The organism is Mesorhizobium sp. 01N446 (assembly GCF_056399285.1).
The window spans coordinates 1-220,930 of the sequence record NZ_JBFTRA010000008.1; the positions used below are offsets into that span (position 1 = coordinate 1).

General features: G+C 62.8%; 242 protein-coding genes and 6 tRNA genes (1 of these 248 cut by a window edge). 132 read left to right on the plus strand and 116 right to left on the minus strand.

Annotated features, from left to right (window positions below):
- A partial coding sequence (gene tuf / locus AC1DPX_RS25635) for an elongation factor Tu (RefSeq protein WP_056566843.1) occupies positions 1-1,169 on the minus strand: 1,169 nt, incomplete at its 3' end.
- A 122-nt stretch (positions 1,170-1,291) separates the two neighbouring features.
- Between tuf and AC1DPX_RS25640 the strand changes: the two genes are divergently transcribed.
- Positions 1,292-2,179 carry a DMT family transporter gene (locus AC1DPX_RS25640; RefSeq protein ID WP_477240106.1) on the plus strand — a complete coding sequence of 296 codons (888 nt, stop codon included), beginning with the start codon at positions 1,292-1,294 and terminating at the stop codon, positions 2,177-2,179.
- 112 nt (positions 2,180-2,291) lie between these two features.
- Positions 2,292-2,429, plus strand: coding sequence for a hypothetical protein (locus AC1DPX_RS25645; RefSeq protein ID WP_202359563.1), 138 nt, complete (start codon positions 2,292-2,294; stop codon positions 2,427-2,429).
- Between the two features lie 62 nt (positions 2,430-2,491).
- Here AC1DPX_RS25645 and AC1DPX_RS25650 read toward each other — a convergent pair whose 3' ends face one another.
- Complete coding sequence (locus tag AC1DPX_RS25650; RefSeq protein WP_477240107.1) at positions 2,492-2,749, minus strand: GlsB/YeaQ/YmgE family stress response membrane protein; 258 nt, start codon at positions 2,747-2,749, stop codon at positions 2,492-2,494.
- A 129-nt stretch (positions 2,750-2,878) separates the two neighbouring features.
- Between AC1DPX_RS25650 and AC1DPX_RS25655 the strand changes: the two genes are divergently transcribed.
- Positions 2,879-3,343, plus strand: a complete 465-nt coding sequence (locus AC1DPX_RS25655) for a YidB family protein (RefSeq protein ID WP_477240108.1) — start codon at positions 2,879-2,881, stop codon at positions 3,341-3,343.
- 75 nt (positions 3,344-3,418) lie between these two features.
- On the opposite strand, the gene AC1DPX_RS25660 is transcribed toward AC1DPX_RS25655, so the two are convergent.
- Together AC1DPX_RS25660 and AC1DPX_RS25665 are read right to left on the minus strand one after the other, a co-directional pair.
- Positions 3,419-3,492: transfer RNA gene (locus AC1DPX_RS25660), tRNA-Gly, on the minus strand.
- Between the two features lie 89 nt (positions 3,493-3,581).
- Positions 3,582-3,666, minus strand: a tRNA-Tyr gene (locus AC1DPX_RS25665).
- Between the two features lie 202 nt (positions 3,667-3,868).
- On the opposite strand from AC1DPX_RS25665, the gene AC1DPX_RS25670 reads away from it, so the two are divergent.
- Complete coding sequence (locus tag AC1DPX_RS25670; protein WP_477240109.1) at positions 3,869-4,717, plus strand: TrmH family RNA methyltransferase; 849 nt, start codon at positions 3,869-3,871, stop codon at positions 4,715-4,717.
- Between the two features lie 108 nt (positions 4,718-4,825).
- Here the strand turns inward: AC1DPX_RS25670 and AC1DPX_RS25675 are convergent, their stop codons facing one another.
- The 3 genes from AC1DPX_RS25675 to gcl all read right to left on the minus strand — a co-directional run bounded on the left by AC1DPX_RS25675 (position 4,826) and on the right by gcl (position 8,490).
- Positions 4,826-5,743: a 2-hydroxy-3-oxopropionate reductase gene (locus tag AC1DPX_RS25675; protein WP_477240110.1), complete on the minus strand. Its 918-nt coding sequence runs from the start codon at positions 5,741-5,743 to the stop codon at positions 4,826-4,828.
- A gap of 157 nt (positions 5,744-5,900) precedes the next feature.
- Positions 5,901-6,698, minus strand: a complete 798-nt coding sequence (gene otnI, locus AC1DPX_RS25680; protein WP_477240111.1) for a 2-oxo-tetronate isomerase — start codon at positions 6,696-6,698, stop codon at positions 5,901-5,903.
- Positions 6,699-6,708: 10 nt separating this feature from the next.
- Positions 6,709-8,490, minus strand: coding sequence for a glyoxylate carboligase (gene gcl / locus AC1DPX_RS25685; RefSeq protein ID WP_477240112.1), 1,782 nt, complete (start codon positions 8,488-8,490; stop codon positions 6,709-6,711).
- Positions 8,491-8,703: 213 nt separating this feature from the next.
- Between gcl and bhcR the strand changes: the two genes are divergently transcribed.
- Entirely contained in the window at positions 8,704-9,525 is an 822-nt protein-coding gene (gene bhcR / locus AC1DPX_RS25690; RefSeq protein WP_202354537.1) for an HTH-type transcriptional regulator BhcR, read from the plus strand.
- Between the two features lie 124 nt (positions 9,526-9,649).
- Positions 9,650-10,063: a hypothetical protein gene (locus tag AC1DPX_RS25695; RefSeq protein ID WP_477240113.1), complete on the plus strand. Its 414-nt coding sequence runs from the start codon at positions 9,650-9,652 to the stop codon at positions 10,061-10,063.
- 87 nt (positions 10,064-10,150) lie between these two features.
- Here the strand turns inward: AC1DPX_RS25695 and AC1DPX_RS25700 are convergent, their stop codons facing one another.
- The 3 genes from AC1DPX_RS25700 to AC1DPX_RS25710 all read right to left on the minus strand — a co-directional run bounded on the left by AC1DPX_RS25700 (position 10,151) and on the right by AC1DPX_RS25710 (position 11,241).
- Positions 10,151-10,456, minus strand: a complete 306-nt coding sequence (locus tag AC1DPX_RS25700) for a BA14K family protein (protein ID WP_027051762.1) — start codon at positions 10,454-10,456, stop codon at positions 10,151-10,153.
- Positions 10,457-10,643: 187 nt separating this feature from the next.
- A complete protein-coding gene (locus AC1DPX_RS25705; protein WP_477240114.1) occupies positions 10,644-10,844 on the minus strand; it encodes a hypothetical protein in 201 nt (66 codons plus the stop codon).
- Between the two features lie 229 nt (positions 10,845-11,073).
- Positions 11,074-11,241, minus strand: a complete 168-nt coding sequence (locus AC1DPX_RS25710; RefSeq protein WP_477240115.1) for a hypothetical protein — start codon at positions 11,239-11,241, stop codon at positions 11,074-11,076.
- Between the two features lie 157 nt (positions 11,242-11,398).
- Between AC1DPX_RS25710 and AC1DPX_RS25715 the strand changes: the two genes are divergently transcribed.
- Positions 11,399-11,474, plus strand: a tRNA-Thr gene (locus AC1DPX_RS25715).
- 41 nt (positions 11,475-11,515) lie between these two features.
- On the opposite strand, the gene AC1DPX_RS25720 is transcribed toward AC1DPX_RS25715, so the two are convergent.
- Positions 11,516-12,130 (minus strand): TetR/AcrR family transcriptional regulator, encoded by a 615-nt coding sequence (locus tag AC1DPX_RS25720; RefSeq protein ID WP_477240116.1) that lies wholly within the window; start codon positions 12,128-12,130, stop codon positions 11,516-11,518.
- 91 nt (positions 12,131-12,221) lie between these two features.
- Here AC1DPX_RS25720 and AC1DPX_RS25725 point away from each other — a divergent pair, with 91 nt between their 5' ends.
- Genes AC1DPX_RS25725 through AC1DPX_RS25745 form a run of 5 tightly spaced genes read left to right on the plus strand, consistent with a single transcriptional unit; the run spans position 12,222 to position 16,815 of the window.
- Positions 12,222-13,313 carry a polyamine ABC transporter substrate-binding protein gene (locus AC1DPX_RS25725; protein ID WP_477240117.1) on the plus strand — a complete coding sequence of 364 codons (1,092 nt, stop codon included), beginning with the start codon at positions 12,222-12,224 and terminating at the stop codon, positions 13,311-13,313.
- Positions 13,314-13,326: 13 nt separating this feature from the next.
- Positions 13,327-14,208, plus strand: coding sequence for an ABC transporter permease (locus tag AC1DPX_RS25730; protein ID WP_477240118.1), 882 nt, complete (start codon positions 13,327-13,329; stop codon positions 14,206-14,208).
- A 1-nt stretch (position 14,209) separates the two neighbouring features.
- Positions 14,210-14,992 carry an ABC transporter permease gene (locus AC1DPX_RS25735; RefSeq protein ID WP_477240119.1) on the plus strand — a complete coding sequence of 261 codons (783 nt, stop codon included), beginning with the start codon at positions 14,210-14,212 and terminating at the stop codon, positions 14,990-14,992.
- Positions 14,989-16,053: an ABC transporter ATP-binding protein gene (locus AC1DPX_RS25740; protein WP_477240120.1), complete on the plus strand. Its 1,065-nt coding sequence runs from the start codon at positions 14,989-14,991 to the stop codon at positions 16,051-16,053. The genes AC1DPX_RS25735 and AC1DPX_RS25740 overlap by 4 nt, the downstream gene beginning before the upstream one ends.
- Entirely contained in the window at positions 16,054-16,815 is a 762-nt protein-coding gene (locus AC1DPX_RS25745) for an MBL fold metallo-hydrolase (protein WP_477240121.1), read from the plus strand.
- Positions 16,816-16,821: 6 nt separating this feature from the next.
- Here the strand turns inward: AC1DPX_RS25745 and AC1DPX_RS25750 are convergent, their stop codons facing one another.
- The 5 genes from AC1DPX_RS25750 to AC1DPX_RS25770 all read right to left on the minus strand — a co-directional run bounded on the left by AC1DPX_RS25750 (position 16,822) and on the right by AC1DPX_RS25770 (position 21,909).
- Positions 16,822-17,523, minus strand: coding sequence for a TetR/AcrR family transcriptional regulator (locus AC1DPX_RS25750; RefSeq protein ID WP_477240122.1), 702 nt, complete (start codon positions 17,521-17,523; stop codon positions 16,822-16,824).
- An 89-nt stretch (positions 17,524-17,612) separates the two neighbouring features.
- Complete coding sequence (locus AC1DPX_RS25755) at positions 17,613-19,040, minus strand: amidase (protein ID WP_477240123.1); 1,428 nt, start codon at positions 19,038-19,040, stop codon at positions 17,613-17,615.
- Positions 19,041-19,139: 99 nt separating this feature from the next.
- On the minus strand, positions 19,140-20,174 hold the full coding sequence (locus AC1DPX_RS25760) for an extracellular solute-binding protein (RefSeq protein WP_202354551.1): 1,035 nt from the start codon (positions 20,172-20,174) through the stop codon (positions 19,140-19,142).
- A gap of 325 nt (positions 20,175-20,499) precedes the next feature.
- The gene (locus tag AC1DPX_RS25765; protein ID WP_202354552.1) at positions 20,500-21,471 is read right to left on the minus strand and encodes an NAD-dependent epimerase/dehydratase family protein; all 972 of its coding nucleotides are present in this window, start codon (positions 21,469-21,471) and stop codon (positions 20,500-20,502) included.
- A 234-nt stretch (positions 21,472-21,705) separates the two neighbouring features.
- Positions 21,706-21,909, minus strand: coding sequence for a hypothetical protein (locus tag AC1DPX_RS25770; protein WP_477240124.1), 204 nt, complete (start codon positions 21,907-21,909; stop codon positions 21,706-21,708).
- A gap of 330 nt (positions 21,910-22,239) precedes the next feature.
- Between AC1DPX_RS25770 and AC1DPX_RS25775 the strand changes: the two genes are divergently transcribed.
- On the plus strand, positions 22,240-23,013 hold the full coding sequence (locus AC1DPX_RS25775; protein ID WP_202354554.1) for an NAD kinase: 774 nt from the start codon (positions 22,240-22,242) through the stop codon (positions 23,011-23,013).
- Between the two features lie 192 nt (positions 23,014-23,205).
- Positions 23,206-24,798, plus strand: coding sequence for a DEAD/DEAH box helicase (locus AC1DPX_RS25780; RefSeq protein ID WP_477240125.1), 1,593 nt, complete (start codon positions 23,206-23,208; stop codon positions 24,796-24,798).
- Positions 24,799-24,872: 74 nt separating this feature from the next.
- On the opposite strand, the gene AC1DPX_RS25785 is transcribed toward AC1DPX_RS25780, so the two are convergent.
- The 7 genes from AC1DPX_RS25785 to AC1DPX_RS25815 form a co-directional block, all read right to left on the minus strand.
- Positions 24,873-25,481, minus strand: coding sequence for a hypothetical protein (locus tag AC1DPX_RS25785; protein WP_202354556.1), 609 nt, complete (start codon positions 25,479-25,481; stop codon positions 24,873-24,875).
- A gap of 231 nt (positions 25,482-25,712) precedes the next feature.
- Entirely contained in the window at positions 25,713-26,363 is a 651-nt protein-coding gene (locus AC1DPX_RS25790) for a YiaD family glycine zipper/OmpA-like lipoprotein (protein ID WP_172229213.1), read from the minus strand.
- A gap of 127 nt (positions 26,364-26,490) precedes the next feature.
- Positions 26,491-26,859, minus strand: a complete 369-nt coding sequence (locus tag AC1DPX_RS25795) for a GFA family protein (protein WP_032933394.1) — start codon at positions 26,857-26,859, stop codon at positions 26,491-26,493.
- A gap of 107 nt (positions 26,860-26,966) precedes the next feature.
- Positions 26,967-27,344 carry a hypothetical protein gene (locus AC1DPX_RS25800; protein WP_202354557.1) on the minus strand — a complete coding sequence of 126 codons (378 nt, stop codon included), beginning with the start codon at positions 27,342-27,344 and terminating at the stop codon, positions 26,967-26,969.
- A 305-nt stretch (positions 27,345-27,649) separates the two neighbouring features.
- Positions 27,650-28,781 (minus strand): peptide chain release factor 2 gene (gene prfB, locus AC1DPX_RS25805; protein WP_202354558.1). Its coding sequence is split into 2 segments (ribosomal slippage): positions 27,650-28,714 and positions 28,716-28,781, totalling 1,131 coding nucleotides; the frame shifts between segments, so codons are not numbered across the junction.
- Positions 28,782-28,908: 127 nt separating this feature from the next.
- Positions 28,909-31,365, minus strand: a complete 2,457-nt coding sequence (locus AC1DPX_RS25810) for a penicillin-binding protein 1A (protein WP_477240126.1) — start codon at positions 31,363-31,365, stop codon at positions 28,909-28,911.
- Between the two features lie 214 nt (positions 31,366-31,579).
- Positions 31,580-32,842: an N-acetylmuramoyl-L-alanine amidase gene (locus AC1DPX_RS25815; protein WP_477240127.1), complete on the minus strand. Its 1,263-nt coding sequence runs from the start codon at positions 32,840-32,842 to the stop codon at positions 31,580-31,582.
- 650 nt (positions 32,843-33,492) lie between these two features.
- Here AC1DPX_RS25815 and AC1DPX_RS25820 point away from each other — a divergent pair.
- Positions 33,493-36,447: an Rne/Rng family ribonuclease gene (locus AC1DPX_RS25820; protein ID WP_202354561.1), complete on the plus strand. Its 2,955-nt coding sequence runs from the start codon at positions 33,493-33,495 to the stop codon at positions 36,445-36,447.
- 92 nt (positions 36,448-36,539) lie between these two features.
- Here the strand turns inward: AC1DPX_RS25820 and AC1DPX_RS25825 are convergent, their stop codons facing one another.
- Together AC1DPX_RS25825 and AC1DPX_RS25830 are read right to left on the minus strand one after the other, a co-directional pair.
- Entirely contained in the window at positions 36,540-37,523 is a 984-nt protein-coding gene (locus tag AC1DPX_RS25825; RefSeq protein WP_202354562.1) for a glutaminase, read from the minus strand.
- A 4-nt stretch (positions 37,524-37,527) separates the two neighbouring features.
- Positions 37,528-38,676, minus strand: coding sequence for a pyridoxal phosphate-dependent aminotransferase (locus tag AC1DPX_RS25830; protein ID WP_477240129.1), 1,149 nt, complete (start codon positions 38,674-38,676; stop codon positions 37,528-37,530).
- A gap of 147 nt (positions 38,677-38,823) precedes the next feature.
- Here AC1DPX_RS25830 and AC1DPX_RS25835 point away from each other — a divergent pair, with 147 nt between their 5' ends.
- The 6 genes from AC1DPX_RS25835 (at position 38,824) to aat (ending at position 44,128) form a co-directional block, all read left to right on the plus strand.
- Positions 38,824-40,215, plus strand: a complete 1,392-nt coding sequence (locus tag AC1DPX_RS25835) for a M48 family metalloprotease (RefSeq protein WP_477240131.1) — start codon at positions 38,824-38,826, stop codon at positions 40,213-40,215.
- A 63-nt stretch (positions 40,216-40,278) separates the two neighbouring features.
- Positions 40,279-41,079 carry a DsbA family protein gene (locus tag AC1DPX_RS25840; RefSeq protein WP_477240133.1) on the plus strand — a complete coding sequence of 267 codons (801 nt, stop codon included), beginning with the start codon at positions 40,279-40,281 and terminating at the stop codon, positions 41,077-41,079.
- 145 nt (positions 41,080-41,224) lie between these two features.
- On the plus strand, positions 41,225-41,659 hold the full coding sequence (gene aroQ, locus AC1DPX_RS25845; protein ID WP_095770278.1) for a type II 3-dehydroquinate dehydratase: 435 nt from the start codon (positions 41,225-41,227) through the stop codon (positions 41,657-41,659).
- Positions 41,660-41,685: 26 nt separating this feature from the next.
- Positions 41,686-42,144: an acetyl-CoA carboxylase biotin carboxyl carrier protein gene (gene accB, locus AC1DPX_RS25850; RefSeq protein ID WP_199642604.1), complete on the plus strand. Its 459-nt coding sequence runs from the start codon at positions 41,686-41,688 to the stop codon at positions 42,142-42,144.
- A 10-nt stretch (positions 42,145-42,154) separates the two neighbouring features.
- A complete protein-coding gene (gene accC, locus AC1DPX_RS25855; RefSeq protein ID WP_202354566.1) occupies positions 42,155-43,498 on the plus strand; it encodes an acetyl-CoA carboxylase biotin carboxylase subunit in 1,344 nt (447 codons plus the stop codon).
- Positions 43,499-43,510: 12 nt separating this feature from the next.
- The gene (gene aat / locus AC1DPX_RS25860; protein ID WP_202354567.1) at positions 43,511-44,128 is read left to right on the plus strand and encodes a leucyl/phenylalanyl-tRNA--protein transferase; all 618 of its coding nucleotides are present in this window, start codon (positions 43,511-43,513) and stop codon (positions 44,126-44,128) included.
- Positions 44,129-44,138: 10 nt separating this feature from the next.
- On the opposite strand, the gene AC1DPX_RS25865 is transcribed toward aat, so the two are convergent.
- The 3 genes from AC1DPX_RS25865 to AC1DPX_RS25875 form a co-directional block, all read right to left on the minus strand.
- Positions 44,139-44,525 carry a hypothetical protein gene (locus AC1DPX_RS25865; RefSeq protein ID WP_202354568.1) on the minus strand — a complete coding sequence of 129 codons (387 nt, stop codon included), beginning with the start codon at positions 44,523-44,525 and terminating at the stop codon, positions 44,139-44,141.
- Positions 44,526-44,602: 77 nt separating this feature from the next.
- Positions 44,603-45,178: a DUF2155 domain-containing protein gene (locus AC1DPX_RS25870; protein ID WP_477240135.1), complete on the minus strand. Its 576-nt coding sequence runs from the start codon at positions 45,176-45,178 to the stop codon at positions 44,603-44,605.
- 159 nt (positions 45,179-45,337) lie between these two features.
- The gene (locus AC1DPX_RS25875) at positions 45,338-45,736 is read right to left on the minus strand and encodes an NADH:ubiquinone oxidoreductase subunit NDUFA12 (protein ID WP_202354570.1); all 399 of its coding nucleotides are present in this window, start codon (positions 45,734-45,736) and stop codon (positions 45,338-45,340) included.
- Positions 45,737-45,964: 228 nt separating this feature from the next.
- Between AC1DPX_RS25875 and panB the strand changes: the two genes are divergently transcribed.
- Entirely contained in the window at positions 45,965-46,828 is an 864-nt protein-coding gene (gene panB, locus AC1DPX_RS25880; protein ID WP_477240137.1) for a 3-methyl-2-oxobutanoate hydroxymethyltransferase, read from the plus strand.
- Positions 46,825-47,676: a pantoate--beta-alanine ligase gene (panC, locus tag AC1DPX_RS25885; protein WP_477240139.1), complete on the plus strand. Its 852-nt coding sequence runs from the start codon at positions 46,825-46,827 to the stop codon at positions 47,674-47,676. The genes panB and panC overlap by 4 nt, the downstream gene beginning before the upstream one ends.
- A gap of 56 nt (positions 47,677-47,732) precedes the next feature.
- Here panC and AC1DPX_RS25890 read toward each other — a convergent pair whose 3' ends face one another.
- The 3 genes from AC1DPX_RS25890 to gatB form a co-directional block, all read right to left on the minus strand.
- A complete protein-coding gene (locus AC1DPX_RS25890) occupies positions 47,733-48,431 on the minus strand; it encodes an AIM24 family protein (RefSeq protein ID WP_019857892.1) in 699 nt (232 codons plus the stop codon).
- A 132-nt stretch (positions 48,432-48,563) separates the two neighbouring features.
- Positions 48,564-49,061, minus strand: coding sequence for a GNAT family N-acetyltransferase (locus AC1DPX_RS25895; RefSeq protein ID WP_202354573.1), 498 nt, complete (start codon positions 49,059-49,061; stop codon positions 48,564-48,566).
- Positions 49,062-49,065: 4 nt separating this feature from the next.
- Positions 49,066-50,565, minus strand: coding sequence for an Asp-tRNA(Asn)/Glu-tRNA(Gln) amidotransferase subunit GatB (gatB, locus tag AC1DPX_RS25900; RefSeq protein WP_477240141.1), 1,500 nt, complete (start codon positions 50,563-50,565; stop codon positions 49,066-49,068).
- A gap of 281 nt (positions 50,566-50,846) precedes the next feature.
- On the opposite strand from gatB, the gene AC1DPX_RS25905 reads away from it, so the two are divergent.
- On the plus strand, positions 50,847-51,104 hold the full coding sequence (locus tag AC1DPX_RS25905) for a YjhX family toxin (protein WP_013895772.1): 258 nt from the start codon (positions 50,847-50,849) through the stop codon (positions 51,102-51,104).
- Positions 51,105-51,152: 48 nt separating this feature from the next.
- On the opposite strand, the gene AC1DPX_RS25910 is transcribed toward AC1DPX_RS25905, so the two are convergent.
- The gene (locus AC1DPX_RS25910) at positions 51,153-51,584 is read right to left on the minus strand and encodes a CBS domain-containing protein (RefSeq protein WP_202354575.1); all 432 of its coding nucleotides are present in this window, start codon (positions 51,582-51,584) and stop codon (positions 51,153-51,155) included.
- An 88-nt stretch (positions 51,585-51,672) separates the two neighbouring features.
- Complete coding sequence (locus AC1DPX_RS25915; RefSeq protein WP_202354576.1) at positions 51,673-52,425, minus strand: rhomboid family intramembrane serine protease; 753 nt, start codon at positions 52,423-52,425, stop codon at positions 51,673-51,675.
- A gap of 421 nt (positions 52,426-52,846) precedes the next feature.
- On the opposite strand from AC1DPX_RS25915, the gene AC1DPX_RS25920 reads away from it, so the two are divergent.
- The 4 genes from AC1DPX_RS25920 (at position 52,847) to AC1DPX_RS25935 (ending at position 55,974) form a co-directional block, all read left to right on the plus strand.
- Positions 52,847-53,479: a PAS domain-containing protein gene (locus tag AC1DPX_RS25920; RefSeq protein ID WP_202354577.1), complete on the plus strand. Its 633-nt coding sequence runs from the start codon at positions 52,847-52,849 to the stop codon at positions 53,477-53,479.
- A gap of 119 nt (positions 53,480-53,598) precedes the next feature.
- The gene (locus AC1DPX_RS25925; RefSeq protein ID WP_010909193.1) at positions 53,599-54,216 is read left to right on the plus strand and encodes a PilZ domain-containing protein; all 618 of its coding nucleotides are present in this window, start codon (positions 53,599-53,601) and stop codon (positions 54,214-54,216) included.
- A gap of 298 nt (positions 54,217-54,514) precedes the next feature.
- Complete coding sequence (locus AC1DPX_RS25930; RefSeq protein WP_202354579.1) at positions 54,515-55,123, plus strand: transglutaminase-like cysteine peptidase; 609 nt, start codon at positions 54,515-54,517, stop codon at positions 55,121-55,123.
- A gap of 293 nt (positions 55,124-55,416) precedes the next feature.
- Positions 55,417-55,974, plus strand: coding sequence for an ankyrin repeat domain-containing protein (locus AC1DPX_RS25935; protein WP_477240143.1), 558 nt, complete (start codon positions 55,417-55,419; stop codon positions 55,972-55,974).
- Positions 55,975-56,026: 52 nt separating this feature from the next.
- On the opposite strand, the gene AC1DPX_RS25940 is transcribed toward AC1DPX_RS25935, so the two are convergent.
- Both AC1DPX_RS25940 and AC1DPX_RS25945 read right to left on the minus strand, forming a co-directional pair.
- Entirely contained in the window at positions 56,027-56,554 is a 528-nt protein-coding gene (locus AC1DPX_RS25940) for a gamma carbonic anhydrase family protein (protein WP_477240145.1), read from the minus strand.
- Between the two features lie 19 nt (positions 56,555-56,573).
- Entirely contained in the window at positions 56,574-56,900 is a 327-nt protein-coding gene (locus AC1DPX_RS25945) for a DUF6949 family protein (protein ID WP_477240147.1), read from the minus strand.
- Positions 56,901-57,025: 125 nt separating this feature from the next.
- Here AC1DPX_RS25945 and AC1DPX_RS25950 point away from each other — a divergent pair, with 125 nt between their 5' ends.
- Positions 57,026-57,757, plus strand: coding sequence for a hypothetical protein (locus AC1DPX_RS25950; protein ID WP_477240149.1), 732 nt, complete (start codon positions 57,026-57,028; stop codon positions 57,755-57,757).
- A 48-nt stretch (positions 57,758-57,805) separates the two neighbouring features.
- Here AC1DPX_RS25950 and AC1DPX_RS25955 read toward each other — a convergent pair whose 3' ends face one another.
- From AC1DPX_RS25955 to AC1DPX_RS25965, 3 genes are all read right to left on the minus strand, one after another.
- On the minus strand, positions 57,806-58,009 hold the full coding sequence (locus AC1DPX_RS25955; RefSeq protein WP_019857879.1) for a DUF3126 family protein: 204 nt from the start codon (positions 58,007-58,009) through the stop codon (positions 57,806-57,808).
- Positions 58,010-58,162: 153 nt separating this feature from the next.
- Complete coding sequence (cysE, locus tag AC1DPX_RS25960) at positions 58,163-59,011, minus strand: serine O-acetyltransferase (protein ID WP_202354584.1); 849 nt, start codon at positions 59,009-59,011, stop codon at positions 58,163-58,165.
- A 268-nt stretch (positions 59,012-59,279) separates the two neighbouring features.
- Complete coding sequence (locus AC1DPX_RS25965; protein ID WP_477240151.1) at positions 59,280-59,924, minus strand: VOC family protein; 645 nt, start codon at positions 59,922-59,924, stop codon at positions 59,280-59,282.
- 129 nt (positions 59,925-60,053) lie between these two features.
- Between AC1DPX_RS25965 and AC1DPX_RS25970 the strand changes: the two genes are divergently transcribed.
- Complete coding sequence (locus AC1DPX_RS25970; protein ID WP_477240153.1) at positions 60,054-60,659, plus strand: HD domain-containing protein; 606 nt, start codon at positions 60,054-60,056, stop codon at positions 60,657-60,659.
- Between the two features lie 25 nt (positions 60,660-60,684).
- Here the strand turns inward: AC1DPX_RS25970 and AC1DPX_RS25975 are convergent, their stop codons facing one another.
- Positions 60,685-61,608, minus strand: a complete 924-nt coding sequence (locus AC1DPX_RS25975) for a LysR family transcriptional regulator (protein WP_477240155.1) — start codon at positions 61,606-61,608, stop codon at positions 60,685-60,687.
- 110 nt (positions 61,609-61,718) lie between these two features.
- On the opposite strand from AC1DPX_RS25975, the gene AC1DPX_RS25980 reads away from it, so the two are divergent.
- The 7 genes from AC1DPX_RS25980 (at position 61,719) to speB (ending at position 67,566) form a co-directional block, all read left to right on the plus strand.
- Positions 61,719-62,711: an ABC transporter substrate-binding protein gene (locus AC1DPX_RS25980; RefSeq protein WP_477240157.1), complete on the plus strand. Its 993-nt coding sequence runs from the start codon at positions 61,719-61,721 to the stop codon at positions 62,709-62,711.
- A 72-nt stretch (positions 62,712-62,783) separates the two neighbouring features.
- Complete coding sequence (locus AC1DPX_RS25985) at positions 62,784-63,566, plus strand: ABC transporter permease (RefSeq protein ID WP_244730362.1); 783 nt, start codon at positions 62,784-62,786, stop codon at positions 63,564-63,566.
- A gap of 10 nt (positions 63,567-63,576) precedes the next feature.
- A complete protein-coding gene (locus AC1DPX_RS25990; RefSeq protein WP_477240159.1) occupies positions 63,577-64,347 on the plus strand; it encodes an ABC transporter ATP-binding protein in 771 nt (256 codons plus the stop codon).
- Entirely contained in the window at positions 64,344-65,099 is a 756-nt protein-coding gene (locus AC1DPX_RS25995; protein ID WP_477240161.1) for an SDR family NAD(P)-dependent oxidoreductase, read from the plus strand. Before AC1DPX_RS25990 ends, AC1DPX_RS25995 begins: the two co-directional genes overlap by 4 nt.
- Complete coding sequence (locus AC1DPX_RS26000; RefSeq protein ID WP_477240163.1) at positions 65,093-65,800, plus strand: SDR family NAD(P)-dependent oxidoreductase; 708 nt, start codon at positions 65,093-65,095, stop codon at positions 65,798-65,800. Before AC1DPX_RS25995 ends, AC1DPX_RS26000 begins: the two co-directional genes overlap by 7 nt.
- A gap of 12 nt (positions 65,801-65,812) precedes the next feature.
- Entirely contained in the window at positions 65,813-66,598 is a 786-nt protein-coding gene (locus tag AC1DPX_RS26005) for a creatininase (protein ID WP_477240165.1), read from the plus strand.
- Entirely contained in the window at positions 66,595-67,566 is a 972-nt protein-coding gene (gene speB, locus AC1DPX_RS26010) for an agmatinase (protein ID WP_477240167.1), read from the plus strand. The genes AC1DPX_RS26005 and speB overlap by 4 nt, the downstream gene beginning before the upstream one ends.
- Here speB and AC1DPX_RS26015 read toward each other — a convergent pair.
- From AC1DPX_RS26015 to AC1DPX_RS26030, 4 genes are all read right to left on the minus strand, one after another.
- A complete protein-coding gene (locus AC1DPX_RS26015; RefSeq protein ID WP_477240169.1) occupies positions 67,559-67,906 on the minus strand; it encodes a hypothetical protein in 348 nt (115 codons plus the stop codon). The two genes, speB and AC1DPX_RS26015, sit on opposite strands and share 8 nt — an antisense overlap.
- A 147-nt stretch (positions 67,907-68,053) precedes the next feature.
- On the minus strand, positions 68,054-68,821 hold the full coding sequence (locus AC1DPX_RS26020; RefSeq protein WP_477240171.1) for an alpha/beta fold hydrolase: 768 nt from the start codon (positions 68,819-68,821) through the stop codon (positions 68,054-68,056).
- 19 nt (positions 68,822-68,840) lie between these two features.
- On the minus strand, positions 68,841-69,401 hold the full coding sequence (locus tag AC1DPX_RS26025; RefSeq protein WP_477240173.1) for a DUF192 domain-containing protein: 561 nt from the start codon (positions 69,399-69,401) through the stop codon (positions 68,841-68,843).
- 24 nt (positions 69,402-69,425) lie between these two features.
- A complete protein-coding gene (locus tag AC1DPX_RS26030; RefSeq protein ID WP_477240175.1) occupies positions 69,426-70,022 on the minus strand; it encodes a cold-shock protein in 597 nt (198 codons plus the stop codon).
- Positions 70,023-70,239: 217 nt separating this feature from the next.
- Here AC1DPX_RS26030 and gloA point away from each other — a divergent pair, with 217 nt between their 5' ends.
- Positions 70,240-70,680 carry a lactoylglutathione lyase gene (gloA, locus tag AC1DPX_RS26035; protein ID WP_010909179.1) on the plus strand — a complete coding sequence of 147 codons (441 nt, stop codon included), beginning with the start codon at positions 70,240-70,242 and terminating at the stop codon, positions 70,678-70,680.
- Positions 70,681-70,824: 144 nt separating this feature from the next.
- Positions 70,825-71,121 carry a DUF2218 domain-containing protein gene (locus AC1DPX_RS26040; RefSeq protein WP_477240177.1) on the plus strand — a complete coding sequence of 99 codons (297 nt, stop codon included), beginning with the start codon at positions 70,825-70,827 and terminating at the stop codon, positions 71,119-71,121.
- 6 nt (positions 71,122-71,127) lie between these two features.
- On the opposite strand, the gene AC1DPX_RS26045 is transcribed toward AC1DPX_RS26040, so the two are convergent.
- The gene (locus tag AC1DPX_RS26045) at positions 71,128-71,682 is read right to left on the minus strand and encodes a DUF1697 domain-containing protein (protein ID WP_477240179.1); all 555 of its coding nucleotides are present in this window, start codon (positions 71,680-71,682) and stop codon (positions 71,128-71,130) included.
- Complete coding sequence (gene ilvA, locus AC1DPX_RS26050; RefSeq protein WP_477240181.1) at positions 71,679-72,935, minus strand: threonine ammonia-lyase IlvA; 1,257 nt, start codon at positions 72,933-72,935, stop codon at positions 71,679-71,681. The genes AC1DPX_RS26045 and ilvA overlap by 4 nt, the downstream gene beginning before the upstream one ends.
- A gap of 421 nt (positions 72,936-73,356) precedes the next feature.
- Between ilvA and AC1DPX_RS26055 the strand changes: the two genes are divergently transcribed.
- A complete protein-coding gene (locus tag AC1DPX_RS26055; RefSeq protein ID WP_202354598.1) occupies positions 73,357-74,463 on the plus strand; it encodes an alpha/beta hydrolase in 1,107 nt (368 codons plus the stop codon).
- A 142-nt stretch (positions 74,464-74,605) separates the two neighbouring features.
- Complete coding sequence (locus AC1DPX_RS26060; RefSeq protein ID WP_477240183.1) at positions 74,606-75,769, plus strand: alpha/beta hydrolase; 1,164 nt, start codon at positions 74,606-74,608, stop codon at positions 75,767-75,769.
- A 255-nt stretch (positions 75,770-76,024) separates the two neighbouring features.
- On the opposite strand, the gene ade is transcribed toward AC1DPX_RS26060, so the two are convergent.
- Together ade and AC1DPX_RS26070 are read right to left on the minus strand one after the other, a co-directional pair.
- Positions 76,025-77,842, minus strand: a complete 1,818-nt coding sequence (gene ade, locus AC1DPX_RS26065) for an adenine deaminase (RefSeq protein WP_477240185.1) — start codon at positions 77,840-77,842, stop codon at positions 76,025-76,027.
- Positions 77,843-77,923: 81 nt separating this feature from the next.
- Positions 77,924-78,310 (minus strand): SecDF P1 head subdomain-containing protein, encoded by a 387-nt coding sequence (locus AC1DPX_RS26070; RefSeq protein WP_477240187.1) that lies wholly within the window; start codon positions 78,308-78,310, stop codon positions 77,924-77,926.
- 189 nt (positions 78,311-78,499) lie between these two features.
- On the opposite strand from AC1DPX_RS26070, the gene AC1DPX_RS26075 reads away from it, so the two are divergent.
- From AC1DPX_RS26075 to AC1DPX_RS26120, 10 genes are all read left to right on the plus strand, one after another.
- Positions 78,500-79,165, plus strand: a complete 666-nt coding sequence (locus AC1DPX_RS26075) for an outer membrane protein (protein ID WP_477240189.1) — start codon at positions 78,500-78,502, stop codon at positions 79,163-79,165.
- A 497-nt stretch (positions 79,166-79,662) separates the two neighbouring features.
- A complete protein-coding gene (locus tag AC1DPX_RS26080) occupies positions 79,663-80,166 on the plus strand; it encodes a hypothetical protein (RefSeq protein ID WP_477240191.1) in 504 nt (167 codons plus the stop codon).
- Positions 80,163-80,366 carry a hypothetical protein gene (locus tag AC1DPX_RS26085; protein ID WP_477240193.1) on the plus strand — a complete coding sequence of 68 codons (204 nt, stop codon included), beginning with the start codon at positions 80,163-80,165 and terminating at the stop codon, positions 80,364-80,366. The genes AC1DPX_RS26080 and AC1DPX_RS26085 overlap by 4 nt, the downstream gene beginning before the upstream one ends.
- Positions 80,367-80,587: 221 nt before the next feature.
- Positions 80,588-81,196, plus strand: a complete 609-nt coding sequence (locus tag AC1DPX_RS26090) for a HEPN domain-containing protein (RefSeq protein WP_477240195.1) — start codon at positions 80,588-80,590, stop codon at positions 81,194-81,196.
- A complete protein-coding gene (locus tag AC1DPX_RS26095) occupies positions 81,193-81,513 on the plus strand; it encodes a tyrosine-type recombinase/integrase (protein ID WP_477240197.1) in 321 nt (106 codons plus the stop codon). The genes AC1DPX_RS26090 and AC1DPX_RS26095 overlap by 4 nt, the downstream gene beginning before the upstream one ends.
- Positions 81,492-81,577 (plus strand) — tRNA-Leu (locus AC1DPX_RS26100). Before AC1DPX_RS26095 ends, AC1DPX_RS26100 begins: the two co-directional genes overlap by 22 nt.
- An 88-nt stretch (positions 81,578-81,665) precedes the next feature.
- Positions 81,666-82,658: an AlbA family DNA-binding domain-containing protein gene (locus tag AC1DPX_RS26105; RefSeq protein ID WP_477240199.1), complete on the plus strand. Its 993-nt coding sequence runs from the start codon at positions 81,666-81,668 to the stop codon at positions 82,656-82,658.
- A 185-nt stretch (positions 82,659-82,843) separates the two neighbouring features.
- The gene (locus AC1DPX_RS26110; RefSeq protein ID WP_477240201.1) at positions 82,844-84,346 is read left to right on the plus strand and encodes an HAL/PAL/TAL family ammonia-lyase; all 1,503 of its coding nucleotides are present in this window, start codon (positions 82,844-82,846) and stop codon (positions 84,344-84,346) included.
- A gap of 30 nt (positions 84,347-84,376) precedes the next feature.
- The gene (locus AC1DPX_RS26115; protein WP_477240203.1) at positions 84,377-84,553 is read left to right on the plus strand and encodes a hypothetical protein; all 177 of its coding nucleotides are present in this window, start codon (positions 84,377-84,379) and stop codon (positions 84,551-84,553) included.
- Positions 84,550-84,876 (plus strand): hypothetical protein, encoded by a 327-nt coding sequence (locus AC1DPX_RS26120; protein ID WP_477240205.1) that lies wholly within the window; start codon positions 84,550-84,552, stop codon positions 84,874-84,876. Before AC1DPX_RS26115 ends, AC1DPX_RS26120 begins: the two co-directional genes overlap by 4 nt.
- A gap of 44 nt (positions 84,877-84,920) precedes the next feature.
- Here AC1DPX_RS26120 and AC1DPX_RS26125 read toward each other — a convergent pair whose 3' ends face one another.
- From AC1DPX_RS26125 to AC1DPX_RS26135, 3 genes are all read right to left on the minus strand, one after another.
- Positions 84,921-85,220 carry a hypothetical protein gene (locus AC1DPX_RS26125; RefSeq protein ID WP_477240207.1) on the minus strand — a complete coding sequence of 100 codons (300 nt, stop codon included), beginning with the start codon at positions 85,218-85,220 and terminating at the stop codon, positions 84,921-84,923.
- A 413-nt stretch (positions 85,221-85,633) separates the two neighbouring features.
- Positions 85,634-85,855, minus strand: coding sequence for a hypothetical protein (locus tag AC1DPX_RS26130; RefSeq protein ID WP_477240209.1), 222 nt, complete (start codon positions 85,853-85,855; stop codon positions 85,634-85,636).
- Positions 85,856-85,933: 78 nt separating this feature from the next.
- A complete protein-coding gene (locus AC1DPX_RS26135) occupies positions 85,934-86,512 on the minus strand; it encodes an NUDIX domain-containing protein (RefSeq protein WP_477240211.1) in 579 nt (192 codons plus the stop codon).
- Positions 86,513-86,667: 155 nt separating this feature from the next.
- Here AC1DPX_RS26135 and AC1DPX_RS26140 point away from each other — a divergent pair, with 155 nt between their 5' ends.
- The 4 genes from AC1DPX_RS26140 to AC1DPX_RS26155 all read left to right on the plus strand — a co-directional run bounded on the left by AC1DPX_RS26140 (position 86,668) and on the right by AC1DPX_RS26155 (position 88,876).
- A complete protein-coding gene (locus tag AC1DPX_RS26140; RefSeq protein ID WP_477240213.1) occupies positions 86,668-87,771 on the plus strand; it encodes an NADH:flavin oxidoreductase/NADH oxidase in 1,104 nt (367 codons plus the stop codon).
- A gap of 132 nt (positions 87,772-87,903) precedes the next feature.
- Positions 87,904-88,221: an SH3 domain-containing protein gene (locus tag AC1DPX_RS26145; RefSeq protein ID WP_202354607.1), complete on the plus strand. Its 318-nt coding sequence runs from the start codon at positions 87,904-87,906 to the stop codon at positions 88,219-88,221.
- 107 nt (positions 88,222-88,328) lie between these two features.
- Positions 88,329-88,607: a DUF982 domain-containing protein gene (locus AC1DPX_RS26150; protein WP_019857850.1), complete on the plus strand. Its 279-nt coding sequence runs from the start codon at positions 88,329-88,331 to the stop codon at positions 88,605-88,607.
- Between the two features lie 29 nt (positions 88,608-88,636).
- Positions 88,637-88,876 carry a DUF2188 domain-containing protein gene (locus AC1DPX_RS26155; protein WP_019857848.1) on the plus strand — a complete coding sequence of 80 codons (240 nt, stop codon included), beginning with the start codon at positions 88,637-88,639 and terminating at the stop codon, positions 88,874-88,876.
- Between the two features lie 104 nt (positions 88,877-88,980).
- On the opposite strand, the gene AC1DPX_RS26160 is transcribed toward AC1DPX_RS26155, so the two are convergent.
- Both AC1DPX_RS26160 and AC1DPX_RS26165 read right to left on the minus strand, forming a co-directional pair.
- Complete coding sequence (locus AC1DPX_RS26160; protein WP_477240215.1) at positions 88,981-89,265, minus strand: hypothetical protein; 285 nt, start codon at positions 89,263-89,265, stop codon at positions 88,981-88,983.
- 52 nt (positions 89,266-89,317) lie between these two features.
- Positions 89,318-90,322 (minus strand): alpha/beta fold hydrolase, encoded by a 1,005-nt coding sequence (locus AC1DPX_RS26165; RefSeq protein WP_477240217.1) that lies wholly within the window; start codon positions 90,320-90,322, stop codon positions 89,318-89,320.
- 164 nt (positions 90,323-90,486) lie between these two features.
- Here AC1DPX_RS26165 and AC1DPX_RS26170 point away from each other — a divergent pair, with 164 nt between their 5' ends.
- From AC1DPX_RS26170 to AC1DPX_RS26195, 6 genes are all read left to right on the plus strand, one after another.
- Positions 90,487-91,230, plus strand: a complete 744-nt coding sequence (locus AC1DPX_RS26170) for a competence/damage-inducible protein A (protein WP_477240219.1) — start codon at positions 90,487-90,489, stop codon at positions 91,228-91,230.
- Between the two features lie 142 nt (positions 91,231-91,372).
- Positions 91,373-92,206 carry a universal stress protein gene (locus AC1DPX_RS26175; RefSeq protein ID WP_477240221.1) on the plus strand — a complete coding sequence of 278 codons (834 nt, stop codon included), beginning with the start codon at positions 91,373-91,375 and terminating at the stop codon, positions 92,204-92,206.
- 116 nt (positions 92,207-92,322) lie between these two features.
- A complete protein-coding gene (gene gpt / locus AC1DPX_RS26180) occupies positions 92,323-92,823 on the plus strand; it encodes a xanthine phosphoribosyltransferase (protein WP_202354612.1) in 501 nt (166 codons plus the stop codon).
- Between the two features lie 210 nt (positions 92,824-93,033).
- On the plus strand, positions 93,034-93,522 hold the full coding sequence (locus tag AC1DPX_RS26185; protein ID WP_477240223.1) for an NUDIX hydrolase: 489 nt from the start codon (positions 93,034-93,036) through the stop codon (positions 93,520-93,522).
- A gap of 107 nt (positions 93,523-93,629) precedes the next feature.
- Entirely contained in the window at positions 93,630-93,941 is a 312-nt protein-coding gene (locus tag AC1DPX_RS26190) for a PilZ domain-containing protein (RefSeq protein WP_477240225.1), read from the plus strand.
- Positions 93,942-94,613: 672 nt separating this feature from the next.
- Entirely contained in the window at positions 94,614-98,396 is a 3,783-nt protein-coding gene (locus AC1DPX_RS26195; RefSeq protein ID WP_477240227.1) for a vitamin B12-dependent ribonucleotide reductase, read from the plus strand.
- Between the two features lie 76 nt (positions 98,397-98,472).
- On the opposite strand, the gene AC1DPX_RS26200 is transcribed toward AC1DPX_RS26195, so the two are convergent.
- The 4 genes from AC1DPX_RS26200 to AC1DPX_RS26215 all read right to left on the minus strand — a co-directional run bounded on the left by AC1DPX_RS26200 (position 98,473) and on the right by AC1DPX_RS26215 (position 100,842).
- Positions 98,473-98,874: a hypothetical protein gene (locus AC1DPX_RS26200; RefSeq protein WP_477240229.1), complete on the minus strand. Its 402-nt coding sequence runs from the start codon at positions 98,872-98,874 to the stop codon at positions 98,473-98,475.
- Between the two features lie 43 nt (positions 98,875-98,917).
- Positions 98,918-99,889, minus strand: coding sequence for a DUF3592 domain-containing protein (locus tag AC1DPX_RS26205; RefSeq protein ID WP_477240231.1), 972 nt, complete (start codon positions 99,887-99,889; stop codon positions 98,918-98,920).
- Positions 99,890-100,032: 143 nt separating this feature from the next.
- Positions 100,033-100,641 carry a class I SAM-dependent DNA methyltransferase gene (locus AC1DPX_RS26210; protein WP_477240233.1) on the minus strand — a complete coding sequence of 203 codons (609 nt, stop codon included), beginning with the start codon at positions 100,639-100,641 and terminating at the stop codon, positions 100,033-100,035.
- A gap of 39 nt (positions 100,642-100,680) precedes the next feature.
- Complete coding sequence (locus AC1DPX_RS26215) at positions 100,681-100,842, minus strand: hypothetical protein (protein WP_202354622.1); 162 nt, start codon at positions 100,840-100,842, stop codon at positions 100,681-100,683.
- Between the two features lie 105 nt (positions 100,843-100,947).
- On the opposite strand from AC1DPX_RS26215, the gene AC1DPX_RS26220 reads away from it, so the two are divergent.
- The 3 genes from AC1DPX_RS26220 to AC1DPX_RS26230 all read left to right on the plus strand — a co-directional run bounded on the left by AC1DPX_RS26220 (position 100,948) and on the right by AC1DPX_RS26230 (position 102,863).
- Entirely contained in the window at positions 100,948-101,859 is a 912-nt protein-coding gene (locus AC1DPX_RS26220; RefSeq protein WP_477240235.1) for a LysR substrate-binding domain-containing protein, read from the plus strand.
- 32 nt (positions 101,860-101,891) lie between these two features.
- Positions 101,892-102,275, plus strand: a complete 384-nt coding sequence (locus tag AC1DPX_RS26225) for a VOC family protein (RefSeq protein ID WP_477240237.1) — start codon at positions 101,892-101,894, stop codon at positions 102,273-102,275.
- A 399-nt stretch (positions 102,276-102,674) separates the two neighbouring features.
- Positions 102,675-102,863 carry a hypothetical protein gene (locus tag AC1DPX_RS26230; RefSeq protein WP_477240239.1) on the plus strand — a complete coding sequence of 63 codons (189 nt, stop codon included), beginning with the start codon at positions 102,675-102,677 and terminating at the stop codon, positions 102,861-102,863.
- A gap of 31 nt (positions 102,864-102,894) precedes the next feature.
- Here the strand turns inward: AC1DPX_RS26230 and AC1DPX_RS26235 are convergent, their stop codons facing one another.
- A complete protein-coding gene (locus tag AC1DPX_RS26235) occupies positions 102,895-103,965 on the minus strand; it encodes a glycoside hydrolase family 25 protein (protein WP_202354626.1) in 1,071 nt (356 codons plus the stop codon).
- 233 nt (positions 103,966-104,198) lie between these two features.
- Between AC1DPX_RS26235 and AC1DPX_RS26240 the strand changes: the two genes are divergently transcribed.
- Positions 104,199-105,182, plus strand: a complete 984-nt coding sequence (locus tag AC1DPX_RS26240; protein ID WP_477240241.1) for a DUF1402 family protein — start codon at positions 104,199-104,201, stop codon at positions 105,180-105,182.
- A gap of 24 nt (positions 105,183-105,206) precedes the next feature.
- On the plus strand, positions 105,207-105,836 hold the full coding sequence (locus AC1DPX_RS26245; RefSeq protein ID WP_477240243.1) for a DedA family protein: 630 nt from the start codon (positions 105,207-105,209) through the stop codon (positions 105,834-105,836).
- Here the strand turns inward: AC1DPX_RS26245 and AC1DPX_RS26250 are convergent.
- The 3 genes from AC1DPX_RS26250 to AC1DPX_RS26260 all read right to left on the minus strand — a co-directional run bounded on the left by AC1DPX_RS26250 (position 105,833) and on the right by AC1DPX_RS26260 (position 108,379).
- A complete protein-coding gene (locus AC1DPX_RS26250; protein ID WP_202354628.1) occupies positions 105,833-106,624 on the minus strand; it encodes a phosphodiester glycosidase family protein in 792 nt (263 codons plus the stop codon). The two genes, AC1DPX_RS26245 and AC1DPX_RS26250, sit on opposite strands and share 4 nt — an antisense overlap.
- Before the next feature lie 121 nt (positions 106,625-106,745).
- On the minus strand, positions 106,746-107,372 hold the full coding sequence (locus AC1DPX_RS26255) for a transglutaminase-like cysteine peptidase (protein ID WP_477240245.1): 627 nt from the start codon (positions 107,370-107,372) through the stop codon (positions 106,746-106,748).
- A gap of 134 nt (positions 107,373-107,506) precedes the next feature.
- Positions 107,507-108,379, minus strand: coding sequence for an undecaprenyl-diphosphate phosphatase (locus tag AC1DPX_RS26260; protein ID WP_202354630.1), 873 nt, complete (start codon positions 108,377-108,379; stop codon positions 107,507-107,509).
- A 166-nt stretch (positions 108,380-108,545) separates the two neighbouring features.
- On the opposite strand from AC1DPX_RS26260, the gene AC1DPX_RS26265 reads away from it, so the two are divergent.
- Positions 108,546-109,451: a hypothetical protein gene (locus tag AC1DPX_RS26265; RefSeq protein ID WP_202354631.1), complete on the plus strand. Its 906-nt coding sequence runs from the start codon at positions 108,546-108,548 to the stop codon at positions 109,449-109,451.
- 6 nt (positions 109,452-109,457) lie between these two features.
- On the opposite strand, the gene AC1DPX_RS26270 is transcribed toward AC1DPX_RS26265, so the two are convergent.
- Both AC1DPX_RS26270 and AC1DPX_RS26275 read right to left on the minus strand, forming a co-directional pair.
- Positions 109,458-109,670 (minus strand): hypothetical protein, encoded by a 213-nt coding sequence (locus AC1DPX_RS26270; RefSeq protein ID WP_477240247.1) that lies wholly within the window; start codon positions 109,668-109,670, stop codon positions 109,458-109,460.
- Between the two features lie 151 nt (positions 109,671-109,821).
- Positions 109,822-110,220, minus strand: coding sequence for a GFA family protein (locus AC1DPX_RS26275; protein ID WP_202354633.1), 399 nt, complete (start codon positions 110,218-110,220; stop codon positions 109,822-109,824).
- Between the two features lie 113 nt (positions 110,221-110,333).
- Here AC1DPX_RS26275 and AC1DPX_RS26280 point away from each other — a divergent pair, with 113 nt between their 5' ends.
- Positions 110,334-111,362: an isopenicillin N synthase family dioxygenase gene (locus AC1DPX_RS26280; RefSeq protein WP_477240249.1), complete on the plus strand. Its 1,029-nt coding sequence runs from the start codon at positions 110,334-110,336 to the stop codon at positions 111,360-111,362.
- 97 nt (positions 111,363-111,459) lie between these two features.
- On the opposite strand, the gene AC1DPX_RS26285 is transcribed toward AC1DPX_RS26280, so the two are convergent.
- Positions 111,460-111,708, minus strand: a complete 249-nt coding sequence (locus AC1DPX_RS26285) for a ParB N-terminal domain-containing protein (RefSeq protein ID WP_023669061.1) — start codon at positions 111,706-111,708, stop codon at positions 111,460-111,462.
- A 162-nt stretch (positions 111,709-111,870) separates the two neighbouring features.
- Here AC1DPX_RS26285 and AC1DPX_RS26290 point away from each other — a divergent pair, with 162 nt between their 5' ends.
- Entirely contained in the window at positions 111,871-112,287 is a 417-nt protein-coding gene (locus tag AC1DPX_RS26290; protein ID WP_477240251.1) for an acyl-CoA thioesterase, read from the plus strand.
- Between the two features lie 15 nt (positions 112,288-112,302).
- Here AC1DPX_RS26290 and AC1DPX_RS26295 read toward each other — a convergent pair whose 3' ends face one another.
- A complete protein-coding gene (locus AC1DPX_RS26295) occupies positions 112,303-113,262 on the minus strand; it encodes a LysR family transcriptional regulator (protein WP_477240253.1) in 960 nt (319 codons plus the stop codon).
- Between the two features lie 137 nt (positions 113,263-113,399).
- Between AC1DPX_RS26295 and AC1DPX_RS26300 the strand changes: the two genes are divergently transcribed.
- From AC1DPX_RS26300 to AC1DPX_RS26345, 10 genes are all read left to right on the plus strand, one after another.
- The gene (locus AC1DPX_RS26300; protein WP_477240255.1) at positions 113,400-114,182 is read left to right on the plus strand and encodes an ABC transporter substrate-binding protein; all 783 of its coding nucleotides are present in this window, start codon (positions 113,400-113,402) and stop codon (positions 114,180-114,182) included.
- A gap of 66 nt (positions 114,183-114,248) precedes the next feature.
- Positions 114,249-114,896 (plus strand): amino acid ABC transporter permease, encoded by a 648-nt coding sequence (locus AC1DPX_RS26305; protein ID WP_202354638.1) that lies wholly within the window; start codon positions 114,249-114,251, stop codon positions 114,894-114,896.
- Positions 114,897-114,908: 12 nt separating this feature from the next.
- Complete coding sequence (locus tag AC1DPX_RS26310) at positions 114,909-115,568, plus strand: amino acid ABC transporter permease (protein ID WP_477240257.1); 660 nt, start codon at positions 114,909-114,911, stop codon at positions 115,566-115,568.
- Positions 115,565-116,329, plus strand: a complete 765-nt coding sequence (locus AC1DPX_RS26315) for an amino acid ABC transporter ATP-binding protein (RefSeq protein ID WP_477240259.1) — start codon at positions 115,565-115,567, stop codon at positions 116,327-116,329. The genes AC1DPX_RS26310 and AC1DPX_RS26315 overlap by 4 nt, the downstream gene beginning before the upstream one ends.
- Positions 116,330-116,337: 8 nt before the next feature.
- Positions 116,338-117,981, plus strand: a complete 1,644-nt coding sequence (locus AC1DPX_RS26320) for a N,N-dimethylformamidase beta subunit family domain-containing protein (protein ID WP_477240261.1) — start codon at positions 116,338-116,340, stop codon at positions 117,979-117,981.
- A gap of 1 nt (position 117,982) precedes the next feature.
- Entirely contained in the window at positions 117,983-119,368 is a 1,386-nt protein-coding gene (locus tag AC1DPX_RS26325) for an aminotransferase family protein (protein ID WP_477240263.1), read from the plus strand.
- Positions 119,369-119,372: 4 nt separating this feature from the next.
- Entirely contained in the window at positions 119,373-120,302 is a 930-nt protein-coding gene (gene kce, locus AC1DPX_RS26330) for a 3,5-dioxohexanoate:acetyl-CoA acetone transferase (RefSeq protein WP_202354642.1), read from the plus strand.
- Between the two features lie 19 nt (positions 120,303-120,321).
- The gene (locus tag AC1DPX_RS26335; RefSeq protein WP_477240265.1) at positions 120,322-120,825 is read left to right on the plus strand and encodes a 2-thiouracil desulfurase family protein; all 504 of its coding nucleotides are present in this window, start codon (positions 120,322-120,324) and stop codon (positions 120,823-120,825) included.
- Positions 120,826-120,828: 3 nt separating this feature from the next.
- On the plus strand, positions 120,829-121,350 hold the full coding sequence (locus AC1DPX_RS26340; protein ID WP_477240267.1) for an N-acetyltransferase family protein: 522 nt from the start codon (positions 120,829-120,831) through the stop codon (positions 121,348-121,350).
- A complete protein-coding gene (locus AC1DPX_RS26345; protein WP_477240269.1) occupies positions 121,347-122,375 on the plus strand; it encodes a histone deacetylase family protein in 1,029 nt (342 codons plus the stop codon). Before AC1DPX_RS26340 ends, AC1DPX_RS26345 begins: the two co-directional genes overlap by 4 nt.
- Before the next feature lie 15 nt (positions 122,376-122,390).
- Here the strand turns inward: AC1DPX_RS26345 and AC1DPX_RS26350 are convergent, their stop codons facing one another.
- The 3 genes from AC1DPX_RS26350 to AC1DPX_RS26360 form a co-directional block, all read right to left on the minus strand.
- Positions 122,391-123,659, minus strand: coding sequence for a cysteine desulfurase-like protein (locus tag AC1DPX_RS26350; RefSeq protein WP_477240271.1), 1,269 nt, complete (start codon positions 123,657-123,659; stop codon positions 122,391-122,393).
- Positions 123,660-123,704: 45 nt separating this feature from the next.
- On the minus strand, positions 123,705-124,772 hold the full coding sequence (locus AC1DPX_RS26355; protein ID WP_202354647.1) for an aldo/keto reductase: 1,068 nt from the start codon (positions 124,770-124,772) through the stop codon (positions 123,705-123,707).
- Positions 124,773-124,884: 112 nt separating this feature from the next.
- The gene (locus AC1DPX_RS26360) at positions 124,885-125,349 is read right to left on the minus strand and encodes a hypothetical protein (protein ID WP_477240527.1); all 465 of its coding nucleotides are present in this window, start codon (positions 125,347-125,349) and stop codon (positions 124,885-124,887) included.
- A 384-nt stretch (positions 125,350-125,733) separates the two neighbouring features.
- Between AC1DPX_RS26360 and AC1DPX_RS26365 the strand changes: the two genes are divergently transcribed.
- Positions 125,734-125,898, plus strand: coding sequence for a hypothetical protein (locus tag AC1DPX_RS26365; protein ID WP_080511763.1), 165 nt, complete (start codon positions 125,734-125,736; stop codon positions 125,896-125,898).
- A gap of 55 nt (positions 125,899-125,953) precedes the next feature.
- Here the strand turns inward: AC1DPX_RS26365 and AC1DPX_RS26370 are convergent, their stop codons facing one another.
- Positions 125,954-126,460, minus strand: coding sequence for a DUF1993 domain-containing protein (locus tag AC1DPX_RS26370; protein ID WP_477240273.1), 507 nt, complete (start codon positions 126,458-126,460; stop codon positions 125,954-125,956).
- A 140-nt stretch (positions 126,461-126,600) separates the two neighbouring features.
- Between AC1DPX_RS26370 and AC1DPX_RS26375 the strand changes: the two genes are divergently transcribed.
- Positions 126,601-127,647 (plus strand): DUF1176 domain-containing protein, encoded by a 1,047-nt coding sequence (locus AC1DPX_RS26375; RefSeq protein WP_477240275.1) that lies wholly within the window; start codon positions 126,601-126,603, stop codon positions 127,645-127,647.
- A 12-nt stretch (positions 127,648-127,659) separates the two neighbouring features.
- On the opposite strand, the gene AC1DPX_RS26380 is transcribed toward AC1DPX_RS26375, so the two are convergent.
- Genes AC1DPX_RS26380 through AC1DPX_RS26410 form a run of 7 tightly spaced genes read right to left on the minus strand, consistent with a single transcriptional unit; the run spans position 127,660 to position 134,003 of the window.
- Positions 127,660-128,559, minus strand: a complete 900-nt coding sequence (locus tag AC1DPX_RS26380; RefSeq protein WP_477240277.1) for an alpha/beta hydrolase family protein — start codon at positions 128,557-128,559, stop codon at positions 127,660-127,662.
- A 32-nt stretch (positions 128,560-128,591) separates the two neighbouring features.
- The gene (locus AC1DPX_RS26385; protein ID WP_477240279.1) at positions 128,592-130,202 is read right to left on the minus strand and encodes an NTP transferase domain-containing protein; all 1,611 of its coding nucleotides are present in this window, start codon (positions 130,200-130,202) and stop codon (positions 128,592-128,594) included.
- Complete coding sequence (locus tag AC1DPX_RS26390) at positions 130,199-130,903, minus strand: XdhC family protein (RefSeq protein WP_477240280.1); 705 nt, start codon at positions 130,901-130,903, stop codon at positions 130,199-130,201. Before AC1DPX_RS26390 ends, AC1DPX_RS26385 begins: the two co-directional genes overlap by 4 nt.
- 6 nt (positions 130,904-130,909) lie before the next feature.
- Positions 130,910-131,248 carry an XdhC family protein gene (locus tag AC1DPX_RS26395; RefSeq protein WP_202354653.1) on the minus strand — a complete coding sequence of 113 codons (339 nt, stop codon included), beginning with the start codon at positions 131,246-131,248 and terminating at the stop codon, positions 130,910-130,912.
- Between the two features lie 45 nt (positions 131,249-131,293).
- Positions 131,294-132,544, minus strand: coding sequence for a vWA domain-containing protein (locus tag AC1DPX_RS26400; RefSeq protein ID WP_477240282.1), 1,251 nt, complete (start codon positions 132,542-132,544; stop codon positions 131,294-131,296).
- A gap of 5 nt (positions 132,545-132,549) precedes the next feature.
- Positions 132,550-133,479: an AAA family ATPase gene (locus tag AC1DPX_RS26405; RefSeq protein ID WP_477240284.1), complete on the minus strand. Its 930-nt coding sequence runs from the start codon at positions 133,477-133,479 to the stop codon at positions 132,550-132,552.
- Positions 133,476-134,003 (minus strand): flavin reductase, encoded by a 528-nt coding sequence (locus tag AC1DPX_RS26410; protein ID WP_202354656.1) that lies wholly within the window; start codon positions 134,001-134,003, stop codon positions 133,476-133,478. The genes AC1DPX_RS26405 and AC1DPX_RS26410 overlap by 4 nt, the downstream gene beginning before the upstream one ends.
- A gap of 182 nt (positions 134,004-134,185) precedes the next feature.
- Here AC1DPX_RS26410 and AC1DPX_RS26415 point away from each other — a divergent pair, with 182 nt between their 5' ends.
- Positions 134,186-135,247 (plus strand): branched-chain amino acid ABC transporter substrate-binding protein, encoded by a 1,062-nt coding sequence (locus tag AC1DPX_RS26415; RefSeq protein WP_477240287.1) that lies wholly within the window; start codon positions 134,186-134,188, stop codon positions 135,245-135,247.
- Positions 135,247-136,269 carry a P1 family peptidase gene (locus AC1DPX_RS26420; RefSeq protein WP_477240289.1) on the plus strand — a complete coding sequence of 341 codons (1,023 nt, stop codon included), beginning with the start codon at positions 135,247-135,249 and terminating at the stop codon, positions 136,267-136,269. Before AC1DPX_RS26415 ends, AC1DPX_RS26420 begins: the two co-directional genes overlap by 1 nt.
- Before the next feature lie 112 nt (positions 136,270-136,381).
- On the opposite strand, the gene AC1DPX_RS26425 is transcribed toward AC1DPX_RS26420, so the two are convergent.
- Entirely contained in the window at positions 136,382-136,636 is a 255-nt protein-coding gene (locus AC1DPX_RS26425) for a DUF2171 domain-containing protein (protein ID WP_096445325.1), read from the minus strand.
- Positions 136,637-136,770: 134 nt separating this feature from the next.
- On the opposite strand from AC1DPX_RS26425, the gene AC1DPX_RS26430 reads away from it, so the two are divergent.
- The 3 genes from AC1DPX_RS26430 (at position 136,771) to purB (ending at position 139,374) form a co-directional block, all read left to right on the plus strand.
- Positions 136,771-137,496: a DUF2259 domain-containing protein gene (locus tag AC1DPX_RS26430; RefSeq protein WP_477240291.1), complete on the plus strand. Its 726-nt coding sequence runs from the start codon at positions 136,771-136,773 to the stop codon at positions 137,494-137,496.
- 50 nt (positions 137,497-137,546) lie between these two features.
- Positions 137,547-138,011 carry a hypothetical protein gene (locus AC1DPX_RS26435; protein WP_446721215.1) on the plus strand — a complete coding sequence of 155 codons (465 nt, stop codon included), beginning with the start codon at positions 137,547-137,549 and terminating at the stop codon, positions 138,009-138,011.
- A 61-nt stretch (positions 138,012-138,072) separates the two neighbouring features.
- Entirely contained in the window at positions 138,073-139,374 is a 1,302-nt protein-coding gene (gene purB, locus AC1DPX_RS26440; protein ID WP_202354661.1) for an adenylosuccinate lyase, read from the plus strand.
- 200 nt (positions 139,375-139,574) lie between these two features.
- Here purB and AC1DPX_RS26445 read toward each other — a convergent pair whose 3' ends face one another.
- Positions 139,575-140,387 (minus strand): VOC family protein, encoded by an 813-nt coding sequence (locus AC1DPX_RS26445; RefSeq protein WP_477240293.1) that lies wholly within the window; start codon positions 140,385-140,387, stop codon positions 139,575-139,577.
- Between the two features lie 246 nt (positions 140,388-140,633).
- On the opposite strand from AC1DPX_RS26445, the gene AC1DPX_RS26450 reads away from it, so the two are divergent.
- Positions 140,634-141,182, plus strand: coding sequence for an RBBP9/YdeN family alpha/beta hydrolase (locus AC1DPX_RS26450; RefSeq protein ID WP_010909107.1), 549 nt, complete (start codon positions 140,634-140,636; stop codon positions 141,180-141,182).
- A 170-nt stretch (positions 141,183-141,352) separates the two neighbouring features.
- On the plus strand, positions 141,353-142,531 hold the full coding sequence (locus AC1DPX_RS26455; protein WP_477240295.1) for an acyltransferase family protein: 1,179 nt from the start codon (positions 141,353-141,355) through the stop codon (positions 142,529-142,531).
- Positions 142,532-142,569: 38 nt separating this feature from the next.
- Here AC1DPX_RS26455 and AC1DPX_RS26460 read toward each other — a convergent pair whose 3' ends face one another.
- Both AC1DPX_RS26460 and AC1DPX_RS26465 read right to left on the minus strand, forming a co-directional pair.
- Positions 142,570-143,343, minus strand: a complete 774-nt coding sequence (locus AC1DPX_RS26460; RefSeq protein ID WP_202354664.1) for an HpcH/HpaI aldolase family protein — start codon at positions 143,341-143,343, stop codon at positions 142,570-142,572.
- A gap of 164 nt (positions 143,344-143,507) precedes the next feature.
- Positions 143,508-143,828 carry a DUF1476 domain-containing protein gene (locus tag AC1DPX_RS26465; RefSeq protein ID WP_091578294.1) on the minus strand — a complete coding sequence of 107 codons (321 nt, stop codon included), beginning with the start codon at positions 143,826-143,828 and terminating at the stop codon, positions 143,508-143,510.
- A 275-nt stretch (positions 143,829-144,103) separates the two neighbouring features.
- On the opposite strand from AC1DPX_RS26465, the gene purC reads away from it, so the two are divergent.
- From purC to AC1DPX_RS26500, 7 genes are all read left to right on the plus strand, one after another.
- A complete protein-coding gene (purC, locus tag AC1DPX_RS26470; protein ID WP_202354665.1) occupies positions 144,104-144,898 on the plus strand; it encodes a phosphoribosylaminoimidazolesuccinocarboxamide synthase in 795 nt (264 codons plus the stop codon).
- Between the two features lie 43 nt (positions 144,899-144,941).
- Entirely contained in the window at positions 144,942-145,184 is a 243-nt protein-coding gene (gene purS, locus AC1DPX_RS26475; RefSeq protein ID WP_027028126.1) for a phosphoribosylformylglycinamidine synthase subunit PurS, read from the plus strand.
- An 18-nt stretch (positions 145,185-145,202) separates the two neighbouring features.
- On the plus strand, positions 145,203-145,457 hold the full coding sequence (locus AC1DPX_RS26480) for a hypothetical protein (protein ID WP_477240297.1): 255 nt from the start codon (positions 145,203-145,205) through the stop codon (positions 145,455-145,457).
- Positions 145,454-146,122 carry a phosphoribosylformylglycinamidine synthase subunit PurQ gene (purQ, locus tag AC1DPX_RS26485; protein WP_202354667.1) on the plus strand — a complete coding sequence of 223 codons (669 nt, stop codon included), beginning with the start codon at positions 145,454-145,456 and terminating at the stop codon, positions 146,120-146,122. The genes AC1DPX_RS26480 and purQ overlap by 4 nt, the downstream gene beginning before the upstream one ends.
- Positions 146,123-146,192: 70 nt before the next feature.
- Positions 146,193-146,858, plus strand: coding sequence for a glutathione S-transferase family protein (locus AC1DPX_RS26490; RefSeq protein WP_202354668.1), 666 nt, complete (start codon positions 146,193-146,195; stop codon positions 146,856-146,858).
- Positions 146,855-147,262, plus strand: a complete 408-nt coding sequence (locus AC1DPX_RS26495; protein WP_202354669.1) for a hypothetical protein — start codon at positions 146,855-146,857, stop codon at positions 147,260-147,262. Before AC1DPX_RS26490 ends, AC1DPX_RS26495 begins: the two co-directional genes overlap by 4 nt.
- A gap of 2 nt (positions 147,263-147,264) precedes the next feature.
- Positions 147,265-147,906, plus strand: a complete 642-nt coding sequence (locus tag AC1DPX_RS26500; RefSeq protein WP_477240299.1) for a Pr6Pr family membrane protein — start codon at positions 147,265-147,267, stop codon at positions 147,904-147,906.
- Positions 147,907-147,915: 9 nt separating this feature from the next.
- Here the strand turns inward: AC1DPX_RS26500 and AC1DPX_RS26505 are convergent, their stop codons facing one another.
- Positions 147,916-148,167, minus strand: coding sequence for a DUF1127 domain-containing protein (locus tag AC1DPX_RS26505; protein WP_477240301.1), 252 nt, complete (start codon positions 148,165-148,167; stop codon positions 147,916-147,918).
- Positions 148,168-148,260: 93 nt separating this feature from the next.
- On the opposite strand from AC1DPX_RS26505, the gene AC1DPX_RS26510 reads away from it, so the two are divergent.
- A complete protein-coding gene (locus AC1DPX_RS26510) occupies positions 148,261-149,673 on the plus strand; it encodes an aminotransferase-like domain-containing protein (RefSeq protein ID WP_202354672.1) in 1,413 nt (470 codons plus the stop codon).
- Between the two features lie 16 nt (positions 149,674-149,689).
- On the opposite strand, the gene AC1DPX_RS26515 is transcribed toward AC1DPX_RS26510, so the two are convergent.
- Positions 149,690-149,854 carry a hypothetical protein gene (locus AC1DPX_RS26515; RefSeq protein ID WP_202354673.1) on the minus strand — a complete coding sequence of 55 codons (165 nt, stop codon included), beginning with the start codon at positions 149,852-149,854 and terminating at the stop codon, positions 149,690-149,692.
- A 255-nt stretch (positions 149,855-150,109) separates the two neighbouring features.
- Here AC1DPX_RS26515 and purL point away from each other — a divergent pair, with 255 nt between their 5' ends.
- The 5 genes from purL (at position 150,110) to AC1DPX_RS26540 (ending at position 155,191) form a co-directional block, all read left to right on the plus strand.
- Positions 150,110-152,341 (plus strand): phosphoribosylformylglycinamidine synthase subunit PurL, encoded by a 2,232-nt coding sequence (gene purL, locus AC1DPX_RS26520; RefSeq protein ID WP_477240303.1) that lies wholly within the window; start codon positions 150,110-150,112, stop codon positions 152,339-152,341.
- Positions 152,342-152,388: 47 nt separating this feature from the next.
- Entirely contained in the window at positions 152,389-152,922 is a 534-nt protein-coding gene (locus AC1DPX_RS26525; RefSeq protein WP_477240305.1) for a hypothetical protein, read from the plus strand.
- Positions 152,923-153,043: 121 nt separating this feature from the next.
- Positions 153,044-153,277: a BolA/IbaG family iron-sulfur metabolism protein gene (locus AC1DPX_RS26530; RefSeq protein ID WP_202354676.1), complete on the plus strand. Its 234-nt coding sequence runs from the start codon at positions 153,044-153,046 to the stop codon at positions 153,275-153,277.
- 153 nt (positions 153,278-153,430) lie between these two features.
- On the plus strand, positions 153,431-153,766 hold the full coding sequence (grxD, locus tag AC1DPX_RS26535) for a Grx4 family monothiol glutaredoxin (RefSeq protein ID WP_010909091.1): 336 nt from the start codon (positions 153,431-153,433) through the stop codon (positions 153,764-153,766).
- 138 nt (positions 153,767-153,904) lie between these two features.
- On the plus strand, positions 153,905-155,191 hold the full coding sequence (locus AC1DPX_RS26540) for a multidrug effflux MFS transporter (protein ID WP_477240306.1): 1,287 nt from the start codon (positions 153,905-153,907) through the stop codon (positions 155,189-155,191).
- Between the two features lie 10 nt (positions 155,192-155,201).
- Here AC1DPX_RS26540 and AC1DPX_RS26545 read toward each other — a convergent pair whose 3' ends face one another.
- The 4 genes from AC1DPX_RS26545 to rpsD form a co-directional block, all read right to left on the minus strand.
- The gene (locus tag AC1DPX_RS26545) at positions 155,202-155,609 is read right to left on the minus strand and encodes a hypothetical protein (protein WP_477240308.1); all 408 of its coding nucleotides are present in this window, start codon (positions 155,607-155,609) and stop codon (positions 155,202-155,204) included.
- A 75-nt stretch (positions 155,610-155,684) separates the two neighbouring features.
- Positions 155,685-156,512 (minus strand): inositol monophosphatase family protein, encoded by an 828-nt coding sequence (locus tag AC1DPX_RS26550; protein ID WP_477240310.1) that lies wholly within the window; start codon positions 156,510-156,512, stop codon positions 155,685-155,687.
- Positions 156,502-157,389, minus strand: a complete 888-nt coding sequence (ttcA, locus tag AC1DPX_RS26555; RefSeq protein ID WP_477240312.1) for a tRNA 2-thiocytidine(32) synthetase TtcA — start codon at positions 157,387-157,389, stop codon at positions 156,502-156,504. The genes AC1DPX_RS26550 and ttcA overlap by 11 nt, the downstream gene beginning before the upstream one ends.
- Positions 157,390-157,523: 134 nt before the next feature.
- Positions 157,524-158,141, minus strand: a complete 618-nt coding sequence (gene rpsD / locus AC1DPX_RS26560) for a 30S ribosomal protein S4 (RefSeq protein WP_013895883.1) — start codon at positions 158,139-158,141, stop codon at positions 157,524-157,526.
- Between the two features lie 317 nt (positions 158,142-158,458).
- Between rpsD and AC1DPX_RS26565 the strand changes: the two genes are divergently transcribed.
- Positions 158,459-158,656, plus strand: a complete 198-nt coding sequence (locus AC1DPX_RS26565) for a hypothetical protein (protein ID WP_027028656.1) — start codon at positions 158,459-158,461, stop codon at positions 158,654-158,656.
- A gap of 93 nt (positions 158,657-158,749) precedes the next feature.
- Here AC1DPX_RS26565 and AC1DPX_RS26570 read toward each other — a convergent pair whose 3' ends face one another.
- Positions 158,750-158,938, minus strand: coding sequence for a DUF3008 family protein (locus AC1DPX_RS26570; RefSeq protein ID WP_010909084.1), 189 nt, complete (start codon positions 158,936-158,938; stop codon positions 158,750-158,752).
- Positions 158,939-159,098: 160 nt separating this feature from the next.
- On the opposite strand from AC1DPX_RS26570, the gene AC1DPX_RS26575 reads away from it, so the two are divergent.
- Complete coding sequence (locus AC1DPX_RS26575) at positions 159,099-160,481, plus strand: RNB domain-containing ribonuclease (RefSeq protein WP_477240314.1); 1,383 nt, start codon at positions 159,099-159,101, stop codon at positions 160,479-160,481.
- Here the strand turns inward: AC1DPX_RS26575 and murI are convergent.
- Positions 160,478-161,293 carry a glutamate racemase gene (murI, locus tag AC1DPX_RS26580; protein WP_477240316.1) on the minus strand — a complete coding sequence of 272 codons (816 nt, stop codon included), beginning with the start codon at positions 161,291-161,293 and terminating at the stop codon, positions 160,478-160,480. The two genes, AC1DPX_RS26575 and murI, sit on opposite strands and share 4 nt — an antisense overlap.
- Positions 161,286-162,203: an RNA methyltransferase gene (locus tag AC1DPX_RS26585; protein ID WP_477240318.1), complete on the minus strand. Its 918-nt coding sequence runs from the start codon at positions 162,201-162,203 to the stop codon at positions 161,286-161,288. Before AC1DPX_RS26585 ends, murI begins: the two co-directional genes overlap by 8 nt.
- A 216-nt stretch (positions 162,204-162,419) precedes the next feature.
- Here AC1DPX_RS26585 and AC1DPX_RS26590 point away from each other — a divergent pair, with 216 nt between their 5' ends.
- On the plus strand, positions 162,420-163,631 hold the full coding sequence (locus tag AC1DPX_RS26590; RefSeq protein WP_038646407.1) for an NADP-dependent isocitrate dehydrogenase: 1,212 nt from the start codon (positions 162,420-162,422) through the stop codon (positions 163,629-163,631).
- 71 nt (positions 163,632-163,702) lie between these two features.
- Positions 163,703-164,329, plus strand: coding sequence for a glutathione S-transferase family protein (locus AC1DPX_RS26595; RefSeq protein ID WP_477240320.1), 627 nt, complete (start codon positions 163,703-163,705; stop codon positions 164,327-164,329).
- A 247-nt stretch (positions 164,330-164,576) separates the two neighbouring features.
- Here the strand turns inward: AC1DPX_RS26595 and alaS are convergent, their stop codons facing one another.
- Together alaS and recA are read right to left on the minus strand one after the other, a co-directional pair.
- The gene (gene alaS, locus AC1DPX_RS26600) at positions 164,577-167,243 is read right to left on the minus strand and encodes an alanine--tRNA ligase (RefSeq protein ID WP_477240322.1); all 2,667 of its coding nucleotides are present in this window, start codon (positions 167,241-167,243) and stop codon (positions 164,577-164,579) included.
- Between the two features lie 260 nt (positions 167,244-167,503).
- Positions 167,504-168,601, minus strand: a complete 1,098-nt coding sequence (recA, locus tag AC1DPX_RS26605) for a recombinase RecA (protein WP_010909075.1) — start codon at positions 168,599-168,601, stop codon at positions 167,504-167,506.
- 281 nt (positions 168,602-168,882) lie between these two features.
- Here recA and AC1DPX_RS26610 point away from each other — a divergent pair, with 281 nt between their 5' ends.
- Together AC1DPX_RS26610 and AC1DPX_RS26615 are read left to right on the plus strand one after the other, a co-directional pair.
- Positions 168,883-169,827 (plus strand): carbohydrate kinase family protein, encoded by a 945-nt coding sequence (locus AC1DPX_RS26610; RefSeq protein WP_477240324.1) that lies wholly within the window; start codon positions 168,883-168,885, stop codon positions 169,825-169,827.
- Positions 169,828-169,901: 74 nt separating this feature from the next.
- Positions 169,902-170,819 (plus strand): pseudouridine-5'-phosphate glycosidase, encoded by a 918-nt coding sequence (locus AC1DPX_RS26615; protein ID WP_202354686.1) that lies wholly within the window; start codon positions 169,902-169,904, stop codon positions 170,817-170,819.
- A gap of 1 nt (position 170,820) precedes the next feature.
- Here AC1DPX_RS26615 and AC1DPX_RS26620 read toward each other — a convergent pair whose 3' ends face one another.
- Positions 170,821-171,144 (minus strand): TfoX/Sxy family protein, encoded by a 324-nt coding sequence (locus tag AC1DPX_RS26620; protein WP_477240326.1) that lies wholly within the window; start codon positions 171,142-171,144, stop codon positions 170,821-170,823.
- A gap of 90 nt (positions 171,145-171,234) precedes the next feature.
- On the opposite strand from AC1DPX_RS26620, the gene AC1DPX_RS26625 reads away from it, so the two are divergent.
- Complete coding sequence (locus AC1DPX_RS26625; RefSeq protein WP_202354688.1) at positions 171,235-171,732, plus strand: GFA family protein; 498 nt, start codon at positions 171,235-171,237, stop codon at positions 171,730-171,732.
- Between the two features lie 40 nt (positions 171,733-171,772).
- On the opposite strand, the gene sufA is transcribed toward AC1DPX_RS26625, so the two are convergent.
- The 8 genes from sufA to AC1DPX_RS26665 form a co-directional block, all read right to left on the minus strand.
- Positions 171,773-172,153 carry a Fe-S cluster assembly scaffold SufA gene (gene sufA / locus AC1DPX_RS26630; RefSeq protein ID WP_013532156.1) on the minus strand — a complete coding sequence of 127 codons (381 nt, stop codon included), beginning with the start codon at positions 172,151-172,153 and terminating at the stop codon, positions 171,773-171,775.
- Positions 172,154-172,246: 93 nt separating this feature from the next.
- Entirely contained in the window at positions 172,247-172,744 is a 498-nt protein-coding gene (locus AC1DPX_RS26635; protein ID WP_477240328.1) for a DMP19 family protein, read from the minus strand.
- A gap of 3 nt (positions 172,745-172,747) precedes the next feature.
- Entirely contained in the window at positions 172,748-173,140 is a 393-nt protein-coding gene (locus AC1DPX_RS26640) for an SUF system Fe-S cluster assembly protein (RefSeq protein ID WP_477240330.1), read from the minus strand.
- Positions 173,141-173,145: 5 nt separating this feature from the next.
- Positions 173,146-174,387 (minus strand): cysteine desulfurase, encoded by a 1,242-nt coding sequence (locus AC1DPX_RS26645; protein WP_477240332.1) that lies wholly within the window; start codon positions 174,385-174,387, stop codon positions 173,146-173,148.
- Between the two features lie 115 nt (positions 174,388-174,502).
- Positions 174,503-175,771 carry a Fe-S cluster assembly protein SufD gene (sufD, locus tag AC1DPX_RS26650; protein ID WP_477240334.1) on the minus strand — a complete coding sequence of 423 codons (1,269 nt, stop codon included), beginning with the start codon at positions 175,769-175,771 and terminating at the stop codon, positions 174,503-174,505.
- Positions 175,772-175,796: 25 nt separating this feature from the next.
- Positions 175,797-176,552, minus strand: a complete 756-nt coding sequence (sufC, locus tag AC1DPX_RS26655; RefSeq protein ID WP_015318168.1) for a Fe-S cluster assembly ATPase SufC — start codon at positions 176,550-176,552, stop codon at positions 175,797-175,799.
- Between the two features lie 27 nt (positions 176,553-176,579).
- Positions 176,580-178,097 (minus strand): Fe-S cluster assembly protein SufB, encoded by a 1,518-nt coding sequence (gene sufB / locus AC1DPX_RS26660; protein ID WP_477240336.1) that lies wholly within the window; start codon positions 178,095-178,097, stop codon positions 176,580-176,582.
- Positions 178,098-178,284: 187 nt separating this feature from the next.
- Positions 178,285-179,448: a cysteine desulfurase family protein gene (locus tag AC1DPX_RS26665; protein WP_477240529.1), complete on the minus strand. Its 1,164-nt coding sequence runs from the start codon at positions 179,446-179,448 to the stop codon at positions 178,285-178,287.
- Between the two features lie 240 nt (positions 179,449-179,688).
- Between AC1DPX_RS26665 and AC1DPX_RS26670 the strand changes: the two genes are divergently transcribed.
- Positions 179,689-180,363, plus strand: a complete 675-nt coding sequence (locus tag AC1DPX_RS26670) for an alpha/beta hydrolase (RefSeq protein ID WP_027046762.1) — start codon at positions 179,689-179,691, stop codon at positions 180,361-180,363.
- A gap of 20 nt (positions 180,364-180,383) precedes the next feature.
- On the plus strand, positions 180,384-181,034 hold the full coding sequence (locus AC1DPX_RS26675; RefSeq protein ID WP_477240338.1) for an FMN-binding negative transcriptional regulator: 651 nt from the start codon (positions 180,384-180,386) through the stop codon (positions 181,032-181,034).
- 12 nt (positions 181,035-181,046) lie between these two features.
- Here the strand turns inward: AC1DPX_RS26675 and AC1DPX_RS26680 are convergent, their stop codons facing one another.
- From AC1DPX_RS26680 to AC1DPX_RS26695, 4 genes are all read right to left on the minus strand, one after another.
- Positions 181,047-181,772 (minus strand): phosphatase PAP2 family protein, encoded by a 726-nt coding sequence (locus AC1DPX_RS26680; RefSeq protein WP_477240340.1) that lies wholly within the window; start codon positions 181,770-181,772, stop codon positions 181,047-181,049.
- A gap of 135 nt (positions 181,773-181,907) precedes the next feature.
- A complete protein-coding gene (locus tag AC1DPX_RS26685) occupies positions 181,908-183,557 on the minus strand; it encodes an ArnT family glycosyltransferase (protein ID WP_477240342.1) in 1,650 nt (549 codons plus the stop codon).
- Between the two features lie 95 nt (positions 183,558-183,652).
- Positions 183,653-183,985, minus strand: coding sequence for a lipid-A-disaccharide synthase N-terminal domain-containing protein (locus AC1DPX_RS26690; protein ID WP_010909058.1), 333 nt, complete (start codon positions 183,983-183,985; stop codon positions 183,653-183,655).
- Positions 183,978-184,712, minus strand: coding sequence for a glycosyltransferase family 2 protein (locus AC1DPX_RS26695; protein WP_477240344.1), 735 nt, complete (start codon positions 184,710-184,712; stop codon positions 183,978-183,980). The genes AC1DPX_RS26690 and AC1DPX_RS26695 overlap by 8 nt, the downstream gene beginning before the upstream one ends.
- 426 nt (positions 184,713-185,138) lie before the next feature.
- On the opposite strand from AC1DPX_RS26695, the gene tyrS reads away from it, so the two are divergent.
- On the plus strand, positions 185,139-186,392 hold the full coding sequence (gene tyrS / locus AC1DPX_RS26700) for a tyrosine--tRNA ligase (RefSeq protein WP_477240346.1): 1,254 nt from the start codon (positions 185,139-185,141) through the stop codon (positions 186,390-186,392).
- Positions 186,393-186,398: 6 nt separating this feature from the next.
- Here the strand turns inward: tyrS and AC1DPX_RS26705 are convergent, their stop codons facing one another.
- The gene (locus AC1DPX_RS26705) at positions 186,399-189,779 is read right to left on the minus strand and encodes a hypothetical protein (RefSeq protein WP_477240348.1); all 3,381 of its coding nucleotides are present in this window, start codon (positions 189,777-189,779) and stop codon (positions 186,399-186,401) included.
- A 95-nt stretch (positions 189,780-189,874) separates the two neighbouring features.
- Here AC1DPX_RS26705 and AC1DPX_RS26710 point away from each other — a divergent pair, with 95 nt between their 5' ends.
- On the plus strand, positions 189,875-190,351 hold the full coding sequence (locus tag AC1DPX_RS26710) for a peroxiredoxin (protein ID WP_477240350.1): 477 nt from the start codon (positions 189,875-189,877) through the stop codon (positions 190,349-190,351).
- Positions 190,352-190,397: 46 nt separating this feature from the next.
- Here AC1DPX_RS26710 and AC1DPX_RS26715 read toward each other — a convergent pair whose 3' ends face one another.
- Positions 190,398-191,540 carry a GNAT family N-acetyltransferase gene (locus AC1DPX_RS26715; protein ID WP_477240352.1) on the minus strand — a complete coding sequence of 381 codons (1,143 nt, stop codon included), beginning with the start codon at positions 191,538-191,540 and terminating at the stop codon, positions 190,398-190,400.
- Positions 191,537-192,535 (minus strand): sterol desaturase family protein, encoded by a 999-nt coding sequence (locus AC1DPX_RS26720; protein ID WP_202359433.1) that lies wholly within the window; start codon positions 192,533-192,535, stop codon positions 191,537-191,539. The genes AC1DPX_RS26715 and AC1DPX_RS26720 overlap by 4 nt, the downstream gene beginning before the upstream one ends.
- A 505-nt stretch (positions 192,536-193,040) precedes the next feature.
- Between AC1DPX_RS26720 and AC1DPX_RS26725 the strand changes: the two genes are divergently transcribed.
- From AC1DPX_RS26725 to AC1DPX_RS26760, 8 genes are all read left to right on the plus strand, one after another.
- On the plus strand, positions 193,041-193,868 hold the full coding sequence (locus AC1DPX_RS26725; protein WP_477240354.1) for an FkbM family methyltransferase: 828 nt from the start codon (positions 193,041-193,043) through the stop codon (positions 193,866-193,868).
- Positions 193,869-194,027: 159 nt separating this feature from the next.
- Positions 194,028-195,332, plus strand: a complete 1,305-nt coding sequence (locus tag AC1DPX_RS26730; protein ID WP_477240356.1) for a M23 family metallopeptidase — start codon at positions 194,028-194,030, stop codon at positions 195,330-195,332.
- A 262-nt stretch (positions 195,333-195,594) separates the two neighbouring features.
- Positions 195,595-197,034 carry an FAD-binding oxidoreductase gene (locus tag AC1DPX_RS26735; protein WP_477240358.1) on the plus strand — a complete coding sequence of 480 codons (1,440 nt, stop codon included), beginning with the start codon at positions 195,595-195,597 and terminating at the stop codon, positions 197,032-197,034.
- Entirely contained in the window at positions 197,031-197,774 is a 744-nt protein-coding gene (locus AC1DPX_RS26740; RefSeq protein WP_477240359.1) for a FadR/GntR family transcriptional regulator, read from the plus strand. Before AC1DPX_RS26735 ends, AC1DPX_RS26740 begins: the two co-directional genes overlap by 4 nt.
- A complete protein-coding gene (locus AC1DPX_RS26745; RefSeq protein ID WP_477240361.1) occupies positions 197,771-198,214 on the plus strand; it encodes a VOC family protein in 444 nt (147 codons plus the stop codon). Before AC1DPX_RS26740 ends, AC1DPX_RS26745 begins: the two co-directional genes overlap by 4 nt.
- Before the next feature lie 83 nt (positions 198,215-198,297).
- Complete coding sequence (locus AC1DPX_RS26750; protein ID WP_477240531.1) at positions 198,298-199,326, plus strand: ABC transporter substrate-binding protein; 1,029 nt, start codon at positions 198,298-198,300, stop codon at positions 199,324-199,326.
- 68 nt (positions 199,327-199,394) lie between these two features.
- Positions 199,395-200,195: an ABC transporter ATP-binding protein gene (locus tag AC1DPX_RS26755; RefSeq protein ID WP_477240363.1), complete on the plus strand. Its 801-nt coding sequence runs from the start codon at positions 199,395-199,397 to the stop codon at positions 200,193-200,195.
- The gene (locus AC1DPX_RS26760) at positions 200,192-200,947 is read left to right on the plus strand and encodes an ABC transporter permease (protein ID WP_477240365.1); all 756 of its coding nucleotides are present in this window, start codon (positions 200,192-200,194) and stop codon (positions 200,945-200,947) included. The genes AC1DPX_RS26755 and AC1DPX_RS26760 overlap by 4 nt, the downstream gene beginning before the upstream one ends.
- A 58-nt stretch (positions 200,948-201,005) precedes the next feature.
- Here AC1DPX_RS26760 and AC1DPX_RS26765 read toward each other — a convergent pair whose 3' ends face one another.
- Together AC1DPX_RS26765 and AC1DPX_RS26770 are read right to left on the minus strand one after the other, a co-directional pair.
- Positions 201,006-202,220, minus strand: a complete 1,215-nt coding sequence (locus AC1DPX_RS26765) for a M20 metallopeptidase family protein (RefSeq protein ID WP_477240367.1) — start codon at positions 202,218-202,220, stop codon at positions 201,006-201,008.
- Between the two features lie 10 nt (positions 202,221-202,230).
- Complete coding sequence (locus AC1DPX_RS26770) at positions 202,231-203,409, minus strand: M24 family metallopeptidase (RefSeq protein WP_477240369.1); 1,179 nt, start codon at positions 203,407-203,409, stop codon at positions 202,231-202,233.
- Positions 203,410-203,625: 216 nt separating this feature from the next.
- Between AC1DPX_RS26770 and AC1DPX_RS26775 the strand changes: the two genes are divergently transcribed.
- The 5 genes from AC1DPX_RS26775 (at position 203,626) to AC1DPX_RS26795 (ending at position 208,530) form a co-directional block, all read left to right on the plus strand.
- On the plus strand, positions 203,626-204,792 hold the full coding sequence (locus AC1DPX_RS26775; RefSeq protein WP_477240371.1) for an ROK family transcriptional regulator: 1,167 nt from the start codon (positions 203,626-203,628) through the stop codon (positions 204,790-204,792).
- The gene (locus tag AC1DPX_RS26780; protein WP_202354712.1) at positions 204,789-205,553 is read left to right on the plus strand and encodes an ATP-binding cassette domain-containing protein; all 765 of its coding nucleotides are present in this window, start codon (positions 204,789-204,791) and stop codon (positions 205,551-205,553) included. The genes AC1DPX_RS26775 and AC1DPX_RS26780 overlap by 4 nt, the downstream gene beginning before the upstream one ends.
- Before the next feature lie 38 nt (positions 205,554-205,591).
- Positions 205,592-206,632: a sugar ABC transporter substrate-binding protein gene (locus tag AC1DPX_RS26785; RefSeq protein WP_202354713.1), complete on the plus strand. Its 1,041-nt coding sequence runs from the start codon at positions 205,592-205,594 to the stop codon at positions 206,630-206,632.
- Positions 206,633-206,750: 118 nt separating this feature from the next.
- Complete coding sequence (locus AC1DPX_RS26790) at positions 206,751-207,746, plus strand: ABC transporter permease (RefSeq protein WP_477240373.1); 996 nt, start codon at positions 206,751-206,753, stop codon at positions 207,744-207,746.
- A 13-nt stretch (positions 207,747-207,759) separates the two neighbouring features.
- The gene (locus tag AC1DPX_RS26795) at positions 207,760-208,530 is read left to right on the plus strand and encodes an SDR family NAD(P)-dependent oxidoreductase (RefSeq protein WP_477240375.1); all 771 of its coding nucleotides are present in this window, start codon (positions 207,760-207,762) and stop codon (positions 208,528-208,530) included.
- Between the two features lie 334 nt (positions 208,531-208,864).
- On the opposite strand, the gene AC1DPX_RS26800 is transcribed toward AC1DPX_RS26795, so the two are convergent.
- A tRNA-Val gene (locus AC1DPX_RS26800) sits at positions 208,865-208,940 on the minus strand.
- 217 nt (positions 208,941-209,157) lie between these two features.
- Here AC1DPX_RS26800 and AC1DPX_RS26805 point away from each other — a divergent pair.
- Positions 209,158-209,234, plus strand: a tRNA-Asp gene (locus tag AC1DPX_RS26805).
- Positions 209,235-209,591: 357 nt separating this feature from the next.
- On the plus strand, positions 209,592-210,137 hold the full coding sequence (locus AC1DPX_RS26810; protein WP_477240377.1) for a hypothetical protein: 546 nt from the start codon (positions 209,592-209,594) through the stop codon (positions 210,135-210,137).
- Positions 210,138-210,303: 166 nt separating this feature from the next.
- Here AC1DPX_RS26810 and rbsK read toward each other — a convergent pair whose 3' ends face one another.
- The 3 genes from rbsK to AC1DPX_RS26825 are packed head-to-tail and all read right to left on the minus strand — an operon-like array spanning position 210,304 to position 212,788.
- Positions 210,304-211,233, minus strand: a complete 930-nt coding sequence (gene rbsK, locus AC1DPX_RS26815; RefSeq protein ID WP_477240379.1) for a ribokinase — start codon at positions 211,231-211,233, stop codon at positions 210,304-210,306.
- 4 nt (positions 211,234-211,237) lie between these two features.
- Positions 211,238-211,690 (minus strand): RbsD/FucU family protein, encoded by a 453-nt coding sequence (locus AC1DPX_RS26820; RefSeq protein WP_202354717.1) that lies wholly within the window; start codon positions 211,688-211,690, stop codon positions 211,238-211,240.
- A 42-nt stretch (positions 211,691-211,732) separates the two neighbouring features.
- Entirely contained in the window at positions 211,733-212,788 is a 1,056-nt protein-coding gene (locus tag AC1DPX_RS26825) for an ABC transporter ATP-binding protein (RefSeq protein ID WP_202354718.1), read from the minus strand.
- Positions 212,789-213,075: 287 nt separating this feature from the next.
- Here AC1DPX_RS26825 and AC1DPX_RS26830 point away from each other — a divergent pair, with 287 nt between their 5' ends.
- The 4 genes from AC1DPX_RS26830 (at position 213,076) to AC1DPX_RS26845 (ending at position 217,203) form a co-directional block, all read left to right on the plus strand.
- A complete protein-coding gene (locus tag AC1DPX_RS26830) occupies positions 213,076-214,743 on the plus strand; it encodes an ABC transporter substrate-binding protein (protein ID WP_202354719.1) in 1,668 nt (555 codons plus the stop codon).
- A 98-nt stretch (positions 214,744-214,841) separates the two neighbouring features.
- Entirely contained in the window at positions 214,842-215,963 is a 1,122-nt protein-coding gene (locus AC1DPX_RS26835) for a carbohydrate ABC transporter permease (RefSeq protein ID WP_202354720.1), read from the plus strand.
- Positions 215,964-215,974: 11 nt separating this feature from the next.
- Positions 215,975-216,892: a carbohydrate ABC transporter permease gene (locus AC1DPX_RS26840; RefSeq protein ID WP_095201531.1), complete on the plus strand. Its 918-nt coding sequence runs from the start codon at positions 215,975-215,977 to the stop codon at positions 216,890-216,892.
- On the plus strand, positions 216,889-217,203 hold the full coding sequence (locus tag AC1DPX_RS26845; RefSeq protein WP_477240381.1) for a hypothetical protein: 315 nt from the start codon (positions 216,889-216,891) through the stop codon (positions 217,201-217,203). The genes AC1DPX_RS26840 and AC1DPX_RS26845 overlap by 4 nt, the downstream gene beginning before the upstream one ends.
- Here AC1DPX_RS26845 and AC1DPX_RS26850 read toward each other — a convergent pair.
- Complete coding sequence (locus tag AC1DPX_RS26850; protein WP_477240383.1) at positions 217,200-217,943, minus strand: creatininase family protein; 744 nt, start codon at positions 217,941-217,943, stop codon at positions 217,200-217,202. The two genes, AC1DPX_RS26845 and AC1DPX_RS26850, sit on opposite strands and share 4 nt — an antisense overlap.
- A 3-nt stretch (positions 217,944-217,946) precedes the next feature.
- On the minus strand, positions 217,947-218,513 hold the full coding sequence (locus tag AC1DPX_RS26855) for an SIS domain-containing protein (protein ID WP_477240385.1): 567 nt from the start codon (positions 218,511-218,513) through the stop codon (positions 217,947-217,949).
- A gap of 173 nt (positions 218,514-218,686) precedes the next feature.
- Between AC1DPX_RS26855 and AC1DPX_RS26860 the strand changes: the two genes are divergently transcribed.
- Positions 218,687-219,709 (plus strand): aldo/keto reductase, encoded by a 1,023-nt coding sequence (locus tag AC1DPX_RS26860; RefSeq protein WP_477240387.1) that lies wholly within the window; start codon positions 218,687-218,689, stop codon positions 219,707-219,709.
- Positions 219,710-219,787: 78 nt separating this feature from the next.
- Here the strand turns inward: AC1DPX_RS26860 and AC1DPX_RS26865 are convergent, their stop codons facing one another.
- Both AC1DPX_RS26865 and lon read right to left on the minus strand, forming a co-directional pair.
- Positions 219,788-220,060: an HU family DNA-binding protein gene (locus AC1DPX_RS26865; RefSeq protein WP_006201846.1), complete on the minus strand. Its 273-nt coding sequence runs from the start codon at positions 220,058-220,060 to the stop codon at positions 219,788-219,790.
- A 197-nt stretch (positions 220,061-220,257) separates the two neighbouring features.
- Positions 220,258-220,930 carry the final stretch of an endopeptidase La gene (gene lon, locus AC1DPX_RS26870; protein WP_202354726.1) on the minus strand. Its footprint extends 1,739 nt past the window's final position, so the window shows 673 of its 2,412 coding nt (coding positions 1,740-2,412); its start codon lies off the right edge, out of view; its stop codon occupies positions 220,258-220,260.

The following is a 220,930-nucleotide window of genomic DNA, read 5'->3' on the forward strand; positions in this document are numbered from 1 at the left end:
TTGATGGTGACGACGATGCCGGCACCGACGGTGCGRCCGCCTTCACGGATGGCGAAGCGCAGCTTCTCTTCCATGGCGATCGGCACGATCAGCTCGACATCGACCGTGATGTTGTCGCCAGGCATCACCATCTCGGTGCCAGCCGGCAGCGACACGATGCCGGTCACGTCCGTCGTGCGGAAGTAGAACTGCGGGCGGTAGTTGGTGAAGAACGGCGTGTGACGGCCACCTTCGTCCTTGGTCAGGATGTAGGCTTCGGCCACGAACTTCTTGTGCGGCTTCACCGTGCCCGGCTTGGCCAGAACCTGGCCGCGCTCGACACCTTCACGATCAACGCCGCGCAGCAGCGCGCCGATGTTGTCGCCAGCCTGGCCCTGATCGAGCAGCTTGCGGAACATTTCAACGCCCGTGCAGGTCGTCTTGGTCGTCGGACGGATGCCGATGATTTCCAGCTCCTCGCCGACCTTGACCACGCCGCGCTCGACGCGGCCGGTCACGACCGTGCCGCGGCCCGAGATCGAGAACACGTCTTCGATCGGCATCAGGAACGGCTTGTCGAGCGGACGAACCGGCGTCGGGATGTAGGCGTCGACCTGAGCCATCAGCTCGCGGATCGCGTCCTCGCCGATCGTCTTGTTCGAATCTTCAAGTGCAGCCAGAGCCGAACCCTTGACGATCGGAATGTCGTCGCCGGGAAACTCGTTCTTCGACAGAAGCTCGCGAACCTCGAGCTCGACCAGTTCGAGCAGTTCCGCGTCGTCGACCTGGTCGACCTTGTTGAGGAACACCACGATCGACGGCACGCCGACCTGACGGGCAAGCAGGATGTGCTCGCGGGTCTGCGGCATCGGGCCGTCGGCAGCCGAAACGACCAGGATCGCGCCGTCCATCTGCGCGGCGCCGGTGATCATGTTCTTCACATAGTCGGCGTGGCCGGGGCAGTCGACGTGGGCGTAGTGGCGGTTGGCCGTCTCATACTCGACGTGAGCCGTYGAGATGGTGATGCCGCGCGCCTTCTCTTCCGGCGCCGCATCGATCTGGTCGTAGCGCTTGTACTCGCCAAAATACTTCGTGATCGCCGCCGTCAGCGACGTCTTGCCATGGTCAACGTGACCAATCGTGCCGATGTTCACATGAGGCTTAGTGCGCTCGAATTTACCTTTTGCCATAATGGGTGGCAGGCCGATCGATCGCGGCCTATGTCCCATGCTCTCGCCGGCCAATTCCTGTCTCGATCACGGCCAGTTGATGGCCCATTGCGGCGGCCATCGAGGTCTGATCTCCTGACCCCATGCATTTCATCCCTGCCCCGATCCGCGGCCCGCTGTTCATGATCGTTTCGACCGGGTCGTATCTGGTCAACGATACGATGATGAAACTCGCGACCGCAGGGCTGCCGTCCTACGAGGTGCTGTTCCTGCGTGGTGTCGCGGCAGCGCTCTGGGGCTTCCCGCTGTTGTTCCTGCTCGGCTACGGCAAACAGATCCCGCTGATCTTCGACGGCCATGTGCTGCGCAGGAACCTGCTCGAGCTGGCGGCGATCCTCTGCTATGTCGTGGCGCTCGCCAACATGCAGATCGCGGATTCCACGGCGCTCGGACAAATCACGCCGCTCCTTATGCTGGTCGGTTCCTCGATCCTGTTTGGGGAGCGCATCGGCGGCCAGCGCATGGCGCTGATCGGGCTCGGCTTCATCGGCGCGCTTATGGTGGCTCAGCCGACCATGCAAGGCATCTCCGTCTATGCCCTGCTGGCGCTTGGCAACGCCGCGCTGTCAGCCGCGCGCGACCTCGCAGGCAGGCGTGTCGCCGCTGAAGTGCCCGGGATGATCGTGGCGATTTCCGCCGTCGTGGTGGTGCTGATCGGCGCCGGTGCGGCGCATCTCGCGTCCGAGCGCTGGGTGATGCCAGAAGCACGCCATTTGCTGCTGCTTGCCGGCGCCGGTCTTTTCCTGATCTTCGGCCATTTCTTCATCTTCATGGCCTATCGCGTCGGGCCGACCAGCGCGGTGGCGCCGTTCTATTACTGCTTCACCGTCTGGGCCGTCATTTCAGGCCTGCTGGTGTTCGGCCAGTTCCCCAATACGCTGGCGGTCTGCGGCATCCTGCTGGTGGTGGCCAGCGGGCTGACCATCGTGTCCCTGGACCAGCGCAAGCGCCGGCTGACCGTCGTCGCCTAGCATCGGCAGCAGAGCGCCTGTTTCCAATGTTGCGGAGGCCGGATCGATCGTCTATTCGGCGATATGCCGTCTATCCGGCGAAGACATGATCAATCAGCCAAGGGAGGTTCCCATGACCGATTTTGACCAGAACAAGAATTCCGACGCCGAGCACAAGGCCGCCATTCGCAAGTCGCTGATCGGCTGGGCGGTGTTCATCGCCGGAACGCTGATCTTCTTCGCCGCGGCCGACGCAGTGCTGATGCCATAAGCAAGCCCGCAGCTGGTCGTGCCTCGGCAGAAACTCAAAACTTCAGACGATGCAGCCGGCGCTTAGAGCGTCCGCCTTCCACTGAACTGGTGGTAGGCCCACAGCACGATCACCGCGCCCACCACCGCCACGATCAGACTGGTGATGTTGAGGCCGGTGACACCTATCCCAAAGAGTTGGCTGCAGATCACGCCGCCGACAATGGCGCCGACGATGCCGAGCACGACATCCATGATCAGGCCCTGGCCGGTCTTGTTGACGATCTTGCTGCCGAGGAAGCCGGCGATGGCGCCGAGAATGATCCAGCTGATGATACCCATTTTTTTCCTCTCCATCCCCCGCCGGCCCGACATTTTCATATGATTGTCAAAACCTCAAGCCAGCTTGAAATTCCGCCCGGATGCGCCATTGTTGAGATGGGCTGGGCTTGGCTAGAAGGAGGATCCACTATGGGACTTTTTGACAACGCCGTTCCCGGCGGCAACATCACCAAACCGCTGATGATCGCGCTCGGCGCGTTGCTGGTCGGAAAAATGCTGAGCGGCAGAAGTGCCGAACAGCCGGATCAGCCCGACGCCGTTGCTCCCCCCGCCCCTGCTCCGACCGAAGCCAATCCCGGCGACGGCGGCCTGCTCGGCGGCCTGGGCGGCCTGCTCGGCAAGCTCAAGGACGCCGGCCACGGCAATGTCGCCGATTCCTGGGTCGGCACCGGGCAGAACCAGCCGATCAACGCCAACGATCTCGGTTCCGCACTCGGGCCACAGGTCATCCGCGAGATCGCGCAGCGGACCGGCCTGGACGAGCAGGAACTGCTCAAGCAGCTGTCCACCGCCCTGCCCGGCATCGTCGACAAGCTGACGCCGAACGGCCAGGTACCGCAGCAGCACCAGGTGGCGTCCGCGTTCAACAGCTGACGCGCCGCGCATTGATGTCCTGAAGCGCTGCGCCCGTTGTCGCGCAGCGTCTTGCCGATTGTAGGGATGAAAGTCTGGAGCGGGTAGCGGGAATCGAACCCGCATATTCAGCTTGGAAGGCTGCTGCTCTACCACTGAGCTATACCCGCGCCTTGCACTGAAGTATCGGATTCACCCGAAAAGCGCCATGCACTTTTCGGCCCGATGCTTTTTCGTTTCAGGGCTTCCGGGCCGGCAGTGGTGGAGAGGGTTGGATTCGAACCAACGTAGGCTAAGCCAACGGATTTACAGTCCGTCCCCTTTAACCACTCGGGCACCTCTCCAGTCTGCCGCCGGAGCCATGCAACGAGGCATTCTTGCCGACCCCGGAGCCCGAGATAGAAGTCTTGTCCGAAATCAGCGAAGCGCCTTATGGCGGCAAGGCCAGTGGGTGTCAACCGCACTGGAAGGGTTTTTCGATGTTGTTCGCCGGCTGCGGCGACGGGCCATATCCTTGGCCGCGGCGGACCGCTATAGAAGCCGGCCATGAGCAACAAGACCAACACCCCGAAAGACACCCATTACGCCAAGCTGCGCCGCGCGCACCGCGATGAGAAAAGCGGCGGCGCCCCGGCATTCCGGCCGCGCCAGCCCGTTCCGCCCGGCGAGAACGCCGCCGACGGCCTGGTGCGGCTTTATGGCCTGCACACGGTGCGGGCGGCGCTCGACAATCCGCGCCGCCGGATCAAAAAAATGCTGGTGACGCGCAATGCGGCCGAGCGACTGGAGATAGCCGATCTCGCCGCCCTGCCCTTCACCGCCGAACTGGTCGAACCTCGGGACATCGACAAGATCACCGGGTCGGATGCCGTGCATCAGGGCGTGCTGATCGAGGCGGAGCCGCTAAAACCAAAGCGCCTTGACGCGCTCGGCGACACAAGGCTGGTGCTGGTGCTCGACCAGGTCACCGATCCACACAATGTCGGCGCCATCCTGCGCTCGGCGGTCGCTTTCGGCGCCGGCGCGCTGATCACCACGGCGCGCCACAGCCCGCAGGAATCGGGCGTGCTGGCGAAATCCGCCTCCGGGGCGCTGGAGCATATCGACCAGATCGAGGTGAAGAACCTGGCCGACGCGCTCGGCCAACTCCATGAGGCGGGGTTCCAGACCATCGGGCTTGATTCGGACGGGCCGGCGGAACTCGAAACCAGCTTTACCGGCGACAGGATCGCGCTGGTGCTCGGCGCCGAAGGCAAGGGCCTGCGTCAGAAGACGCGCGAAACCGTGACCACTCTGGCGCGGCTCGACATGCCCGGCGCGATCCGCTCGCTCAACGTGTCGAACGCCGCAGCGATCAGCCTTTATGCGGCGCGGGCATTCATGAAGCGCGGCTAAACCGCCTGCCCTCGCAACGAGAAACGGGCTCCGGCGACAAATGCCGGAACCCGTTCTCTCACAGGACAAGGATGGCGGCTTGGGAACGTTATGCCGCCCTCCCTCGACCTATGCCGCTTTGCCCTGGACTGAGGCTGCCTCGCCGCCGACCTCGAAATTGGCCATCCGCTCCAGTGCCCTCACCAGGGCGGAGTGATCGTCCTTTGCGCCGCCATTGGCGGCGCAGGAATTGAAGAGCTGCTGCGTGGTCGAGGTGTTGGGAAGCGACACGCCTAGCGCTTTCGCGCCCTCCAATGCCAGGTTGAGATCCTTCTGGTGCAGTTCGATGCGGAAGCCGGGGGCGAAGGTGCGCTTGACCATGCGCTCGCCATGCACTTCGAGGATGCGCGAGGCCGCCAGCCCGCCCATCAGCGCCTGCCTGACCTTGGCTGGATCGGCGCCGGCTTTCGAAGCAAAAACAAGCGCTTCGGCGACGGCTTCAATGGTCAACGCGACGACGATCTGATTTGCCACTTTGGTGGTCTGGCCGACGCCATTTGGCCCGACCAGAGTGATGTTCTTGCCCATCTTCTCGAAGACGGGTTTTGCGCGCTCGAACGCCTTTTCCTCGCCGCCGACCATGATTGTGAGCGACGCCGCCTTGGCGCCGACCTCGCCACCCGAGACCGGCGCGTCGAGATAGTCGCAGCCGAGCTCGTTGATCTTTCCGGCGAAGACCTTGGTCTCGATCGGCGAGATCGAGCTCATGTCGATGACAAGCTTGCCCCTGGTCAGGCCGGAGGCGACGCCGTTGTCGCCAAACAGCACATCGGCCACCTGCGGCGTGTCGGGCACCATGGTGATGACGATGTCGGCAGCCTTGGCGACGGCGGCGTGGCCGGTGACTGTTTTCAGGCCCTTGGCGACGAGATCGGCGGAAGGCTTGCTGCGATGGTCGCTGGCGATGACGTTGTAGCCGGCGTCCAGAAGATGCCCCGCCATCGGCGCGCCCATGATGCCGAGGCCGATGAAGCCTATGGTTTCCATTGTTTTTCTCCAATGACTGTTTGAAACGCCCCCTCATCCGGCCCTTCGGGCCACCTTCTCCCCGAGGGGAGAAGAGGCTGCCGACGTTGGTACGCGTCTCTTCTCCCCACCGGGGAGAAGGTGGCCGCGCAGCGGCCGGATGAGGGGGCCTTAACTGCTAAGCCGCCGCGCTGCCCTGCCCGGCCAGGTCACGGAACCAGCCCAGTCCTGCCTCGGTGCCGGCCTTCGGCTTGTATTCGGCGCCGATCCAGCCGGAATAGCCGATGCGGTCGATGTGGTCGTAGAGGAAGGGATAATTGATCTCGCCCGTTCCCGGCTCGTGACGCCCGGGATTGTCCGCAAGCTGGATATGCGCGATGCGGCCGAGGTTTGCCTCGATTTTACGGGCGAGATCCCCCTCCATGATCTGCATGTGATAGATGTCGTATTGCAGGAACAGGTTTTTCGAGCCGACGCGGTCGATGAGCGCCAGCGCCTGGTCGGAGTAGTTGAGGAAGAAGCCTGGAATGTCGCGGGTGTTGATCGGCTCGATCAGCAGCCGGATGCCGGCCTGCTCCAGCTTCTCCGCCGCGAAGGCGAGGTTTTCGGCGAAAACTTCCTCGAGCACCTTGCGGTCGACGCCCGCGGGCGCGATGCCGGCCAGGCAGTTGACCTGCTGGCAGCCGAGCGCCTGCGCATAGTTAATCGCCTTGGCGATGCCCTGGCGGAATTCCGGCACGCGATCCGGCAGCACGGCGATGCCGCGCTCGCCCTTGCCCCAGTCGCCTAGTGGCAGATTGAACAGCACTTGCGTCAGGCCGTTCTTCTTCAGCCTCGCGGCCACCACCTCCGGCGCATAATCGTAAGGACCGATATATTCGACGCCCTTGAAGCCGGCGCGGGCGGCGGCGTCAAAGCGATCGAGGAAATCATGCTCGCCAAAGAGCATCGACAGATTGGCTGAAAAACGCGGCATTCTTCTTCTCCTAATCCAGCATCACGATCGCGGTCGGCGCATCCTCATGGCTTTCGGCAAGGTCCTCGAATTCGGTGATCTTGTCGATCTCGGTGCCCATCGAGATGTTGGTGACGCGCTCCAGGATGAATTCGAGCACGACCGGAACCCGGTGCTCCTTCATCAGCCGCTGCGCCTGCTTGAAGGCGGCGGCGAATTCCTCCGGCTTGCGCACCCGGACCGCCTTGCAGCCCATGGCCTCGGCAACGGCGACGTGGTCGACGCCATAGCCGGCTTCGGGATCGCCCGATCGGTTGATGTTCTCGAAGGCAAGGCTCACCTCATAATCCATCGAGAAACCGCGTTGCGCCTGGCGGATCAGGCCGAGATAGGCGTTGTTCACGACGACATGGATGTAGGGCAGTCTGTGCTGCGCGCCGACCGCCAGTTCCTCGATCATGAACTGGAAATCATAGTCGCCCGACAGCGCCACGATTGCGCGGTCCGGATCGGCGGCGCGCACGCCAAGGGCTGCCGGCAGGGTCCAGCCGAGCGGGCCGGCCTGGCCGCAATTGATCCAGTTGCGCGGCTTGTAGACATGCAGGAACTGCGCGCCGGCGATCTGCGACAGGCCGATCGTGGTGACATAGGTGACGTCGCGGCCGAACGCCTTGTTCATCTCCTCATAAATACGCTGCGGCTTCAGCGGCACCTGGTCGAAATGCGTCTTGCGCTTCATCGTCTTCTTGCGGGCCTGGCATTCCTTGGCCCAGCCCGACCAGTCGCGCAGCTTTCCAGCCGTCTTCCACTCGGTGGCGACGTCGAGCAGCATCTTAAGTGCCGCACCCGCATCGGAGACGACGCCGAGATCCGGCGCGAAGACACGGCCGATCTGCGTCGGCTCGATGTCGACATGGATGAACTTCTTGCCCTTGGTGTAGACGTCGACCGAGCCGGTGTGGCGGTTGGCCCAGCGGTTGCCGATGCCGAAGACGAAGTCGGCTTCGAGCATCGTCGCATTGCCATAGCGGTGCGAGGTCTGCAGGCCGCACATGCCGGCCATCAGCCGGTGGTCGTCGGGGATCGCGCCCCAGCCCATCAGCGTCGGGATGACCGGAACGCCCGTTATTTCGGCGAATTCGATCAGCAGATCGGATGCATCGGCATTGATGATGCCGCCACCGGCGACGATCAGCGGCTTTTCCGCCGCGTTGAGCATCGCCAGCGCCTTTTCGGCCTGGGCGCGTGTCATGGCCGGCTTGAACGGCGTCAGCGGCTCATAGGCATCGATGTCGAATTCGATCTCGGCCAATTGGACGTCGACCGGCAGGTCGATCAGCACCGGACCGGGCCGCGACGAGCGCATGAGATGAAACGCCTTCTGCAGCGCCATCGGCACGAGATAGGGCTCCATGACGGTGACCGCCCATTTGGTCACGGGCGCGGCGATGGCGGCGATATCGACGGCCTGGAAGTCCTCCTTGTTCAGCCGTGCCCGCGGCGCCTGGCCGGTGATGCACAGGATCGGAATGGAATCGGCTGATGCCGAGTAGAGCCCGGTGATCATGTCGGTGCCGGCCGGCCCGGACGTGCCGATGCAGAGCCCGATATTGCCCGCTTTGGCCCTGGTATAGCCTTCGGCCATATGCGAGGCGCCCTCGACATGGCGGGCCAGCACATGGCGTATCGTGCCCCTCGCCTTCAGCGCCGAATAAAGCGGATTGATCGCCGCGCCTGGCACGCCGAAGGCGCAGGAAATGCCTTCCTTTTCGAGAACGAGAACCGCCGCATCGACAGCGCGCATCCTGGCCATTTTCCGGCCCTCCACTTGGGTTGTCATTGTTGGATGGACTGTTATCTCAGCAAGCCGGCTATTTTTCAATTTTTTCAGAATATTTTTTCATTTCTAGAAAACGGCGACTATTTGCTGATTTTATTGGACTTTCGGTTTTCCAGGAATCTTTCGCCTCGCCACAGTGAAAAACTTTTTCATTGCGCATTCGGCGAAATCGGCGAAACTGGCGCGATGGAAACCACTGAGAAACGGCAGCGCGGCCGGCCGCGCGCTTTCAACGGGCCTGCCGAAGCCAGTTCGGTTCAGTCGCTGGACCGGGCGTTGCGCATCCTGGCCATCGTCGCGGAGGGCAGCGGCCTGTCGCTGAGCGAAATATCGGCGCAGAGTGGCCTCGCCGCCTCCACCGCCTACCGCATGCTGACGACGCTCGAGAACCACGGCATGGTCGAGTTCGACACATCGGACCAGTTGTGGTCGATCGGCGTCGAGACCTACCGCATGGGCGCGGCCTTCCTGCGCCGCCGCAAACTGGTCGACCGTGCCCGCATAGTCATGCAGGAGCTGATGGAAAGAACCGGCGAGACCGCCAATCTCGGCGTCGCCGAGGATGATTGCGTGGTCTTCGTCAGCCAGGTAGAGACGCACCAGGCGATCCGCGCCTTCTTTCGCCCGGGCACGCGCAGCCCCTTCCATGCTTCCGGCATCGGCAAGGCGGTGCTGGCGCATCTCGAGCCGGAGCGCGTCGGCACCATTCTGCGCAAGGCCGGCCTGCAGCGCTTCACCGACAAGACGCTGTCCGAGATCCCTGCCCTTGCCCACGATCTGGCTGTCATCAAGCAGCGCGGCTGGTCGGTCGACGACGAGGAGCGGCACCCCGGCATGCGCTGCGTGGCGGCCGCCATCTTCAACGAGTTCGGCGAGCCGATCGGCGGCGTCTCGGTGTCGGGGCCGACCGTGCGGGTGACGCCGGAGCGGCTGGCCGAGATCGGGCCGATGGTGCGCAGTGCCGCGGCCGAGGTGACCCGGATGATCGGCGGCCTGCAAGCTGGCTGATCAGCCTGCCCCGGACAGCGCGCTCCTGGTCGCAATATCGAACAAATCGAGCAGTATACCGGCCCTGCAAGCGCCGGCGGGCTCCGTCTTGCCGTGGCGTTCGAAGGCATGCGAAAGGGCGTGGATGAGGAAAACGGTTCAGCTTCTGCTTGTCGCTTCGCTTTGCGGGTGCGTGGCGACGACACCTCGACCCGATGCCGGCTCCCAGCGCGTCGATCCCATTCCGTTCTCGCTCGCGCTCGAGGAGATCGTCATCACCGGCATCCGTCAGCGTTTGCCGGATCCTGCCTCGGCCAGGCTCGGAAGGACGCTTGCCGGCGAGCGGACGCTGAACGGCCGCAAGGAGATCGTGGTATGCGGCTTCGTCATCGGCAAGGCTCCGTCCGGCGGTTCCGGCGACCAAGCCTTCATTGCCAGGATCTACCCGGATACGGCCAGCAGCTTCGAGCTCGTCGCCATGGGCGGCGCTTTGGAAACCAGGCGTCTCGTCGACAGCACCTGCAGCGCAGCCGGATTGCCGATCTCCGATCCGGTCTGAGAACCCAACTATAAGCATTTGTAACGCAAAACGAAAAAGGGGCTCGTTCGAGCCCCTATTTCCATAACTGGAGCAATCCTCCTCCGCTCAGAGCCGGCAATAGTGGCTGTAGCCGTCGCGGCCGATGTAGGTGTCGGAGTCCGGATCGTAGCTCGCGTAGCGATCGAAGCAGCGGCGGACATGCCAGGAACCGCCATCTTCGTCGACATAGACGGTGCGCGGCGGCTGCTGGGCAAGCAGGCTGCCAAGGACGAACCCGCCGACGCCGGCGGCGATGCCGATGCCGAGGTCGTGGTGATGCGAATGAGCCGCCGAAGGCTGAACGGTGCCGACCAGCGCGGTGGCAGCGACGGTGGTGGCGATGAGGCCGGAAACGAGTGTGCGCTTGAACATGATGATCTCCTTGCTTCGTTGACCGAGGCGATCCATCCGCCTCTTGATCATCTGTCGTTGCCGCGCGGAAAAAGGTTCGAGGCTTTTTTGATCTTTTTTCGAAGATGCCGTCGGTTCCCGCCTGCGGGGCCACGGAAAAATGCAAAGGGCGGCCGAAGCCGCCCTTCGAACGCAACAGGCCTTGGCGTCAAAGGATGATAACCACCCGGCCATGGTGATGATGACGGTGATGGTGATGGTGGTACCACCAGTAGTCGCCATAGTAGCCGTCATAGTAATGATGGTGATGATGCATACCGTGAGCCGACGACGTCTGAACCGTGGCGGCCAGCGCGCCTGTGGCAACGAAAACGGCGACGAGAGCGTAAGTGAGCGTGCGCTTGAACATGATGATCTCCTGGATCCTTGACCGAGGCGACCATTCGCCTCTGGAGATCAGTCGGCGCGGCCTGTCAAAAGGTTCGAAAGGCCGGGGAGATTCTTTGGCGGGCGAGAGGAAGAGCGAGTAGCGAGTAGCGAGTAGCGAGTAGCGAGTAGCGAGTAGCGAGTAGCGAAGGCAGGATCACAGGGATTTCGGCTAAGCTACCAACTATTCGCTATTCCCTATTCGCCTTCTCTCATCCCAAGCCCGTGACATGCCGAAGCCAGAAGGCGAGCGCGATGAAGCCGATGATTGCGGTCACGCCGGTCCAGTCGACATTGGCCTTCTTCACGTCGCTGATGAGCTTCACCAGCAGCATCCAGGCGATGACGACGAGGGGGAGAATGATGACAAGCCTGATCATGCGACACTCCAGTCCGAAGCGATTGCACCTCACCATTATGTAGGAAGCGCGCTAGCGGATTTCAGCAGCGGCCTGCACCGCGTCATCCACCGTTGGAGGTAACCGAAAACGGAGTTTTGTCTTTACTGGCGCACGAAATATGCTACCGGAGCGCCGTGCCCTTGTAGCTCAGCTGGTAGAGCAGCGGTTTTGTAAACCGAAGGTCGGCGGTTCGATCCCGTCCGGGGGCACCAGTCTCGCCGAACAGTTTGGTTGCCAGTGTGAGGCTGCCCAATCACACCCCGATCGCCGCCACCAATATCCGGTTCTGCCTTCGTATCGCCGCGCGCAGTTCCGGGATCCTCGCCTCGTCGCGTTTCACGAATTCGATGAACATCATGTTCATGTTGTTGAAGATCAGTTCGCCGACCGCTGCCCCGTCGATGTCCTGGCGCACCAGGCCGAGCTCCTGCAGCCGGGCGATCAGCGCGCGGATCTGTTCGGTGAGTGAGCGGTCGAGCGCGGTGTAGACCTGGCCGAAGGGGCTGTCGGGCAGTTGCGTCGAGATCGCCATGGCCTGCCTCCACATCTCCTTGCTGAGATAGTGCAGCGAGTGCTCGATATAGATGCCGATCAGCGTGTCCAGCGCGTCGCCGACATTGGCCGGCGGCCTGGCGACGACCCCGCGGCCGGCATTGAGCACCTCGTTGACCTCAAGCGAGACGATGGCGCCGAGGATGTCGCCCTTGTTTTCATAGTAATTGTAGATCGTGCCGATCGACACTTCCGCCTGCGCGGCGATGGCCTCGATCTTGGCGCCCTCATAGCCGGCCTCACGGAAAAGCGCCGCCGCCGCCTCGATGATGCGCCTGTGCCGGTCCGCCTTTTGCCTTGCCCGCAATCCGCTCATAGCAGCCTCTTGCCACAAAAACAGAATTGACTCAATTTTAGAATTGGTTCAACTTTTTGCAAGAAGCCACAAAGGCAAGGAAGAACACTCGATGTCCATCAAATCCGCATCCGGGAATCCGCTTTCCGTCCTTAAGCGCCATCTGCACGCCGCCTGCGCCGCCACGGCATTTCTGCTTGGCGCCGGCAGCCTCGCCGAGGCCGCCGATCTCAACGCGCTGATCTGGTGCGACCATTCCGATCCGGCGCTGCTGCAGCCCTTCGAGGAGGCCAACAACGTCAAGGTCAACGTCAAGGAGTTCGAAGGCACCGGCGCCGGGCTGGCCATCGTCGAACAGTCGCAGCCCGGCGACTGGGACGTGATGGTGATCGACAGTATCGATGTGCCGCGCGGCGTCGAAAAGGGCCTGTTCGAGCCGTTGCCGGAAGACAAACTGCCCTTCGCCGACCTCTTTCCGCAAGTGAAGATGGATGGCTCCACCGTCGTCGGCGGCAAGCGCTACGGCATCACCGAAAAGTTCGGCTACAACACGATCGGCTTCAACAAGACCAAGGTCGACCCGGCCGACATGCAGTCCCTGGCGTCGCTGACATCAGACAAATACAAAGGCAAGGTCGCCATCTACGACTATTACCTGCCGGTCATCGGCATGGCGGCTCTCGCCATCGGCAAGAAGACGGCGGACCTCACGGAAGCCGACCTGCCCGCGCTCAAGGAAGAGCTGCTCAAGATGAAGGCCAACGCCAAGCTGGTCGGCGAAGTCACCGCCAGCCAGACCGCGCTCGCCACCGGAGAGGTCGACATACTGGTCGGCGGCGGCGAGTGGGTGACGGCGGGGCTGGCCAAGGAAAACCCGGCGCTGGACTTCTCCATTCCCAAGGAAGGCGCGGTGCTGTGGTCGCAGTCGCTGGCCATGTTCAAGGATTCCAAGAACAAGGACATGGCGCTGAAGTTCATCCAGTACATACTGAGCCCGGAAGGCCAGGCGCGGCTTGCCACCTCCTCCTGCTACTGGGGCATGCCGTCCAACACCAAGGCGGCTTTGACCGACGACCAGAAGAAGGTCCTGCGCTTCGACGAGCAGCCGGGGTTCCTGGGCCGCGCCCAGGCCTATCCGGCGCCAAATGCCGATCTCGACAAGAAGATGCAGGATATGTGGACCGAAATGCTGCAGGCGAAATGAGCTGACACCGCTCATGAACCCAGCGGGAAACAACACTGTGCCCCGGGCTGGCCGTGCCCTGCCCCGGGCGAGCGATGCTCTGCCCTGGGCATTGGTCACGCCGGCGCTCGGCTGGACGTTGCTGTTCTTCGTCCTGCCGTTCATCGCCATGGGGTTTTCGAGCCTCACGGCGCATGAGGGCGGCGGTTTTACGCTTTCCAATTACAGCCAGTTCTTCACCAACCCCTCCTACTGGCAGGCGATGGTGAACTCGCTGGAGGTAACGGCGATCGTCACCGTGGTTTCGGTGCTGCTGGCCTATCCCTTCGCCTGGATCCTTGCCGAACAGGTGCCCGAACGCTGGCAGCGGCTGGCGCTGATGCTGGCCGTGCTGCCGTTCTGGACTTCTTACGTCGTGCGTTCCTATTCCTGGCTGCTGGTGCTGGCGCAGAACGGCGTCATCAACCGCGCGCTCACCGGCTCCGGCCTCGTCAGCGAGCCGCTGCAGCTCGCCAACACGCGGCTGGCCACCGTCACCGGCTTCGTGCATTTCTTCGTCATGCTGCTGACGCTGACCATCTTCGCCAACCTCAAGCAGCTCAGCCCGAGCTACCGCAAGGCGGCGGCCGATCTTGGCGCCGGGCCGGTGCGCACCTTCCTGCATGTCATCTTGCCGCTGACCTTGCCCGGTATCATGGTCGGCGCCTTCCTCACCTTCGTGCTGTGCATCGGCGACTACATCACGCCGCAGATCCTGGGCGGCAACAACGAGCTCTTGATGCCGCAACTGGTGATGATGCAGATCGGCCGTCGCGGCGATTTTCCGCTGGCCTCGGCGCTGTCGATCATCCTGATGGCCGTCGTCACCGTTGCATATCTCGCCTGCGCGCGCTGGCTGAAGATCGAGCGGGCCTGAGATGCGCCAGATCGTCCGTGCCGCTTCCTTGGTCTACGCGCTTGCCGTCTACGGCTTCATCTTCCTGCCGGTGGTGGTGCTGGTGCTGTTCTCGCTGCAGGCAACGTCGTTTCCGATCCCGCCTTTCACCGGACCGTCGCTGCGCTGGTATGAGGTGGTTCTCAGCGACACGCGGCTGACTTCGGCGCTGGTCAACTCGCTGCTGGTGGCGTCGATCTCCTCGGCCACCGCCGTCACGCTGGGCTTCCTCTCGGCATGGGGGTTTGCACGCTTCGTGCTGCCCGGCTCCAGCCTGCTGCGTGGCTTGATCACCCTACCTTTGACGGTCAGCTACCTCATCATTGGCATGGGGCTCTTGGTGCTGTTCAACTGGGCCGGCGTACCGAAATCGCTGCTTGCCGCGGGGATCGGCCATGTCGTGATCAACCTGCCGCTGTGCTTCGCCATCATCTACAGCCAGATGGGCGACCATCAGATCAACATCGAGCGCGCCGCGCGCGATCTCGRCGCGCCGGAATGGAAGGTGCTGCTCTTGATCACCGTACCGGTGATGGCGCCGGCGATCTTCGCCGGCTTCTTCCTGTCGATGACCTTCTCCTGGGACGAGTTCGTGATCTCCTTCCTGCTGACCCGCTTCGACACCACGCTGCCGGTGGAAATCTGGAACCTGCTGCGCTCCGGTCTCAATCCAAAAACCAATGCGGTCGGTTCGCTGGTCTTCGCCGTTTCCATCGTGCTGGTCGTGCTGTTCGAACTGACATTGCTGCGCCGGAGAAGAACATGACCGCGCCTTTGGTCGACATCCGCGCCGTCTCGCATCGTTTCGGACAGTTGGCCGTGCTGAAAGACGTTTCGCTCAAGATCGAACCCGGCAGCTACACCATCCTGCTCGGGCCGTCGGGCTCCGGCAAGACGACGCTGCTCTCCATCCTGGGCGGCTTCGTCACCCCCAGCGAAGGCAAGGTTTTCATCCGCGGCGAGGATTGCACCGCGGTGCCGCCGGCGAAACGCCCGACGACAACCGTGTTCCAGGACTACGCGCTGTTCCCGCATATGAGCGTCGGCGGCAATGTCGGCTTTGGGCTGCGCATGCAGGGCGTCGATGGCGCGACGCGGGCCGCAAAGGCACGTGAGGCGTTGGCGCTGGTTGGCCTCGCCTCCGCCTTCGACAAGAAGCCGCACCAGCTCTCCGGCGGCCAGCGGCAGCGCGTGGCGCTGGCACGTGCGCTGGTGATCGAGCCTGCGGTGCTTTTGCTCGACGAGCCGCTCGGCGCGCTCGACCTCAAACTGCGCCGGCAGATGCAGGACGAGCTGAAGGCGATCCAGAAGCGCGTCGGCACCGCCTTCATCCATGTCACGCATGACCAGGAAGAAGCGATGGCGCTGGCCGACCATTGCGTGGTGATGAATGACGGCCGCATCGAGGACGAAGGGCCGCCCGAGCGCGTCTATGCCAGGCCGGCGACGCGTTTTTCCGCCACCTTCATGGGCGAAAGCACCATCCTGGGCGGCACTGTCTCGGAGGCCAAGGACAGGACCAGCACCGTGACGACGCCTGCCGGACCGGTTTTGGCGCGCAGCGCCTTGCCCGTGGGATCGGCTGTCGCATTGGCTATACGGCCGGAGCATCTCAAGCTCGGCGGAGCCGCCGGCACCGCAAGCCTCGGCATGGCGAAAGTGACCGATGTCGTCTTCCAGGGCAGTTTCAAGCGCGTGCTTGCCGTCTCCGTCGAAGACCCCTCGCTGCAGTTCATCGCCAAGCTGCCAGCGACCACTACCCTCCAGCCCGGCGACACGGTTGCCGTTTCGTGCGATACCGACCAAATCATTGTTTTGGCGGACTGAATGGGAACTCTTCCGGTCATCGACGCACCAGACTGGTACGAGACCATCCGCATGGCCGATGGCATCACGCTGATCCACGAGCCGTGGATCAAACCCTTCTTCCGCTGCAACATCTGGCATGTGCGCGGCCGCGACCGCGACCTTCTGTTCGACACCGGCCTTGGCCATTTCAGCCTGCGCAAACACGTGCCGCTGGTTGCGGAGCGCAAGCTGACCTGCGTCGCCAGCCACACGCATTTCGACCATATCGGCTGCCATCACGAATTTCCCGACCGTTGCGTGCACCTTGCCGAAGCAAAAATCCTCGCCGATCCGCGCAACGAATGGACGGTGGCCGACCGCTATGCGACCGACGAGATGTTCGATCGATTGCCGCACGGCTGGGAGTCGTCCCGCTACCGAATCCTGCCTGCGCCCGCCGACCGCCTGCTCGACCATGGCGACGTTGTCGATCTCGGCGACCGCGCCTTCGAGGTGATCCACACACCTGGTCACTCGCCAGGCGGCATCGCGCTCTACGAAAACAGGACGGGCATCCTGTTGTCCGGCGACATCATCTATGACGGCCCGCTGATCGACGACGTCTATCACTCGGATATTCCGGACTACATGGCGACGCTGCTGGCCATGCGCGATCTCGACGTCTCGATCGTGCATGGCGGCCATTTCCCGAGCTTCGGCAAGGTGCGTTACCGCCAGCTGATCGACGAGTACCTGGCGCAAAAACGCCAGGCCGGCTGCCACCTGCGGCAGAGCCCCTGAGAACAGCTACGGCATCAATTCAAAATGCCGGGGAAATGCCTGATGCAGCAGGAGCAGCATGGTCTTGCGCAGCACATTGGTGTCACGGCTCGAAGGGTTCAGATGGTCCCAGTACCACGCGCCGTGAACCAGATAATTCAGGCTCTCCGACAGAGTGTCGATGTCGACGCCGGCATAGCCGCCGCTGCGCGAAATCTCGATCAGCAATTCGCGCGCTTCGGCGGTATAGGCGAGATCGCTCGGGAGGCCGATTTCATTGTAGATCTGCATGCTCTTACGGTCGCTGGAGAACACGACGAAGACCGATACCCATTTCGGATGCTGCCGGGCGAAACGCTGCGCACAGTTGACGGCACCCAGCAGCCTTTCGGCCGGTGACAGGCCGGGCGCCCGCACCAGGCTGATCCACAGCGCATCATACTGATCGCTGAGATACTGCAGCACGGCCCGGAACAGGTTTTCCTTGCTGCGGAAGTGAAAGACCACCAGCGCGTTGGACGAACCGACATGTTCGGCGATACGCTGCATGGTGAGGCTCGCCAGGCCCTCCTCCGCGATGAGCTCGATGGTGGCGTCGATGATGCGCTGGACGCTCGCTTCGCCGCGCTCGCGCCGGCGGTCCTTGGACGGCGCGGCGTCGTTTGCCGCGCCCTTCGTCGTCGCGAGCTTGCGTTTCTCCGGCTTTTCGGTTGCTTTGCGTTGCGCCATTTTCGTCAGGCCTTTCGGACCCGCGACGGGAAATATTCCGCCGCATAAGTTACTTCAGCATATGGCACGCCGTTCAACCTAGGGATCCCTCAGAGCGACGGACGTGTCCCGCTGTTCCCATACCATTCCCCCCGAGCCGTTTCATAGGCCAGCCCCGCCCGGAAGACATCGGCATCGCTATAGGTGCGGCCGACGATCTGGATGCCTGTCGGCACGCCGCTGGCGGCGTGGCCCGACGGTATGGACAGAACCGGGCAACGGCTCAGCATATTGAACGGCGTCGTCATCACCCAGCCCAGCGAAGGGTTCACGTCTTTGCCGTTGATCTGGACCTTGTCCGTGGTCTGGTCGAATTCCGCCGGCACCGCGGGCAGCGCGTTTGTCGGGCAGATCAGCACATCGTAGGTTTCCAGCAGCGGGCCGAGCGTCTGGTACATCCTGGCCGCCACGTCCAGCGTTGCGACGAAGTCGGTGGCCTTGGACTTCTGTCCGTCCTCGGCAAACCGCCTTGCATAGCTGGTCATGTCACCGGCGTGCTCGGCAAGCAGTTGCGACAGCGACGCGCCGAACAGGTGCTCGAGATAGGCCATGCCGGCCTTGAGCACCCCGTCATCCCAGCCGAGGTCGACCTCCTCGACCGTGGCGCCGAGCGAGCGGAACACGTCGCAGGCGGCGAGCGTGTTCTTGCGCACGTCGGGGTCGACTTCGAAGGAACCGAGATCCATCGAGAAAGCGATCTTCCAGCCTTTGATCGGCTTGTAGTCGAGCGGCAGGCGCAGCTTGGGACGCAGCGTGGCGATGTCGAGCGGGCTCGGTCCGGCCATGACATTCTGCAGCAGGATCGCATCCCTGACGTTTCGCGCCAGCGGCCCGGTGTGGCAGTAGAAATCGAGGTTGAAGGGCGGCTCGTCGGGATTGCGGCCGTAGGGAGGCTTGAAGCCGACGAGACCGCAGGCCGAGGCCGGAATGCGGATCGATCCGGCAATGTCGGAACCGGTGGCGATCGACGATGTGCCCGATGCCAGCGTTGCCGCAGCACCGCCCGACGAACCGCCCGGTGTGAAATCCCGATTCCACGGATTGCGGGTGACGCCCCACCGCTTCGACCAGGTGTAACCGGCGCAGCTGAATTCCGGCGTCGCCGTGCGGGCATGCACGATGCCGCCGGCCCTCATGATGCGCTCGTTCATCGTCGAAGTGTGGCCGCCCAAGGCGTCCCTGGACAGCAGCGATCCGTGCGAGGTCGGCTTGCCCTTGATGTAGCTCTCATCCTTGATGCCGATCGGCAGGCCTTCCAAGGCGCCGGTCCTGGCGCCGCTGGCGTATTTCGCCTCGGCCCTGGTGGCCAGCTTCATCGCCTCTTCGAAATGCGTGAAGGTGAAGCAGTTGATCGCCGATTTGGTGGCCTCGGCGCGGCGAATCGTGGCCTGCATCAATTCGACGGGTGAGAGTTTCCTGGCCTTGAACAGCCGCAGCGCCTCATGGGCCGCCATATAGCAAAGGTCGAGATCGGACATGGGAAGTCTCCTGCGATCGCGAGACCGCACTTGGCATGAGAGGATTGCCGGTCCGCGCTTCGCGGCCCGGTGGCTGTTGGTCGGGATCGTCCGGCGACGCTATTTCTGGAGGTCGGTCCAGATTTTCGTGTAGAGCGCCTGCACATCCGATGGACAGGCCGGCATGAACTGGCCCTTGGCGGCAAATTCAGCCGGAACGTCCACTTCCGGCGCCGTCTTCATGTCGTCCGGCATGAAGGCCTCGGAGCCCTTGATGCCGTTGGCGTAGCGGGCGAAAGCCGAGATCATCGCGGCGTTCTTCGGGTCCATGATGAAATTCTGGAACAGCTTGGCGTTCTCGACATTCTTGGCGTCCTTGAGGACGGCGACATTGTCCATCCAGATCGGAAAACCTTCCTTGGGATAGCCGTACACGATCTTGTCGTTCTGCAGCCGCTCGCGCAGCGATATGCCGTTCCAGTTGACGCCGGCGGCGATGTCGCCCCTGCCCAGGCCGTCGACGGCCGCGTAGTCGAGCGAAAGCCATTTTGCCTTGGCCTCGACCAGCTTGTCGTGCACCTTCTTCAGCACCTGCATGTCGTTGGTGCAATATTTGCCGCCCTCATAGGCGATGGCGAGGAACATGATGTCCCCCATTTCGGGCACGACATTGATCTTGCCGACAAGCTCGGGCGGCGGGTCGAGGAAGATCGCCGAAGTGTTCGGATCGCCGGCATAGACCGACTTGTTCACCGAAATGCCTGTCGTACCCCACTGCCACGGAACGGTGTATTTGCGGCCCGGATCGAAGGGAACGTCGACCCAACGCGGATCGACATTCTTGAAATTCTCCATCTTGTTGGGGTCCGTCTCCAGGAGCAGACCTTCGCTGATCCAGACCGGCACGACGCTGGCCGACGGCACCACGATGTCATAGCCGGACGCGCCCTGGCGGACCTTGGCCAAAGCGGTGTCGTTGGAATCATAGTCCGTGACGGTGACCTTGACCTTGTAGGTCTCCTCGAACTTCTTGATCAGGTCCGGGCTGGTGTAGTTGCCCCAATTGTAGATGTTGAGTTCGCCATCGGCGCGGGCAGAGCCGGTTGCGGCGAGCAGCGACAGCCCGACGGCCGCCGCGGTCATTTTCCAGTTCATGCTAGTGCTCCCATTGTTGGGACCGGCTGCGTCGCCGCCTCGGTCCGTCTCCTGCAGATGAACAAGCCTGGCAGTGCCCTTCGGCCCAAGACGGACCGCCGGCTGGCTGTCAAAACGTTCCCCTTATCGTGGCCATTCACCGGCGGATGCCAGCTGGCCAACTTGGTCGTCTGCGTCAGGATTAATTATAACTAACTATACAGTCAATATCTTTTCGCAGGCATTGCCGCGGCTCACCCTGTTGTCGTGGACAATGCTGCAAGCTGCGAACGGAATGGCTCTTTCGCTGTCGGTATGATGGCCCGCGCTGCAAAATTTCTGCTTGTCAGGCGCTTGCCGCCGACCTGTCGCCAGTCACGATCCGTTGCCGGTACCATTCGAAGGTGCGCCGGATCCCTTCCTGATAGCTGGTCGTCGCCTCCCATCCGGGAAGAACCTGCCTTGCCAGGGTCAAGTCCGGGCAGCGGTTTGTCGGATCCTGCGGAATTGGCGCATGGTGCTCGATGCGGCTGCCAGGAACCAGCGAGCAAACGAATTTCGCGGTCTCTAGAACCGAGACCTCGCGATTGTTGCCGATGTTCAGGGGGCCTCGGTGTGTGATGCTGTCGCGCCAGAAGAAACGTTCCAGGCCGTCGACGATATCATCCACATAACCCCAGCTGCGCGATTGGGAGCCGTCGCCGTAGACGGTCAGGATTCCCGTGGTCAGCGCCTGGCAGACAAAATTCGAAACGGCACGGCCGTCATCGATGCGCGTTCGCGGCCCATAGGTGTTGAACAGCCTGACGACGCGCACATCGAGCCCACTGACGCGTTGCTCTTCGAACAGCAGCGCCTCGGTGCAGCGCTTGCTCTCGTCGTAAGAAGCCCGTGGTCCGGTGCAGTCCACCGATCCCCGGTAGCTCTCCGGCTGCGGCGACATCAGCGGATCGCCATAGACCTCCGAGGTCGAGGCGAAGCAGAAGCGTCCGCCGGGCCTGAGCAATGACAGAAGATTGAGCGCGCCGCCTATGTTGGCCCTGATCGTGCGCGCCGGCTCGCGCATGTACCATACGGGCGAAGCCGGCGACGCCAGATGGATGATCTCATCGAAATGCTGGCCGGTCGTGAAGCTTTCAGCATCGGCAATCCGCAGGCTGAACCGCGGGTCCGAGACATGGGCAATGTTGTCGCGCAATCCGGTCCACAGATTGTCGACGACGACCAGCGTTTCCAGATCGTCACGCCGCAGCAGACGATCGACAAGATGGGAGCCGAGAAAGCCGCAGCCACCAGAAACCAACACGCTGCGCGGCATGCGCACTCCCCTTCAGAAACACGGCCGGTCAAACGCGCCGCAACGCTTGTTCCCAGGATATGGGAACCGGGTCCTATCCGGATCCGACAGTCTTCTACCAGTGCTTTCGTCGACGCAACAATTGCAACGACCAAACTTGCGCCGGGCCGATGCTTGGTCGCCCAAGCATGAACTGTCGCTCGGGGTGGACCGAGCGTCGGCGGTACCTGCAGACGGGTGGCGTCTTCCGGCGACCTACAGCGCCCGTTGCGGGCAAGGCATTCCGGAGGCATCGCCGCAGCGCGACGCTGTGGGCAGCGGTCTCATGCTCATGTTTTCCGACTGGCGCACAAGCTCGGCGAAGACCAGCGCGAAGCTACCCAGCATGACAAAGACGATGATCAGGCGTGCTACCGGCAATATGTCGGCCTCGTCTGGTTGGTGCGTGACCCCGAACATCAAACTTCGTTCCGAAGATCATGCGCACAAATCAAAAGTGCCGTGGCGTCCCTTGGCATCCCGAAGGATACAGCGATGCTACGGGCGCCCCCACGCCATTCATGCCGGCTAACATGATCGATCCGCCTTTACGAGACTTTAAGCCTCGCCTTAACCATCACATTCGCTCGTGCCGTGTCATGAAGCGCGATCCGCGGGTTCGCACGATGCCGCCGCGGCCTGCTTTGCGCGCCGCCGCAACGGCTCTCTTTGCAGACCTGCCCACCCCGTGCTACCCCGGCGCGGGCGCGGCCAGACCTGCCGCCGCCAATCGGTCGCGATCGGGGAGCCATGAGCACAGCCGCCAACAGCATCGCCTTCGTCTCGTCCGACACTGCAGACGCCAAGGCGGCGCTGGAAAGTCTGTCGGCGCGCTACGGCCAGTGTTCGATCGCGGAGGCCACTGTCGTGGTGGCCCTGGGCGGCGACGGCTTCCTGTTGCAGACCTTGCGCGACACGATGGGGACGGGAAAGAAGGTCTACGGCATGAACCGTGGCACCATCGGGTTCCTGATGAACGAGTACCGTTCCGGAGGGCTCACCGAGCGGATCGCGGCGGCGGTCGCCGAAACCATCCGGCCGCTCGAAATGCTGGCCGTCACCTCGGAAGGCGAAACCGTCTCGGCGCTGGCGATCAACGAGGTGGCGCTGTGGCGCCAATCCTATCAGACGGCCAAGATCCGCATCAGCGTCGATGACCAGATAAGGCTCGAGGAACTCAGTTGCGATGGCGTCATGATCGCGACGCCGGCCGGATCCACCGCCTACAATCTTTCAGCGCATGGCCCGATCCTGCCGCTCGACGCGCCGCTCCTTGCACTGACGCCGGTCAGCCCGTTTCGCCCGCGCCGCTGGCGTGGCGCATTGCTCTCCAACAAAGCGACCGTGCGCTTTGACATTCTGGAGCCGGAAAAACGGCCGGTGAACGCCGCCGCCGACCATACGGAGGTCAAGGCGGTGACCTCGGTAACGGTGCGGGAATCGCCGGCAGCGACGGCAACCTTGCTCTTCGATCCCAATCATTCCTGGAACGAGCGCATCCTGGCTGAGCAGTTCCGTTATTGAGCCGACACACAGACAAGCGGCCGGATTAAGCATCGCGATTAAGGTTACAGCTTCACAATCGCGCCAATCCCGCCCGTTTCTGTTGACAAATCGCGGACTTGCGCCTAATCGCAATGCCAATCTTGCAAGCGCGTGGCGCTTGCCGCGACGAATAACGTTGCGCCTCCCCGAACCAGCCAAAGACAACAACACTTGTCCTCAGACACCACGATCGCTCAAGAAGCGTTGACCTTTTCAGACCTCGGCCTGTCGCCGAAGGTGCTTTCCGCAGTCACCGATGCCGGCTACACGCAGCCGACACCGATCCAGGCCGGCGCCATCCCGCACGCCTTGCTCGGCAAGGACGTGCTGGGCATAGCCCAGACCGGTACCGGCAAGACAGCCTCCTTCGTGCTGCCGATGCTGACCCGGCTGGAAAAGGGCCGCGCCCGCGCCCGCATGCCGCGCACGCTGATTCTCGAACCGACGCGTGAGCTTGCCGCGCAGGTCGAAGAAAACTTCGTCAAATACGGCAAGAACCACAAGCTCAACATCGCGCTCCTGATCGGCGGCGTGTCGTTCGACGAACAGGACAAGAAGCTGGAGCGCGGCGCCGACGTGCTGATCGCGACGCCTGGCCGTCTGCTCGACCATCGCGAGCGCGGCAAGCTTTTGCTCAACGGCGTCGAGATTCTCGTCATCGACGAGGCCGACCGGATGCTCGACATGGGCTTCATTCCCGATATCGAACGCATCTGCGAGATGATCCCGTTCACCCGGCAGACTCTGTTCTTCTCGGCGACCATGCCGCCGGAAATCACCAAGCTGACGGAAAAGTTTTTGCACGCGCCGGTGCGTGTCGAAGTTTCCAAAGCGGCGTCGGCCGCCACCAACATCATCCAGCGGCTGGTCAAATCCGGCTCGAAGCCCTGGGACAAGCGCGAGACCTTGCGCAACCTCATCAAGGCCGAAGATGCCGAGTTGAAGAACGCCATCATCTTCTGCAACCGCAAGGTCGAAGTGTCGGAACTGTTCCACTCGCTGCTGAAGTATGATTTCGATGCCGGCGCCCTGCATGGCGACATGGACCAGCGCGCCCGCATGCAGATGCTGGCCAATTTCCGCGACGGCAAGCTTCGCTACCTCGTGGCTTCGGACGTTGCCGCGCGCGGCCTCGACATCCTCGATGTCAGCCACGTGTTCAACTATGACGTGCCGATCCATGCCGAGGACTATGTCCACCGCATCGGCCGCACCGGCCGTGCCGGTCGCTCCGGCAAGTCATTCACCATCGCGACCAAGTCCGACACCAAATACATCGACGCCATCGAACGGCTGATAGGCACCAAGATCGAGTGGCATGATGGCGACCTGTCGACGGTCGTGGCCAGCGAAGGCGGTGAAGACGATGCGCCGCGCCGTGGCAAGGGCGCACCGCGCCGCGCCGGCCGCAAGGACGACGATCGCAAGGACAGGGGCGAGCGCAAGAAGGGCGACGAACGCCGTGGCAGACACACCGAGGAAGACGCCTCGAGCGTGGTCGCGCAGCAAGAACAGCCCGATGTGGCGGAGACGGCCGTTGCCGATATCAGCGAGCGGCGCGCGCGCAAGGACGCTATCCGTTCGGAAAACACCGAACGCAAATCCTCCGATCGCAACGAGCAACGCGCACCGGAACGGGGTGACACCAGGCCGCAGCGCGACAACAGCCGCCCTGCCCGCCATCGCCACCAGGAAGACAACGACACCACCGTTGGCTTCGGCGACGATATGCCGGCCTTCATGCGCATCGTCGCCAAGGTCTGATCCCGGCCGCTTTCGAAGGCAAGCCGCCCGGCTTGCCTTCTTCTCTTGGAATCGCTCCTAGCCTGGCTCGCCCGTCACATGGGCCCAGGCATCATCTTGGTCGGTTTCTCCAGCATCGGGAAGTCGGCCTTGGTGCATTTCACGTTCGGGTTGGTCGGACTGAACATGCCGTTGGGATTGTCCCTGAACAGCCAGGCGTGAAGATCGTAGTGGACGAACTCCCTCGGGATGAGCGGATAGTGTCCCTCCATCGGGCCCATGAATTTCTGGCCAAACAAAGTGGGGACCTCCTTGACGTCCGGCGTCAGCGGCACCAGCCATTCCACGCCGACCAACTTCAGGCCTTTCTTGGTCGGCTCGTAGATCAGGACGTTAGGCTTCATCGGGTCGAGCTTCTGGCCGACGCTCGGGACATTGACGAAATGGACGCCCATGGCGCCTTTCGGGTAATCCATCGAGCCCGGTATCTTTTCTCCACTGTAGAAGACGCAGCCGACTGTCGACAGATACAGATCGCGGACCGCGGCCGTGTAGTCCTCATATTTGGCGAGCGACTTTTTCAAGGCCTCGATGTCGGCCTTGCTGGCGTCCTCGGCCCGAGCTGTGGCGAGCCCCAACCATACGCCTGCAATACTAGTCAAAGCGAGGACGCCATAGCGCCCAAGGCTGCCTGTTCTTGTCATGCATTCCTCCCAGACTTTCTGATCTGGCCGTGCAAGACCGAGGCGGAAAAAATGCTTGTTACGCGGCCAGTTGTACCGCCCCATCCCCTCTGGAACGCAACGATGCTAATCCTTTCGACGATCACGGGAAAGCAGTTATTTAGAACTAGCTAATTCTCTTTCGAAGCCGTCTCACGCCCAAACAAAAACGGCCCCTTGCGGGACCGTTTTCGCATGCGATTGCCGGACAGATCAGGTGAGCGGCGACAACTGGATCTCGACGCGGCGGTTCTGCTCGCGGCCGGCAGCCGTCGCATTGGAGGCGATTGGCCGCGTCTTGCCGAAGCCGGTGACAGCGAAGCGGCGCTGATCGACGCCCTGACCGGACAGATAGTTCGCAACCGCCAGCGCGCGGCGCTGCGACAAATCGAAATTGTGCTGTTCGCCGCCGGTCGAATCGGTATGACCGAACACGTCGACCGTGGTCTGCTTGAATTTCTTCAGCACCAGCGCTACCGAGTTCAGCACCGGATAGAAGCCGGGCTTCACCGCATCCTGATCGACATTGAAGGTGATGTCCGACGGCATGTTGAGGATGATCTGGTCGCCGCTGCGGGTGACACTGACACCGGTGCCCTCCAGCTGCCGACGCAGCTCGGCTTCGTTCTGATCCATGGTGGCGCCGATGGCGCCGCCGGCCAGCGCGCCGATGCCGGCGCCGATCAAGGCGTTGCGGCGATCATTGCCACCGGCAAGCAGACCAAGGCTGGCGCCTGCCAGGGCACCGAGACCTGCGCCTGCGGCCGTGTTGGAAATCTTCTGGTCGCCCGTATACGGATCGGTGGTGGTGCAGGCGCTCACGAGCAAAGCCGTCGCCACGACGACGAGCACGGTCTTCTTCATAGATGGTCCCTCTCCAAGTCGCGCCTTTCTCGACGGCGCCAAATCAGCCCTTCCGGCGACTTGTACCATGAATTGCGGCGAAAAACGGAACGGGAAAAGCGCCTGCAGCGGCTTTTCCCGGGATCAGTTACCAGAGATTCTTGCCGTCAATGACCACCACTTCCACCTTGTCGAGATTGAAGTCGTCGAACAGCCGCGAGTTGACGCTGATCTTCGGATTGTCGAAATCCGGCTCGCCGGTCGACCAATCCGGCGTCTCGGTGAACGTGCCGCAGCCGCAATTGGCGCAGAAACCGTGCTTCACGGTTTTCGAGCCCCATTCATAGAAGGAGACGTTCTTCAGTGGCGTGATGAGCTTGAACTGCGACGGGGTATAATAGGCCCAGAGCGAGCCGCGTTTCGAGCAGAACGAACAGGTGCATTGCGTCACCGTTTCCGGCGCCTCCGAAACCTCGAATGTCGTCGCCTTGCAGTGGCAGCTTCCCTTGATGGTCATCAACATTACCTCTCCATTGTCCGCCGCCCACGCGGCAGGGCACCATAAAGAAGCGATCCTGACAACTGCCCGTCAGCAGGCTCTAACCTGAACAACAAGCAGCGAAATCAATAGGACGATGGCGGCACGAACAGGCAGATGGTCCTGCCGGCGTCGAGCCCGGCCACATGCGCGCACCAATGATATTCGCCGTCGGGCGAATCCTTGATGCGCCTGTCGCTGTAGGCCAGCACCTCTCCTGTGTCCTTGATGACATAGCCTTCCGGGCGCTCGCCGATCGAGGTCTGCGACACCTCGTGGCAGTCGTAATTCGCACAACAGGCGAACGGATAACTCCAGCCCTGCGGCTTGGCCGCGGTCGGCTTGGCGTCATGCGCCAAGGCCGGCATCGTCAGGACGGCGATCGCTGAGGCGGCGAACAGAGGAAGGAGAACCTGGCCAACCGATGGAACGGCGATGGCCGATCTGGAATTGGCGGCAAACATGACAACGCTCCTTTCAAACGAGGTTTCAAGCGTTTCGCTTGCCCGTTCCCGGAACGTGTCTTCCCAGCGGCCGATCGTCAGCAGATATGCCGCGACCGGCCATAAATGCTTTTGTCTCCTCCTGGCGCAAATGGTGAGCCGAAATGTGAGTCGGCGCAAGAAATTGCTGCTTGACCACCCGCACCTGTGGCGGGACCGGGCAAGACAGCAACAGGTGCCCCTCGACTAAGGCGGATCGTGATCAATGAGGCCCGCGTGGTCCCCACGAAGTGCGAGCGGGCGCAATCGTCTGGTGGTGGGCTGATCTAGTCCAGATCCGCCACGGCCTCACCCGCGCCGCCTTCGATGCGTTGCGACAGCGAGGCTTCCATGAAGTCGTCGAGGTCGCCATCGAGCACGCTCGACGGACTGGTGCTCTCGACACCGGTGCGCAGGTCTTTCACCAGCTGATAGGGCTGCAGTACGTAGGAACGAATCTGATGCCCCCAGCCGATGTCGCTCTTCGACGCCTCGGTGGCGTTGGCAACGGCCTCGCGCTTCTTCAACTCTTCCTCGTAGAGGCGCGAGCGCAGCATTTCCCAGGCCTTGGCCTTGTTCTTGTGCTGTGAACGCTCGGCCTGGCAAGCGACCGCGATGCCCGTGGCGATATGCGTGATGCGCACGGCCGAATCCGTCGTGTTGACGTGCTGGCCGCCGGAACCCGACGAGCGATAGGTGTCGATGCGCACATCCGATTCCGAAACATCGATCTCGATCCTGTCATCAACGACCGGATAGACCCAGATGCTGGAGAAGGACGTATGGCGACGCGCATTGCTGTCATAGGGCGAAATACGCACCAGACGGTGGACGCCCGATTCCGTCTTCAGCCAGCCATAGGCATTGTGGCCCTTGATCAAGAGCGTCGCGGATTTGATGCCAGCCTCTTCGCCGTCATGCACTTCCAGCACCTCGACCTTGAAGCGGCGGCGTTCGGCCCAGCGCGTGTACATGCGCAACAGCATCGAGGCCCAGTCCTGGCTTTCGGTGCCGCCGGCGCCGGCGTGGACTTCGAGATAGGTGTCGTTGGCGTCGGCTTCACCCGACAGCAGCGTTTCGACCTGTCGGGCCTTCGCCTCGCCTTGCATCGAGCGGATTGCCGCCTCGGCCTCGGCGATGACGCCCTCGTCGCCCTCTTCCTCGCCGAGTTCGATCAGGCCGATATTGTCTTCCAGCGCCTGGGTCAGGCCCTTGACCGCCGCGATGCCTTCCTCGAGGCTCTGGCGCTCGCGCATCAGCTTCTGGGCTTCCAGCGGTTCGTTCCAGAGGCTGGCGTCCTCGGCCCGCACATTCAGGTATTCAAGCCGCTTTATGGCCTGATCCCAGTCAAAGATGCCTCCTCAGCAGGGTTATCGCCTGCCTGATCTCGTCGACAATATTCTGCGTTTCCGCGCGCATGGCCTGGTATTTTGTCCTGTTGCTGAAGTGACACTTCGGTCGGCGCGATACATAGGGACGGCGCCGCCATGTGTAAAGCGAAATGGGCCGGCCTCCAGGCCAGCCCAGCGATCCGCATCCTGACCCGTCAGTAAAGCCCGCCGCCGCCGTCCTGGATGGCCTGGTTGGCCTGTGGCGACAGCGCGCCGCCCGAGGCGTTGGAGCCGTCGGCGCCCATGCCGATCACCCAATAGCTGTCGGCGGGACCGGTGCCCGGCTTGAAGGCCTCGATGATGGTGCCCGGATCCCCGGACGCGGCACGCATGCCGGTCTTGCGATTGATGGCGATCAGGTTCATGCCGTCCGGAACCTTGAAGTCGACATTGGGCGTGCCGTCCAGCGCCACGCGCATGAAATCCTTGAAGATCGGGGCGGCGAGACCGCCGCCGGTGGCGCCATGGCCGAGGCCGCGCGGCGTATCGTAGCCCATATAGAGGCCGACGACGAGGTTCGGCGTGTAACCGATGAACCAGGCGTCCTTCTCGTCGTTGGTGGTGCCGGTCTTGCCGGCGATGTGGCGGCCGAGCTCACCAATGGTGGCGCCGGTGCCGCGTTGCACCACGCCTTCCATCATCGAGGTGATCTGGTAGGCGGTCATCGGATCGAGCACCTGCTCGGAATTGTCGACCAGTTCCGGCTCCGGCTGGTTCTTCCACTCAGGCGCGTTGCAGCCTTCGCAGCCGCGCTCGTCCTGCTTGAACACGGTCTTGCCGTAGCGGTCCTGGATGCGGTCGATCAGCGACGGTTTGATCGACTTGCCGCCATTGGCCATGATCGAATAGGCCGAAACCATGCGCATCACAGTCGTCTCGCCGGAGCCCAGCGCCATCGGCAGATACGGCGCCAGATGGTCATAGACGCCGAAGCGCTCGGCATATTCGACGACCAGCTTCATGCCCATGTCATTGGCAAGCCGCACCGTCATCAAATTGCGCGACTTCTCGATGCCGGAACGCAGGGTTGCCGGCCCGGCGACGGTGCCGTCATAGTTCTTCGGCGTCCAGGTCGTGTTGCCACTCTGGATGGTGATCGGTCCGTCCATGATGACCGAGGCCGGGGTGTAGCCATTGTCGAGCGCGGCCGAATAGACGATCGGCTTGAACGAGGAGCCCGGCTGGCGCATGGCCTGCGTGGCGCGGTTGAACTCCGACTGGGCGTAGGAGAAGCCGCCGACCATGGCCAGCACGCGGCCGGTGTGCGGATCCATGGCGATCAGGCCGCCTTCCACCTCGGGAACCTGGCGAAGGCTGTAGGTGTTGTCGGAGCCTTCGTTCTTCTGCACGAAGATGACGTCGCCGGGCTTCAGCACATCGGCCGGCGACTTGGCCTTGACCGTCTTGCCGTCGACCAGATGGCGCATGGCAAAGCCCATGTCGTCCTTGCTGACGGTGCCTTCGACGCGTTCCTTGACGATGTYGCCCGACGCCTGGCGTGCGGGCTGCAAGCCGATCGAAAGACCAGTGGCCGAGGCGTCGAGCACGACAGCCAGCGACCATTCGGGAACGTCTTCCAGTCCCTTGACGGCGCCCAGCGGTACGCCCCAGTCACCGGACACGTCGATTGACGTCACCGGCCCGCGATAACCACGCAGCGTATCATATTTCATCAAGCCGTTCTGCATCGCCTTGCGGGCGATGAGCTGGACCTTCGGATCAAGCGTGGTGCGGACGGACAGGCCGCCTTCGTAGAGCGCGTTCTCGCCATAGCGGGCGATGATCTGCCGGCGCACTTCCTCGGTGAAGTACTCGCCGGCGAACAGATAGGTGCCGGTGCGGCGCGGCGTCACGCCGAGCGGCTCGGCCTTGGCCTTGTTGCCTTCCTCACGCGTGACGTAGCCATTCTCGACCATCTGGTCGATGACCCAGTTGCGGCGCTCGATCGCGCGATCGGCATGCTTGAAAGGATGATAGTTGTTGGGACCCTTCGGCAGCGAAGCCAGATAGGCAGCCTCGGCCACGGTCAGCTCGTTCACCGACTTGTCGAAATAGGTGAGCGCCGCGCCGGCGACGCCATAGGCGCCGAAACCGAAGAAGATTTCATTGAGGTAAAGCTCGAGGATACGATCCTTGGGATAGGCCTGCTCGATGCGGAAGGCCAGGATCATCTCCTTGATCTTGCGCTCGTAGGTCTGGTCCGCGGTCAACAGGAAGTTTTTTGCCACCTGCTGGGTGATCGTCGAGGCACCGACCTGCCGCCTGCCCGAGCCGAAATTCTGCAGGTTGACGATGATGGCGCGGCCCAGGCCGGTCACGTCGATGCCGGGGTGGTTGTAGAAGTTCTTGTCTTCCGCCGACAGGAAGGCCGCCTTGACGCGATCCGGGATAGCCTGGATCGGCAGATACAGGCGCCGCTCGCGCGCATATTCGGCCATCAGCGAACCGTCCGAGGCGTGGATGCGGGTGGTCACCGGCGGCTCGTATTTGGCCAGCACCTCGTAGTCAGGCAGATCCTTCGACAGATGGCCGATGTAAATCGCAACGCCCGCCGCGACCAGAAGGGCCAGCGTCGTGCCGATGCCGAAAAAATAGCCAATGAGACGAATCATACCCGCTCCAGTCCTTGGTTCGGGAATTTCCTAAACGAAGCCGCCTTCCACGCAAGCTTTCGAGCCGGTCCCAATCCGTATTCGAAAACCCATGTCGCCACCATGTGGACAAAATACGGCAAGGCCTTATTTCGTGACCGCGTACCGGAAATAAAACGCACCGGGTGTTGTCATCCAGCAACGCCGCCTCTGGTTGCAGGCGCCGCAAGGCATGTCAACCTCCGGTGCCCGCCCCTGCCCGGGCGGAAGCAAACAGCGCGACGGCATTGGTGATGCTTTGCGCGGCCTTGCCGCGCCATTCGGCGTCGAGCAGCTGCGCCTCATCCTTGGCATTCGATAGATAGCCGAGTTCCACCAGCACGGATGGCACGTCCGGTGCCTTAAGCACCTTGAAGCCCGCGGAACGCTGCGGATTGTTGATGAGGCCGACGCTGGTCGAAAGCTGGCCGACCAATGTGTGGGCGAAACTCATCGAGAAGGTGTGCGTCTCACGGCGGATCAGGTCGATCAGGATATCGGTCACTTCCTTGTTGTCGTCCTTGATGACCATACCGGCGAACTGGTCGGAGAGATTTTCGCGGTCGGCGAGCGCCTGCGCCTGCGGATCCGACGCCTTGTCGRAGACGGTGTAGACGGTGGCGCCGCGGATGCCCTTGACGCTGATCGTATCGGCATGGATCGAAATCAGCAGATCGGCCTCATGCTGGCGCGCAATGCGCACGCGGTCATCCAGACGCAGATATTCGTCGGTGTCGCGCGTCATGAAGACATCGTATTTGCCGATGGCCGCGAGCTTGTCGCGCAGTTCCGTGGCGAAGGCCAGCGTGACGTTCTTCTCGATGGTGCCGTTCAGGCCCTCGGCGCCGCCGTCGACGCCGCCATGGCCGGGATCGATGACGACGGTGAAACGGTGGCCTGGATTGGAGACCGGCCCGGTGCCGACCCGCCCGCCCTTGTCGGTCGAAACCGTCGAGCCGGTGGTCAGCGCCTGGTTGGCAAGCGCGGCATCGAACTCCCGTTCGGAGGCCGCCGACATGTCGACGGCGATGCGGTAGCCGGTGCCGTCCTCATTTTTGAGCACATCCAGCTTGTCGACGGCGAACGGTCCCTTGCCGGTCAGGATTAGCCGCGAAACACCTTCGCCGAGCGCGCCCAGGCGCACGCCCTTGACCAGGCCGCGCGGCTTCAAATCCTTGGCGTCGATGGCCAGCCTGGTGTTCGCCAGGTCGATGACCAGACGATTGGGTCCGCGCAGCAAGAACCATTTGATGTCAGGCTCGCGATCGAAGTCCATGACGATGCGCATCTTGGTGGCGTCGCCCGCCATCTTGTAGCCTTTTGCCACCAGCGGCGCGTCGGCGGCATTGGCAACAGAGGAAACCGTCGTGGCAATCGCCACCAGCAGCAGGAAACACAAAGCGCCAAGAATCCGGCCGCCAACACGACATCCCTTGTCTGTGAAGTCCGCCAGTCCCATCTCTCTTCCAGTCGCTCCCGGTTTGGCGCCAGGCGCCCGCTCGTTTGGTCGAAGTGCCGGTTAGGCCGCGAACTCGATTAACGATTGGTATCCAGAGAAGGTTAACCAAGCCTTTTCATGCAAGGTTCGAACCTAGGCTTACGTTACGGAACTGCTTTTTGCCGGCATCGGAAATCGGGGTTGCCTTCCACCCCGCCAAATCATAAAAGCGATAGTGGATCACTGCAATCCTGGAACCGCCCTCCTCCGCAGCTTCCTGCTACAGGGTCAGATGAAAGGCGGCTCCTTTCGCTTCACGCGAAAAGGCTTCAGGTGATTGCGACGAATTTCGCAGGTGTGCTCCCGTGGCGGGGGAATCACCTGCGTGAGGAAAACGGCCGGGTTCGTTCCCGCGCCGGCTCTGTATGAGCAAACAAGCTGGTCCGGTTTCCGGGCTTTGGTTCAAAAGGTTCTGCTGGTGACGATGGCTTCAAGCGCAATCATGGAAAGGTCCGCATCAAACCGCGCCAGTATGGCAGCGGGCGGCACCGCCATGACACGCAGGCACCGTCCGGCGGACATTCAATTATCCGGCACCCACTCTCCAGACACACAGCAGCGGGCTTTGCCCCGCCAGCTGCGGCTGACGGCTGCCGGGGGGAAACGAAATAATGCCCAACAAGATGCTGATAGACGCCTCCCACCCGGAGGAAACACGAGTTGTCGTCGTACGCGGTAACCGTATCGAAGAATTCGACTTTGAATCCCAGGACAAGAAGCAGCTCAAAGGAAACATCTACCTCGCCCGCGTAACGCGCGTCGAACCTTCCCTTCAGGCAGCCTTTGTCGAATATGGCGGCAACCGTCACGGTTTTCTCGCCTTCAGTGAAATACACCCCGACTACTATCAGATCCCGGTCGCCGACCGTCAGGCACTGCTGCGCGCCGAAGCGCAGGAGGCCGAGGACGAAGAGGACGAGGATGGTGACGGCGATGACCGCCAGAGCCGCGATCGCGGACGGCGCGGACGCCGGCGCGGCGGCAAGAGCCGCGACCGCGGTGAGCACAAGCGCGACGCCGGCGAGGCAGGCGAAGGCTCCGGTGAGCCCAGCGAAGGCAGCGACAATGGCGACATCGTCGTCGAGGAGATTTCCCACACCTCGGGGATCATCGAACACGCGGCCGATACATCGGAACATTCAAATCCTTCGGGTCATGCCGAGACGTCAGGCCATGATGAGGGTTCCGCCGAGCAGGACGAAACCGAAACCCGTGAGGGTGGCCCGACATCGATCGCCGCCGCGGTGGAAGGCGATGTGATTTCCGAACCCGTCTCGCAGACGGAACAGGCCACCGAAGCCACCTCCAGCGACAATGATCGCGGCATGCTGGAGGAAGTCCAGTCTTCGCATCCCGATGATCACGAGGTCGAATCGGTCGGCGCCGAGGATGCGCTGGAAGAAGTGCGCAACCGCCGCAAGCCGGTGCGCCGCCAGTACAAGATCCAGGAAGTGATCAAGCGACGGCAGATCCTGCTGGTCCAGGTCGTCAAGGAAGAGCGCGGCAACAAGGGCGCCGCACTCACCACTTATCTGTCGCTCGCCGGCCGCTATTCGGTGCTGATGCCGAACACGGCGCGCGGCGGCGGCATTTCGCGCAAGATCACCAGCGCGGTCGACCGCAAGCGCCTGAAGGAGGTCGTTGCCGATCTCGAGGTGCCGCAAGGCATGGGCGTCATCCTGCGCACGGCCGGCGAAAGCCGCACCAAGGCCGAGATCAAGCGCGACTATGAATATCTGATGCGGCTGTGGGAGAACGTGCGCAATCTCACGCTCCAGTCCACCGCCCCTGCCCTCGTCTATGAGGAAGGCAGCCTGATCAAGCGCTCGGTGCGCGACCTCTACAACAAGGATATCGACGAGATCCTTGTCTCCGGCGAGGAAGGCTACCGCGAAGCCAAGGACTTCATGCGCATGCTGATGCCGAGCCACGCCAAGGTGGTTCAGCCGTTCCGCGACACGACGCCGATCTTCGTGCGCAACGGCATCGAGGCGCAGCTCGACCGCATGCTGCAGCCGCAGGTGACGCTGAAGAGCGGCGGCTACATCATCATCAACCAGACCGAGGCGCTGGTCGCCATCGACGTCAATTCGGGCCGCTCCACCAAGGAGCACTCGATCGAGGACACCGCGCTCCACACCAATCTGGAGGCGGCCGAAGAGGTTGCCCGTCAGCTCAGATTGCGCGATCTGGCCGGCCTGATCGTCATCGACTTCATCGACATGGAGGAGAACCGCAACAACCGCTCCGTCGAGAAGCGGCTGAAGGATCACCTCAAGAACGACCGTGCCCGCATCCAGGTCGGCCGCATCTCGCATTTCGGCCTGATGGAGATGTCACGCCAGCGCATCCGCGCCAGCGTGCTGGAATCGACCATGAAGCCCTGCCCGCATTGCGGCGGCACCGGCCATGTCAGGTCCGATTCGTCGGTGGCGCTGATGGTGGTGCGAGCGATCGAGGAATTCCTGCTCAAGGATTCGCGCAGCCACATCACCGTGCGCACGCCGGCGGCAACCGCGCTCTACGTGCTCAACCACAAGCGCGGCACGCTGGTGGAACTGGAAAGCCGCTTCGGCCTGACCATCACCATCGAGGCCGACGATACGGTTGGCGCGCAGCACTATGCGATCTTCCGCGGCGCCCTGGCTGAAAAGCCGGAAGGCTTCGTCGAAGCGCGCAGCCTGCCGGCCTATGTCGAGCCCGAGGAGCCCGAGGACGAGATTGCCGTCGTCGAGGAAGACGAGGAGGTCTCGGTCCAGGCCGAACAGCCCCGCCAGCAGCCGCAGCAAAACCAGCAGCCGCGGCCTGCCGGCGCCGAGGATGGCGAAGGCCGCGACCGCAAGCGCCGCAAGCGCCGCAGACGTCGCGGCGGCAGGGATCGCGACCGCGAGCATGGCGCCCCGACGGACGGCTCAGCCATCTCCGCTCCGGCAGGCGATTTCGCCGGCGCGGCGGATGCAGCTGGCGATGACGACAGCGAAACGGACGACGCCGCCCCGATCGCTGCCAGCGCCTCTGACGAGGCGGTGCAGGCCGCGGATGACAGCCAGGGCAAGAAGCGCCGGCGCGGCAAGCGTGGCGGCAAGCGCAACCGTCGCGAAGACGGCGAAGGCGAGACCGAGGCAAGCGCCGGCGAAGCGACGGAGGCTTCGGAAGCCGATGCTTCCGAAAGCGAGCCTGCGGCGATCGAGCCGGTGGCTGTTGCTGCTGAGGCGGAGGAGCCGGTGGCCGCGGTGAGCGAAGAGGTGCCGAGCACCGAGAAGCCCAAGAAGCCGCGTCGCGCAGCCAAGCCGAAGAAGGCAGCCGCCGAAGCCGTCGCCGAAACCGCTGTTGTCGAAGCGGCCGCGGAAACGCCGGTCGAAGCTCCGGTGGCGGCTGCTGAAGAGACCGTGGTTGCACCCGTTGCGGAAGAGCCTTCCAAGGCCCGGCCGTCACGACGCAAGCCGGCGGCCATCGACGCGCCTGTCGTGCCGGTGGTTTCCTCGACCGTCGCCAGTGAGCCGGAAGCCAAGGCCGAAGAAAAGCCGAAGCGCGCCGGCTGGTGGCAGCGGAAGGGCTTTTTCTAAGCTTTTCAGCTGGTTGAAGTGATTTTCTGACAAAATCCCGCGCCGATCGAAAGACGGCGCGGGATTTTTCACATCCGGCAGGCTGCGAAAGACTACGGCGCGAAGATCGACCAGTTCATCATCCTGGCCAGCTTTTCCAGCGCGATCGAGCCCAGCTTGGAATTGCCGTTGGCGTTGAGGCCGGGCGACCACACGGCAAGCGACGCCACACCCGGCACTATGCCCAATATGCCGCCACCAACACCGCTTTTTCCCGGAATGCCTACGCGGAAGGCGAAATCGCCGGAGCCGTCATAGTGGCCGCAGGTCAGCATCATGGCGCCGATGCGCCGCGCCCGCTCCGCCGACACCACCTGATATCCGGTCGCCGGATTCTTGCCGCCATTGGCGAGGAAGCGGCCGGCCATCGCCAGTTGCCGGCAGCTCATGGCGATGGCGCAATGGTGGAAATAGACGCCCAGCGCCAGTTCCGGCGCGTGATGAAGATTGCCGAAGGATTTCATGTAGTTGGCGAGCGCGAAGTTGCGGTAGCCAGTGGCGCGCTCGGAGGCCGCGACCTCGCGGTCGATGATTATGGTCTCGTCGTCGGCGAGGAACTGGATGAAGCGCAGGATCTCGCCGATCGCCTCGCGCGGCTGATGGCCGGCAAGCAGGATGTCGGAAATGACGATGGCGCCGGCATTGATGAACGGATTGCGCGGAATGCCGTTCTCGTGCTCGAGCTGGACGATCGAGTTGAACGGATTGCCCGAAGGCTCGCGCCCGACCCGCTTCCACAGCGCGTCGCCGACATTGCCGAGCGCGAGCGTCAAGGTGAACACCTTGGAGATGCTCTGGATCGAGAAGGCCTGATCGGCATCGCCGGCCGTCAGCACGCGGCCGTCATTGGTGACGGCGGCAATGCCGAACTTCCTTGGATCGACCTTACCCAGTTGAGGAATGTAGGTGGCGACATCGCCGCGATCGGTGCGCTCAGTCATTTCGGCGGCGACTTCGGCCAATGCCTGTTCAAGTTTGGGAGCCTGTTCAAGCTTGGGGGCTTGATCAAGTTTGGGGGTCTGTTCGAGTTCCGGCATGGCGCTACCTCAACCAGCGTTCTATGCGCGCTATCGCCTCGACCATGTCGTCATGGCTGCCGGCATAGGAAAACCGCATCGTGCGGTGTCCGGCCTGGGTGTCGAAGTCGCGGCCGGGCGTCGCCGCCACATGCGCCTCTGCCAGCATCTTGCGCGCGAAGGCCATGCTGTCATTGGTATGGCGGGTGACATCGCAAAACGCATAGAAGGCGCCGTCCATGGGTGCTGCCAGCGGGAAGCCGAGTTCCGGCAGGCGTTTCATCAGCAGTTCGCGGTTCCAGGCGTAGCGGCCCTTGACCGCTTCCAGCTCTTCGGTCGCGGCAAAGGCCTCGATCGCCGCGATCTGCGACAGCTCCGGCGGCGAGATGTAGAGGCTCTGCGCGATGCGCTCGACGGGCCTTACCAGCTGTTCCGGCAACACCATCCAGCCGATGCGCCAGCCGGTCATGCAGTAGTATTTCGAGAAGGAATTGATCACCGTCACGCTGTTGCCGAAGGCAAGTGCGGTGGTGTCGGGCGCGCCGTAGGCCAACCGGTGGTAGATTTCGTCGGAAATCACGGCGATCCCGAGGGTCTCCGCTGTATCGATCAGCGCCGACAGTTCGTCGGCCGGTATGACGGCACCGGTCGGGTTCGCGGGGCTCGCGAAAAGCACACCCTTCAGCGGCTTCTCGCGATGCGCGGCCTCCAGATGACCGGCATGCAGGTAAGCCGCCTCGCCGAGCTCGATCTCGACCACATCGATGCCGAGCGCCGCCATGATGTTGCGATAGGCGGGGTAGCCGGGCGCCGCGATGGCGACGCGGTCGCCGGGATCGAACATCGCCAGGAAGGCGAGATTGAAGGCCGCCGACGATCCCGTGGTCACCGCGATCCGGGCGGGCTCGACTTCAATCCGATAGTGATCCGCGTAGTGCTCGGCGATCGCCTTGCGCAGGCCAGCCAGCCCCAGCGTGTCGGTGTAGCCGATCCGGCCATCCTGCAAGGCCTTGGCCGCGGCGGCGCGAACCCTTGCGGGCGCCGGATCGGACGGCTGGCCGACCGCCATGGAGATCACCGGCACGCCTTGCGCCTTCAGCCGGTTCGCTTCGGCCAGCACATCCATGGCGTGGAACGGCTCGACATTGCCACGACGTGAGAGCGAAACGACCATTTTATCCCTATCCCGACGGTTGGGCAGTCCGAGCCCCGAATACATGCGCCGCACAAATGCCCGATTGATGTGAGGATCACAAGTTGAGGAAGTTTTTCCGGTGCCGACTTTTCATCTTTCGCCCGCTCGTCTACCAGTGGACACGTCATGTTGAGCCGACCCAGATCGTCGATTGCCAGGATTGCGCGTGTTTTCACGACGCTTTCGCTTGGCGTCGCCGTCGCCGTGGCAAGTTCGGTCACCGCCTTCGCCCAGAGCGTTCCGGTGGTGCGCGATGCCGAGATCGAGGCTCTGGTGCGCGACTATGCGCGACCGATCTTCAAAGCGGCTGGGCTGGCGAATGACGGCATCGACATTGTGCTGGTCAATGATTCCAGCTTCAACGCTTTCGTCACCGGGAGACGCCTGTTCATCAACACCGGCGCGCTGATGACGGCCGAAACGCCGAACGAGATCATCGGCGTCATCGCGCACGAGGCCGGCCATATCGCCGGCGGCCACCAGCAGAAACTGCGTGACCAGCTCGAGCGCGCCAAAACGATGGCCATCATCGCCACCTTGCTCGGCGCGGGCGCGATCGTCGCTGGCGCGACCACCAACAGCCGCGGCCTTGCGGGCGCCGGCATGGGCGTGGCCGCCGGCGGCGGCGAAATGGCGCAACGCAGCATCCTTGCCTACCAGCGCACCGAGGAGATCACGGCCGACCGCTCCGCAATCACCTATCTCAACGCCACCGGTCAGTCCGGCATGGGCATGCTGAAGACATTCCGGCGCTTCCAGACCGCGCTGTCGCTGTCGGGCGCGCAGGTCGACCCCTATCGGATCAGCCATCCGATGCCGCAAGAGCGCATCGCCAATCTCGAAGTGCTGGTGAAACAGAGTCCCAATGTCGACAAGCTCGACCCGCCGGCGCTGCAGCAGCGTCATGACATGATGCGGGTGAAGATCGCCGTCTACATGGAAGGCCAGGCCACCGCGGCGCGGCTGATGCAGAAGATGAGAGGCAGCCTCGCCGCGCAGTATGGCGACGCCCAATCGACCTATCTTTACGGTGACATCGCCGGCGCACTCGCCAAGACCAATGCCCTGATCAAGGCTCAGCCCAAGAATGCCTATTTCCAGGAGTTGCGCGGCGACATCCTGATGAAGGCGAACAAGCCCAAGGACGCGGCGGATGCCTACGCCAAGGCGGTCAGCCTCGATCCGGCGCGGTCGGGCCTGCTGCCTGTCTCGCTCGGTCAGGCGCTGATGGCGGTCGGCACGCCTGACACGCTGAAGAAGGCCGTCGTGCAGATCAACAATGGCCTGGGACGCGACAAGGAAAATTCCGCCGGCTATCGCTACCTGGCGCAGGCTTACGGCGAACTGGGTGACATACCGGGCGCCGAGCTTGCCACGGCGGAAGGTCATTTCTATTCCGGTAACTACAAGGATGCGAAGATCTTCGCCATGCGGGCGCAGCAGCAGATGAAACGCGGCGAGCCGCGCTGGATACGCGCCCAGGATATCATAAACTACAAATCGTCTAACAAGATCTAGTGAACCTTCCGGTCACGCACTGCGACACAGCGAGACCAGGAAACAGGCAAAGGAACGAGAACGATGAAAAAGGCACTGCTGCTGGGCACCACGGGGGTCGCTGTAGTCCTTGCCATGCTGGCTTTCGGTTTCGTGGCCGGCAGCCCACAGATTGCCAAGGCCGGCACGACGCAGCCTGTCCAGACGGCGGCCGATACCAAGATCGACCGCGCCGAGGTCGAAGGGATCATCCGCGACTATCTCCTGAAGAACCCGGAAGTGCTGCTCGAGGTGCAGGACGCGCTCGAGGCCAAGCAGAAGGAAGAGCAGCGCATCGCCGCGCTCGGCGTCATCAAGGACGCCAAGGACCAGATCTTCAACTCCGCCTTCGACGGCGTCGTCGGCAATCCGAACGGCAAGGTGACGATCGTCGAGTTCTACGACTACAATTGCGGCTTCTGCAAACGCGCCATCGAGGACATGCGGGCGCTGACCAAATCCGACCCCGATCTGCGCTTCGTGCTCAAGGAATTCCCGATCCTCGGCCCGGATTCGCAGAAAGCCAGCGTCGTTTCGATGGCGTTCCACCTGATGATGCCGGAAAAATATGGCGAGTTCCACAATGCGCTGCTCGGCGGCCAGGGACGCGCCACCGAGGCGGCCGCGATCAAGATCGCGCTTTCGCTCGGCGCCGACGAGGCGACGCTGCGCGAGAAGATGAAGGATGCTTCGATCCCCGAGGCCTTCTCCAAGACCTACGATCTTGCCAACAAGCTGGCGATCACCGGAACGCCGTCCTACGTCGTCGGCAACGAGGTCGTGTTCGGGGCTCTCGGGCAGGAGGTGTTGGCGGAAAAGATCAAGGCGGTGAAAGCCGCGCTTTGAACGGCCCGGGGTTTTCTTCACGGGCGCATTTCGGCCTGTTGTGGACAGTGAAAGAACGCACTTGCGCTCTTTTCGCGGACGACTATGCCCGGTATAGAGGCCCAGCGCGCCGGTTTGATACCGGCGCCGGAAAAGGTCGGGTTTTTTGAAAACGGTTTTCGTCCTGAACGGTCCCAATCTCAACGCGCTCGGCAAGCGCGAGCCGGGCATCTATGGCGGCAAGACGCTTGCCGCGATCGCCGACGACTGCAAGCAGTTGGGCACCGCGCTCGGGCTCGAGATCGATTTCCGCCAGTCGAACCATGAGGGTGACCTTGTCGACTGGATCCAGGAGGCCGGCGACAAGGCTGCCGGCATCGTCATCAATCCAGGCGCCTACAGCCACACCTCGATCGCCATTCACGACGCTATCCGTTCGGTCGCGCCGCTGCCGGTCGCCGAAGTTCACCTTTCCAACATCCATGCGCGGGAATCATTCCGCCACGTCTCCATGGTCGCGCCGGTCGCTGTCGGCATGATCTGTGGCTTTGGGCCGCTCGGCTACACGCTGGCGCTACAGGCGCTGGCCGCACGCCTATGACCGGCCAACAAACAGAAGGCTCGAAAATGTCGATAAAGAAGACCGGTGTTGACCAGCAACTGATCCGCGATCTGGCGGGTATACTGAACGACACCAACCTGACCGAGATCGAGGTTGAACTGGGCGACCTGAAGGTGCGCGTGTCGCGGCAGGCCCCTGCCGTCCACGCCATCGCGGCACCTCAGCCCAGCTATGCGCCGGCAGCAGCCCAGCCCGCGGTCGCGGCCGCCCCGGCTACGGTCGACGTGTCGAAGAACGCGGTGGCCTCGCCAATGGTCGGCACCGCCTATCTGGCGCCATCGCCCGACGCCAAGCCGTTCATCGAGATCGGCCAGAAGGTCAAGGAAGGCCAGACGCTGCTGATCATCGAGGCGATGAAGACGATGAACCAGATCCCCTCGCCCCGCGCCGGCACGGTCACGGCGATCCTGTTCGAGGATGCGACGCCGGTCGAATACGGCATGCCGCTCGTCGTGATCGAGTAGAGCGGGCCGGATGTTCCAGAAGATCCTCATCGCCAATCGCGGCGAAATCGCGCTTCGGGTGCTGCGCGCCTGCAAGGAACTCGGCATCCAGACGGTGGTGGTGCATTCGACCGCCGACGCCGACGCCATGCATGTGCGGCTTGCCGACGAGAGCGTCTGCATTGGACCGCCGCCATCGCGCGACAGCTATCTCAACATCCATCAGATCGTCGCGGCCTGCGAGATCACCGGCGCCGACGCCGTGCATCCGGGCTATGGCTTCCTGTCGGAGAACGCCAAGTTCGCCGACATACTGGCCGCGCACAACATCACCTTCATCGGCCCGACCGGCGACCATATCCGCGTCATGGGCGACAAGATCGAGGCCAAGCGCACCGCAAAGCGCCTCGGCATTCCGGTGGTACCCGGTTCCGACGGCGCGGTGACCGACGAGAAGGAAGCCAAGCGCATTGCCGCCGAGATCGGCTATCCCGTGATCATCAAGGCCTCGGCCGGCGGCGGCGGGCGCGGCATGAAGGTTGCCCTTACCGAGGCGGACCTTGAGATCGCCTTGCAGACGGCGCGGTCGGAAGCAGGTGCTGCGTTCGGCGACGACGCCGTCTATATCGAAAAATACCTGCAGAAGCCGCGCCATATCGAGGTACAGGTGTTCGGTGACGGTTTCGGCCGCGGCGTGCATTTCGGTGAGCGCGACTGTTCGCTGCAACGGCGCCACCAGAAAGTCTGGGAAGAGGCCAATTCGCCGGCGCTCAATGCCGAGGAGCGGTCCCGCATCGGCGGCATCTGCGCCAAGGCCATCGCCGATCTCGGCTATTCCGGCGCCGGCACGATCGAGTTCCTCTACGAGAATGGCGAGTTCTATTTCATCGAAATGAACACGCGCCTGCAGGTCGAGCATCCGGTGACGGAAGCGATCACCGGCATAGATCTTGTCCACGAGCAGATCCGCGTCGCTTCCGGCGGCGGACTTTCGGTCAAGCAGGAAGACATCAAGTTCAATGGCCACGCCATCGAATGCCGCATCAACGCCGAGGATCCGCGCACCTTCACCCCCTCGCCCGGCACCATCACGCATTTCCACACGCCAGGCGGTCTCGGCATACGCGTCGATTCCGGCGTCTATTCCGGCTACAAGATCCCGCCCTACTACGACAGCCTGATCGGCAAGCTGATCGTGCATGGGCGCAACCGCGTCGAATGCATGATGCGGCTACGCCGGGCGCTGGATGAATTCGTCGTCGACGGCATCAAGACGACGTTGCCGCTGTTTCGCGATCTGGTCGGCAATGCCGACATCGCCAATGGCGACTATGACATCCACTGGCTGGAAAAATACCTGGCCAAGGAAGAATAGTCCGGGGACGCGATGACCCGTCCTTACGCGCCCGGCTATCGCATCCCCACCGACCTTCTGCTCAAGGCCTACGCTTCGGGCGTCTTCCCGATGGCCGAAAGCGCCAGCGACCCAGAGGTGTTCTGGGTGCGGCCGGAGACGCGCGGCATCATACCGCTCGACGGATTCCACACGCCCAAAAGCCTGAAGAAAGCGATCCGCAAAGGCCCGTTCGACATCCGCTTCGATTTCGATTTCGAGGCGACGATCGACGGTTGTGCGGAAAAGCGCGAGGAGCGGCGCTCGACCTGGATCAACGCGCCGATCCGCGAGGCTTATGTCCAGTTGCACCGCATGGGCCACTGCCATTCGGTCGAGGCATGGCGCGGGGACCAGTTGGTCGGCGGCCTTTATGGCGTGTCGCTCGGACGGGTGTTCTTCGGCGAAAGCATGTTTTCCAAGGAGACGGATGCGTCGAAGGTCTGCCTGGTGCATCTGGTCGAACGCTTGAAGGCGCGCGGCTTCGCCCTGCTTGATACGCAATTCACCACCGAGCACCTCAAACGCTTCGGCGCGGTCGACGTCCCGCGCGGCAAGTACGAGAAGATGCTGGCCGAGGCGCTGAAGGGCGAGGCGATCTTTTTTCCGTAGGGATCGAGCCCTACTTCCCGGCCGCAGCCTCGATTGGCGTCTGCGAGTGGAACATCATCTTCCAGCCGTTGACGCGATGGACATAGCCGGTGCTGACCAGCGCCGCGTAAGGGTCGCCATTTTCCCGCGTCGCATGCGCCTCGTAGGTCAGCATGACGATGTCGCTGCCGGGTTCGATAATCCCTTTGAGTTCGATATTGAGATCGCGCCAGCGGTTGGGCTTGGTCGCGGTCTTGGCTAGGTCGGCATTGTCCATCGCCTTCGCCATTTGTGGAAAGGCCACCAGGCATTCCGTGTCGGCATTGGCCGCATAGTAAGCAGCATCGCCGGTCCAGAACCCTTTTTCGAGTTCCAGCAGTTCTTTCTTGCTGGCCGTGATTCGCTTGCTGTCCGACATCGAACTATCCTCCGGGGCGCATCGATGCGCATTCGTCCGTGGTCCAACGCATGGTGGCCACGACGGTTCCGAAGGGATCAGTTGGTAGTATCCGGTTCCGTGGGGTCGGACTGTTCCACATCCGGGGTAGCCGCAGGCTTGGCGGCGGCCGGCTTCGAAGCGTCGGCCTTGGTCGCGTCAGCCTTGCTGGCATCGGGCGCCGGTACATCCGACTTCTGCTTGCATTCCTTCAGCCAGACGTCATAGACGGCATGCTCGACGGCGTTGAGACCCGGGCTTTCGGCGAACATCCAGCCGGTGAAGATGCGGCGGATCTTGCGGTCGAGCGTGATCTCGTCGACCTCTACGAAGGAATCGGTCTTCGGTTCCTCGTTCTGAGGCCGGGAATAACAGACGCGCGGCGTCACCTGCAAAGCGCCGAACTGCACCGTCTCGTCGATATAGACATCAAAGGTGACGATGCGGCCGGTGATCTTGTCGATGCCGGCGAACTCGGCAACCGGGTTGGCGATGCGATCAGATCCTGCGGACGCTGCCGGCGCCGGTGCGGCGGGGGCCGCCGGTGCGGGCGACGCCGCAAAGGCCGCGGTGCTGACGGCGAGGCCGGCGGCTAGCGTCAGACCGCCCGTCGATATCCGATTGAAAAAGCTCATATAGGGGTACCGGTGGTTCGCGCCCGGGTGATTCCGTCGATCGCCAAGGCTAGTCGCCGTTTTCTGATCAGCAAGCAGCTAAACACCAATTGTGGCGATAAAGGACCGGCCTGCGCTTCGTGCTGTGACAAGTCGCGGCGGCATTGCAAGCCGTGGCCGTTACGACCCGGGCGTCCAGGCGTCGTAGTCACCCGTGACCTGCGGGCGATGCTGGTTGGTCAGCACCGAGCCCTTCGGGCGGTAGGCCGCCGGCGTGCCGGTCAGATTGGGCTGATGCGGCTTCTGCCAGTCGCGCGGCTTGTAATCGTCACTGGGCGGCGCGAGATCGACGCGGTGATGGATCCAGCCGTGCCAGCCGGGCGGAATGGCCGACGCCTCCGAATAGTTGCGGTAGATGACCCAGCGGCGCGTGCGGCCTTCCGAATCGATACCGCCTTCGTAGTAGACATTGCCGACTTCGTCCTGGCCGACCCGCTTGCCGTACCGCCAGGTGTGCAGGCGTGTTCCCAGCGTCTGGCTGTTCCACCAGGTGAAAAACTGCGTCAGGAAAGTCTTCATCTCAGGACCCTTTGCGCTGGCAGCGCCTGTTTCCTGCTTATGGCGTCAGGCCTTCGGGAAGGCAAGGGTTTTGCCACAGGCAGCGCGCAAATGGCGCGCCTGGGCGCCGACACAAGCCTGTGATCCCCGGAGGCGGCAGGATGCGCGCTTGCCAAGCCTTTGCGCTCTTTCTAAAGCTCAGCGCGCCCATGCGGATCCAAACCGCCCGTGGGCCGAGGGAGGTGACGATTGGCCACGAAACTGCCGACCGCCGACATTCGCATCGGCGCGGAGTTGATTCGCCGCCGCAAGGGCGGCATCCCGTTGGTCTGCCTGACCGCCTACACCTATCCCGTCGCCCGCCTGCTCGACCCGCATGTAGACCTGCTTCTGGTCGGCGACAGCGTCGCCATGGTCCTGCATGGCCATGCTACAACGCTCGGCGCCTCGCTCGAGATGATGATCGCGCATGGGCAAGCCGTGATGCGGGGCTCGGCCAAGGCCTGTGTCGTCGTCGACATGCCAGCCGGCAGCTACGAGGATTCGGCGGAGCAGGCCGTGGCCTCGGCGCAGCGCATCGTCGACGAGACCGGCTGCCAGGCGGTGAAGCTTGAAGGCGGCGTCGAAATGGCCGCGCAGATCGCGGCAATCGTGGCCGCCGGCATTCCGGTCATGGGTCATATCGGCCTGCTGCCGCAATCGGTGGAAAAGGACGGCGGCTACAAGATCAAGGGCCGCACGGACGAGACTATCGCGGCGCTGATGGCCGACGCGCTCGCCGTCGAAGAGGCCGGCGCGTTTTCCGTGGTCATCGAAGGCACAATCGAGGCGGTCGCCGCCGACATCACCCGCCGCATTGCCATTCCAACCATCGGCATCGGCGCCAGCGGCGATTGCGATGGCCAGATCCTGGTCATCGACGACATGGTCGGACTGACCGTCGATCGCGTGCCGAAATTCGTCAAGGAATATGCCGACCTGCGCCGCGTGATCGCGAACGCCGCCGAGCGCTACGCAGCGGAGGTGCGGGACCGGACTTTTCCTGGCCCTGCCCATGTTTTTTCGGGCTCATCAAAGGCCTTTTCGAACGCAAATGGCGAGGACGAGTCATGAGCCGGCCTGACGTCGTCGACAGCGTTGCCGCACTTCGCGCCAGGGTCCGGGACTGGCGGCGCGAAGGCCTGCGCGTCGCCATGGTGCCAACCATGGGCGCACTGCATGAGGGGCATCTCTCCCTGATCAGGATCGCCAGGGAGAAAGCCGAGCGCTGCGTGGTGTCGATCTTCGTCAACCCGACGCAGTTCGCACCGAGCGAGGATCTCGACAAGTACCCGCGCCAGCTCGCCCGCGACCTGGACCTGCTGGCGACGGTCAAGGCCGATCTTGCCTTCACGCCGACGGTCGGCGCGATGTATCCCGCCGGCTTTGCCACCAGGATCTCGGTCGGCGGCCCGTCCGCCGGGCTCGAATCGGACTTCCGCCCCACTTTCTTCGAAGGCGTCGCCACCGTGGTGGCCAAGCTCTTTCTTCAGACAACGCCTGACTGTGCGGTCTTCGGCGAGAAGGATTACCAGCAGCTTTGTGTCGTCAGGCAGCTCTGCCGCGACCTCGACCTGCCCGTCGAAATCATCGGCGCCCCGACCATACGCGACGCGCATGGTCTGGCCATGTCATCCCGCAACGCCTATCTCGATGAGGCTGAACTCGCGGTCGCTCGCCAGCTCAACGTGGTCCTGCACAAGTCGGCGGCGGCACTGGCGTCCGGCACACGTCAAGGTGACGCAACCGGCGAAGCCAGCCGCGCGCTCATCGCCGCCGGCTTCCAGAAGGTCGACTATGTCGAGGCCCGCGAGAGCCTGACCCTGGCGCCCTGGCGCCGCGACCGCGCCGGCCGCATTCTCGCCGCGGCCTGGCTTGGCAAGACGCGGCTGATCGACAATGTTGACGTTCCCGTTGCCTGAGCGGATTGGGCTACACTGCGCTTTGTGCCCTGGCGGGTCGGAACCCATCCACGCGCCTACTCCTCCGTCGGCATATGGAGATACATCGACTGGATGCCGACCCGGCCCGGGCCGGTGAAGCGGTTGACGATGAAGTTCATGTTGGCGCCGAAGAAGCCGCTCGACAGGCGGTCGATCTTGGTTTCCATCCTGACCGAGGCATCCTTGAACAGCCAGCCGCCGGGCTCGATGTCGATGGTCTCGCCGGCGGCAAGCGTCTTTTCGAAGACATTGCCGTAGCCGTGCAGCCAGACGATGCCGTCGCCGCCATCGCCGCGAAAACGGTCGATGAAGAAGCCGCTCTGGCCGAACAGCATCGTCGCCAGGCCGCGTACACGCTCGAATGTGTAGTCGACATTGCCGGTGGCGGCGAGAAACTGGTGTTCGCGCACCTGGATTTCCTCGCCACGCCTGAGATGGATCGGCACGATGTGGCCGGGTCCATCACGGCTGAAAGCGATGATGCCCGCTCCCGACGCCTCGGTGACGAAGATCTGCATGCCGGCCATCATGCGCTTCAGCGCGCCTTTCAGCGATTTCAGGCCGATGGTGATGGTCGAGTTCTTCCACAACAGGATGTGGTGCTCGAAATAGACAGGCATTTGCGTCACATCGACCGAAAGCACGGGGACCAGTTCGCCCGCTATGTGATAGGTGACCCCGCCAAAGGTTTCGTCCGACACCTGTGTCGGCATCAGTTCCGGCAAGCTTGGCATGGTTCCCCCCAGCGCTGCGCAGCGTGCCGATCCATTCCGGCTTCCGCGCGGTCAGCACCGGCAGCTTTGGTGCGGGACCCTCAGGCCGTCAAACGAAAACGGGCGTATGGTGCGCCGCTCGCGCGAAGGTGATCAAGAGAGGTCGGCAAGAGGCCGGCGGTAGACCAATGTCGCCTCGCCAGAGGCAGCCGCGTGCTCGCCGGCATCGCCGGATCGCACGAAGCCGTTCGCCTCGTAGAAGGCGATGGCGCGGGTGTTTTGCGCCTCCACTTCCAGACGGATGGCGCGGGCTTCAGGAAAACTCTCGATGATCTCGTCGAGCAACATGCCGCCAATGCCCCGGCCCTGCAGGTCCGGAAGCACGTAGAGCTGCCTCAGGACAACCAGCTTGCCGCCATCGACGCTTTCGGCAAAGGCCACGCCGCCAATGCGCTTGCCGTCATCGGCAACGAGGAAGTCGCTGTTCGGCTTGATCAGCCGCGCCTTCAGCGAGGCGATCGAATGCCATTCATCGGTGATTTCGGTGACCTTGGCGGCACCGTATATGGCGTCATACGTCGCATGCCAGGTTTCGACCAGCACTGCTCGAATTGCATCAAGGTCACGTTCGCCGGCGGTGCGGACGAACATGGCCTTACTCGATACCGAGCTTGGCCTTGACTAGGTCGTTGACCGCTTGCGGATTGGCCTTGCCGCCGGTCGCCTTCATCACCTGGCCGACGAACCAGCCGGCCATGGTCGGCTTGGCGCGCGCCTGGTCGACCTTGTCCGGATTGGCCGCGATCACCTCGTCGACCGCCTTCTCGATGGCGCCGGTGTCGGTGACCTGCTTCATGCCACGGCTTTCGACCAGCGCACGCGGATCGCCGCCTTCGTTCCAGACGATCTCGAACAGGTCCTTGGCGATCTTGCCGGAGATGGTGCCGTCCTTGATCAGGTCGATGACCGCGCCGAGCTGATCGGGCGAAACCGGAGCATTTTCAATATCCTTGCCCACCTTGTTCAGCTGGCCGAGCAGATCGTTGATGACCCAGTTGGCGGCGAGCTTGCCGTCACGTCCGGCAGCCACCTTCTCGAAATAGTCGGCGACCGACTTTTCCGAGACCAGGATCGAAGCGTCGTAGGTCGACAGACCCAGCGAGGATATGAGCCGCGCCTTCTTGTCGTCGGGCAGTTCCGGCAGCCCTTTGGCCAAGGCATCGACATAGGCCTGGTCGAATTCCAGCGGCAGCAGATCGGGATCGGGGAAATAGCGGTAGTCGTGCGCTTCTTCCTTCGAGCGCATCGAGCGCGTCTCGCCCTTGACGGCATCATACAGCCGCGTTTCCTGATCGATCTTGCCGCCGTCCTCCAAGATGGCGATCTGGCGGCGCGCCTCATAGTCGATGGCCTGGCCGATGAAGCGGATCGAGTTCATGTTCTTGATCTCGCAGCGTGTGCCGAACTCGCCACCGGGCCGGCGTACCGAAACGTTGACGTCCGCGCGCAGCGAGCCTTCATCCATGTTGCCGTCGCAGGTGCCGAGATAGCGCATTATGGTGCGCAGCTTGGTGACATAGGCCTTGGCCTCATCGCCGGAACGCAGGTCAGGCTTGGAAACGATCTCCATGAGCGCCACGCCGGAGCGGTTGAGGTCGACATAGGACATGGTCGGATGCTGGTCGTGCATCGACTTGCCGGCATCCTGCTCCAGATGCAGCCGCTCGATGCCGACCTCGATATCCTCGAACTCGCCCTGTCTGTCCGGTCCAACCGAAACGATCACCGTGCCCTCACCGACGATCGGCTGCTTGAACTGGGAGATCTGGTAGCCCTGCGGCAGGTCGGGATAGAAATAATTCTTCCGGTCGAAGACGGATTTGTGGTTGATCTGCGCCTTCAGGCCGAGGCCGGTGCGGATCGCCTGCTTGACGCATTCCTCGTTGATGACAGGCAGCATGCCCGGCATTGCCGCATCGACCAGGCTGACATTGGCGTTGGGGGCCGCGCCGAAAGCGGTCGAGGCGCCGGAAAACAGTTTTGCTTCCGAGATGACCTGCGCGTGCACTTCGAGGCCGATGATGATTTCCCAGTCGCCGGTGGCGCCGGAGATCAGGCGTTTAGCGTCGGGCGTGCGGGTATCGATCAGGGACATGGGGGCCTACATATTGGAACTGCTGAATATGCGTGAACGCATATTTTGGTGTGCAACTTCGCTAGTGCAAACCGCCAAAAGAGACAAGCGCAAAGCCGCGGGCTGGCCTTTTCAGCCGCTTTCGCGTATAGGACGCCCATCCCAATGGAGAGTGGATGTCCACTTACGCTCAGTCCCGGTAAGGCCCTGACCTCGTAGCGAGGCAGGGCGACAAAACCTGAAACTCCGTGCCGCGAAGCTTCGCGGCGGCGGCATTTTTCGTTTTCCCGGAAACTCTCCAAATGGACATTTCGCGCACTGAACAGCGCATCCTGCACCTGCTTGCGCAGGGCGGACGCATTGAAATCGAAAAGAACCAGAAGAAACGGATCGCCTCCGTCAAATGCCTGACCCGCGACGGCTGGCATTATCCGGGCGTCGATCTCGACCTGTTTCGAAAGCTGAAACGCAAGAAGGCGGTTTCGTCGTCGGGCGGCGGTCCCTACCGCATCACCAGGCGCGGGCTCGAACTCGTCCGCTCCGAACTCGACAACCGGTAGACTACGGTTCCGCCGGTCGGGTTTCCGGCCGGCGGTTCCTTTCACCGCTCAGGCGGTGGCGATGTAGGCCCTGATCTCGTCGGCTTCGCGCTCGACATCCTCGATGCGGCGCTTGACCACGTCGCCGATGGACACGATGCCATCGAGCAGGCCGTCCTTTTCCACCGGCAGATGGCGGAAACGGCCCCTGGTCATAATCTCCATCACCTCGTTGACGGTGTGGTTCTCGTTGCAGATCTTTACCTTCGGCGTCATTGCCGAACGCACGGCGATATCGAGCGCGGCGGCACCTTCCTTGGCGACAACCCGCACGATGTCGCGTTCCGACAGTATGCCGACAATCTTGCGATCGCCATTGGTGATGACCAGCGCGCCGATCTTGTGTTCGGCCAGGATGCGGATGGCTTCGCTGAGCTTTTCGTTCGGCCCGAGCGTCAGCACGTCGTGGCCTTTTCTTTCCAGAATTGCCTTAACCGTCATGGCGTCCTCCTCTGCTTCGCCTGCCGGTCCCCTGCCCAGACCGGCCTTCACGTATGAGTGAACATCGTGCGCCGTGATGGGTTGCATTTCAAGTGTGGTCGGCGGTCTCCCATTCGGCCGGCTGCCATCGCCGATCGAACCAGCGCAGGCCGAAGAAGCCGGCGACGAAGCCGCCAATATGGGCCTCCCAGGCGATCTGGCCGTCTACTCCAGGCGCAAAGCCGAGCAGGCCGGTGGCGAGGTTGATGATCATCCACACGGCAAGGAAGATCACGACGCCGCGCATGCGCAAGACAATCGCGATCGGCAGCACGGGGCCGGCGAAGGCCGCCTTGCCGGCTGAACGGTCGGTGCGGAAACCGAAGCGCGCCGCGGCACCCATCATGCCCGATATGGCGCCGGAGGCGCCGACCAGCGGCGCTTCACCATAGGGGTGCATGGCCCAGAAGAGCGCCACGGAAGCCAGTCCGGTAGCGGCGAAGAACAGAGCGAACCAGAGCCCGCCGAGACGATTGGCCAGCGGCGAACCAAAGGCGGCGAGCCACACCATGTTGATGGCGATATGGGCAAAGCCGCCGTGCATGAAGGCATAGGTGAAGGGCCGCGTGAACAGGAACCAGTCGAAGCCGTATTGCCCGGTATAGAGGACGGGAATGAAGGCCCCATCGTAGAGCAGCGTCATCTGCTGCGCATCATCAAGCACATATTGCTGCAGCAGGAAGACGGCCGCGCAAATGCCGATCACCGCCAACACGATCGGCGGCAGGTTGAACACCGGTTCGCGCGGCGGCGGCGTGCTTTCGGCCGGTTCGGTCTCGGTTGGATGTTGCGGTTCGCTCATCTGCAATCGCACTCGGTGCTGGTTCGATCTGGGCTCGTTCGATCTGGCGAGCATCTAGATCACCGCCATTGGAACCGCAAAGGGCGAATCGCCCCAGTGCGAATCAAAAAAGACGCGAATCAAAAAAAAGCCGTCCAAGGTCTCCCTTGAACGGCCGGTCGAGCCCCCTTGCTCCCCTAAAACTCTTGACTGAAGTGCTGCCGATCGTCGCGAAACGACCGCTTCTGGAGTGGTTTTGGTGTGCCACAGGGCCTGGTCGAGCGCAACGTAAACCACTTGTTAACCTTAACGTCCCCGACCCGTGAACAAGTGTTAACGACGCTGGCACGCTTCCTGCTCCGCAACGCATGTAGGTCATCGGAGGGCGCCCTTCTGTTCACCGATGGGACATCAGACGACAGAATGCGCGGAGCAGCATACCATGAACCAAAACGGATCGATCACGCTGTTCCATTATTGGAACCGCCTGCGTGACGGACGCCCTGCTCCGAAGCGATCGGAAGTCGAGCCGGCCGATATCAAGTCGCTTTTGGCCGACACGTTCATCCTGGAACGGGACACACGCGGGCAACCCGTCTTCCGCCTGGCCGGCACCAGGCTCTGCGCCTGTTATGGCCGCGAACTCAAGGGGTTCTCCTTCCCGTCGCTGTGGCGTGAGAAGGATCAGCGTCTGGTCTCGAGGCTGATTCACGGGGTTTTCGACCAGAAATCGGTGGTGCTGATCAACTTCGAGGGTTTCAGCCGCAACGGCCGCTCCAACAAGTTCGAATTGCTTGCCTTGCCGCTCGACGGCGGCATCGAAAACCCGCGCTGCCTCGGTGTGATCAGCGCCGCCGAGAAGCCGTTCTGGCTGGGCGCAGACCCGATCACGGATGCAATGATCGATTCAATCCGTGTCATCGATCCGGAAAAAGAGCTGCTCAACAACCGTCCGGCGATCGACGTTCCCTCGCTTGTTCCAGCCGAACTCGAGGCGCCCGACACGATCTCGGCGCTTGGCCGGGCGCGCCGCATCCGCCATCTCGTCGTCTTCGACGGCGGGCGCGAGGAATAGTTGATGATCGCACGGTCTTGCAGGCCCGTTTTTCCCCTTTGTTAACCCGCTTTGTTGTACTTCTGGCATGAAGTCCCTCGCATTGACGCGCGGGAATGCCAAACGGGGTGTAGGCAGTCATGAGGTCAGCGGCGGTCGACTACGCGCCGTCCCAAGCTGAAAGGCGTAACTTTCAGCGCGTCCGGGTCAAGATATACGGACGATTCATGCTGGAAGACCGCACCGAACATCCCTGCCAGGTTGTCGACATGTCGCCCGGCAATGTCGCGTTCCGCACCGATCGCATCGGCATGCCCGGTGAAAAGGTGATCGCCTATATCGACCATATCGGCCGCATCGAAGGCGTCGTCACGCGCACGCTGCAGGACGGCTTCGCCATGACGGTGATTGCGTCCGACCGCAAGAAGGACAAGCTGGCGGCGCAGCTGACCTGGCTTGCCAACAAGCATGAGCTCGACCTGCCGGAAGACCGCCGCCACGAGCGCGTCGCGCCGCGCAACCCGACCAGCGTGCTGCAGCTCACCGACGGCCGCCAATACCAGTGCCGTATCATCGACCTGTCGCTGTCCGGCGCCGCGATCGAGATCGACGTCAAGCCGGCGATCGGCGTCCAGGTCATGCTCGGCACGATGCGCGGGCAGATCGTCCGCCATTTCGAGGATGGCGTCGCCATCGAATTCGCCGTCATCCAGCGCCCCGAAACGCTTGATTCCGAATTCAACACGCCACGAGCCTGACCGGATCCGACGGACACTGCAACCAAACCGGCCCTGCGTGGCCGGTTTTTTGTTTCCGGACGACGCTGCTCTCCGCAAGTGGCCGGTTCGCTTCCGACACGTCGAGGCCGCCCTTCGTGGCGATCGGCATAAGGGCTCGCGCCCCGGTGCCAGCCCTGCGCAATGCAAACAATTCAATACTCAAATGATTCAAATTTTATGTTTATTCTACTGGCGTTTTACTTAAAGTCTGCTTCGCGCTTTTGCGTCAAATAAATCCAGCCGTGGCAATGTCTCCTTCGAACGGGGAGACTAGAAAATGAAAAAAACGAGGGGCAGGCTGTTGCTGATGGCAATGGCGATGCAGCTTTCCGCTTGGGGATCAGCATATGCCGCGGGACCGGCCTATATGCACACTGGCGGCCGTACCACACAGCCTGTTGGCCATTATGAATTCTGCCAGCGCATCCCTGGCGAATGCAACGAGAAGACGCCCAAGGGCGCGCCGGTCGACCTCAGCCGCAAGCTCTGGGCGACGATCGTCAACATCAACAATTCGGTCAACACCCGCGTCAAGCCGCGCACCGACATGGAAAACTACGGTGTCGAGGAATACTGGGCCTATCCCGACAATGGCTACGGCGATTGCGAAGACTACGCGCTGGAGAAGCGCCGCGAACTGATGGACGCGGGCGTGCCGGCGGGTGATCTCCTGATGACGGTCGCGCGCCAGCCGAATGGCGACGGCCACGCCGTGCTGACCGTGCGCACCAGCCTGGGCGAGTTCATTCTCGACAATCTGGAGACCAAGGTGCTGTCCTGGACGGACACCGACTACACCTATCTCAAGCGCCAGTCGACGGAGAATTCCGGCGTTTGGGTGACGATCAACGACGGTCGTTCCGACGCGGTCGCCAGCGTCCGCTAGGACGCCAATGCATGTCGCCCACAGGGGCAGTGCGGCATGCATGGAACAGAGGTTAAGCGCGTTGCATCGACGCTGCGCGCTTGATGAGAAACCCGGTCGAGTCCCCACCCTCCCCGTCCCCAACGACCGGGTCTAAGGAGCCGGCCCTGTCCCCGGGCCGGCTCCGCCATTTCTGGCGGAAGCTTGAGATCCAATCAGGATTGGGTAGCCGCATGTGACTATCCAGCGCCTCCTTTCCATGGACACAGGATCGAGGCACTATCGGCCGTTGGTTCGTCCTCTGGATCACCGCGATGCTGGAAATCCCGGAAGATCGATGCGAGCGCCATCGTCTGTTCAAGGCGATCGACGATGCCTTCAAGGGTGGCGATTTTGAGGGCCTCGGCGTAGCTTTGGGCGGTTCGCCCGGCTGGTTCGACGAGCGCATGCCGTTCGAACTCGGCCTCGGGCATCCACTGGAATATGCGATCTATTGGAGCCCCGTCCGCTTCATCTCGACTTTGCTGGATGCAGGCTCGGATCCGAATTACGGGGATCACGGTGGATTTCCGGCAATCATTGCGGCGCTGTCCACCGACCGGGCCGACAGGCTGGAAATCGTCCGAATATTGATCGACGGTGGCGCCGATCCCAATATGCGGGGCGTGAACGACTGGACGCCGCTTCACTATTCGGTGGTCATTCGTAGCGCCGAGGCGATCCGCCTGCTTTTGGCGGCAGGCGCCGATCCGACGCTCGCAACCCGCATCGATGAGTATACGACAGCCTTCGAGGAAGCGAACATTGCCGGCTTTGAGGCCGGCGCTTCATTGCTGCAAGATGCAATGGCCAAGCGCGGCTCCAATAGATAATGGCCCGGCTCGCTATGAGACCGCCGGCGACCGGGATCGACCGAAACCGGCCTTAGACCTTCTTCAACCCCGCCTTGAAGCGCTTGCCATTGGCGACGTAGTGCGCGGCCGAGCCGCGCAGCCGGGCGATGGCCGCGTCGTCCAGCACCCTGATCGCCTTGGCCGGCGTGCCGACGATCAGTGAATTGTCCGGAAATTCCTTGCCTTCGGTGACCAGCGCGCCGGCGCCGACCAGCGAATTCTTGCCGATCCTGGCGCCGTTCAGCACGATGGCGCCCATGCCGATCAGACTGTTGTCGCCAATGGTGCAGCCATGCAGCATGGCCCGGTGACCGATCGTGCAGCCTTCGCCGATGGTCAGCGGAAAGCCAGGATCGGTGTGCATGACCGTGTGTTCCTGCACATTGGTGTCGGCGCCGACAATGATCGGCTCATTGTCTCCGCGAATGACGACGCCGAACCAGAAACCGGCATTGCGGCCGACCCTGATATCGCCGATCAGCGTCGCATCGGGCGCAATCCAGTTTGTGTCAGCATCCGCGAAGCTGGGCTGCGTTCCGTCGATCGCATAGAGCGGCATTGTCGGCCTCCGAATCGTCTCAGATGCCGGACCCTAGGAGACCGATCGCCCATGAGGCAATGGCAAGCACGACGATGCCCAGAGCCAGGGACCAGGCGATCGCCGTGCAGCCGCATGACAGGAGCGCGATCGTCGAAATGCGGTTCTCGCGGCGGGCATCGAGGGCATCGTTGACCAGCATGAACGGCCCTGCGCCAGCGGTGGCCGCCAGCGAGCGCAGCACATGCGCGGGCGACACGTAGGGCTCGGCGAAGGCGACCTTGCGGCCCGACACAAGCTCCATTGTCGAACCCGTCAGCCCGCACACCGTCAGCCCGACGACAAAAGCAAACAGGAAGAGTTCCATCTGAGCCATCTTAACCTTGCATTTACCATGAAATCGCACAGTCGTTCCAGGAAGGCTGCAAGAGCCGTGCCGCGCGATGTGTGCCGCCGAGGGACACCGGAATGGCGGTTGGGATGAGGACCGAGATGAAGCAGGCAGCGATCGCCGACGGCCCTGAACTCACCGTGGTCGATTCTACACTGATGAAGCGGGTGTTCTATGCCTTCGCCGCACTTGCCTTGCTGTCGGTCGCGATCAGCCTTGGCGGCAAATGGTTCGGCCATGCCATCGCGATGGCCGGGTATACCGACGGCACGACGGTGCGCCGGGTGGTGATCGGCAACAATGTGATTTCCGTGCCGGCCAATTTCATCCGTTTCGACCAGGCCCGGCGCGACGGCATCGCCTCACGTCTCGACCTCTATCTGCGCTATCCCCAGATGGACGGTTACAGCGAGGCGGCCCGCGACGATTTCAATCACTCGGAAGCCAACAAGAAAATCATCTTCCTGTCTTTCGAACAGCAGATGATGTCTCGCGACATGAGCGGCCGGTTCGTGCCGATCTACAGCGCGCTGATCGTCCAGCCCGGCATTCCGGGACCGGGCGGCACGACAATCTACGGCTTCAACGAGAAATCAGGCTATCTGAACGAGGTGCTGGTGGTCGGCAAGCGCCAGGGAACGGATCCCTTCGTCGCCCGCTGCCTGAGCGGGCCTAGTGCCGGTCAATCGCTGGCGCCTTGCGAACGGGACATCCATGTCGGCGACGATCTCAGCCTCACCTACCGTTTTCCCAAGGAATTCCTTGGCGACTGGCAGGCACTCGACGCGGCGATAACCGCAGAGGCCGGGCGAATGCTGAAGACCGGACATTGAGGGACAATGGCAGGCCGCGCCTGGCGCGGCCTGCCATTTGATGCGGGCTCAGCCCAGATCGATGTCGAGGATCGCCATCGAGAAATTGTAGTCGCCGTCGTCCTCATCCTTGAAGACGATGCCGAGGAATTCGTCGCCGACATAGACTTCGGCGGAATCTTCCTTGCGCGGCCGTGCCTTGACCTCAAGCTTGGGATTCTGGAAGACGCGCTTGAAATAGGCGTCCAGCTTTCTGATTTCGTCCGGCTTCAACAGTCTTCTCCGATCATCGGGCTTGCTGGTTTGAAGGGCGCTTCTGGCACGTCGACAATGGCGATGTAAAGGCAAGCCGGCCGTATTGCACCGGAAGCGGCGGCGCCGCCGGGCAAAATCGCCATCGCGCGGGACGGCGCGCCGGCGCTGAAATCAGATGTCGAAACTGATCACATGGTCCATCTTCTGTGACGGCAGAAGCTGGTCCATCTGGCGCGAAGGCTGGTCGCAGCCGGTCTCGCCGACCACGCGGGCCGGCACACCGGCAACCGTCTTGTTGTGCGGCACGGGCGACAGCACCACCGATCCGGCGGCGACCTTGGAGCAATGGCCGATCTCGATGTTGCCGAGAATCTTGGCGCCGGCGCCAATCAGCACGCCACGGCGGATCTTGGGATGACGGTCGCCACCGGCTTTGCCGGTGCCGCCCAGCGTCACGCCGTGCAGGATCGACACATCGTCCTCGATGACCGCGGTCTCGCCGACGACGAGGCCCGTGGCATGATCGATGAAGATGCCCTTGCCGATGCGCGCGGCCGGGTTGATGTCGGTCTGGAAGACCGAGGACGAGCGGCTCTGCAGATAGAGCGCAAAATCCTTGCGGCCCTGGTTCCACAGCCAATGCGCCAGCCTATGGGTCTGGATGGCATGAAAGCCTTTGAAGTAGAGCACCGGCATGATGAAACGGTCGCAAGCGGGGTCGCGGTCGTAATAGGCCTGGATGTCGACACGCACGGTGGTCGGCCATTCCTTGTCGTCAGCCAGCATGGTCTTGAAGGTCTGGCGGATGAGATCGGAGCCGATATCCTGATGGGCAAGCCGCTCGGCGATCCGGTGGATGACCGCTTCTTCCAGGCTCTCCTGGTTGAGGATCGTCGAATAGAGGAAGGCGGCGAGCAGCGGATCGCGGTTGACCGCGTCCATCGCTTCGTCGCGGATCGAACGCCAGATCGGGTCGACCGGCTGCAACGCGGTGTGGCGGGAAATGCTGATGCTGTTCATCGACGTCTCGTCCTGCGTCCTGCTGGCTTGCCTGGTCCGGCGGCACATATAAGCCAGTTCATAGCACGATTGAACTCAATTTTCCTTAGTGCTGTGTCAAATGGATTTGGTTCGCAGGAATTCAAGCAGGCATGGAAAACGAACCCTTGATCGCCGGGCCGCCGGAAGCGGCCTTTCGTTCCTGGCTGCCGGAAAGGTGCAGAACGATCTGATGGCGGGCTCAAAGGCAGCGCGGCGCCGATGACACCGCGCTGTGATGGACCTCATTTCAAGTCGGCAGCTGCGTGCCGGCCTGTTCGGCCACCATGTATTCGGCATACCAATCCGGCCAGTTCACGTCATACTGTCCGCCGGTCCGTTTCTCGTGTTCGCCATGTGCCGCCGCCGCACGGCGCAGGGCCGCGGCAAGCTCGCCCGACGACGTGAATATCGTGTCGCTGGCATCCACGCGTCCCGGCAGTCGCTGGGTGATTTCCTGCAGTATGAAGCTGTTGCCGTCCGGATCGGCGAAGGTGACATAGGATGAATAGCTGCGCCCTTCCGGATGCCGGCCGCTGATCGCCGGCTGCCCGGGCCCCGCACGGTGGAACACCTCGCTCGCCTCGACGCCGCGCGCCACGAGTTCGGCATGCGCCGCCACGATATCGGACACCACGAGATAAAGTCCCTTCGCCGAGCCTGGCGCGGCTGATGTCAGGCCCTTGCCGAAATGGATCGAGCACGGCGAACCCGGAGGCGTGAACTGCACGACCCGAAATGCATCGCCGACAACGAAATCCGCGTCGAGCCGCCAACCGAGGCCACTGAAAAAACGCTTGGACCGGTCGGCATCCGCAACGGCGATGATGACGGCCTCCAGCTTCATGTCGATCGTTCCCGGTCTCGGAGCCTCGCTGCTGGGTGTATTGGTCATGTCAGCCTCCTGGCTTTGAAATGTCTGGGACCGGAAACATTCCTCAGAGCCCGGAGCCATGCAAGGTTCAAAGTGATTGGTTCTTTGACTCCAAGGGGCCGAGATCGGTTAACTGGACGGATGATGGAAATGAATGAGCAGCCCTTGATCGACGAATCGCTGAAGCAGGAACTCTCGGCACTCTATCGGGCCGAAGACCGCCACTATCACAACCTTGCCCATATCGAAGCGATGCTGGGGTTGGCCGGCGACTATCGAGCGCTGCTCGGCGACCCCGAAGCCGTCGACGCGGCGATCTGGTTCCACGACGCCATCTACGACAGCAAGACCAAGGACAATGAGGCCAGAAGTGCCGCGCTTGCCGAGAAAAGGCTCGCGGGCCGCACCGATGCCGGGCGCCTGGACCGCATCGGCGCGATGATCCTCGCCACCGCCACGCACCAGTTGCCCCGGTTCGACGACGACGCGGCCACACGCGACGCCAGCCTCTTCCTCGACATGGACCTGTCGATCCTGGGCGCCGAGCCGGATGCATTCGACGCCTATGAACACGCGGTTCGCCGCGAATATGACTGGGTGGAGGAGCCGATGTGGCGTGCCGGGCGAGGTGCCGTGCTGAAGGACTTCCTTGCCCGCACCCGCATTTTCCACACCGAGGAATTCCGCCAGCGTTTCGAGCCGCAGGCCAGACTGAACATGGCGCGCTCGCTGGAGGCCCTGCAAAGACCCTCGTGAATTTCGCCGGGATTCTCCGGGCGCTCTAGATGTGGCCCTGTGTCGATCCACCGGCAGTCGTGGCGCCGAACAGCGCTGCCAGAAACGCCTGGACGAGCGAGCGCTGGGCGTCGGTCTTGCGATAGGCGACGCGATGGATCGAACTGAATGCGTACGACCTTGGCCTGATTGCCCGCATGTCTCCAGCCGCGACCCAGGGATCGGCAAAGTGGCACGGCAGGAAGCCGATGAAATTGCCCGACAGGATCAGCATCAGCTGCGCCTCCATGTGAACGACCGACGCACTCGCCCTGGGGTGGCCGACCAGATAGAGGTCGTCGAAATGTCGGTAGCTGCGCACCGAAAACCGCGCGGTGTCGATGGCGCCCTGGTCGATCCTGGCATCGGGCACCGCGAAAAGCGGGTGCTTTCGCCCGCAATAGAGAAGATGCGGTTCGCCGCAATAGTCGCGATAGACGACGCCGGGCGCCTTCTGCGACAGCGGTCCGATGACGACATCGCGCCCGCCATCGGCGACCTGTTGCTCGAGCTCTGATGGCGTGCCCACCGAAAGATCGATGAAGACGTCCGAATCCGGCCCCATGAAACGGCTGAGTGCGTGCTGGATACCCAGCTCGCGGCTGGTGAAGACCCCATCCGACGTACCGACCCGCAAGCGTCCCGACAGGCTGCCGCTCGCGGCATTGATGCGGTGTCCGAAATCGTCGAGGTCGCGAAACAGTTTTTGCGCCGCATCGTAGGTCGCCTGCCCGACCTCGGTCAGGCGGAATTGCTTGCGCCCGCGATGGCAGAGCTGGGCGCCGATGCGTTTCTCCAGCTCCGCCAGATGCGTGCTGAGTGTCGGCTGCGACAGGTTGAGCGTGATCTGCGCGGCGGCGAACCCGCCTGAATCGGCGAGCGCCACGAAAACACGCAGCAGGCGGATGTCGATATTGTCCAGCCGGCGCATGGCGCTCCCCTCACCTCACATCGATATTATTCGATGTATCCTTCTAAATAAACTCATTTACATCAATGTCCGAAATGGCGAGCCTGTGCGAAACAAATTGGGGAACAATCATGAAATCCTTGCTCGCCACCGCGCTGTCCGCGGCCCTGGTGCTCGCCAGTTCACAGCTGGCGCTGAGCGCCGACCAGATCCGCATGCTTGCGCCGACATGGCTGGGATTCGCACCCGTCCATATCGCCGGCGATCTCGGCTGCTTCACCGCCAAGGGCCTCGACGTCAGCATCAAGTTCGAGGACGACCTGACCAATGTCATGGCGGCGATGGCGCGCGGCGACATCGAGATGCAGATGCGCTCGGTCGGCGAATATCAGGGCCGGCCGCGCGATGCGTCGACCCCCGGCATCATCATCGGCACGATCGATGAATCCGTCGGCGGCGACGGCGTCATCACCGACGACGCCATCAAATCGGTCGCCGATCTCAAGGGCAAGGTGGTCGCTGCCGAGCCGAACATCCCCTCACGCCTGCTCTTGCAGATGGAACTCAAGCAGGCAGGCCTGTCGCTGAAGGATCTGCAGATCAAGGACATCGCCACGGCCGATACCGGCGCGGTTTTCGTCGATCCGTCGATTGCGGCGATCGCGACCTACGAACCGTTCATGTCGCAGGCGCTGAAGGCGTCGACCCGTCCGGGCGCCCGCATGCTGATCTCGTCCAAGGACCACCGCGGCATCATCATCGACGCGATCATCGCCCGTAATGACGACTTCAAGGCGAACCCCGACAAATACGCGAAATTCCTCGGCTGCATCTACGAAGCGGTCGATTTCATCAAGGCCGAGCCGCAAAAATTCGCCGACATGGCCTCCAAGCATTTCGGCCTGACACCAGCCGAAGTGAGCGACATCGTCAACTCCAGCCTGTCCTACACGACGCTTGCCGAATCGCAGGCCTACATGGGCAAGCCTGGCGAAAAGGGCACGCTGCACGGGATCTTCGATACGGTCATGGATCTCAACCTGGAGAACGGCGCCGCCGACAACAAATTGGTTGCGGCCGACCAGATCGACAATTCTGCGATCAACAAGATCCCCGCGAAATAACGATCGCGCCAACCGGGTCCGGCAACCCGGCCATCGCGGCTCGCCGGCCGTTCTCTAGACGGGGATAGTGATTTGTTCAGCAGCCTGTTTGTCTTCCGCGGCCGCGCCTCGCCGATGGTGGAGTTCGCCGTTAGCGTCGCGGCGGCGGCGCTCGTCATTGCGCTGTGGGAGTTGGCGGCGCGGGCGGGCATCATCGCGCCGCAATTCCTGCCCTCGCCGAGCCGTGTCGTCGTCGCCCTTTGGACGATGCTGACCGAGCAGAACCTTGTCTGGCACGTCGCGGTTTCGACCGCTCGCGTCTGGATCGCCTTCCTGCTCGCCGCCATCATGGCAATCCCGATCGGCATCATGATGAGCAGCTACCGGATCGTCGGCGCGGCTCTTGAGCCGATGATCGATTTCATCCGCTATTTGCCGGTTCCGGCGCTGGTGCCGCTGTCCATCATCTGGTTCGGCGTCGGCGAGGAGACCAAGATCTTCCTGCTCTGGCTTGGCACGTTCTTCCAGCTCGTGCTGCTGGTGGCCGACGACATGCGGCGCGTGCCGCAGGAATTCGTCGAGGTCGCGCGCACGGTCGGCGCCAATTCGAGGCAAGTGATGACCGATGTCGCACTGCGCTGGATGGGACCGACGCTGCTCGACAATCTCCGCATCACGCTCGGCTGGTGCTGGACCTATCTGATCATCGCCGAGATCGTCGCCGCCGATTCCGGCATCGGCTACGTCATCTGGACGGCGCGGCGCTTCGTCAAGACGCCCGAGGTGATGGCCGGCGTCGTTGTCATCGGTCTGATCGGCCTTGTCACCGACCAGCTGCTTCGCCTGCTTCACCGCCGGCTGTTCCGGTATCTGTGAGGGCATGGCAATGACCGGATATGTCCAATTCGTTGACACGGCGAAGTCCTTCGGTCCCGTCAATGTGGTGCGCAAGACCAGCCTTGGCCTCGAGCGCAATTCGCTGGTCGTCTTCCTCGGACCCTCGGGTTGCGGCAAGACCACGCTGATGCGCATGGTCGGCGGTCTTGACGAGCCGAGTTCGGGTTCGATCCTGCTTGGTGGCGAAAAGGTCGTCAGGCCGGACCGCCGGCGCGGCATGGTGTTCCAGTCCTATTCGTCCTTTCCCTGGCTGACGGTCGAGAAGAACATCGCCTTCGGCATGCGTTACAGGAAGGACCTCGACGCGACGCAGAAGGCCGAGCGCATCGGCCATTATCTCGACCTGTTCGGGCTCGCCGACTTCGCAAACTCCTATCCGAACCGGATCTCGGGCGGCATGCGCCAGCGCGTGGCCATTGCGCGTACGCTGGCGGCCGGTTCCGATGTGCTGTTGATGGACGAGCCTTTCGGCGCGCTCGACGCGCTGACGCGCGAACGCCTGCAGGTCGAACTGCGGCAGATCCAGATCCGCGAGGAAAAGACCGTCATCTTCGTCACCCATGACGTGGAAGAAGCGGTGTTCCTTGCCGACCGCATCATCCTGTTCTCACGCCGCCCGGCTTCCGTCGTCGCCGACATCGACGTGGCGGCCGAGCTCGGTGCGGACCGGCCGCTGGAAATCCGCGAAACCCAGAAGTTCTTCGAACTGCGCAACAAGGTCCTGCACCTCATCCGCAACGAAACCGGAGTGGTCGTATGAGCCTCTCCTTTTCCGGAAAGACGGTGGTGATCACCGGGGCCAGCCGCGGCATCGGGCTCGGCATAGCCAGGGGATTCGCGCAGGCCGGAGCCACGCTGCATCTCATCGCCAATGACGCGGCCGTGCACGAACGCGCACGGGAACTCGACGCTACCAGCGCGCAGGCCGACATCGCCGATCGTACGGCCGCCGCGGCGGCGCTCGAACAAGTTGCCCGCATAGACGTGCTCATCAACAATGCCGGCCTTGAACTGATGACGCCGATCACCGACAGCGGCGACGAGACCGAAGCCGCTTTCCGGCGCATCATCGAGATCAACATCATCGGTACGGCGCTGGTCACCGCTCGCGCTCTGCCGCGTATGCAAGCGGCTGCGGCGATCATCAACACCGCGTCGATCTGGGGCCGCGTCGCCGAAGCGCGTTTCGGCGCCTATGTCGCCTCCAAGCACGCCATTATCGGCCTGACCAAGACATGGGCCAGGGAGCTTGGGCCGAAAGGCATCCGCGTCAATGCGGTCTGCCCTGGATGGGTTCGCACCGAGGCGTCGATGCGCTCGCTTGGCCGCATGGCGGATGAAGGCGGCGTCGACGAAGCGGCGCTGCTAGAGGACATCGTCGGCGCGCAGGCCCTGCCCGGCCTGATGGAGCCGGCCGACATGGCCGGCACCTATCTGTTCCTGGCATCCAGCCTCGCGGCCAACATCACCGGGCAATCGCTCGGCGTCGACAGGGGAGAAGTGCCTTGGTAGTCCCGCTCCGCGGAAAACGCGCGCTGGTCACCGGCGCGGCGAGCGGGATCGGCCGCGCGACGGCGCTCGCCCTGCAGGAGGCCGGGGCGACCGTGCTCGGGCTCGATCTCAGGGCGTCCGAAGGCGACATCCCGATCCTTGCCTGCGATCTCGCCAGCGAGGCCGACATCGTTGCGGCGGTCGGCCAAGGCGCGGATCGGATCGGCGGCTACGATATCCTCGTCAACAATGCCGGCATCCTGCAGGAAGCCTCGCTTGACGCGATCTCGCTCGACCATGTCGACCGCATGTTCGCCGTCAATGTGCGCGGCGCGATCCTCGTCGCACGCGAAGTCCTGCCGCATCTTCCCGACGGCGGCCGCATCATCAACATCGCTTCCGAACTCGCCTATCTCGGCCGGGCGAACGCCTCGGTCTATTGCGCGACCAAGGCGGCACTGCTGGGCCTGACCCGCTCCTGGGCACGCGAGCTTGCGCCCGGAATACTGGTCAACGCCGTGGCGCCAGGCCCCACCGACACGCCGCTTCTCGGCTTCGAGGCCCTGAGCGAAAGCCAGCGCGCGCTGGAAACGACCCATCCGTTGGGGCGGATCGGCCGGCCGGATGAAATCGCCTCCGCGGTGGTTTTCCTGGCCGGCCCGGGCGCCACCTTCTTCACCGGACAATGCCTGGGCGCCAATGGCGGCGCGGCAATGCTTTGAGATGGGATGATGATGAAAGACAGGGTTTTCCTCGCTGAATTGACGTGGCCGGAGGCCGAGAAGCGGATCGCCGCAGGCGCTCCGGTCTTCCTGCCGCTCGGCTCAACCGAACAGCATGGCCACCACATGGCCATGAATGTCGATGTCGTCATCCCGACCGCCATCGCCGAGACGGTGGCCAGGCAGGTTGGCGGCCTCGTTGCGCCGACCATCGCCTATGGCAACCGCTCGCAGCCAAGGACCGGCGGTGGTCCGGCCTTTCCCGGCACGATCAACATCACGGCGCACACGTTCTCGCTCATCGTCAAGGATGTGATCTGCGATCTCTATCGCCAGAAGGTCCGGCGCATCGTCGTCCTCAACGGCCACTACGAGAATATTGGCCCGTCGATCGAGGGCATTGAACTCGCGCTCGACGCCATCGGCCGCGAGCGTGCGACCGACCTGACGATCCTGCGCATCGACCATTGGGAAATGGTGCGCGCCGAGACGCTGACAAAAGTGTTCCCCGACGGCTACCCCGGCATCGAACTCGAGCATGCCAGCGTGATCGAGACCTCGATGATGCTGGCACTGCGCCCCGAACTCGTCGATCTCGGCAAGGCGCTGCATGACGGCCCGGCGCAGTTCAAGCCCTACGACCGTTATCCCAGGCCGGCCGAGGAAGTACCGCCGTCTGGCGTGCTGTCGCTGACCGAGGGTTCGTCGGCGCAAAAGGGCCGATGGCTGCTCGACGACTGCGAGACGCGGATCGTTGAAATCGTCAAACGTGAATTTTCTGAGGTGCCGACATTATGAACAGCAATTTCTTCCAGCCGGTCGACGCCTCGGCGGTTCCCCGTTTTGCCGGGCTCTCGACCTTCATGCGGCTGCCGGCGGTGGCGAGCGCCGAGGGGCTCGACATCGCGCTCGTCGGCATACCGTGGGACGGCGGCACGACCAACCGCGCGGGCGCGCGCCACGGCCCGCGCGAGATCCGCAACCAGTCGAGCCTGATGCGGCGCGCCCACCATGTGTCGGGCATCGAGCCGTTCAGCATCGCCAACGTCGCCGACGTCGGCGACCTCTCGGTCAATCCGATCAACCTGATGGACGGGTTGAAGCGCATCGAGGACGGCATCGCCGCTATCGTGGCGGCAGGCGCCATTCCGCTCGCCGCCGGCGGCGATCATCTGACGACTCTGCCAGTGCTGCGCGCCGTGGCCAGGGATCGTCCGGTCGGCATGATCCATTTCGATGCGCATTCCGACACCAATGACCGTTATTTCGGCGACAATCCCTACACGCACGGCACGCCGTTCCGCCGCGCGATCGAAGAGGGACTGCTCGATCCCAAACGGGTCGTGCAGATCGGCATTCGCGGCTCGATCTACGAGCCCGGCGAACATGACTGGGCGGTCGCCCAGGGCATTCGCATCATCTACATGGAGGAATTCGTCCGGCGGGGTGCTGCCAGCGTCATGGAGGAGGCGCGCGCCATCGCCGGAGCCGGCCCGACCTATGTGACCTTCGACATCGACTGCATCGACCCGTCGATGGCGCCGGGAACAGGCACGCCCGAGCTCGGCGGCTTCACCACCCGCGAGGCGCAGGAAATGGTGCGCCTGCTCGATGGGCTGAACATTGTCGGCGCCGATGTCGTGGAAGTGGCGCCGCCGTTCGATCTCGGCAGCATGACGGCGCTGGCGGGTGCGACGATGATGTTCGAACTGCTGTGCGTGCTGGCGAAGTCGGTCCACGAAGCGCGAGCGCGCAAGATCAGGTAAAGGCGCCTATGGTCGACGCCATTGCCACGAGGACGGCCAGCCCCGCCGCCACCGACAGCCCGTTGAGAACGATCCCCAGAAGGCCAAGGGCGCGATTGTCATTCGAACGCGCCAGCGCCATCACGCCGAAAACCGCGCCGGTGATATGCGCCAGCGGAGCGGCCAGCAGAAACACCAGCATGAAGAAGGCGGTGGCGATGTTCTGGACAAGTTGCGAAGCGTCGCTCGGCATCGCCACCATTATTGCGATGGCAATCGCTCCCGCAGCGAAGGCCGCCAACGCCAGTATGACCGAACGTTTACCGAACCTGCTGCGAGCCACGGCGCCAGGCATGGCCACCGCGCTTCTTCCCCATTGTGCCACTGTTGCCCCCCGGTTATAGCTGTTCACCGTTTCATGGAAACGGTGAACAGCTCTAACTGTTTGTCTTGACGCAATTCCGGACGGAAAACCGCTACACACTTTTCCTGTAATTGCTCTAACCGCTCAAAGCGGATATTCAGCATAAAACTCCAGCACGCGCTGCTTGAAGGTCTTGTCCCCGACCGCCAGCATATGGTCCCTGCCCTCGATGTGGAAGGCCCTGGCGTTCGGCATCAGGGCAGCGAGTTCGTCCGGCGAGCCGCCAATGTTGTCCGTGGTGCCGACCGCGACCAGCGTCGGCTGGGCGATGCGGGCAATATCATCCTCGCTGAGCAACTCCCGCGATGTGGCGATGCAGGCGGCAAGCGCCCGGCGATCGCTGCGGGTCTGGTCGGCGAAGGCGCGGAAAGAGCGGCCACGCGGATGAGTGGTGGCGGTCGGATCGTCAACAAGCAGGGCCGCGGCAATCGGATCCCAATCGCCGACGCCGTCGATCATGCCGATGCCGAGGCCGCCAAAGACCAGCGTCGCCACCTTGTCCGGATCGGACAGAGCCAGAAACGCCGCGATGCGCGCGCCCATCGAATAGCCCATGACATGAGCCCGTTCTATGCCGAGATGGTCGAGCAGCGCGGCGGCGTCCGAGGCCATTTTCGCCGGCGTATAATCGGCCTCGTCGTAGCTTTTCGATGACGAGCCATGGCCGCGATTGTCGAAGGCGATGGCGCGATAGCCGGCATCGTTGAGCGTCTTGAACCAGCCGGGCGATACCCAGTTGACATAGTGGCTCGAAGCGAAGCCGTGGATCATGAGCACAGGGTCGCCCTGCCCCGACGCCGGTTGGCGGTCGAGGAAGGCAAGGTCGAACCCGTCATGAGTGAAGAACTGCATCGGCTGCTCCACCTCGCGTTCAGCCGCCGCCGTTGGGCGCATCGCCWTTGTCCGGCGGCGGCACGCCGGGCCCGGATACAGTGCCGACCGCCGGATGGCGCAACAGGTCGCCATACCCGATGCCCAATTTGGCGGCGGTGCCGGCCTTGAGCTCGAGCACGAAGCGCACGGGCACGCCGGGTGAAATGATGGCCTGGGATCGCGGCTCGCCATGCTTGACGGCGCGGATCTTGCCGTCCTGGCCGACAAAGATCAGGTCAAGCGGCATCGGCGTGTTCTGCATCCAGAAACTGACCTGCTGCTGTATCTCGAAGACGAACAGCATGCCGTGATCGTCCGCCATGTCCTGGCGATACATCAAGCCGGCCTCGCGCTCCGCATCGGTGTCGGCGATTTCGATCGAAAAAGAGCGGTTGCCATCTTTCGTCACCACGACCAGCGGCGTCGGGTCGACCGGAAGGATCATCGCCCGGCTGTCGGCAGAGGTCGGCCGTTCTGAGTAGAAGAAAACACCCGCGGCCACGATCACCGCAGCAATGGCGCATAGCACGCCCGCCGTCAGCCAGTTCCTGTGAGCCATCAAAGATCCTCGACCGAATTCGTCCTAATGCGAAACCGGCAAGGTGCCCATATCGGGGTGAATTTCGGCGGCCATAAGGCCTTTGTCACCGCGGCCGAAACGGACAAGCACGACCTGGCCCGGCCGAAGCTCGGTGATGCCGTAGCGGCGCAAGGTCTCCATGTGGACGAAAATATCCTCGGTGCCTTCGCCACGCGTCAGGAAGCCGAAGCCCTTGGTGCGGTTGAACCACTTGACCAAAGCGCGTTCGAGTCCGCTCTCCGGCGTCACCGCGACATGGGTGCGCTGTTCCTGCATTTCCGCCGGATGGACGGCGGTGGTGACATCCATGGAAAGCACGCGGAAAGCCTGCAGCCCGCGATCGCCCTGCTTGACAAGGCAGACCACGCGCGCGCCTTCCAGGGCTGTCTGGAAACCGTCGCGCCGAAGACATGTCACATGGAGGAGGATATCGCCCGAGACGCCGTCATCGGGGAGGATGAACCCATAGCCCTTGGCCACATCGAACCACTTGATGGCGCCGGCAATTTCGATCAGGTCGGCGGCATCGCCGCCTTCGTCGCGTTTCAAGGCGTCGCCAAGGGTTCCGGCCCGCCCCGTCAAAGAGGCCTTTTCCCCCATAAGAATGCCCCCTTTTTTGCAAGAACACCGCAACTGATTCTTGACACCAGATTAACACCGCGGCTTCCGGTGTGTGCAAGACCTTCCCTGCCTTTTTTCACGGTTCATTGCGGGAATACCGGATTTGTTCTTTGCCGGCATCGCCGGCCGCGGGAGATTGCCCTTTCGCCGGGTCGACCCTATGTTGCGCCGCACCCCAACAGATCGAGGAAAACTCATGCGCTATCTGCACACCATGGTCCGCGTCGCCGATGTCGATGCCTCGCTCGATTTCTACTGCAACAAGCTCGGGCTGAAGGAGGTCCGCCGCTACGAAAACGAGCAGGGCCGCTTCACGCTGATCTTCCTCGCCGCCTCCGAGGACGAGCAAAGCGGCATCAACGACAAGGCGCCTTTGATCGAACTGACCTACAATTGGGATCCGGAAGACTACAAGGGCGGGCGCAATTTCGGCCACCTCGCCTATGAGGTCGACGACATCTACGCCACCTGCCAGCATCTGATGGACAATGGCGTCACCATCAACCGGCCGCCACGCGACGGCAACATGGCCTTCATCCGGTCGCCGGACGGGATTTCGATCGAGCTTCTGCAGAAAGGCCCGGCGAAAGCCAAGGCCGAGCCCTGGGCTTCGATGGCGAACACCGGAAGCTGGTAGGTATCGACCTGACACCGGGCGGAAGTTGCCCGGCCGTCTTTGGCGTTTTTCACGAACGCCCCTATCTACCCTGACATGACGCCAGCCTGGCAAGTCTGGCGCCATGTCAAGCAATGGGCGCCTGCCCTTCCGGAGAGTTCACTCATGCCGACCAGCCGTGCCGATATCGCCACAGAACATGCCAGCCGCTATCTGCAGCAGTTGTGCAAGCACTGGGCGCACAAGTTTCCTGTCGAGTTCGATCCAACCCATGGCACCATCGAGCTGACATCGCTGGGACGCACCGTCATGGATGCGGATGCGACCACGTTGCACATTGTGGTATCAACGGAAGAAGCCGGGTCGATCGAGCGCCTGGAAAGTGTCGTCGCCGATCACATCAAGCGGTTTGCTTTCCGCGAAGAGCTGACCTTCGACTGGAAACCCGCTCCGGCGGCGTAGCCCGGCCTAGGTCTTACCGGCCTGATCGGCCATCTCCAGCAGCGCCAGCACCGAGCGCCAGTTGCGCGCGGTGCCCGGCACCTTCAGAACGCCCGGAATGAGGTTGGCAAAGACCGACTTGCCGAGTCCGTCCGGCGCGCTGAGGTAAAGCACGTCGCCCTTGATCTCGAAGCGCTCGGGACCGGTGCACTTTTCAGCCAGCCGCGCCACCTCTTCGGTGGTCGGCTCACGCTCCAGCGCATAGGCGTGGAGCTTGGTGTGGTCGGCGGCCGCTTCCGGATAGGGATTTTCGCGCACCAGCCGTTCGAACCACGAGAGATCGCGCACCATGATGCGCGAATGAAAACCCCATTTCTTTTCGAAGGCCGCTTCGATCTGTTTGGTCAGGGCAGCGGCGTCGCCCTTGCCGGCCCGGAACACGACATTGCCGCTCTGCACATAGGTGGCGACGCCGGAAAAGCCGAGATCCTCGAAGAACGCGCGCAACTCCGCCATCTTGACGATGCGGTTACCACCGACATTGATGCCGGAAAACAGGGCGATGAAGACCTTTGCGCTCATATGATGAAGCCCGCCAATGACTCGTTGTCGGTGATGTCCTGATACTGGACGCCCTCGGCCTCGAAATTCGCCTTCAGCAGATCGAAATTGCGACGGTCCTTGGTTTCGATGCCGATCAGCACCGAGCCGAAATTGCGCGCCGACTTCTTCAGATATTCGAAGCGGGCGATGTCGTCGTCCGGCCCCAGCATTTCGAGGAAGTCGCGCAACGCGCCCGGCCGCTGCGGGAAGCGGATGATGAAGTATTTCTTCAGGCCTTCGAAGCGCAGCGCCCGTTCCTTGACATCGGGCAGCCGCTCGAAATCGAAATTGCCGCCTGAAACCACGGCGACGATGGTCTTGCCGCGGATATCCTTCCTGGAAAAATCCTTGAGCGCGTCGATCGCCAAAGCGCCGGCCGGCTCGAGCACGACGCCTTCGACGTTAAGCATCTCGATCATGGTCGCGCAGAGTCGGTTCTCCGGGATCAGCCGCACCGTGTCGGCGGCAAACTCCTTCAGATAGCGCAAGGGTTCGCGGCCGATCTCGGCCACCGCCGCGCCGTCGACGAAGTTGTCGACCTTGGCGAGCTTCAGCCGCTTTCCCGCCGCAAGGCTGTCATGCAGGCTCGGCGCGCCGGCCGGCTCGCAGAACACGAAACGCGCCTCCCGGCCCTGATCGGCGAAATAGTGGGTGACGCCGGCGGCGAGCCCGCCGCCGCCAACCGGTAGCATGACGATGTCGGGCATGCGCGCGCCCGGCATCTGGTCTGCGATTTCATAGGCGACCGTCGCCTGCCCCTCGATGATATCCTTGTGGTCGAAGGGCGGCACCATGTGGGCGCCCGAGCTTTCGGTGAACTCGAAGGCGGCGCGATAGCAGTCGTCGAAAAAGTCGCCGACAAGCCTGATCTCGACGAAATCGCCGCCGAACAGCCTGGTCTTGTCGATCTTCTGCTGCGGCGTCGTCACCGGCATGAACACCACGCCCTTCTTGCCGAAGTGACGGCAGACGAAGGCAAAGCCCTGGGCATGATTGCCGGCCGAAGCACAGACGAACAGTTCTGCCTGGTTGCCGGCAGCAAGCGCCTTGCGGAAGAAATTGAAGGCGCCGCGGATCTTGTAGGAGCGTACCGGGCTCAAATCCTCGCGCTTCAGCAGCACCTGGGCGCCGGTCTTCTTCGACAGATAGTCGTTTTCCTGCAGCGGCGTTTCCGGAAAGATCTGGCGGATCGCCGCCGCAGCGGTGGCGACGCGGGAGGAAAAACTGTTCATCGGAAAGCCGCCTTGTGCCGCATGTCTGCGCAGACCCCTGTCATCAACCGGCCGCACAGCGTCCGTTTATCGCACGCTGATCACTCACTGCCGATCCTGCCCTATTGCATATCCGGCCCCGCAGCGCCATTGTCCGACCGTTCGCAGCTCTCTTCAACCGAATTCATATAGTATTTTCAATTGCCTGAATGAGTTCTCTCATATTGTTGCGTCGACTGGTCTGCAGATCGAGGCGAACCGAGCCTTCATGGCGGTGTGTTCGGCGTTCGCCTCGCGCTGGAGAGGCTGGCCTTCCCGACATTCCGCCATTTTGGCTTTCGCGCAACAGTATGATGGCCTTAACCGGGCGGCGACCACATTTTGGCTGGACGCGACTTAGTTCTGCCGCACTCTCCCTGTCCGGGAGGTGTCGCGGGGGTAGATGGGCCTTTTGGCCGGAGTGGAAATTTCAGACGTGCCTTTGAAGAAGATCGTTACCGTTTGTCTCGCCTTGCTCGTCGCCGGCTGCGCCGGCCCGCAAACGCAGGAATTGCTTGGCAGCGCCATCGTCGCCGCGCCGGTGACGGATATCGCCGGCAACCATTCGATCTTCATCGCCACGACGCGCAAGAAATCCGACGATCCCAACAAGGTTTTCGACGGCGAGCGTTCGGCGACGTTGAACTATGCCCGCGTCAACGTCACCGTTCCGGGGCTCCACCAGACCGGTCAGATCGAGCGTCGCTCGCGCGGCAAGTCGGATGATCCGGCCAAATATTTCATGGCTTCCGAAGTCGTCGGCTACGACACGCAACCGAAATTCTCCAGCGCGCTCAACGCCGACATCGCGGCGCGCGGCGGCCGCGTGATGGTCTTCGTCCATGGCTACAACACCGGTTTCGACGACGCGGTCTACCGCCTGACCCAGATCGTCCATGATTCCGGCTACCCCGGCACTCCGATGTTGTTTTCCTGGGCATCGGGCGCCAAGACCACCGACTATGTCTATGACAAGGAAAGCGCCAGCGCCGCACGCGACCAGCTCGAAGTTACATTGCGGATGCTGCAGCAGTCCGGCGCGCGGCGCATCGACATTGTCGCGCATTCGATGGGAACCTGGGTGACCATGGAAACGCTGCGCCAGATGGCCATCAGCGGCGACCGCGACCTCGGCGGCAAGCTCGGCGATGTGGTGTTGGCCTCGCCCGACATCGACGTCGACGTGTTCAAGAGCCAGATGCGCCGCTACGGCAAGCCCGACAAGCCGTTCATCCTGCTGTTGTCCGACGACGACCGCGCGCTCAGGCTCTCCGGCCTGATCGCCGGCTCACGGCCACGCGTGGGCGACTACAAGGATGCCGCAGATCTTGCCTCCTATGGCGTGACGGTGGTCGATCTCTCAAAGGTCAAGGGCAGCGACAGTTTCAACCATACGAAATTCGCCGACAATCCGGCCTTGGTGAAGATGATCGGTCAGCGGCTGCGCGAGGATGACGGCTTTGCCAGCGACCGGGACGTGACCGACCGCATCAGCCTGCTCGGGCAGTAGATGCCGCCCTGCGGATTTCGCCGTCCCTGTTCACCATTCACGAGGTATCGGGTCACTTTGAACTGGACCGCGTCGGTCTCTGGCTCTATCGGAATAGCGGTGACGTCATGCTTTTGACGTTCCCCTTTACGGGAGCCGGCGCTTGAGCTCGCGCTTGAACAGTTTCGTCCTCGCGTTGGCGCTCGCCATTGCCGGCTGTGCCGGCCGGAACACGCATGATCTGCTCAACAAGACGACGGTCTCGGTGCCAGCCTCCGACATCGCGGCCACGCACGAAATCTTCGTCGCCACCACCCGCCAGCAGGCGACCAAGGATCCGCGGCAGGTGTTCGACGGCGATCGCTCGTTGACCACCAGCTACGCCCGCGTCGACGTCACCGTGCCGAAGGTCCACCAGGTCGGCGCCATAGAGCGGGCCAAGGGCTCTGCCAGCTCGAACCCGGCCAAGCAATTCACCGCCACCAATGTCGTCCATTATGGCGATGCACCGCAATTCGCCAAGGCGGTCGGCGCCGACATCGCCATGCGCGGCGACCGTGCACTGGTCTTCGTGCACGGCTTCAACAACGGCTTCGACGACGGCATCTACCGGCTGACGCAGATCGCCCACGACACGAAATATCCCGGCACGCCGGTTCTGTTCTCTTGGGCGTCGAGCGCCAAGACAACCGGCTATATCTACGACAAGGACAGCGCCAACGCCGCCCGCGACGATCTCGAGGCGACGCTCAGATTGCTTGCCAAGACACGGGTCAAGAGCATCGACATTATCGCCCATTCAATGGGAACCTGGCTGACCATGGAGGCGCTGCGCCAGCTCGCCATCACCGGCGACCGCGATCTCGGTGGCAAGCTCGGTTATGTCGTCCTGGCTTCGCCCGACATCGATGTCGACGTGTTCAAGAAGCAGATGATGCGTTACGGCAAGCCGGACAAGCCGTTTGCCGTGCTGCTTTCAAGCGATGACCGGGCGCTCAAATTGTCTTCACTCATCTCCGGCGACAAGCCGCGTGTCGGCGACTATGGCAATGCGGCCGATCTCGCCAGCTATGGCGTCTCCGTGGTCGACCTGTCCAAGATCAAGGGCGGCGACGGTGGCCTCAACCACGCAAAATTTGCCGACAATCCGATCCTGGTGCAGTTGCTCGGCGACCGGCTGCGAACGCCGGCTGGCCTGGCCTCGGACGAACCCGATCCGGCCCAGCTCAACAATCTTGGCCAGGGGCTCGGCAAGGCCGTCGGTTCGGTCGCCGAGGTCGTCATCACCACGCCGTTCAAGGTGCTGACCATCGTCACCGGCGGGTGAGAGGTTCAGATTATGCCGTATTCAATGTGGGTATTTGGTGGAATCGGCGTTGCAATTTTGGTTTATTTCAATCTTCTGGATAAGAATACGCAGCGGTGGCGAAAAATAGAAAATAGAAGCGATCTGTACGCTTATATCGCCTTATTCGCATCTATTATCGTTGGAATTATAGCATCTTTCGTTGAAAATTACCTCTTCTGATTCCGCTTAAGAGAACCCGCACGTAGCTCCATCCGACTCGCGCTCAAAAAAGATTTATATGAACAGATCGACCTTCTGGAAGGTCGTCACGTCGATCAGGCCGACATCGGAAATTCTCAACTCCGGAATGACCACCAGCGCCAGCAGTGAGTGCTGCATGTAGGCGTTGTTCAGGGAACAGCCCATCTTGCGCATCGCCTCGGTCAGTTTCTCGGCCTTGGCGGCGACGATCTCGGCGCGCTCGTCCGACATCAGGCCAGCGATCGGCATCTCGACCAGCGCCAGTTCCTTGCCCTTGGAGAACAGCACGACGCCGCCGCCGACCTCGCCGAGCCGGTTGACCGCCAGCGCCATGTCCTGCTTGTTGGTGCCGACGCAGATGATGTGGTGGGCGTCATGCGCCACGCTGGAGGCCATGGCGCAATCACCCATGTAGCCGAAACCGGAAACGAAGGCGTTGGTGACGCCGCCGGTGCCCCGATGCCGCTCAATCAGCGCGATCTGGCAGACATCGTTACGGCGATCCATGGCGACCAGCCCGTCCTCGACCGGAAGGTCGGCCTCCAGCGCCCGTGTCGGCGCCTGGTTCTCGATGACCCCGATGACGCGCACCCGCACTTCGTTGGCGCCCTTGGGAGCCGTGATGTCGAAATCGCGAGGCTTCAGCTTCTTGCCGAGCTTGACGGTGTTCTTCGCCGTCTTCGGATAATCATAGGCCGGAATGTCGATATCGAGCTTGCCGCCCTTGGCCAGGCGGATGCCGCGCGCATAGACCTCGTCGATGGTCATCGCGGCGAGATCTGAGACAATCAGCAGGTCGCCCAACCGCCCCGGCGCGATCGAACCGATCTCGCGTTCCAGCCTGAAGTGCTGGGCGGTGTTGATCGTGGCCATCTGGATCGCCGTCACCGGCTTCAGCCCCTGTTGGATGGCGTGGCGCACCACCCGGTCCATGTGGCCTTCATGCACCAGCGTGCCGGAATGGCTGTCGTCGGTGCACAGGATGAAGTTGCGCGGATCGATGCCGCCTTCCGTCACCGCCTTGATCTGCGAGGCGACATCGTACCAGGCCGAGCCCAGCCGCAGCATCGCCTTCATGCCCTGGCGCACGCGGGCAATCGCATCCTCGGCGCGCGTGCCTTCATGGTCGTCCTCGGGTCCACCGGCGACATAGCCGTGAAACGGCAGGCCGAGATCGCGCGAGGCATAGTGGCCGCCAACCGTCTTGCCAGCCTTGACCGTCGCGGCGATCTCGCCCGACATGACAGGATCATTGGCGGCGACACCGGGAAAATTCATCACCTCGCCGAGCCCGATGATGTTTTCCCAGGTCATCGCTTCCGCGACATCGGCGACCGTCAGTTCGGCGCCGGCGTGTTCCAGCCCAGGCGCCGAAGGCACGCAGGACGGCATCTGCACATGCACGTTGATGGGCATCGCCACCGCCTCGTCATGCATCAGCCGCACGCCCGGCAGACCCAGCACGTTGGCGATCTCGTGCGGATCGATGAACATCGAGGTGGTGCCGTGCGGGATGACGGCGCGGCAGAATTCGGTCACCGTCACCATGCCGCTTTCGACATGCATATGCGCGTCGCAGAGACCGGGCACCAGATAGCGCCCGCCGGCATCGACGACCTTTGTGCCCTGGCCGATGGCGTGGCTGGCATTCGGCCCGCAATAGGCAAAGCGGCCGCCGGCAATGGCGATGTCGGTGCCGGCGATGATCTCGCCGGAGTGAACGTTCACCCAGCGGCCGTTTCGGATGACGAGATCGGCAGGCTTGCGGCCCATGGCGACGTCGACCAGATGCGTGGCCATCTCGGTCCAGGGTTTTGGTTTCGTCGCATGCGCCGCCGGCTTCTTTGCCATGAAGGGACTCCTGTTTGCGCGACTGTGCCAAGCCTGCCTGGTTTTGACCAGCGCCAAACAGCGGGCAGCCCTACCCAACCTTCACAAAGGCTGTTCAGCCTTGACCTCGACCGTGACTTTCGCGCCGCCCGCCGAAATCCGTTCCGCCAGGCGCTGCAGTTCGCCGGCGGCGAAGGTGCCGTCGAGCATCACCTCACCGCCGAGGATGGGTTCGACCAGGCGCGGCGACGCGACCACGGCGCCGTCGACGCTGAGATCGACCACCTTCCCGACATTGGCCCTGGTGAAGTCGGCGAACGCCTTCGCGCTCTCCGGTGTCATCTTGAGGTCGAGTGCCCTGCGTCCCGAGGCTTGATCGGACACGACCGCGGCCTTGGCGATGGCGAGCGCCAACGGCTCGGCCACAGCGAGGCCGCAAGCCAGCAGCAGCATGGCTGTTCCAGCGACGAGACGAACCAGCCTGTACATCGGGTTTTTCCCTGCAAGAAGGCCATCTTGCACGCTGACATTTTCCCGGCAATGCCGGCTGTCCTGCGCCCGCAGGCCCGCGGTTCTGCCAACGGCGGACGGTTGCAACCAGAAACAGGATTCCGTTTTGTCGCAAATCGGTCTACCTTGGCGATAAGACTTTTCCGACTCTTCGTCCGGGGAGTTCGAATGTATCGCCTTGTCGTCGCAAGTGCCGGTCTTCTTGCCGTCCTGTCGATGCCGGCTTTCGCGGCCGACCCGACGGTCGATGTGCCGATGACCGCGCCCGGCTTCGACTGGACCGGATATTATGCCGGCCTGCAGGCGGGCTATGGCTGGGGAGAATCCGACATCTCAGGAACGGAAGGCGAGCCGTTTTCCGTCTCGGCCGACATTGACGGCGGTTTCGTCGGCGGACATGTCGCGGGACTGTGGCAGTTCGACCAGGCGGTGATCGGCGCCGAGGCCGAGCTCAACTATTCCTCGGTCAGCGGCACCACCGAAGCAGAGCCCGGAAACAATTTCGGCACCGACATCAAATGGTTCGGATCGGTCAACGCCAAGGCCGGATATGCGATGGATCGTGTGCTGGTTTACGGCATAGGCGGCGTTGCCTTCGCCGGTATCGAGACGTCGCAGTCAGCAGGCTCCGCCTTCTCCGAGACGCGCACGAATGTTGGCTGGACGGTGGGCGCCGGCGTCGACTACGCGCTGACCGACAGGTTCGTCGTCGGCGCGCAATATCGCTATTACGATTTCGGCTCCGAACATTATGACGGGTCCACCGATTTCGTCGCCCGCGACCAGGACACCAAGCTGAACACCGTCGGCATCAATCTCAGCTACAAGTTCTGAGCGCGCCCAACAGCGCTCGGCGAGCGATTGACCTGATCAGCAATTTCGATGAAAGGGGCGGCCGGCGCCCCCAGTGGGCGGGGGAATGGGTTGGGCCTGGTAGACGCCGGCCTCGGCGGATCAGGTCCGCCGTGCAAACACCCTACGCATTGCGCGCCGCGCGCTGAATTCCGCGATCACGCCAGTATCGCCGAGCACTGTCCTCTGGGGTGGGCGTTCGGGCGGCTCAAGAACACGACTTGACGGGCTGTGTCTGGCATCTGAAAAGGGCTGGCCTGCGGATGCAAAAGGCATTGTGAGCGTAGCGGAATGACGTTTCGATTTATCCCCTGGAGTTTGTAAACCTCGAAACGAGATGCCGAATCCTTTTCCTGTCAAGGCAGAGAGAAGTAGGCGGGCCGTAGTGGCAAAATTTCCACCACAGCCGCCTTTCAGATGGCCTTGCCTACTGACCTTTCGTGCGCCACTCTGCGTTAGAGAAGTTGAGGGAGGGGAAAATGCAAGTTGATACAGGCATTGGATCAGTCGTCAGCGATATCGAGCAAGTTCCGCCTGGCGCATGTATTGCATTTCAATATTTGGGCCAACGCCATTACGGCCTTACGCTAAGCCGAGAGATGTCGCGCGGTTCAGATGCGCCCGCGATTTTGTTACTTTCACCGGGACATCCCGACGTTAAGGAAGCGGGGGTAATAAGCGGCGACCAAATTGTTGGAACGCCTGTTTTCGTTTTCTCTGGTGCAACAGTCACCCCTGATATCGGTTCAATTAAGTGCGGTCAAAATGGCGAAAGGCCGATAGCCGGTAGCCTCGTTCTTGCTGCTGATCGTGCTGAGGTCTGTGGGCACTTTGTGAAACCGGGCGACCTTGCACTGTTCAATCTCGGTGACGGCAGCGGGCGAGCGGCGAGAAACACTCCGGTTTCTTTAACCGCTTGGAAGATCGTTCAGGCCGGACGTGACGGGAAAGACAGGCTGATTTGTTCGATTGGCCCGCTGTGAAAGAGACACTACCCTATCTGTCGATCGTCTCCAGCGTGCTCGCCGCCGGGCTAGGCATCCGCGCCGCCACCGTGGTCATCCGAAACTCGATTGACGATTTCATGGGAGATATCGGCCGGCAGGGAAAATGGGCCAGTTGGGCGGCAGTTGCTGCTGGCGTCTCGGTCGTGCTGCAGGCCGTGGATAGGCTGTGGCAGTAACGATTTACATTGCCGCTATCACCGCCTTGATGTCCGCCAGCGGTCTGGCGCCATGCCAGCGCTATATGGTGGGAAGGGTGCTGGCACCGGGACAAGCCTGCGAACGCGAAATCGAGAATTGGTCCCCTTTTGCCGTACATGAAATTCGTCAACGCTCTTACCCGGACTCTAGACTTGTTCTACTCGGTTGACCCTACTCGAAGCCGCACGAGAAGAGGATGATGGACCCGAAGCTGATAGCAGATTTGGAAGCCAGAGCTGACGAAGTGGCAAAGAATTTGCCCAAGGCAGCGCAGGCCAAAGATCAGGCGGCGTTTCAAAATGCCGCCGGGTTTCACATCGCAGCGTTGCGGTGCGCTGAGCCCAGAACCGTTGCTGGAATGGTGCAGTTGCCTACGCCGGCGATGATCGCGAACTTCGCATTCGCGATTGAACTCTATTTCAAGAGCTTCCTCTTTGCGTCGAATGGTTCGCCATGGGGCCACAACCTTCAAGAGCTTTTCCGGCGTCTTAGCAATATAGATACTGCTGAAGTCGAGAAGCGTTTCGAGGTCTTGAGCGGTCGAAATGCTCAGGCGCTGGCGGCAGATCTCGCATCTTACGCCAAAGCGTTCGAGGAATGGCGCTACATCTTTGAGTCGAGCCGTGAAATACGGATCGCTGTTTACAGCATGGCCGACCTAGCACGCGCTTGCTTCCTGATACTGAGTGAACGCAACCAGGGTTGGGCGAACGAGTCGGTACAGCAAACCCTGTCGCCGGAACCAAAGGAGCCAACTTTGGGGGTGCTCAGCCTCGGGGGCGGAGTGATGTTGCGTACCGCACCTTGATCAACAACATCGCCGGCGACGATGCTCCCGCCCTTGCAAAGGTTCGTTTCCACGACCTACGACACACCCACGCCTCCGCCCTCATCGCCGGCGATTTCGACGCGGTTGCAATCAGCGGGCGTCTGGGGCATTCGTCACCTGTGGTCGCGCTGTCAGTCTATACACAATCTCAAACGGTCGGACGAAGGCGCGGTGGCGGCGATGAGAACGAACAGAACTGCAATCCGGTCTTTCGGTGCCAAATCGACTCGCATGACTGGACCTGTATTCGCTTAAGTGCTTGTAATTGCGGCCTGCGGACGTGGCGGAATTGGTAGACGCAAGGGACTTAAAATCCCTCGATCTCTGATCGTACGGGTTCGATTCCCGTCGTCCGCACCATGTTGAAATTGCTTATTTATTCGAATTCCACCGTTGCCATAGGCTACCCGAACGGGCTAGCCGCGAGAGTAGGCGGAAGGAGTGATGGGTGCTCGAATTCGACAAGATCGTCGCTGGTGGGGAAGATTCGTTGATCGGGGCGATCAGTGCAGGAATGCAGGAAGGTCTGACCCTCGATTTCAAGGCGCCCGCAGTCGGCAAACAGGGTGCCGTCTTCAATGCTCAAGGGCAACTGACCAAGGAAGGTCGGGCTGCGCTTGCAAAAGCACTATCAGCGTTCAGCAACTCGGCTGGCGGCGTTTTGGTATTGGGTGTTGACTGCCGAAAGAACGACGAAGGAGTCGATTGTGCGAGCGCCCTTGAACCTTTGCCGAATTGGAAGTCCGCCCTGAGCGCTGTCAGTTCCGCTGTTGGCGATTTGCTGCAGCCCAAAAATGACGGCATCCGGATCGATGGATTTGCGTCCCACCGAAACCAGAACGCCGGCTATTTAATTATAGACGTGCCTCGTTCCGAGAGACGACCGCACCGTAGCGAAGCCGCCGACCAGAAACAATATTTCAAGCGTTCCGGCGGTGCCTCCTACGTGATGGAGCACGTCGATATAGAAGATGCTTTCAAGCGAGCTTCAGTACCAGAACTCGAAGTGAAGCCGAGGTGGCGACGATTTTCTACATCAGGGTGGCAGGCGCAATTTCATTTGGAATTCTGGGTGGACAATGTCGGCGAGGCGACGGCCTTTTTCCCATCACTAGAGTTGCAAATCCGCGCGAATTTTACCCTTGACTGGCCGAACCATGTCTTAGGTGTCCACCGAGAGCGAATGCCAGAGGGCCAGATGTCATATGGAAATTCGGAATTCGTTATTCATCCTGGTCAGACCCGCCTTACCGAAAGGCTTGATATTCATTTCGTGTTCGATAGCGAAACGAAATCCACGGAACTCATTGGAGGCCTCGCCGTCGACCGAGCTTCTTTGCGTTTTGGCTACGCTGTGTTTGCAAAGGATATGAGAAAGAAGGTTGGTGAAATCGTCTTCGGTCCAGAAGAGTTTCGTCACGTCCGATGGGACAGCTTTTAGTAGGGTTAAAAGCCGAAGGCGCCAGCGGCATGTCTTTTATGACCCGCGACGTCGCTACAGTCGCATCAGTCGGCAAATCCATCGCCATTATGCCCGCGGTTGTGCGGTACGAGCCGAAGCAGCGGTTCTCACGCCGCCTATCGAGCGAGTGCCTGCGCATTCGCAAACCTATTTCGGAACGGGCAATGACAATAACGATAGATAGAACCGCCAGCTGGCGCGACATAGCGCGGGTGAGCGAGGGCGAATCCCTGGTGCTTGGTCAGGCAGCGTGGGACAGGATCGCTTTTGCGCACCAGATCGTGGCGGCGATCGTCGAAAAAGGCATCCGCGCCTATGGCGTCAACACCGGGGTCGGCGCCTTGGCAAGCAAGGTCGTGGCGCCTGCCCTGCACAAGAAACTGTCGCGAAACATCATTCGCAGTCATGCCTGCGGCGTCGGTGACCTCGTGCCGCGACGCGGCGTGCGCGCCATCATTGCCGCTCAATTGGCGAATTTCGCGCATGGCCATTCGGGCGTGAGCCCTCAGATCGTGCGCCATCTGCTCACCTTCATCGAGCGCGATTGCGTTCCCGACGTGCCGTCCCGTGGATCGGCCGGCTATTTGACGCACAACGCGCATGTCGCGCTGGTCCTGATCGGCGAAGGCAATGCAACCCTGGCAGGCCGTTCCATGAGCGGGCTGGAAGCGCTTGCTGTAATGGGCCTGGAACCGCTGGAGCTTGGCGCCAAGGAAGGCTTGAGCCTGGTCAACGGCACCGCGTGCGCAACCGGCCTGACAAGCATCGCCGTGCAGCGCGCGGAGCGTTTGCTGGGATGGTCTGACGCGGCTGCGGCTTTGACGCTTGAAGCCGCGGGCGCGCAAATGCCGGCTTTTGGCGAACAGATCCTGGCGATGAGGCCCTCACCCGGCATTCAGGGCGTGGGCAGATCGCTGCGTGGCTGGCTCCATGGCAGCGAGCTTATCGCGCTGGCTCACGGCAGCCGCACGCAGGACGCGCTCAGCCTTCGCGCCGTGCCGCATGTTCATGGCGCCGCCCGGGAGGTGCTGGACCGGTCCGCCGAGCTCGTCGACCGCGAACTGGCAGCCGTCACCGACAATCCCGCGGTATTCGGCACGTTGAACGATCCTCAGGTTGTTTCAGAGGCGCATGCGGTGGCGCCCGCACTCGGGCAGGCCGCCGACGGCCTGACCATCGCCCTGGCTCAGGTGGCCGGGATGAGCGAGCGTCGGATCGACCGTCTCGTCAATCCGCTTGTCAACAATCTGCCGGCCTTCCTTGCCGATGAGGACGGAGCCAATTCCGGCTTCATGATCGCCCAATACACGGCCACGTCGCTCAGCAACGTCAATCGGCGTCTGGCCGCCCCGGCGGCGACCGACGGCGGCGTCACGTCCGGCCTGCAAGAGGATTTTCTGGCGCATCCGACCGTCGCCGCCAACAAGCTGCTGGCGGTCATCGACAACGCCGAATACATCCTGGCGATCGAACTCATGGCGGCCGCGCAGGCCCATGATTTTCTGGCCGGGCGCGGGGCGCGCGCGCCTGGTACCGACACGATCTACCGAATGGTGCGGGAAAAAATCGCCCACTATTCCGACGATCGGCCCCTGTCCCGCGACATGGAGGCCTTGCGCAACTTCATCCGCGAAATGGACGTGCCAGCCTGTCCGCGGCACAGCTAGAGACCAGGCCCTAATCGGGTTCAGCTTCAGATGCTGGATCGGGATGATGGTCTTGGCATCGACGATGCGCCGTCGGTAATGCCGGCCAGCCCCGTCGCGCACCAGCATGTCGTCACCGCCGGGGATTCAGGCGCAAGGCGGATCGAGAATGGCAATTCCCATTCAATTTTTGGCAAAAGTGAAACAAAGGATGCATTTCCACGTTGAGCCTCGTCAAAACGTGGGAGTTTTTGAAAATGGATCCGGCGACTGCCGCAGTAATGGTTTTGCTCCAGTGCAGCCCGGGCGAAGGTTCTGTCTGCAAACCCGTCGATATGGGCCCGGCCATGTATGCGTCGCTCGATTTATGCATGGCTTCGCTGAAGGACAGGCTGGCAAGCGCTCCGAACGGCGAAACCGTTGGCCGGTGTCGTCTCGTTGACGCGACCGTCACAGAGGGCCTACCGGTCGGCTATACAAGGGTTCTTGTGACGCGCGGCCTCGGGGCCGATGCCAGCACCAGCAGCTACATCGTACAGCACCAGCCTTAGCCGCCTCGTTCCCGCTCGCCAAAGATGGCGTTCTTCCCTGTTTGCTAGATGCGCGTCGTGCCCATCTCATGGCTGCCCGAATGCAGCACCGGCGGCCGTTGATCGGCGCTTGGATCTGAGCCCACCTCAATGATCCCGACCAGCGCGCGAACAAACTCAACCATATCGTTCGCCGTGATGGCTGCCCTGTCGGGATCTTGCCCGATGTGCTCGGCAGCGGCGCAACATGACAGGCGGATGCGATCGTAGTGGGAATCCCTTTCATCCTCCGGCAGCATCGCCAATTTGATGGCTCGGCGATGAATCAGCCTGAGCAATTGTTCGAGAGCGGCTCCGACACTCATGCGTTTGCTCCGCATTGGTCGAGCGTTCCGGCGCTCCAGGGCGCGTGTCAGAACGTCGATGGGAGGTATTTTCCGTCCCTGAGCCGAGGCTGCATTATAGCCATTAATATATTGTATATTGCTAATATACGATCCCATGGAGGCGTCTTTGGCCTCCATGGATCGAATGCCTCAGTTCAGCGCCAACGCCTGAGGCGGAGCCTAGCCAGGTCGGCGTGAACCGAGTGATCCTGCGCGATCTGGTTCATTGAGAGCGTTTGCTTCGGCCAATTTGGTCAGCGCTCGCTCGACCTTCGCGGCGGCAGCATCCGTGTGCTCGATATGTCGGATAATCCGCTGCGTCAGAAGCGCGAGCCTGGCAGCGCGATAGACCGCACCGCCTCTCGCGGTTTCGTGGTGAAATGTCGCGATCATCACTGGGAACGACCCAAAATTAGTGACGGATCGATCTTTGTCAGGCGCTCCCTGGCCTCGATCACCTGCCGCTGCGCGGTCCTGATCCGGCTGCAAAGCGCAATATTGATTCCGACTCCGCAGTCCTCGTCCAACATTTCTTCCGCGCGTTCCAGAGCGAGTTCCGCTCGATTGACCCGCTGCCTGGCCTTGGCCAGTTCCATATTGAAAAGCTCAACCATTGTTCCGCTTCCGTTGCGGTCCCTTCGAGGGTTAACCGCCGCTGATCGCTTTGGTTCCCCTGGTCCGGGAAGGTCGCGTCAAACAGGTATCGGGTTGAGCTTCAGATGCTGGATCAGGATGATGGTCTTCGCATCAACAATCCGGCCGTCGGCGATGCCGGCCAGCGCTTCGTCGAGCGGCATTTCCAGGACCTCGATGTCCTCGCCCTCTTCCGGTGCGCCGCCGCCGGCCGAGATGCGGTCGGCGGGCGAATACCGGGCAATGAAGAACCACAGTCGTTCGGTGACGCTGCCCGGACTCATGTAAGGCGAAAACAGCCGCTCAATCTTGTTCAGCCGGTAGCCGAGTTCCTCCTCGGCTTCCTTGCGGATGGCGGTCTCCGGATCGTTTTCGTCGAGCAGCCCGGCACAGGCCTCGATCAGCGGCTCGCGGTGGCCGGTGACATAGGCAGGATAGCGGAACTGGCGCACCAGAAGCACCGTCGAACGCTGGGGGTCGTAGGGCAGGATCACCGCTCCGTCGCCGCGATCATAGGTCTGGCGGATCTGCGTCTCCCACTGGCCGTCGCGCCGGCGATAGTCGAGCACGGTCTTTTTCAGCACCGCCCAGTCGTCGGAAAGAACCTCTTCCGAACGGATACGAATACGATCTTCCATTGGACACCTCGATATTTGCCGCCGGGGCAGGCGTAGCCGCGAACCGGCGCTGGCGCAATTGGGGAAGCGATTGGTCCAGCGTTTCACTCTCTCGTGTGTGGTATGCAAGATATCCGTCGCCTAGATAACGCGTTCCCTCTCCCGGAGCCCTGTTCATGACCGCATCGCTTTTCCAGCCGATCACCCTCAACGGCCTCACCTTCCCCAACCGCATCGCCGTGGCGCCGATGTGCCAGTATTCCGCCGAGGACGGCTCGGCCAGCGACTGGCATCTTTACCACTGGATGAACCTTGCCATGTCCGGCGCCGGCATGGTCACGGTGGAGATGACCGATGTAGAGCGGCGCGGGCGCATCACCCATGGTTGCCTCGGGCTTTACTCCGACGACAACGAAGCCGCTGCGCGCCGCACACTGGATGCGGCACGGCGCGTCGCCGCGCCGGGCACGAAATTCGGCACGCAGCTGGCGCATGCCGGCCGCAAGGCCTCGAACCGCAAGCCCTGGGAGGGCGGCGGGCCGCTGCAGCCGAACGAAGACCCCTGGCAGACCGTCTCGGCCTCGGCCATCGCCTACGACACCGGCTGGAACGTGCCGCACGCGCTTGATGAGCAAGAGATCCTGCAGCTCATCGAGCGGTTCGTCGAAGCCGCCAGGCGGGCCGAACGCGCCGGCTTCGACTTCATCGAACTGCACGCGGCACATGGCTACCTGATCTTCCAGTTCCTGTCGCCGCTGTCCAACCAGCGCACGGACCGCTGGGGCGGCTCGCTGGAAAACCGGATGCGTCTTGTCGTCGAAACCGCCAGGGCGGTGAAGAAGGCGGTGCCGAAGCTGATGCTCGGCACGCGGCTGTCGGTGAAGGACTGGGTCGACGGCGGCTTCGACGTCGAAGACGCGATCGAGGTGGCGAAGGCCCTGAAGGCCGAGGGCGTCGCCTATCTCTGCTGCTCCAGTGGCGGCAATTCGCCGTTGCAGAAATTGCCCACCGGCCCCGGCTATCAGGTGCATCTGGCGGAAGCCGTGCGCAAGGGCGCCGACATCCCGACCCGCGCGGTCGGCCTGATCGACGATCCCCAGCAGGCCGAGGCTGTCATCGCCGAGGGCCGCGCCGACATGGTGGCGCTGGCCCGCGCCTTCCTCGCAGATCCGCGCTGGGGCTGGCGCGCGGCCGCCACATTCAAGGAAAAGATTCATCCGGCGCCTCAGCTCGCCCGCTCGGTGACGACCATGGAGCACTGGATGAAGGCGGCGGGCTGAACCGGCCATTCTTTTGATATCGGGGCCTCCCGATGCAGCCTAGCCGATTTGCAGACGCCCGCTTCAATTCTGGCCGCAAACTGCTAGGCTGGGTAAGGCTGCGGCGGGCGCGGCCGGGCTTGGGAGGAGATCATGTCGTTCAGGGCATTCTTGCCGGCTGCAATGCTTGTGGCCGTCGCCGGCCTTTGGCTCGGCGCATCGACGCCGAGCGTCGCGCAATATTGCGAGGGGACGGTGCACGGCCTGTCCGGCCGCTACAATCTGGCGACCGGCAGCGGCTTTCTCGCCGTGCGGACACGGCCGAACTCGTCATCGCGGATGATCGGCCAGCTGTTCAATGGCGACCATGTCGAGATTTTCGACCGGCGCGGCAACTGGTATCAGGTCGAAATCGGCGGCACGACCGGCTGGGCGAATGCACGCTGGCTGCGCAACGACTGCGGCTACTGAGACGCAGATGCATGTCGTCCAAAAGCACGTCGCAAAACGCGACGCGACTATTGGGCGCAGGTTCCGGGCCACTTTTGCAACCAAATTGGCTGCTTTGCGTTGCGGCCATGATGGACAACAAACCTTTTGAAACGCCGGTGGTGGTCGAACTCGGTCATGTCGGCAAATATCGCCATATCCGCAGCACCCAGGAAGCGGCGGAGTGCCTCATGACGGTGTGGCCGCTCAATCGCGGCCCGCGTCATCGTGATGCCCTCGACACTTGCCTCAAAGTGCTGGAAGGTTATCGTTCGACAGCGGAAGCGCGACGGGCATTGATCGAGGCTGCCAGGGAATCGGAAGTTCTGGTGCCCGACGACAGGCTTTCCGACGACCGGCTGCATTGAGCAGGCGGACCTTTCAACCGGAGGTTTTGATGGCGAAGCTGACTTACAAGATCGTCGAGCATGACGGCGGCTGGGCCTACAAGGTCGGTTCGACCTTCTCGGAGACATTTCCCACCCATCAGGATGCGTTGCGTGCCGCCGAGATCGCCTCGGCCGAGCAGCAGGTGGCAGGCGCCACGGACGGCATCCAATATGAGGATGCAGACGGCAAATGGCACGAGGAACTGGCCGATGGCCGGGACCGGCCGCAGACCGAAGTGTCCGACTAGCCAGACTTTCCGCAGAGAAACTTGCAAGCAGGAAGAGGCACGGCGCCGACCGCGGACGTCAGGAGAGATGACGCCCCTATGGTCGGCGGCTGCCCGCGGCTGAGCTATTTGCCGCAGTATTGGTCATTCACGTTGCCCTGGGCATTCGCATCAGGACCCGCGGTGCTGTAGGCACACGGGCCGGACGTGCCTGAATTGCCAAGGCTGTCCAGCCCAGAGCGGTCGCCGTTGATGCTTCCGGTCGTGTTGTGGTCGACGCCCGAGGACTGTTCGTTGCCGAACGGCCACCAGCTGTTATGGTTGGAATATGCGCCGTCGGACGATTGCGCCATCGCCGATGTGGCGAGGCCGATCGTCAGAACCGATGCTGCGAGAAATTTCCTGTACATTGCATTACTCCGTGTCTTGGTCGCCTTGGGTGCGACACGGGGTAACCGGCAGTCAGCCGGTTGGTTCATTGAAATTGTCGTGAGGCTGCGGTGATGAAAACGCGCGGGCGGCGATCCGCTCTATGAAGCCGATCACCCGCTTGGGCTCGACGAACTGCGGCATATGGCCGACGCCGTCGAAGGATTCGAAATCGAGCCCCGCGATCTTGCCTAGCATCGGCTCGCCATGGATGCGGATGTCGATGACGCGGTCGGCGGTGCCGAAAAGGATGCCGGCTGGAATGACAATCTCGTTGTAGCGCAGTTCGACGCGGCCGAGGTCCTGTTCGACGGCCACGACATCGGCGGATGTCGCCTGGAAATGCGCCGGCCGCAACCCCAGCCAGCCGCCGCCCCCGACCATATAGTCCGTCGGAAAAGCCTGCGGCGCGAAGATGAATTCCATTGTCGGCCGCGCATAGTGCAGGCTGAGCGGTATCGCCACCGTATAGGCCACGATCCAGCGCTTCAGGCGCGAGGGGATGTAGAGCAGGTCAAACCGCTGGCGCGCCCGGTTTTCCAGATGCGTCAGCGGCGCCAGCAAGGCGATGCCCGAAATCGCCTCGGGATGCTCCACGGCCAGGGTCAGCGTGATGGCGCCACCCAGCGAGTGCCCCACCACCAGCGGCCTTTCCAGCCCCAGCTTTTCGATGAAGCGGCGCACCAGGGCCGCCTGTTCAGGCAAGCGGCCGGTGGCCCCGTTGGCGCGCGTCGAATAGCCTGATCCCGGGCGATCGAGCGCTATCAGCCGATAGCCCTGGCCGAAATGTCCGAACAGCGTGTGCCGGAAGTGGTGGAGTTGCGCGCCAAGCCCRTGCAGGAACACGATCGGTCGCCCCTCGCCCACATCGACATAGTGGATGCGGTTGCCGTCGATCTCGACGAATTTTCCGACCGGCGGCACCAGTCTTTGCGCCTTCGCCGCGATCCACAGCGTCGCCAGCACCATGCAGGCGATCCCCAGGACCGCCAGCAGCAACAGCAGGGCCAGCAGCCATGACAGGATCGATATCAGCATTGTTCACCCGGATCAGAACCGGTTCGAGCTTACCCACATCCGGTTGCGCTGCAACCGCGCATCGAAATGGGCGCGTCCAGGCATGGGTTGTTCACCGCCGAGGTGGCATTGCCGACAGGCACGCGCCGCGCTATCTCAGGCGACCCGTCCTGCCGGAGCCCTCCATGACCGAAATCGTTACCGCCGCCATGCTCGTCATCGGCGATGAGATTCTCTCCGGCCGCACCAAGGACAAGAACATCGGCCACCTCGCCGACATCATGACGGCCGTCGGCATCGACCTTAAGGAAGTGCGCATCGTTCCCGACGAGGAAGACGAGATCATAGCTGCGGTGAATGCCGTGCGTGTGCGCTACACCTATGTGTTCACCACCGGCGGCATCGGCCCCACCCATGACGATATAACAGCCGATTCGATTGCCAAGGCGTTCGGCGTGCCCTGCGAATACGACGCCAAGGCCTATGCGCTGCTGGAGGCAAGCTATGCGGCGCGCGGTATCGAATACACCGAGGCGCGCAAGCGCATGGCGCGGATGCCGCGCGGCGCCGACCATATCGACAACCCGGTGTCGGTCGCGCCCGGCTTTCGCATCGGCAATGTCCACGTCATGGCCGGCGTGCCTTCGATCTTCCAGGCCATGCTGGACAATGTCGTGCCGACGCTGAAGACGGGCACGAAGATGCTGTCGGCGACGGTGCACTGTCCATTTGGCGAAGGCCTTGTCGGCGGGCCGCTGGGCGAGATTCAGAAAGCGCATCCGGACACGATCATCGGCTCCTACCCAAAATATGGCGACGGCAAGTTCTGGACCGAACTGGTCGTTCGCGCCCGCAGCCAGGAGGCGCTGGACACCGCGCGCGCCGATGTCGAGGCAATGGTGGCGGGTTTCGCCGCCAAGGCGAGCTGATCGGCTCCTAGAGCAGTTGACGCAATTCCGGACGGAAAACCGCTTCACACTTGTCCTGGAATTGCTCTACCCGGAACCAAGCCCGGCGCCGCGACGTTTTCTTGGACGCGAGACTGAAGGCTCGCCAGCTTGAGGGATCACCATGCGCTTCAAAACCATCGTTGCCATTCTGCAGAACGAGCAGGACGCCGAGCGCGTGCTCGACTGCGCCATCCCGCTCGCCAATCGCTTCCAGAGTCACCTGATCGGCATCCATGCCGAGGCGCTTCCGGTGCCCTACACGTCGGCGACCGGCTTTCCCGATACCGAGTTCCTGCAGGTCTCGGCCGACATGAGCCGGGAGCGGGCTGACAAGCTGCAGGCCGTGTTCCTGCGGCGCATCGAGGATTCCGGCCTCTCTTTCGAATGGCGCAGCCTGGAGAGCTTCTCCGGCGACAGCGCGCTGACCGGCATTTCAAGCGTGCGCGCCGCCGACCTGGTTATCGCCGCCCAGCGCGAAACCGGCGGCGACCCGAGCGCCGATGTCGACACGCTGGTCTATGACGCCGGCCGGCCGGTTCTGGTGGTGCCGAGCGCGGGGCCACTGATCACCACGTTCAAGCATGTGCTGCTTGCCTGGAACGGCAGCAAGGAGGCCGCGCGCGCCGCCTTCGACGCCCTGCCCTTCATCATCGAGGCCGAGAAGACCGACATATTGGTCATCGATCCGCCCGATACGTTCGACGAAAGCCCGGAGGCCGCCGGCGCCGAGATCGCGTCGGCACTGTCACGCCACGGCGCCAACGTCAGCGTCTCGGTGCAGAAATCGGGCGGCACCTCGGTCGACGACATGATCCAGAACCGGGTCGCCGAGACCGGCGCCGATCTCCTGGTGCTTGGCGCCTACAGCCACTCCTGGCTGCGCCAGCTGCTGTTCGGCGGCGTGACGCGCACGGTGCTGCGCACGGCACAGGTGGCGGCCTTCCTGTCGCGATAAGTCCACAGCCATCGCTGCCGGCCGCCCTTGCCAAGGCCAAGGTTTTCCAGTTAATTCCGCGCGCATTCCCCTGTTTTTGTGCACGCGGCATTCGCGTGCTGCGGAGTGCGCGAAAAATGTCCCTTCCCGAAAAAGCCTTCCCGGTCTCCTGGGACCAGTTCCATCGTGACGCCCGTGCGCTTTCCTGGCGGCTTTCCGGCGCCAACAAGGGACAATGGAAGGCGATCGTCTGCATCACCCGCGGCGGTCTGGTCCCGGCGGCGATCATCGCGCGCGAGCTTGGCATACGCATCATCGAGACGGTCTGCGTCGCCTCCTATCACGACTACACCAGCCAGGGTCAGTTGCAGGTGCTGAAGGAAGTCACGCCGGCGCTGCTTGCCGACGACGGTGTGGGCGTGCTGATCATCGACGACCTGACCGACACCGGCAAGACCGCCGGCATCGTGCGCGCAATGATGCCCAAGGCGCATTTCGCCACCGTCTACGCCAAGCCGAAGGGCCGGCCGCTGGTCGATACTTTCGTCACCGAGGTCAGCCAGGACACCTGGATCTATTTCCCCTGGGACATGGGCTTCACCTACCAGAAGCCGATCGCCGACGATCACGCCGGCTGATTCGCAACACGCCGCTTTTTCCAATCAAGCCGCCAGCGGCGGCAATATTTGCTTCCGTGGACGGGTCCCCGGGGCAGGATATCCTGTGAAATCGACCTCCATTGGCGGGAATCGGCCAGCCTGATCAAAGTTTTTACTTTTATTGGTCACAATTAGCCGTAAGATTCGTAAGGCGGCAAACGATTCTGGAGGCTGGGGCTAGCTTCTCCGATGTTGACAAGGCCAACGACGCACAACCATCTGGCCGAAAGGGTCCGGCGACTCTTCGGCACCGCGCCGTGCCGCCTGCAGGTTGCCGCCCTGCCCTGGCGCGATACCGGGAATGGCGTCGAGATCATGCTGATCACCAGCCGCGACACGGGCCGCTGGGTGTTGCCGAAGGGCTGGCCGGAAGCCAAGGAGCCGCTCTGCGAGGCGGCGGCGCGCGAGGCCGGCGAGGAGGCCGGATTGCGCGGAACCATCTCGCATCTCGAAGCCGGCCGCTATTTCTATGCCAAGGTTCTGGCTTCCGGCGAAGAAGTGCCTTGCGAGGTGCTGGTGTTTCCGCTGCATGTCGACAAGATCGCCGACCGCTGGAAGGAAAAGCACTCCCGCACCCGCAAATGGGTCAATGCCAGCGAAGCGGTGCGCATGGTCAATGAAGCCGACCTTTGCCAGATCATCGCCTATTTCTGCGCCGACCCGCACAGGTTCTCCTGAGCGACCTCCACCTCCCCCGGGACATATTCACAACCCTGTGATGTGCCGAGCATGAATGGTTTGCTAATCCTTATTCGCTAAGAATCGGCCAATCTGGCTTTTGATCGATGGCGAATCCTGTAGACCCACTTCAGCAACAAACCGGCGAGCCGCAGCGCGAGCACCGTCCACGCGTGCTCAAGGGCGGAACCGTCATCACCGGGATTCAGAACTCGGAAATCGCCGTGACGCTGCGCAACCAGCATGCGGGCGGCGCCGAATTGAAAATACCGCTCGAGGCTCGGGTGCCCGACCGGTTCCTGCTTTATGTGCCGCTCGACGGCGTCGCCTATCGCTGCGAGGTCCGCTGGCGCCGCAACGACCGGGTCGGCGTGCAGTTCACCGGCACCGAGCCGAAGCCGAAACTGCACTACGGCTGATATCCGGCAATCGGCCCGGCCGATTTTCGAGGCCGACCGGATTTGCTCCCGACGGACGCCTCCTGACGGTCCAAGACCGCAGATCCGCCGCTCGAAACGGCAATCGCAGCGGCGCATTTCTATCCCCGTTATCCACATGTGTGACACACAAGATGTTGGGGTCACAAAAGCTACGCAAACGAATCCTTGACGGCGCAAAACGAGTCGCCTTTTATAGGCCATGTGCTCCTGTTGAGAGCGCGACCGGAAAGTTCTGAGCCCGGTCTTTTTCCCGGATTATGTGCGTTTTTCCCCGCATTTCCGCCTGTTTACGAGGCCGGCGGAAGCGTTGGGATTGTGGGGTGGTGGGGCGACGAAAGGGAGAATTGTCGGACTGGAATAAATTGTCTGTTAATACTATATTTAGTGTTTGCAGGTAGGTTCGACGCTAGATAGTGTGAATTTCCCTCGAGTGAGGGAATCGAAAAAATCAGATTTGAGGGACCCGCGGGGTCTCCCCGGTGCGTTGCGACAGAGGCTTCACAGGAAGCCCAGGCAGCAAGTGCTGGCGGGCATCGCGGAATGGAGAGCCGGTCGTTTTCGAACGCCGGCAGACGGCGGACATGCGCGTTTCGCATCAGGGGGAGAAATCCCTGGGGAAAAGCGCTATATATAGACAAAAGGACCGGACCAATGCGCATCGAGCGTCGCTTCACCAAGCAAGGGCAATCGGCTTATGCGGAGATCGAATTCCGCAAGGCGCTTTCCGAGATCAAGAATCCGGATGGCTCGGTGGTGTTCCGTCTCGACAACATCGATGTGCCGGCGCAGTTCTCCCAGGTCGCCGCCGACATCCTGGCGCAGAAATATTTCCGCAAGGCCGGTGTGCCCGCGCGCCTGAAGAAGGTCGAGGAGAACGACGTTCCCTCCTTCCTGTGGCGCTCCGTCGCCGACGAAGCCGAACTGGCCAAGCTGCCGGAAGCCGAGCGCTACGGTTCCGAGATCGATGCCCGCCAGGTCTTCGACCGGCTCGCCGGCACCTGGACCTATTGGGGCTACAAGGGCGGCTACTTCAAGTCGGAAGAAGACGCGCGCACCTTCCGCGACGAGCTCGCCTATATGCTGGCCACCCAGCGCGTCGCGCCGAATTCGCCGCAATGGTTCAACACAGGGTTGCACTGGGCCTACGGCATTGATGGCCCGAGCCAGGGCCACTTCTATGTCGACCCCTTCACCGGCAAGCTGACCAAGTCGAAGTCCTCCTACGAGCATCCGCAGCCGCATGCCTGCTTCATCCAGGGCGTGCAGGACGACCTCGTCAACGAGGGCGGCATCATGGATCTGTGGGTGCGTGAGGCGCGCCTGTTCAAATATGGCTCGGGCACCGGCTCGAATTTCTCGCTGCTGCGCGGCGAAGGCGAAAAACTGTCCGGCGGCGGCCGTTCGTCCGGCCTGATGAGCTTCCTCAAGATCGGCGACCGCGCCGCGGGCGCCATCAAGTCGGGCGGCACGACGCGCCGCGCCGCCAAAATGGTCATCGTCGACGCCGATCACCCCGATATCGAGGAATTCATCGACTGGAAGGTCAACGAAGAGCAGAAGGTCGCCTCGCTGGTGACCGGCTCCAAGATCGTCAAGAAGCATCTCGAAGCCATCATGAAGGCCTGCGTCAATTGCGAAGGCAATGGCGAGGACTGCTTCGATCCGGCCATTAACACGGCGCTGAAGCGCGAGATCAAGGCGGCCAAGAAGTCGGCGGTGCCGGAGAACTACATCTACCGCGTCATCCAGTTCGCCAAGCAGGGCTACACCTCGATGTCGTTCAAGACCTACGACACCGACTGGGATTCGGACGCCTACCTGACCGTTTCGGGCCAGAACTCCAACAATTCGGTGTCGCTGAAGGACAATTTCCTGCGCGCCGTCGAGGACGACGCCGACTGGCACCTGACCGCCCGCAAGGACGGCAAGGTCTTGAAGACGCTGAAGGCCAGGGATCTCTGGGAAAAGATCGGCTATGCCGCCTGGGCGTCGGCAGATCCGGGCCTGCATTTCAACACGACGATGAACGACTGGCACACCTGCGCTTCGGCCGGTGCGATCCGGGCGTCCAACCCGTGCTCGGAATATATGTTCCTCGACGACACGGCCTGCAACCTCGCCTCGATCAACCTACTGCCCTACCGCAACGCCGACGGCACGATTGACATCGCTGCCTACGAGCACACCGTGCGGCTGTGGACCATCGTTCTCGAAATCTCGGTCATGATGGCGCAGTTCCCGTCGAAGGAGATCGCCAAGCTCTCCTACGAATACCGCACGCTCGGTCTCGGCTACGCCAACATTGGCGGCCTGCTGATGACCTCGGGCATTCCCTATGATTCCGAAGAAGGCCGCGCCATCTGCGCAGCACTCACCGCCATCATGACCGGCGTCGCCTATGCCACCTCGGCGGAAATGGCCTCCGAGCTTGGCGCCTTCCCGGACTACGACCGCAACGCCCAGAACATGCTGCGCGTCATGCGCAACCATCGCCGCGCCGCCTATGGCGACAAGGACGGCTATGAGAAGCTCGCCGTCAATCCGGTACCGCTGGTCGCCTCCGACCTCAAGCAACAGGCGCTTGCCGAGCATGCGAAGGCGGCCTGGGACCGCGCCATCGAGCTTGGCGAGGAGCATGGCTACCGCAATGCGCAGGCAACCGTGATCGCGCCGACCGGCACGATCGGCCTGGTCATGGATTGCGACACCACCGGCATCGAGCCCGATTTCGCGCTGGTGAAGTTCAAGAAGCTCGCCGGCGGCGGCTACTTCAAGATCATCAATCGCGCCGTGCCGGAGGCGCTGCGCACGCTCGGCTATTCCGAGAGCCAGATCGCCGAGATCGAGGCTTACGCCGTCGGCCACGGCAATCTCAACCAGGCGCCCGGCATCAATCCCGGCTCGCTCAAGGCCAAGGGGTTCAGCGACGACAAGATCGCCGCGCTCAATGCGGCGCTGAAGTCGGCCTTCGACATCAAGTTCGTCTTCAACCAGTGGACGCTCGGCGCCGACTGGGTGAAGGAAACCTTCGGCTTCACTGACGAGCAGCTCAACGACTTCTCGTTCGAGATGCTGCCGGCGATGGGCTTCTCCAGGAAGGACATCGAGGCCGCCAACATCCATGTCTGCGGAGCGATGACGCTGGAAGGCGCGCCCTTCCTCAAGGCCGAACACCTCGCCGTGTTCGACTGCGCCAGCCCCTGCGGCAAGATCGGCAAGCGTTCGCTTTCGATCAACAGCCACATCCAGATGATGGCGGCGGCGCAGCCCTTCATCTCGGGCGCCATCTCCAAGACCATCAACATGCCCAACGATGCGACGGTTGAAGACGCCAAGGGCGCCTACATGCTGTCGTGGAAGCTGGCGCTGAAGGCCAACGCGCTCTACCGCGACGGCTCGAAACTTTCGCAGCCGCTGAACGCCTCGCTGCTCGCCGATGGCGAGGAGGACGAGGACGATGCGGTCGAGCAGTTGATCCAGGCCCCGGCCGCGGCGCGTGCGGCGCAGATCACTGAACGTATTGTCGAACGGATCATCGAACGCGTGTCGCGCGAGCAGGAAAAGCTGCCCGGCCGCCGCAAGGGTTACACCCAGAAGGCCAAGATCGGTGGCAACACGATCTTCCTGCGCACCGGCGAATATGATGATGGCCGCCTCGGTGAGATCTTCATCGACATGAACAAGGAAGGCGCCACGCTGCGTGGCCTTCTCAACAACTTCGCCATCGCCATTTCGCTCGGCCTGCAGTACGGCGTGCCGCTCGACGAATATGTGCACGCCTTCACCTTCACCAAGTTCGAGCCGGCCGGCATGGTCATCGGCAACGATGCCATCAAGAGCGCGACGTCGATCCTCGACTACGTGTTCCGCGAACTCGCCATCTCCTATCTCGGCCGCAACGACCTCGCCCATGTCGACCAGTCGGACTTCTCCAACACCGCGCTCGGCCGCGGCATCAGCGAAGGCAAGACCGACGCTGTTTCGAAGGGCCTGACCCGTGGTTCGCCGGTGAAGCTGGTGTCGAGGGCAATCGGCAACGAGCCGAAGGGCTTTGCCGGCCCCGGCACCCCTGCCCGCTCGGCGCCCACCGCCTTCTCCGGCTCCAACGTTCTGGCGCTGAAGCCGGCCAGCGACGAAGCGGTCGCCTACAAGCGCGACTATGAGGAGCGGGCCAAGGAACTGGCGGAAGACATCGCCTTCGAGGAAGCGGCGGGCTCTGCTTCCGTAGCCTCGGACACCACGGCGGCGCTGTTCACCGACGCCGCAGCGAACGAAGCCGCCGAAGCCAAGAAACTCGCCGCCGACCGCCGCGCCAAGTCACTGCTGCAAGGCTACACCGGCAATTCCTGCTCCGAGTGCCAGAATTTCACCATGGTGCGGAACGGGACCTGTGAGAAGTGCGACACGTGCGGAAGTACATCGGGCTGCTCATAGTATGCCGACTGTCTGCTTGGCATACTTTTCCACCAACGCAGGCAAGGCAGTGAAGCTGTCGGGGGCGGCGCGCCATTCAATAGCGCCGTAGCCGCCCCCGACTGCGACTGGGTGGCATGTCGCTGATGGGTTGGCAGATTCGTTGGTGCAGCGCTCTTGGACCCGGCCGCAGGTCGGGCCTTGAGAGCGACATCTCGGCCCCGGTGCAGGTGTGGCGGATGGTGCCGAGCGGAAACGAATTCTTGCCGTTGGTCCAGGTGATGTCGGCCGGCAGGTTTTTGTCCGTGTTGGGCACGCGCAGCGAAAACACCTGCGCCGTCAGCGCCGCCGGCTCATGGTCGAGCGGCCGGAATTGCAGAACGGCGCCCGAACGCGACTCGCGGTAGGTGGCGTGGCTCAGCAGACTTTCGTCGGCGCTTGCCACCTCGATAGACCCGAGCAGGCCCAAGAAAATGAAGGCCAGTTTGCGAAGGATCACGGGATGTCTCCGGGAGAGCGTTCTGGAAGCCAAAAACCTGTCCTCACACCAGCCCGACCAGAAAGGCAGCGCCGCCGAGAAATCCTGCCGAACAGACCCACAGCAGCCAGAGGCCGCGCACCCGGCATTCGAGCACCGCCGAGCCAGGATTGGCGGGGTCGTAGTGCACGTCGACCTGGCTGCCCTCGGCATAGCTTCGTGCCTGATCGCTGACGAGGCCAGGCAGCGAAGCGGTGATCGTGGCGCCGAAGGTGACGCGGTCGGAGGTGTAGCGCTGGCCGGCGACGCCATAGCTGTAGACGATGCGGGATTTGAAAACCGTGCGCCAGCGTCGATAGCTGCTGTAGTTTCGCAGCGCTTGCAGACCTGAGGACTCAATACGGCCGGCGGTGACCGGCCATTTGGCTGCCTGCTCGGCAAGCGATTTCTGGACGAAACCCATACGCAGGGCGAACAGGCCCATGAACAGCAGCAATGCCGCGGCGCCGAGATTCTGCGGCTTGGGCAGATGCGGCCGGATCGCCTCGAGCACGCCGCCGATGGAAAACACCAGAACCGCCGTGCCGATCACCAACCCGGCCGAGAGCTGGAACATGAACTTGAAGGCGCCGTCCGGCATGGTGCGCTCGATCACGGCCTTGCTCGGGTCGGCCGGATTGTAGAAGACGGTGACCTCCGCGCCCCGGGGAAACTGCGCAAGGGTTTCGGGGATTTCGAAATTCCCCAAATTCTCCTTCACGCTGTAGCGCGAACTTTGAAATTTCTTGCCTCCCACCTTGTATTCAAAGGTGATGGCCGGAAAATTGCGCATTTCGGTGGTATCGCTGCTGTCCGAGCCAGCGCCCGAGTTTCTAACCTCACGCGCCTCGACGCGCGACGAGATGATCTTTCCCGGCGTCGGCAGCCAGCGGCTGAGCGCCCGAACCTCGCGCCATTTCAAGAAGGTGATGAGCGACAGCATGCCGTAGACCGCGCAGGCAAATCCGACAAGCAGAAATTTGAGTTCCAGCTCCACCCTGATCCCCCCGGAGTGCAGGAACCGGTACTAGACAGCACTGCGGCGGCAATGTCTCGCTTATTCGCAAGGTCGCGAGATAAGCGGCCGGACGTCACGCGCTCTCTCTCCTTCTCCGTTATAGGAGAAGAGAAAAGATCCCTTCATGCCGGCCTTACAGTCAGGAAGGTGTTCCATTCCTCGCTGTTGCGGCCAATGTTGAAATCGTCCCTGAGAAGCACCAGCCCGGCGGCTTCGAGACGGGCCGCGAAGTCGTCCCTGCGCCAGTAGACCGTGTGATACTCGCCTGATGTCTCGCCATCGCCATTGCGCATCGATACGAGGAAGGCGCCGCCGGGCCGCAGCGACCGGGCTATCTTGCCGAGCACCTGATCGATCTGGTCGCGCGGCACATGGATCAGAACCGCGAGCGCCAGGACGGCGTCATAGGGGCCGCCGAGATCGTCGGTGAGGAGATCGAGAAGCTCACCGTGTTTGCCGCGCGCGGCCTGCAGTTCGAGAAACCGTTTTGTCGCGTCGGTACGGCGAACCTTGACGCCCAGGTCTTCCAGAAAGTCCGCATCGTATCCGGCTCCCGACCCGACTTCGAGAATCCGGCCTGACGTGCCGGCCATCGCCACAAACCGCTTCAGCGATGCCTGCTCTCTCTCGTTGGGAACATGCCGCACGATGGCATCGTAGCGATCGGCATAATCCTCATAGGCGCTGATCGTTTGGCGGCTCTTCTCCAGAGCTTGCGACAACTCATCCATCTTTCCCTCCCTTGCGTCCATGTGAGTCAAAAAACTTCTTCAGCGAATGGTGCCGGGAGGCACGTGTCCGTCGAGCACGCCGATATCGCGCAGGAAATGATCCGACAGCGAACGCTGGTCGAGCAGGCCGCGCCTGCGGGGTCTGAACGGCGCGGTAAAGAGGTCGAGCACCGGTCGGCGAAGCGTGTTGTAGAGGGTCATTGCCGTGGTCCTTTCGGGTTCGTGTTGATGACCAGAGCATGCCTGTTCGCGGCCTTGGATTCCAATCGAACGTCGCGTACCATGCATCAGGAGGATTGATGCGTCATGAGTTGGGAACTACCGCCCTTAGGGGCCATCCGGGTCTTTGAAGCCGCAGCCAGACTGGGCAGTTTCACCAAGGCGGCCGAAGAACTCGGCATGACCCAATCGGCGGCCAGCTATCAGATCAAGGTGCTGGAAGAACGTGCCGGAACGCCGCTTTTCATAAGAAAAACAAGGCAGATTGCCTTGACCGAGGCCGGCCAGCAGTTGGCGCCGCATGCTTCCGGCGCGTTCTCGGCGCTGGCGGATGCGTGGGTCGCCACCAAGGGCGGAGCGACCGGCGTGCTGTCGGTGACGACCATGGAAACCTTTGCGACGAACTGGCTGGCCGTGTGGCTCGGAACATTCCAGTTGATGCATCCCGATCTTGCGGTGAAGGTCAATACATCGCCCCGGCTGGTCGATTTCGTCCGCGAGGACATGGACATCGGCATCCGGACCGGCACCGGAAATTGGCCCGGTCTGACTGCGCACTATCTGTTCAAGGCCGACTACACGCCCATGCTCAGCCCAAAACTGGCCGAAAGCGTGGGCGGCATCCGCCGCCCCGAGGATCTCTACAAGGTGCCGCTGTGCTGCGCCGACGATCCCTGGTGGAAAATCTGGTTCGAAGCCGCCGGTGTGCCTTTCGAACCCGATCGCGTCATTGCGGGCCCGATGCTGGGTTCGCAGGCCTATGATGCAATGGCGGCTTTGACCGATCGGGGCGCGGCCATCCTCACCCGCAATATCTACAGCGCCCTGCTGGCGAACGGTCAGTTGATACAGCCGTTCGACGTCCTTGGATCCGACGGCGACGGCTATTGGCTGGTGCATCTGGAAAGCCGCCGCAACACACCGAAGATCAAGGTGTTCCGAGATTGGGTGCTGGCCCAGACCGCGGAGATTCGGGTGCAGGAAGCGCGCCAGACATAGGCTTGCAAGGCTCACTCGCGACAGAGGACCAGATGATCGATCACATAACCATCGAAGTGGGCGACCTGGAAAAGAGCAGGCTCTTCTACGAACGCGCTTTCGCGCCCTTGGGATATCGCCTGTCCTTCGGCAAGGAAGGCGTGTTCTGGGCCTTCGACGTCGGCAATGGCTGCCTGTTCGAAATCCAGCGAACCGGCGAGGCGCCGCCGCTCACCCATCTGCATGTTGCCTTCCGCGTCGGCAGCAAGGCAGAGGTCGATGCGTTCCACCAGTCGGCGCTGGCAGCCGGCGCCAAAGACAATGGCGCACCCGGCCCGCGTCCCGACTATGCGGTGAACTACTACGCCTGCTTCGTGCTCGACCCCGACGGCTACAACATCGAGGCGATGGTCAACGAGCCCGCGGCTGCATCCTAGGGCGCCAATAAGAGCCGAGGATGAAGGGTGATATGAATCTCGCTTCTTTCTGCCCTCGGCCAGCCACCCCGCGTTGCGCGCGGCCCGGCATCGGCAGATCGGTTGATCCAGATCAACGCGAACGCATCGCCCGTGCTGTCTCCTTGGCTATCATCCCAAGGAGAACGAACGTGTCGACTTACGACCTCATGGTTATCACCGCTGTCCTGCTCAGCTTCGCGTCATTTTCGGCAGTTCTGGCTTTCGCCACCTTCGACGAATCGCGTCGCCGTCACTCAAGGTAAGACGATCGGACCGGTTGGATGGGCGGCCATCCACACGATGAAGTGATATAGGTGCAATTTGACGGCGGATCAGATGAAATGACAACGTCTGGAAGATAACAACCGGGAAGCGGCCATGAGCGACGAAACCGACGACGACACCGACATCGTCAACCAGCTCGCCTATGTCAGGGCCGATCCCACCCAGCACGATACGATTACGCTCCTCACCATGATCGATGCCGCGATCGCCGAGATCATGGCATTGAGGAGACAGCTGCGGCTGAGCGAGGACAGGAATGCCGGGGGCAACCAGCTCCAATAGACGGCGGGACTGAGCGAAGGGCGACGCGAACCTAATCCGCGTCGGCCATCATCTGACGGCCGCCGCCGCCGGCCCAGGCGCGCCATTGCCGTTCATCACCATGAAAGACATTGAGGTCGATGCGGCCGGTCACGCCGTGCGACAGGCCTGAGCCGGAATACTGCCAGAACAGCCATTTGCGGCCGGGATAGACCTTTGACGGGTGCCGCGCCACCGCGCGCAGCCAGAACGGGTAGTCGAGGAAGGCGCCCTGGAGGTTGTCGCGATAGAAATCCGGCGCGGTGTAGATGATCGGACGCTGGCCGTAATGGCGTTCAAGCTTGTCCATGAACACCTGCATCTTCTCCAGCACCTTTTCGCGTGACGGGCGCCGCTTGCAGCTGGACTCGCCGTTCCACTCGACGTCGATCACCGGCGGCAGCGCACCATCGACCTTCGGCACATTGCGGATGAACCAGTCGGCCTGCTCGCCGGCGGTGCGGCACCAGTAGAAGAAATGATAGGCGCCGCGCTTCAGCCCGGCGGCATCGGCATTCCGCCAGTTCTTCATGAACATCGGATCGAGATGATCGCCGCCATCGGTCGCCTTGATGTAGGCGAAGTTGGCGCCCTGGGCTCGCAGCTTTTCCCAGTTCACGTCGCCTTGCCAGCGCGATACGTCGACGCCATGCACGGCAAGATGACGGGGCGACGAGCGGCCGAAATTGATCGGCTTGGCATCGCGAAAGCCGTAGCGCATGATTGATCCAGCAAACATGGGCGGCCCGTTGCGGCTCAATAACTTCGATGGCGACACCAACGCAGCCGCTTCGACCGGCGGCTCGACACTGTCGGGCAACTCAGGTGTCGTGAGCATCACCGTTTCTTCTTCCGCCAGGCCAAAAGGCCGAGCAGGTTCGTCCACGGGCGCTGCCTCGATTCGCTTATGTGCCTTGGCTTTGGCCACAGGGACAGATGCGATCGGCGCGCTTGGCCGCACCACCGAGCTGGTGGTTTCATTCGACGGCTTCTGCATGTCGAGCGCGTCCATGCCCGATGTCGACGAGCAGCCGGCGAGGCATAGCGATGCGATCACGAAACTGATGGCGCCTGGTAACCGCATCTGGACCTGTACTCAGAACACAACAGACCGAAGGCAACGGCCGACGGACAACCGGGCCAGTTATGAACGAGAAATTACCAATAAAGTTTGAATCAATTTTTTACCATGACTGTGACCCGTTTCAGACATCGCCATCGGCGGCGGCCCAGCCTTGACAGTGCCATGATGTGGCTGTTGAGACGGGAGGCGGCGTTTGGCGTCGGCATTTCCCACGAATCCCAAAAAGGCACCCGATGATTGCGTTGCAGCGGCTTCTCCCGACCCTCCTGCTCGCGGCCCTCTCCTGCGGCGGCGCGCTGCTGGCCGAGGCCGCGCATGCCAGCGCGCTGATCGTCGTCCCCCCCGGCAATCGCTCCGAGACGCAACCGCCGATACCGGATGCATCGGCGACGCGAACCCGCGCCTTCAAGACCACCTATGCGGAAAAATACGAGAAGATCGTCGCGCTGCTGAAACGCGAGAAGAAGCTGGTGGCGCATATCAAGCAGGTCGCGGCGGCTTACGATATCGACCCTATCCATATCGTCGGCGCGCTGGTCGGCGAACACACCTACAATGTGACGGCCGTCGGCTCGGTCCAGACCTATTATGTGAAGGCGCTGTCCTATTCCGGCCTCGACTTTGCCTTCCGCTACAAGGGCGTGCCGGTGCAGACCTTCGTGCAGCGGCCGGAATTCGCCGCCTGTGCGCAGGCGAAAGACAGCGCCACTCTGTGGAGCTGCCGCGACAGGGTCTGGGTCGAACATTTCCGCGGCAAGACCGTCGACGGCGTCGCCTATGACGCCCAGACCTTCCAGCAAGCCTTCTTCCAGCCCTTCTTCGCCGGCCAGACATTCGGCCTCGGCCAGATCAGCCCGCTGACCGCGCTCGAGGTCACCGATCTGGTCAACAGGGTCAGCGGCTACGACAAGCTCACGCCCGATCATCCGCAGGCGATCTATCGCGATGTCATGGATCCCGACCGCAGCATCGTCTACATCGCCGCGATCGTGCGCGACGCCATCGACGCCTACAAGGAACAGGGCTTCGACATCTCCGGCAATCCAGGCATCACCGCGACGCTCTACAATGTCGGCCAGCCCCGGCAGCGGGCCGCCGACCTGCGCGCGGCGGTTGCCGGCGGCAAGGGCCGCAAGCTGCCGGTCGAGAATTATTACGGCTGGCTCGTCAACGACAAGCTCGACGAACTCAGAAGCCTGCTCGACAGCGGCAGCTGATAGACGCTTTTAACAGGAGCTTGCGTGCAGTCGTTCATCGACCAGAGCGTTTGTTTCATCGAGAACCATCAGGCGTGGGCCGGTCTCGTGGTCGGGCTGCTGGCCTTCGGCGAGTCACTCGTGCTTGTCGGCATCCTCTTGCCCGGCACCACGGTGCTCATCATCGTCGGCGGCCTGGTCGGAGCCGGCATCGTCCAGCCTTTGCCCGTTCTTCTGGCCGCGATGATCGGGGCGGCACTCGGCGATACCATCTCCTATTTCCTCGGCAGATGGCTGGGACGGGGCGTCGTCCACAAATGGCCGCTCAACCGCTACCGCCGCGAGGTCGCCAGGGCACGGCTGTTCTTCCACCGCTATGGTTTTGCCGCGGTTTTCGTCGGCCGCTTCTTCGGCCCGGTCCGTGCCACCGTGCCGCTGGTCGCGGGCATGATGGGCATGCACCGGCGCCGCTTCCAGATCGCCAACATCCTGTCGGCGATCATCTGGGCGCCGGTCGTGCTGTCGCCGGGATGGCTGGTGGCCAAGGGCGCCGGCAGCGTCCCCGAGCTCGATGTGACCAGCCTGTTCGGGCTGGCGGCGATCGCCGTAGTCGCCTTGATCGTCGTTGCGGTGATCATTTTCAAGTTTCGGGGCAAAGGAACCGCCCGGGCCTAACCCCTCTTCCTGAACACCCCGATCATCGGCCCCAGATTCCAGTAATCGTCGTTGCGGCCGATCGCGGGCGCGAACAGGCTCGATATCGTGCCGTCGAGAAACAACGCATTGTCGCAGCCGAGCGCATCGCGGAACAGCCGGGCGAATGCATGGAAATTCACCGTGCCATTCGAAATGGCAAAGACCGCGACACCGTCCTTGCGCACCCCGACGCCGTCGCGGGTCTTGCGCGAGGTGCCGTCGGACTGGAATTTCGGATGGAGCTGGCCGTCGATCACCAGCATCGGTCCCGATTGCGTGGCGTAGTCGGTGGACGGCCGCTTCCTGACGAAGTCGCTTGTTGCCCGGACGGAGGCCTTGCCGCCGCTGATGTAGAAGATGCCATTCGGCTGCAGCGAAAAATTGCCGCTCCCCGATCCCGTCTTAACACCGGCCATTTCCTGGCCACGCTCGACATAGAGGCCGACCGGCCTGAGGTCGGGATGGTACATGCCGGCATTGATGGCGAACAGCATGGTGCGGCCGGCCGCGCGCTGGGCAGCGTCGAGATTGTGCAGCGATTGGAAAGGCTTGCCGGCCGGATCCTTCCAGAACAGCTCGATCGAGTACAGCTTCGGATCGACCTCACAGACGAGATAGCTGGTCGCCTCGAAGGCGAAGTCGCGGCACGGCGGCAGCGACACGAACCATTGGCTGAACGCTATTGTACCGGCGACGGCCTGCGGCAGCGCGGCTTTGATCAGGCCGAGCAGCAGGGGCGCCGAGTCGAGAAGTGTCAGAAAGTCCATGCGCCTGCGGATGCCAGCTTCAATCAGCTGTCGTGGTTATCACCACCTGCTGGCGCCATGGAAGACCGGCACGAAAGGATCGGACGTGGTTCACGCCCCGGACGCGGCGGAGCCGATCAGACTATTTGACGGCGCTGACCAGCTGTTCGTCGCCACCCAGGATGGAGACCCAGTGTCCGGTGTCGTCGCTCGCCTGCCGTTTCAGGTAGCGATAGCTGGTCTGGTTCCAGAGGCGGACCTTGTCGGTCAGATTGTCGAGGATGAAGTCGCCCTTGTCGGTGCGCACCGTCAGCACGGCGTGACCCTCGCCATCAGGCTTGCGGACCACCGTCATCAAGAGATTGGCTATGGCAATGCCCAGGCTGTTGAGCTCACGCCGCTTTTCCAGCGCGTAATCCTCGCAATCGCCAAAGCCGTTGTCCGGATAGGCCCACCACTCGTCCTTGCCGTAATTGTCCATGTCGCTCATCGGCTTGACGCGCGTGTTGACCGAGAGATTCACGGCAGAGATATCGTGCAGCAGCTTGCTGTTCAGGTGTTCCGGGACACCGTTGGGCGAGCGGATCGAGCATTCGGCGACATGGATCTTGCAAAAATCATAGTGGCCGATCGGCTGGGAGGTCGAGCCGCCGACGATCATGGAAGCAGGCGCGGCATAGGCCGAACCCGCCACCGAACAGAAAGCGGTCACGACAACCGCCAACCCCAGCCCCTTCGCCTTGCGGCGCCAACCCATCGAGGATGCCATCCGGCCCCACCCATCTGTTTTGTTAACAGAATGTTAAGGGCTGTTATATTCCGAAGTCAACCAACCCTGGCGATCACATCTCCGAGGGATCGACTCACGCGCTCAACTGGTGCCGTCACGCAACACTGGGCCGGCTAAGCCAGCCACCCCAACGCCAGGCCGAACAACAGGACGACGCCGAGCAGGCCGCGATAGATGACGAAAGGCCAGGCGGAGAAGCGTTCCAGCACCCGCATCAGCCCCCAGATGGCAAAGAAGGCGGAAATCGAGGCGACGACCAGCCCAGTGGCAAGAACCGACCAGCCATGGGCGTCGAGGTGAACCTTGTGCAGTTCCCACAGTTCCTTGAGACCGGCAAGCGCGATCGCCGGCAGCCCGAGCAGGAACGAGAAACGCGCCGCCTCGGCCCGCTTGAAGCCAAGCCCAAGCGCGGCCGTCAGGGTCGAGCCCGAGCGCGAGACGCCGGGGATCAGCGCGCCGATCTGCGCGACGCCGACAAGCAGCGCGTCGGCGAGCGAAGCTTCGCCGATCGTCCGCTTGTGGCGGGCGAAAATCTCGGCGAGCGCCAGCAGGATCGCCATGACTATACAGGACCAGCCGATCACGCTCAGGCTGCGCAGCGGCGAATTGCAGGCGTTGAGAACCCCCGATAACGCGACGCCGGCAATGACGATCGGGATCGTCGCCAGCACGATCCATGAAACCAGTTGGAAATGCCGGTCGGAAAAATCGCGGCGCACGAGAGCGTCGAGCGAGCCAAACAGGAGATCCCTGACATCACCCCAGAAATAGCTGATCACGGCGGCAAGGGCGGCAAGCTGCATGGCGGCGGAGAAGGCGGAGCCAGGGTCCTGCCAGCCGAGCACCGCCGGCACGATGCGCATATGGGCGGTCGAGGAAATCGGCAGCAATTCGGTGATGCCTTGCACAAGGCCGAGAAAAGCGACCTTGGCAAATCCCAGGCCGACAAAGCCGGTGTCTACGCCTTGAGTGCAGATGTCAGCCATGTCGAGCCTTTCTGTCGAATAGTCATGCGGGTCGATCCCCGCCGAGCAATAGTCTGGCGATCCCCGGAATCCTATTTACGGATTTGTAAGGCGCCGCTTGACAAGCCGCCCGTTCATATTATTCTCTGCTAATCTTACACTGTAAGTTAAATGACGGAGGAGAGCCGTGCCGACCGCCCTGTCAGAGTTACAGCCCCTGCCCGAACCGCACCCGCCTGGCATCGCGATCGAGGATGTCTCGCGCGACCTCAGCCGGATTATCGAGCGCGCGGAGGTGAACGCCTGGCTCGACCTCTATGCCGCCGCGCCGGCCGATTTCGCCGCAAGGCAAGGCCTTTCGATAGCGGGAGAAGGCGACCTCACCTGGACCACCTGCACGACGATCCCCTTCGTCCATTTCAACTGCGTGAAGAATTTCGGCGTCGACAGCCCGGCCTCGGAAAGCCGGCTCGACGCGCTGCTGGCGCATTATCGCGCCGCCGGCATTTCGCGACCCTGGTTCTATGTCAATCCGCACACCGAACCATCACGCCTGCGATGCTGGCTCGAGGCGCGCGGCCTGCAGCGCCAGGGTGGATGGGAGCGAATTTACCGCGAGGCCGAACCGCTCCCGTCCGAGCCGCTCTTCACGGTTGACGGGGTTTCGGTCGAACGCGTGACGAAGGTCTCGGCAAGCGACTGGGCCGGCTTCATCGACAGAAGCTACCGGTTGCCCACCTCGCCCTGGCTGCTGGCGCTGGTCGGCCGACAGGGCTGGCATCACTACATGGCCAGGCGGAATGGCGCGGTGGCGGCGGTGCGCTCGCTGTTCATCGGCGCCGACGGTGCGGCCTGGAGCGGCATCGAAGCGCCGGTGCCGGGCATCATGGCGCCGAGCTTCGACCTCGACGCGGTGCTTGGAGAAGCGCTGGTGCGAGACGGGATTGCGGCCGGCGCGAAACTGTTCGTCGCAGACATCGAGGCGCCGCACGAGGAGCGCGACGGCCCGGCCTATCGCAACTACGCACGGCTGGGCTTCAGAATCGCCTATTTCCGCAGCCATTACAGCTATTTGGCGCCTAGCTCCAACTGACCGCGCCTAACTGCGCAGCCATTGCTGGAAACACCTTTTGGCCACGATATGGGCTGGCGGAACGACCGGCAGATCGGCGCGCGTGTCATCGGTTGCCCTGCTGCGGGCCCGTTCGAGCAGCATGCGCACCTGTTCCGGGCGCACTCGGTCGCGCTCCATGACAAGCAGGACCATCGGATCGCTCAAAAGCTCGTCCAGGGTGCTGATGCTGTCGTTCATCCGTCGTCTCCTCGAATGCCGGCCCGCGCAGCATAGATAGGAAGACAATGATGGCCCACCAATGACGTTTTGCCGGCTATGGCGTGGTGTTTTGGATTAATTTTTGGTCATGGTTTCACCTTTCCCTTCTCCTCTTGAGGAGAAGGGAAACTTAGCCCGGGGGCGGAGCACCTTCGTGTTGCGGCAGGCCGTCATCGAGCACCACCCAGGGCTGTTTCGAGGCGGTGAAAATATGCATCTGCGGCCTGAAGAAAGTGGGATCGTCGAGCGAGCCGGTGGTGATGCCGATGATGCCGGCGGAGTCGCGCCGCGAAAACATCGTCGTGCCACAGCTTGGGCAAAACCCGCGCTTGAGATCGGGCGAAGTGTTCACGGTCGCCAGGGACCCCTCGATCGTCACGTCATCGATGCGAAACAGCACGCGCGCGTTGAAAGCTGCGCCGATCGCCTTCTGGCAAAGCCGGCAATGGCAGACCCGTTCGTTGATGGGCGCCGCGTCGGCGCTGTAGCGCACCGCTCCGCACAGGCACCCGCCCTGATATTTAGCCATCACCGTTATCCATGACGAGAGTGTGCGGTCGAGGTAAATGGCGAGACCGATTGGGTCAATTGAAAAGCTTTGATACAACGCCATCGATTACCGTGATGGGCGGAATTTCAGCCATGACGCAAGACATCGAGACCATCGGCATTGCGCATCTGTTCGGGCCGCCCTCGCCCGGTCGCGACCGCGCCGACGCCAGCATCATGGCCGCCGCCTCGGGCATCGGCTTCATGGCGGTCCGGGACTTTCCCGGCGACGCCTGGCTGACGCYGGACAACAGAGCGCGATTGCTACGCATCTTCGCCCTTCCGGATGCCGAGAAGCAGAAATTGCTGCGCTGGAATTTCGACCGCACCAGGAAGAACGTCTATCGTGGCTGGTTTCCGCAGCAGCCGACGGCCGTTTCCTACAAGGAAGGCATCGACATGGGCCCGGATATCGCCGCGGCGGCGCATGTTTCGCTATCCGACGATCCGTTGTGCGAGCCGACGCCCTTGCCGGCCGAGGACGCCTTGCCCGGCTGGCGTATGGCGGCAGCGGACTATTATCGAGCAATGGAGATGGTAGGCAACGCACTGATGCGGTCGATCGCGCGCGGGCTTGGCCTGCCGGAAACGATCTTCGACCCTTATTTCGAGCACGGCATTTCGACGCTGCGCCTGATCCGCTATCCCTTGCGTGACGCCAATGCCGGCATCGACATCTCCGGGCCTGACTTCTCAGTCGTCCACAAGGGCGAGACACGTACGATCATCGGCCGCGAGCATGCCGATTCCGGTTTCGTCACCTTGCTGGCGCAGGACGGCGTCGAAGGCCTGCAGGCCAAGAACCTCGCCGGCGAATGGATCGACGTGCCGCCCGCCAACGGCACGCTGGCGGTCAATTTCGGCCAGTTGCTGGAGCGCTGGTCCGGCGGGCGTGTGCGGGCGACGCGTCACCGGGTGATCGCACCGAAGACAGCACGGTTCTCAATCCCGTTTTTCTACGAACCGCGTGTCGATGCCGAGATCGCGCCCTTGCCACTGAGCGGCGCCGATCCCTTCGAGCCGTTTCTCTACGGCGACTATCTCTGGGAGTCCGCGACGAATTTCGTCGAGATGAGCGGCATCAAGCATTTGCGCCTGCCACGCCGCGCCAACGCTTCCTGAGCCCAGGCGCGATCGGACGAGCCGACGGAACACAACCCGACAAACCCGGCAACAAATTCTGGAGACCATTGCGATGAGAACCGCGAACCAACTCGCGTCAATGACGCTTGGCTTGCACCAGATAGGCGTCGATCTCGGTCTCGCCGAGCCACTTAGCCGCCTCCAGCCGATGCAGGCCTTCGACCAGGATGTGGCGCTTGCCGTCGTGGCGGACCTGGATCGGCGTCTTCATGCCGTTTTCCAGAATATCCTCGGCCAGATGCCGGACGGTTTCGGGGTGCAATGTCTTCTTGCGCGCCGTTGGCACGTAGATCTCGTCGACCTTGACCTTCTGCACTCTGAGCATTCTGGTTCCCAAGGCGGAGAATACCGCCTCGCCTGAGATAGTCGCTTTGCCTTGTGCGGCCAAGAGCGCGGTCAACGAATACCAAGCCCGAGCCGCCGGTTTGCCTGTCGTCGCGCATTTCGATATGGCGTCTCGCGATCTTCAACGAAGGCGCGGAACTCCATGAGCAAATCTCTCGTCACCTTTGTCGGTGTCGCGCATCCCTGGATGTGCGATGTGATGGGTCACATGAATGTGCGCCACTATGCGGCGATGTTCGACGATGCCAGTTTCCAGATTCTTGGCCATATCGCCGGACAGGACGGCAGCCAGGCCTCGGCAACCGGATGGGCCGATGTGCGCACCGAAATCGACTATCGCCATGAAACGAGAGCCGGATCGCTGCTGACCATCCGCTCGCATGTGGTGAAGATCGGGCGAACATCCATTACCTTCGAACAGGTGATGTCGGGATCGCTCGACGGCATCGTCCATGCATCGAGCCGGACGACCAGCGTGCGCTTCGACCTTGCCGCGCGTGTCTCGGTGGCGCTGGATGAGCCGATGCGCGGCCGTGCTGCGGCCTATCTCGTCGAGTAGATCAGCCGCGGCTGGTCAACCATTGTAGATCCGCTCCTCGAACGGCGTCTCGTCGATCAGCGCCTGCAGCCCGGACAGCAGCGCCTTTTCGGCGCGGTTCATCGCCTTGTCGGGATTGGTGAGCAGGAAAATATCGATGGCCGGCGGCGCGTCGTAGGGCGGCAGCCGCCACAGCGTGCCATCGGCCACGTCGCGTTGCGCCACATGCAGGGGCAGCGGCCCGATGCCGAGCCCAGCGATGATCATGCGCCGCACCTCCTCCAGGCTGGAGGACACGCCCACGACATCGGCATTCAGCCGGGCTTCGCTGCGCAGCAGGGCAACCGGCCGCAACGCGTCCGAAATATGGTCGGTCTGGAAGGAGACCGAAGGCTCGCCCCGCAGATCGTCAAGCGTCAGTCCGGTTTTCCCGTAGAGCCTGTGCTGTGGGCCGCAGAAGAAGCCGAAGAATTCGCGGTAGACCATCGCATAGTCCAGCGCCGGGTCGCGCTGGCTGACGAGGCAGATGCCGAAGGAGGCACGGCGTTCCCGCACCTGCTTGGCGACTTCGGTGCTTGCCGAAACCGAAATGGTGATGCTGGCGCGCGGATAATTGCGATGAAACTCCGCCAGCGCCCGATCGAACAGTGGTGAGACGACGTGGCTCGCGGTGGCTATCATGACGTGGCCGGTAACGTCGTCGCTAATCCCCCGCATCAAAAGCGGCAGCTGCGATATCGAGCCGAAGACCTCGACGCTCTGCTCATAGATCAGCCGCCCAACCTCGGTGAGTTCGAAGCGTGTCGCGTCGCGCTCGACCAGCCGGCGGCCAACCCTGTCCTCCAGGCGCCGCAAGGCGTTGCTGACGCTCGGCTGCTTGAGGTTGAGGCGCTCGGCGGCACGGGTGATGCTCTTCACCTCCGCGATGACGACGAACGTCCGCAGAAGGTTCCAGTCGAGGTCCCAGACCAGACGTTCGGGGCGCGGCAAAGCCATTCCTGAAATCTATGCTCCTTATTTCCATTATCTATTTGCGCAATGCTATCGCAAAGGCAATCCTCGGCCTCAGGAGAGCGCCCCAACGCCTCCCAAGAACAAGCCTTCGCGCTCCATCCAGAGGACCAGGAATTCAGATGAACAGACTATTTTCCAGCATTGCGGTCGCGGCGCTGCTGCTCGCGTCGGCCTTCACCGCCGTTTCGGCGCAGGCCGACGATCTCGAGAAGATCAAGGCGGCGGGCGAACTGAAGATTTCCATGAGCGGGCAGTATCCGCCGTTCAACTTCGTCAACGACCAGAACCAAGTCGTTGGCTTCGACGCCGACATCGGCAAGGCCATTGCCGAACGCATCGGCGTCAAGGGCACCATCATCACCACGGCCTGGGACGGCATCATCGCCGGGCTGCTGGCCAACAAATACGACACCGTGGTCGGCTCGATGACGATCACACCCGAGCGCGAGAAAGTGGTCGATTTCGTCGGCCCCTACTACCGTGCCGGCCGTGCGGTGTTCGTGAACCAGGATTCCAAGGTGCAGAGCCTCGACGAGCTCAAGGGCAAGACGCTCGGCGTAACGCTCGGCGAGACGCATGAGAAATGGGCGCGCGAACAGGCTGGCTGGGATGTCCGCACCTATAAGGGCCTGCCGGAACTGCTGCTGGAGTTGAAAGCGGGCCGTGTCGACGCCATCGTCGTCGACAACATTCCGGTCATGGTCGCCGTCAAGGAAACCGGCGAGAAGGTGCGCAAGCTCGACACACCCAACATCGAGGGCGGCAGCGTCGCCATCGGCATCGCCATCCGCAAGGACAATCCGGAGCTCAAGGCGGCCATGCAGAAGGCACTGGACGGCATGATGGCCGACGGCACCTACGAGAAGATCTCCAAGCAGTGGGTCGGCAGCGACATCCGCTAATTTCCTGAGGCCTCGGGCGACGCAAATTCGCCTGAGTCCAAAAGCCATTTCTGCCGGGCTATCCCCATGGATTTCTCCTTGATGAGCCGCGTCTTCCCGTTCTTCGTGGAAGCCGCGCTGGTGACGCTGGAACTGACAGTGCTGGCCCTGGTTCTCGGCCTGCTTGCGGCTGCCCTGGCCGCGGCCGCCAGGATGTCGAGGTCCGCGATCCTGCGTGCCGTTGGCACGGCCTATGTCAGCCTGTTTCGCGGCACGCCCTGCCTCATCCAGCTCTTCGTACTCTATTTCGGCGGTCCGCAGATCGGCATCAATCTGGATCCGTTCTCAGCGGGCGTGATCGGGCTTGGCCTCAACATCGGCGCCTATATGGCCGAATCGATCCGCGGCGCCGTGGTGGCGGTCGACCGGGGCCAGACCGAGGCTGCCCGCACGATCGGCTTCAGCCGTTTGCAGACCTTGCGCAAGGTCGTTCTGCCGCAGGCAGCACGCCTGATGATCCGGCCGCTTGGCGTCAATACGGTCGCGCTGCTGAAGGGCTCGGCATTGGTGTCCACCATCTCCGTTGTGGAGCTGACCTACACCGCCCAACGCTTCATCGGCTCGACCTACAAGCCGTTCGAGATCTTTGGCGTCGCGGCTCTGCTCTACATGGTCATGGTCTACGCCGTCGCCAGCATCGTCGATTTTCTCGACAAGCGCTTTGCAATCGTCTGATCGGAGAGCGCGATGCAAAGTCTCGATTTTACCGTCGTCGCGCCCTATTGGGACCTGCTGTTGACAGGTGCGTGGTGGACCGCCGTGCTGACCGTCTCAGCTGGAGGGTTGAGCTTCGTCTTCGGCATACTGTTTGCCGTCATCGTGCTCTATGCCCCGGCAATCCTCGCCTATCCCGTGCGCGCCTTCACGTGGCTGTTCATGGGCACGCCGCTCTTGCTGCAACTGTTCCTGATCTATTTCGGCCTGGTACAGGTCGGCATAGACATCCCGGCGCTCGCCGCCGGCATCGTCGGGCTTGGCCTGCATTTCGCCGTCTACAATGCCGATGTCATCCGCGCCGGCATCGTGGCGGTCGATGTCGGCCAGACCGAGGGTGCGCGCAGCATCGGCTTCGGCAAGTGGCAGACGCTGCGCTACGTCGTGATACCGCAAGCCATCCGCAACACGGCTCCGCCGATCGGCGGCAACCTGATCGCGCTGTTGAAGGAATCCTCCATCGTCTCGGTCATCGGTATCGCTGAGTTGGTCCATTCGGCCCAGCTGGCGATCAGCGAAACCTTCCGCCCCTTTGAGTTCTACATCACGGCCGCCGCGCTCTACTACGTTCTCAATCTCGTGCTCGAAGCGGGTCTGCGTCGCTTCGAACGCAATGTGGAGGTTTCCCGATGAGCTTGCGGCAGCCGATGGTCGAGGTTCGTGGTGCACGCAAATCCTTTGGCGCCGTCGAGGTCCTGAAGGGCATAGATTTGTCGGTCGAGCGTGGGCAGATCGTGGCGATCATCGGGCCGAGCGGCTCCGGCAAGAGCACGCTGCTGCGCTCGGTCAACCATCTTGAGACGTTGAACGGTGGCGAAGTCTGGCTGGATGGCATGCAGGTCAACCAGCCGCTTCGCGGCCAGGCTTTCGAAAGGCACATCAACAGGGTGCGCCAGCAGATGGGCATGGTGTTCCAGCACTTCAATCTGTTCCCGCACCTCACCGTCATCGAGAACATCACCATGGGGCCGGTGATCCTGAAAGGCATGGCGAAAGGCGAGGCCCGGGTTTTGGCGCATGGGCTTTTGTCCAAGGTCGGACTCGCCGACAAGATCGACGCCTATCCCTCCAGGCTTTCGGGCGGCCAGAAGCAGCGCGTAGCGATTGCGCGTGCGCTGGCCATGCAGCCCAAGGTGATGCTGTTCGACGAGGCCACCTCGGCGCTCGACCCGGAACTGGTCGACGAAGTCAACGCGGTGATGAAACAGCTTGCCGCCGAACACATGACCATGCTCATCGTAACGCATGAAATGCGCTTTGCCGGTGAGGTGGCCGACAGGGTGCTGTTCATGGATGGCGGCGTGGTCGTCGAGGAAGGCCCGCCGGCCGACATTTTCCGCGCGCCACAGAAGGAACGCACCCGCGGCTTTCTCAAGAAATATCTTTCCGCCTGAGTACGATGATGACCAGATTGCCTACGGAATTCCCCGATTTCGGACTGACGGCCGAGCAGCGCCGCCACGCGGTGCGCGGCCACTATTACGAGTGGCCAGGCATGGACGGCGAGCGCGGCGAGATCTGGTGCTACAGCGACCGGTTTTCCTATCGCGCCGGCGAGACAGTGACACTGCATGTCAGTTCGACGGCTCCGTCCTTCGGCATGACGATTATCCGCGACGGAGACGCCGAGACCAAGGTGTTCGAGAAATCGGGCATTGCGTCGCGCTGGCAGGACAGTCCGGACCAGTGCTCGGCCGAGGGCTGCGGTTGGGAAGCGTCGTTCGAATTCCGTGTCGGCAGCGACTGGCCGTCCGGCGCCTACCGGGTGACGTTGACCGCAGACGGGCGCGACGGCAAGCCGATCCACAGCCACCACCTTTTCATCGTCTCTCCGCAGCCAGGCAGGAAGCCAGGCCGCGTGCTGCAGGTGGCGGCGACGGGCACCTGGCTTGCCTACAACACCTGGGGCGGCTCCAACCACTATCAGGGCATCACCGGTCCCGACCGCAATCAGTATTCGCCCATCGTGTCGACGCAACGCCCCTGGTGTCGTGGCTTCGTCGTGCTGCCCAAGAATGCGCCGCGCGTGCCGCTGGAGGTCGCCGTGCCGCCAAAGACGGTGCCACGCTACCCCCACATGGAATGGGCGCTGGCCACCGGCCATTCGAAGAAATACGCCTCGTCCGGCTGGGCGAGCTATGACAGCCACTTCTTCCGGTTCGCCGAACGGGCCGGCTACGAAGTCGATCTGGCGAGCCAGCATGACCTGCATTTCTCGCCCGACATTCTCGACGGCTATGACTGCGCGGTCTTCGTCGGCCATGACGAATACTGGACCTGGGAAATGCGCGACGCAGTCGACAGCTACGTCGAGCGCGGCGGCCATGCGGCGCGCTTTGCCGGTAATTTCATGTGGCAGACGCGGCTGGAGGACGAGGGTCGTCGGCAGGTCTGCTACAAATACCGCGCGCGCAAGGAGGATCCCGCCTATCTCCAAGGCGGCGACGTCACCCGCGCCACCAATTCCTGGGAAGCGCCGGAAATCGGCCGGTCTGGCTCGTCGACCTTCGGCCTCAACGCCACGCGCGGCGTCTATGCCGGCTGGGGCGGCTGCGCGCCGCGCGGCGTGCGTGGCTTTCCGGTCTACCGGCCGGAACACTGGGCCTTTGCCGGCACCGGCATCTACTATGGCGACTTGCTCGGCGCCGAGAGCCATGTCTATGGCTACGAGGTCGACGGGCTCGACTTCGAAATCCGTGGCGGCCTGCCCTATCCCACCGCGACCAGCGGCGCGCCGGACGGCTTGCAGGTTCTGGCCGTCGGCATGGCGTCCCAGGTCGAGGAGAGCGCCGACATTCCGATCGAGGACCAGTTCCTCACCGATGAGGACGGTCGCTTCACCGCCGAGACGCTGTTTGGCGAGGCAAGCGATGCCAATCTTGAAAAAGTCAAACGCGGCAATGGCATGATCGTCAATTTCCCGCGCGGCAAGGGCGAGGTGTTCCACGCCGGAAGCTGCGAATGGGTGGCCGGCCTGCTAAGACAAGACCCGATGGTCGAACGCGTCACGCAGAATGTTCTCGATCGCTACCTTGGAAAGTCCTGACATGTCGAAGATCCAGACCGCCGCTCAAGTCACCGAGGCGCGCCGAGAATCGCATCTGTTCTATTTGTCCAGCCTGCGCCGGCCGCTGATCGACCGCGCCGAGGGCATCTATATGTGGACGCAGGACGGCCGCCGCTTCATCGACGGCTCGAGCGGGCCGATGGTCGCCAATATCGGCCATTCCAACCGCAATGTTCTCGACGCCATGAAGCGCCAGATGGACCGTGCCACCTTCGCCTACCGGCTGCATTTCGAGAACGAGCCGGCGGAAGAACTCGCGCGGGAACTGGCCGGAAAGCTGCCGGAAGGCATGGACCGCATCTTCTTCGTCTCGGGCGGCTCGGAGGCGACGGAATCCTGCATCAAGCTGGCGCGACAATGGGCTGTCGCCACCGGTCAGGCCAGCCGCTGGAAGGTGATCACGCGGTTTCCCTCCTATCATGGCGGCACACTGGGTTCGCTGTCGATCACCGGCGACGACGCGCTGTCCGAGACTTTTGAGCCGATGATGCGGGTGATGCCAACCGTGCCGGCGCCGACCGCCTGGCGCGACCGCGACAATCTTTCGATGGAACAGCGCGGCGTCCGCTATGCCGACATGCTGGAAGAGAAGATTCTTGCCGAAGGGCCGGAAAGTGTCGTGGCCTTCATCATGGAACCGATTGGCGGTGCCGCGACCGCGGCCCTTGTCGCGCCGGACAGCTACTATGCGCGCATCCGCGAGATCTGCGACCGCTACGGTATCCTGCTTATCCACGATGAAGTCATGAGCGGCGCCGGCCGCACAGGCAAATTCCTCGGCGGCGACCACTGGAACTGCAAGCCGGACATCGTCGCGCTGTCGAAGGGGTTGGGCTCTGGCTATGCGCCGCTCGGCGCGCTGGCCGCGCCGATGCGGCTGGTGCAGCCGCTGCTCGCCTCCGGCGGCTTCCAGCATGGCCATACCTATGCCGGCAATCCGCTGGCCTGCGCCGCCGGCCTTGCCGTGGTTGGCGAAATGGACCGGCTCGACCTGATTACCAATGCGGCCGCCATGGGCGACGTGCTGATGGACGGGCTGAAGGGGCTGGCGAAGCGCTTTCCGTTCATCGCCGACGTGCGCGGCAAGGGCCTGCTGACCGGCGCCGAAATGGTCGGCGATCCCGAGACGCTGCGGCCGATCGACCAGGGCAAGAAAGCCACTCAGCGGCTGCTCGACCTCGCCTATGAGCGCGGGCTGATCATCTATGGCCGCCGCGTCAAAGGCGGCGTCGACGGCGACAATTTCATGGTCGCGCCACCGATGATCGTCACCAGCGAACAGCTCGGCGAGATCATTTCCATCATCGGTGACTCGCTGGAGGCCCTGGCGTCAGAACTCGACCTGCCGGTCGAAGGCCGGGGGTAAAGGAATGGCGCCGCGAAAAGTCATCATCACCTGCGCCGTCACCGGCTCGGTGCACACGCCATCGATGTCGCCCTACCTGCCGGTGACGCCGGACCAGATCGCTTCGGATGCCATCGCCGCGGCCGAAGCCGGCGCCTCGATCCTGCATCTGCATGCACGGGACCCCAGGGATGGCCGGCCGACCGCCGATCCCGACGTCTTCATGCAGTTCCTGCCGCGTATCAAGCAAGCGAGCGATGCGGTGATCAACATCACCACCGGCGGCTCTTCCTTGATGACGCTGGACCAGCGATTGGCAGCCCCCTTGCGGGCGGAGCCAGAAATGTGCTCGCTCAACATGGGCTCGATGAATTTTGCGCTGTTTCCGATGCTCGACAAGCCACGCGAATGGCAGCACGAGTGGGAGCCGAAGCTGCTCGAAGCCACGCGCGACACCATCTTCAAGAACACTTTCGCCGATATGGAAGGCGTGCTTGAAAGGCTGGGCAAGGGGTGCGGCACGCGCTTCGAATTCGAATGCTACGATGTCGGCCACCTCTATTCACTGGCGCATTTCCGCGACCGCGGGCTGGTGTCGGGACCGCTGTTCATCCAGTTCGTGCTCGGCATTCTGGGCGGCATCGGCGCCGATCCGGACAATCTCATCCACATGAAGCGCATCGCCGACAAATTGTTCGGCGACAGCTACCAGTTCTCGGTGCTCGCTGCCGGCCGCCAGCAGATGCCGCTGATCTCGATCGCCGCGGCGATGGGCGGCAATGTCCGTGTCGGCCTGGAAGACAGTCTCTACGATGGCCGCCAGCTGGCGAAATCCAATGCCGACCAGGTGCGCCGTATCCGTGGCATTCTCGATGGCCTGTCACTGGAGGTTGCCACGCCGGCCGAGGCGCGTCAGATGCTGGCGCTGAAGGGTGGCGACAGGGTGGCTTTCTAGAAGCGAGGGAGGAGCTGATATGGAAAGGGTTCTCGTCTCCGCCTGCCTGCTCGGCAGCCATGTCCGCTATAACGGCTCCTATCGCCTGAACGGCCATCCGGTCCTGACACGTTGGCAGGCGGAAGGACGCGTCGTGCAAATCTGTCCGGAGGTTGCCGCAGGTTTCTCCACGCCGCGCCCTGCGGCTGAAATTCACGGCACGGCCGACGCTGTGCTCCAGGGCCAGGGTCGCGTGGTCGAGCAGACGGGAGGCGATGTGACCGCACTCTATCTCGAAGCCGGGCAGCTCGCGCTCGACCTCGCCCGGGAAACAGGATGCCGCTATGCGGTTCTGACCGACGGCAGTCCGTCCTGCGGCAGCAGTTTCGTCTATGACGGCAGTTTTTCCGGCAAGCGCGTAGCCGGTCGCGGCACGACCACCGCTCTGTTGGAAGCCAATGGCATTCGCGTCTTTTCGGAAGACGATATCGGCGACCTTGACGATCTCCTGACCAAGCCCGGCTCAGCCGAAAACGCGGCCTGATCCATGGCAGACAAGAACCAGACCGCGACCAGCGATACCGTCATCCGTCCCGGCACCATTGAAGACGCCGATACCATCCACGCCGCGCTTCTCGAACTCGGCACCCATATCGGCGCGCATCAGGAGATCACGTCCACATCGGATGATATCCGCCGCTACGGCTTTGGCGAAAAGCCTGCCTTCTCGACCCTGATCGCCGAGGTGGACGGCGAATTCGCCGGTCTGTGCCTGCATTTCCCGATCTTTTCGACCTGGATGGGACGGCCCGGCGTCTATGTGCAGGACCTCTATGTCGAGGACCGGTTCCGTGGCCGGAAGATCGGCGAGCGGCTGCTGCGGCGTGTCGCGGCAGAGTGCCGGAAGGATGGCGGCGTCTATCTCAGACTGTCGGTGGACACCGACAATGAAGGCGCCAAGGCCTTTTACGAGAGGCTGGGCATTGCCTGGTCGAGTTACGAACAAACGCAGAAGATCATCGGCGAGGCCTTTTTCGCCTTCGCCGACGCGCCCGAGGAGCAAGAATGAAAGCCTTTTACGCCGAGGAGCAGAAACGCCACGACCCCAAGGCGTTTCTTTCCAGTGGAGCGGCGCAGCCGAACCCGGAAAAGCCCGAGCGCGTCGAGAGACTGTTAGCCGGCGCAAAATCTGCGGGCTGCACGATCGAGCGGCCACGCAATCATGGGCTCGGCCCGGTCTCGGCGGTGCACACGCCCGAATATCTCGACTTCCTCGAGCACATTTTCGAGCGCTGGCAGCGGATCGATGGCGCTTCGGCCGAAGTGATCCCCAACATCCACCCGATCGCGCGCAGCGGCTCTTATCCCGCATCCGCCGTCGGCCAGGCCGGCTATCACATGGCCGATACCGCCTGTCCCATCTCGGGGGAGACCTGGCAAAGCGCGCTGTGGAGCGCCTGGAGCGCGGTCGAAGCCGCCGAAACGGTGATGGCGGGAGCATCGGCCGCCTATGCGCTGTGCCGCCCGCCTGGCCACCATGCCTTTGCCGATGTCGCCGGCGGCTTCTGCTTCATCAACAATTCGGCTGTTGCGGCGCAGGTGCTGCGCAAGCAGGTGGCGCGGGTGGCGATCCTCGATGTCGACCTGCACCACGGCAACGGCACACAAGGCATCTTCTACGCGCGGCCCGACGTACTCACCGTTTCGCTGCATGCCGATCCGGTGCGGTTCTATCCGTTCTTCTGGGGTCATGCCGACGAGCGTGGCGAAGGCCCGGGCCTTGGCTACAATTTCAACCTGCCGCTGCCGCGTAAATCCGCCGACGCGGCGTTTCTGGAAGCGCTTGAGGTGGCGTTCCAGCGGATCCGCGCCTTCTCGCCCGATGCGCTGGTGGTGGCGCTCGGTCTTGATGCGTTCGAAGGCGATCCGTTCGGAGGGCTTTCGGTGACGACGCCCGGCTTCTCGCGCATTGGCGAGGCGATTGGCAAACTCGGCCTGCCGACGGTCATCGTCCAGGAAGGCGGCTATCTCTGCGACGCACTGGGCGAGAACCTCACCGCTTTCCTCACCGGTTTCGGCGGCAAGGCGCGCTGAAGGTCAAAGCTATCGTCAGGAGCGCTGCTGCCTGAGCATGGCGATAACCCGCTGCACGCTCTCCAGCGTCTCGTCGATCTCAGCCGCCGTGTTGTAATGGGCAATGCCGATGCGCACGACGCCTTGATCGGCCGGAATGCCGAGCTGGTGGACGATCTCCCAGGCGTAGTTGTGGCCGGACCACAGGAAGATGTTCTCGGCGTTCATCTGCCGCACGATCGTCTCGGGAACGATGCCGTCGACGGTGAAGGAGACCGTCGGCACACGATCTGCGAGCCGTTTCGGATCAGTGATGCCGTGGATGGTCAGGCCCGGAATGTCGGACAGGCCATCGATCAGCCTTTGCGCCAGCGGGTTTTCATAGGCTATCGCGACTTCGAACGCCTTGGCGATCTTCAGCCTGCGCGAACCACCCTCGCCCGCCGCAGCACCCAGTTCGGCGAAGTAGTCGACCGCAGCCGTGAGGCCGGCCATCAGCTCGATCTGCGGCGTGCCAAGCTCGAAGCGCTCCGGCAGGCTATTCGAAGAGCAACGGCATTTGTAGGGCTTCAGGCCCTCGATGATATCCAGCCGCCCCCACAAGATGCCCATATGCGGGCCGAAGAATTTGTACGCCGAGCAGATCAGGAAATCGCAGCCGAGCTCCTGCACGTCGATCAGGCCATGCGGGGCGAACTGCACGGCGTCGACATAGACCAGGGCGCCGGCCTGTTTTGCGATGGCGGTCAGGGACCTGACCCGGTTGATCGAGCCGGTGAGGTTCGAGGCATAATTCAACGCGACCAGCCGTGTCTTGTCGGACAGCAAACCGATCAGCGTCGCCTCCTCAACCTGCCAGCTCTTTTCGTCGAACGACRGCCAGCGCACCACGAGGCCCAAATCCTCGGCCAGTTGCAGCCAGGGCGAGACATTGCCCTCATGGTCCATGCGGGTGAGGATGAGCTCGTCGCCCGGTTTCAGCGTGCGGCCAAGCGTGCGCGACATGTGATAGGTCAGCGTCGTCATGTTGGCGCCGATGATGATTTCCTGCGGGCTCGCCGCTCCAAGAAAATCGGCCATCGCCTGATGCGCCTCGTCGACGACAGATTGAGCCGCGACCGTCGTTTCGAAATAGCCGCCGAGATTGGCATTGGTGGTGAGCAGGCAATGCGACACCGCATCGGCCACCGCCTGCGGCACCTGCGTGCCGGCAGGGTTGTCGAGATAGATGCGACGGCGGCCCTTGTCGGTCAGGGAGAGCGCTGGAAATTGTCCACGCACGACCTCGATCGGGAAATCCACCATTCTCTCCACCTCTCTGTTATTCCTTGGTAATTCTATCCCCGCGGATCAGGGACAGGGATTGCCGACCCGCTGGTGGATCGCATCCACCGCCTTCTGCATCTCCTCGGTCCAGACCACATCCACCGAAGATAAAGCCATTTCGAGCTGCGCAATGGTCGTCGCGCCGATGATGTTCGAGGTGACGAAGGGCCGGCTCGACACATAGGCGTTGGCAAACAGCGCCGGCTCCATGCCGAATGAGCGCGCCAGTTCATTGTATTCGAGCAGCACTTCGGCTGCATTCGGCGTCTCGTAGCGCTGGCCACGATTGAACAGCTGCGAGCGCGAGCCCTGCGGGCGGGCACCATGGTCGTATTTGCCTGAGAGGTAACCCTGCGCCAGCGGCGAATAGGGAAGCAACGACACCTGTTCGCGCTCGCAGACCTCCGCAAGGTTCACCTCGAAGGTGCGATTGACGAGATTGTAGGCGTTCTGGATCGACGCAACGCGGGGGCCAATGCCTTTGTCGGCCTCGGCCAGGAACCGCATGAGGCCCCAGGAACTCTCGTTCGACAGGCCGAAATGACGGATCTTTCCTGCCTTCACCAGTTCGTCGAACACTGAAAGGGTCTCGGCGATCGGTGTTTCGTTGGCCGGCGCGCCGTCGGCATCGGGCCGGCGCGCCACGGCGCCGATGCGCGTCGGGTTGGCACCCCAGGGGATATCCCGTTCCGGCCAGTGGATCTGGTAGAGGTCGAGATAGTCCGTGCCGAGCTTGGCCAGCGATTTGTCGACGGCGTCAAAAATATCGGCGCGCACCAGTTGCGACGGCCTGTTGCCGCGAAACCAGGAGTTGGCGGTGCGGCCGACGACCTTGGAGGCAAGAATCACCTTGTCACGGTTGCCCTTCGCCTTCATCCAGCTGCCGATGATCTTTTCGGTCCGCCCCTGCGTCTCCGCCTTGGGCGGGATCGGGTAGAGTTCGGCGGTGTCGATGAAATTGACGCCGCGCGAAAAAGCCAGATCCATCTGTGCGTGACCTTCGGCCTCGGTGTTCTGCTGGCCCCAGGTCATCGAACCAAGGCAGATCTGGGTAACAAGAAGATCGGTCCGACCGAGACGGCGTTTGTGCATGGAATTCTGCTCCGGAGGGAAAGTCTGCGCGGGAAGGAGGCTGCATGTATAGGGAAAGCCACGACGCTCTCCAAGCCTCGCCAGGCCGACTTTTGCGTGAACCAGCTGTTGGCTAGCGGCGTGCGCCGGCCAGGGCGCGGCGCTTGGCCTCGTCGATCAGCATGTTGGCCACCTGCATGCGGATCATGGCGCGCTGGCGGAGATGCGGCGCGACGCGATCGGGATGGTTGGTGAAAGCAAAGCTGCGGCGCATGCGGCCGAAATCGGCGGCGCTCTTGGGCTGGTTCAGTCCCAGTTCGGCCGCGATCGATTCCGGATCGATCGGCGGCAGTTTTTCCTCCGGCTTCGGGTCCTCGGCAGCCAGCGCCAGCTTGGCGTGTTCGAGCAGGGCGGCGAATTCGCTCGCCAGATCAGCACCGGTCTCGCGATATTCGGCGGCGGATACCTTGATGCGGCCGGAATGGAGTTCATCGGCGACCGAGAGATAGTCGAACGGAATGGACGGACGCGCGCCGGCCTCGTCGCCGCCCTCGATGCCGTCGCCCTTGTCGGAGGCGACGAAGAGGTCGTCGAGCAGCGAAGCGAAATCACGCTTGGCGCTGGTAGCGATGTCAGCCTCCCCCTTGCCTGACCGTCAGGTTTCCAGACCATAGAACCGGCTCGTTAAAAATACATACCACCGATCTTAATGAATTTAGCCATTCGAGATCGCGACCGATCCCTCAAAATAAAAAGCCGGACTGCATTTTCATGCAGCCCGGAAATTCGCCAGGAGTGGCGAGGAAAAACTGGCCATGAGCCAGCGTCGAAGCCTACGGTTCGTGCGGCGCGGAAGTTTCAGCGGGCGGCAAAAATTTTTTGAAAATTGTCCGGACATAGCAGGCATGCAAATGCTGCACTGCACAATCGTCACGATTCATCTATATTGATTGGTGTGGAGGACCAACCAGGAGCCTGAATCATGGGTTTCTTCACGGAAATGTTCGCCCGGCCGCGCCCGCAGGAACATCTGAGATACCGCGCGGCGCTCGCGCTGCTTCATTCGATGAGCAATGCCGACCGCGCCGATATCGGCATCAAGCCCGCCGATTTTCCGCGCGTCGCACGCGAAATGTCCATTCGCTAGATGCGCCTCGCGAGATGTCCCGGACCGATCCGGGACATCTCAAGGCATCGGCCGGTCAACGCGATCCCAGGAACGTCGCCTTGCCGAGCGGCACGCCATTGTGGCGAAGGATGTCGTAAGCGGTGGTGAGGTGGAAATAGAAATTGGGCATGGCCACATGCAGCAGATACTGCATGCCCGCCAATGTCGTCTCGCGTCCGCCGAGTTTCAGCTCGATCATCTTATCGTCGGAACCGTCCATATCGGCGGCGGAAAATGTCTCCAGAAGCGCCAGCGTCTTGGCGATCCGCGCCTCGAGCTCGGCAAAGCTTGCCTCATTGTCCTCGTATTTCGGCACTTCTCGACCGGCCAGCCGCGACGGCGCGCCCTTGGCATGGTCGGTGGCGATCTGCACCTGCCGGGTCAAAGCGAACATGTCGGGCGCAAGCCGCGCCGTCAAAAACACCTGCGGGTCGATCTTGCGGTCAAGCGCATTCTGTTCGGCAGCCGCCAGCACATTGGAAAGTGCTTTCAGCCTTGCTGAGAACACGGGCACGGATGCCTCATACATCGATATCGTCACGTCAAATCTCCTGTCCGGTCTGAGCGCCGGCGCAGCGACGTAGCGCCTCCCCACACGATTCTTCAAGCGCCGTGGGCTCCGCGTCACCGCGCCGCCGCAATCGCCGTGGTAGAATTTCCGTTATCGAGCGGAGATTCCCGATGAGACGCGCCCTTCTCGCAGCGACTGCCTTTCTCTCCCTTGCTGGCCAAGCGGCGCTCGCCGCCGACGACACGCCAGAAGCGCCCTATGTCGACGACCGGTCGAGCGCCGAAGCGGTCATCCGCTCGCTCTACAGCGCCATCAACCGGCACGAATTCGCCCGCGCCTGGGGTTATTACGGTGATGCGAAGCCGGCTAAGGATTTCGACAGTTTCGTCAAAGGCTATGACGGTACCGACAAGGTGGAAGTCGCGACGGGCGCAATTTCGGACGAAGGTGCCGCCGGCAGTATCTTCTACAATGTCCCGGTCGCCATCCGCGCCACCGACAAGAGCGGCGGCGAAAAGGTTTTCGCCGGCTGCTACACCCTGCGCCAGGTGAATGCCCAGATCCAGGCCGCGCCGCCCTTCGATCCGATCCACATCGAAAAAGGCGCGCTCAAACCCTCAACCGCCGATTTCGAGCAGGCGCTGCCGCCGAGTTGCGGCGACGGTCCGCCGCCGCCGAAGAAGGATACGGCACTCGAGCAGGTCAAGAAGGCCTTCCTGGCTACTTATGGAGACCAGTGCGACAAACAGTTCCTGGGTGATGAACCGGAGATCTTCTCGATCAAGTACAAGGACAAGGATGCACAGCCCGGCGATCCCGACAAGGAAACGCGGCTATTCCATTTCTCCTGTTCGGCCGCGGCCTACAATGAAAGTTCGGTCTATTACATGACCGATGAATTGTCTGAAGTGCGGCAATTGCAGTTCGCCGAACCGAAGATGGACATCCGCTACGAAAACAATGACAGCGACGGCAAATTGCTGGGTATGAGCATCGTCGGCTTCGAGACGACCGGCTGGGCGGTCAATTCCGACTATGATGCGGACGCCCATACGATCACCACCTTCAACAAGTGGCGCGGCGTCGGCGATGCCTCCGATTCGGGAACCTATCTGTTCCGCAACGGCGATTTCTCGCTGGTCCAGTACGACGTCGATGCGTCCTATGACGGCGAGGAGAACCCGCAGACGGTCGTCGACTACAACACCGCGCCTTGAAGAACGTGGGAGTCAAGGCGCCTTCGACAGCATCCAGTTCAGCGTGCCGCGCCAGTCGACCATGCGGATCGGCGTGCCGTGCGTGCCGGTCTCGAAGCGCACGAAACGGGTCGGATAGGGATAGGCCTTCGACCTAGCGATGATGGAGCGGAAGAAGGCTTCCTGGTTACCCACGGGAAAGACCACGTCATGGCTGCCCTGGCCGAAGAACACCGGGACATGGCGCCTGAAGGCGGGACTGGCGAGAAAACTCTCGTCCCATAAGGATCCGAGCAGCAGCAGCCCGTCGATGCGCCGGCCGGTATCGTTGCGCGCGGCAAGGTTCCAGCACAGCGCGCCGCCCATCGAGCCGCAGGCGACGAAGATTTTCGCGCCGGGCGACTGTTCGGCGTAGTGATCGATCAGCGCCGCGACCTGGGCGGCACCCTTGTCGCCGAAATCGGGGAAATCCGGCGAGAGATAAAGCCCGCCATTGGCGGCCATCAAATTCTTGAGCCGGTTGAAATTGCCGCCGAAGGTGAAGTCGTCGACGCCCTGCTTGCGGCTGCCGCCCTGCCCGTGCAGATAGAGCACGATGATGGCGGCACCTTGCGTCTTGCCGACGGCGATATGCCTGACATCGCCGGCATCGGTCTTCAGCATCAGATCCTGCTGCACCTTGCGCACGCCGGTGTCGGTGTATTGCGGGTGCACGCGCTTTTCCGGCACCTCATCGCGCTGATTGATGTCGCGCATCTCGCGATAGTCGATGACGGTGTAGGCGCCGCCGTCGCCGCTCGACAATGTCGCGGGATAAGCGAAGAGATCGTCCTTGAAGGGTTTTAGCTCCAGCGCATTGGCCTGGCCGGCAAGGCAAAGGACAAATACCGCGGCCAGAAAGCCGTGAAGTGAGGAAAGAAAACGAAAAGCCATATCGCAGGCTTGCGTAATTCGGCCGGGGTTTGTCAATCCTGCAGCACGCCGCCGGCGCCTTCGAGCGCCTCGCGGGTGTCGACATCGACAGAGGCGCCCTCGCCGGTCTCGACATCGATGACGTCGAGCCCTTCGGCCTCGACCAGATGGCGTGCGCCGGTATCGCCTTCGAGATGGGCGATGGCCGCGAACAGCGCGCGCGGCAGGAGGACCGGGTTGCCGCGTTTGCCCTGATGCGAGGCGCGGACCACGGAATTGCCTCCGGCCTTGCGGAAAGCATCGATCAGCCGGTCGAGATCGTCTGACGCGACTCCTGGCATATCTCCCAGAACGATCATCGCGCCGGCAATGTCTTCGGGCAGATAGGCAATACCGGCCTTCAGCGAGGTCGACAGGCCATCGGCAAAATCGGGATTGTCGGCGAAGGTCACATCCAGCCCCGCCATCGCCGCGCGCACCCGCTCGCGCTGATGGCCGATGACGACGATCGTACCTGACGCTTTCGAGGCGAGCGCGCGCTCGGCGGTGCGGCGCACCAGCGGCTTGCCGTCGAACAGCGCCATGAGCTTGTTGGGTCCGCCCATGCGGCTCGACCGGCCCGCAGCCAGAAGCACGATCTCCACCTTGAGCCGGCTTTTGGCCGGCAGCGGTTCGCGCGGCTGGGGCCGCGTCGGGATTTCCATCAACAGGCCGCCGACCCCCATGCCGGCGATATCCTTCGCGGTGACGTCGAGGCCGGCAACCAGACGGTCGAGCACCCAGTCGAAGCCGTTTTCCTTGGGACTGCGGGCGCAGCCGGGCGCACCGATGATGCGCTTGCCGTCGAGCGTGCCGAGCACCAGAAGATTGCCGGGATCGACCGGCATGCCAGCGCGGATGACGGTCCCGCCCGCCATCTCGATCGCCGCCGGAACGACATCGGCGAAATCGCTCATTGCGGAGGCGCCGAAGATCACCACCAGGTCATTGTCGCGCGCCAGCGAGGCGGCGGCCTGTGCCACAGGCGCGATCTCGTGCGGCGTGCGGCGTTCCGCCGTCAGCCTGCCTCCGGAGCGCGCCAGCCGCGCTTCGGTGACGCGCAGCGTCTTGTCGAGCACGCTGGGCTTGATGCCCGGTAGGACCGTCTGGATGACACCCACACGCACCGGCTGATAGGCGTTGACGGCAAAGATCTCGCCGCCGGCGCAGATTTTCTTAACAGTGTCGACCAGGCTTGAGGCGACCGCGAAGGGAATGATCTTCACCGTCGCCACCATCTGACCCTTTTCGACCGGAGCGTGCTGCGCCAACGTGGCAAGGGTGATGGCGGGATCGACGGCATTGATCGCGTCGATGACAGCCGCGTCGACCGTGAAGATGCCCGATGCCTTGGCGTGGAGATTGACCCGGCCGGTGGCGGCGGGCCGCGCCTCGATGCCGCTGAAAATCATGCTCTCGGCGATTGTTTGCGCCGCGGCGTCCTCGCCCAGATCATCCGGGGACAGCACGGCCGCAACGACCTGCGCGATGCCTGCCAGCTTAAGAGTCTCGACGTCTTCCGCGCTCAGCCTGTGCGCCTTGCGAAAACGCTTTTCACCGGCGGTGGTGGCATGCGCCAGCACCGCGCCTTCGGCGGTTTCAATGGGGATGGGACCGAACTTCACGCCACTGCGCCCTTTTGATCAAGGCCGCGCGAGCGGAAGGCGTAGATGGTCTGCGCGAGAACGGCGACGGCGATCTCGGCCGGACTGGCGGCGCCGATATCGAGCCCGATCGGCGCATGGATGCGGGCGATCTGGTCGGCACTGGCGCCCAGCGCCAGCAGGCGCTCGACGCGCTTGGCGTGTGTCTTGCGGCTGCCGAGCGCGCCGACATAGAAGCAGTTGGCGTCGAGTGCGGCCTTCAGCGCGAAATCGTCGATCTTCGGGTCATGGGTAACGGCGGCAAGTGCGGTGTAGCTGTCGAGCGGCTGGCGCTTCAGCACATCTTCCGGCCACTCGGCATGCAATGTGACATCGGGGAAGCGGTCCGGCGTGGCAAAAGCCGTGCGTGGATCGATGATCTCGACGGGATAGCCGGCGATTTTCGCCATCGGCGCCAGCGCCTGGCTGATATGGACCGCGCCGATCACCAACAATCGCGGTTGCGGCAGATGCGCGTTGAGAAAGAAGGTCCGCCCTTCCGCCTCGACGGAACCGGAATTGCCCGACCGAAACGCCCTGGCGATCGCGGCTCCAAGGTCGCCCGCAACCTGGTCGCCCTCGCGCACGACGCGGTCGCGGCCGTCACCGAGATCGGTGACCAGGATCGCCGCGCGGCGGGCGCGTCGTTCGGCATTCAAGGTTTTAAGGGCGTATGGATCCATCTGCGATCAGCCCAACCGCTCGACATACACCTTGATGCGGCCGCCGCAGGACAGGCCGACCTGCCAGGCGGTTTCATCTGCGACACCGAATTCGAGCATTTTTGCTTTCCCTGAACCGATGACGTCGACCGCCTCGCTCACCACCGCACCTTCGACGCAGCCGCCCGAGACCGAGCCGTGGAAATTGCCGTCGGCATCGATGACCAGATGGCTGCCGACCGGCCTCGGCGCCGAACCCCAGGTCTCGACTACGGTGGCAATGGCGACATCCTTGCCGTCCTTCATCCAGCCTTCCGCGATGATCAGCGGGTCGCGGGCCTCATCGAGATAGATGCTGTCGTCCATTATCGCTTCTCTCAGAGTCTGTTTTTGCGGTGGATAAACATATGGCTACGCAGCGTGCCTCGCGCCAGCTTCCAGCCATCGGCGCGGATCGACGGACTGTGCCGATTTCTTGTCCAGCGAGGCGCAAAGGTCGGCGAGCGCATCGAGATTGTGCACCGAGCGGAATTCGTCGACATGCGGCAGCATCGCCTTGACGCCGCGGGCGCGCGCCTGAAAACCGTCGAAGCGCAGCAACGGGTTCAACCAGATCAGCCGCCGGCAGGATTTGTGCAGCCGCTCCATCTCCTCGGAAAGGCCGGCGACATCGTCGCGCTCCAGCCCGTCGGTGATCAGAAGCACGACCGCGCCCTGGCCCAGCACGCGCCGCGACCATATCAGGTTGAACTCGGCCAGCGTGTCGCCGATGCGCGTGCCGCCGGACCAGTCCTTGACCGCCGCCGAGCAGTCGGCAAGGGCGGCATCGGGATCGCGGTGGCGCATCTGCCGGGTGAGATTGGTCAGCCGCGTGCCGAACACGAAGGTGTGTACGCGGCGGCGTTTTTCCGTCAGCGCATGCAGGAAATGCAGGAAGATGCGCGTGTACTGGCTCATCGAACCGGAAATGTCGGCCAGCACCACCAGAGGCGGATGGACTTCGCGCGCCGAGCGGAATTTCGGCAGGATCAATTCGCCGCCGGTGCGCGCTGCAGAGCGCATCATGGCGCGCGGGTCGATGCGGCGGCCATGCGCGTCGGCCTTGAAACGCCTGGTCCGCACCATGTCGAAAGGCAGTCGCAGTTCGGCGATGGCTTTCTTGGCGTCGGCCATTTCGGCGGCGTTCATCTGCGCAAAGTCCTTGCCGCGCAGCACTTCGTTGCCGGAAAAGGTGAAACGGGCATCGACCTCGATCTCAGGGACTTCCTGCGGTGGCTGGTTCTTCTGATGGCCTTCGAACATGGCCTGGCTGACGCGGTTCTCGGCCGCGCGAGGCTTCTGCTTCTCCTTGGAGTCGGGCGCCACCGGCGAAAACATCGCCAGCAGTTTCTCGATCAGTTCGCGGGATTTCCAGAACAGCCGGAAGGCCTCGTCGAAGACCGGGTGATCCTCATGCCTGGACACCAGCACCGCGTGCAGCGTCCAGTAGAAATCGTCACGCGAGCCGATGCCGGCGGCCAGCACCGCCTCGATGGCATCCTTGACCGAGGCCGGCCCGACCCGCATGCCTGCCTTGCGCAAGGTGCGTGCGAAATAGACGATGTTGTCGGCGATGCGTCCGTCCGCGGTCGCCTCTCTGGGGTCGGGACGCGGCGCGTTCATTGCCGCTACTCCGCCGCCGCGAGCTCGGCCTTGACCTCGTCGAGGATACGCCGGCCCTCGCCCGTGCCGATGCGGGCGATGTCGTCCTGGTATTTCAACAGCACGCCGATCGTGTCGGACACGGTCTCCGGATCGAGCGCCACCTTGTCGAGTTCGGTCAGCGCGCCGGCCCAGTCTATGGTTTCGGCGACGCCCGGCACCTTGAACAATTCGACCTGACGCAGCTTTTGTATGAAGGAGACCACCTCCGCTGAAAGCCGCCGGTTGGCATGCGGCACCTTGCGGCGCACGATCTCCAATTCGCGCTCGGCATTGGGATAATCCACCCAGTGATACAGGCAGCGCCGCTTCAACGCGTCATGGATCTCGCGGGTGCGGTTTGTGGTGATGATCACGATCGGCGGCTCTTCCGCCTTGATGGTGCCGAGTTCGGGCACCGTCACCTGGAAGTCGGAGAGGATTTCGAGCAGGAAGGCTTCGAAGGCTTCGTCCGTGCGGTCGAGTTCGTCGATCAGGAAGACCGGGGCAGCTCCCGCCTTGCCGGTCAGCGCATCGAGCACCGGACGGCGGATCAGGTATTTTTCCGAGAAGACGTTGCGCTCCATGGCGGAGCGGTCGACCTTGCCGGCCGCCTCCTCCATGCGGATCTCGATCATCTGCGCGGCGTAATTCCACTCGTAGACGGCAGACGATACGTCGAGCCCTTCATAGCACTGCAGGCGGATCAGCCGGCGGCCAAGCGCCTGCGCCAACACCTTGGCGATCTCGGTCTTGCCGACGCCGGCCTCGCCCTCGAGGAACAACGGCCGGTTCATGCGCAGCGACAGGAAAAGCACCGTCGCCAGCGATCGGTCCGCCACATAGTCCGCGCCGGTCAGGAGATCGAGCGTCTCGTCGATCGTCCGCGGTACGGGGCGCGGTTTCAGTTCGGTCATTCTTTCTCCGTGAACGCGGCCACTCCGCTGTCCAGGACGTGGTAGCCGCGGGCGTGATAGATCAGCGGCCGCAAATTATCGCCCATGCGAAGGCCTGTCACCTTGCCAAAAAGCACACGATGGGTCGCCAGGTCCTTGGTGTCGATCAGTTCGCAGTCGAACACCGCGAGCGCGCCCTTCAGCGTCGGCGCGCCGGTGGAAATCACATCCCATTCGCCGAGCGCGAAACGCTCCTCGACCGGCAGGCCGGTGATGCCGGAAAAGCCGACCGACAGCGGTTCTTGGTGCGAGGCCAGCGTATTCAGGGCAAACCGGCCGTTCTTCACGAACAGCTCGTTCTTGGCATTTTCGCGGTTGAGACAGACCAGAATGGTCGGCGGCGTGTCCGACACCGAGCAGGCGGCGATCACGGTTGTGCCACGCTTGCCGGCCGGTCCGTCGGTGGTGACCACATGGACGTGGCCAGCGAAATGGCTCATCGCGTCGCGATAGGCCTGCGGTCCAATGTCATTCTTCTTCAGCACCGGAAATTGTCCATAGCCAGAACACTACCGCTATATATGGCCAGACATGACAGGCCACAAGCGAAGTGCTTGGCCCATATCCCCAAATTCGCGTGTTGCACCAAGGGCGGGCAGCCTTTAGGTCTTGGCGGGAATTGGTGCCCGCGCCGTTATCGCGGGCTTGGGAGGAACTGTTCGGCAGGATGCGACCCGGGGCAACGATATCCGCCGCGCTGGCCTGGCTGTTCCTGGCCGGCGCCGCCAGCGCCCAGACGCTGACGATCGGCGTTGCCGCGCCTCTGTCGGGACCGTCAGCCATCCTCGGCAAGCAGATCAAGGCCGGCGCGGAACTCGCGGCGCAGGCAAACGGCGTCGAACTCAAGACCGAGGATGATGCCTGCACCGCCGATGGCGGCGCTGCCGCGGCCAGGGTTTTTGCGGCGGCCAAGGTCAGTGTCGTGGTCGGCTTCCTCTGCACCGAAGCCATCGAGGCGGCGATGCCGATCCTCAAGGACGCCAATATCCCGGTCATCACCGTCGGCGTGCGCACCGAAAGCCTCACCGACCGCCGCGCCAAAACCGGCTGGCCGGTCTATCGCCTGGGGCCGCGCGGCGACGATGAGCGTAACGCCGTCGCCTCCACCCTTACCCGCCTGTGGCAGAAGGAGCTGTTCGCCATCATCGACGACGGCACCATCTACGGGCGCGAAATGGCCGAGACATTTCGCGCGGCCGCCGAGCAAGCGGCGCTGAAGCCGGTGTTCGTCGACACGTTCCGGCCCCAACTCGACAACCAGATCGGCCTGGTCGGCCGGCTGAAGAAAGCCGGCGCCACACATGTCTTTGCCGGCGGCGACGGCGACGACATCGCTATTATGGGCCGCGACGCCGCGCAGCTTCAGGCCGGCATCGTCCTTGCCGGCGGCGAAAATCTGCGCACGCCGCCCGGCGACGTGCCCTATGCGACGGGCACGCTGATGATCGCGCCACCGGAATGGGCCGATGTCGCCGACCCAAAGGTGCTGGAGAGCTTCTCCGCGCAGAAAATCGTACCGGACGGCTACACGCTGCCGGCCTATGCAGCGGTGGAGATCGCCAAGGCAGCCTTGTCCTCGGGCAAGCCGCTGACCGAGGCGCTGACCGGGCCTGATTTCACCACGGCAATCGGCCCGGTGCGCTTCGATGCCAAGGGCGACCTCAGCCAGAGCCCTTACCGCGTCTTCCGCTTCGACGGCACACGCTTCGTGCCTTTGGAAAGCAATTGATGTTCCGCACCGGTCCGCGCAACCTGATCACCGACGTTGCCGGCCTGCGCGTCGGCAACGCTGCCGACGCCAGGCTGAAGTCCGGTGTGACGGCAGTGCTGTGCGACGAACCCGCGGTGGCCGGTGTCCAGATCCTGGGAGGCGCGCCGGGCACGCGCGAGACGGACCTGCTGGAACCGCACAATTCGATCGAGTCGATCCATGCCGTGGTGCTGTCGGGCGGTTCGGCTTTCGGCCTCGACGCCGCGTCCGGCGTGCAGGCGGCGTTACGCGAGCGCGGCATCGGCTTCGAGGTGGGAGGCTTTCGCGTGCCGATCGTGCCGGCGGCGATCCTGTTCGACCTGCGCAATGGCGGCGACAAGGACTGGGGCCGTTATCCACCCTACCGAGATCTCGGCTATGAGGCAGCGCAATCCGCCGCTGTCGATTTCCAGTTCGGCACCGCCGGCGCTGGCGCCGGTGCGCTCACCGCGGGGCTGAAGGGCGGCCTGGGTTCGGCCTCGACGTTGCTGGATAGTGGCGTCACCATCGGCGCGCTGGCCGCTGTCAATCCGACCGGATCGGTGACCGTCAGCCGCAGCCGCCATTTCTGGGCGGCGCCCTTCGAAATCGGCGACGAATTCGGCGGACTGGGTTATCCCTCGCCCATGCCGGACGACGCCAAGCGCATCCTGCTGAAATACCGCGGCCAGCATGCGGCCAAGCAAATGGAAACCGGCGGCAACACCACCATCGCCGTTATTGCCACGGATGCGGTTCTCACCAAGGCAGCGGCGAAGCGCCTGGCAATGTCGGCACATGACGGTTTCGTGCGCGCCATCTGGCCGACGCACACGCCGGCCGACGGCGACCTGGTGTTCGCCCTGGCGACGGGAACGAGTGGCATCCGGCTCGAAGCCGATGCCGCAATCGATCTCTATGCCGCGGCCGGTGCCACCATGGCGCGGGCCATCAGCCGCGGCGTGTTTGCCGCGACGCCAGCCGACAACGATCTGTTTCCCGTCTGGTCGTCGCGCCGCTAAAGCGGATCACCGTTTCACAGAAACGGCGAACCGCTCTAGCTCTTTGTTTTTGACGCAATTCCGGACGGAAAACCGCTTTACACTTTCCCTGGAATTGCTCCAGCTCGATCGATCAGACCGGATCGGATTTTTCTTCCTCGAACGTCACCGCAACATCGGAATTCGCCGACAGCCACACCTTCTTGCCATCGACTTCGGCAACCAGGGCCAGGGGAATGTAGTGGTGATGACCCTTGTGAGCGCCCTCGCCGCTGTCGGCCTTGGTAAGCTTGATGCGCTGCCCGTCGACCTTGTCGACAGTGCCGACATGCACGCCATCGGCGCCGACGACTTCCATGTGCTCACGAATTTTGCTGGTGTCGGTCATGGTGGTTCTCCATTGGGACTGCCGACAATAACAAATGACGAGCCGATTGGATGCATCGGCTTGTCAGCCGCACGACGTTTTGATTCGGCCATGCTAGGGATGGCATTGATGGCCGCTGTTAAGGGGAACAACCGATGCGAATGCTTTTCCTGTTTGCCGTTTCCCTGGCCGGACAGTTTGTGGCGTCGATCGCCGCCCAGGCCGGCGATGTCGCCGAGCTCGAAATCCTTGGCTTCACCAAGGACGGCGGGGTGTTCGCCTTCGAAGAGTATGGTGTCCAGGACGGATCGGGCTTTCCCTATGCCAACCGCTATTACATCGACACCAGCACCGACAGCTTTCTCAAGGGCACACCGATCCGGGTCCGGCTCGACGACGAGAACGCCAAACTGGACGCGGCGCGCCTTCAGGCCCGGCAAAAGGGCGAGGCCATCGTCAGCCAGGCCGAGCTGAGCGCCAATCGCGGCATCACCGCCGGTTTCAACCCGGTGACGGAGCTTTCGGCCGATCCGCACCGGATGGCGGTTAATCCGCGGCCGATCTTCTCTCCGGTCGACCAACCGCTCGAGTTCCGGCTTGACGAGATCGGCATGAACAACACCGAAGGCTGCGACAGCCAGGGCGAGATCAATGGGTTCCGGCTGCTGCGCGTCGAGGCGCAGGATGGCGGCACCACCAAATTGCTGCACGAGGACAAGTCCATCCCCAAGAGCCGCGGCTGCCCGAACGGCTACCGCATCGGCGCGGTCCAGACGTTCTCCATGGACAGCCTCAGTGCCTATGCGGTGCTGATCGCGGTGCGCCAATATGGCTTCGAGGGGCCGGACTTCCGCTGGATCGCCGTGACCGGCCGCCTGTGAGCTCGCAGGCCGCCATACTCAGCCGCAACGTGAATCACGTCCGCGGCGCCTTGCCGGGGTGGCGCGCGACGCTTTTCGGCTCGCTGGCATGGGCCGCAGCCATGGGCGCCAGCGCGCTCCTCAACCTGTTGCTGGACAATTGGGTGACGCCTGAGAAAATCCGCACGGTTTCGCTGCTGTTCGCGGGCGGCGGCGCCCTCGCCTTTCCGGTTGGCCTGTTCGCGGCGCGGCTGGTCTCTCTCGGAAGGGGCCGAGAGGTCGCCTTCGCGGCGGCAATGGTGTGCCTTGCCGCCGCGACGATCGGGCTGACCGCCGGGCTCTATGCCTTGCAATACCGGTCCTACTACGCCGAATGGCATGCACCCGTCTTCACCCTCACCTGGGGGTTTCAACTCGCCTTCACGATGGCGGTGGCGTCCTACCAGTTCGTGGTGCTGGGCATCCGGCTCTATTTTCCGCTCGGTTTCGTCGTGTTGTTTGCCGCCAGCCTCTGGTTTGCACGGCAGCGGCGTTGAGCATTTTGTCCGCCTCTGTTAGGACGCGGCCAACGCAACGTGATGCTGGAAATCGATCCGTATGATCCCTCGCTATTCCCGGCCGGAAATGGTCGCCATCTGGTCGCCCGAAACCCGGTTTCGCATCTGGTTCGAAATCGAGGCCCACGCCTGCGACGCGCTGGCCGAGCTCGGCGTCATCCCGAAGGAAGCGGCCAAAACCATCTGGGAAAAGGGCGGTGCCGCGAAATTCGACGTCGAGAAGATCGACGAGATCGAGCGCGTCACCAAGCATGACGTCATCGCCTTCCTCACCCATCTTGCCGAATTCGTCGGGCCGGACGCGCGTTTCATCCACCAGGGCATGACGTCTTCGGATGTCCTGGACACCTGTTTTGCGGTGCAGCTTACCCGTGCCAGCGACATCCTGCTCGCCGACATTGACGGCCTGCTTGCCGCGCTCAAGCGCCGTGCCTTCGAGCACAAGGACACCGTCACCATCGGCCGCAGCCATGGCATCCACGCCGAGCCGACAACCTTCGGCATCAAGCTGGCGCAGGCCTATGCCGAGTTCTCGCGCTGCCGCGAGCGGCTGGTGCATGCGCGCGAGGATATCGCCACCTGCGCCATCTCCGGCGCGGTCGGCACCTTCGCCAACATCGAACCCTATGTCGAGGAGCATGTCGCGGCAAAGCTCGGGCTGAAGCCGGAACCGGTATCGACGCAGGTCATCCCGCGCGACCGCCACGCCATGTTCTTTGCCACGCTCGGCGTCATCGCCTCGTCGATGGAACGGCTGGCGACCGAGATCCGGCATCTGCAGCGCACCGAAGTGCTGGAAGCGGAAGAGTATTTTTCGCCGGGCCAGAAAGGCTCGTCGGCGATGCCGCACAAGCGCAATCCGGTGCTGACGGAAAACCTCACCGGCCTTGCCCGCATGGTACGCTCCATGGCGCTGCCGGCGATGGAGGACGTGGCGCTCTGGCATGAGCGCGACATCTCACACTCCTCGGTCGAGCGCATGATCGGCCCGGACGCCACGGTGACGCTCGATTTCGCGCTGTCACGGCTGACCGGCGTCATCGACAAGCTGGTCGTCTATCCCGAGAACATGCTGAAGAACATGAACAAGTTCCGCGGCCTGGTGCATTCGCAGCGCGTGATGCTGGCGCTGACGCAGGCCGGCCTGTCGCGAGAGGACTCCTACCGGCTGGTGCAGCGCAACGCCATGAAGGTGTGGGAGCAAGGCGCTGATTTCCTTGAGGAACTTCTGGCCGACAAGGAAGTGACCGCCGCGCTCCCCGAGGCGGAAATCCGCGAGAAATTCGACCTCGGCTACCACACCAAGCATGTCGACACGATTTTCAAACGGGTGTTTGGCTAAGCCTGAGGCGAGCTTTCCTTCTCCCCGTCTCTATACGGGGAGAAGGTGCCGGCAGGCGGATGAGAGGCAGCGCCCACTTCGGCGATGATCGCACCCATTCACGCTTTGACAATTTCACAACTCGGCGCCGCCCCTCATTGCCCTGCCGGGCATTTCTCCCCGTATATGACGGGGAGAAAGACGCTCGCGTCAAAAGCCGCTCAAGCCTTTCCAGGAACAGTCCTGATCAACGTTCCCCAGGGATCCTCGCGGCTGCTCTCGCTGGTCACATTGTCCGAGCGCATCTCGACCCAGGCGAGACCCGAGCGGGCGGGGTCGCGGCGGCCGGCGCCGGCGCTCTGCCAGGCATTGGCGCCGATGTGGTGGTGGTAGTGGCCTGACGACAGGAATACCGCTTGGCCGCCATACTTGGCCACCGTATCGAAGCCGAATTCCTGATTCCACCAGGCTTCCGCCTCTTCCGGCCTGCCGACACGCAGATGGACATGGCCGACAATGCTGTTTTCCGGTGCGCCTTGCCAGCCGGCGTCGCCGGCCGGCACTTCGCCGACGACGGCAGGAATGTTCAGCCGCTCGGTCGCCATGGCGATCTTGTCGCCATTCCACTTCCAGTCCTGCGGCCGGCGGTCGGCATAGATCTCGATGCCGTTGCCTTCGGGGTCGGTCAGGTACAGCGCTTCGCTGACCAGATGGTCGGACGCGCCCTCGATGGCGATCTTGTCTGATATGGCGTGGTTGATCCAGCGGCCGAGGTCGGCGCGGCTGGGCAGCAGGAAAGCCGTGTGGAACAGGCCGGCGCTGCGCGGATCGTCCGGTTTGGCGGAAGCATCCGGCTCAAGCACCAGCAACGGACGGCTGCCGGCGCCGAGCGTGATGGCACCGTCGGTACGGCTCAACTCCTGCAGGCCGACAACCCTGCGGTAATAGGCAGCGAGGCTTTCGGCGTCGCGCGCCTTCAGCCCGACGCGGGCAACGCTCACCGGCGTGGTGGCGGCAAATGGCAGTTCGCTCATCATAGTCTCCATTGCGGCAACGCTTGATGACGCTCCCAAAGCCAGGAGCCCGGCGCCGCCGATCATTGTACGTCGTGTCAGCGCCAAAATCCCGGTCCTTCACGGCTGTTTCTCTCCCCACGACAGATCGTCGATCGCGATCGTTCACACAAGATGGCGAAAAGCGAACATGGTGTTCACTATTACAGGCCGGGTGCATGCCCATCGACGGTTGCATGAGGCAATCGCGCTCGCTATCTCAGCGCCATGAAAGTCAAAGATGCAGATATCCTGATCGTCCCGGGTTACACCAATTCGGGGCCTGAACATTGGCAGACCCGCTGGCAGTCGAAACTGTCGACGGCGCGTCGTGTCGAGCAGGCCGAATGGTCGAAGCCGGTTCGCGAGGACTGGACGGCGAGCGTCGCCAAAGCGGTCAACGAGGCCGAGAGGCCGGTGGTCATCGTCGCGCATTCGCTGGGTGTGGCCGCGGCGGTGCAAGCCATTCCACAGTTCGTCAAGCCGGTCGCCGGCGCCTTCTTCGTGGCGCCGCCCGATGTCGCCAACCCCGGGATCAAGCCGAAGCACCTGATGACCTTCGGCCCCTACCCGCGCGAGCCGCTGCCTTTTCCGTCGATCGTGATCGCCAGCCGCAACGACCCGTTCTGCGCCTTCGATGTCGCCGAGGACATTGCCGGCGCCTGGGGTTCGCTGTTCATCGATGCCGGCGAGACCGGCCATCTCAACCAGGATTCGGGCTTCGGCCCCTGGCCCGAAGGCTCCATGACCTTCGCCAAGTTCCTGACGGATCTGTAATAAAGGCCCAAGTCGGCACAGAGTGCCCCGAAGAAACCGTCGGGCTCCCATAAACAATAATTTAATGTGGCTGGCGATAACTTCATTGTGCGCGGCGAATTCTGTTCGCCGCGCAATTATATGCGAGATTGCTAAATAACAATTCTTTACGCTCAAATGAAGGTAAGTGCTTGCGCAAGGACGCTTCGCTCGAATTCTTGAGGGGTGCCGCGGCGCTTGTCGTTCTGAATGGTCATATTTTGCGTGCTTTTGCGCCGTCGGCGGCGGGCGGCGACGCAGACAACGCCGCGCAATCGCTCAGGACAAGTCTGGCCTTCATTGCCTTCAATGGCGGCTCCGCCGTCTATGTGTTCTTTGTCCTCTCTTCCTATGTGCTCGTGAAGCGTTATTTCCAGTCCCGCGAGGCGCAAGATCTGCGGCTGGGTGCGATAAAGCGTTTGCCTCGTCTGGCCGGACCAGTGCTTGTCACGGTTCTGTCCTCCTGCCTCATCTTCAAGCTCGATCTGTATTTCTTCCAGGATGCGGCCGATGTCACCCAATCCGAATGGCTGAGCAGATTCGGCAATGCTTCAAAGGTGCTGTCGCCTGAGACAGCGAGTTTTTCCGACGCGTTCCTGCAAGGAGCCTGGCGCACGTTCATCTACGGCGACAAATATTATGACAGCAGCCTGTGGACCATGACGGTCGAGTTCTGGGGGAGCATGCTGACCTTCGCCCTCGCCCCGATCGTCTTTTTCCTCCTGGACCGCTGGACGTTGCTCTTCTGGGTCTGCATAGCAGCAGCCGTGTTCCTGGCGCTGCAAGTCAGTTTCCTGCTTTGTGCCTTTCCGGCCAGCCTCCTGCTCTATCCGCTTCTCGCCATGGGTTTTCGCCCGAATCGGTGGGTGAGAGGCGCCATGGTGATGGTTTCCCTGGCGCTGCTGGGTTATGCAGGGGATGGTGTCGGCATATATTGGCCCTTTGCCGTGCTTGAGACTGCGGTCTCCGATGATGAAGGCCTGCGGCAAGCCTGCGTGGCCATCCCGGCAAGCATCATGTTGGTCTACGCGGTTCTGAGTATGGATGAGCCGCCATCATGGCTCTCGGGCAGGCCGGCACGTTTCCTGGGCGACCTGTCTTTCCCCCTCTACCTCGTGCACGTGCCCGTTATCTGCTCACTGGGATCATGGGCGCTGTTGGCCAGCGGCTCCACCGCACTCGGCGCCGCCGCCGCCATACTGGGTTCGATCCTCGTGGCGTTGCCGCTCACGGTCTTCAACAACTGGTGGGTCCAGGTGCTCGGCGCCCTGTTCAACAGGTTCAGGCGCGGCGGACCTATGGCCGCGACGCCTGCCGCAGCGAACGCCTAACCGCCCGACGCCGTGACGGCAGTTCTCCCGGCTCGGATTCAGGCTTCGATCGAGTCCCGTATGCCCTTGAGCAGGGTCTTTGCTCCCAACGAAATCAACGCATGCTCGGACCCGGTGGCAAGCAGGCGATAGCCCATCGAGACGACACGACCGGCAATCGCCGGCTCGACGACATAGATCGCGGCATGTTTTCCGGCCTTGCGCGTGCGCTCGGCCACCGATGCCACCGTCTCCATCATGCTCTCCAGCGTCGAACTGACCGTGGCGCCATTGGTCCAGGCGATCGAGAAATCCGACGGCCCGAGGAAGATGCCGTCAATGCCCGGCGTGTCGAGAATGCCGTCGAGCGCGTCGAGCGCAGCGCGCGTCTCGACCATGGCAAAGGCCATGGTGCGCTGGTTGGTGTCGCGCAGCCATTCGGCATGGTCGCCCTTGCCGTGGCGCGGAAAGGCGTAGGTGGGCCCCCACGAGCGCTCGCCAAGCGGTGGATATTTCATCGCCGCGGCGAACAGCCTTGCATCGGCCACCGAATTCACCATCGGCGCGATCACCGCCTCGGCGCCGAAATCGAGCGCCCGGCTTGCCATGTCGAAACGGCCGACCGGGATGCGCACCAGCGCCGGCTTGTTGGCGGCAAGCACGGGCATGAGACCGCGCAGCACGCTGTCCTCGTGATGACCGCCATGCTGCATGTCGAGCGTGACGGCATCGAAGCCCTGTTTGGCGAGGATCTCGACGGTCAGGGCATCCGGCACTCCGGACCAGGCGGTGACCAGCGTTTCATCGGCGGCTAGGCGGGACTTCAGCGACATCTAATCTCTTCCTCGTTAATTTCGGCAGTTTCAGCCGGAAACCACGGCAAAGGCAAAGAAAAACCGCCCGGCTTGGCCGGGCGGTCGATTGGTCCAGTCATCCTTTTCGCCGCAGGTCCTGTCGCAAACGGTGGGGCACTTTGCGGAACCTGCGTCGGCTGGGATCAGGTGTTTTTGATCTGCTCGATCGCCTGCGCCATCAGTTCGTCCATGGTGCGGCGGATCTGATGGTCCGACTGCTCGACGCCGGCGGCATCGAAATCCTTGCGGATCTTGCGGAACACGTCGTGATCGCCGGCTTCCTCTATGTCGGAAACAACGACTTCCTTGGCATAGGCATCGGCGTCGGCACCCGATTTTCCGAGCTTTTCGGCGGCCCACAGGCCGAGCGCCTTGTTGCGGCGCGCCGCCGCCTTGAACCGAAGCTCTTCGTCGAATGCAAATTTGCGCTCGAAGCCTTCTTCGCGATCTTTCATGCTGCTCATGGCGTCCCTCCGGGTCAAATCCGATTCGTTGGCAAGAGATATGTGTGTTGCCAAAGCACAAACCAAAAGGTCGCGAGCCGGTCAATACGCTTCGTCATATGCTGCGCTGCGGCATTTCAGTCCCGAAAGCGGTTGATTGGACGGATTTGCCGATTGAGCAAACGGTGTGATTGGGATAGACCCGGCATTGAACCCCGCCGTCGCCGCACTAATATAGGCGGACGGACAGGAACTGGTCGCTTGCCGCCTGCCCGCAAATCCAGAGAAAAAATCAGATGAAAAATCGCCGCCGCATTTATGAAGGCAAGGCCAAGATCCTCTATGAGGGACCCGAACCAGGTACGCTGATCCAGTTCTTCAAGGACGATGCAACCGCGTTCAACAAGAAGAAACACGAGGTCATCGACGGCAAGGGCGTGCTCAACAACCGCATTTCCGAGTACATCTTCAACCATTTGAACCGCATGGGCATTCCGACCCACTTCATCCGCCGGCTCAACATGCGCGAGCAGCTGATCAAGGAAGTCGAGATCATTCCGCTCGAAGTGGTGGTGCGCAATGTCGCCGCCGGCTCGCTGTCCAAGCGCCTCGGCATCGAGGAAGGCACCGTTCTGCCGCGCTCGATCATCGAATTCTATTACAAGGCCGATGCGCTCGACGACCCGATGGTCTCGGAAGAGCACATCACCGCCTTCGGCTGGGCTAGCCCGCAGGAGATCGACGACGTCATGGCGCTCGCCATCCGTGTCAACGATTTCCTCTCCGGCCTGTTCATGGGCGTCGGCATCCAGCTCGTCGACTTCAAGATCGAATGCGGCCGGCTGTTCGAGGGCGACATGATGCGCATCGTCGTCGCCGACGAGATTTCGCCGGACTCCTGCCGCCTGTGGGACGTGGCAACGCAGGACAAGCTCGACAAGGACCGTTTCCGCCGCGACATGGGCGGCCTCGTCGAAGCCTACCAGGAAGTCGCCCGCCGCCTCGGCATCATGAACGAGAACGAGCCGCCGCGCCCGACCGGTCCTGTGCTTGTCGCCTCGACCGATGTCGTCAAAGGCAAGCCGCACTGAGTGCGGCTTGCGATCCGATACCTAGAACAGGAGCATGTCCAGCGTGATCAAGGCCCGCATTACCGTCACCCTCAAGAACGGCGTCCTCGACCCGCAAGGCAAGGCGATCGAACACGCACTGTCCGGTCTGGGCTTCGGCGGCGTCGGCGCGGTGCGGCAGGGCAAGGTGTTTGACGTCGAACTGGCGGAAAGCGACAAGGCCAAGGCCGAGGCCGATCTCAAAGCCATGTGTGACAAGCTGCTGGCGAATACGGTGATTGAGAATTATAGTGTGACACTTACCTGAGGTTGTGTCGGAGGCACTATGTCGGAAGTCACGAATGAGCTGACGTTCGAGCTTCTGAAGCGCGCGCACCACGAAATCGGTGAGCTTCGTCAGGATGTCTCCGAAACGAAAAGGGAATTGAATGTGATGCGGGGTCACATGGTGGCCACGCAAAACGATATCCACAACGTTTATGGCATTCTCGCCAGACAAGACGAGCGTCTTGAGCGCATAGACAGACGTCTCGACCTGCGCGAGCTAGCCGAAGCCCAGGGACCTTACGAACCAAAATGAAATCAGCCGTCGTCCTCCTGCCTGGCCTCAACCGCGACCGCGACATGATCGCGGCGCTGACCAAGATTTCGGGAAAGCCGCCGGTCACCGTCTGGCAGACCGACACCGAAATCCCTGACGTCGACCTGATCGCCATCCCTGGCGGCTTCTCCTTCGGTGACTATCTGCGCTGCGGCGCGATCGCCGCGCGCATGCCGGTGATGCGGGCCGTCGCCGAAAAGGCCGCCAAGGGCGTGACCGTCATCGGCGTCTGCAATGGTTTTCAGATCCTGGTCGAGGCCGGCCTGCTGCCGGGGGCGCTGATGCGCAACACCTCGCTGAAATTCGTCTGCCGGCAGATCAAGCTTGAGGTCACCAACGCCAACACCATGTTCACCCGCCGCTATCAGCCGGGCCAGATCATCCGCTCGCCGGTGGCGCACCATGACGGCAATTACTTCGCCGACGCCGAAACCCTTGCCCGCCTCGAAGGCGAAGGCCAGGTGGTGTTCCGCTATGCCGAGGGCACCAACCCCAATGGCTCGATCAACGACATTGCCGGCATCATCAACGAACAAGGCAATGTGCTTGGCCTGATGCCGCATCCGGAAAACCTGATCGAAGCCGCCCATGGCGGTAGCGACGGCCGTGCCCTCTTCGAAGGCGCGCTCGGTATCGCCGCTTGACGATTTCAGCTGCGAATGCGGTCAATTTTATAGGGACATCAAGTCCATTGCCTTGGGGAGAGAGACGGTCATGAAACTCTATTCGCGGCCGTTGTCGCCCTATTCGTCGATCGTGCGGGCGCTGGCCTATATCAAGGACGTGCCGCTCAAGATCATCGCGCCGCCGCCGGGTTTTCCGATTCCCGAGGAATTTCGGGCCATTTCGCCGATGAACCGGATTCCGGTGCTGATCACCGGTTCGGGCGAAACGATCGTCGAATCGGTGGTCATCGCCGAATATCTCGAGGAGCGGTTCCCGGAGCCGGCCCTGCTGCCGCCCGATTCCAAGGACCGCGCGCTGGTGCGCATGTTCGCCCGCATCACCGATCTCGACGTGCTGACGCCGACAATGAAGCTTTTCGAGCTGCATTTCGTGCCGAAGCGCAACAATGCCGAGATCGACGCCCAATTCGACCGCCTGCATCATGGGCTGGCGGGGATCGAGGCCCGCATGGCGCAAGGCCCCTTTGCGCTGGGCAACAACATCAGCTTTGCCGATGCCTGGCTGACGCCGACCCGGTTCATCTTTAACAATTTCCGCGCCATGACGGGCCGCCACGACCTGCTCGACGCCTATCCCAAATTCGATGCCTATGAGCAGATCGCCTCGCAGCATCCGGCCTTGTCGCGCGTATGGGGCGAGATGACCGACGGCCTGAAGATCTTTCTGTCCGAACTCGAGATGGGTGCCGCTTGATCAAGAGCAAGACTATCGTTCTCGTCGCGGCCGCGGGCTTTGCCCTGGCGTCCTGCCAATCGACCCCGAAGAGCGCGCCCGTGCCGTCGGGCAAGAGTGCGGCACTGCTGGCCATGGAACAGGTGGCGATATCAGCCCACAAATGCTGGATCGCCAGCAAGGACCCGGCCTTCAAGCAATATCAGATGGCCAATGAGCTGAATTCGTTCAGCGGCACGCCGCGTTTCCTTCTGGTGCCGGCCAAGCATTATGGCGGCAAGCCATTGCTGGTCGTGCAGGCGCAAGGCAATTCGAGCCGCGTCGACGTGTTCGGACCGCTGATGAACGACCCGCTCGGCGCGCGCATCGGCTCGGACATTGCCCGCTGGCAGACGGGCAATCCGGCCTGCGCCGCGACCGCCTGACCATGGGCCGCTTCCTGCAGGTGGCGGGTCTGGCCATCGGTCTGGCCGGCCTCGTCCTGCAGTTCTGTATCACCGTTCCGGCGTCGATGGAGGCGGGCCGCAGCCTGCTCGGCTCGATCGTGTTCTACTTCAGCTTCTTCACCATCCTGAGCAACATCGGCGCCGTACTGGTGTACACATCCCTGCTGTCATTTACCGGCTATGCCTGGCTGCCGGCCTTCGCCGGGCCAAGGACGCGTGCGGGAGTCGCGGTTTCGATCACCCTCGTCTTCATCATCTATGCCACGATTTTGGCACGTCTCTGGCAGCCGCAAGGCCTGTTCCTGCTCTGCGATGTGCTGCTGCACTATGTGACGCCGGTGCTGTTCGTGCTGTGGTGGCTGGCGGCAGGCGCCGACGGCAGAACAAGATGGAGCGATATTTCATGGTGGGTGCTCTATCCCATCGCCTATCTGGCCTATGTGCTGGTACGGGCGCCGATCGCGGGCGAGGTGCCCTACCCCTTCCTCGATGTCGCCAAGAACGGCGCTGCCAGCGTCGCCATTGCGGTATTGGCCATCACCGCGCTGTTCCTGGTGATCTCTATCGTCGCCGTTTTTATCGATCGCGGCGTCGGCCGGCGCGGGACCAAACGGCTCAATTGAGATTGGCCTTTATTCCCAGAAACGCCTGATGCCCTCACTATGGGCATCACAGCGGGAGATGCCGATATCCTTGAGCTGATCGTCGGTCATCTCCAGCAATGCGAGCCGGCCGCGCCGGCGCTCCAGCAAATGGTCGATCCACCGTGCCAGCGACCTGACCAGGCGCACCAGACGACTGGCAAAGCCCCGCTGGCCGGACGAGCGCAGCGTCTCGCTTGGAAACGCAGCTCTGGAATGACGGATTGTCGCGATTGTATCCATTTTCTTTCTGCCAAAACTCTCAATTGCACCCTTTTTGGTGCGCGATTGATATGTATTGACTCACATTTCGGTGCAATATAGAAAATTGTCACCATGACAAATTGGCTTCCAGATCTGACCACCGGCACCGGGCCGCTCTATCAACGCCTTGCGGACTCGGTCGAGGCAGGCATTGACCAGGGCGTGATCGGCGCCGGGACAAAACTGCCGCCGCAGCGCGACCTCGCCTACGACATCGGCGCCACGGTCGGCACGGTCGGCCGCGCCTATCAGTTGCTGCGCGAGCGCGGACTGGTCAGCGGCGAAGTGGGACGTGGAACCTATGTGCTTGGCCGGCGCGCCGATGGCGTTAAACCGGACGCTCCAGACGTCGCAGTGGAAGGCACGCGCCCGGTCGATGCGCCGCAGGGCAAGCTGCGTTTCGACAGCACGGCGGCGCCCGATGTCGGCCAGGGCACTGACGTCGCCGATGTGCTGTCGCGCACGGCGCAGGATCATCCCCATGAAATCTCGAGCTATACGCGCGATTTTCCAGGCCGCTGGTACGAGTCCGGGGCCCGCTGGCTGTCGCGGAACTCGTTCCGCCCCGCCGCCGACAGCATCGTTCCGACGCTCGGCACCCATGCCGCGGTGATGGCGGCGATCGCCGCGCTCACCACTCCGGGCGACTATGTCGCCTTCGAACACCTCACCTATTCGCAGATCTCCCGCAGTGCCGGGCTGATCGGCCGGCGCACCGCGCTGGTGGCGTCGGATGACCAAGGCCTCGACCCGGCCGATTTCGAGCGCGTCTGCGCGCAAAAGCATCCCAGGATGATCTTCCTGATGCCGACGGCGCAGAATCCGACCTTGACGACACTGTCCGCCGCGCGCCGCGAGGCGATCGCGCGTGTCGCGCGCGAATACAACGTCATCCTGATCGAGGATGATCTTTACGGCCACCTGACCGACGATCCGACACCGTTGCTTGCCGAATATGCCCCGGAGAGAACCATCGTTGCTGGCGGCTTGTCGAAATCGGTCGCGGCCGGAATCCGCGGCGGCTGGCTCTCCTGCCCTCCCGCCTATCGCCACCGGATCCGTGTCGCCCACAAGATGATGACCGGCGGCATGCCCTTCCTGCTGGCTGAGGTGAATACAAGGCTGGTGCTTTCCGGTCAGGCCAGCGATATCCGCAAGCGCTGCATCGCCGAAATCAGCGCCCGCATCGCGATCGTGCGCGAGACGCTGGCCGGCTTCGCGTTCAAGTCACACGACAAGGTGCCCTTCGTCTGGCTGACTTTGCCAGATCCCTGGCTTTCCGGCACCTTCAAGAATGCCTGCCTGGAACACGGCGTGCTGATCGACGACGAGGACGAGTTCAAGGCCGGCCGATCCGAACAGGTCTTTCACGGCGTCCGCTTCGGCACCTCGCAGCCGAGACAGCGCGGCGATGTCGCTAGCGGTGTTGCGGTCATCCGGCGCCTTCTCGACGAAGGCCGCGCCGGCTACGACAGCTTCTCCTGAGAGACTTGAACCTGGGTCAGCCCTCGGCCTTGAAGTTGGCGGCTTCCTTCTTGGCCTTGTCCTTGCCGTGCTTCTCGGCCAGTTCCTTGGCCTGCCCGGGCGAAACGTCGGTGGTTTCGGCGATTTGCATGGCCTCCTTGTCCGAGAGGCGATTGTCTTTCTTGCCTTGCTTGGTAGCCATGGTCCGGGTCTCCTGAGTGGTTGGAAACCCAACGGCCGGGATGCCATAGCGTTCCCCATTCAGTTCTGCATTCCTCACGGTGACCTGCTGATCCTCGCCGGGCCGACAGCGCCTGAAAGCTCCCGATGCGGGCCCACCCCAATCATCACCTTGTTGCTTTCTGTCTTTTTTCACCGATGGACGGGTGTATCGGCCGCAAAGCTTGCGATAAGAGGGGACTCAAAATCCCCGCTCCATGGACATACATCGCCGCCCATGACCATTTCTAATTCCGTGCCGATCACCCCCGAGCTCATTGCCGCGCATGGGCTGAAGCCAGACGAGTATCAGCGCATCCTTGACCTCGTCGGACGCGAGCCGAGCTTTACCGAGCTCGGCATCTTCTCGGCGATGTGGAACGAGCACTGCTCCTATAAATCCTCCAAGAAATGGCTGCGCACGCTGCCCACCACCGGGCCGCAGGTCATCCAGGGACCGGGCGAGAATGCCGGCGTGGTCGACATTGGCGACGGCGACTGCGTCGTCTTCAAGATGGAAAGCCACAACCACCCCTCCTTCATCGAACCCTACCAGGGTGCGGCGACCGGCGTCGGTGGCATTTTGCGCGACGTCTTCACCATGGGCGCGCGGCCGATCGCGGCGATGAACGCGCTGCGCTTCGGCGCTCCCGACCACCCCAAGACCAGGCATCTCGTCGCCGGCGTGGTTTCAGGCGTCGGCGGCTACGGCAACTCCTTCGGCGTGCCGACGGTCGGCGGCGAGGTCAATTTCGACGCCCGTTACAACGGCAACATTCTGGTCAACGCTTTTGCCGCGGGCCTTGCCAAGACCAATGCCATCTTCCTGTCGGAAGCCAAGGGCGTCGGCCTGCCGGTCGTCTATCTCGGCGCCAAGACCGGCCGCGACGGCGTCGGCGGCGCCACCATGGCGTCGGCCGAGTTCGACGACAAGATCGACGAAAAACGCCCGACCGTGCAGGTCGGCGATCCCTTCACCGAAAAGTGCCTGCTAGAGGCCTGCCTCGAACTGATGGCCTCGGGCGCCGTCATCGCCATCCAGGACATGGGTGCGGCCGGCCTCACCTGCTCGGCGGTCGAAATGGGCGCCAAGGGCGACCTCGGCATCGAGCTCGATCTCGACAAGGTGCCGGTGCGTGAGGAGCGTATGARCGCCTATGAGATGATGCTGTCGGAAAGCCAGGAGCGCATGCTGATGGTGCTGCGCCCCGAGAAGGAAAAGGAAGCCGAGGCGATCTTCCACAAATGGGGCCTCGACTTCGCCATTGTCGGCAAGACCACCGACGATCTGCGCTTCCGCGTGCTGCACCAGGGCGACCAGGTCGCCGATCTGCCGATCAAGGATCTCGGCGACAAGGCGCCGGAATATGACCGCCCCTGGGTCGAGCCGAAGAAACCGGCTCCGCTCGCCACCAATGACATCCCGCAGGCCGATGTCGCGGATGCACTGCTGAAACTGCTCGGCGGACCGGATCTGTCGTCGCGCCGCTGGGTGTGGGAGCAGTACGACACGCTGATCCAGGGCAATTCGCTGCAGCTGCCCGGCGGCGATGCCGGCGTGGTGCGGGTGGAAGGCCATGCGACCAAGGCGCTCGCCTTCTCTTCCGACGTGACTCCGCGCTATTGCGAGGCCGACCCCTATGAGGGCGGCAAGCAGGCGGTGGCCGAATGCTGGCGCAACCTGACCGCCACCGGCGCGCTGCCGCTGGCCGCCACCGACAACCTCAATTTCGGCAACCCGGAACGGCCCGAGATCATGGGCCAGCTGGTCGGCGCGGTGAAAGGCATCGGTGATGCCTGCCGCGCGCTCGGCTTCCCGATCGTCTCGGGCAATGTCTCGCTCTACAACGAGACCAACGGCCAGGGCATCCTGCCGACACCGACCATCGGCGGCGTCGGCCTCATCGCCGACTGGTCGAAGATGGTACGCACCGGCTTTGCGGCCGAGGGGCAGATGATCCTGCTGGTCGGCGCGCCCGCCTCCTGGGGCACGCATCTTGGCCAGTCCGTCTATTTCAGGGACATCCATGGTCGCGTGGACGGCCCGCCGCCGCCGGTCGACCTCGCGCATGAGAAGCGCGTCGGCGACCATGTGCGCTCGCTGATCGCGTCGGGCATCGTTACCGCGGCGCATGACGTTTCCGACGGCGGCATCGCCGTGGCGCTCGCCGAAATGGCGATGGCGTCGGGCATCGGCGCGAGCGTTCCCGGGCTTGTCGGCACCGATCCGATCCCGGTCTGGTTCGGCGAGGATCAGGGCCGGTATCTGCTGACACTGTCGATCGACCCGCATGGCGAGGAATGGGACGCCATCCGCAAGCAGCAGGGCGAACTCGGCATCTTCGCGCCGTGGATCGGCTCGACCGGTGGAAGCGACCTGAAGCTCGGCGACGCAAGGGCAGTCCCGGTCAGCGACCTGAAGGCCGCCCATGAAGGCTGGTTCCCCCGCTTCATGGACCAGGCCAGTTGAGCAGAGCATGATCCCGAAAAGTGGAACCCGGTTTTCGGAAAAAGATCATGCTCAATCACAGGAGACTGGCTGCCCGGGCGCTGCTTGCAGTCGTCTTCTGGCCGTCGCTGTTCTTCTTCTGGTTCCTCGGGCCGTTCGTCTTCTTCCTGCTGTCGACGACCTCGAGTGAGGTTTGCCCGAGGCTGGAGACGCGCGCCGAATTCCTTGACGCGGCCAACGGCGCGCTGCCGATGCTGGCGCTGCAGAACCTCATCTACGCGGTTCCGATCGTCTGCCTGTTGCTCTGGAACCGGCTTCTGCCGGAGCCGGCGCGGGCAAGCCGGGTCCTCACCTGCATCAAGCTTTTCGCTGTCGCGGCCGTGCTGGGGGCCTTTTGGGAGTATGGCTCGTCGCTTGTCTGCGACGGCTACGGCCAACCACTCTTCTCGCCAGCCTGGCAGATGACCAGCTACCTGCCGATCGCCAATCTTGTGGTCAACATCCCCCTCTACGTGCTGGTCTTCAGCCTTGGCCGCACCTTCTCGACGCGCGAAGACGACCCCGCTTCCGAGACGGTCCATCCGGACCGGAACGCGTCCTAGGCGACAATCGCGCGGGCGAGGGATGGAACGGCTTCAATCGCGGCCGGAAAGGCTTTAGTTTACCCCGACTCTCATCGCACGGACGGCCACGCTGCCGCCCGCCCGAAACAGGAATTATGCAATGGCAATGGATGCCCACGACATCGAAAAACTGATCAAGGACGGCATTCCGGACGCCAAGGTGACGATCCGCGACCTCGCCGGCGACGGCGACCACTATGCGGCGGAAGTCGTCGCCGAGAGCTTTCGGGGAAAGAGCCGCATCCAGCAGCACCAGATGGTCTATGACGCGCTGAAGGGCAATATGGGCGGCGTGCTGCACGCCTTGGCGCTGCAGACCAGCGTTCCCGACTGAGGCCGTTCGGGCCAACTCCCGCTTGGCCCAAACCCGCCCATCCTTTGCGCCATTTCGGCCATGGCGCGGCTAATGTCTTGTTTCGGGCAACCTATGGGTTTATTTGAAAGACATGCTTCGAGCCTGACTCCCACGGGCGTGAAAGGATTTTCCATGAGCGGTATCAACGACTACATCGACAATGAAGTGAAGGGCAACGACGTCGTGCTTTTCATGAAGGGCACGCCCGGTTTTCCGCAGTGCGGTTTTTCCGGCCAGGTCGTCCAGATCCTCGACTATATCGGCGCCGACTACAAAGGCGTGAATGTCCTGGACTCGGCTGAACTGCGCCAGGGCATCAAGGACTATTCCAACTGGCCGACGATTCCGCAGCTCTACGTAAAGGGCGAATTCGTCGGCGGTTGCGACATAGTGCGCGAGATGTTCCAGGCCGGCGAATTGCAGACCTTTCTGGTCGAAAAGGGCGTGAGCGTCAAAGGCGCCGCCTGATTTCGGTTTTGGGCATGTCGTAACGACTGCACACCGGGGCAGCCCACCTCGGCAATTTACATGTCCCGGTATCGGGACCCAAGACGAGCCAATGCGCCGGCCCGCCGGCGCATTTTCGTTTGAGAGATCGGACTTGCCGTGGACCAGCAATCGACAGCGCCGCAACGAGCAAGCACCTTGCCGCCGGCAAGCAAGCTGCCTATTCCGCGCTGGGAGTTCATTGCGCTGTGCGCGGCGCTGATGGCGCTGAATTCGCTGGCCATCGACATCATGCTGCCGGCGCTGCAGCAGATCGGCGCCTCGCTCGGCGTCGAGAATGAAAACCACCGGCAATATGTGATCACCGCCTACATTCTGGGTTTTGGCGGCGGCCAGCTGTTCTTCGGGCCGATCTCGGATCGGTTCGGCCGCCGCTCGCCGCTCGTCGCGGGTCTGATCATCTATGTGGCGGCGGCTGCAGCGGCAGCGATCGCGCCAAGCTTTGAAACGCTGCTGATTTGCCGCGCCGTGCAAGGCATCGGGGCCGCCGCCACGCGCGTCATCGCGGTATCGATCGTGCGCGATACGTTCGAAGGCCGGCGCATGGCGGAGGTGATGTCGCTAATCTTCATGGTGTTCATGGCGATACCGGTCATTGCGCCGGGCATTGGCCAGTTCATCATGCTGTTCGCGACCTGGCACTACATCTTCGTCACCATGGCCGTCGGCGCGCTGATCGTGTCGGCGTGGTCGCTGCTGCGCCTGCCTGAAACGCTGCGCCCCGAATATCGCCGGCAACTGACGGTCTCCTCCGTCCTCGGCGGATTCCGCATCGTGCTGACCAACCGCATCGCGCTCTGCTACGCCTTTGCCAGCACCTTCATCTTCGCCGCCATGTTCGGCTTCATCGCCTCGGCGCAGCAGATCTATGTCGACATCTTCAACGTCGGCGAGATGTTTCCGGTGATCTTCGCCGGGGTCGCCGGCGTGCTCGCCTTCTCCAATTTCCTGAACTCGCGCCTTGTCGGCCGCATCGGCATGCGCCGGCTGTCGCAGAGCGCGCTGCTTTTGTTCCTGGTCATCAGCCTGGCATGGCTGGTGGTCTCGCTGGAAATCAAGATGCCGCTCTGGCTGTTCATCACCTTCTTCGCCTGCGCCATGCTCCCCTTCGGCGCGCTTGGCGCCAATTTCAACGCGCTGGCCATGGAACCGCTCGGCCAACTGGCCGGCACGGCGTCGTCCATACTGGGCTTCATGCAGACGTTTCTCGGCGGCATCCTCGGCACGCTGATCGGCCAGGCGTTCAACGGCACGGTGACGCCGCTTGCCGCCGGCTTCTGCAGCGTCTCGGTCGCGGCACTGCTGATGATCCTGATCGCCGAACGCGGCAAGATGTTCCAGCCGCACAACCCACCCGTTTCAGGGCATATCACCGACTTGCATTAGACGAATTGCGTCAGGATGCACCTTCAATCGCCGCCGTGAAGCGAGGCGCAAGCATGCGCCCCGCGATTGCTCCGCCCATACTGTCCGAAAAGGGCAATGGCAGCGACTCGTCGAGTGCCTTGAGGATGGATGCCACGAAAGCCCGGCTGAGTTGCGGATCCGTCCCCAGATCGGAATAGGTGGCGCGAGGCTTGCCGATCAGCGTGCCGTTGCGGCGCAGTGAGAACTGCAGCGTCAGCGACATGCCCGCGGTTCCCGCTGGCGGCTTCCAACAGGCATAGATCGCCTCCGACATCTCCTTGAGCGTGTCGACGGGATCGGTACTGTGGCAGGGACGCTCTTGTGCGATTGCCGGGTTGGCATTGGTAAACACGATCGCGGCGAGAGCCGCCGCAAGAATTGCGAACCGAGATTTCATTCGAGGGCCCCGCGTGCGCACCAATTCTTCGGCCGCACAAAACCGGCAGTCAAGCGCCGGCCCTGGGAAATGATCCTACGCAGCCCACAGTTCGCGGCGCAACTCCTGCCAGCTTTCGCGATCGGGGGCGACCAGCAGGCCGCCGCCGACATGCGACGGCAGATAGGGCGTGCCGTCGAAACGCGCGGCATGGCCGCCGGCCTCGGCATGGATCAGCACACCGGCGAGATGATCCCACGGCATCAGCTTGTTGTAGACGACGAAATGGCCATGGCCGCTCGCCAGCAGGCGGTATTCGTGGGCGGCGCAGCGGTAGTTGAACTGCGACAGCGTCTTGGTCTGGTTGCAGGCCAGCCGCGTGCGGTCTGGCTCGGCCATGTACTGCCAGGAGACCGCGCCGGTCATCCCGGAGATCGGCGCGCTTGCGGCAACCCGCACCTTCTCCAGCGTACCATGCGCATGGCGGATATGGCTGCCGGCGCCCTTGGCGCCGATCAGCCAGTCCTTGCCGACCGGATCATGGATGATGCCGGCGACCGTCTCGCCCTTGACCACGACGCCGAGCATGACGCCGAACAGCGGCACACCGGAGGCGAAGTTGAAGGTGCCGTCGACCGGATCGATGACGAAGGCCAGATCGGCATCGCCCAGACCGTCGAGCAGCGCCGGGTCGTCGGAACAGGCTTCCTCCCCGACGACCATGGCGTCGGGATAACGCTGGCGCAGCCTGGCGGTGATCAGCCGCTCGGCGTTGACATCGGCTTCCGTCACCAGATCGGCGGCGGAGGTCTTCTGCCTGATGTCGCCGTCGCCCAGCCGGCGAAAGCGGGGCATGATTTCCGTGTCGGCTGCCTCGGCCAGCAGGCTGGCCAGCCAGTCGATCGCGTTGTCGTCAAATGTCATCGGATGCGTCTTGTCCTGTGATGAGGGTGTGGTTCAGGGCGGCGAAATCGAACAGTTTCCGGTCGAGCAGATGCGAGGGCCTGGTGTTGGACAGCGCGCGGATCATCGTGTCCTTGCGGCCGGGCATGCGCTTTTCGATGTCTTCCAGCATCGCCTTCATGGCGTTGCGCTGGAGGCCTTCCTGGCTCCCGCAGAGGTCGCAAGGAATGATCGGGAACCGCATCGCGGCGGCGAATTTCTCGAGGTCGATCTCGGCGCAATAGCTCAGCGGCCGCAGCACCATGACGTCGCCCTCGTCGTTGAGCAGCTTTGGCGGCATGGCGGCGAGACGGCCGCCATGGAACAGGTTCATGAAGAAGGTTTCGAGGATGTCCTCGCGATGATGGCCGAGCACCAGCGCCGAGCACCCCTCCTCGCGCGCGATCCGATAGAGATGGCCGCGCCGCAGCCGCGAGCAGAGCGAGCAATAGGTGCTGCCCTGCGGCAGCTTGTCGGTGACCACCGAATAGGTGTCCTGGTACTCGATGCGGTGGGCGATGCCGTTGGCGTTGAGGTAATCCGGCAGGATGTGCTTGGGGAAATTCGGCTGGCCCTGATCGAGATTGCAGGCCAGCAATTCGACCGGCAGCAGCCCGCGCCATTTGAGGTCGAGCAGCGTGGCAAGCAGGCCGTAGGAATCCTTGCCGCCCGACAGCGCGACCAGCCAGCGCTGGCCCGGCTCCACCATCGAGAAATCCTCGATCGCCTGGCGGGTCAGCCGCAGCAACCGCTTGCGCAGTTTGTTGAACTCGACGGACGACGGCACATCGGCGAACAGCGGATGGGAGCCGCCTTCGGCGGCCGGTTCAAGAGTCTCGATGTCTGGCTGCATGTTCATGGCGCGGCGGCCCCAGGATGTAACGTCCGCCCGCATTAGCGCATCGGCCGGAAAATCGAAACGGCAAAGCGGATGCGCCAAACAAAAAGGCCGCCTCGAGGGCGGCCTTTCCGGTATCGCAGAAAAGCGTTCGCTTAGCGCGAATAGAATTCGACGACCAGGTTCGGCTCCATCTGCACGGCGAACGGAACGTCCGCCAGGCCAGGGATGCGCGAGAAGGTCGCGACCATCTTGTTGTGATCGGCTTCGATGTAGTCCGGAACGTCGCGCTCGGCCAGGCCGACCGATTCCAGGACGATGACCAGCTGCTTCGACTTTTCGCGCACTTCGACGACGTCGCCCGGCTTGCAGCGGTACGAGCCGATGTTGACGCGCTTGCCGTTGACGTTGACGTGGCCGTGGTTGACGAACTGGCGGGCCGCGAAAATGGTTGGCACGAACTTGGCGCGGTAGACGACCGCGTCGAGACGCGATTCGAGCAGGCCGATCAGGTTCTCCGAGGTGTCGCCCTTGCGGCGGTCGGCCTCTTCATAGACCTTGCGGAACTGCTTTTCCGAAACGTCGCCATAGTGACCCTTCAGCTTCTGCTTGGCGCGCAGCTGCAGGCCGAAGTCGGAAAGCTTGCCCTTGCGGCGCTGGCCGTGCTGGCCGGGGCCGTATTCACGCTTGTTGACCGGGGACTTCGGGCGGCCCCAGATATTTTCGCCGAGACGGCGGTCGATCTTGTATTTCGCGGATTCGCGCTTGCTCATCGCATTCCCTTTTCAAAACAACACACCCGGCACCTCATGGTCCGGGTGAAGGAAACGCGCCCTCCTCTGGCCTCCGTTTTCGAGACCTGACAGGGTTTTCCCACGCAACGCGGCGGAAAACCCACGGGACACGTCAGTTCAAACAAAACCAGAAACCAAGGCAACCGGTCTTGCGCATACAAAACAAACACCGGACATCGCTGCCCGGCGTTGGCGGCTGGTTAAACCGAGATTTAACCGGTGTCAAGCTTGTGAGGCGGGAGGTTTTGCGCCAACGGCACCAGGAAGGGATCTGGAGCTAGAGGAGTCCAATCAGCATGAAGAAGTTCTTCCTTACCTTGGCAGGCGCCGCGGTGCTTGCAGGTTCGATGGCGGTGGCGCCCGAACCGGCCATGGCGCGCCATTGGCACGGCCACAAACAAGTGTGCCGCGTCATCGTCAAGAAAAGGGTGGTGTGGCGGCATGGCCACCGCAAGGTGATCGTGACAAAGGTAAGGCGCTGCCATCGCTGGTAAGGCAAATATTTGCCCGGAGATTGCTTAAGGCAAGGCCCGCAGTTTCGCTGCGGGCCTTGGTCTGTTTGGGCCAGCGTGTCGTGAACGACGCGGTCAGTCTTTTGACTTCTTTTCCGGCAATCCCTTGCGCTTCGTCTCGGCGAATTCCTCGAGCTGCTTCTCGCTCATGGATTCGTACATTCCCTTGGAAGCGCCCTTGAGTTCGCTCTTTTTCGTCTCACCGCGCTTGGCGGAGAGTGCGGCGCCGGCGGCTTTTTGCTGGGCTTTCGAGGTGGCTGGCATGGCGGTTTCTCCTTTCTGTCAGGTGAAACGCCGCGCTTCGGCGGCGGTTCCAGCGCCGGCCGGCCGGTTCCTCGGCGGGCTGTGCGAGCTCGTCAGGCGGCCGGCTTGGCGATTCGCCGGCAGCCTTCCCGTATCCGGAACTCCGGTGTAGGACGGCTGAATGAAGTCTCTGACAGACCCCTCACAAGCGCTCTCCACCGGCCTGGCGAAAATCCGCACCGAATTCCACGTGGCGGACGGATTTCCTGCCGACGTCACGGCAGCAGCGGAGGCGGCGACCAGGCGTGTGCCGAACCAGCATGCCGATCGAACCGATGTGCCCTTCGTCACGCTCGATCCCGCTACCTCCACCGATCTTGACCAGGCGTTCTCGATCGAAGCGAGCGGGGGCGATCTTCTCTTGCATTACGCCATTGCCGACGTGGCCTGGTTTGTCGAGGACGGCGACGCGCTGGATCTCGAAGCCTGGACGCGGGGCGAGACGCTTTATCTGCCGGACGGCAAGGCCGGGCTCTATCCGCCGGCAATTGCCGAGGCGGCGGCGAGCCTGCTGCCGGACGGACCGCGCCCATCTGTTATCTTCACGGTTCGGGTCGCTGAGGACGGTGCGGTAAAGTTGGATGGCGCGGAGCGGGCCATCATTCGAAGCCGCGCCAAGCTCGCTTATGACAGCGTGACGGCCTCCGACGTACCAGTCGGCTTCGGCGAACTGGCGCGGCGCATGGCGGCAAACGAAGAACGGCGCGGCGCTTCCCGCGTCGACCCGCCCGAGCAGGAGGTGGAAAGGCTTGCCGATGGCAGTTTCCGGCTCTCGTTCAGACCGATCCTGCAATCCGAGCAGGACAACGCCGCGCTTTCACTGGCTGCCAACATGGCGATTGCCGACGCCATGCTGGGGCACAAGACCGGGCTGTTCCGCGTGATGTCCGGGCCGGACGCGTCCAAAGTGCAGAGATTGCGCAATGCGGCACAGGCGCTCGGACTGTCGTGGCCTGCCTCAACCAACCTGCGCGACTACCAGCGCACGCTCGATCCGGCTGATCCCAAACAGGCGGCGTTGATGCTGGAAATCCGCCGCGCGGGCAATGGCGCGTCCTACCAGCCCTACCAGGAAGGCGTCGTCCCCTGGCACGAGGCGATGGCCGCGACCTATGCCCATGCCACCGCGCCACTCAGGCGGCTGGCCGATCGCTACGTCGTGCGCTGCGCGCTGGCGATCGCCAACGGCCAGCCCGTGCCGCAGGCCGTCAGCGATGCGTTCGCCAGACTGCCGAAGGTGATGGGACGCGCGGATGCCCGCGCTTCGCAGATCAACCATGCGGCCATCGACCTTGCCGAGGCGGTGATGCTCAGGGGACGCGAAGGGGAAACGTTCAAAGCCGTCGTCACCGACTTCGTCGACCATGGCGTGCGCGTCCAGCTTGCCGACATGCCTGTCGTTGCCACAGTGAAGGCCTCCGGACTCAGGCAGGGCGACGGTGTGACGCTAAAGCTGGCCTCGGCCGACCCGGATCAACGCAGCATCGTCTTCGAACCCGTTTAAGCGGCAGACGTTTCCGCCGCCGTCTGGCTCACGACCAGTCCGAACCCTTGCATCAGCCGGCTGACGGCAAAGTCGGCCTTGCCTGACGTGAAGACGGCGATATCGGGCTCGCCTTGCGGCACCGCCCCGTCGACGGGCGGCAGCAGCGAAAGGGCTCGCCGGGCGATCGCTTCGGCCGGATCGATCCAGTCGACCGGCCAGGGCGCGGTCTTGCGCATGCGATTGACCAGGAACGGATAATGCGTGCAGGCCAGCACGACGATGTCGGTCCTGAGCCCATCATGTTCCATGAAGCAGGGCGATATCTCGGCGCGCACGGCCTCCTCGTCGACAAAACCCTCGCGCATATAGACTTCAGCAAGGCCCGCCAGCCTGTCGCTGCCGACCAGGCGGACATGGCATTTCTGCGCCCATTTGCTGATCAGGTCGCGCGTGTATTGCCGCTTCACCGTGCCTGGCGTCGCCAGCACCGAGACCAGGCCGGAGCGGGTGCGCTCCGCTGCCGGCTTCACCGCCGGAACGGTGCCGACAAAGGGATGGCCGGGAAATCTGTCACGCAGCGCATCGATCACCAGTGTCGAGGCGGTATTGCAGGCAATGACGGAAATCGCCGGCGCAAACCTGTCGAGCAATTTGGCGAAGAGCTCGAGTATGTGGGTGCGCAGCGCCGGTTCTTCCCAGGCGCCGAACGGAAAGGCAGCATCGTCGGCGACATAGACGAAGCGCCGGTCCGGCATCAGCACCCGCGCCTCGCGCAGCACGGTCAAGCCGCCGACGCCGGAATCGAACATCAGGATCGGCTGCTCAGTCATTGTCGGTTCCCTTGCCGCCAAGCGGCGGCGCGTCCTCATCGTCGCCGGCGGGCTTGTGTGCCAGGCGTTCCGCCTCTGCCTTGCCGGCGCGCGCGGCGGCCGGAAGCCGCCTTGGATCGTCGCCCGGCGAACCGTCGCCGCGCGGCATTGCCGGCGAGAACCTGTCCAGCGAGGAAATAATGCCGCGCAGCACCTTGAGCTCCGGCTCGGCAAAGCCGGCGCGCGTCAGCACGGCGCGCAGATTGTCGACCATCTTCGGCTTCTTCGGCGCCGGCCGGAAATAGCCGCGCGCTTCCAACGCGCCTTCGAGATAGGCGAACAGGCCGTGCAGTTCTTCCTTGCTGGCCGGTTTCATCTCCGGCCCGGTGAAATTGGTCTGGGTCTCGTCCTCCAGGCCGGACTTCATCCACTCATAGGACATCAGCAGCGCCGCCTGGGCGATGTTTAGCGAGGAGAAATCAGGGTCGACGGGAAAGGTGACGATCTCGTCGGCAAGTCCGACTTCGTCATTGTAGAGGCCGAAGCGCTCGCGGCCGAACAGGATGCCGGTGCGCTGCCCCATGCCATGACGGGCGCGCAGCACCCTGCCCGCCTCCACGGGCCCGCGCACGGCCTTGAAGCCGTCGCGCTGCCTGGCGGTGGTGGCGAAGACGAAGTTCAGATCGGCAAGTGCGGCGGCCAGATCGTCGAACACCTTCACGGCGTCGATGACATGGTCGGCGCGACTTGCGGCGGCACGCGCCTTCTCGCTCGGCCAGCCGTCGCGCGGGTTCACCAGGCGCAGTTCGGCCAAGCCGAAATTGGCCATGGCGCGAGCAACCATGCCGATGTTCTCGCCAAGCTGCGGCTCGACGAGGATGATGGCCGGACCGGCGGCGGGAGCATTATCGGGATCTTTGGTGACGGGCATGATTGTCAATGAACTGCTGTTTGCGGCATTTCAGCGTCCCCTGCCATATTCGGCCGCGAAAATGAAGCATTCGCAAATGATGGCGGCCATGGCCCCACATTCGTGACCGATCGCCGTTTGCGCGGCCAAAAACGCTTTGATATACGGGCGGCATCTCCCGGCCGAACGCCACGCGGGCAAGGCCGTCCCATATCCCAGCAACGAGGCATTCTTTCCATGGCGAAGATCAAGGTGGCGAACCCGGTCGTCGAACTCGACGGCGACGAGATGACCCGCATCATCTGGCAGTTCATCAAGGACAAGCTGATCCACCCTTATCTCGACCTGAAGCTCGAATATTACGACCTCGGCATCGAGCACCGTGACGCCACCAACGACCAGGTGACGATCGATTCGGCAAACGCCATCAAGAAATACGGCGTCGGCGTGAAATGCGCGACCATCACCCCCGACGAACAGCGTGTCGAGGAGTTCAAGCTGAAGAAGATGTGGAAGTCGCCGAACGGCACCATCCGCAACATCCTCGGCGGCACCATCTTCCGCGAGCCGATCATCATGAAGAACGTGCCGCGCCTGGTGCCCGGATGGACCAAGCCGATCATCGTCGGCCGTCACGCCTTCGGCGACCAGTACCGCGCCACCGATTTCCGCTTCCCCGGCAAGGGCAAGCTGACGATCAAGTTCGTCGGCGAGGACGGCAAGGTCATCGAGCACGACGTGTTCGACGCGCCCGGCGCCGGTGTCGCCATGGCCATGTACAATCTCGACGAGTCGATCCGCGAATTCGCCCGCGCCTCGCTGAACTACGGCCTGCTGCGCAACTATCCGGTCTATCTGTCGACCAAGAACACCATCCTCAAGGCCTATGACGGCCGCTTCAAGGACATTTTCCAGGAAGTCTACGAGGCTGAATTCGAGGCCGAGTTCAAGGCAAAGAAGCTGTGGTACGAACACCGGCTGATCGACGACATGGTGGCCTCCAGCCTGAAATGGTCGGGCGGCTATGTCTGGGCCTGCAAGAACTATGACGGCGACGTGCAGTCCGACACGGTGGCGCAGGGTTTCGGCTCGCTCGGTCTGATGACCTCGGTGCTGATGACGCCGGACGGCAAGACGGTGGAAGCGGAAGCCGCGCACGGCACCGTCACCCGCCACTACCGCCAGCACCAGAAGGGCGAGGAAACCTCGACCAACTCGATCGCCTCGATCTTCGCCTGGACGCGCGGCCTCGCCCACCGCGCCAAGCTCGACGACAATGCCGAATTGAAGCGTTTCGCCGAGACGCTGGAAAAGGTCTGCATCCAGACGGTCGAGAGCGGCTTCATGACCAAGGACCTGTCACTGCTGATCGGTCCCGACCAGCCCTGGCTCTCGACCACCGGCTTCCTCGACAAGATCGACGAGAATTTGCAGAAGGCCATGGCCTAACTACCCACATGCCGAAGGCTCCGAAAGGAGCCTTCGCTTTTTGGCGCCAGCGAAAGCGAAGGGCTGACAGCATGACCAGGCCAATCCTCTACGGCGCGGACTACAGCGTCTATGTGCGCATCGCGCGCATGGCGCTGGAGGAAAAGGGCGTCGACTACGAGTTGGTGCCGCTCGATATCTTTGCCGCCGACGGCATCCCGGCCTGGTATCTGGAGCATCACCCGTTCGGCCGCATCCCAGCCTTCGAGCATGACGGTTTCCGGCTGTTCGAGACCAATGCGATCGCGCGCTATGTCGACGAGGCCTTCGACGGTCCGGCGCTGCAGCCCGCCGATGCGCGCGGCCGCGCCAGGATGGGCCAGATGACAGGCATGCTCGACGCCTATGGCTACCGTCCCATGGTTTGGGACGTTGCCGTCGAGCGGCTGGAAAAGGCGGAGCCAGACGAGGCTTTGATTGCCAACGGACTCCGCCAGGCGGAGACCGTGCTGAAAGTTCTGACTTCACTTAAGGCGGATGGACCCTGGCTGCTTGGTGATCGGCTGACGCTGGCCGACCTGCATGCCGCGCCGGTCATCGGCTATTTCGTCAAGGTCGCCGAGGGGCGAGATTTGTTGGCGCGGTTCGCGGATATTCAGGACTGGTACGGGCGGATTGCCGCACGGCACGGTTTTGTGAAGACTGAAAAGGCCGAATGAGCACGCTTCTCGTCATGGCTGTCGAGCGAGCTTTTTTTGATGTCAGCGCCGCCCCTCATTGCCCTGCCGGGCATTTCTCCCCGTAAACGGGGCGAAAGAGGCTGGCCCCGACGCCGGTACCTCTCCTGCAACGTTGGCGATTAGCGAAAGCCGCGATGACAGCATCTTCTCCCCGTTCAACGGGGAGTAGATGGCGGCAGCCAGATGAGGGGCAGCATTGCCCCGAAAGTGGGACGATTCCCGCAGCTTAAGCCGCTTCGAGCGCTGCCTTCACAGCCGCGATCGCATCATTGGCCTTCGAGGCATCCGGGCCACCGGCCTGAGCCATGTCGGGCCGACCGCCACCGCCCTGCCCGCCCAAGGCGGCGGAGGCGACGCGCACCAGGTCGACGGCGCTGAAGCGGCCGACGAGGTCGTCGGTGACTGCGACGACGACGCTGGCCTTGTTGTCCTCGCCAGCGCCGACGAAGACGACGACGCCGGAGCCGAGCGACGTCTTGCCGGCATCGGCCAGCGGCTTCAGATCCTTCGGCGAGACGCCGGAGACCGCCTTGCCGAGGAAGCCGACGCCCGCGACCGTCTCGTTCTCCGAGGGCGCACCCGCCGCGGCGCCGCCGCCGAGCGCCAGTTTCTTGCGCGCCTCGCTCAGTTCCTTCTCGAGCTTCTTGCGCTCTTCGAGCAGCGTCTCGACACGCGCCGGCACATCGGCGGGCGAGATCTTCAGCACGGCTGCCGCCGCCTTCAGGCGCCTGTCCTGCTCGTCGAGATGTCTGCGCGCCGCCTCGCCCGTCAGCGCCTCGATGCGGCGCACGCCGGCGGCGACCGCGCCGTCGGAGACGACGCGGATCAGACCGATATCGCCGGTCGCCCTGACATGGGTGCCGCCGCAGAGTTCGACCGAATAGGGCCGGTTGGCCTTGGCGCCGTGCAGCCCCGTACCCATCGACACGACGCGCACCTCATCGCCATACTTCTCGCCGAACAGCGCCATGGCGCCCTCGGCGATGGCGTCGTCGACCGACATCAGCCGCGTGGTCACCGGGCTGTTCTGCACGACGATTTCGTTCGCCATGCGCTCGACCTCTTCGAGCTCCTCGGCCGAGATCGGCTTGTTGTGCGAGATGTCGAAACGCAGCCGCTCCGGCGCGACCAGCGAGCCCTTCTGCGCGACATGGGTGCCCAGCACCTCGCGCAGCGCCTCATGGATCAGGTGCGTGGCGGAATGGTTGGCGCGCAGCCTGGTGCGGCGCGCATGGTCCACCTTGAGCTCGACGGCGGCGCCGGTCTTGACCGTGCCGCTCGCCACCTTGCCCAGATGCACGAACAGCCCGTCGGCCTTCTTCTGCGTGTCGGAGATCTCGATCGAGAACCCCTCGCCCGAGATGATGCCGGTGTCGCCCATCTGGCCGCCGGACTCGCCATAGAACGGCGTCTGGTTGACGACCACCGCAACGGCGTCGCCCTTGCCGGCGCTGTCGACGGTCTTGCCATCCTTGACCAGCGCCTGGATCAGGCCTTCCGCCTGTTCGGTCTCGTAGCCGAGGAACTCGGTGGCGCCGGTCTGTTCGCGCACGGAGAACCACACCGTCTCGGTCGCGGCCTCGCCGGACCCGGTCCAGTGCTTGCGCGCCTCGGCCTTCTGCTGTTCCATCGCATTGGTGAAGCCGGCAAGATCGACCGAGATGCTGCGCTGGCGCAGGGCGTCCTGCGTCAAGTCGAGCGGGAAGCCGTAGGTGTCGTAGAGCTTGAACGCAGTTTCGCCATCCAGCATGTCGCCGGCGTGCAGCGTTTCCGTCGCCTCGGAGAGCAGGCCGAGGCCGCGCACCAGCGTCTTGCGGAAGCGCGTTTCCTCGAGCTTCAGCGTCTCCGTGATCAGCTGTTCGCCGCGCGGCAGTTCGGGATAGGCCTGGCCCATCTCGCGCACCAGCGCCGGCACCAGCTTCCACATCAGCGGTTCGTTCGCGCCGAGCAGCTGCGCGTGGCGCATGGCGCGGCGCATGATGCGGCGCAGCACGTAGCCGCGGCCTTCGTTCGACGGCAGCACGCCGTCCGCGACCAGGAAGGAGGACGAGCGCAAATGATCGGCGATGACGCGGTAGGACGCCACCGTTTCCGCATCCGGAGCGCGGCCGAGCGCGGAGGACGCCGCATCGATCAAATGACGGAAAAGGTCGGTCTCGAAGACGCTCTCCACGCCCTGCAGGATCGAGGCCATGCGCTCCAGACCCATGCCGGTGTCGATGGACGGACGCGGCAGGTCGATGCGCTCCTCCTTCGTCACCTGTTCATACTGCATGAACACCAGGTTCCAGAATTCGAGGAAGCGGTCGCCATCCTCTTCCGGGCTGCCGGGAGGTCCGCCCCAGATTTGCTCGCCGCGATCGATGAAGATTTCCGAGCACGGCCCGCAAGGGCCGGTATCGCCCATCGCCCAGAAATTGTCCGAGGTCGYGATGCGGATGATGCGATCGTCCGAGAAACCCGCGATCTTCTTCCAGAAGCCGGCCGCCTCATCATCGGTGTGATAGACGGTGACCAGCAGCTTGTCCTTCTTCAGCCCGAACTCCTTGGTGATCAGGTTCCAGGCAAGCTCGATGGCGCGCTCCTTGAAATAGTCGCCGAAGGAGAAATTGCCGAGCATCTCGAAGAAGGTCAGGTGGCGCGCGGTGTAGCCGACATTGTCGAGGTCGTTGTGCTTGCCACCGGCGCGAACGCTCTTCTGGGCGGTGGTGGCGCGCGAATAGGACCGCTTCTCCAGGCCGGTGAAGACGTTCTTGAACTGCACCATGCCGGCATTGGTGAACATCAATGTCGGATCGTTGCGCGGCACGAGCGGGCTCGAGGCCACGACCTCGTGGCCCTCCTTGCGGAAATAGTCGAGAAAGGTCGACCGGATCTCGTTCACGCCACTCATGACTGCTGCCTTTTCGCGAAAACCGCCGGCGCGGCCGGCGGAAACTGGTCTCTGCTTTGCAGAAATAGATTTGGCCTTTTAGCGGGCACGCCCGAGCCTGTCCAGAAACACGGAACTGGGCCAATCCAGGGAGTCCATTGGTCCGCCAAAACGAAAACCGCCGGCGCGAAGGCCGGCGGTTTTGAACGCGGTACTAAGAACTCGATTACTTAAGCATCAGATCATAGGCCGGCTTTATGGCCGAACTCTGTCCGGTTGCACTACATCGCGCCGGCTTCGTCCTCAAAACCGTCGTCGCCGCCTTCAGAGCCGCCATTCTCGAGGAACTTTTCGGCGATCAGCCCGGCATTCTGCCTGAGCGCCAGTTCGATCTCGCGTGCGGTATCGGGATTGTCGCGCAGGAAAAGTTTTGCATTTTCGCGGCCCTGGCCGAGGCGCTGCGAATTGTAGGAGAACCAGGCGCCCGACTTCTCGACCACGCCAGCCTTGACGCCGAGATCGACCAGTTCGCCGGTCTTGGACACGCCCTCGCCATACATGATGTCGAACTCGACCACCTTGAAGGGCGGCGCCAGCTTGTTCTTGACCACCTTGACACGGGTCTGGTTGCCGACGACCTCGTCGCGATCCTTGACCGAGCCGATGCGGCGGATGTCGAGGCGCACCGATGCGTAGAATTTCAGCGCGTTGCCGCCGGTCGTGGTCTCGGGCGACCCGAACATGACGCCGATCTTCATGCGGATTTGGTTGATGAAGATGACCATGGTGTTGGAGCGCGAGATCGAGGCGGTCAGCTTGCGCAGCGCCTGGCTCATCAGGCGGGCCTGCAGGCCGGGCAGCGAATCGCCCATCTCGCCTTCGATTTCAGCGCGCGGCGTCAGTGCCGCCACCGAATCGACCACCAGCACGTCGATAGCGCCGGAGCGCACCAGCGTGTCGCAGATTTCCAGCGCCTGTTCGCCGGTGTCGGGCTGCGAGATCAGCAGGTTCTCGAGATCGACGCCAAGCTTGCGGGCATAGACCGGATCGAGCGCATGCTCGGCGTCGACGAAGGCGCAGATGCCGCCCTTCTTCTGGGCTTCGGCCACCGTGTGCAGCGCCAGCGTCGTCTTGCCCGAGCTTTCCGGCCCGTAGATTTCGATGATGCGGCCGCGCGGCAGGCCACCGACGCCGAGCGCGATGTCGAGGCCGAGCGAGCCGGTCGGCACCGTTTCGATCTCGACGACCTGCTCGTTCGCGCCGAGCCGCATGATCGAGCCCTTGCCGAAAGCCCGCTCGATTTGCGACAGCGCCGCATCCAGAGCCTTTGATTTGTCCACTGCCTTATCCTCTACAAGCCGCAAAGAATTCTGAGCCATGATACATCACCCCTTGGTCGTCAATGAAGGCCGGACAATCCGCAATCCCTGCCATTTTGTACCTTTTTTGTTCTCGTTTGGCAAGAGGGATCAAATATTTGAAAAACAAATGATATCCGGATTTGTTCTTTTTTCGTACCAAGAGACCTAACAGGACCGCACCCCGCATTGGGCCAGACTGTTCGATTGTATCGACCCGCCGAATCGCCATCTTGCTGGCGAAGGTCCACAACGCAGTCTAGCGCTTGTGCAGTTGCAATAACAAAGGGCATATCGCCGGCATGGTGAAATCCGTAGAGATATTGGCCGTAGGCGGCGCCCACATCGACCGGCGTGGCCAGGTGTCCGGCGCCTACGTGCCGGCCGCGTCCAATCCCGGCACGATGCGCGAGGATGTCGGCGGCGGCGTGTTCAACGCGCTGCGCAGCACGGTGCGGCGCGGCGTCTCCGCTTCGCTGCTTTCGATGCGGGGCGGCGATGCGGCGGGCGATACCGTTTCCCGCGCTATCGCCGAGGCTGGCATCGCCGACCTTTCGGCGGTCTTCCTAGACCGCACGACGCCGAGCTATACGGCACTGATCGACAGCGAGGGTGAGTTGATCGTCGGGTTCGCCGACATGGCGCTCTATGATCTGGCGTTCCCCAAGCAGATGAGGCGCTCCAAGGTCCGCGAGGCGATCGCTGCCGCCGACGCCATCTTGTGCGACGCAAATCTGCCGTCGGCGGCACTGGAGCGGCTGGTTTCGCTTGCCGCCGGCAAGCCGGTCTATGCCATAGCTATTTCGCCGGCCAAGGTGGTGCGGCTGATACCGGTGCTCGGCGCGCTGGCGCTGGTCTTCATGAACCGGCGCGAGGCCGTCGTGCTGGCCGGCGTCAACGCCAATGCCGGCGAACGCGATGTCGTCGACGGCCTGCGATGCAGCGGCCTTGCCAACGGCGTGGTCACGGCAGGCGGCGCGCCGGTGCTGGGTTTCGATGAAACGGGCGCGTTTTCGATCCTGCCCCCTGCTCCGAGAAAAATCGCCGACGTCACCGGCGCCGGCGATGCGCTGGCGGGCGCGACGATCGCGGCCTTGCTGCGCGGCCTGCCGCTACGCCAGGCCCTGCGCGAAGGTGTTGCGGCGGCGACGCTGGCCATCGAAAGCGCCAACGCCATTCCCGATTTCACCGCGGCGAGCTTCGCGGAAGCACTGGCTCTTGTGCCCGATGCCAGGGAAGTGGCATGAGACCGGCAAATTCATAAGTCCGGAGTGCAGCCAAGCGTCGACATGGACGTGGGCGCTCCAGGTTGGAGATCCAGATGACCCCAGATACAGCCCGCCCGTTCATCGATATCCACGCGCCGGTGGCGCAAGCCCTGGCCGCCGGGCGTCCTGTCGTGGCGCTGGAAAGCACCATCATCACCCATGGCATGCCCTACCCCGACAATGGCGCCATGGCAGCCAATGTCGAGAAGATCATCAGCGACGGCGGCGCGGTGCCGGCGACGATCGCCGTGGTCGGCGGTCGCATCAAGATCGGCCTGTCCGACGGCGAGCGCGAATCGCTGGCCATGACGGGTGACGCCATGAAGCTGTCGCGCGCCGATCTCGGCTTCGCCGTCGCGCAAGGACGCACCGGCGGCACGACCGTCGCCGCCACGATGATCGCGGCCCATATGGTCGGCATAAAGGTGTTCGCGACCGGCGGCATCGGCGGCGTGCACAAGGGGGCCGAGAAGAGCTTTGACATCTCCGCCGACCTCGATGAACTGGCGCGCACGCCGGTTATCGTCGTCTCGGCCGGCGCCAAGGCGATCCTCGACATCGAAAAGACGCTTGAAGTGCTGGAGACGCGCGGCGTGCCTGTGGTTGGCCATGGCTGCGAGACCATGCCCGCCTTCTGGTCGCGGCAGTCGCCATTCCGCGCGCCGCTGACCCTCTATAAGCCTGAAGAGATCGCGCATTTCTTCCGGACGCGGCAGGCACTGGGCTTGGGTGGCGGCATGTTGATCGCCAACCCGGTGCCGGAAGACCACGAAATCCCGGCCGAGGAGATGGCGGGCTATATCGAAGCGGCGCAAAAGGCCGCCGAGGCGCTCAACGTGACCGGCAAGGCGGTGACGCCGTTCCTGCTGGGAAAAATCCTGGAACTGACCGGCGGCCGCAGCCTGAAGACCAACATCGCGCTGGTCGAAAACAATGCGCGGCTGGCGGCCGAGATCGCCAAGGCCCTGTAGTTCACTTCCCTGCGCGCCGGCCCGCCTCATAGGCGCGGCGTGCCCACACCGTCATCTCGTCGGGATCGTCAAAGGCGCTGTCGGGAATACTCCAGTAGGGCATGGCGACCAGCTTGCCGTGGCGCTTGCCGGTATAGGTCCATTGCTGGCAGCCCGCGGCTTCGAAATCCGGCGCGCTTTGCTCGTCGGCCTTCAGCAGCAACTCGCCGCGCAGCACGATGGCGACGATGACGCCGTCGAAATAGATTCCCTTGCCGCCGAACAGACTGCGGATGCTGACCGGGCCGAGGCCGGCGAAGAGTTCGGCGATGCGTTCATTGTCCATGCCGCGATCATGTCACCGGCATTTGACATTGTCATCGCGCAACCAAAACCATGCTGACAGGTTGAGGCCATTCCACCGGAGTTTTTTGCAATGCCGCTTCTACTCAAGGGGTCCTGTCGCTGCAACGCCGTCCGTTTCGAGGTGGAAAGCCACACACCCGTGCCGTTCATGCTGTGCTACTGCTCGATCTGCCGCAAGCAGCAGGGTGGCGGTGGTTTCGCCATCAATCTCGGCGCCGACTACGAGACGTTGAACATCAGGGGCAAAAGGAGCCTTGGCGTCTATCGGGCCGAGATCGAGGACGACGAGCATCCCCATTGCGAGGTCTCGACCGGCGAGCGCAATTTCTGCAAGAAATGCGGGTCGGCGCTCTGGCTCTACGACCCGACATGGCCGGAGCTCGTGCACCCCTTCGCCTCGGCGATCGACAGCGACCTGCCGAAGGCTCCTGAAAAGGTGCATCTGATGCTCAAATACAAGGCGAACTGGGTCGAGCCTGAGATCGGCAATGGCGACAAGACGTTCGACGTCTACCCCGAAGAATCGATCGCGGACTGGCACAAGCGGACTGGGATGTGGGTGGACTGAGATTTTCTTCTCCCCGTTCTACGGGGAGAGGGACGAGGTATCAGGCCGAGGCGCGTGCTTCAGCCAGCGCCTTGAGGTCGGCCGGCTTCAGTTCGACCGATTCGCCGCAGCCGCAGGCCGAGCTCTGGTTCGGGTTGTGGAAGGTGAAGCCGGTGCGCAGCGTGGTCTGCTCGAAATCCATCTCGGTGCCGAACAGGAACAGCGCGGCTTCCGGCGCGACATAAACGTGGGCGCCGTCGCGCTCGATGTGGTCGTCCTTGGTATTGGGCTCGGTCACCAGGTCGACCGTGTACTCCATGCCGGCGCAGCCGCCCTTCTTGATGCCGAGGCGAATGCCGTGCGCGTTGTCACGGGTAGCCACGATCTCGCGCACCCGGTCGGCGGCCTTTTCGGTCATCGTGATGACGGCAAAGCGTCCCATTCTTGTTCTCCGCGTTCACACAGGTTCAAGGCCTGTGGAATGAGTCTTCACCTAAAATGGTGAAGAATGTTGGCCGGCGCAACCCCGGTCCGTTCAGTGTGCCTTCAACAGCAATTGGCTGGCTTGCCGTTGCAGTACCTCGTGCATTCCTATCGGATGGCTGTCTTCAGCTGCATAAAATCGATCAGTCGCCTCGTCGAATGCCGTCTCCGGCAATTCATCCATCTTGTCCATTCTGGCAAGGCGATCTTGAGGAAAGTCTGCGCCAAAAACCATCAATGCACGTCTAGCAGCCTCGGCATGATCTGGCAGGCCAAGTGCCTGCATCGCGGATATGGCCCGATCCACCGTAATTCCAAGGGAGTTGTGGAAATATTGGTGGAAGCTTCCATTTAGGACATCGCCGAGTAGCAGGTCCGCACAAAGGACATCGACGACATCGGCTGGCAACTCTTGCAGGATCGAATGAAACTCGTTTGGCGCGTTGCAGGCATCCAGAAACCGAACACCACCCCAGCGCTGCATAAGTTTCATAGTTGCGGGCGGCAAGAACTCGGGAACGTCTATTTCCCACTCCTCCACCAGCAGCACCCCTCAATACCAGCCAACCGCCACCTGCGCCTCTTCCGACATGCGGTCGGGCGACCAGGGCGGATCGAAGGTCATGTTGACCTCGACGCCGGACACGCCTTCGACGGCGCCGACGGCGTTTTCGACCCAGCCGGGCATTTCGCCGGCCACCGGGCAGCCCGGCGCGGTCAGCGTCATGTCGATCTTGACCGAACKGTCGTCCTCGATGTCGATCTTGTAGACGAGGCCGAGCTCGTAGATGTCGGCCGGGATTTCCGGGTCGTAGACCGTCTTCAGCGCCGAAACGATGTCGTCGGTCAGCCGCGCCAGTTCGTCGGCGGGAATGGCTGAGGCGGAAACGACGGCGTTCGTGCCGGTTTCCGGAGTGGTCTCGGCAGCGATGCTCGCATCATCCATGGTCGTCACCCAAAAAACTTGCGCGCTTTTTCAAGCGCCTCGGCCAAAGCGTCGACTTCGGCCCTGGTATTATACATGCCGAACGATGCCCTGCATGTGGAGGTTACGCCAAAGCGTTTCAACAGCGGCTGGGCACAATGGGTGCCGGCCCGTACGGCCACGCCCTGCCTGTCTATCACCATCGACACGTCATGGGCATGAATGCCTTGCAGTTCGAAGGAGATGATCGCGCCCTTGCCAGGCGCATCGCCGAAGATGCGCAGCGAGTTGATGGCGCGCAGCCGCTCATGCGCGTAGGTCTTGAGGTCTTCCTCATGCGCCGCGATGCGCTCGCGGCCGATCTTTTCCATGTATTCCAGCGCCGCACCCAGCCCGATCGCCTGGACGATCGGCGGCGTGCCGGCCTCGAAGCGGTGCGGCGGCTCATTGTAGGTGACGATGTCCTCCGTCACCTCCTCGATCATCTCGCCACCGCCCATGAAGGGGCGCATGCCCGCAAGAATGTCCTTCTTGCCGTAGAGCACTCCGATGCCTGAAGGCCCGTAGACCTTGTGGCCGGTGAAGACGAAGAAATCGCAGTCGAGATCCTGGACGTCGATCGGCATATGCACGGCGCTCTGGCTGCCGTCGACCAGCACCGGAATTCCACGCGCATGCGCGATGCGCACGATTTCCTTGATCGGCGTCACCGTGCCCAACGCGTTCGACATCTGCGTGATGGCGACAAGCTTGGTGCGGTCGGTCAGCCGCTTCTCGAATTCCTCGATGTGGAAGGCGCCGAGATCGTCGACCGGCACCCAGACCAGCTTGGCGCCCTGCCGCTCGCGGATGAAATGCCAGGGCACGATGTTGGAGTGGTGCTCCATGATCGACAGCACGATCTCATCGCCCTCGCCGATGTTTGGCATGCCGTAGCCATAGGCGACCGTGTTGATCGCCGAGGTGGTGTTCGAGGTGAAGACGATGTTGTCGGTGCTCGGCGCATTGAGGAAACGGCGCACCGTCTCGCGCGCCTTTTCATAGGCGTCGGTCGCGGCGTTGGACAGGAAATGCAGGCCGCGATGGACGTTGGCGTATTCCTGGGAATAGGCATGCTGGATCGTATCCAGCACCACCTGCGGCTTCTGCGCCGAGGCGCCATTGTCGAGATAGACCAACGGCTTGCCATAGACTTCGCGCGACAGGATCGGGAAGTCGCGGCGGATCGCCTCGACGTCGTAGGGGGTGGCTTCGACTTTCTGGTCCATCGTCTGTCTTTCGATACCCGGGCTCCAGCGTCAGCCGGCCCTTCGCTATGGCTCCGGGCGTTCGTCGCTCAAAAAGCCAAATCGTTGGCTTTTTGTCGGCTACGCCGACCGCTCCTCACCCATGCGTCACAAACCAGTCGTCGAGTCTCGCTTCCAGCGCCTCGACGATCGTCTCATCGTCCAGTTCCTCGATCACCTCGGCGACGAAGGCCTTGACCAGCAGGCCGCGGGCCGACTTCTCGTCGACACCACGCGCCATCAGGTAGAACAGGTGGTCGTGGTCGATCTCGGTCACCGTCGCGCCATGGCCGCAGACGACGTCGTCGGCGAAGATTTCGAGCTCCGGCTTGGTCGAGAACTCGCCATCGTCCGACAACAGCAGCGTGTTGCAGGCCATCTTGGCGTTGGTCTTCTGCGCATATTGGTGGACGTTGATGCGGCCCTGGAAAACGCCGCGCGCCTTACCCGTCACCACGTTGCGGATGATCTCCGTCGAGGTCGTGTGCGGCACGGCGTGGTCGAGCACCATCGTCACGTCGCTATGTGTATCACCGGCCAGAAGGTTGATGCCGCGCAGCTTGAAATCGGCGCCTTCGCCCGTCGTCTTGACCATGACCTCCTGGCGCACGAGCTTGCCGCCGGCGTTCATGACGAACAGCGTCAGTTTCGCGTTCTTGCCGATATGGGCCTTGAACTGCGCCAGATGCGTCGCCGTCTCCGGCTGCTCCTGGACGATCAGCCACGTCACCTCGGCGCCCTCGCCGAGCACCAGCTGGCTGACCGAACTGACCAGCGCGGCGCCATCACCCGCCTGACGCTCGACGATAACCGCCTTGGCGCCGGCGCCGACGCGAACAGCCAGGCGCACATGGGTCTGGCCGCCGGCCTGCAAATTCTGCAGCTCGACCGGCTTTTCCAATTCCGTGCCGTCGGCGATGTCGACAAAATAGCCGTCGGCGACGAAGGCGGTGTTCAGCGCGCCGATCGCATCGTCGCTGCCGTAGGGATCGAGCCCCGGCGCGATGCTGCCATCAATCAGCTTTTCCGACATGCGCTGGACGGTAACGCCTTCAAGCTCCGGCGTCCTGGCGTCGGACTTGCCGTTCAGGACCGGCAGAACGGCGGAGCCTTCGACGATCGGCGCGACGGCCTTGGCCATGGCGGCCGGGTCAAAATCCGGCACCGCGTTCAACAGCCGGCGCAGATCCGTGTAGTGCCAGGATTCGACGCGGCGCGTCGGCAGGCCGTGCTTGATCGCCTCGATCGCGTCGTCGCGCTTCAGCATCACCGCGCCGTCGCCCGGCAGCAGCGACAGCCGATCGCCAAACGCGTCGATCAACGCCGTTTCGGCCGGTGTCCGCTGCGGTTGTGTGTGCATATTCATCAGTTTGACCTTGCCTTCTGGCATCTCACGCGGCTTCGCCGATCACGCCGGCATAGCCATTGGCTTCGAGGTCGAGCGCCAGCGACTTGTCCCCTGATTTGATGACCTGGCCCTTGTAGAGCACGTGCACGCTGTCGGGCACGATGTGTTCGAGCAGGCGCTGGTAGTGGGTGATGACCAGGAAGGCCCGGTCCGGCGCGCGCAGCGCGTTGACGCCGTCGGAGACGATCTTCAGCGCATCGATGTCGAGGCCGGAATCGGTCTCGTCGAGCACGCAGAGCTTCGGCTCCAGGAGCTTCATCTGCAAGATCTCGGCCCGTTTCTTCTCGCCGCCGGAGAAGCCGACATTGAGCGGCCGCTTCAGCATCGCCATGTCCATGCTGAGCGAGGCGGCGGCTTCCTTCACCCGCTTCAGGAATTCCGGGATCTTCAGCGGCTCCTCGCCACGCGCCTTGCGCTGTTCGTTCATCGCCACTTTCAGGAATTCCATGGTCGCCACGCCCGGTATCTCCATCGGATACTGGAAGGCGAGGAAAATGCCCGACGTGGCGCGCTCGGCCGGATCCATTTCGAGGATCGACTGTCCGTTGTAGAGGATGTCGCCTTCGGTGACCTCATAGTCCTCGCGGCCGGCGAGGATATAGGACAGCGTCGACTTGCCCGAGCCGTTCGGGCCCATGATCGCGGCGACCTCGCCGGCTTTCACCGTCAGGTTCAGGCCGCGGATGATTTCGGTGCCGTCATCGACGATGCGGGCATGGAGGTTCTTGATCTCAAGCATTCTTCTGTTTCCTGAATATCTGTCCGGTCAGCCGACCGAGCCCTCAAGCGAGATACCGATCAGCTTCTGCGCCTCGACGGCGAACTCCATCGGCAGCTGCTGGATGACGTCCTTGACGAATCCGTTGACGATCAGCGCGATGGCTTCCTCTTCGGGAATGCCGCGCTGCATGACGTAGAACTTCTGGTCCTCGGAAATCTTCGACGTCGTCGCTTCGTGCTCGAACTGCGCCGTCGAGTTCTTGGCTTCCATGTAAGGCACGGTGTGTGCGCCGCACTGGTCGCCGATCAGCAAACTGTCGCAGTTGGTGAAGTTGCGGGCGTTGGTCGCCTTGCGGTGCGCCGAGACCTGGCCGCGATAGGTGTTCTGCGAGAAGCCGGCGGCGATGCCCTTGGAGATGATGCGGCTCGACGTGTTCTTGCCGAGATGGATCATCTTGGTGCCGCTATCGACCTGCTGGTAACCGTTCGACACGGCGATCGAATAGAATTCGCCCTGGGAATCGTCGCCGCGCAGGATGCAGCTCGGATACTTCCAGGTGATCGCCGAACCGGTCTCGACCTGCGTCCACGAGATCTTCGAACGGTCGCCACGGCAGTCGCCACGCTTGGTGACGAAATTGTAGATGCCGCCCTTGCCCTCGGCGTCGCCGGGGTACCAGTTCTGCACCGTCGAATACTTGATCTCGGCATCGTCGAGCGCCACCAGTTCGACGACCGCGGCATGCAGCTGGTTCTCGTCGCGCTGCGGCGCCGTGCAGCCCTCGAGATAAGAGACGTAAGCCCCCTCCTCGGCGATGATCAGCGTGCGCTCGAACTGGCCGGTGTTCTTCTCGTTCATGCGGAAATAGGTCGACAGCTCCATCGGGCAGCGCACGCCCTTGGGCACGAAGACGAAGGAACCGTCGGTGAACACAGCCGAATTCAGCGTGGCGTAGAAATTGTCTGACGTCGGAACGACCGAGCCGAGATATTTCTGCACCAGCTCCGGATGCTCGCGGATGGCCTCCGAGATCGAGCAGAAGATGACGCCGGCCTGCGCCAGTTCCTTCTTGAAGGTGGTGACGACGGAGACGGAATCGAACACCGCGTCGACGGCGACACGGCCCGATTTGTAGACGTTGTCGCTGGGCTCCTCAAGATCGGACGCATCCGTCTTCTGCACGCCGGCGAGGATCTCCTGCTCGCGCAGCGGAATGCCGAGCTTCTCGTAGACCTTCAGCAGCTCAGGATCGACATCGCTGAGCGAGGACGGGCCAGGCGTGCTCTTGGGCGCCGCGTAATAGTATATGTCCTGGAAATCGATCTTCGGATAATGGACGCGCGCCCAGGTCGGCTCTTCCAGCGTCAGCCAGCGCCGATAGGCTTCCAGGCGCCATTCCAGCATCCAGGACGGCTCGTCCTTCTTGGCCGAAATGAAACGGATGATGTCTTCGCTCAGGCCCTTGGGGGCCTTGTCGACAGCGATCTCGGTCTCGAACCCGTATTTGTATTGGTCGACGTCGATCTTTCGGACCCGATCGATCGTGTCCTGCACAGCAGGCATATGCGTTCTCCATCCACGCCGGGGTCAAGGCCCGACAGTTTTCAAACTATGGCACCGCGAATGGCTGCCCCTGGAGGCGCCGGAAGCGGCGTAAGTTCCATATAGTGCGTCTCGACCGGAAATTCACCCGGCCACTTGCAAACGCACGGCTCTACCAGGCTGCGAAGCCTGAATTCCTTTGACCGCGTCAGGCGGCCTGTTCCCTGCCCGCCCGACGCTGGGCAATTCCCGCCAGCGCCGTGCGGAACAATTCAATGTCCTCGGCGCCCGTCGCCGGGCCGATCGACACGCGCAAGGCGCCAAGACTGTCGCCATAGCCCATGGCTTTCAGCACGTGGCTCGGTCCGACCTTGCCCGACGAACAGGCAGAGCCGGCCGACAGCGCCACACCGGCAAGATCGAAGGCGATCTGCGCGGTTTCGGCCTTGACGCCCGCAATAGCGAAGAATGTCGTGTTGGCAAGCCTTGGCGCGCCGGTTCCAAAGATTTCCGCGTCCGGGACCAGCATTTTCACGATCGCTTCGATCTCGTCGCGGCGCTTGCGCACCGCATCGATCGCCGGCAGTCCGGCCAGCGCTTCGCGGGCGGCAGCGCCAAAACCCGCGATAGCCGCGAGGTTTTCCGTGCCGCCGCGATGGCCCTTCTCCTGGCCGCCGCCATTGATCAGGGGCTTCGGCATCATCAGATCGGCTGCGGCGACGATGGCGCCGACGCCCTTGGGACCGCCGAGCTTGTGCGAAGACAGAATCAAGTAATCGGCGTAACCCGCTGACATGTCGATGGAAACGCGCCCGGCGGCCTGAACCGCGTCGACGACAAGAATGCCGCCAGCTGCCTTGACGATTTCGGCGATGCGATCGATCGGCTGGATGACACCGGTCTCGTTGTTGGCGGCATGGATGGCGACCAGCGCCAGGCCATCGGCCTTGTCGTGACCGGCAAGCGCCGCGGACAAAGCGTCAAGGTCGGCAATGCCGTCGGCATCGACGCCGATGCGCGTCACCTGCGCCGCCGGGAAGCGCCCGCCATTCAACAGGCAGGGATGATCGGCCTCGGAAACGTAGAGCCGGCTCATGCGCACGCTGCCGCGTCCCATCTGCCAATCCGGAGAAAGAAGCGTCGATGCAGCTTCGGTCGCGCCGGAGGTGAAAACGACATGTTCGGGCCTGGCGTTGACCAGAGCCGCGACCTCGCGCCTTGCCGTCTCGATCAGGCGCCGCGCGGCGCGCCCCTCGGCATGGACCGATGACGGGTTGGCGCTCACGTCGAGCGTCGCGACCATGGCCTCGCGGGCCGCTGGGAGCAGCGGCGCACTGGCATTATAGTCGAGATAGGCGCGTTTTGCGGCCATTTTCGTCCAGTTGATCCCGTCAGAAGCCATTCGGTCGTCGTATGGCGTTATTTCCTTGAAATTCCAAGGCGAGCCGTCCTATTTACGCGGCTTGCGGCGCGGGTGGCCGGGCTCGACGTCTGGCCACTCAGTTTTGAATAGTTCTAAACTAGCTTCTAAGAAGACGCTCGCCCTGCGTCAAGGCCAGAGGAAGACTCGTTCCGGGCGCCGCGCATTCGTATTACCCAAGTGGAGTATTTCATGCCTGAGGTCATTTTCACCGGTCCGGCCGGCCGCCTGGAGGGACGCTACCAGCCCTCCAAGGAAAAGAGCGCGCCGATCGCCATCGTCTTGCATCCGCATCCGCAGTTCGGCGGCACGATGAACAACAAGATCGTCTACGACCTCTTCTATATGTTCCAGAAGCGCGATTTCACCACGCTGCGCTTCAATTTCCGAGGCATCGGCCGCAGCCAGGGCGAATTCGACCACGGTACCGGCGAATTGTCGGATGCCGCCGCCGCACTCGACTGGGTCCAGTCGCTGCACCCGGATTCCAAGAGCTGCTGGGTCGCCGGCTATTCCTTCGGCTCTTGGATCGGCATGCAGCTCTTGATGCGCCGGCCGGAGATCGAGGGCTTCATCTCGATCGCGCCGCAGCCCAACACCTATGACTTCTCGTTCCTGGCGCCCTGCCCCTCATCTGGCCTGATCATCCATGGCGACGCCGACAAGGTGGCGCCGCCGAAGGATGTGCAGGGCCTGGTCGACAAGCTGCACACGCAGAAGGGCATCACCATAACGCAGAAGACCTTGCCCGGCGCCAACCACTTTTTCGCCAACCACGCCGATCTTTTGATCGAGGAATGCGCCGACTATCTCGATCGCCGGCTGGCGGGCGAGTTGTCCGATCCAAGGCCGAAGCGGCTGAGATAGACAGGGAAGGCGCAGCGCCGATGTACGAGCCTCCCCATTTCCAGGAAACGCGGCCCGACGCGCTGCATGGCCTGATCAGGGCGCATCCGCTCGGCATGCTGATTTCGAACGGGCCTGACGGCCCGGTCGCCAACGCCATTCCCTTCCTGATCGACGCCGAAGCGTCGCCAAATGGCAGACTGCGGGCTCACCTGGCCAAGGCCAATCCGCACTGGCGCCTCATCGCCGACAATCCGGCATTGCCCGTGCTGATCGTCTTCCAGGGCGCCGATGCCTATGTGACGCCGTCCTGGTACGAGACCAAGCGCGAGACCGGCAAGGTGGTGCCGACCTGGAACTACGCCATCGTGCAGGTGCGCGGCACGGCCAAAGTCATCGACGACCAGGACTGGCTGGCACAGCAGATCGCCGATCTGACCACCTCCCAGGAAGGTGCGCGTGAGGCGCCCTGGGCGGTGACCGATGCGCCGCCACCCTTCATCCAGTCGCAGATCAAGGGCATCATCGGGCTGGAGATCGAGATCAGCGAGATCCACGGCAAGTGGAAGGTCAGCCAGAACCGACCGGTCGCCGATCGCGCCGGCGTGGCGCAGGGGCTGGAAAGCGAAGTCGCCAACGCATCCGACATGGCGCGCCTGGTAAGATCCTACGGCGGCCTGGACAGCAATTAATCTGGCAACGACCTATCTTTCCGGAGCAATCAGCCGGAAGGACGCCTTGCGGACCGGCAATCCTGACGGCGTCGGACGGAAGATGAAGCCGAGCCGGGCGAACACCAGCCCACTGGCCAGCGCGAAGGCGCAGCCAAGGCCGAAGCCGGCCACCGTATCGCTCGGATAGTGCGCGCCGACGAAAACCCTGGTCGAGGCGAGACAGGCGGTGATCACCAGGGCGATATACCAGCGCCGCGGAAACAAGAGCAGGAGAACGCCGAACACCGCCCCCATCGTCGTGGCATGGCCGGATGGAAAACCGGCGAAGCGCGCGTCAAAGGCGAAGGGATGCAGGGCGAGCACGCCAAAATCCTGGAAGTAGAGCGGGCGCGCCCGGCCGATCGCATATTTCAGGACATTGACCAGCAGGCCGGACAGGCCGACGGCGCTCAGCACCAGAAACGCCAGGCAAGTCCAGTTGTAGACAAGCATCAGCGATCGCCGCGAAAGGCTTCGCCAATCGGTCAGATTGGCAGCGACGAGCAAGAGCGCCGCCGGGATCAGGTACCAGCCACCGAGTGCGAACTGGGTCAGGAATTCGGCCACCCCGGCTCCAGACCATTGGCCATGGACCATCCCTGCCGGCGTATCGAGGCGAACAAATGCCGCCGCCGTCAGCAACAGCCAGACCAGGCTCCAGAGCGGCCATGCGATATTGGGGTAACGCGCGGGACGGGTGGCAAAGCGCCCTCTCACGATCCGCGTGGTGTCGCCAAAATTGCTCAGGGATCGGCGCCCTACCCCAAGGAGCCGACCGGAAACTGAAGGGCGCGATTTTACGAGCATTGGGAATTCGACCCCATTGTTGCCGTCATGGGCATCGACGAGCCGTCATGGGGCCACACGATAGAGGCCAAGCGACAATTTGTCTCCCGACGAATAGTTGAGGCCGTCGATCTCGGCGACGCGGTTCGCCGATTTGCCTTGCACCGACAGCATGCCGTTCAGTTTCTGCTCGTCCTCGATCGGCGCTAGGCCCAAGGCACAGGCAGGATCGGCAAGCAGATGCTGCGCCACGCCGCCGACATCGGTCAACACCGTCTTGGTGCCGACCAGGAACACCAGGCTCGGCTCCTGATACCGCGCCGAGGCCAGCACCGTCGTGTCGCAAGGCTTGTTGGCGAGTACCGCCTGCTTGATCGCCGGGCTCAGCCAGATCGGCTTCAGCGACGGGGCAATGACGCCGAACAGCAAGGCATAGGTGATGCCGGCACAGGCGGCGGTGGCGCCAATACGGGGCAACGGCACCTGCCACTGGCGCGAAAACGCGAAATAGCCCGTGCCCAATGCGGCGGCGGCCGCCGGAATGCTCCACCAGGAGAAAGTGTGGGTGAGATAGATCGGCGCTCCGATGCAGACCGCCGCAAGGCCGAGGCTGACCACGACCAGGCCGAAGGCGGTCGACCACCACAGCCATTGCTGCCAGCGTTTGAGCGGCGCATTGGCATCCTCCGGCTGCAATGTCAGCAGCCAGCCGATCAGCAGCGCCATGCCGGGATAGGCCGGCAGAACATAGTGAGGCAGCTTGGTCGGGATCAGCTCGAACACCAGCCAGAACGGGATGTACCAGGCGAGGCAGAAGCGCAGCCTGACATCGTCGCGCAGACGGTTGAGGGCCTGGAGGCCGGCGCCGACCGCGATCAGCCCGAACGGCCACATGAAAAGCGAATAGGTCAGCATGTAGAAGCCGGGCGGCAGGCCATGCGATTCCTCGCCAGACGCGACCTTGCCGAGCATGTCCTTGCCGACCGCCTGCTGCAGGAAAGCGCCGTGGCTTTTCCAGGTGATCGCGGCGAGCCAGGGCAGCGCGATGACCAAAACAAGCAACAGGCCGCGCCCAACCCGGAGCTTCGACAGCCAGCGCCCGTCGCGTTCGAAGGCGAACAGCACCGCGACGGTCAGCGCCGATAAAAGCGGTGCAATCGGCCCCTTGATCAGGATCGCCGCGCCTTGCGCGATCCAGAAAATCCACCAGAGATGGCCGGCGATCGATTCGTTGCGGCGCGATGCCAGATAGATCTGCGCCAGTGCGCCTTGCGCCGCCACGCAGCAGGCCAGCAGCATCGCATCGGTCTTGGCGTCGCGGCCCTCGAAGGCCGTGGCGAAGATCGCGGCCATGACGAGGCCGGCGGCGATGCCGGCATTGGCGCTGAAAAGATTGGTTCCCGTCCAGGTGATCGCCAGCACCGCAAAAGCAATGCCCAGCGCCGAGATCGTGCGATAGACCCAGATCGGCGCTTCGGCGCCCTTGCCGCTTAGCGTCACGGCCGCCGATTGCAGCCAGTATATACCAACCGGCTTCTGGTAGCGCGAGGCCTCCTGGAAGCGGATGTCGACATAGTCGCCGCTCTCGGCCATCTGCTTGGTCGCCTGGACAAAGCGTGACTCGTCGCGGTCGATCGGCGGCAGCGACGCCAGCCCCGAAAGCGTCATCACCAGGCTGAACAGGAAGAGAAGAATGTAGTTCCTGTTCAACGCCATGCTTTAGCCTCTGTGACCATTTTCACCAGCATGTCGCCCAAAAGTGTGCCGCGGTTTTGGGAAGACGACATGCAAAAGATTATACGACGGGCCGCTCAATCGACCTTGGTCATCGCCGCCTTGCGCTCATTGGCGATCAGCCAGAGATTTCTGATGTAGATGAACATGCCCATGGCCTGGCCGGCGATGAACACCGGATCCTGGCGCTGGATGGCATAGATCAGAAGCAGGCCGCCGCCGAACAGCGAGAAGAACCAGAAGGCCACCGGCACGACGCTGCGCTTGGCCTTTTCCGAGGCCAGCCACTGCACGACAAAGCGCATGGTGAAGAAGAACTGCGCAACGAAGCCGAGCAGGATCCACGCATCGAATTGCTTGATGAAGACCTGGTGAAGCCAGGTCCCCAGTTCCTGAAGCACGTTAAACACGCTTGATTTCCTCTACTTTTGGCATTCTGCGGCGCCGGCGGCGCAGCCACCAGACACCGCCGAGATCGAGCGCGCCCTGCAGGCCGCGATCGAAAATGCCGTAATTCGACTTGCCGTGACGGCGCGAGCGGTCGACGACATCGCAATGCACGACCCGGTAGCCTTCCTGGATGACCAAAGCCGGAACGAAGCGGTGGGTGCCGTCGAAGAACGGCAGTTTGCGCAGGATATCGGTGTGCACAGCCTTCAGGCCGCAGCCGGTATCGCGCGTCTCGTCATGCAGGATGGCGTTTCTCAGCCAGTTGGCGAAGCGCGACGCCAGCTGCTTGACCTTGCTGTCGCGACGCTTGAGGCGCTGCCCCTGGGCGGCGCCGAAATCGGGACCGGACTGCCGCAAGGCGTCGACCAGCACGGGAATATATTGCGGATCGTTCTGGCCGTCGCCGTCGATCGTGGCGACGATGCCGCCGCGCGCCGCCCAGGCGCCCGAGCGCACCGAAAGGCTCTGGCCTGCCGATTTCTGGTGCCGCAACTCCCGCACCGGGAACGGGCGAAGTGCCGTCTGCTCGGCAAGCACGGCAGCGGTATCGTCTGTCGAGCCATCATTGACGATGATCAGTTCGAAGTCGCGCCCGGCCATCGCCGCCTCGATCTCGTCGATCAGGAGCGGCAGGTTTGCCGCCTCGTTCCTGCAAGGAATGACGATGGATATCAATGCGTCCGGCATGTCGCGTCGGGGCTCTGTCGTCGGATATGGCATTGGTGGATGCCGTGCGGTGCCGCTCGAGGTCGTGGGCTGCAAGAACCTTTGGCGCGGCGCCTCATTACGCCAGCCGAAACGATGAAGCAAGCATTCGTGCCGGACGGCGCAGCGCGGCGTTTCAAGATCGGGTGATCATCTCGGACATCTTGGGATCCTTTGCGCATAGCCAATCCGACGCAAAACCCGATTCCACTTTTGCTGATCGCGGGTCCCTGATTGAAGCGCGATCTGCCGCAAAACCGGATTCCACTTTTGCTGATCGCGAGTCCCTGATTGAAGCGCGATCTGCCGCAAAACCGGATTCCACTTTTGCTGATCGCGCTTGGATGCTAAACGCGCGCCTTCATGTGGGCCGTGTCAGACCGGCTGGACGCTTTCGGGAAACAAAATATGCCTGCCTTCAAATCCGATTTCCTGCGCACGATGAGCGAGCGCGGCTTCATCCACCAGATTTCGGATGAGACCGGCCTCGACGAGCTTTTCGCCAAGGAAACGGTCACCGCCTATGTCGGCTACGACGCCACCGCCACCAGCCTGCATATCGGCAATCTGATCTCGGCGACCATGCTGTACTGGCTGCAGGAAACCGGACACCGGCCGATCGCGCTGATGGGCGGCGGAACGTCGATGATCGGCGACCCATCCTTCCGCGACGACCAGCGCAGCCTTTTGACGCCCGAGGCGATCGCCACCAACATCGAAGGCATAAAGCGCATCTTCGGCCGGATCCTGCGGTTCGGCGACGGTCCGAACGACGCCATCATGGTCAACAATGCCGACTGGCTGATGAAGCTCAACTATGTCGAGTTCCTGCGCGATGTCGGCCGGCATTTCTCCGTCAACCGCATGCTGACCTTCGACAGCGTCAAGCTCAGGCTCGACCGCGAGCAGTCGCTGTCGTTCCTCGAATTCAACTACATGATCCTGCAGGGCTATGATTTCGTCGAACTCGCCCGGCGCCAGAACTGCCGCCTGCAGATGGGCGGGTCGGACCAGTGGGGCAACATCATCAACGGCGTCGATCTCGGCCACCGCATGGGCACGCCGCAGCTTTACGCGCTGACCACGCCGCTGCTCACGACATCGTCGGGCGCCAAGATGGGCAAGTCGGCGAAGGGTGCGGTCTGGCTCAACGGCGACCTCTTCTCGCCCTATGATTTCTGGCAGTACTGGCGCAACACCGAGGACGCCGATGTCGAGCGCTTCCTGAAGATATTCACGCGCCTGCCTCTCGACGAGATCGCACGCCTGGCCGCGCTCGGCGGCTCCGAGATCAACGAAGCCAAGAAGATCCTGGCGACGGAGACGACGGCGATCGTCCATGGCCGCGAAGCGGCGAACCAGGCAGAGGAAACGGCGCGAAAAACCTTCGAGGAAGGCGCGCTCGCCGAAACCTTGCCGACCGTCGGGGCCGACAAGGCAGCGCTCGAAGCCGGCGTCGGCATCCTGTCGCTGCTGGTCACGGCCGGACTTGCGTCGTCCAATGGCGAGGCACGGCGGCACATACAGGGCGGCGCGGTTCGCATCAACGACCAGTCGGTCAGTGACGACCGCCGCATGATCACGCTTCAGGATCTGAGTCCGGAAAACGTCGTAAAGCTTTCACTGGGCAAGAAAAAACACGTCCTGGTGCGGCCGGCCTGAGGCCGTTTACCGATATTCGAAGATCGACCTGAAGATGCCCGGGGCGATCACCGAGAGCGGGTTGACGTCGAGCACCGGCTTGTTGGCATTGCCCCTCAGCCGGTAGGTGACGCCGATCAGGCCACGGTCGCGGCCGTTGCCAAGCAGCGCGCCGACAATGGGCAGTTCGCCGAAGATGCGGTTGAGGCCATAGACCGGCATGAAGGTGCCGGTCATGTCCATATTGTTGTTCTGGTCATAGAGGATGCCCTGGAACGTCGTGCCGATGCGCGGGCCGCGCAGCACGCCATTGGCCAACTTCAGATAGCCGCCGCCTTTCTCGATCTCGGCGTAGCCGMGCTCGAACTTGACCCGCGACGTATCGAGATTGCCCTTGACCGCCTGGTTGAGGCTGCGGTTGTCGCCGGCCGGCGTGGTCGAGACGATGGAGGCGAGCTTTGGTTCGTTGACGATGAAGAAATTGCTGGTGTCGACCTTGCCCTTCATCGGCCCGTCGCTGGCTCCGGTCAGCGCCAGCATGATCGAGCCGCCTTCCATATGCTCGTAGACGTTCAGGAACCTCAATATCGCGCCGGCGTCCGCTGACTTCACGTTCAGCGAGCGCCGGCCATCGCCGGTTGTGTTGCTGATGGTGATGGCCGCGCCCGAACTTGCCGTGGCGCTGACCTTCAGGCCGTTCACCCTCGAGCCCGCCGCGCTGTAATCGAGCTTCAAATTGGACAGTTGCTCGTCATGGAAGCCGGTGAGCTGCTCGACATCGGCGCTGACGGAAATGTTGTCTGTTCCGGTCGTCTTGGTCGCGGTATCCACATCGGACGTGAACTGCTTGATGAGCGAACGGGCGTCGAGCGCGTTGCCATTGATGTCGACGGCATAGCCCTTGCCCGATCGTTTCACCGCAATCGCGACATTGTCACCCCGGTTCAAGGTGACCTTGCTGAATTTCGCCGACGACAGGGCGCCGTTGACCAGCACGATGCTGCCGTCGATGGAGAATGTTTTGCCGTCGAGGTTGAAATCGGACAGTGTCGTGGTCTCGCCGGCCTTGGTCATGACGAAGGTGACGCTGGCGGGAACCCCTGCCCCCTTGCTCCAGCCGGCCCAGGGAATGTCCAGCCTGGCATTGGTCAGGTCGGCCGAGACGTTCTGGTTGCCGGTGCCGCTCTTGTCGATCGCGACCTTCACCGTTCCGCCAAGCAGCGGCGTCAGGCCGGGCATGGCCGCGGCACGGACCTTGTCGTCGAGCACCAGGGCCACCTTGCGGCTGCGCGCCGGCCCATCGTCGGCCAACGGCTCGATAAGGTCGAGTTCGGCAGGAATGCCGTTGAGCGATGCCTTGGCGGAGATCACCGCCTTTTCGGGGTCGACGGTGATCGAGCCGTCGGCATCCGTCAAGATCTGTCCCTCGAACGGCTTGGCCAGCGACAGGCCGGTGTAGTCGAGCGACACCAGCCAGTCGAGCTTCGAGGTATCGACGCCTGACTGCAGCGGAATGTCGGCCCGGACATGGCCGGTGACGTTGCCGGACAGGTCCTCCGGCAGGAAGCCGACATGGCGCATGGCGTTGATCGGCTCGTACGAGGCAAGTTCGGCGACAGCCGGCGCCTCGCCCTCCACATCGATGTCGAGGGCGCCGATGACCGGCGGGCGGTTCGCCGCCTTGACCGCCAGGGTGCCGTTGCTGGCCGCCACGGTGCGGCCGCTGGGCATGAAGACAGTGCCCGAGGCGAGCGAGATGTCGACGTCATTGCCGTGGAAGGAAACGACGCCGACCGCGTCGCGAATCGGCGGAATGCGGCCGGCCGTGTCAAAACGCGAGCCTTCGATCTGGAAGCGGCCGAACACCTCGTCGGCCGAAAGCGGCACGCCATTGCCGAGGCGATCCGGCACGACCTGGAACTGGAGGCTGGCATCGACGACGCGACCGCCGAACAGATTGTCGAGCACCCAGAGCCGCGCATTGCGCGCCGAAAACCACGGCCATAGCTGCTTGACGTGCGAGACCGGCATGTCATGGACGTTGAGCGCCAGATTGATCCCGGGGGCCTTGCCGTCAACGAAAGCCACGGCCGCGGTGCCGAGCACCTCGCCGGCGGCGGCGGACCGAACCGCGATCTGCTCAGCCACCAATTTATGGCTCTTGGTCTGATAGACGCCGGCGATGCGAGCGAGGAAGGCGAGAGCGGGCTCGGGCGATTCCGACGGCGCCAGGGTCGAACCGTCGCTGGTCAGGTCGTAGCGGTAGGAGGGCTCCTCGCCTGCCGCCCCTGTCGCCGGCTTTGGCCCGATCGAGCCGCCGAAATTGAAGGAGGACCGGCCGGTCTTCAGCAGCAGCCTGTCGACCTGGATCTTGTTGCTGCCATGGACAAGCGTCGCATCGACATCGACATCGGCGGGCAGCAACCCGCGCGTGCCAAGATCGAGCACCGACCCGGCGGACGACAGGGAGGCCGTCAGCCGCGATTCTTTGGTGCCGGATCCTTCCACTCCTGTCAGCTTCAACGCGATCGCGCCGAGCTTCCCGGCGCCGGCGGCAGTGTCGTCGGCAGCCGCCAGATCGACATTCGCATTCAGCGCGGTCACGCGATGCGCGGCGACATCGCGGGTGGCGGCGGCGGCAATCTTGACCGTCCTGCCGTCAACATCGGCCTCCGAGGAAAACTCCACGGCGCCCGGCCCCGACTGAACGACAGTGGCGTCGGCGATCTTGACCAGCTTGATCGCCCCCGCGTCGGGCAGCACGAATTCGACATTGCCGAGATCGATCCGGCGCATGGAATCTTCCCGCACGGCGTCGAGCGCGCGATGGATGTTGCCGAACACCGCCTCGGACAGTTTCTCCGGATCGACGAGGCCGTCCTCATTGCGCAATTGCGCCGTCCAGTCGCCGCCGGACGGCATTGCCGCCACCATGATGCGGGCATCCGAGATCCTGGCGCTGGTCAGCCGCACCTCTCCCCAAAGAAGCGGGATAAGGCGCATGCCGAAGCGGACGCGGCCGGCGTCCGCCATCGGTTTGCCGTCCGATGTCTTCAGGCTGACGTCGCTGACTTGAAGCGCGACGAAGCTCGAACTGTCGAGCGTGATGCGCGCCGGCCCGACCGCCACATCAACATCGACACCAGCGAGCTTCTCGATGGCGGTCTCCGCCTCGGCCCGAAGCCGCTCCGAGCCGACCCCGGATGCCCCGACCAGATAGACAACGACCGCGGCCAAAAGCATGAACGCGACGATGCCGGCGAACACGCGCGACAGGATGCGGAATCCGCGGCCAATCGACGCCTGACCGAGCGGCGGAACGCGGCACGCGGACGGCAGGGCTCCCAGGTCGGTGATCTCGTCACGCCTGAACCTGATCTTCTCGTGCTGCGGTTGCTCCTGATCCACGCAATCTTCCGTTGTACAAATTCGCTCGTGGACGAATCCCCGGTCGACACTATATCGGTGTGGCTTCGCGCGTAACCTCAAACAAGGGCATCGATATGGCTGACCTCGACGTGGGCGATCTTGCGCCGCAATTCGATCTGCCCCGCGATGGTGGCGGCTCTCTAAGCCTTTCGTCCTCGTCCGGCAAACCCGTTGTCCTCTATTTCTATCCGCAGGACGACACGACGAGTTGTACGCAAGAGGCAATCAGCTTTTCGCAGCTGAAACCCGAGTTCGAGAAGGCCGGCGCCGTCGTGATCGGTCTGTCACCCGACAACGTCAAGAAGCACGACAAGTTCAAATCTAAGTACAATCTCACCGTCGACCTTGCCGCCGACGAGGAGCGCAAGGTGATCGAGGCCTACCATCTGTGGGTCGAGAAATCGATGTATGGCCGCAAATATATGGGCGTCGAACGGGCGACGTTCCTGATCGGTCGTGACGGGCGGATCGCAAGGATCTGGCGCAAGGTCCGGGTCAAAGGCCATGCCGAGGAAGTGCTGGAAGCCGTTCGCGCGCTCCAAGCGTCATAACCCAGGAACGCAATCAGCAATTCCGCTCGCGCCGAACGAGGCGTCCTCACTCGTCTGACGTTTCAGCCTTCGGCTGCCGCCGTGTCCGCCAGGATTTCGAAACATGGTTCACATGATCGGCCAGCGCGGCGAGATGGCCGTGCAAGCCGCGCGCGCCGATCATCGACGACAGCGTGACCGATTGCGTGGCGAAGCGCCGCTTGAAATCCTCGCCGCCGCAGAGAAAATCGACTTTGGCAAGGCTGCGGTCGAGCGACCACTGGATATAGTCCATCATCAGCACCATGCCCGGTGAGGCGCGCTCATATTCAGGATCATAGGTGGTGACGAAAGCCATCATCGTGCCGTGCTGTTCGAAATTGATCGAGACGGCCACGATCGTGTCGTGAAGTTCCAACACGAAGATACGTAGCAGGCCGAGTTCGGCCAGCACGGAAATAAGCGCGGCGAGAACCGGCGAGCCCTTGTCGAACAGGTCCGAAACACGGCCGTGCCGGGCGAGCCAGAGGCGCTTCAGCACCGCGACCCGCGCCAGCACCGGCTCGCGTGGTTCGTCCGCATCCAGCAGGCGGAAACGCAATGCACCGCCTTCCTCCATGAACTTGCGGCCACGACGGTAGTTCTGCCGGGCCTTCTTGGACAGCGTCTCGAACCATTCCGCCCCACTCTGCCAGGGGCCCGCGACACGGTAGCTGATTTCAGTGCGGTGGTTGGGCCGAAGCGCCGTGCCATGGTGCGAGGCCGGGTCCAGCAGGGCGTGAACACCGGCATCCGGCAGCAGACGGTTGAGATAGATGAGGTCGAAGCCGCCCTGATCAAAAACGTGCTGCCAGAGGCGGGCGATCACCTGCGGATCGCTGTCGGGCGCAACCAGCGCGTCGCCATAGTCACTGTGATCCTTCGCCGCCCATTCGAGTATGCGGATGCCGGAGCGCTTGAAAGTCGCAAGCGCGATGACGCCGTCGAGCCGGTCGCCGTTCCAGGCAAGCCCGATCCTGAGCGTGCGCCGCTCCTGATGCGGGGTGGTGCGCCACCAGGCCCCGATCCAGTCCGGGTGCTGGAAGACAAGCCCGCCGGCTCGCTGCCAGAGCGCGGCCCAGGCCGGTGCGATCTCGGCCAGGCGCGCCGCCGATGTCACGACTTCGAAGGTGCGTGTCCGCGGGATGGCGAGCACGAAGGGAGCGTTCATGGCCGTGTCCCTTCTTCCGATGATCGCGTGGTCCTTGGCTTTGCACGCCGGATGCGCCTGGCAATGTGTCCCCACATCCGCCTCAGCGGCATGACGTAGAGGCCGGCGAGCGACTGGTAGTCACGCACGTCGCGGTCGACCAGTCCGAACTTGAAGTCCTCGTCGGGCCTCGGCACGCACAATGTTCCGAAGAGCCGGTCCCAGAACGAGAAGAGCAGCCCGAAATTCTTGTCATAGTGGCGCGGATCGGTGCTGTGATGCAGCTGGTGCCAGTGAGGACACAGGATCACATTGTTGAGCGGGCCGAACGAGATCTTGAAATGCGTGTGCCTGACGAAATCCATCATCAGGATGTTGCGCATGACATAGACGTTGACGCCAAAGACGGTCAGTTCGACAAGGTTCAGCGAAATCAGCGACCAGATGCCGAAGCAGACACCGACGACGACGCCATCCCAGGCGCGATTCATCAGTTCGTCGAGCGGGTGAACCCGGTCCTTGGTGATCCCCACCATCACCTCGGCCGAGTGATGCACCTTGTGCAATTCCCAAAGCAGCGGATAGCGATGCTGGGCGACGTGATAGAGATAGTAGGAAATATCGTAGGCGAGCAGCATGGTGAGGGTGAAGATCAGCACCGTCACCGGCCCCGCCGGCCCTTCGACCAGAGGCGGCTGGAACTGGAAGAGCGTCGAAAACAGCCAGTTGGTCGCATAGCCCACCGCCGAGACGAAGACTATGCCGGCGGGCAGCATCAGGAAGGGCATCAGGGCCTTCTTCGTCACCCAGAACAGCAGGTCGGCCCTCGCCGAGGGATGGGTGATGACCTCATGCGGGACGACGAACTCGAAGAACTCCTTCCAGCTCTTCTCCTCGGCGGTGCGCCAATAGGCAACGAGCGCGCTGACAAAAGCAGTCAACAGCAAAAGCCCGGTTGCCAGCAAACTGGTGCTCGAGATCTTGTCGAGGACCTTGCCAACCAGATCGCCCAGCATTCCTGCCGCCATAGTACCTCCCAAACCCCGGTACTGCTTTTAATCGAAAACCGTCAATTAAAAGCAATCGAAGACAGTTAAGGAATCCTAGACTTTGATCCGCGATCAACGGGCGTTCTACTGGCAGCCGACTGGTGCTCATCGCCATGATTTCACGGCATTGTGGCCGCGCCCTTGGCCGTTTCATGCAACCTTTGCCCGCGCAGCGTGCATTCGTCGCCGCATTGGATGCCCCTTGGCTATTTCGCCGCCCTGCCCGGGTCACTGTTCACTGCAAAGTCGAACACAGCCTAGTCGACGCTGCTGGAACCGGCCGGATCATCAGGCCGGCCGTCTTCCGATTTCACCACCCGGTCAGAGCCCCTGCGAAGTTCCGGTCCAATGGTACTTGCCTCCTGCGGTCTGGAGCCAGGCTGGTGTCCGGTGGAACATGTTGCGTTTGAGGTGGCCTTGCCAGAAAGGTGCGAGTATAGGTTGCCCACTACCAGATCGTTGGAGGCCACCCTTGTTTAAATCGCTTGCCAGGAAACTGTTTCCGTCTGTTGAAGCGGCGCCCAAATTAGAAGGAACGATCGAACAAACCGCGCCAACGGACGTTCCGTTCAAGCCCTATATTGCCCGCGATAGAGTGTTCGAAGACCTGGTGTTCGACTTTCACATCGCCAATGAGGTCGGCCATCACTGGTACGCGGCGTCACCGCAGCAGTTCATGCCGGAGCGCAAGTGGTGCTATGATCGGATCAAGCCGGGGATGACGGTCGTGGATTGCGGCGCCCACCACGGCATGATGACCGTGATTTTTGCCAAGCGAGTCGGCCCCACGGGCCGGGTGATCGCCTATGAAGCATTGCCAGAGAATGCCGACGTGATCCGGGCCAACGCGGTCTTGAACGGGTTGCATAATGTGACGGTTCGATCCGTTGGCGTTGGCGCCGCTCCCGCTCAAATTGGTTACGATCGCAACCAGAGCAACATCATGGTGCAGGCCGGCTCGGATAGTGGAGACACCATCTCCATCGTTGACCTGGATAGCGATCTGCCGGGCGATGTTCGTGTCGATTTCCTGAAAGTCGACGTCGAAGGATTTGAGGTTGAGGCGTTGAGCGGTATGAGCCGCGTCCTGGCCATGCGTCCGATAATTGATCTGGAAATCCACAATTTCCTCTCGCCAAATCGAATGGCCTCCCTATCCGCGCTGGCCGCATTCTTTGGCGGCTATCGTTTCACTGCCCTTGGCGATGTCTTCGGCGAAGAGGCGGATATGGGTACAACGTTTAACGTCGACTATCTCTCGCAGTTCGAGAACCCTCACGTCTTCTGCGAGCCGCTTTAGCCGGACGCCTCCCACATCACGGACCGCGAGACGCTGGCTTCCGCGGCGCCAGCGCTCTCGCCCCCTTGAGTTGCAACGGGTTGTACCAAGTCAACGGACGGTTAACCTTAATGATGTGTAATCAGGCTGTCGTGGTATCGTAAACGAAAGCTTGGTCCCGTGAACGCAACCGGTCAGTCCGCAGTCTTCGGCAGGCGCAAGGAACCCCATACGGTCATCATCGCCCGCGGCAATGAGATCAGGCATTTCACGATCCGGCCCTGGCTCGCGGCATTCATCGGCTCGGCACTGGCCGCGATTGCCATCGGCTACCTCCTGGCGACCTCCTATCTCGTGCTGCGCGACGACCTGATCGGCGCCACCACCGCGCGCCAGGCGCGCATGCAGCAGGCCTACGAAGACCGCATCTCGGCGCTTCGCGCCCAGGTCGACCGCATCACCAGCCGCCAGTTGCTCGACCAGCAATTGATGGAAAACAAGGTCAGCGAATTGATCGAACGCCAGACGCAACTCAGCCAGCGCCATGGCCGTCTCGGCCCGCTGCTCGAGCGCGCCGAAAATGACGTCGGAATGGCGCCCGCCGAGGATCCGGCCGCGGCCGCCAAACCGGACAAGCACGCCGAGGTGACCGGCAGCATCAGCCAGTTCGCGCAGACCTACGCGGTCGCCAGCCTGGCTGCCGACCTGGGTGCTGCCGATACAAGGCCGTTCTCCTTGTGGTCGACCCGCACCGACCCGCTGCCCAGCGACACAGCAGCCGATCGTGCCGACAGGCTGTTCGTCTCGATCAACCAGTCGCTGAAATCCATCGAAACCGAACAACTGACCCGCATCAGCACACTTGCGGACAACGCCTACAAGAGCGCCGATGCCATCCAGCAGGCACTGCAGGCCGCCGGACTGCCCGTCGACAGCGATTTCGGCAAGAACCAAAGTGATGTCGGCGGCCCGCTGATCCCTCTCGACAGTTCGATGATGTTCGACAGCAAGGTCAAGGAACTGGACGAAGCCCTGGACACGCTCGACCAGCTGAAGAAGGAAGCGCGCCAGCTGCCCCTTGCCAACCCCGCGCCCGGCCACTCCGTCACCAGCCCGTTCGGCGTGCGGACCGATCCCATCCTCGGCACCGCAGCACTCCATTCGGGCATGGATTTCAGGGCACCGATCGGCATGGACGCCAAGGTCACGGCGCCCGGCATCGTCACCAAGGCCGGCTGGAACGGCGGCTATGGCCGCATGGTGGAAGTCGATCACGGCAACGGCTTTGCGACCCGTTACGGACATCTCAGCGAAATCGACGTGACCGTGGGCGAGAAGCTGGACGCCGGCGCCGTCATCGGCAAGACCGGCAGCAGCGGCCGCTCGACCGGCCCGCATCTGCATTATGAAGTGCGCCACAATGGCGAAGCGATCGATCCCTTGCGCTTCCTCACCGTCGGCAAGAAGGTCGCCCAGTATCTCTGAGCTGCGCCGGCACTGACCTGATTGGCATCAACACCTCCCGAACCAGGTCTGCCCCACGCTGCAAGCAATCCGGGATCGAGTGAGCGCTATCCGGGCGGGCCTAGACCGTCAGCCGGTCGCTTCGCTTCCTTGACCGAGACCTCATCCCGACAATCTGGCAAGCGACTTTGTCCACGGCCGTTCGGCCTGCCGGTGTTGACACAATTCCAGTTGTAGGATGATATGTATAACCATACGCCACAACACCAGCGCCACACCAACAATGACCATTCACGGCATTTCGACTGACGTCCTTGCCGCCCTGGAGCATCTCCTGGGGCAAGACGGTGTGGCTGCCGATGCGGCTAACATGGCGAAATACCTCGTGGACTGGTCCGGCGATCATCATGGTGGCGCCCTTGCGGTGCTGAAACCGGCTTCGGCCGCTGAAGTTCAGGCCGCCGTTCGGCTCTGCGGCAAGCTCGGGTTGGCGATGATCCCGCAAGGCGGCAACACCGGGCTCGTGGCGGGTGCGATCGATATCGGCACGGCTCGAGGCGCGGTGGTCATCAGCCTGGAGCGGCTGACCAGGATCCGCCTCGTCGACGCCGACAACTTTCTCCTGCAGGCGGATGCCGGCTGTATCCTGCAGCGCATCAAGGATGCGGCGGACGAGCAGGACTGCCTGTTTCCGCTGGCGCTCGGGGCTCAAGGCAGCTGCCAGATCGGCGGCAACGCCGCCAGCAATGCCGGCGGCGTCAACGTGCTGCGCTACGGCATGGCGCGCGACCTCATTGTCGGGCTGGAAGTGGTGCTGCCGGACGGTGAATTGTGGAACGGTCTTTCCGGCCTGCGGAAGGACAACCGCGGCTACGATCTGAAGCAGCTGTTCATCGGCGCAGAGGGCACGCTGGGCATCATCACGGGCGTCGAGATGAAGCTCTTTCCGAAACCCGGCCGCGTCGAGACCGCCTATCTGGGGCTCCCCTCATTCGACGCGGCTATATCGCTGTTCAGGCGCGCCCGACGCGAATGCTCCGACCTGATATCGGCCTTCGAGATCATCGGCGCGGAATGCATGGAGCTGGCGCGCCTCGCCGACCCGGACGTCGTCACGCTGGTCACCGCACCAGTCCATGTGCTGATCGAATTGTCGTCGAGCGCCGCGATCGATTTGCGCGCCTTGCTGGTGGATTTCCTTGCCAGCACGATGGAAGAAGACCTTGTCACCGACGCCGTTCTGGCCGATAGCTGCGCGCAGGCCAGGGCGTTTTGGGCCATTCGCGAGGGGCTGGTCGAGGGCCAGGCCAGGCGCGGCTACCATGTGCGCACCGATCTTTCAGTGCGCATCTCCGACATCCCCACGCTCATCGCCCGGGCCCGCGAGTTTATCGAACTGCAGCACCCCGGCTGGATTTCCCAGGCCTACGGCCATGCCGGCGACGGCAACATCCATTTCAATGTCCTGCCGCCGGTCGACCTTGCCGAGCCCGACGCCCGCGCCAGGGGCGCCGCCATCACAACTGGCCTATACGACATCGTCAACGCTCTCGGCGGCTCGATCAGCGCCGAGCACGGCATCGGACGCACCCGCCAAAGCGTCTATTGGGCCGGAATGTCCGCTGTCCAGCGCCGGCTCGTCAGCACGCTGAAAGATGCGCTCGATCCGGACGGGCTGATGAACCCCGGCTGCCTCTTTCCCGCGACGGAGACTTCTTCATGAAACAGAGACTGGCCGCCATCGGCACTGTCGAGGCGTTGCCGCACCGGGTCGCGGCGTTCCTCAGCCGCGAGATCGAGTCCGGCGACCTCAATCCGGGCTGCCTTTTGCCGACGGAGCAGCAGCTTTCGGAAAAATTCGGCGTCAGCCGCAACGTCGTGCGCGAGGCGATCGCGCAGTTGCGCGCCGACGGCATGGTCGAGGCGCGGCAAGGCATCGGCTCCTTCGTGCTGGCGCCGGAACAGCGCGCGGCGATCCGCATCGACCGCGAGACGCTGAAAGAGGGGCAGAACATGGAGCGGCTCTTCGAGCTGCGCTGCATCCTCGAGGCGGAATCCGCCGCCCTTGCCGCCGAACGGCGCGAGCAGGAACATCTCGACGCGATCAAGGCGGCACTCGACCGGATGAGCGGCGAAGAGCGCTGGGAAGACGGCAGCATCGATGCCGACCTTTTGTTCCACCGCGAAATCGCCCGCGCGACCGGCAACAGCTACATCCACACCTTCATCTCCTTCGTCTGCGAACAGATCCGCCGCTCGATCTATTACGCGCGGCAGACCAATCCCTTGCACGATCTGGTGGAGGTCAATGTCGGCGAGCATGTGCGCATCTACGAGGCGCTGGTCGCCGGCGACCCGGCAAAGGCGGAAGCCGCGATGCGCGCGCACATCATCGGCGCGGCCAACCGTGTCGGCGTCAAGCTGCCTTCTGCGCGCGGCGAACGCACGGGCGGAGGGAAATGAGCTTGGCCGCCGCAAGCATCACCCGCATTTCCGACGTCTGTCTTCTGGTCGAGGATATCGAGCGGACCGTTGCATTCTATGTCGACAAGCTCGGTTTCCGCCTGCGCCGCCGCGCCGAGGGTTTCGCCGACTTCCACGGCGAAGGCGTGACGCTGGCCGCCTGGGAGATCGACCATATCGGCCAGCATGCCGGCGTCTCGAAACTGCGCTCGCCGCGCCATGCGCACAAGGTTTGCGTGGCCGTCCAGCTCGATGGACCCGGCGAGATCGACCGGCTGCATGCCGAACTGACGGGCAAGGGTGTGCCTTTCTATGGCCCGCCCGAAAACCATGTCTGGAATGCACGCTGCGCCTATTTCACCGACCCGGACGACACGCTTTGGGAACTCTACGCCTGGCTCGACGGCGGCCCCGGCGACTATCACGACGAACAGCCGTAGACCACCCGCGCCAAGGGAACGGCGCGCAATGAAGAGACGAGACAGTCTTGCAACAGGAGCGAAAAATGAATGGGAACTACGACATGAACCGCCGCGGCTTCATGAAGTCCGGCCTGGCCGCTGTTGCCGTGGCATCGGGCGGACTGCAGCTGGTGCTGACACCCGGCGCGAAGGCCGCCGGCAAGGTCGTCATCCAGTATGACTGGCTGATGTCCAACGGCCAGATCGGCGACATCGTCGCCGTCGCCAACGGCTATTTCAAGGATGCCGGGCTCGACGTGGAATTCAGCCCGGGCGGCCCGAACGCCTCGACCGTGCCGCCGGTGATCTCGGGCGCGGCACAACTTGGCCAATTTTCCGAAACGCCTCAGCTGTTTTCGGCGCGCGCCAGCGGCGTGCCGGTGAAGATCATCGCCTGCGGCTTCCGCACCGGCCCCTATGCGCTCACCTCGAAGGCCTCTAGCCCGATCAAGGGCGTCGCCGACCTCAAGGGCAAGAAAATCGGCATCCAGCCTACGGCGCGGTTCGTCATGGATGAGATCCTGGCCAAGAACGGCATGAGCGCATCCGACCTCACCGTCATCAATGTCGGCTTCGACAAGGGGCCGCTGGTGCGCGGCGATGTCGACGCCATTGGCGGCTGGATCACCAACACGCAGGCGCTCAGCGTCGTCGGCGACGACCGCATCGACCTTCTGGTGCGCGATCTCGGCTTGAGTTCCTATGCCGATGTCTATTTCGCCACCGACACGGCGATCGAAAAGGACCCGGACACGCTGGCCAAATTCATCGGCGCGGTCGCCAAGGGCTGGGGCTGGGTGCACGCCAACCCGCAGGAGGCGGTGAAGAAGATGGTCGCCGCCTATCCCGAAATGGACCTTGGCTGGGAAGAGAAGACCGTCAACCTGGTGCTCAAACTGTCCTTCGACGGCGCGACGGCCAAGGACGGCTGGGGCACGTTCGATCCCGCCTCGATCGAAGAACAGCTGGCGCTGCTCGACAAGGTCGGCCAGTACCCGAACGGACGCCCGAAGGCGGCCGACGTCTACACCACCAAGATCCTCGAACTTTCGGCTGCCGAGCGGCCGATGCTCGACGCGCCCGCCGCCTAGAGCATGATCCCAGAAAATGGGAACCGGTTTTTGGAAAAGATCATGCTCCAGCAAAGAATTAGATTGGCATGACGAATAAACGTGATGCCGATCTAATACCGAACGCGATCGTAGCCAGCCGGCTGGATGTCGGCTATGGCGGCCGCCAGGCGGCCGCCAAGGTGCTTTCCGGCCTCGACCTTGCCGTCGAGGCCGGCTCCTTCCTGTCGATTCTTGGGCCGTCCGGCTGCGGAAAGTCGACCTTGCTCAGGGTGGTGGCCGACCTGCTTGACCCGCTCGGTGGCACCATCAGCGTGCTTGGCGACACGCCGCACGCGGTGCGCTCGCGCAGGGATGTCGGCTTCGTCTTCCAGGACCCGACGCTGCTGCCCTGGCGCACGGTGCGCGACAATGTGCGGCTGCCGCTTGGCGTCGGGCAAGGCAGCCTGACGCGCAAGATCGAGGACCGCAGCGAAGAATTGCTGGAGCTGATGGGGCTTGCCGGCTTTGGCGAACGCCTGCCGCACCAGCTGTCCGGCGGCCAGCGCCAGCGTGTGGCGATTGCCCGCGCCTTGCTTGGCCAGCCAAAGCTGCTTTTGATGGACGAGCCGTTCGGAGCGCTGGACGAAATCACCCGCGACCGCCTCAACGACGAGCTTCTCAATCTGTGGCGGCGCACGGGCACGACGATCCTGTTCGTCACCCATTCGATCGCTGAAGCCGCCTATCTCGGCGAGCGCGTCATCGTCCTTGCCGCCAATCCGGGGCGGCTGGTCAAGGATCTGGACATGCGGCCGCTCAAACAGGACGGCAATCGCTGCACGCGCGAAGACCCGGCCATCGTCGCCGCCATGGCGCAATTGCGCACCGCGCTGGAGCAGGCATCATGAGGCCGGCGCCGCTCTCGCCGCAATTATCCATCGCCCTGCCCGTTCTCGGCGCGGCGTCGCTTCTGCTCGCCTGGCAATATCTGCTGCCGCTTCTCGGCGTGCCGGCCTATATCGTGCCGACCCCGACCGCCATATCAGGCGTCTTCCAGAAGAATTTCGCTCTGCTCATGGACAATCTGAGGCCAACGCTGATCGAGGCGCTGGCCGGTTTCGTCATCGGCAATCTGGCCGCCGTTCTGCTGGCCATCCTGTTCGTGCACAACCGCATCCTGCAGGCGATCTATTTTCCGATCGTGCTGTTCTTCAACACCATTCCAGTCCTGGCGCTGTCGCCGATCATCATCCTGATCTTCGGGCTCGGCATGACGCCGAAGATCGTCATCGCGGCGGTGATCTGCTTCTTCCCGACGCTGGTGAACATGATCCGTGGCCTGGACTCGGCCAGCGACAATGAGCACGAGCTGTTCCGCGTGCTCTCGGCGACGCGTTCGGAGATTTTTTGGAGCCTGCGCCTGCCCCGCGCGTTGCCGATGCTGTTCTCCTCGCTCAGGATTGCCTCGGCGACGGCCGTCATCGGCGCCATCGTCGGCGAATGGATCGGATCGGACAAGGGCCTCGGTGCGCTGATCATCCAGGCGAGCTTCAACTACCAGTCGGACCGGCTCTACGCGGCGATCGTGCTGTCGTCCTGCCTGTCGATCGTTCTGTTCTGCGCCGTGGTGCTGGTCGAGCGCCGGGTCATCAAATATTGAGCAGGCATGTTTCCGGCTCGTGCAGGCCGTGCACAAGCCGACTTTTGCACCGATTTGATCAGTCGGTATTTTCCGGCTGCGTTGACAGAAATCCGGTCGCCGCCGCAACCAGCGTGGCTGCGCCAATCTTCATGGCGGCCTCGTCGACGCGAAATTTGGGATGATGAAGCGGATAGACCGATCCGACCGCCTCATTGCGGATGCCGAGCCGGAAATAGACCGAAGGACGCTTCTCGCTGTAGTAGCCAAAATCGTCGGCAATGGTCCAGCCTGATGTGTCGAGAACATTGTCGGCGCCGATGCAGGCCTTGCCGCTGGCGGCAATCAGTTCGGCCAACTCGCCATCATTGACGACCCCCGGCTCACCCTTGTGGATGGTGAGTTCCACATTGGCTCCGTGGCTCGCCGCCATGCCCTCCAGGATTTCACGAACGCGCCGCCAGGCGCGCTCGCGGGTTACGTCGCTGCCGCTGCGAATGGTCCCCTTCAAGGCGACCTTGCCGGCGATGACATTGTAGGCGCTGCCGCCATTGATGCCGGTGACTGATATGACCAGCGGATCGTAAGGGTCGATCTCGCGAGACACGATCTTCTGCAATTCTCCGACCATGGAGCAGGCCACGGCGATCGCATCGACCCCCTCAAACGGCTTTGCCGCGTGCGCCGCCTCGCCGGTGACGATGGCGTCGAACGTATCGCACGCCAGCGTGTAGGGACCCGAACGGACGGCGATCTTGCCGGATGGTGTGTACGGGTCGACGTGCAGGCAGATCGCGGCGTCGATATCGTCTAGCAGCCCCTCCTCCACCACCCGCTTGCCGCCCGAGGGCGAATCCTCTTCGGCCGGCTGGAAGATCAGGCGGACCGTGCCGCCAAAATCGGCCCTTGAACGATGCAGATGCGCGGCAACCGCGAAGCCCATCGCTGCGTGGGCGTCGTGGCCGCAGGCGTGCATCACGCCCGGATTGGCCGAAGGATAATCGATGCCGGACTCTTCTTCGATCGGCAAGGCATCGATGTCGGCGCGTATTGCTACCTTGCGGTTCGACGGCTTGCCAGTGCCGACTATGTCTACCGACAGGCCAAAGCCCGCGACGTCGCGAATGTCAGTGATCCCCTCGCCCGCCAGCATCTGCCTGAGATAGCGCTGCGTCTCCACCTCGCGATTCGACAGTTCGGGGTTGCGGTGCAGATGGCGGCGGATCTCGATCATCTGGTCGAGGATGCCGGCATCGATATCGACCGCGCCCGAACTGGCAACACTGCCTGCCATGGGCAGCCCCTCAGGATTTGACATGGATCTCTCGCGGGAACTTCGTCAACGTCTCGTTGCCGGCTTCAGTGACCAGAATGGTCTCGCTGACCTCGATACCCCAGCCATCCATCCACATGCCAAGGATGGAATGGACGACATTGCCGGGTTGAAGCACCGTCTTGTCGCCAGGCCGCAGGCTGATGGTGTGTTMGCCCCAATCCGGCGGATAGGCGACGCCGATGGAATAGCCGATGCGCGACTCCTTCTTCAGTCCGTAACGTTGGATGACCTTGCGCCATGCAGCCTCGACCGCCTCGGCAGTCGTTCCCGGCCTGACCGCATCGAGCACCGCGTCCATGCCTTCGATCACCGCCTTCGCCGTATCCGCGACCCGCGTCGGCGTCTTGCCGAGTTGCATCGTTCTTGCCAGCCCGGCGGCGTAGCGGCGGCAGACACCGGCGAGTTCCAACGCAATCGTTTCGTTGTCTCCAAACCGCCGGTCGCTCCACATGATGTGCGGAGCCGAGGCGTTCTCGCCGCCGAGGATTGTCGGCGGAAGGGCCGTGATATCGCCGGCGAAATCAGGGCTGCCGGCGATCTGCGCCGCCTGGATGGCCGCAATCGCATCGCATTCGCGCACACCGGGCGCGATCACCTCGAAGGCCCGCGCGACAGCCGCTTCGGCGAGCGTCGAGGCCTTGCGCAGATAGGCGATTTCAGGCGCCGATTTGACCGCGCGGATCCAGTTCACCAAGAGATCGGCGTCGTGCCATTTTGCGTTGGGAAGGCCGGCGACGAGGCGTGCGTGCCCCTTCGGCGAGAAGTAGTAGGCCTCGAGCTCGATGCCGATATGCCTGTTTCCCCAGCCCTTGGCGACGATCCAGCTCGCGATCCAGTCCATGGGGTGGCGGTCGGCGCGCTGAACGTGATCCTCCGGGAAGCCAACAACATTCTCGGGTTTCATCCAGGCCGTCAGCAGACCACCGGCCGCGTCCATGGCGCGCCCGATCCAGACCGGCTCAACCTCCTCCAAGGGGACCAGCACCACCTGTGGCGTGTAGAATGACCAGCCATCATAGCCAGTGATGTAGTGCTGGTTGGCAACGTCGTTGACGACAAGGAGCTCGAGACCGCGCTTGGCCATCTCAGCGCGGATTTTGCGAAGCCGCTGCTGGTATTCGTCGCGGGCAAACGGCAGTTCGATCATCTTTGCTCCATGCTGTGTTCAACGGTTGCGAGCTTCGCCCACCATTGAAGCGGTTTCGCCATGGCGGCAATCGGCCAAGGGCGTCAAGTGCACAGGTCCTAAGCCCGGTGCGGCTTGCGRCATTCTTCGGTAGATGTTGCTCGCGAATTATTTTTGAATTCCATTTGACTGAATAAATCTTTGATGCGAACCTTGCGTCAACTAGGGGCGCAAGGCATGGCATTGCGGGGGACCAATCAGGAGTTCGGGCGGCCGTACAACCGACGCATCGTGCTTGAATCCATCCGCCTGCATGGACCGATCGCCCGCGGCGAGATCGCCAGCCGCGTCGGGCTTACCGTCCAGACTGTATCGACCATCGTTCGCGAACTGGAAGAACAGGGATACATCCTCTCCCTGCGCGAGGAGCCCAAGGGGCGCGGCCTGCCGCCGGCGACCCTGCGCATCAATCCCGAGGGCGGCTATGCCGTCGGCATCCACATCACCCCACTCGGCATCGATGCCGCCTTGATCAATCTGAGCGGCGACGTGATCGAGGGTATCTACCGGGAAGCGCCGAACGCAACGCCGGACCATGCGTTCGAGCTGATCGGCGCGATGGTGGTTGAATTGACCGGATTGCGCGCCGGCGGACGGGTGCTTGGGGTTGGTCTCGCCCTGCCCGGACCGTTCGGTGTCGAATCCATGAGTTTTGTCGGTCCGACCACGATGACCGGTTGGAAGGACGTGGCGCTGCGCGAGCGGCTGGCGGCATCTACCGGACTGCCGGCCTTCTTCGAAACCGATATGGTTGCGGCGGCCATGGGCGAGCGGCTCTACGGCCTCGGCGCTCAGTTCTCCGACTATTACTACCTCTATTTCGGCGTCGGCCTTGGCGGCGTCATGGTCCATGACGGCAGCGTGCAGCGCGGTGCCTGGGGCAATGCCGGCGAGGTCGGGCACATCCCTGTCGTTCCCGGCGGCGAGGCCTGTCCCTGCGGCAACCGAGGTTGCCTTGAAAGATACCTCTCGCTCGAGGCGCTTGGGCGCTGGAACGGCACGGAGGCCGACTGGGTCGTGGAAGTCGCGCCGATCTTTCACAATGCGATCGCCGTCATCGAAAACCTGTTCGACCCTGAAACGGTCATCCTCGGCGGGCTGGCGTCCACGGACCTGCTCGAACGGCTGGCTGGTTCGACCGACGGCCTGCACAACTCCGTCTCGGCGCGCAAGGACCGCATCGCACCCCGGCTGATGGTCGCGCGCGGCGGGCAACATTCGGTGTTGCGCGGCGCCGCCGCCCTTGCGGTTTCAGGTGTGCTGTCGCCGCGCTTCGGCCAGATGTTCGCCGCCGAGCGCGAACGCGGCCGCGATCTTCTGGCGGCCAAGGAGATCGCGGCATGAGCGAACCGCTGCTGGTGCTCGACAACGTCACCAAGAACTATGGCGCGATCGAAGCGCTGAAAGGGATCAGCTTCTCAATCGGCAAGGGCGAAGTGGTGGCGTTGCTTGGCGACAATGGCGCCGGCAAATCCACGCTGGTCAAGATCATCGCAGGCGGGCTGGAGCCGACCTCGGGCCGCATGCTGTTCGAGGGCAAGGAGTTCCTGGCGAGGTCGCCGGCAGAGGCGAAGGCGGCAGGCATCGAAACCGTCTACCAGGACCTGTCGCTCTGCACCAATGTCGACGTGGTGGCGAATTTCTTCATGGGCCGCGAGATCACCAGGAAAGTCCTCGGCATTCCCGTGCTCGACGAGCGCGCCATGGAGGCCGTCGTCGGCAAGGCGCTGGCCAGCGCCGGCACCCGCATCCCCTCGCTGCGCACCAATGTCGAGCATCTCTCGGGCGGCCAGCGGCAGGCCATCGAGCTCAACCGCTTCGTCCATTGGGGTGGCAAGCTGGTGCTGCTCGACGAACCGTTCGCCGCGCTGGGCGTCGAGCAGACGCGGCGCGGTCTCGACATGATCCGCCAGGTGGCGAGCCAGGGCATCGGCGTCGTCATCATCACCCATATCATGCAGCAGGCCTTTCAGGTCGCCGACCGGATCGTTGTGATCCGGCAAGGCATCGTGGCCGGCGATGTCGCACGCAACAAAACAAGTCCCGATGCGGTGATCAACATGATCACCGGGGAGACGCTTGCCGGTGCCGGACCGGCGGGCTGAGGGGCAAAGAGGGGTCCGGCGCTAGAGGAGCGAACGACATGAAGCGAATACTTCTTGCTGTCTTCGGTATCCTGGCACTGGCCTTTGCCACGCTCACGCCGGCAATCGCCCAGTCGAAGGGAACCGTCTACTATCTGGTACCGACATTGCTCGATGAGTTTCAGACCGGCTCGGTGAGCGCTCTGGAGCTGTTCCTGAAGCAGGTCGGCTACGACTTCAAATCGCTGAACGCCGACAACAAGACCGACGCCCAGCAATCGCAGATGAACGACGTCATTGCGCTCAAGCCAGCGGCAATCGTGCTGGCCGCCGTCGACTTCAATGCGCTGAAGCCGTCCATCGAAGCGGCGCGCGCCGCAGGCATCCCGGTGGTCGAATTCGACCGCCAGATCACGTCGACGCCTTCCGACTTCACCTCGGTGGCAGGTACGGTCGAGATCGGTTATGTGGCCGCGGACCAGGCCGAGAAGCTGCTGAAGGCGAAGAACGGATCGGTAAAGGGCAAGGTCCTGCAGGTGCTGGGTGACCCTGGCGATCCCTACACGCTCGACATCCAGAAGGGTTTCGAGGAGAAGATGAAGGCGTTCCCGGACGTCAAGATCATCTCGCTTCCGGCCATGCAGTGGGAAGCCAGCAACGCCGGTACCATCGTTGCCGACCAGATGCTGGCCAACCCCGACATCGACCTGATCTTCAGCCATGCCGCGCATCTCTCGGTCGCTGCCGTCGCCTCGCTCGAGGCCGCCGGCAAGAAGCCGGGCGACGTCATGCTGATGAGCTCGAACGGCGCGCCGGTCGGCCTCGACCTGATACGCAAGGGCTGGCTCAACGTCGAAGTCGAGCAGCCGCTCTACGCGCAGGCCGCGGCCGTCGCCATGTTCATGGACAAGGTGGTCAAGAAGGAAGAAATCAAGCCCGGCGAATACGATGTGCTTGGCCTTAAGTCGACCGTGACCAAGGAGGCATGGGGCCCGAACATCAAGATCCCGGGTGCGGCCATCACCAAGGAAAACGTCGACAATCCCGCTTTCTGGGGCAACCAGAAGCCGCCGACCGATACAGTCAAGCCAGTCGAATAGGCACGTCGCCCGATACGCTCCGGGCCCTCTCGGCCCGGAGCCAGTTTCCCCGCAATTCCAATCCGCGCGCGATCCCTTCGAGCACCATCTCCGGGTCATGCGCCAGCCGGATCAGCCCATGAAGCCTCGCACCCGCCATGCCCTGGAGCTCGTCCTCGACAACCTCGTCTGGTTCATGCTGGTCTTCGTGCTGGTGGTGTTTTCCATCTTCATCCCGAACTATTTCCAGCTCGGCATCTTCGCCAACATCATCGAGGCCTCCAGCGTGCTCGGCGTCATGTCGATCGGCCTGGCGCTGGTCATCATCGCCGGCCATATGGATCTGTCGGTCGAATCGGTCGCCGCGCTCAGCGCGATGGCGGTGGGCATCCTGTTTTGCTCGTCCGGGATCGGCCTTGGCGTTCAACTGCATCCGGAATGGCTGATGGTTCCGGTGTCGCTGCTGCTGGCGCTGGCCGTGGGCGGCCTGATCGGCGCCTTCAACGGGTTTCTGGTGGTCAAGGTCAAGATGAGCGCCTTCATCATCACGCTGGCGTCCTACATCTGGGTGCGCGGCCTGGTGCTGGTGATTTCAGGCGGCCGCTCGGCGCAGGATCTGGCGCCGGCGATCCGCTGGTTCGGCATCCAGCGGCTGATCGGCCTGCCGCTCACCGCCTGGATCGCCATCGCCTGTTTCGTCGTCTTTTCGCTTATCCTGGCCAAGACGCCGTTTGGCCGGCACCTGGTGATGATCGGCGGCAACGAAACGGCGACCTTCCGCGCCGGCATCAGGGTCAACCGCAACCTCATCATCGCCTTCGTGCTGGCCGGCGCCATTGCCGGCCTTGCCGGCTGGCTGCTGGCGATCCGCACCTCGGGCGCCACCGCCAATCTCGGTGTCGGCCTGCTGTTCAACGCCTTTGCCGCGGTCGTCATCGGCGGCGTCAGCCTGAAGGGCGGTGTCGGCACCCTGCCCGGCGTCTATGCCGGGGTGCTTCTGCTCTCGGCCATCAACACGGCGATCAATCTGATGGGGCTGCCGGCCAATTTCACCCAGGTCATTCACGGCCTGCTGGTGCTTGCGGCCGTGCTGCTCGACGCCTTCAAGCAAACCATTCGCCAAAGACTGGCATGACAGGACGGCTCGCATGACCGGACGACTGAAAGACAAGGTGGCGCTGATCATCGGCAGCGCGCGCGGCATCGGCAAGGGCATTGCCCTTCGCTTCGCCGAAGAGGGCGCAAAGCTGGTGCTGGCCGACAGCGAGGCCGAGGCCGGGCAAGCGAGCGCCGACGAGCTCGGTGTCCCCTTCATCGGCACCGACATCTCGCAAATGCGCGACGCCGAGGCCGCGGTGGCACTGGCGCTGAAGCATCACGGCAGGCTCGACATCATCGTGCAGAATGCCGGCATTTATCCCTGGCAATTGATCGAGAACACCAGCACCGACGACTGGGACCGCGTCATGGCCGTCAATCTGCGCGGTACCTTCAACGCCACCCGCGCCGCGCTGGCGCCGATGAAGGCGCAGCGCTCCGGACGCATGCTCTACACCTCCTCCATCACCGGGCCGCATGTCACAAGCCCCGGCCACGGCCATTATTCGGCGACCAAGGCCGGCATCAACGGCTTCATCCGGGCAGCTGCGCTGGAATTCTCCGGCTACGGCATCACCGTCAACGGCGTCGAGCCCGGCAACATCCTCACAGAGGCCATCCAGCAGCATCGCGGCGCCGCCTATATCAAGAACATGGAAGATTCCATCCCGCTCGGCCGGCTCGGCAGCCCGCGCGACGTCGCCAATGCCTTCCTGTTCCTTGCCTCGGACGACGCCAGCTACATCACCGGCACAACCATTGTCGTCGATGGCGGGCAATTGCTGCCGGAGGGCAAGGATTTCCGAATGGTGCCGCCTTGAGAACTCAGGTCCTTCGCACGATGCAGTGCGAGCCGCCCAGAAGTGGCGCCAGGAGCCCGCCCCGGTGGCCTGCAACCCCTGATCAACAAAAAACCCGCCACGGGAGCGACCCGCGGCGGGCTTTTGGAGTGGCTACATCCCGGAGGAATCGACCGCTGCTGGTTGTATAGTGAACCGCGTGACCGCATTAGCCTATGGTGTGATCGCGGAAGACAAGGGCCTCTCGGCCGCGCCCCAGCTATTCGATCGTCAAGTCGAGTCTGGTCGATCTTCTCGAGCGACTTCTGTTCCGATCATTCCTGTGCGAGAGCGCCTGGGCTAGCCGACGCTGGAATGGTGGGCGATGACGGGCTCGAACCGCCGACATCTTCGGTGTAAACGAAGCGCTCTACCAACTGAGCTAATCGCCCGCTCCGGCGCGGACCTTTAAGCGGTCGGGGCCGGCTTCGCAAGGCCAAATGAACAGGTGACACCCTGTCCGCAGGCCCGATTTGCCAACAAAACGCCGGCTGTCAAAAAACCTTCTCCAGTTTGTTGTTATGATGGTTTGGTGCGCTTGACACCCGGTGGCGAACCCCTTATCCAGCGCCCCAACGACGAACACGGCTGACACGTGCTCGTCAATGCGCGGGTGTAGCTCAGTTGGTTAGAGTGCCGGCCTGTCACGCCGGAGGTCGCGGGTTCGAGCCCCGTCACTCGCGCCATTTCCCTCAAGGATAGCAATCCTTGGTACAGGGAAATGCCGACATGGATTGTCAGAATCCACTTTCAGACATGAAGTGCCAAGGCGCGGTCTTTTGCGCCTGTCGCCGGCTCTATGACCTGGTGGTCGGTGGTCGTTCRCCGCCGCGCGGATCGCGCGACCGACTGTTTTCGCAGCCGGTGTCAAAAATGCAGCTATGYCTGCGCGGCAATCTGGCAAACACGACGCCACTCCAATAGGCTGGAAATGAGCTCCTGGAACGACTCGGGCTTGAGCCGCGTTTGACCTTGCGAATCCCACTTGCGGATTCGCCCACAAAGCGCTGGATTCATTTCGCAGGTAGCGGAGCTGCACTAATATGCTGCCTGAACGGCTTGGAGGACTTATCGTGTCAATCGCACCAAACATTCCTATGCGCACATTATTCACGCTCATGTACCTGGGCGGCGCGACGACTGTCGCTACCGCCCTCTTCCCCGCGACCGCGTCGGCCGACCGGTTGCAGCCATGCGCGCGCGAGGGCGGAATCTGCCGTCTGCCGTATCCCGCCGAAGTGGTCTATGGCGCCCGGGGCCGCACAACCTCGCGCTATTTCGACCGAGACGCGGTGCCCTGTTCAAATCGCGTTTTTGGTGACCCGGCGCCGGGCAGGCCAAAGTCGTGTTTCATCGTGATGCGCGACCGGGGCCAGTCGGATGACAATTACGACGAACCGCGCCGCGAGAGATGGCAGCCCTGTGCCGATGAAGGCGACTTCTGCGATTTCTATGGCCGCAAGGTGGTCAGGTACGGAGCACGCGGCCGATTCACGCAGGACGTGTTCCGCAACGGCGTCCAATGCGACAATGATACGTTCGGCGATCCCGCTCCCGGCGACGAAAAGCGCTGCTATGTCAGGCAATAGCTGATCGGGCTATCGCTGCTTGCCATCCAGGGCAGTTTGCCGTTCTACGGAAACGGCAAACTGCCCTAACTCTTTGTTTTGGCGCAATTCCAAAGGGAAGGCGCCGCGTATTTTCCCGGAATTGCGCTGAGACTGGAACAGCCTGATGGCCGGTGTCCCGCGGGCCTCAACCCTTCGCCAGCAGTGCCTCGACTTCTTGCAGCGTCGGCATCGACGGCGCGGTGCCGGGCCGCGTCACCGAAATGCCGGCGACGGCGCAGGCAAAGCGCACCGCTTGCAGCGGCTCCACGCCTCGCGACAGCGCCGCGGCGAAGCCGCCGTTGAAGGCGTCCCCCGCGCCGGTGGTTTCGACCACCGGCCCGGCGCTGATGGCGGGGACATGCTCGGAGCGTCCCTTCGAGTGCAGCAGCGCGCCCTTGTCACCGAGCGTGACGATGACCGTGCCAACGCCCTTTTCGAGCAACTTGCCGGCGGCGGCCCGCGCCTCATCGACCGAAGAGACCTTCATGCCGGTCAATTCCTCCGTCTCGGTCTCGTTCGGCGTGAGATAATCGCAGAGCGTGTAGATGCGGTCGGGAAGCCTTGCCGCGGGAGCAGGGTTGAGGATGGTCGTCACCCCTGCCCCGCGCGCGATCTCCAACGCCCTGAGCGCCGCGTCGATCGGCTGTTCGAGCTGGGTGACGAAGACGCCGGCAGTACGAATCAGGGCGGCATTGGCCTCGATGTCTGCTGGCGAGATCAGCATGGCCGCACCCGGGCTGACGATGATGGCGTTGTTGCCGCTTCCCTCCTCGACGAAGATATAGGCGGCGCCCGTATAGCTGTCCGGCGTGTCGATGACGGCGCTTTTCACGCCGGCATCCTGCCAGGTCCGCTTGGCCATGTCGGCGAAGGCATCGACGCCAAGGCGGGTCAGGAAGGTGGTGTCGGCGCCGAGCTTGCCGGCGGCCACCGCCTGGTTCGACCCCTTGCCGCCCGGGCCCAGCTTGAACGAATTGCCCAGAATCGTCTCGCCCATGCGCGGCTGGCGATCGGCACGATAGGCGGTATCGGCGACGAAGACGCCCAAAATGACAACAGGCTTTCCGGCGGCCATATCCCTACTCCGCATCCGGCGGGATGACGCCTTTACGGAAGGCAAAGCAGCCGTAAAAACGGCGCTCACCGGTCTGGATGACGCAATAGGCCTGCTTGGCGCGCTCGTAGAAGGCGTAGCGCTCGACCGGCAGCATCGGCCAGGACTTGCCTTCGGCGGCGTCGATTTCTCTTTGCACTTCCTTCTGCACGGACGGTATCTCGTCCGGCTTGCCGACGATTTCCATGCGCGCGGCCGCGTCGTCGACGAACGTATCCAGCGGATAGAGCGACAGCACGGCCTTCACCACTTCCGCAGCTGGCGCATCGATACGCAGCAGCCGGCCGAGCACCGTCTGGCGCGCCACCGAATCGGAGGGGAAATTGGTGTCGGCGATGATCAGGTCGTCGCCATGGCCCATCGCCCGCAATGCCTGCAGCACGTCGGCATTGAGCAGCGGATTGATGCCTTTGAGCATGATAGTCCTCGTGAAGTTCGTTTGAGATCAGAGACGTTGAGATCAGAGACGCTGGCCGGTCTCGGCGTCGAAAAGATGAATCTGGTCGAGCCTGGGCTTCAGGGTCAGCGTATCGCCGGGCTTGAAGTCGTGGCGCTCGCGAAACAGCGCCACCATCTCGCCGTCGCCGAAGCGCAGGAACACCAGCGTTTCCGAGCCGGTCGGTTCGACCACCGAAATTTTCGCCGGCACGCCATCGGGATGGATTTCCAGATGCTCGGGACGCACGCCGTAGACGACGGCCTGCCCGTCCTGCGCGGCATTGTCGGCAATCGGAAACACCGTGCCTGATATGTCGACGCCGGGCTTGTCGCCTTTGCGCACGACACCCTTGAGCAGGTTCATCGACGGCGAGCCGATGAAGCCGGCGACGAACAGATTGGCTGGCCGGTCGAACAGTTCCAGCGGCGCGCCGACCTGCTCGATGCGGCCGTCGCGCATGACGACGATCTTGTCGGCCATGGTCATGGCCTCGATCTGGTCGTGGGTGACGTAGATCGTTGTGGTCTTCAGCCGCTGGTGCAGTTCCTTGATCTCGGTGCGCATCTGCACGCGCAGCTTGGCGTCGAGGTTGGAGAGCGGCTCGTCGAACAGGAACACTTGCGGATTGCGCACGATGGCGCGGCCCATGGCGACGCGCTGGCGCTGGCCGCCGGAAAGCTGCCTGGGATAACGCTTCAGATAGGGGTTGAGGTCGAGAATGTCAGCGGCGCGCTTGACCCGCTCGGCAACCACGGCCGGGTCGGTTTTGCGCAATTTGAGGGCAAAGGCCATGTTCTGCTCGACCGTCTTGTGCGGATACAGCGCGTAGTTCTGGAACACCATGGCGATGTCGCGTTTTGCCGGCGGCAAATGGTTGACGACGCGGTCGCCGATGGCGATCGTGCCGCCGGAAACGGTCTCCAGCCCGGCCACCATCCTGAGCAGCGTGGACTTGCCGCAACCCGAGGGGCCAACCAGCACCACGAACTGCCCGTCAGCGATGTCGACGCTGACTTCGTGCAGAACCTTGACGGTTCCAAACGCCTTGGCCACCTTGCTGATTGCGACTTGAGCCATCTCTCCCCCACCGGCTCCAACTGGCCGTAGGCGCAGAAGCTAACCAACGCGACCTGTCAGGGCAAGTCGGTCTCTTATAGATAAAAACCCGGCCTCGTTGACACGGCGTTTGGTTGTGAGAATAGTGGTGGGCGCTGGTCCAAATGTCGGCACCGATGCGCAGGGAATTCAAAATCGACGCAGGGTGGGGTCCTGCCTAATTCATATCCGAGCCGGTAGCACAATTGTGCTTCAGCGTCCGACAGGTGGCCACATCGATTCACACTGATTCTGGGAGGAATAGTTCAATGAGAACAGGTCTTTACGATAGGCTGGTGCGTGCCGGCGCCACGCGGCGCGACATCTTGAAGGGTGCGGCCAGCATGGCCGCGATCGCGGCGGCATCCGGCGCCGGGCTCGGCGCCTTGACGCGTCCTGCTTCCGCCGCAAGCGAACTGCGCTCGAAGATCCTGCAAATTCCCGGCGTTGGCAAAGGTCAGCCGACCGATGCCGATTTCCAGAAGGTCGGCGAACTCTGCCTCGAGGCGACCAAGGCCAATGTCAAGGAAGGCGAATTCGCCGGGGTCGAGTTGACCTTCATGGGCCTCAACAACCAGAACCTGCACAATGTGCTGTTCCGCGGCTTCCTGAAGCCGTGGGAGGCCTATACCGGCGCCAAGATCAGCTGGATCGACCTGGCGCAGGCCGACTACAACGCCCGCCTGCAGCAGTCGATCGCCACCGGCACCGTCGACTTCGACATCATCGAGATGGGCGCGCCCTTCGAAGGCGATGTCTGCGGCAAGGGCCTCACCTCCGAAATGCCCGACTGGGTCAAGAAGCAGATCGATTTCGACGATCTGGTCAACTATCTGAAGCCGCCGGTCGGCACCTGGGACGGCAAGCAGTATCGCGTCACCATCGACGGCGACACGCACAATTTCAACTACCGCACCGACGTGTTCGCCGATGCCGACCTCGCCAAGCAGTGGAAGGACGGCGGCGGTGAAGGCGAATGGGGCGTGCCGAAGACCTGGCAACAGGTGCAGGCCGTCACCAAGTTCCTCAAGGGCAAGAAATTCAAGGGCCAGGACGTTTACGGCTACCTCGACGCGCCCAAGCCGTGGGGCGGTTTCGGCTTCTACTTCCTCGGCAGCCGCGCCACCGCCTACGCCAAGCATCCCGACGACAAGGCCTGGCTGTTCGACGCCGACACGATGAAGCCGCGCATCAACAATCCGGCCTGGGTGCGCGCCATCCAGGACGTGATCGACGCGCTGCCTTCCGAACCGGCGGACCAGATCAACGCCGACCCGAACACCACCGGCTTCCAGCAGTTCCTGGCCGGCACGGGTTCGATGATCCCCTGGTGGGGCGACATCGGCTCAAACGTCAAGACCAACGATTCCTCGGTCATCGGCGACGTCACCGGCTTCTCGATCCTGCCGGGTTCGGACGACGTCTACAATTCCAAGACCGGCAAATGGGAGAAGCTGGCAAGCGGGCCGAACTATTCGCCGAACTGCGCCTATCTCGGCTGGGGCGTCTACGTCATGGCCCGCGTCGACAAGGATGAGAAGAAGAAGAAGGCGGCCTGGTCCGCCGCCGCCCATCTCGGCGGCAAGGACCTGTCGATCTGGACCGCGATGTATCCGTCCGGCTTCCAGCCCTACCGCAATTCCCACTTCGACATTCCGGAATGGGTGGCGGCCGGCTACGACGAGGCCTTCATCACCTCGTATCTGAAGTCGGAAGGCGACAGCTACAACCATCCGAACGCGGCGATCGAGCCACGCATCCCCGGCATCTTCCAGTACTATTCCGCCGCCGAGGACATTCTGGCCAACACCTTCGCCGGCAAGATGAAGGCGCAGGAAGGCGCCGATGCCATCGCCGCCGCCTGGGAAAAGCTCACCGACCAGATCGGCCGCGAAAAGCAGATCAAGCTCTACAAGGCCTCGCTCGGCCTGGCCTGATGGTGGCGTGAACCTGGGGTCCGGCGACGAAAGTCGTCGGACCCTGTCTTGACCGGCATCGCCGGTCGCGAAGTGCCTTCTGCAACCGGATGAGACGCGTGGCTGACCAGATTTTGCCCACCAATGATTGGCCGGCAAACGCCGTCCCGTCCGACCTGATACCGCCAGGCCGCAAACGCCTGGGCTGGGCGGTGATGGCAGCCGCGACGCTTGGCCTGCTGGCAACGATCCTGGTCCAGATCCTCTACAAGAGCGAGGTCGATACGATCGGCTTCGAGACATGGCGGCCGGTGGTCTACGCCTATGTGCTGTGGGGCGTGGCACTCGGCGTCGGCCAGGTGCTGACACGCGGCGAGGACGGCCAGCGCGCGCTGTTCCTGCTGCCGGCGCTGCTGTTCACCATCGCCATGGTGATCTTCCCGACGCTGTTCGGCTTCTACATCGCGCTCACCGACTGGAACCTCTCCTCCTTCAGCGGCCGCAGGTTCAACGGGCTCGACAATTTCTGGCAGATGCTGGCCGATCCCTACTATCGCAACGCCCTGTTCAACATGGTGCTCTACGTGCTCGCCGTGCTGGTCGAATATGTCATAGCCTTCGGACTGGCGCTGCTGCTCAACGCGCAGATCCGGGCTCGCAAATTCTTCCGCGTCGTCTTCCTGATGCCGCTGATGCTGTCGCCGGTCGCGGTGTCGTGGATGGTCGGCAAGTCGCTGATGGAATATCGCTTCGGGCCGGCGGCGACACTGGCGCGCCATCTCGGCTGGGAAAACCCGGCCTTCTTCTCGGATCCGATCATCGCCCGCATCTCGATCATGGTGCTGGATGCCTGGACCTTCATCCCGTTCATGATGATCATGCTGCTCGCCGGCCTGCAGGCGATGTCGCGTGAGATCCTCGAAGCCGCTCGAGTCGATGGCGCCAATGCGTGGCAGACCTTCTGGCAGGTCACCTTTCCGCTGATGCTGCCGGTGTCGGTGACGGCGGTGATCCTGCGCATCATCTTCAAGCTGAAGCTGGCCGACATCATCATCACGGTGACCTCGGGCGGGCCTGGTGGCGCCACCGATTCCGTCTCCAGCTTCATCTACCGCGAATACCGCGACCGCTCGAATGTCGGCTACGGCACCATGCTGGCGATGGCCTATCTGGTCATCATCGTCGTGTTCGTCACCTGGCTGCTGAAATTCGCCAACCGCTTCGTGCGCAACGTCAACTGAGCGGTGGGATCATGAGCGTTCAAACCACCGAATACACCGTATCCGAAATCCGCTCTCCGGCGAGCTTCATCACCAGCCGCGTCTTCATCTACGGCGCGCTTGTGTTCTGGGCTTTCATCTGCCTGTTCCCGATCTACTGGACGCTAACGACCTCGTTCAAATCGGCGGTCGACGTCACCCAGGGCCATCTGATCCCCTTCGTCGACTTCCAGCCGGACTGGAAGGGCTGGCGATCGCTCGGCCTCTCGCCCGATTCGATCTTCGAGACCTCGACGGTGCGTGATGAGTTCTTCAAGCGCTTCATGAACTCGGTCATCACCTCTGTCGGCGCATCGAGCCTCGCCATCGTCATCGGCAGCCTCGCCGCCTACGGCCTGACGCGCTACCGCTACAAGTTCGCCTGGTTCAAGAACGAGGACATCTCCTTCTTCTTCCTGTCGCAGCTGATCCTGCCGCCTGTCGTGCTCGCGCTGCCGTTCCTGGTGCTCTACCGCGAAGTCGGCCTGCTCGACACGCGCATCGGGCTGATCCTGCTCTATACGCTGATGGTGCTGCCGATCGTCATCTGGATCATGCGCGACCAGTTCAACTCTATCCCGGTCGAGCTGGAAGAAGCCGCGCTCGTCGACGGCCTGTCGATCTGGGGGGCGTTCTTCCGCATCGTCATGCCGATCGCACTGCCGGGCATGGTCGCCGCCTTCATCCTGGCGATGGTGCTGTGCTGGAACGAATATTTCTTCGCAGCCCTCCTGACCTCGACCGATGCCAAGACCATTCCCGTCATGGTGGCGAGCCAGACCGGCTCGCAAGGCATCAACTGGTGGTCAATGGCAGCCCTTGCCACCGCCGCGATCGCGCCGCTGGCGGTGATCGGCATCGCGCTGGAACGCTATCTCATCATGGGCATGACCGCGGGAGCCGTGAAGTGACGAGCCGATACCGGTTCGCACGCAACATCCGTGTCGGCTACAAGGGCTATGACCGCTACGGCAAGGGCGTCATGCCGATCGCCTGGCAAGGTCGAGCCGTCATCGCCGGCTTCGTGCTGGCCATGCTGTGCGGCGGCCTGCTCATGGCCCTGGTGGGCTTCTACGCCAATCACCTGGCGCTTGGCATAGCCTTCTATGTCATCCTGGCGATAGCCGGCGCCGCCACTTTCATCTGGGCCGTTGCCACCAAGAGCGACCCGGACAAGTCGATCGCCGACCACCGGGCGGAGCGGCTGAAAAACAACCTTTAGGCCCTCAGGATAGCGCGCAGGTGGTCCATGATCATGGCGACGCCCTCGTTGCCAAGCTCCGCCGATGCGTCCTTGGCATCAGCCGTGTACCAGCCGGTATTGTCGGCGAAGCGGGCGGCATCGACCGCCTCCGGACATAGCGTCAGCATCAGCGAGGTCTCGCCGATGCCGGCATGGTCGAACGGGTACTTGCCGTTCATGACCGCCGGCATCAGCGGATGGACCTGCACCCAGTTGAAGAAATTTTCCCCGGCGGCGTGTCCGGCATAATAGTCGGACATGTTCTTCGAGCCCCACCACCCCTCGCCGCGCTGCTTTTCGAGGAAGCGGAAGATCGCCTGGCGGCCGGCGGTCTTGAAGGCGAGATCGGTCGGCATGCCGGCGGCGAAATTCTCGGTCTGGTGGTGGATGATGGCGTGGATGTTGCGAAAACCKATGCGCAGCAGGCTGTAGAACAGTTCCTCGCCGAACGGCGCCAGCTGATTGCCGCCGACCTGCACCGAGCCCGAGCCTTCCGGCGGCGCCACTGCGTAGCTCGCGGCCCCGTAATAGAAGGGCGGCAGGATGATGACTTCCCTCTCCTTCTCGAACAGCTCCAGTGTCTTGATGACGGCCAGCGTGTCCATGCCGACGGCCATGTGCTCGCCATGGTATTCGAGCACGCCGAGCGGCAGGACGACCGGCCAATTCTGCGCAATCGCCTTGCGGATCTGGTGCGGCAGCATCAGTTCATAGCGCATGATCTATTCCATGTTGGTGTGGCGCGCGCGCATGGCTTCAGGCGACGCGCCGGTCAAGGATTTGAGTTTCAGCACCATCACCTCGAACAGCAGGAACAGCGCACCTTCGAACACCGAGCCCATCGGCAGAACCGAAGTCCTTTGCGCCCCCTGGTCATTGGCCATTGTCTGGGCGGGGATGAGCAGCGTGGCGTCGGCCAGTTTTGCCGCGCTGCCGCCGGCCTGGGCGGTCAGCAGCAGATTGGTCGCGCCCGCATCGCGCGCGACGCGCATCAAGGTCAGCACCGTCGAGGTTTCTCCCGGTCCGGAACTGGCCAGCAAGACGTCACCAGGCCCCAAGGGCGGCGTGGTCATGTCGCCGACCACCGCGACCGGCAGGCCGAGATGATAGAGCCGCATGGCGAAACCCTTGACCTGCAAGGCCTCGCGGCCGCAGCCATAGACGACGATCTGCCTGGCTTCGGCCAGCATCCTGCATGCAGCGTTGATCTGGCTGCCGTCCATGCGCGCCAGTACGCCGCCGAGTTCGTCGAGCGCGGTCTCGAACAGATTTTCGTTCCGGTCGCTCACGGCACCCTCGAAATCGTTCTGGAATTTTTCATGAACAGCTTGATTTCATTCATGCTAGCAACCGCGAAAATGCGTGTCCAACGCCGCGCGGCGCTTTTGCCCGATCTCAGGCGTGATAATGTCATGTCAGACAAATCAGCTCAGACTATCAACCCCCGGGAAAACTGCAGGACATGAAAACACGGCATTTCGACCGCATCGGCAATGGCGGCATCACCTTTACGGAACTCGGCTTCGGCACGGCGCCGCTCGGCAATCTCTACCGCGCTGTTTCGGACGAGGACGCCAATGCCACGCTCGACGCCGCCTGGGCGACCGGCTGCCGCTATTACGACACCGCGCCGCTCTACGGGCTCGGCCTGTCGGAAACACGCCTCAACCCCTTCCTGCGCGGCAAGAAGCGCGACGACTATGTGCTGTCGAGCAAGGTCGGCCGCCTCATGCGCGCCTGCCCGCCGGAGCAGCGCACGGGCATCGGCAAGTTCTTCGACACGCCGTCACGCCAGGAAGTGTTCGATTACAGCTATGACGGCGTGATGCGCTCGTTCGAGGCCTCGCTCGAGCGGCTTGGCGTCGACCGGATCGACATCCTGTTCGTGCACGATGTCGACATCTTCACCCATGGCAGCAAGGAGGCGTCCGACCGGCGCATCGAGGAATTCATGCGCTCCGGTTACTACGGACTGCTGTCGCTGCGCGACCAGGGTGCGATCAAGGCGTTCGGCGGCGGCATCAACGAATGGCAGGTTGCCCAGACCCTGGCCGAGCGCGGCGATTTCGACCTGTTCCTGCTTGCCGGGCGCTACACGCTGCTGGAACAGGAGGCGCTGACATCCTTCCTGCCGCTCTGCCAGAAGCGCGGCATCGGTATCGTCCTTGGCGGCCCCTACAATTCCGGCATCCTGGCGACAGGACCGAAACCCGGCGCCTACTACAACTATTCCGAGGCGCCCAAAGACATTCTCGAGCGGGTCGCCGGCATCGAGGCTGTCTGCAAACGCCATGGCGTCAGGCTGATCGAGGCGGCGCTGCAGTTTCCGCTGCTGCATCCCTCGGTCGTCTCGGTGATCCCCGGCGGCCAGCGGCCGAGCGAAGTCGAAAGCAACCGGGCGCTGCTTGACGCGAAACCGCCGGCGGCGTTGTGGGCCGACCTCAAGAAGGAAGGCTTGATGCGCGCCGACGCGCCGACCGCATAACCCCTCGCGTCGGGGTCAGCCACTAAAATGAAAAGCCGGGCAAGCCCGGCTTTTCTGTCTCTGAAAAAGAAAAAACGCTTAGTTGACGGCGTCCTTCAGGCCTTTGCCGGCCGAGAACTTCGGCACAGTGCGTGCCGGGATCTTAACTTCGGCGCCGGTCTGCGGGTTGCGGCCGGTCGAGGCGGCACGCTTTGACACGGTGAAATTGCCAAAGCCGACAAGCCGGACATCGCCGCCCTTCTTCAGTTCGCCGGTGATGACGGAAAATACCGCATCGACCGCCGACTGCGCGTCACCCTTCGAAATGCTCGCGGCGTCGGCGACAGCGGACACCAGTTCGTTCTTGTTCATAAAAATTCCCTTCCATGAGAACACCGGAACTAACGACTCATCCGGCAGGAAACGGACTTTAGAAAGAAGCGTTCCCGCAACCAAGTCGAAAAGCCTGGAAAAAGTGGAAAAAAGCCCGGAAATCCGGGGTTTTTCACATGAAAAAGCCGGGCGCGAGGCCCGGCTTTCCGTTTGTGCACTGCAACCTTAGAAAAAATCTAATGTGCGAGCGATTTTCCGGTGTCGTCGACACTGTCGGTCGTGGCCGGCGGATTGACCGGTTCGACCCATTCGATCGGCTCCGGCATACGCACCAGCGCATGGCGCAACACCTCACCGACGCGCGAGACCGGAATGATCTCCATGCCGTTCTTCACATTGTCCGGAATCTCCGCCAGATCCTTGGCGTTGTCTTCCGGGATCAGCACCTTCTTGATGCCGCCGCGCAGTGCGGCGAGCAGCTTCTCCTTGAGGCCGCCGATCGGCAAGATGCGGCCGCGAAGCGTTATCTCGCCAGTCATCGCCACATCGGCGCGGACCGGAATGCCCGTCAGCACCGACACGATGGCGGTGGCCATGGCCGCACCCGCGGACGGACCATCCTTCGGCGTGGCGCCTTCCGGCAAGTGCACGTGGATATCGCGCTTGTCGAAGAGCGGCGGCTCGATGCCGAAATCGAGGGCGCGCGAGCGGACATAGGAGGCCGCCGCCGAGATCGATTCCTTCATCACGTCGCGCAGATTGCCGGTCACCGTCATGCGGCCCTTGCCGGGCATCATGACGCCTTCGACCGTCAGCAGCTCGCCGCCGACTTCCGTCCAGGCAAGACCGGTGACGACACCGACCTGATCGTCGGCCTCGACCTGACCGAAGCGATAGCGCTGGACGCCA

Coding starts and splice junctions, on each gene's coding strand:
- AC1DPX_RS26040 (WP_477240177.1), top strand. CDS start 70,825: ATGCCGACCAGCCGTGCCGATATCGCCACAGAACATGCCAGCCGCTAT.
- AC1DPX_RS26315 (WP_477240259.1), top strand. CDS start 115,565: ATGAGCTTGCGGCAGCCGATGGTCGAGGTTCGTGGTGCACGCAAATCC.
- AC1DPX_RS25785 (WP_202354556.1), bottom strand. CDS start 25,481: ATGACAAGAACAGGCAGCCTTGGGCGCTATGGCGTCCTCGCTTTGACT.
- AC1DPX_RS26420 (WP_477240289.1), top strand. CDS start 135,247: ATGTTCCGCACCGGTCCGCGCAACCTGATCACCGACGTTGCCGGCCTG.
- AC1DPX_RS26585 (WP_477240318.1), bottom strand. CDS start 162,203: ATGCCCGTCACCAAAGATCCCGATAATGCTCCCGCCGCCGGTCCGGCC.
- speB (WP_477240167.1), top strand. CDS start 66,595: ATGAACAGCAATTTCTTCCAGCCGGTCGACGCCTCGGCGGTTCCCCGT.
- AC1DPX_RS26285 (WP_023669061.1), bottom strand. CDS start 111,708: ATGCTCAGAGTGCAGAAGGTCAAGGTCGACGAGATCTACGTGCCAACG.
- AC1DPX_RS25980 (WP_477240157.1), top strand. CDS start 61,719: ATGAAATCCTTGCTCGCCACCGCGCTGTCCGCGGCCCTGGTGCTCGCC.
- AC1DPX_RS26720 (WP_202359433.1), bottom strand. CDS start 192,535: ATGCTGGGCGATCTGGTTGGCAAGGTCCTCGACAAGATCTCGAGCACC.
- AC1DPX_RS25700 (WP_027051762.1), bottom strand. CDS start 10,456: ATGTTCAAGCGCACACTCGTTTCCGGCCTCATCGCCACCACCGTCGCT.
- AC1DPX_RS25940 (WP_477240145.1), bottom strand. CDS start 56,554: ATGCCGCTCTATGCGATCGACGGAACGCAGCCCAGCTTCGCGGATGCT.
- grxD (WP_010909091.1), top strand. CDS start 153,431: ATGAGCGGTATCAACGACTACATCGACAATGAAGTGAAGGGCAACGAC.
- AC1DPX_RS26275 (WP_202354633.1), bottom strand. CDS start 110,220: ATGGCTAAATATCAGGGCGGGTGCCTGTGCGGAGCGGTGCGCTACAGC.
- AC1DPX_RS26790 (WP_477240373.1), top strand. CDS start 206,751: ATGAAGCCTCGCACCCGCCATGCCCTGGAGCTCGTCCTCGACAACCTC.
- AC1DPX_RS26625 (WP_202354688.1), top strand. CDS start 171,235: ATGCCGCTTCTACTCAAGGGGTCCTGTCGCTGCAACGCCGTCCGTTTC.
- accB (WP_199642604.1), top strand. CDS start 41,686: ATGTCGATAAAGAAGACCGGTGTTGACCAGCAACTGATCCGCGATCTG.
- AC1DPX_RS26825 (WP_202354718.1), bottom strand. CDS start 212,788: ATGGCTCAAGTCGCAATCAGCAAGGTGGCCAAGGCGTTTGGAACCGTC.
- AC1DPX_RS26135 (WP_477240211.1), bottom strand. CDS start 86,512: ATGGAAGATCGTATTCGTATCCGTTCGGAAGAGGTTCTTTCCGACGAC.
- AC1DPX_RS25970 (WP_477240153.1), top strand. CDS start 60,054: ATGAATGAGCAGCCCTTGATCGACGAATCGCTGAAGCAGGAACTCTCG.
- AC1DPX_RS26080 (WP_477240191.1), top strand. CDS start 79,663: ATGCAAGTTGATACAGGCATTGGATCAGTCGTCAGCGATATCGAGCAA.
- purB (WP_202354661.1), top strand. CDS start 138,073: ATGATCCCTCGCTATTCCCGGCCGGAAATGGTCGCCATCTGGTCGCCC.
- AC1DPX_RS26425 (WP_096445325.1), bottom strand. CDS start 136,636: ATGACCGACACCAGCAAAATTCGTGAGCACATGGAAGTCGTCGGCGCC.
- AC1DPX_RS25830 (WP_477240129.1), bottom strand. CDS start 38,676: ATGGTCGTTTCGCTCTCACGTCGTGGCAATGTCGAGCCGTTCCACGCC.
- sufA (WP_013532156.1), bottom strand. CDS start 172,153: ATGGGACGCTTTGCCGTCATCACGATGACCGAAAAGGCCGCCGACCGG.
- AC1DPX_RS26765 (WP_477240367.1), bottom strand. CDS start 202,220: ATGGCAGGCAGTGTTGCCAGTTCGGGCGCGGTCGATATCGATGCCGGC.
- AC1DPX_RS25730 (WP_477240118.1), top strand. CDS start 13,327: ATGAACCCAGCGGGAAACAACACTGTGCCCCGGGCTGGCCGTGCCCTG.
- AC1DPX_RS26185 (WP_477240223.1), top strand. CDS start 93,034: ATGTTGACAAGGCCAACGACGCACAACCATCTGGCCGAAAGGGTCCGG.
- AC1DPX_RS26325 (WP_477240263.1), top strand. CDS start 117,983: ATGTCGAAGATCCAGACCGCCGCTCAAGTCACCGAGGCGCGCCGAGAA.
- otnI (WP_477240111.1), bottom strand. CDS start 6,698: ATGCCGCGTTTTTCAGCCAATCTGTCGATGCTCTTTGGCGAGCATGAT.
- AC1DPX_RS26335 (WP_477240265.1), top strand. CDS start 120,322: ATGGAAAGGGTTCTCGTCTCCGCCTGCCTGCTCGGCAGCCATGTCCGC.
- AC1DPX_RS26055 (WP_202354598.1), top strand. CDS start 73,357: ATGGGCCTTTTGGCCGGAGTGGAAATTTCAGACGTGCCTTTGAAGAAG.
- AC1DPX_RS26020 (WP_477240171.1), bottom strand. CDS start 68,821: ATGCAGTTCTTCACTCATGACGGGTTCGACCTTGCCTTCCTCGACCGC.
- AC1DPX_RS26685 (WP_477240342.1), bottom strand. CDS start 183,557: ATGGCGTTGAACAGGAACTACATTCTTCTCTTCCTGTTCAGCCTGGTG.
- AC1DPX_RS26190 (WP_477240225.1), top strand. CDS start 93,630: ATGGCGAATCCTGTAGACCCACTTCAGCAACAAACCGGCGAGCCGCAG.
- AC1DPX_RS26110 (WP_477240201.1), top strand. CDS start 82,844: ATGACAATAACGATAGATAGAACCGCCAGCTGGCGCGACATAGCGCGG.
- AC1DPX_RS25750 (WP_477240122.1), bottom strand. CDS start 17,523: ATGGCGCAACGCAAAGCAACCGAAAAGCCGGAGAAACGCAAGCTCGCG.
- AC1DPX_RS26090 (WP_477240195.1), top strand. CDS start 80,588: ATGGACCCGAAGCTGATAGCAGATTTGGAAGCCAGAGCTGACGAAGTG.
- AC1DPX_RS26590 (WP_038646407.1), top strand. CDS start 162,420: ATGGCGAAGATCAAGGTGGCGAACCCGGTCGTCGAACTCGACGGCGAC.
- AC1DPX_RS25760 (WP_202354551.1), bottom strand. CDS start 20,174: ATGAACTGGAAAATGACCGCGGCGGCCGTCGGGCTGTCGCTGCTCGCC.
- AC1DPX_RS26300 (WP_477240255.1), top strand. CDS start 113,400: ATGAACAGACTATTTTCCAGCATTGCGGTCGCGGCGCTGCTGCTCGCG.
- AC1DPX_RS26760 (WP_477240365.1), top strand. CDS start 200,192: ATGAGGCCGGCGCCGCTCTCGCCGCAATTATCCATCGCCCTGCCCGTT.
- AC1DPX_RS26310 (WP_477240257.1), top strand. CDS start 114,909: ATGCAAAGTCTCGATTTTACCGTCGTCGCGCCCTATTGGGACCTGCTG.
- AC1DPX_RS26140 (WP_477240213.1), top strand. CDS start 86,668: ATGACCGCATCGCTTTTCCAGCCGATCACCCTCAACGGCCTCACCTTC.
- AC1DPX_RS25645 (WP_202359563.1), top strand. CDS start 2,292: ATGACCGATTTTGACCAGAACAAGAATTCCGACGCCGAGCACAAGGCC.
- ade (WP_477240185.1), bottom strand. CDS start 77,842: ATGGCAAAGAAGCCGGCGGCGCATGCGACGAAACCAAAACCCTGGACC.
- sufC (WP_015318168.1), bottom strand. CDS start 176,552: ATGCTTGAGATCAAGAACCTCCATGCCCGCATCGTCGATGACGGCACC.
- AC1DPX_RS26550 (WP_477240310.1), bottom strand. CDS start 156,512: ATGACATTTGACGACAACGCGATCGACTGGCTGGCCAGCCTGCTGGCC.
- AC1DPX_RS26610 (WP_477240324.1), top strand. CDS start 168,883: ATGGTGAAATCCGTAGAGATATTGGCCGTAGGCGGCGCCCACATCGAC.
- AC1DPX_RS26695 (WP_477240344.1), bottom strand. CDS start 184,712: ATGCCGGACGCATTGATATCCATCGTCATTCCTTGCAGGAACGAGGCG.
- AC1DPX_RS25820 (WP_202354561.1), top strand. CDS start 33,493: ATGCCCAACAAGATGCTGATAGACGCCTCCCACCCGGAGGAAACACGA.
- AC1DPX_RS26810 (WP_477240377.1), top strand. CDS start 209,592: ATGCTGCCTGAACGGCTTGGAGGACTTATCGTGTCAATCGCACCAAAC.
- AC1DPX_RS25905 (WP_013895772.1), top strand. CDS start 50,847: ATGGACATTTCGCGCACTGAACAGCGCATCCTGCACCTGCTTGCGCAG.
- AC1DPX_RS26145 (WP_202354607.1), top strand. CDS start 87,904: ATGTCGTTCAGGGCATTCTTGCCGGCTGCAATGCTTGTGGCCGTCGCC.
- AC1DPX_RS26840 (WP_095201531.1), top strand. CDS start 215,975: ATGAGCGTTCAAACCACCGAATACACCGTATCCGAAATCCGCTCTCCG.
- AC1DPX_RS26830 (WP_202354719.1), top strand. CDS start 213,076: ATGAGAACAGGTCTTTACGATAGGCTGGTGCGTGCCGGCGCCACGCGG.
- AC1DPX_RS26860 (WP_477240387.1), top strand. CDS start 218,687: ATGAAAACACGGCATTTCGACCGCATCGGCAATGGCGGCATCACCTTT.
- AC1DPX_RS26775 (WP_477240371.1), top strand. CDS start 203,626: ATGGCATTGCGGGGGACCAATCAGGAGTTCGGGCGGCCGTACAACCGA.
- panC (WP_477240139.1), top strand. CDS start 46,825: ATGAGCCGGCCTGACGTCGTCGACAGCGTTGCCGCACTTCGCGCCAGG.
- AC1DPX_RS26255 (WP_477240245.1), bottom strand. CDS start 107,372: ATGGCATCCTCGATGGGTTGGCGCCGCAAGGCGAAGGGGCTGGGGTTG.
- tyrS (WP_477240346.1), top strand. CDS start 185,139: ATGCCTGCCTTCAAATCCGATTTCCTGCGCACGATGAGCGAGCGCGGC.
- AC1DPX_RS26460 (WP_202354664.1), bottom strand. CDS start 143,343: ATGTCGCTGAAGTCCCGCCTAGCCGCCGATGAAACGCTGGTCACCGCC.
- AC1DPX_RS26250 (WP_202354628.1), bottom strand. CDS start 106,624: ATGGACTTTCTGACACTTCTCGACTCGGCGCCCCTGCTGCTCGGCCTG.
- cysE (WP_202354584.1), bottom strand. CDS start 59,011: ATGAACAGCATCAGCATTTCCCGCCACACCGCGTTGCAGCCGGTCGAC.
- AC1DPX_RS26215 (WP_202354622.1), bottom strand. CDS start 100,842: ATGACCCTCTACAACACGCTTCGCCGACCGGTGCTCGACCTCTTTACC.
- AC1DPX_RS25795 (WP_032933394.1), bottom strand. CDS start 26,859: ATGACCATCAAGGGAAGCTGCCACTGCAAGGCGACGACATTCGAGGTT.
- AC1DPX_RS26195 (WP_477240227.1), top strand. CDS start 94,614: ATGCGCATCGAGCGTCGCTTCACCAAGCAAGGGCAATCGGCTTATGCG.
- AC1DPX_RS26045 (WP_477240179.1), bottom strand. CDS start 71,682: ATGAGCGCAAAGGTCTTCATCGCCCTGTTTTCCGGCATCAATGTCGGT.
- AC1DPX_RS25890 (WP_019857892.1), bottom strand. CDS start 48,431: ATGCCAAGCTTGCCGGAACTGATGCCGACACAGGTGTCGGACGAAACC.
- AC1DPX_RS26230 (WP_477240239.1), top strand. CDS start 102,675: ATGAGCGACGAAACCGACGACGACACCGACATCGTCAACCAGCTCGCC.
- AC1DPX_RS25710 (WP_477240115.1), bottom strand. CDS start 11,241: ATGATCAGGCTTGTCATCATTCTCCCCCTCGTCGTCATCGCCTGGATG.
- AC1DPX_RS25975 (WP_477240155.1), bottom strand. CDS start 61,608: ATGCGCCGGCTGGACAATATCGACATCCGCCTGCTGCGTGTTTTCGTG.
- AC1DPX_RS26645 (WP_477240332.1), bottom strand. CDS start 174,387: ATGGACCAGAAAGTCGAAGCCACCCCCTACGACGTCGAGGCGATCCGC.
- AC1DPX_RS25870 (WP_477240135.1), bottom strand. CDS start 45,178: ATGAGCTTTTTCAATCGGATATCGACGGGCGGTCTGACGCTAGCCGCC.
- AC1DPX_RS26380 (WP_477240277.1), bottom strand. CDS start 128,559: ATGGCTTTTCGTTTTCTTTCCTCACTTCACGGCTTTCTGGCCGCGGTA.
- AC1DPX_RS25695 (WP_477240113.1), top strand. CDS start 9,650: ATGAGGAAAACGGTTCAGCTTCTGCTTGTCGCTTCGCTTTGCGGGTGC.
- AC1DPX_RS26375 (WP_477240275.1), top strand. CDS start 126,601: ATGAGACGCGCCCTTCTCGCAGCGACTGCCTTTCTCTCCCTTGCTGGC.
- AC1DPX_RS26595 (WP_477240320.1), top strand. CDS start 163,703: ATGACCAGGCCAATCCTCTACGGCGCGGACTACAGCGTCTATGTGCGC.
- AC1DPX_RS26445 (WP_477240293.1), bottom strand. CDS start 140,387: ATGAGCGAACTGCCATTTGCCGCCACCACGCCGGTGAGCGTTGCCCGC.
- AC1DPX_RS26575 (WP_477240314.1), top strand. CDS start 159,099: ATGAAGTCTCTGACAGACCCCTCACAAGCGCTCTCCACCGGCCTGGCG.
- AC1DPX_RS25945 (WP_477240147.1), bottom strand. CDS start 56,900: ATGGAACTCTTCCTGTTTGCTTTTGTCGTCGGGCTGACGGTGTGCGGG.
- AC1DPX_RS26820 (WP_202354717.1), bottom strand. CDS start 211,690: ATGCTCAAAGGCATCAATCCGCTGCTCAATGCCGACGTGCTGCAGGCA.
- AC1DPX_RS26750 (WP_477240531.1), top strand. CDS start 198,298: ATGAACCGCCGCGGCTTCATGAAGTCCGGCCTGGCCGCTGTTGCCGTG.
- AC1DPX_RS25675 (WP_477240110.1), bottom strand. CDS start 5,743: ATGGAAACCATAGGCTTCATCGGCCTCGGCATCATGGGCGCGCCGATG.
- bhcR (WP_202354537.1), top strand. CDS start 8,704: ATGGAAACCACTGAGAAACGGCAGCGCGGCCGGCCGCGCGCTTTCAAC.
- AC1DPX_RS26515 (WP_202354673.1), bottom strand. CDS start 149,854: ATGGCTACCAAGCAAGGCAAGAAAGACAATCGCCTCTCGGACAAGGAG.
- AC1DPX_RS26480 (WP_477240297.1), top strand. CDS start 145,203: ATGTCGGAAGTCACGAATGAGCTGACGTTCGAGCTTCTGAAGCGCGCG.
- AC1DPX_RS26715 (WP_477240352.1), bottom strand. CDS start 191,540: ATGAACGCTCCCTTCGTGCTCGCCATCCCGCGGACACGCACCTTCGAA.
- AC1DPX_RS26565 (WP_027028656.1), top strand. CDS start 158,459: ATGAAGAAGTTCTTCCTTACCTTGGCAGGCGCCGCGGTGCTTGCAGGT.
- gcl (WP_477240112.1), bottom strand. CDS start 8,490: ATGGCCAGGATGCGCGCTGTCGATGCGGCGGTTCTCGTTCTCGAAAAG.
- sufB (WP_477240336.1), bottom strand. CDS start 178,097: ATGCCTGCTGTGCAGGACACGATCGATCGGGTCCGAAAGATCGACGTC.
- AC1DPX_RS26225 (WP_477240237.1), top strand. CDS start 101,892: ATGATCGATCACATAACCATCGAAGTGGGCGACCTGGAAAAGAGCAGG.
- AC1DPX_RS25990 (WP_477240159.1), top strand. CDS start 63,577: ATGACCGGATATGTCCAATTCGTTGACACGGCGAAGTCCTTCGGTCCC.
- AC1DPX_RS25895 (WP_202354573.1), bottom strand. CDS start 49,061: ATGTTCGTCCGCACCGCCGGCGAACGTGACCTTGATGCAATTCGAGCA.
- AC1DPX_RS25935 (WP_477240143.1), top strand. CDS start 55,417: ATGCTGGAAATCCCGGAAGATCGATGCGAGCGCCATCGTCTGTTCAAG.
- AC1DPX_RS26525 (WP_477240305.1), top strand. CDS start 152,389: ATGCTCAATCACAGGAGACTGGCTGCCCGGGCGCTGCTTGCAGTCGTC.
- AC1DPX_RS25765 (WP_202354552.1), bottom strand. CDS start 21,471: ATGCCGCGCAGCGTGTTGGTTTCTGGTGGCTGCGGCTTTCTCGGCTCC.
- AC1DPX_RS26740 (WP_477240359.1), top strand. CDS start 197,031: ATGAAACAGAGACTGGCCGCCATCGGCACTGTCGAGGCGTTGCCGCAC.
- AC1DPX_RS25920 (WP_202354577.1), top strand. CDS start 52,847: ATGAACCAAAACGGATCGATCACGCTGTTCCATTATTGGAACCGCCTG.
- AC1DPX_RS26665 (WP_477240529.1), bottom strand. CDS start 179,448: ATGGCCGCAAAACGCGCCTATCTCGACTATAATGCCAGTGCGCCGCTG.
- AC1DPX_RS26405 (WP_477240284.1), bottom strand. CDS start 133,479: ATGACCGAACTGAAACCGCGCCCCGTACCGCGGACGATCGACGAGACG.
- AC1DPX_RS25720 (WP_477240116.1), bottom strand. CDS start 12,130: ATGAGCGGATTGCGGGCAAGGCAAAAGGCGGACCGGCACAGGCGCATC.
- AC1DPX_RS25835 (WP_477240131.1), top strand. CDS start 38,824: ATGTTGAGCCGACCCAGATCGTCGATTGCCAGGATTGCGCGTGTTTTC.
- AC1DPX_RS26115 (WP_477240203.1), top strand. CDS start 84,377: ATGCTGGATCGGGATGATGGTCTTGGCATCGACGATGCGCCGTCGGTA.
- AC1DPX_RS26400 (WP_477240282.1), bottom strand. CDS start 132,544: ATGAACGCGCCGCGTCCCGACCCCAGAGAGGCGACCGCGGACGGACGC.
- AC1DPX_RS26125 (WP_477240207.1), bottom strand. CDS start 85,220: ATGAGTGTCGGAGCCGCTCTCGAACAATTGCTCAGGCTGATTCATCGC.
- AC1DPX_RS25915 (WP_202354576.1), bottom strand. CDS start 52,425: ATGAGCGAACCGCAACATCCAACCGAGACCGAACCGGCCGAAAGCACG.
- AC1DPX_RS26780 (WP_202354712.1), top strand. CDS start 204,789: ATGAGCGAACCGCTGCTGGTGCTCGACAACGTCACCAAGAACTATGGC.
- AC1DPX_RS26290 (WP_477240251.1), top strand. CDS start 111,871: ATGAGCAAATCTCTCGTCACCTTTGTCGGTGTCGCGCATCCCTGGATG.
- AC1DPX_RS25800 (WP_202354557.1), bottom strand. CDS start 27,344: ATGTTTGCCGCCAATTCCAGATCGGCCATCGCCGTTCCATCGGTTGGC.
- AC1DPX_RS25825 (WP_202354562.1), bottom strand. CDS start 37,523: ATGCCGGAACTCGAACAGACCCCCAAACTTGATCAAGCCCCCAAGCTT.
- AC1DPX_RS26675 (WP_477240338.1), top strand. CDS start 180,384: ATGTACGAGCCTCCCCATTTCCAGGAAACGCGGCCCGACGCGCTGCAT.
- AC1DPX_RS26415 (WP_477240287.1), top strand. CDS start 134,186: ATGCGACCCGGGGCAACGATATCCGCCGCGCTGGCCTGGCTGTTCCTG.
- AC1DPX_RS25790 (WP_172229213.1), bottom strand. CDS start 26,363: ATGAAGAAGACCGTGCTCGTCGTCGTGGCGACGGCTTTGCTCGTGAGC.
- AC1DPX_RS26070 (WP_477240187.1), bottom strand. CDS start 78,310: ATGTACAGGCTGGTTCGTCTCGTCGCTGGAACAGCCATGCTGCTGCTG.
- recA (WP_010909075.1), bottom strand. CDS start 168,601: ATGGCTCAGAATTCTTTGCGGCTTGTAGAGGATAAGGCAGTGGACAAA.
- AC1DPX_RS26075 (WP_477240189.1), top strand. CDS start 78,500: ATGTATCGCCTTGTCGTCGCAAGTGCCGGTCTTCTTGCCGTCCTGTCG.
- AC1DPX_RS26155 (WP_019857848.1), top strand. CDS start 88,637: ATGGCGAAGCTGACTTACAAGATCGTCGAGCATGACGGCGGCTGGGCC.
- AC1DPX_RS26240 (WP_477240241.1), top strand. CDS start 104,199: ATGATTGCGTTGCAGCGGCTTCTCCCGACCCTCCTGCTCGCGGCCCTC.
- AC1DPX_RS25755 (WP_477240123.1), bottom strand. CDS start 19,040: ATGTCCGATCTCGACCTTTGCTATATGGCGGCCCATGAGGCGCTGCGG.
- AC1DPX_RS26130 (WP_477240209.1), bottom strand. CDS start 85,855: ATGGTTGAGCTTTTCAATATGGAACTGGCCAAGGCCAGGCAGCGGGTC.
- AC1DPX_RS25725 (WP_477240117.1), top strand. CDS start 12,222: ATGTCCATCAAATCCGCATCCGGGAATCCGCTTTCCGTCCTTAAGCGC.
- AC1DPX_RS26530 (WP_202354676.1), top strand. CDS start 153,044: ATGGCAATGGATGCCCACGACATCGAAAAACTGATCAAGGACGGCATT.
- AC1DPX_RS26710 (WP_477240350.1), top strand. CDS start 189,875: ATGGCTGACCTCGACGTGGGCGATCTTGCGCCGCAATTCGATCTGCCC.
- rpsD (WP_013895883.1), bottom strand. CDS start 158,141: ATGAGCAAGCGCGAATCCGCGAAATACAAGATCGACCGCCGTCTCGGC.
- AC1DPX_RS25930 (WP_202354579.1), top strand. CDS start 54,515: ATGAAAAAAACGAGGGGCAGGCTGTTGCTGATGGCAATGGCGATGCAG.
- AC1DPX_RS26365 (WP_080511763.1), top strand. CDS start 125,734: ATGGGTTTCTTCACGGAAATGTTCGCCCGGCCGCGCCCGCAGGAACAT.
- AC1DPX_RS26465 (WP_091578294.1), bottom strand. CDS start 143,828: ATGAGCAGCATGAAAGATCGCGAAGAAGGCTTCGAGCGCAAATTTGCA.
- gpt (WP_202354612.1), top strand. CDS start 92,323: ATGTCCCTTCCCGAAAAAGCCTTCCCGGTCTCCTGGGACCAGTTCCAT.
- AC1DPX_RS25840 (WP_477240133.1), top strand. CDS start 40,279: ATGAAAAAGGCACTGCTGCTGGGCACCACGGGGGTCGCTGTAGTCCTT.
- AC1DPX_RS26220 (WP_477240235.1), top strand. CDS start 100,948: ATGAGTTGGGAACTACCGCCCTTAGGGGCCATCCGGGTCTTTGAAGCC.
- kce (WP_202354642.1), top strand. CDS start 119,373: ATGGCGCCGCGAAAAGTCATCATCACCTGCGCCGTCACCGGCTCGGTG.
- gloA (WP_010909179.1), top strand. CDS start 70,240: ATGCGCTATCTGCACACCATGGTCCGCGTCGCCGATGTCGATGCCTCG.
- AC1DPX_RS26450 (WP_010909107.1), top strand. CDS start 140,634: ATGAAAGTCAAAGATGCAGATATCCTGATCGTCCCGGGTTACACCAAT.
- gatB (WP_477240141.1), bottom strand. CDS start 50,565: ATGTCCCTGATCGATACCCGCACGCCCGACGCTAAACGCCTGATCTCC.
- AC1DPX_RS26615 (WP_202354686.1), top strand. CDS start 169,902: ATGACCCCAGATACAGCCCGCCCGTTCATCGATATCCACGCGCCGGTG.
- AC1DPX_RS26295 (WP_477240253.1), bottom strand. CDS start 113,262: ATGGCTTTGCCGCGCCCCGAACGTCTGGTCTGGGACCTCGACTGGAAC.
- AC1DPX_RS26390 (WP_477240280.1), bottom strand. CDS start 130,903: ATGGATCCATACGCCCTTAAAACCTTGAATGCCGAACGACGCGCCCGC.
- AC1DPX_RS26500 (WP_477240299.1), top strand. CDS start 147,265: ATGGGCCGCTTCCTGCAGGTGGCGGGTCTGGCCATCGGTCTGGCCGGC.
- ttcA (WP_477240312.1), bottom strand. CDS start 157,389: ATGAACATGCAGCCAGACATCGAGACTCTTGAACCGGCCGCCGAAGGC.
- AC1DPX_RS26175 (WP_477240221.1), top strand. CDS start 91,373: ATGCGCTTCAAAACCATCGTTGCCATTCTGCAGAACGAGCAGGACGCC.
- AC1DPX_RS26510 (WP_202354672.1), top strand. CDS start 148,261: ATGACAAATTGGCTTCCAGATCTGACCACCGGCACCGGGCCGCTCTAT.
- AC1DPX_RS26670 (WP_027046762.1), top strand. CDS start 179,689: ATGCCTGAGGTCATTTTCACCGGTCCGGCCGGCCGCCTGGAGGGACGC.
- AC1DPX_RS26795 (WP_477240375.1), top strand. CDS start 207,760: ATGACCGGACGACTGAAAGACAAGGTGGCGCTGATCATCGGCAGCGCG.
- AC1DPX_RS26210 (WP_477240233.1), bottom strand. CDS start 100,641: ATGGATGAGTTGTCGCAAGCTCTGGAGAAGAGCCGCCAAACGATCAGC.
- AC1DPX_RS25875 (WP_202354570.1), bottom strand. CDS start 45,736: ATGAAGACTTTCCTGACGCAGTTTTTCACCTGGTGGAACAGCCAGACG.
- purQ (WP_202354667.1), top strand. CDS start 145,454: ATGAAATCAGCCGTCGTCCTCCTGCCTGGCCTCAACCGCGACCGCGAC.
- AC1DPX_RS26340 (WP_477240267.1), top strand. CDS start 120,829: ATGGCAGACAAGAACCAGACCGCGACCAGCGATACCGTCATCCGTCCC.
- AC1DPX_RS25655 (WP_477240108.1), top strand. CDS start 2,879: ATGGGACTTTTTGACAACGCCGTTCCCGGCGGCAACATCACCAAACCG.
- AC1DPX_RS25950 (WP_477240149.1), top strand. CDS start 57,026: ATGAAGCAGGCAGCGATCGCCGACGGCCCTGAACTCACCGTGGTCGAT.
- AC1DPX_RS26270 (WP_477240247.1), bottom strand. CDS start 109,670: ATGAACGACAGCATCAGCACCCTGGACGAGCTTTTGAGCGATCCGATG.
- AC1DPX_RS26745 (WP_477240361.1), top strand. CDS start 197,771: ATGAGCTTGGCCGCCGCAAGCATCACCCGCATTTCCGACGTCTGTCTT.
- murI (WP_477240316.1), bottom strand. CDS start 161,293: ATGACTGAGCAGCCGATCCTGATGTTCGATTCCGGCGTCGGCGGCTTG.
- AC1DPX_RS26395 (WP_202354653.1), bottom strand. CDS start 131,248: ATGGACGACAGCATCTATCTCGATGAGGCCCGCGACCCGCTGATCATC.
- AC1DPX_RS26355 (WP_202354647.1), bottom strand. CDS start 124,772: ATGCACAAACGCCGTCTCGGTCGGACCGATCTTCTTGTTACCCAGATC.
- AC1DPX_RS26865 (WP_006201846.1), bottom strand. CDS start 220,060: ATGAACAAGAACGAACTGGTGTCCGCTGTCGCCGACGCCGCGAGCATT.
- AC1DPX_RS25925 (WP_010909193.1), top strand. CDS start 53,599: ATGAGGTCAGCGGCGGTCGACTACGCGCCGTCCCAAGCTGAAAGGCGT.
- AC1DPX_RS26755 (WP_477240363.1), top strand. CDS start 199,395: ATGACGAATAAACGTGATGCCGATCTAATACCGAACGCGATCGTAGCC.
- AC1DPX_RS26235 (WP_202354626.1), bottom strand. CDS start 103,965: ATGCGGTTACCAGGCGCCATCAGTTTCGTGATCGCATCGCTATGCCTC.
- AC1DPX_RS25995 (WP_477240161.1), top strand. CDS start 64,344: ATGAGCCTCTCCTTTTCCGGAAAGACGGTGGTGATCACCGGGGCCAGC.
- AC1DPX_RS25865 (WP_202354568.1), bottom strand. CDS start 44,525: ATGTCGGACAGCAAGCGAATCACGGCCAGCAAGAAAGAACTGCTGGAA.
- AC1DPX_RS25740 (WP_477240120.1), top strand. CDS start 14,989: ATGACCGCGCCTTTGGTCGACATCCGCGCCGTCTCGCATCGTTTCGGA.
- AC1DPX_RS26785 (WP_202354713.1), top strand. CDS start 205,592: ATGAAGCGAATACTTCTTGCTGTCTTCGGTATCCTGGCACTGGCCTTT.
- AC1DPX_RS26150 (WP_019857850.1), top strand. CDS start 88,329: ATGATGGACAACAAACCTTTTGAAACGCCGGTGGTGGTCGAACTCGGT.
- sufD (WP_477240334.1), bottom strand. CDS start 175,771: ATGAATATGCACACACAACCGCAGCGGACACCGGCCGAAACGGCGTTG.
- AC1DPX_RS25775 (WP_202354554.1), top strand. CDS start 22,240: ATGAGCACAGCCGCCAACAGCATCGCCTTCGTCTCGTCCGACACTGCA.
- AC1DPX_RS26570 (WP_010909084.1), bottom strand. CDS start 158,938: ATGCCAGCCACCTCGAAAGCCCAGCAAAAAGCCGCCGGCGCCGCACTC.
- AC1DPX_RS26305 (WP_202354638.1), top strand. CDS start 114,249: ATGGATTTCTCCTTGATGAGCCGCGTCTTCCCGTTCTTCGTGGAAGCC.
- rbsK (WP_477240379.1), bottom strand. CDS start 211,233: ATGGCCGCCGGAAAGCCTGTTGTCATTTTGGGCGTCTTCGTCGCCGAT.
- AC1DPX_RS26320 (WP_477240261.1), top strand. CDS start 116,338: ATGACCAGATTGCCTACGGAATTCCCCGATTTCGGACTGACGGCCGAG.
- AC1DPX_RS26030 (WP_477240175.1), bottom strand. CDS start 70,022: ATGGGGGAAAAGGCCTCTTTGACGGGGCGGGCCGGAACCCTTGGCGAC.
- AC1DPX_RS26160 (WP_477240215.1), bottom strand. CDS start 89,265: ATGTACAGGAAATTTCTCGCAGCATCGGTTCTGACGATCGGCCTCGCC.
- AC1DPX_RS26620 (WP_477240326.1), bottom strand. CDS start 171,144: ATGGACAATGAACGCATCGCCGAACTCTTCGCCGGCCTCGGCCCGGTC.
- AC1DPX_RS26170 (WP_477240219.1), top strand. CDS start 90,487: ATGACCGAAATCGTTACCGCCGCCATGCTCGTCATCGGCGATGAGATT.
- accC (WP_202354566.1), top strand. CDS start 42,155: ATGTTCCAGAAGATCCTCATCGCCAATCGCGGCGAAATCGCGCTTCGG.
- purC (WP_202354665.1), top strand. CDS start 144,104: ATGAAAAATCGCCGCCGCATTTATGAAGGCAAGGCCAAGATCCTCTAT.
- ilvA (WP_477240181.1), bottom strand. CDS start 72,935: ATGAACAGTTTTTCCTCCCGCGTCGCCACCGCTGCGGCGGCGATCCGC.
- AC1DPX_RS25770 (WP_477240124.1), bottom strand. CDS start 21,909: ATGTTCGGGGTCACGCACCAACCAGACGAGGCCGACATATTGCCGGTA.
- AC1DPX_RS25910 (WP_202354575.1), bottom strand. CDS start 51,584: ATGACGGTTAAGGCAATTCTGGAAAGAAAAGGCCACGACGTGCTGACG.
- AC1DPX_RS25650 (WP_477240107.1), bottom strand. CDS start 2,749: ATGGGTATCATCAGCTGGATCATTCTCGGCGCCATCGCCGGCTTCCTC.
- AC1DPX_RS25965 (WP_477240151.1), bottom strand. CDS start 59,924: ATGACCAATACACCCAGCAGCGAGGCTCCGAGACCGGGAACGATCGAC.
- AC1DPX_RS26260 (WP_202354630.1), bottom strand. CDS start 108,379: ATGGCTGACATCTGCACTCAAGGCGTAGACACCGGCTTTGTCGGCCTG.
- AC1DPX_RS26430 (WP_477240291.1), top strand. CDS start 136,771: ATGCGAATGCTTTTCCTGTTTGCCGTTTCCCTGGCCGGACAGTTTGTG.
- AC1DPX_RS26505 (WP_477240301.1), bottom strand. CDS start 148,167: ATGGATACAATCGCGACAATCCGTCATTCCAGAGCTGCGTTTCCAAGC.
- AC1DPX_RS25745 (WP_477240121.1), top strand. CDS start 16,054: ATGGGAACTCTTCCGGTCATCGACGCACCAGACTGGTACGAGACCATC.
- AC1DPX_RS26735 (WP_477240358.1), top strand. CDS start 195,595: ATGACCATTCACGGCATTTCGACTGACGTCCTTGCCGCCCTGGAGCAT.
- aat (WP_202354567.1), top strand. CDS start 43,511: ATGACCCGTCCTTACGCGCCCGGCTATCGCATCCCCACCGACCTTCTG.
- AC1DPX_RS25670 (WP_477240109.1), top strand. CDS start 3,869: ATGAGCAACAAGACCAACACCCCGAAAGACACCCATTACGCCAAGCTG.
- AC1DPX_RS26545 (WP_477240308.1), bottom strand. CDS start 155,609: ATGAAATCTCGGTTCGCAATTCTTGCGGCGGCTCTCGCCGCGATCGTG.
- AC1DPX_RS26005 (WP_477240165.1), top strand. CDS start 65,813: ATGAAAGACAGGGTTTTCCTCGCTGAATTGACGTGGCCGGAGGCCGAG.
- AC1DPX_RS26490 (WP_202354668.1), top strand. CDS start 146,193: ATGAAACTCTATTCGCGGCCGTTGTCGCCCTATTCGTCGATCGTGCGG.
- AC1DPX_RS25705 (WP_477240114.1), bottom strand. CDS start 10,844: ATGTTCAAGCGCACGCTCACTTACGCTCTCGTCGCCGTTTTCGTTGCC.
- AC1DPX_RS26345 (WP_477240269.1), top strand. CDS start 121,347: ATGAAAGCCTTTTACGCCGAGGAGCAGAAACGCCACGACCCCAAGGCG.
- AC1DPX_RS25640 (WP_477240106.1), top strand. CDS start 1,292: ATGCATTTCATCCCTGCCCCGATCCGCGGCCCGCTGTTCATGATCGTT.